The 230,686-nt window shown below is 43.2% G+C and carries 211 protein-coding genes, 2 tRNA genes, 2 riboswitches and 1 other annotated feature (2 of these 216 only partly in view); of the genes, 23 read left to right on the top strand and 190 right to left on the bottom strand.

Translation table 11 applies throughout. The features are described from left to right. From H8716_RS04180 to H8716_RS04220, 9 genes are all read right to left on the bottom strand, one after another. Positions 1 to 234 carry the 5' end (the start) of a ClpP family protease gene (locus H8716_RS04180; RefSeq protein ID WP_283242959.1) on the bottom strand. 444 nt of this gene lie to the left of the window's left edge, so 234 of the gene's 678 nt are visible here — the first part of the coding sequence; its start codon is at positions 232 to 234; its stop codon lies beyond the left edge, outside the window. Positions 235 to 353: 119 nt separating this feature from the next. Further along, positions 354 to 1,136, bottom strand: coding sequence for a CFI-box-CTERM domain-containing protein (locus tag H8716_RS04185; protein ID WP_249307269.1), 783 nt, complete (start codon positions 1,134 to 1,136; stop codon positions 354 to 356). Positions 1,137 to 1,138: 2 nt separating this feature from the next. Next, positions 1,139 to 1,867, bottom strand: coding sequence for a YebC/PmpR family DNA-binding transcriptional regulator (locus tag H8716_RS04190; protein WP_249307270.1), 729 nt, complete (start codon positions 1,865 to 1,867; stop codon positions 1,139 to 1,141). A 15-nt stretch (positions 1,868 to 1,882) separates the two neighbouring features. After that, complete coding sequence (locus H8716_RS04195) at positions 1,883 to 2,749, bottom strand: hemolysin family protein (protein WP_249307271.1); 867 nt, start codon at positions 2,747 to 2,749, stop codon at positions 1,883 to 1,885. A 65-nt stretch (positions 2,750 to 2,814) separates the two neighbouring features. Then, on the bottom strand, positions 2,815 to 3,171 hold the full coding sequence (locus H8716_RS04200; RefSeq protein WP_249307272.1) for a type II toxin-antitoxin system PemK/MazF family toxin: 357 nt from the start codon (positions 3,169 to 3,171) through the stop codon (positions 2,815 to 2,817). Between the two features lie 124 nt (positions 3,172 to 3,295). Next, a complete protein-coding gene (gene alr / locus H8716_RS04205) occupies positions 3,296 to 4,435 on the bottom strand; it encodes an alanine racemase (RefSeq protein ID WP_249307273.1) in 1,140 nt (379 codons plus the stop codon). A gap of 10 nt (positions 4,436 to 4,445) precedes the next feature. Further along, positions 4,446 to 5,288, bottom strand: coding sequence for an NAD(P)H-hydrate dehydratase (locus tag H8716_RS04210; RefSeq protein ID WP_249307274.1), 843 nt, complete (start codon positions 5,286 to 5,288; stop codon positions 4,446 to 4,448). 71 nt (positions 5,289 to 5,359) lie between these two features. Then, positions 5,360 to 5,998 (bottom strand): redox-sensing transcriptional repressor Rex, encoded by a 639-nt coding sequence (locus H8716_RS04215; RefSeq protein ID WP_249307275.1) that lies wholly within the window; start codon positions 5,996 to 5,998, stop codon positions 5,360 to 5,362. A 72-nt stretch (positions 5,999 to 6,070) separates the two neighbouring features. Then, positions 6,071 to 7,390: an aspartate kinase gene (locus H8716_RS04220; protein ID WP_249307276.1), complete on the bottom strand. Its 1,320-nt coding sequence runs from the start codon at positions 7,388 to 7,390 to the stop codon at positions 6,071 to 6,073. 132 nt (positions 7,391 to 7,522) lie between these two features. Between H8716_RS04220 and H8716_RS04225 the strand changes: the two genes are divergently transcribed. After that, positions 7,523 to 9,445 carry an ABC-F family ATP-binding cassette domain-containing protein gene (locus H8716_RS04225; protein WP_249307277.1) on the top strand — a complete coding sequence of 641 codons (1,923 nt, stop codon included), beginning with the start codon at positions 7,523 to 7,525 and terminating at the stop codon, positions 9,443 to 9,445. Between the two features lie 94 nt (positions 9,446 to 9,539). Here H8716_RS04225 and H8716_RS04230 read toward each other — a convergent pair whose 3' ends face one another. The 5 genes from H8716_RS04230 to H8716_RS04250 all read right to left on the bottom strand — a co-directional run bounded on the left by H8716_RS04230 (position 9,540) and on the right by H8716_RS04250 (position 16,382). Then, positions 9,540 to 10,748 (bottom strand): NADP-dependent isocitrate dehydrogenase, encoded by a 1,209-nt coding sequence (locus H8716_RS04230; protein WP_249307278.1) that lies wholly within the window; start codon positions 10,746 to 10,748, stop codon positions 9,540 to 9,542. An 18-nt stretch (positions 10,749 to 10,766) separates the two neighbouring features. After that, entirely contained in the window at positions 10,767 to 11,411 is a 645-nt protein-coding gene (locus tag H8716_RS04235) for a GntR family transcriptional regulator (RefSeq protein ID WP_249307279.1), read from the bottom strand. A gap of 12 nt (positions 11,412 to 11,423) precedes the next feature. After that, the gene (locus H8716_RS04240; RefSeq protein WP_249307280.1) at positions 11,424 to 12,815 is read right to left on the bottom strand and encodes a beta/alpha barrel domain-containing protein; all 1,392 of its coding nucleotides are present in this window, start codon (positions 12,813 to 12,815) and stop codon (positions 11,424 to 11,426) included. A gap of 147 nt (positions 12,816 to 12,962) precedes the next feature. After that, positions 12,963 to 15,575 (bottom strand): bifunctional acetaldehyde-CoA/alcohol dehydrogenase, encoded by a 2,613-nt coding sequence (gene adhE / locus H8716_RS04245; RefSeq protein ID WP_249307281.1) that lies wholly within the window; start codon positions 15,573 to 15,575, stop codon positions 12,963 to 12,965. Between the two features lie 384 nt (positions 15,576 to 15,959). Beyond that, positions 15,960 to 16,144: riboswitch (cobalamin riboswitch) on the bottom strand. 37 nt (positions 16,145 to 16,181) lie between these two features. Next, positions 16,182 to 16,382 (bottom strand): cation-transporting P-type ATPase, encoded by a 201-nt coding sequence (locus H8716_RS04250; RefSeq protein ID WP_249307282.1) that lies wholly within the window; start codon positions 16,380 to 16,382, stop codon positions 16,182 to 16,184. A gap of 330 nt (positions 16,383 to 16,712) precedes the next feature. On the opposite strand from H8716_RS04250, the gene H8716_RS04255 reads away from it, so the two are divergent. Further along, the gene (locus H8716_RS04255) at positions 16,713 to 17,444 is read left to right on the top strand and encodes a DUF5714 domain-containing protein (protein ID WP_249307283.1); all 732 of its coding nucleotides are present in this window, start codon (positions 16,713 to 16,715) and stop codon (positions 17,442 to 17,444) included. A gap of 33 nt (positions 17,445 to 17,477) precedes the next feature. Here H8716_RS04255 and H8716_RS04260 read toward each other — a convergent pair whose 3' ends face one another. The 8 genes from H8716_RS04260 to H8716_RS04295 all read right to left on the bottom strand — a co-directional run bounded on the left by H8716_RS04260 (position 17,478) and on the right by H8716_RS04295 (position 26,644). Beyond that, positions 17,478 to 18,653 carry a DVU_1553 family AMP-dependent CoA ligase gene (locus tag H8716_RS04260; protein ID WP_249307284.1) on the bottom strand — a complete coding sequence of 392 codons (1,176 nt, stop codon included), beginning with the start codon at positions 18,651 to 18,653 and terminating at the stop codon, positions 17,478 to 17,480. A gap of 20 nt (positions 18,654 to 18,673) precedes the next feature. Further along, complete coding sequence (trsS, locus tag H8716_RS04265) at positions 18,674 to 19,999, bottom strand: radical SAM (seleno)protein TrsS (RefSeq protein ID WP_249307285.1); 1,326 nt, start codon at positions 19,997 to 19,999, stop codon at positions 18,674 to 18,676. Beyond that, a complete protein-coding gene (locus H8716_RS04270; RefSeq protein ID WP_249307286.1) occupies positions 19,996 to 20,430 on the bottom strand; it encodes a DVU_1555 family C-GCAxxG-C-C protein in 435 nt (144 codons plus the stop codon). Before H8716_RS04270 ends, trsS begins: the two co-directional genes overlap by 4 nt. Before the next feature lie 3 nt (positions 20,431 to 20,433). Further along, complete coding sequence (locus H8716_RS04275; RefSeq protein ID WP_249307287.1) at positions 20,434 to 20,967, bottom strand: class I SAM-dependent methyltransferase; 534 nt, start codon at positions 20,965 to 20,967, stop codon at positions 20,434 to 20,436. After that, positions 20,968 to 21,189 (bottom strand): DVU_1557 family redox protein, encoded by a 222-nt coding sequence (locus tag H8716_RS04280; RefSeq protein ID WP_005427475.1) that lies wholly within the window; start codon positions 21,187 to 21,189, stop codon positions 20,968 to 20,970. Beyond that, entirely contained in the window at positions 21,189 to 23,483 is a 2,295-nt protein-coding gene (locus tag H8716_RS04285; RefSeq protein WP_249307288.1) for a pyridine nucleotide-disulfide oxidoreductase/dicluster-binding protein, read from the bottom strand. The genes H8716_RS04280 and H8716_RS04285 overlap by 1 nt, the downstream gene beginning before the upstream one ends. A 101-nt stretch (positions 23,484 to 23,584) precedes the next feature. Next, positions 23,585 to 26,347, bottom strand: coding sequence for a molybdopterin-dependent aldehyde oxidoreductase (locus tag H8716_RS04290; protein WP_249307289.1), 2,763 nt, complete (start codon positions 26,345 to 26,347; stop codon positions 23,585 to 23,587). A 36-nt stretch (positions 26,348 to 26,383) separates the two neighbouring features. After that, positions 26,384 to 26,644, bottom strand: coding sequence for a hypothetical protein (locus tag H8716_RS04295; RefSeq protein ID WP_015526497.1), 261 nt, complete (start codon positions 26,642 to 26,644; stop codon positions 26,384 to 26,386). Between the two features lie 209 nt (positions 26,645 to 26,853). On the opposite strand from H8716_RS04295, the gene H8716_RS04300 reads away from it, so the two are divergent. Genes H8716_RS04300 through H8716_RS04315 form a run of 4 tightly spaced genes read left to right on the top strand, consistent with a single transcriptional unit; the run spans position 26,854 to position 30,778 of the window. Further along, a complete protein-coding gene (locus tag H8716_RS04300; RefSeq protein ID WP_249307290.1) occupies positions 26,854 to 27,786 on the top strand; it encodes an NTP transferase domain-containing protein in 933 nt (310 codons plus the stop codon). Beyond that, a complete protein-coding gene (locus tag H8716_RS04305) occupies positions 27,779 to 28,852 on the top strand; it encodes a histidine phosphatase family protein (protein WP_249307291.1) in 1,074 nt (357 codons plus the stop codon). The genes H8716_RS04300 and H8716_RS04305 overlap by 8 nt, the downstream gene beginning before the upstream one ends. Before the next feature lie 31 nt (positions 28,853 to 28,883). Further along, positions 28,884 to 29,909: an XdhC family protein gene (locus H8716_RS04310; RefSeq protein WP_249307292.1), complete on the top strand. Its 1,026-nt coding sequence runs from the start codon at positions 28,884 to 28,886 to the stop codon at positions 29,907 to 29,909. Further along, on the top strand, positions 29,906 to 30,778 hold the full coding sequence (locus H8716_RS04315; RefSeq protein WP_249307293.1) for a TylF/MycF/NovP-related O-methyltransferase: 873 nt from the start codon (positions 29,906 to 29,908) through the stop codon (positions 30,776 to 30,778). Before H8716_RS04310 ends, H8716_RS04315 begins: the two co-directional genes overlap by 4 nt. 78 nt (positions 30,779 to 30,856) lie before the next feature. Here the strand turns inward: H8716_RS04315 and H8716_RS04320 are convergent, their stop codons facing one another. The 30 genes from H8716_RS04320 to H8716_RS04460 all read right to left on the bottom strand — a co-directional run bounded on the left by H8716_RS04320 (position 30,857) and on the right by H8716_RS04460 (position 65,557). After that, a complete protein-coding gene (locus tag H8716_RS04320) occupies positions 30,857 to 31,705 on the bottom strand; it encodes a bifunctional 5,10-methylenetetrahydrofolate dehydrogenase/5,10-methenyltetrahydrofolate cyclohydrolase (protein WP_249307294.1) in 849 nt (282 codons plus the stop codon). Between the two features lie 67 nt (positions 31,706 to 31,772). Continuing rightward, entirely contained in the window at positions 31,773 to 32,402 is a 630-nt protein-coding gene (locus H8716_RS04325) for a cyclodeaminase/cyclohydrolase family protein (RefSeq protein ID WP_249307295.1), read from the bottom strand. A gap of 14 nt (positions 32,403 to 32,416) precedes the next feature. Beyond that, on the bottom strand, positions 32,417 to 33,058 hold the full coding sequence (locus tag H8716_RS04330) for a DUF3786 domain-containing protein (protein ID WP_249307296.1): 642 nt from the start codon (positions 33,056 to 33,058) through the stop codon (positions 32,417 to 32,419). Positions 33,059 to 33,229: 171 nt separating this feature from the next. Then, positions 33,230 to 35,152, bottom strand: coding sequence for a corrinoid activation/regeneration protein AcsV (acsV, locus tag H8716_RS04335; protein ID WP_249307297.1), 1,923 nt, complete (start codon positions 35,150 to 35,152; stop codon positions 33,230 to 33,232). Positions 35,153 to 35,155: 3 nt separating this feature from the next. Beyond that, positions 35,156 to 35,941 (bottom strand): carbon monoxide dehydrogenase/acetyl-CoA synthase methytransferase subunit, encoded by a 786-nt coding sequence (gene acsE / locus H8716_RS04340; RefSeq protein ID WP_249307298.1) that lies wholly within the window; start codon positions 35,939 to 35,941, stop codon positions 35,156 to 35,158. A gap of 68 nt (positions 35,942 to 36,009) precedes the next feature. Continuing rightward, on the bottom strand, positions 36,010 to 37,368 hold the full coding sequence (gene acsC / locus H8716_RS04345; RefSeq protein ID WP_249307299.1) for an acetyl-CoA decarbonylase/synthase complex subunit gamma: 1,359 nt from the start codon (positions 37,366 to 37,368) through the stop codon (positions 36,010 to 36,012). A gap of 26 nt (positions 37,369 to 37,394) precedes the next feature. Next, complete coding sequence (acsD, locus tag H8716_RS04350) at positions 37,395 to 38,336, bottom strand: acetyl-CoA decarbonylase/synthase complex subunit delta (protein WP_249307300.1); 942 nt, start codon at positions 38,334 to 38,336, stop codon at positions 37,395 to 37,397. Positions 38,337 to 38,571: 235 nt separating this feature from the next. Beyond that, the gene (gene acsB / locus H8716_RS04355) at positions 38,572 to 40,713 is read right to left on the bottom strand and encodes an acetyl-CoA decarbonylase/synthase complex subunit alpha/beta (protein ID WP_249307301.1); all 2,142 of its coding nucleotides are present in this window, start codon (positions 40,711 to 40,713) and stop codon (positions 38,572 to 38,574) included. A gap of 17 nt (positions 40,714 to 40,730) precedes the next feature. After that, a complete protein-coding gene (locus H8716_RS04360; RefSeq protein ID WP_249307302.1) occupies positions 40,731 to 41,504 on the bottom strand; it encodes an ATP-binding protein in 774 nt (257 codons plus the stop codon). A gap of 102 nt (positions 41,505 to 41,606) precedes the next feature. Then, positions 41,607 to 43,499 carry an anaerobic carbon-monoxide dehydrogenase catalytic subunit gene (gene cooS, locus H8716_RS04365; RefSeq protein WP_249307303.1) on the bottom strand — a complete coding sequence of 631 codons (1,893 nt, stop codon included), beginning with the start codon at positions 43,497 to 43,499 and terminating at the stop codon, positions 41,607 to 41,609. A 31-nt stretch (positions 43,500 to 43,530) separates the two neighbouring features. After that, entirely contained in the window at positions 43,531 to 44,301 is a 771-nt protein-coding gene (locus H8716_RS04370) for an ATP-binding protein (RefSeq protein ID WP_249307304.1), read from the bottom strand. Between the two features lie 54 nt (positions 44,302 to 44,355). Next, complete coding sequence (locus tag H8716_RS04375; protein ID WP_249307305.1) at positions 44,356 to 44,538, bottom strand: CooT family nickel-binding protein; 183 nt, start codon at positions 44,536 to 44,538, stop codon at positions 44,356 to 44,358. Between the two features lie 19 nt (positions 44,539 to 44,557). After that, positions 44,558 to 45,007 (bottom strand): cobalt transporter, encoded by a 450-nt coding sequence (locus H8716_RS04380; protein ID WP_249307306.1) that lies wholly within the window; start codon positions 45,005 to 45,007, stop codon positions 44,558 to 44,560. Positions 45,008 to 45,332: 325 nt separating this feature from the next. Then, positions 45,333 to 46,211 carry a methylenetetrahydrofolate reductase gene (locus H8716_RS04385; RefSeq protein ID WP_249307307.1) on the bottom strand — a complete coding sequence of 293 codons (879 nt, stop codon included), beginning with the start codon at positions 46,209 to 46,211 and terminating at the stop codon, positions 45,333 to 45,335. 38 nt (positions 46,212 to 46,249) lie between these two features. Then, positions 46,250 to 46,873 (bottom strand): methylenetetrahydrofolate reductase C-terminal domain-containing protein, encoded by a 624-nt coding sequence (locus H8716_RS04390; protein ID WP_249307308.1) that lies wholly within the window; start codon positions 46,871 to 46,873, stop codon positions 46,250 to 46,252. Between the two features lies 1 nt (position 46,874). Beyond that, complete coding sequence (rsxC, locus tag H8716_RS04395) at positions 46,875 to 48,836, bottom strand: electron transport complex subunit RsxC (protein ID WP_249307309.1); 1,962 nt, start codon at positions 48,834 to 48,836, stop codon at positions 46,875 to 46,877. Positions 48,837 to 49,193: 357 nt separating this feature from the next. Then, a complete protein-coding gene (locus H8716_RS04400) occupies positions 49,194 to 52,022 on the bottom strand; it encodes an ATP-binding protein (protein WP_249307310.1) in 2,829 nt (942 codons plus the stop codon). Between the two features lie 92 nt (positions 52,023 to 52,114). Continuing rightward, positions 52,115 to 52,240 carry a hypothetical protein gene (locus tag H8716_RS17570; RefSeq protein WP_283242960.1) on the bottom strand — a complete coding sequence of 42 codons (126 nt, stop codon included), beginning with the start codon at positions 52,238 to 52,240 and terminating at the stop codon, positions 52,115 to 52,117. 27 nt (positions 52,241 to 52,267) lie between these two features. Beyond that, positions 52,268 to 55,069: a transporter substrate-binding domain-containing protein gene (locus tag H8716_RS04405; RefSeq protein WP_249307311.1), complete on the bottom strand. Its 2,802-nt coding sequence runs from the start codon at positions 55,067 to 55,069 to the stop codon at positions 52,268 to 52,270. Positions 55,070 to 55,127: 58 nt separating this feature from the next. After that, complete coding sequence (locus H8716_RS04410) at positions 55,128 to 56,663, bottom strand: response regulator (protein WP_249307312.1); 1,536 nt, start codon at positions 56,661 to 56,663, stop codon at positions 55,128 to 55,130. 25 nt (positions 56,664 to 56,688) lie between these two features. After that, a complete protein-coding gene (locus tag H8716_RS04415) occupies positions 56,689 to 56,934 on the bottom strand; it encodes a hypothetical protein (protein WP_249307313.1) in 246 nt (81 codons plus the stop codon). Between the two features lie 98 nt (positions 56,935 to 57,032). Continuing rightward, positions 57,033 to 57,108, bottom strand: a riboswitch (cyclic di-GMP riboswitch). Between the two features lie 205 nt (positions 57,109 to 57,313). Further along, positions 57,314 to 57,487, bottom strand: a complete 174-nt coding sequence (locus H8716_RS04420; RefSeq protein ID WP_249307314.1) for a hypothetical protein — start codon at positions 57,485 to 57,487, stop codon at positions 57,314 to 57,316. Positions 57,488 to 57,570: 83 nt separating this feature from the next. Beyond that, a complete protein-coding gene (locus H8716_RS04425) occupies positions 57,571 to 58,197 on the bottom strand; it encodes a class I SAM-dependent methyltransferase (RefSeq protein WP_249307315.1) in 627 nt (208 codons plus the stop codon). A gap of 74 nt (positions 58,198 to 58,271) precedes the next feature. Next, positions 58,272 to 59,066 (bottom strand): ABC transporter ATP-binding protein, encoded by a 795-nt coding sequence (locus H8716_RS04430; protein WP_249307316.1) that lies wholly within the window; start codon positions 59,064 to 59,066, stop codon positions 58,272 to 58,274. After that, on the bottom strand, positions 59,059 to 59,988 hold the full coding sequence (locus H8716_RS04435; protein WP_249307317.1) for an ABC transporter permease: 930 nt from the start codon (positions 59,986 to 59,988) through the stop codon (positions 59,059 to 59,061). The genes H8716_RS04430 and H8716_RS04435 overlap by 8 nt, the downstream gene beginning before the upstream one ends. 99 nt (positions 59,989 to 60,087) lie before the next feature. Beyond that, on the bottom strand, positions 60,088 to 61,059 hold the full coding sequence (locus H8716_RS04440) for an ABC transporter substrate-binding protein (RefSeq protein ID WP_249307318.1): 972 nt from the start codon (positions 61,057 to 61,059) through the stop codon (positions 60,088 to 60,090). A gap of 131 nt (positions 61,060 to 61,190) precedes the next feature. Then, entirely contained in the window at positions 61,191 to 62,198 is a 1,008-nt protein-coding gene (locus H8716_RS04445) for an NAD(P)H-dependent glycerol-3-phosphate dehydrogenase (RefSeq protein WP_249307319.1), read from the bottom strand. 21 nt (positions 62,199 to 62,219) lie between these two features. Continuing rightward, on the bottom strand, positions 62,220 to 62,870 hold the full coding sequence (gene plsY, locus H8716_RS04450) for a glycerol-3-phosphate 1-O-acyltransferase PlsY (protein WP_249307320.1): 651 nt from the start codon (positions 62,868 to 62,870) through the stop codon (positions 62,220 to 62,222). Between the two features lies 1 nt (position 62,871). Beyond that, entirely contained in the window at positions 62,872 to 64,197 is a 1,326-nt protein-coding gene (gene der / locus H8716_RS04455) for a ribosome biogenesis GTPase Der (RefSeq protein WP_249307321.1), read from the bottom strand. 1 nt (position 64,198) lies between these two features. Further along, positions 64,199 to 65,557 (bottom strand): DUF512 domain-containing protein, encoded by a 1,359-nt coding sequence (locus tag H8716_RS04460; RefSeq protein ID WP_249307322.1) that lies wholly within the window; start codon positions 65,555 to 65,557, stop codon positions 64,199 to 64,201. A gap of 189 nt (positions 65,558 to 65,746) precedes the next feature. On the opposite strand from H8716_RS04460, the gene H8716_RS04465 reads away from it, so the two are divergent. Then, the gene (locus H8716_RS04465) at positions 65,747 to 66,919 is read left to right on the top strand and encodes a ribose-phosphate pyrophosphokinase (protein ID WP_249307323.1); all 1,173 of its coding nucleotides are present in this window, start codon (positions 65,747 to 65,749) and stop codon (positions 66,917 to 66,919) included. A gap of 76 nt (positions 66,920 to 66,995) precedes the next feature. Here the strand turns inward: H8716_RS04465 and pgeF are convergent, their stop codons facing one another. The 30 genes from pgeF to fba all read right to left on the bottom strand — a co-directional run bounded on the left by pgeF (position 66,996) and on the right by fba (position 99,237). Next, a complete protein-coding gene (pgeF, locus tag H8716_RS04470) occupies positions 66,996 to 67,841 on the bottom strand; it encodes a peptidoglycan editing factor PgeF (RefSeq protein WP_408610880.1) in 846 nt (281 codons plus the stop codon). Positions 67,842 to 67,892: 51 nt separating this feature from the next. Continuing rightward, entirely contained in the window at positions 67,893 to 68,240 is a 348-nt protein-coding gene (locus H8716_RS04475) for a YraN family protein (protein ID WP_249307324.1), read from the bottom strand. 17 nt (positions 68,241 to 68,257) lie between these two features. Further along, the gene (locus H8716_RS04480) at positions 68,258 to 69,016 is read right to left on the bottom strand and encodes a ribonuclease HII (RefSeq protein WP_249307325.1); all 759 of its coding nucleotides are present in this window, start codon (positions 69,014 to 69,016) and stop codon (positions 68,258 to 68,260) included. A 14-nt stretch (positions 69,017 to 69,030) separates the two neighbouring features. Further along, positions 69,031 to 69,885: a ribosome biogenesis GTPase YlqF gene (ylqF, locus tag H8716_RS04485; protein WP_249307326.1), complete on the bottom strand. Its 855-nt coding sequence runs from the start codon at positions 69,883 to 69,885 to the stop codon at positions 69,031 to 69,033. Positions 69,886 to 69,897: 12 nt separating this feature from the next. Further along, positions 69,898 to 70,482, bottom strand: a complete 585-nt coding sequence (gene lepB / locus H8716_RS04490; RefSeq protein WP_249307327.1) for a signal peptidase I — start codon at positions 70,480 to 70,482, stop codon at positions 69,898 to 69,900. 57 nt (positions 70,483 to 70,539) lie between these two features. Then, positions 70,540 to 70,887 (bottom strand): 50S ribosomal protein L19, encoded by a 348-nt coding sequence (gene rplS / locus H8716_RS04495; protein ID WP_249307328.1) that lies wholly within the window; start codon positions 70,885 to 70,887, stop codon positions 70,540 to 70,542. A 134-nt stretch (positions 70,888 to 71,021) separates the two neighbouring features. Next, positions 71,022 to 71,519 (bottom strand): hypothetical protein, encoded by a 498-nt coding sequence (locus H8716_RS04500; RefSeq protein ID WP_249307329.1) that lies wholly within the window; start codon positions 71,517 to 71,519, stop codon positions 71,022 to 71,024. Further along, positions 71,512 to 72,246 (bottom strand): tRNA (guanosine(37)-N1)-methyltransferase TrmD, encoded by a 735-nt coding sequence (trmD, locus tag H8716_RS04505; protein WP_249307330.1) that lies wholly within the window; start codon positions 72,244 to 72,246, stop codon positions 71,512 to 71,514. The genes H8716_RS04500 and trmD overlap by 8 nt, the downstream gene beginning before the upstream one ends. Then, complete coding sequence (gene rimM, locus H8716_RS04510) at positions 72,243 to 72,749, bottom strand: ribosome maturation factor RimM (protein WP_249307331.1); 507 nt, start codon at positions 72,747 to 72,749, stop codon at positions 72,243 to 72,245. Before rimM ends, trmD begins: the two co-directional genes overlap by 4 nt. Positions 72,750 to 72,809: 60 nt before the next feature. Further along, a complete protein-coding gene (locus tag H8716_RS04515; RefSeq protein ID WP_249307332.1) occupies positions 72,810 to 73,040 on the bottom strand; it encodes a KH domain-containing protein in 231 nt (76 codons plus the stop codon). Positions 73,041 to 73,056: 16 nt separating this feature from the next. Continuing rightward, a complete protein-coding gene (gene rpsP / locus H8716_RS04520; protein ID WP_117449677.1) occupies positions 73,057 to 73,302 on the bottom strand; it encodes a 30S ribosomal protein S16 in 246 nt (81 codons plus the stop codon). Positions 73,303 to 73,386: 84 nt separating this feature from the next. Further along, positions 73,387 to 74,736, bottom strand: coding sequence for a signal recognition particle protein (gene ffh, locus H8716_RS04525; protein ID WP_249307333.1), 1,350 nt, complete (start codon positions 74,734 to 74,736; stop codon positions 73,387 to 73,389). A gap of 2 nt (positions 74,737 to 74,738) precedes the next feature. Beyond that, positions 74,739 to 75,056, bottom strand: a complete 318-nt coding sequence (gene ylxM, locus H8716_RS04530; RefSeq protein ID WP_249307334.1) for a YlxM family DNA-binding protein — start codon at positions 75,054 to 75,056, stop codon at positions 74,739 to 74,741. Positions 75,057 to 75,126: 70 nt separating this feature from the next. After that, positions 75,127 to 76,350, bottom strand: coding sequence for a threonine ammonia-lyase (ilvA, locus tag H8716_RS04535; protein ID WP_249307335.1), 1,224 nt, complete (start codon positions 76,348 to 76,350; stop codon positions 75,127 to 75,129). Positions 76,351 to 76,352: 2 nt separating this feature from the next. Then, on the bottom strand, positions 76,353 to 77,291 hold the full coding sequence (ftsY, locus tag H8716_RS04540) for a signal recognition particle-docking protein FtsY (RefSeq protein ID WP_249307336.1): 939 nt from the start codon (positions 77,289 to 77,291) through the stop codon (positions 76,353 to 76,355). 13 nt (positions 77,292 to 77,304) lie between these two features. Then, positions 77,305 to 80,865, bottom strand: coding sequence for a chromosome segregation protein SMC (gene smc / locus H8716_RS04545; RefSeq protein ID WP_249307337.1), 3,561 nt, complete (start codon positions 80,863 to 80,865; stop codon positions 77,305 to 77,307). Beyond that, positions 80,866 to 81,558 carry a ribonuclease III gene (gene rnc / locus H8716_RS04550; protein WP_249307338.1) on the bottom strand — a complete coding sequence of 231 codons (693 nt, stop codon included), beginning with the start codon at positions 81,556 to 81,558 and terminating at the stop codon, positions 80,866 to 80,868. Between the two features lie 57 nt (positions 81,559 to 81,615). Beyond that, complete coding sequence (gene acpP, locus H8716_RS04555; protein WP_249307339.1) at positions 81,616 to 81,849, bottom strand: acyl carrier protein; 234 nt, start codon at positions 81,847 to 81,849, stop codon at positions 81,616 to 81,618. An 11-nt stretch (positions 81,850 to 81,860) separates the two neighbouring features. Further along, complete coding sequence (plsX, locus tag H8716_RS04560; RefSeq protein WP_249307340.1) at positions 81,861 to 82,874, bottom strand: phosphate acyltransferase PlsX; 1,014 nt, start codon at positions 82,872 to 82,874, stop codon at positions 81,861 to 81,863. A gap of 128 nt (positions 82,875 to 83,002) precedes the next feature. Beyond that, positions 83,003 to 83,857: a S8 family peptidase gene (locus H8716_RS04565; protein WP_249307341.1), complete on the bottom strand. Its 855-nt coding sequence runs from the start codon at positions 83,855 to 83,857 to the stop codon at positions 83,003 to 83,005. Then, the gene (locus H8716_RS04570; protein ID WP_249307342.1) at positions 83,854 to 92,406 is read right to left on the bottom strand and encodes an InlB B-repeat-containing protein; all 8,553 of its coding nucleotides are present in this window, start codon (positions 92,404 to 92,406) and stop codon (positions 83,854 to 83,856) included. The genes H8716_RS04565 and H8716_RS04570 overlap by 4 nt, the downstream gene beginning before the upstream one ends. A gap of 169 nt (positions 92,407 to 92,575) precedes the next feature. Beyond that, the gene (locus H8716_RS04575) at positions 92,576 to 93,208 is read right to left on the bottom strand and encodes a PrsW family glutamic-type intramembrane protease (RefSeq protein ID WP_249307343.1); all 633 of its coding nucleotides are present in this window, start codon (positions 93,206 to 93,208) and stop codon (positions 92,576 to 92,578) included. After that, positions 93,205 to 93,810, bottom strand: a complete 606-nt coding sequence (locus H8716_RS04580) for a hypothetical protein (protein WP_249307344.1) — start codon at positions 93,808 to 93,810, stop codon at positions 93,205 to 93,207. Before H8716_RS04580 ends, H8716_RS04575 begins: the two co-directional genes overlap by 4 nt. Next, positions 93,807 to 94,145, bottom strand: a complete 339-nt coding sequence (locus tag H8716_RS04585; protein WP_249307345.1) for a hypothetical protein — start codon at positions 94,143 to 94,145, stop codon at positions 93,807 to 93,809. The genes H8716_RS04580 and H8716_RS04585 overlap by 4 nt, the downstream gene beginning before the upstream one ends. Further along, positions 94,132 to 94,686 (bottom strand): RNA polymerase sigma factor, encoded by a 555-nt coding sequence (locus H8716_RS04590; RefSeq protein WP_249307346.1) that lies wholly within the window; start codon positions 94,684 to 94,686, stop codon positions 94,132 to 94,134. Before H8716_RS04590 ends, H8716_RS04585 begins: the two co-directional genes overlap by 14 nt. Positions 94,687 to 94,897: 211 nt before the next feature. After that, positions 94,898 to 95,077: a 50S ribosomal protein L32 gene (rpmF, locus tag H8716_RS04595; protein WP_117449037.1), complete on the bottom strand. Its 180-nt coding sequence runs from the start codon at positions 95,075 to 95,077 to the stop codon at positions 94,898 to 94,900. Positions 95,078 to 95,080: 3 nt separating this feature from the next. Continuing rightward, positions 95,081 to 95,608, bottom strand: coding sequence for a YceD family protein (locus H8716_RS04600; protein ID WP_249307347.1), 528 nt, complete (start codon positions 95,606 to 95,608; stop codon positions 95,081 to 95,083). A 140-nt stretch (positions 95,609 to 95,748) separates the two neighbouring features. Continuing rightward, a complete protein-coding gene (locus tag H8716_RS04605) occupies positions 95,749 to 96,936 on the bottom strand; it encodes an acetate kinase (protein ID WP_249307348.1) in 1,188 nt (395 codons plus the stop codon). A gap of 93 nt (positions 96,937 to 97,029) precedes the next feature. Beyond that, positions 97,030 to 98,028 carry a phosphate acetyltransferase gene (gene pta, locus H8716_RS04610; protein WP_249307349.1) on the bottom strand — a complete coding sequence of 333 codons (999 nt, stop codon included), beginning with the start codon at positions 98,026 to 98,028 and terminating at the stop codon, positions 97,030 to 97,032. A 240-nt stretch (positions 98,029 to 98,268) separates the two neighbouring features. Next, entirely contained in the window at positions 98,269 to 99,237 is a 969-nt protein-coding gene (gene fba / locus H8716_RS04615; protein WP_249307350.1) for a class II fructose-1,6-bisphosphate aldolase, read from the bottom strand. A 404-nt stretch (positions 99,238 to 99,641) separates the two neighbouring features. Between fba and H8716_RS04620 the strand changes: the two genes are divergently transcribed. Then, a complete protein-coding gene (locus H8716_RS04620) occupies positions 99,642 to 100,910 on the top strand; it encodes a nucleotidyltransferase (protein ID WP_249307351.1) in 1,269 nt (422 codons plus the stop codon). Positions 100,911 to 101,129: 219 nt separating this feature from the next. Here the strand turns inward: H8716_RS04620 and H8716_RS04625 are convergent, their stop codons facing one another. The 9 genes from H8716_RS04625 to H8716_RS04665 all read right to left on the bottom strand — a co-directional run bounded on the left by H8716_RS04625 (position 101,130) and on the right by H8716_RS04665 (position 110,343). After that, on the bottom strand, positions 101,130 to 102,494 hold the full coding sequence (locus H8716_RS04625) for a PFL family protein (RefSeq protein ID WP_249307352.1): 1,365 nt from the start codon (positions 102,492 to 102,494) through the stop codon (positions 101,130 to 101,132). A gap of 17 nt (positions 102,495 to 102,511) precedes the next feature. Continuing rightward, entirely contained in the window at positions 102,512 to 102,784 is a 273-nt protein-coding gene (locus H8716_RS04630; protein WP_249307353.1) for an ACT domain-containing protein, read from the bottom strand. Positions 102,785 to 102,805: 21 nt separating this feature from the next. After that, on the bottom strand, positions 102,806 to 103,603 hold the full coding sequence (locus H8716_RS04635) for an MBL fold metallo-hydrolase (RefSeq protein ID WP_249307354.1): 798 nt from the start codon (positions 103,601 to 103,603) through the stop codon (positions 102,806 to 102,808). Then, positions 103,590 to 104,204: a dephospho-CoA kinase gene (gene coaE, locus H8716_RS04640; RefSeq protein WP_249307355.1), complete on the bottom strand. Its 615-nt coding sequence runs from the start codon at positions 104,202 to 104,204 to the stop codon at positions 103,590 to 103,592. Before coaE ends, H8716_RS04635 begins: the two co-directional genes overlap by 14 nt. Beyond that, on the bottom strand, positions 104,191 to 106,830 hold the full coding sequence (gene polA / locus H8716_RS04645; RefSeq protein ID WP_249307356.1) for a DNA polymerase I: 2,640 nt from the start codon (positions 106,828 to 106,830) through the stop codon (positions 104,191 to 104,193). Before polA ends, coaE begins: the two co-directional genes overlap by 14 nt. Before the next feature lie 20 nt (positions 106,831 to 106,850). Continuing rightward, entirely contained in the window at positions 106,851 to 107,381 is a 531-nt protein-coding gene (locus tag H8716_RS04650) for an anti-sigma factor family protein (protein ID WP_249307357.1), read from the bottom strand. A gap of 133 nt (positions 107,382 to 107,514) precedes the next feature. Continuing rightward, positions 107,515 to 107,597, bottom strand: a tRNA-Leu gene (locus H8716_RS04655). A 62-nt stretch (positions 107,598 to 107,659) separates the two neighbouring features. Next, positions 107,660 to 109,465 carry an LTA synthase family protein gene (locus tag H8716_RS04660; protein ID WP_249307358.1) on the bottom strand — a complete coding sequence of 602 codons (1,806 nt, stop codon included), beginning with the start codon at positions 109,463 to 109,465 and terminating at the stop codon, positions 107,660 to 107,662. A gap of 26 nt (positions 109,466 to 109,491) precedes the next feature. Next, on the bottom strand, positions 109,492 to 110,343 hold the full coding sequence (locus tag H8716_RS04665) for a hypothetical protein (protein ID WP_249307359.1): 852 nt from the start codon (positions 110,341 to 110,343) through the stop codon (positions 109,492 to 109,494). A gap of 138 nt (positions 110,344 to 110,481) precedes the next feature. On the opposite strand from H8716_RS04665, the gene aroC reads away from it, so the two are divergent. Then, positions 110,482 to 111,585 carry a chorismate synthase gene (gene aroC, locus H8716_RS04670; RefSeq protein WP_249307360.1) on the top strand — a complete coding sequence of 368 codons (1,104 nt, stop codon included), beginning with the start codon at positions 110,482 to 110,484 and terminating at the stop codon, positions 111,583 to 111,585. 142 nt (positions 111,586 to 111,727) lie between these two features. On the opposite strand, the gene H8716_RS04675 is transcribed toward aroC, so the two are convergent. Together H8716_RS04675 and H8716_RS04680 are read right to left on the bottom strand one after the other, a co-directional pair. Then, positions 111,728 to 112,810, bottom strand: coding sequence for a lactonase family protein (locus H8716_RS04675; protein WP_249307361.1), 1,083 nt, complete (start codon positions 112,808 to 112,810; stop codon positions 111,728 to 111,730). Positions 112,811 to 112,931: 121 nt separating this feature from the next. Further along, positions 112,932 to 113,804: a S8 family peptidase gene (locus tag H8716_RS04680; RefSeq protein ID WP_249307362.1), complete on the bottom strand. Its 873-nt coding sequence runs from the start codon at positions 113,802 to 113,804 to the stop codon at positions 112,932 to 112,934. Positions 113,805 to 113,866: 62 nt separating this feature from the next. Here H8716_RS04680 and H8716_RS04685 point away from each other — a divergent pair, with 62 nt between their 5' ends. Next, positions 113,867 to 115,594, top strand: a complete 1,728-nt coding sequence (locus H8716_RS04685; protein WP_249307363.1) for a S8 family peptidase — start codon at positions 113,867 to 113,869, stop codon at positions 115,592 to 115,594. Between the two features lie 56 nt (positions 115,595 to 115,650). Further along, complete coding sequence (locus tag H8716_RS04690) at positions 115,651 to 115,902, top strand: chorion class high-cysteine HCB protein 13 (RefSeq protein ID WP_249307364.1); 252 nt, start codon at positions 115,651 to 115,653, stop codon at positions 115,900 to 115,902. 114 nt (positions 115,903 to 116,016) lie between these two features. Here H8716_RS04690 and H8716_RS04695 read toward each other — a convergent pair whose 3' ends face one another. Next, positions 116,017 to 116,187, bottom strand: coding sequence for a hypothetical protein (locus H8716_RS04695; RefSeq protein ID WP_249307365.1), 171 nt, complete (start codon positions 116,185 to 116,187; stop codon positions 116,017 to 116,019). 124 nt (positions 116,188 to 116,311) lie between these two features. Here H8716_RS04695 and H8716_RS04700 point away from each other — a divergent pair, with 124 nt between their 5' ends. Further along, entirely contained in the window at positions 116,312 to 116,638 is a 327-nt protein-coding gene (locus H8716_RS04700) for a hypothetical protein (RefSeq protein WP_249307366.1), read from the top strand. A gap of 26 nt (positions 116,639 to 116,664) precedes the next feature. Beyond that, on the top strand, positions 116,665 to 116,952 hold the full coding sequence (locus H8716_RS04705; RefSeq protein ID WP_249307367.1) for a hypothetical protein: 288 nt from the start codon (positions 116,665 to 116,667) through the stop codon (positions 116,950 to 116,952). On the opposite strand, the gene H8716_RS04710 is transcribed toward H8716_RS04705, so the two are convergent. The 14 genes from H8716_RS04710 to scfA form a co-directional block, all read right to left on the bottom strand. After that, entirely contained in the window at positions 116,946 to 118,100 is a 1,155-nt protein-coding gene (locus tag H8716_RS04710; RefSeq protein WP_249307368.1) for a nicotinamide-nucleotide amidohydrolase family protein, read from the bottom strand. The two genes, H8716_RS04705 and H8716_RS04710, sit on opposite strands and share 7 nt — an antisense overlap. Before the next feature lie 55 nt (positions 118,101 to 118,155). Beyond that, positions 118,156 to 118,692: a CDP-diacylglycerol--glycerol-3-phosphate 3-phosphatidyltransferase gene (pgsA, locus tag H8716_RS04715; protein WP_249307369.1), complete on the bottom strand. Its 537-nt coding sequence runs from the start codon at positions 118,690 to 118,692 to the stop codon at positions 118,156 to 118,158. Continuing rightward, positions 118,679 to 120,013, bottom strand: a complete 1,335-nt coding sequence (gene rimO, locus H8716_RS04720; protein WP_249307370.1) for a 30S ribosomal protein S12 methylthiotransferase RimO — start codon at positions 120,011 to 120,013, stop codon at positions 118,679 to 118,681. The genes pgsA and rimO overlap by 14 nt, the downstream gene beginning before the upstream one ends. 3 nt (positions 120,014 to 120,016) lie before the next feature. After that, positions 120,017 to 120,889 (bottom strand): HdeD family acid-resistance protein, encoded by an 873-nt coding sequence (locus H8716_RS04725; protein WP_249307371.1) that lies wholly within the window; start codon positions 120,887 to 120,889, stop codon positions 120,017 to 120,019. A gap of 26 nt (positions 120,890 to 120,915) precedes the next feature. Then, positions 120,916 to 121,257 carry a DNA-directed RNA polymerase subunit omega gene (gene rpoZ / locus H8716_RS04730; protein ID WP_249307372.1) on the bottom strand — a complete coding sequence of 114 codons (342 nt, stop codon included), beginning with the start codon at positions 121,255 to 121,257 and terminating at the stop codon, positions 120,916 to 120,918. Positions 121,258 to 121,278: 21 nt separating this feature from the next. Beyond that, positions 121,279 to 121,908: a guanylate kinase gene (gene gmk, locus H8716_RS04735; RefSeq protein ID WP_249307373.1), complete on the bottom strand. Its 630-nt coding sequence runs from the start codon at positions 121,906 to 121,908 to the stop codon at positions 121,279 to 121,281. Beyond that, positions 121,898 to 122,170: a DUF370 domain-containing protein gene (locus H8716_RS04740; RefSeq protein ID WP_283242963.1), complete on the bottom strand. Its 273-nt coding sequence runs from the start codon at positions 122,168 to 122,170 to the stop codon at positions 121,898 to 121,900. The genes gmk and H8716_RS04740 overlap by 11 nt, the downstream gene beginning before the upstream one ends. 12 nt (positions 122,171 to 122,182) lie before the next feature. Further along, positions 122,183 to 123,061 (bottom strand): YicC/YloC family endoribonuclease, encoded by an 879-nt coding sequence (locus H8716_RS04745; protein WP_249307374.1) that lies wholly within the window; start codon positions 123,059 to 123,061, stop codon positions 122,183 to 122,185. A 104-nt stretch (positions 123,062 to 123,165) separates the two neighbouring features. Then, positions 123,166 to 124,908 (bottom strand): Rqc2 family fibronectin-binding protein, encoded by a 1,743-nt coding sequence (locus H8716_RS04750; RefSeq protein ID WP_249307375.1) that lies wholly within the window; start codon positions 124,906 to 124,908, stop codon positions 123,166 to 123,168. A gap of 125 nt (positions 124,909 to 125,033) precedes the next feature. Next, a complete protein-coding gene (leuS, locus tag H8716_RS04755; RefSeq protein WP_249307376.1) occupies positions 125,034 to 127,439 on the bottom strand; it encodes a leucine--tRNA ligase in 2,406 nt (801 codons plus the stop codon). A gap of 100 nt (positions 127,440 to 127,539) precedes the next feature. After that, positions 127,540 to 129,300, bottom strand: a complete 1,761-nt coding sequence (gene recJ, locus H8716_RS04760; RefSeq protein WP_249307377.1) for a single-stranded-DNA-specific exonuclease RecJ — start codon at positions 129,298 to 129,300, stop codon at positions 127,540 to 127,542. Between the two features lie 125 nt (positions 129,301 to 129,425). After that, positions 129,426 to 131,573, bottom strand: a complete 2,148-nt coding sequence (gene secD, locus H8716_RS04765; protein WP_249307378.1) for a protein translocase subunit SecD — start codon at positions 131,571 to 131,573, stop codon at positions 129,426 to 129,428. A gap of 45 nt (positions 131,574 to 131,618) precedes the next feature. Beyond that, positions 131,619 to 132,980 carry a thioether cross-link-forming SCIFF peptide maturase gene (gene scfB, locus H8716_RS04770; protein ID WP_249307379.1) on the bottom strand — a complete coding sequence of 454 codons (1,362 nt, stop codon included), beginning with the start codon at positions 132,978 to 132,980 and terminating at the stop codon, positions 131,619 to 131,621. An 83-nt stretch (positions 132,981 to 133,063) separates the two neighbouring features. Next, positions 133,064 to 133,207, bottom strand: a complete 144-nt coding sequence (gene scfA, locus H8716_RS04775) for a six-cysteine ranthipeptide SCIFF (protein WP_117449070.1) — start codon at positions 133,205 to 133,207, stop codon at positions 133,064 to 133,066. A gap of 157 nt (positions 133,208 to 133,364) precedes the next feature. On the opposite strand from scfA, the gene tig reads away from it, so the two are divergent. Together tig and H8716_RS04785 are read left to right on the top strand one after the other, a co-directional pair. Beyond that, positions 133,365 to 134,546 carry a trigger factor gene (gene tig, locus H8716_RS04780; protein WP_249307380.1) on the top strand — a complete coding sequence of 394 codons (1,182 nt, stop codon included), beginning with the start codon at positions 133,365 to 133,367 and terminating at the stop codon, positions 134,544 to 134,546. Beyond that, positions 134,539 to 135,294: a TraX family protein gene (locus H8716_RS04785; RefSeq protein ID WP_249307381.1), complete on the top strand. Its 756-nt coding sequence runs from the start codon at positions 134,539 to 134,541 to the stop codon at positions 135,292 to 135,294. The genes tig and H8716_RS04785 overlap by 8 nt, the downstream gene beginning before the upstream one ends. Before the next feature lie 69 nt (positions 135,295 to 135,363). On the opposite strand, the gene H8716_RS04790 is transcribed toward H8716_RS04785, so the two are convergent. Next, a complete protein-coding gene (locus H8716_RS04790; protein WP_249307382.1) occupies positions 135,364 to 136,026 on the bottom strand; it encodes a YdcF family protein in 663 nt (220 codons plus the stop codon). Positions 136,027 to 136,110: 84 nt separating this feature from the next. Here H8716_RS04790 and H8716_RS04795 point away from each other — a divergent pair, with 84 nt between their 5' ends. After that, the gene (locus tag H8716_RS04795) at positions 136,111 to 136,464 is read left to right on the top strand and encodes an ArsR/SmtB family transcription factor (protein WP_408610879.1); all 354 of its coding nucleotides are present in this window, start codon (positions 136,111 to 136,113) and stop codon (positions 136,462 to 136,464) included. Positions 136,465 to 136,552: 88 nt separating this feature from the next. Here the strand turns inward: H8716_RS04795 and H8716_RS04800 are convergent, their stop codons facing one another. After that, positions 136,553 to 138,223, bottom strand: coding sequence for a glutamine--tRNA ligase/YqeY domain fusion protein (locus H8716_RS04800; RefSeq protein ID WP_249307383.1), 1,671 nt, complete (start codon positions 138,221 to 138,223; stop codon positions 136,553 to 136,555). A gap of 166 nt (positions 138,224 to 138,389) precedes the next feature. On the opposite strand from H8716_RS04800, the gene H8716_RS04805 reads away from it, so the two are divergent. Next, positions 138,390 to 139,307: a diacylglycerol/lipid kinase family protein gene (locus H8716_RS04805; RefSeq protein ID WP_249307384.1), complete on the top strand. Its 918-nt coding sequence runs from the start codon at positions 138,390 to 138,392 to the stop codon at positions 139,305 to 139,307. Between the two features lie 100 nt (positions 139,308 to 139,407). Here the strand turns inward: H8716_RS04805 and H8716_RS04810 are convergent, their stop codons facing one another. The 30 genes from H8716_RS04810 to mtaB all read right to left on the bottom strand — a co-directional run bounded on the left by H8716_RS04810 (position 139,408) and on the right by mtaB (position 169,998). Beyond that, positions 139,408 to 140,424: a glycosyltransferase family 2 protein gene (locus H8716_RS04810; protein WP_249307385.1), complete on the bottom strand. Its 1,017-nt coding sequence runs from the start codon at positions 140,422 to 140,424 to the stop codon at positions 139,408 to 139,410. Continuing rightward, positions 140,425 to 141,507 (bottom strand): A/G-specific adenine glycosylase, encoded by a 1,083-nt coding sequence (gene mutY, locus H8716_RS04815; RefSeq protein WP_249307386.1) that lies wholly within the window; start codon positions 141,505 to 141,507, stop codon positions 140,425 to 140,427. A gap of 36 nt (positions 141,508 to 141,543) precedes the next feature. Next, complete coding sequence (locus H8716_RS04820) at positions 141,544 to 143,022, bottom strand: L,D-transpeptidase family protein (protein ID WP_249307387.1); 1,479 nt, start codon at positions 143,020 to 143,022, stop codon at positions 141,544 to 141,546. A gap of 115 nt (positions 143,023 to 143,137) precedes the next feature. Then, a complete protein-coding gene (locus H8716_RS04825; RefSeq protein WP_249307388.1) occupies positions 143,138 to 143,908 on the bottom strand; it encodes an N-acetylmuramoyl-L-alanine amidase in 771 nt (256 codons plus the stop codon). An 81-nt stretch (positions 143,909 to 143,989) separates the two neighbouring features. Beyond that, the gene (locus H8716_RS04830; protein WP_249307389.1) at positions 143,990 to 144,340 is read right to left on the bottom strand and encodes a response regulator transcription factor; all 351 of its coding nucleotides are present in this window, start codon (positions 144,338 to 144,340) and stop codon (positions 143,990 to 143,992) included. Beyond that, the gene (locus tag H8716_RS04835) at positions 144,309 to 145,157 is read right to left on the bottom strand and encodes a response regulator (RefSeq protein WP_249307390.1); all 849 of its coding nucleotides are present in this window, start codon (positions 145,155 to 145,157) and stop codon (positions 144,309 to 144,311) included. Before H8716_RS04835 ends, H8716_RS04830 begins: the two co-directional genes overlap by 32 nt. A gap of 16 nt (positions 145,158 to 145,173) precedes the next feature. Then, a complete protein-coding gene (locus H8716_RS04840) occupies positions 145,174 to 145,899 on the bottom strand; it encodes a sensor histidine kinase (RefSeq protein ID WP_249307391.1) in 726 nt (241 codons plus the stop codon). A gap of 30 nt (positions 145,900 to 145,929) precedes the next feature. Next, positions 145,930 to 148,269 carry an HAD-IC family P-type ATPase gene (locus H8716_RS04845; protein ID WP_249307392.1) on the bottom strand — a complete coding sequence of 780 codons (2,340 nt, stop codon included), beginning with the start codon at positions 148,267 to 148,269 and terminating at the stop codon, positions 145,930 to 145,932. Positions 148,270 to 148,286: 17 nt separating this feature from the next. After that, positions 148,287 to 149,690, bottom strand: a complete 1,404-nt coding sequence (locus tag H8716_RS04850) for an amidophosphoribosyltransferase (protein WP_249307393.1) — start codon at positions 149,688 to 149,690, stop codon at positions 148,287 to 148,289. Between the two features lie 355 nt (positions 149,691 to 150,045). Then, a tRNA-Gly gene (locus tag H8716_RS04855) sits at positions 150,046 to 150,118 on the bottom strand. A gap of 135 nt (positions 150,119 to 150,253) precedes the next feature. After that, on the bottom strand, positions 150,254 to 151,753 hold the full coding sequence (locus tag H8716_RS04860; protein WP_249307394.1) for a methyltransferase domain-containing protein: 1,500 nt from the start codon (positions 151,751 to 151,753) through the stop codon (positions 150,254 to 150,256). After that, positions 151,740 to 153,194: an IMP dehydrogenase gene (gene guaB / locus H8716_RS04865; RefSeq protein ID WP_249307395.1), complete on the bottom strand. Its 1,455-nt coding sequence runs from the start codon at positions 153,192 to 153,194 to the stop codon at positions 151,740 to 151,742. The genes H8716_RS04860 and guaB overlap by 14 nt, the downstream gene beginning before the upstream one ends. Before the next feature lie 91 nt (positions 153,195 to 153,285). Next, positions 153,286 to 153,789 carry a DUF6106 family protein gene (locus H8716_RS04870; protein WP_249307396.1) on the bottom strand — a complete coding sequence of 168 codons (504 nt, stop codon included), beginning with the start codon at positions 153,787 to 153,789 and terminating at the stop codon, positions 153,286 to 153,288. Between the two features lie 176 nt (positions 153,790 to 153,965). After that, positions 153,966 to 155,591, bottom strand: coding sequence for a chaperonin GroEL (gene groL, locus H8716_RS04875; protein WP_249307397.1), 1,626 nt, complete (start codon positions 155,589 to 155,591; stop codon positions 153,966 to 153,968). Positions 155,592 to 155,611: 20 nt separating this feature from the next. After that, positions 155,612 to 155,896, bottom strand: coding sequence for a co-chaperone GroES (gene groES, locus H8716_RS04880; protein WP_249307398.1), 285 nt, complete (start codon positions 155,894 to 155,896; stop codon positions 155,612 to 155,614). A gap of 213 nt (positions 155,897 to 156,109) precedes the next feature. After that, positions 156,110 to 156,895, bottom strand: coding sequence for a GTP-sensing pleiotropic transcriptional regulator CodY (gene codY, locus H8716_RS04885; protein ID WP_249307399.1), 786 nt, complete (start codon positions 156,893 to 156,895; stop codon positions 156,110 to 156,112). Positions 156,896 to 157,066: 171 nt separating this feature from the next. Further along, positions 157,067 to 159,154: a type I DNA topoisomerase gene (topA, locus tag H8716_RS04890; protein WP_249307400.1), complete on the bottom strand. Its 2,088-nt coding sequence runs from the start codon at positions 159,152 to 159,154 to the stop codon at positions 157,067 to 157,069. A gap of 70 nt (positions 159,155 to 159,224) precedes the next feature. Further along, positions 159,225 to 160,298 (bottom strand): DNA-processing protein DprA, encoded by a 1,074-nt coding sequence (dprA, locus tag H8716_RS04895; protein WP_249307401.1) that lies wholly within the window; start codon positions 160,296 to 160,298, stop codon positions 159,225 to 159,227. 4 nt (positions 160,299 to 160,302) lie between these two features. After that, entirely contained in the window at positions 160,303 to 161,829 is a 1,527-nt protein-coding gene (locus H8716_RS04900) for a YifB family Mg chelatase-like AAA ATPase (protein ID WP_249307402.1), read from the bottom strand. 105 nt (positions 161,830 to 161,934) lie between these two features. Further along, on the bottom strand, positions 161,935 to 162,504 hold the full coding sequence (locus H8716_RS04905; RefSeq protein ID WP_249307403.1) for a 4'-phosphopantetheinyl transferase family protein: 570 nt from the start codon (positions 162,502 to 162,504) through the stop codon (positions 161,935 to 161,937). Then, positions 162,501 to 163,139, bottom strand: a complete 639-nt coding sequence (gene sigK, locus H8716_RS04910; RefSeq protein ID WP_249307404.1) for an RNA polymerase sporulation sigma factor SigK — start codon at positions 163,137 to 163,139, stop codon at positions 162,501 to 162,503. Before sigK ends, H8716_RS04905 begins: the two co-directional genes overlap by 4 nt. Before the next feature lie 69 nt (positions 163,140 to 163,208). Further along, a complete protein-coding gene (locus H8716_RS04915; protein WP_249307405.1) occupies positions 163,209 to 164,432 on the bottom strand; it encodes a peptidase U32 family protein in 1,224 nt (407 codons plus the stop codon). A 21-nt stretch (positions 164,433 to 164,453) separates the two neighbouring features. Beyond that, complete coding sequence (locus H8716_RS04920) at positions 164,454 to 165,116, bottom strand: O-methyltransferase (protein ID WP_249307406.1); 663 nt, start codon at positions 165,114 to 165,116, stop codon at positions 164,454 to 164,456. Between the two features lie 3 nt (positions 165,117 to 165,119). Continuing rightward, positions 165,120 to 165,503 carry an endolytic transglycosylase MltG gene (locus tag H8716_RS04925; RefSeq protein WP_249307407.1) on the bottom strand — a complete coding sequence of 128 codons (384 nt, stop codon included), beginning with the start codon at positions 165,501 to 165,503 and terminating at the stop codon, positions 165,120 to 165,122. 44 nt (positions 165,504 to 165,547) lie between these two features. Next, positions 165,548 to 165,904: a YlbF family regulator gene (locus tag H8716_RS04930; protein ID WP_249307408.1), complete on the bottom strand. Its 357-nt coding sequence runs from the start codon at positions 165,902 to 165,904 to the stop codon at positions 165,548 to 165,550. A gap of 57 nt (positions 165,905 to 165,961) precedes the next feature. Further along, complete coding sequence (locus tag H8716_RS04935) at positions 165,962 to 167,626, bottom strand: ribonuclease J (protein ID WP_249307409.1); 1,665 nt, start codon at positions 167,624 to 167,626, stop codon at positions 165,962 to 165,964. A 17-nt stretch (positions 167,627 to 167,643) separates the two neighbouring features. Further along, on the bottom strand, positions 167,644 to 167,904 hold the full coding sequence (locus H8716_RS04940) for a DUF1292 domain-containing protein (protein WP_249307410.1): 261 nt from the start codon (positions 167,902 to 167,904) through the stop codon (positions 167,644 to 167,646). A 44-nt stretch (positions 167,905 to 167,948) separates the two neighbouring features. Further along, positions 167,949 to 168,419 carry a Holliday junction resolvase RuvX gene (ruvX, locus tag H8716_RS04945; protein WP_249307411.1) on the bottom strand — a complete coding sequence of 157 codons (471 nt, stop codon included), beginning with the start codon at positions 168,417 to 168,419 and terminating at the stop codon, positions 167,949 to 167,951. Further along, positions 168,419 to 168,676: an IreB family regulatory phosphoprotein gene (locus tag H8716_RS04950; RefSeq protein WP_249307412.1), complete on the bottom strand. Its 258-nt coding sequence runs from the start codon at positions 168,674 to 168,676 to the stop codon at positions 168,419 to 168,421. The genes ruvX and H8716_RS04950 overlap by 1 nt, the downstream gene beginning before the upstream one ends. A 29-nt stretch (positions 168,677 to 168,705) precedes the next feature. Then, positions 168,706 to 169,998 carry a tRNA (N(6)-L-threonylcarbamoyladenosine(37)-C(2))-methylthiotransferase MtaB gene (gene mtaB / locus H8716_RS04955; RefSeq protein ID WP_249307414.1) on the bottom strand — a complete coding sequence of 431 codons (1,293 nt, stop codon included), beginning with the start codon at positions 169,996 to 169,998 and terminating at the stop codon, positions 168,706 to 168,708. 91 nt (positions 169,999 to 170,089) lie between these two features. Between mtaB and H8716_RS04960 the strand changes: the two genes are divergently transcribed. Then, on the top strand, positions 170,090 to 170,323 hold the full coding sequence (locus H8716_RS04960) for an HPr family phosphocarrier protein (protein ID WP_117447395.1): 234 nt from the start codon (positions 170,090 to 170,092) through the stop codon (positions 170,321 to 170,323). A 57-nt stretch (positions 170,324 to 170,380) separates the two neighbouring features. On the opposite strand, the gene thiI is transcribed toward H8716_RS04960, so the two are convergent. From thiI to hrcA, 8 genes are all read right to left on the bottom strand, one after another. Then, complete coding sequence (thiI, locus tag H8716_RS04965; RefSeq protein ID WP_249307415.1) at positions 170,381 to 171,571, bottom strand: tRNA uracil 4-sulfurtransferase ThiI; 1,191 nt, start codon at positions 171,569 to 171,571, stop codon at positions 170,381 to 170,383. A gap of 13 nt (positions 171,572 to 171,584) precedes the next feature. Continuing rightward, the gene (locus H8716_RS04970; protein WP_249307417.1) at positions 171,585 to 172,745 is read right to left on the bottom strand and encodes a cysteine desulfurase family protein; all 1,161 of its coding nucleotides are present in this window, start codon (positions 172,743 to 172,745) and stop codon (positions 171,585 to 171,587) included. 63 nt (positions 172,746 to 172,808) lie between these two features. Then, complete coding sequence (locus tag H8716_RS04975) at positions 172,809 to 173,549, bottom strand: 16S rRNA (uracil(1498)-N(3))-methyltransferase (protein ID WP_249307418.1); 741 nt, start codon at positions 173,547 to 173,549, stop codon at positions 172,809 to 172,811. Between the two features lies 1 nt (position 173,550). Beyond that, entirely contained in the window at positions 173,551 to 174,507 is a 957-nt protein-coding gene (gene prmA / locus H8716_RS04980; RefSeq protein WP_249307419.1) for a 50S ribosomal protein L11 methyltransferase, read from the bottom strand. 26 nt (positions 174,508 to 174,533) lie between these two features. Then, positions 174,534 to 175,712 carry a molecular chaperone DnaJ gene (gene dnaJ, locus H8716_RS04985; protein ID WP_249307421.1) on the bottom strand — a complete coding sequence of 393 codons (1,179 nt, stop codon included), beginning with the start codon at positions 175,710 to 175,712 and terminating at the stop codon, positions 174,534 to 174,536. Between the two features lie 104 nt (positions 175,713 to 175,816). Then, entirely contained in the window at positions 175,817 to 177,700 is a 1,884-nt protein-coding gene (gene dnaK, locus H8716_RS04990; protein ID WP_249307424.1) for a molecular chaperone DnaK, read from the bottom strand. A gap of 40 nt (positions 177,701 to 177,740) precedes the next feature. Beyond that, on the bottom strand, positions 177,741 to 178,358 hold the full coding sequence (gene grpE / locus H8716_RS04995) for a nucleotide exchange factor GrpE (protein WP_283242986.1): 618 nt from the start codon (positions 178,356 to 178,358) through the stop codon (positions 177,741 to 177,743). Between the two features lie 54 nt (positions 178,359 to 178,412). Beyond that, positions 178,413 to 179,447 (bottom strand): heat-inducible transcriptional repressor HrcA, encoded by a 1,035-nt coding sequence (hrcA, locus tag H8716_RS05000; RefSeq protein WP_408610881.1) that lies wholly within the window; start codon positions 179,445 to 179,447, stop codon positions 178,413 to 178,415. A 176-nt stretch (positions 179,448 to 179,623) separates the two neighbouring features. Between hrcA and H8716_RS05005 the strand changes: the two genes are divergently transcribed. After that, on the top strand, positions 179,624 to 180,346 hold the full coding sequence (locus tag H8716_RS05005; RefSeq protein WP_249307428.1) for an SGNH/GDSL hydrolase family protein: 723 nt from the start codon (positions 179,624 to 179,626) through the stop codon (positions 180,344 to 180,346). Positions 180,347 to 180,412: 66 nt separating this feature from the next. Here the strand turns inward: H8716_RS05005 and H8716_RS05010 are convergent, their stop codons facing one another. From H8716_RS05010 to gpr, 5 genes are all read right to left on the bottom strand, one after another. Next, positions 180,413 to 181,777 carry a CHAP domain-containing protein gene (locus H8716_RS05010; RefSeq protein WP_249307430.1) on the bottom strand — a complete coding sequence of 455 codons (1,365 nt, stop codon included), beginning with the start codon at positions 181,775 to 181,777 and terminating at the stop codon, positions 180,413 to 180,415. A gap of 155 nt (positions 181,778 to 181,932) precedes the next feature. Then, positions 181,933 to 183,090, bottom strand: coding sequence for a radical SAM family heme chaperone HemW (gene hemW / locus H8716_RS05015; protein WP_249307432.1), 1,158 nt, complete (start codon positions 183,088 to 183,090; stop codon positions 181,933 to 181,935). Next, complete coding sequence (gene lepA / locus H8716_RS05020) at positions 183,090 to 184,904, bottom strand: translation elongation factor 4 (RefSeq protein WP_283242965.1); 1,815 nt, start codon at positions 184,902 to 184,904, stop codon at positions 183,090 to 183,092. The genes hemW and lepA overlap by 1 nt, the downstream gene beginning before the upstream one ends. A 67-nt stretch (positions 184,905 to 184,971) precedes the next feature. After that, positions 184,972 to 186,174, bottom strand: a complete 1,203-nt coding sequence (locus H8716_RS05025; protein WP_249307435.1) for a stage II sporulation protein P — start codon at positions 186,172 to 186,174, stop codon at positions 184,972 to 184,974. 41 nt (positions 186,175 to 186,215) lie between these two features. Next, complete coding sequence (gene gpr / locus H8716_RS05030; RefSeq protein WP_249307436.1) at positions 186,216 to 187,100, bottom strand: GPR endopeptidase; 885 nt, start codon at positions 187,098 to 187,100, stop codon at positions 186,216 to 186,218. A gap of 213 nt (positions 187,101 to 187,313) precedes the next feature. On the opposite strand from gpr, the gene rpsT reads away from it, so the two are divergent. Continuing rightward, complete coding sequence (gene rpsT / locus H8716_RS05035; RefSeq protein WP_249307438.1) at positions 187,314 to 187,574, top strand: 30S ribosomal protein S20; 261 nt, start codon at positions 187,314 to 187,316, stop codon at positions 187,572 to 187,574. 99 nt (positions 187,575 to 187,673) lie between these two features. Here rpsT and holA read toward each other — a convergent pair whose 3' ends face one another. The 28 genes from holA to H8716_RS05175 form a co-directional block, all read right to left on the bottom strand. Beyond that, a complete protein-coding gene (gene holA, locus H8716_RS05040; protein ID WP_249307439.1) occupies positions 187,674 to 188,651 on the bottom strand; it encodes a DNA polymerase III subunit delta in 978 nt (325 codons plus the stop codon). A gap of 37 nt (positions 188,652 to 188,688) precedes the next feature. Beyond that, complete coding sequence (locus H8716_RS05045; RefSeq protein WP_249307440.1) at positions 188,689 to 188,892, bottom strand: alpha/beta-type small acid-soluble spore protein; 204 nt, start codon at positions 188,890 to 188,892, stop codon at positions 188,689 to 188,691. A 102-nt stretch (positions 188,893 to 188,994) separates the two neighbouring features. Then, positions 188,995 to 189,639, bottom strand: coding sequence for a TIGR01906 family membrane protein (locus tag H8716_RS05050; RefSeq protein ID WP_249307441.1), 645 nt, complete (start codon positions 189,637 to 189,639; stop codon positions 188,995 to 188,997). Further along, positions 189,618 to 190,904 carry a glutamate-1-semialdehyde 2,1-aminomutase gene (hemL, locus tag H8716_RS05055; RefSeq protein ID WP_249307442.1) on the bottom strand — a complete coding sequence of 429 codons (1,287 nt, stop codon included), beginning with the start codon at positions 190,902 to 190,904 and terminating at the stop codon, positions 189,618 to 189,620. The genes H8716_RS05050 and hemL overlap by 22 nt, the downstream gene beginning before the upstream one ends. Then, complete coding sequence (gene hemB, locus H8716_RS05060) at positions 190,901 to 191,884, bottom strand: porphobilinogen synthase (protein WP_249307444.1); 984 nt, start codon at positions 191,882 to 191,884, stop codon at positions 190,901 to 190,903. The genes hemL and hemB overlap by 4 nt, the downstream gene beginning before the upstream one ends. Positions 191,885 to 191,947: 63 nt before the next feature. Next, entirely contained in the window at positions 191,948 to 193,456 is a 1,509-nt protein-coding gene (gene cobA / locus H8716_RS05065; RefSeq protein WP_249307445.1) for a uroporphyrinogen-III C-methyltransferase, read from the bottom strand. Next, on the bottom strand, positions 193,453 to 194,352 hold the full coding sequence (gene hemC / locus H8716_RS05070; RefSeq protein WP_249307446.1) for a hydroxymethylbilane synthase: 900 nt from the start codon (positions 194,350 to 194,352) through the stop codon (positions 193,453 to 193,455). The genes cobA and hemC overlap by 4 nt, the downstream gene beginning before the upstream one ends. Then, on the bottom strand, positions 194,349 to 195,599 hold the full coding sequence (hemA, locus tag H8716_RS05075) for a glutamyl-tRNA reductase (protein WP_249307447.1): 1,251 nt from the start codon (positions 195,597 to 195,599) through the stop codon (positions 194,349 to 194,351). The genes hemC and hemA overlap by 4 nt, the downstream gene beginning before the upstream one ends. Beyond that, the gene (locus tag H8716_RS05080) at positions 195,596 to 196,378 is read right to left on the bottom strand and encodes a sirohydrochlorin cobaltochelatase (protein WP_249307448.1); all 783 of its coding nucleotides are present in this window, start codon (positions 196,376 to 196,378) and stop codon (positions 195,596 to 195,598) included. Before H8716_RS05080 ends, hemA begins: the two co-directional genes overlap by 4 nt. 26 nt (positions 196,379 to 196,404) lie before the next feature. Beyond that, on the bottom strand, positions 196,405 to 197,589 hold the full coding sequence (locus H8716_RS05085) for a YARHG domain-containing protein (RefSeq protein ID WP_249307449.1): 1,185 nt from the start codon (positions 197,587 to 197,589) through the stop codon (positions 196,405 to 196,407). An 89-nt stretch (positions 197,590 to 197,678) separates the two neighbouring features. Further along, a complete protein-coding gene (locus H8716_RS05090; protein ID WP_249307450.1) occupies positions 197,679 to 198,314 on the bottom strand; it encodes a precorrin-8X methylmutase in 636 nt (211 codons plus the stop codon). Next, entirely contained in the window at positions 198,315 to 199,832 is a 1,518-nt protein-coding gene (locus H8716_RS05095) for a cobyric acid synthase (RefSeq protein WP_249307451.1), read from the bottom strand. Position 199,833: 1 nt separating this feature from the next. Next, positions 199,834 to 200,892, bottom strand: a complete 1,059-nt coding sequence (locus tag H8716_RS05100) for a pyridoxal phosphate-dependent aminotransferase (protein WP_249307452.1) — start codon at positions 200,890 to 200,892, stop codon at positions 199,834 to 199,836. A gap of 38 nt (positions 200,893 to 200,930) precedes the next feature. Further along, entirely contained in the window at positions 200,931 to 201,893 is a 963-nt protein-coding gene (cbiB, locus tag H8716_RS05105; protein WP_249307453.1) for an adenosylcobinamide-phosphate synthase CbiB, read from the bottom strand. A 51-nt stretch (positions 201,894 to 201,944) separates the two neighbouring features. Continuing rightward, complete coding sequence (locus H8716_RS05110) at positions 201,945 to 203,339, bottom strand: cobyrinate a,c-diamide synthase (protein ID WP_249307454.1); 1,395 nt, start codon at positions 203,337 to 203,339, stop codon at positions 201,945 to 201,947. Next, a complete protein-coding gene (gene cobK / locus H8716_RS05115; RefSeq protein ID WP_249307456.1) occupies positions 203,336 to 205,309 on the bottom strand; it encodes a precorrin-6A reductase in 1,974 nt (657 codons plus the stop codon). Before cobK ends, H8716_RS05110 begins: the two co-directional genes overlap by 4 nt. Further along, positions 205,302 to 206,033, bottom strand: a complete 732-nt coding sequence (gene cobJ / locus H8716_RS05120; protein WP_249307457.1) for a precorrin-3B C(17)-methyltransferase — start codon at positions 206,031 to 206,033, stop codon at positions 205,302 to 205,304. Before cobJ ends, cobK begins: the two co-directional genes overlap by 8 nt. Before the next feature lie 25 nt (positions 206,034 to 206,058). Further along, positions 206,059 to 207,117, bottom strand: a complete 1,059-nt coding sequence (locus H8716_RS05125) for a cobalt-precorrin 5A hydrolase (RefSeq protein ID WP_249307458.1) — start codon at positions 207,115 to 207,117, stop codon at positions 206,059 to 206,061. Further along, a complete protein-coding gene (gene cobM / locus H8716_RS05130; protein ID WP_249307460.1) occupies positions 207,114 to 207,872 on the bottom strand; it encodes a precorrin-4 C(11)-methyltransferase in 759 nt (252 codons plus the stop codon). Before cobM ends, H8716_RS05125 begins: the two co-directional genes overlap by 4 nt. Position 207,873: 1 nt before the next feature. After that, a complete protein-coding gene (gene cobI / locus H8716_RS05135; protein ID WP_249307462.1) occupies positions 207,874 to 208,557 on the bottom strand; it encodes a precorrin-2 C(20)-methyltransferase in 684 nt (227 codons plus the stop codon). 26 nt (positions 208,558 to 208,583) lie between these two features. Beyond that, the gene (gene cbiD, locus H8716_RS05140; protein WP_249307464.1) at positions 208,584 to 209,735 is read right to left on the bottom strand and encodes a cobalt-precorrin-5B (C(1))-methyltransferase CbiD; all 1,152 of its coding nucleotides are present in this window, start codon (positions 209,733 to 209,735) and stop codon (positions 208,584 to 208,586) included. A 238-nt stretch (positions 209,736 to 209,973) separates the two neighbouring features. Beyond that, positions 209,974 to 210,417 (bottom strand): dUTP diphosphatase, encoded by a 444-nt coding sequence (locus tag H8716_RS05145; protein WP_249307466.1) that lies wholly within the window; start codon positions 210,415 to 210,417, stop codon positions 209,974 to 209,976. Between the two features lie 8 nt (positions 210,418 to 210,425). Continuing rightward, the gene (gene nrdG / locus H8716_RS05150) at positions 210,426 to 210,917 is read right to left on the bottom strand and encodes an anaerobic ribonucleoside-triphosphate reductase activating protein (protein WP_249307467.1); all 492 of its coding nucleotides are present in this window, start codon (positions 210,915 to 210,917) and stop codon (positions 210,426 to 210,428) included. An 8-nt stretch (positions 210,918 to 210,925) separates the two neighbouring features. After that, positions 210,926 to 211,729: an ABC transporter ATP-binding protein gene (locus tag H8716_RS05155; protein ID WP_249307468.1), complete on the bottom strand. Its 804-nt coding sequence runs from the start codon at positions 211,727 to 211,729 to the stop codon at positions 210,926 to 210,928. Position 211,730: 1 nt separating this feature from the next. Further along, on the bottom strand, positions 211,731 to 212,672 hold the full coding sequence (locus H8716_RS05160) for an ABC transporter permease (RefSeq protein WP_249307470.1): 942 nt from the start codon (positions 212,670 to 212,672) through the stop codon (positions 211,731 to 211,733). A 90-nt stretch (positions 212,673 to 212,762) separates the two neighbouring features. Beyond that, positions 212,763 to 213,782, bottom strand: coding sequence for an ABC transporter substrate-binding protein (locus H8716_RS05165; RefSeq protein WP_249307471.1), 1,020 nt, complete (start codon positions 213,780 to 213,782; stop codon positions 212,763 to 212,765). A gap of 137 nt (positions 213,783 to 213,919) precedes the next feature. Continuing rightward, positions 213,920 to 214,178: a binding site (T-box leader), on the bottom strand. 66 nt (positions 214,179 to 214,244) lie between these two features. After that, on the bottom strand, positions 214,245 to 215,000 hold the full coding sequence (locus tag H8716_RS05170) for an SDR family NAD(P)-dependent oxidoreductase (RefSeq protein WP_249307472.1): 756 nt from the start codon (positions 214,998 to 215,000) through the stop codon (positions 214,245 to 214,247). Positions 215,001 to 215,056: 56 nt separating this feature from the next. After that, on the bottom strand, positions 215,057 to 217,867 hold the full coding sequence (locus tag H8716_RS05175; RefSeq protein WP_249307474.1) for an oxidoreductase: 2,811 nt from the start codon (positions 217,865 to 217,867) through the stop codon (positions 215,057 to 215,059). Between the two features lie 184 nt (positions 217,868 to 218,051). On the opposite strand from H8716_RS05175, the gene H8716_RS05180 reads away from it, so the two are divergent. Next, on the top strand, positions 218,052 to 219,620 hold the full coding sequence (locus H8716_RS05180; protein ID WP_249307476.1) for a PucR family transcriptional regulator: 1,569 nt from the start codon (positions 218,052 to 218,054) through the stop codon (positions 219,618 to 219,620). Between the two features lie 94 nt (positions 219,621 to 219,714). Here H8716_RS05180 and H8716_RS05185 read toward each other — a convergent pair whose 3' ends face one another. Further along, entirely contained in the window at positions 219,715 to 220,344 is a 630-nt protein-coding gene (locus tag H8716_RS05185) for an NAD(P)H-hydrate epimerase (protein WP_249307477.1), read from the bottom strand. 25 nt (positions 220,345 to 220,369) lie between these two features. Then, complete coding sequence (locus H8716_RS05190) at positions 220,370 to 220,798, bottom strand: DUF1810 domain-containing protein (protein ID WP_249307479.1); 429 nt, start codon at positions 220,796 to 220,798, stop codon at positions 220,370 to 220,372. A 168-nt stretch (positions 220,799 to 220,966) separates the two neighbouring features. On the opposite strand from H8716_RS05190, the gene H8716_RS05195 reads away from it, so the two are divergent. Then, complete coding sequence (locus H8716_RS05195; protein WP_249307480.1) at positions 220,967 to 222,289, top strand: sodium-dependent transporter; 1,323 nt, start codon at positions 220,967 to 220,969, stop codon at positions 222,287 to 222,289. Positions 222,290 to 222,293: 4 nt separating this feature from the next. Further along, positions 222,294 to 223,652 carry an MATE family efflux transporter gene (locus H8716_RS05200; RefSeq protein ID WP_249307481.1) on the top strand — a complete coding sequence of 453 codons (1,359 nt, stop codon included), beginning with the start codon at positions 222,294 to 222,296 and terminating at the stop codon, positions 223,650 to 223,652. On the opposite strand, the gene H8716_RS05205 is transcribed toward H8716_RS05200, so the two are convergent. From H8716_RS05205 to H8716_RS05235, 7 genes are all read right to left on the bottom strand, one after another. Next, positions 223,642 to 224,007 (bottom strand): VOC family protein, encoded by a 366-nt coding sequence (locus H8716_RS05205; protein WP_249307483.1) that lies wholly within the window; start codon positions 224,005 to 224,007, stop codon positions 223,642 to 223,644. The genes H8716_RS05200 and H8716_RS05205 overlap by 11 nt on opposite strands. Before the next feature lie 19 nt (positions 224,008 to 224,026). After that, entirely contained in the window at positions 224,027 to 224,299 is a 273-nt protein-coding gene (locus tag H8716_RS05210; protein ID WP_249307484.1) for a hypothetical protein, read from the bottom strand. A gap of 16 nt (positions 224,300 to 224,315) precedes the next feature. After that, on the bottom strand, positions 224,316 to 224,705 hold the full coding sequence (locus H8716_RS05215; RefSeq protein ID WP_249307486.1) for a PH domain-containing protein: 390 nt from the start codon (positions 224,703 to 224,705) through the stop codon (positions 224,316 to 224,318). Positions 224,706 to 224,805: 100 nt separating this feature from the next. Beyond that, positions 224,806 to 225,588, bottom strand: a complete 783-nt coding sequence (locus H8716_RS05220; protein WP_249307487.1) for an Rpn family recombination-promoting nuclease/putative transposase — start codon at positions 225,586 to 225,588, stop codon at positions 224,806 to 224,808. Between the two features lie 210 nt (positions 225,589 to 225,798). Then, the gene (locus H8716_RS05225; protein WP_249307489.1) at positions 225,799 to 227,367 is read right to left on the bottom strand and encodes a caspase family protein; all 1,569 of its coding nucleotides are present in this window, start codon (positions 227,365 to 227,367) and stop codon (positions 225,799 to 225,801) included. Positions 227,368 to 227,411: 44 nt separating this feature from the next. Beyond that, entirely contained in the window at positions 227,412 to 227,816 is a 405-nt protein-coding gene (locus H8716_RS05230; RefSeq protein WP_249307491.1) for a (deoxy)nucleoside triphosphate pyrophosphohydrolase, read from the bottom strand. Between the two features lie 13 nt (positions 227,817 to 227,829). Further along, a protein-coding gene (locus H8716_RS05235; RefSeq protein WP_249307493.1) for a DUF3427 domain-containing protein crosses the window boundary here: on the bottom strand, positions 227,830 to 230,686 show its 3' portion. It continues 128 nt past the right edge of the window; the window shows 2,857 of its 2,985 coding nt (coding positions 129–2,985); its start codon lies beyond the right edge, outside the window — the gene reads right to left on this strand; its stop codon occupies positions 227,830 to 227,832.

Consider the following 230,686-nt stretch of genomic DNA (forward strand, 5'->3'; position numbering starts at 1 on the left):
CAAGACTCCCTGAATATCCCTGCTGTCTTCAATTGCTGCAAGCTGTGGCAGCAGATGCTCATATTTGGTCGTTTTACTGGTAGAAGGAAGGCACTCATGCCCTTCGATTTCACCAATAATGGAAATCAGATGAATATGGTGATCCAGAACCGCCTGTCCGAATTCCTTCACAGATTCATCCCTTTTCTCTTGTTTGTCAGCTGTCGTTTCCTGTTCCTTTTTCTTTTCTTCCATGTCATACCTCATACATTTTCTTTTTAGTATGCCGTATAACGGTGAGACTTATTCATCCTGTATGACAAGAAATCCCCCTATCAGTTTGGGCTGATAAAGGGATTTGTTTTGTTATTTTATCAGGAAAGAGGATAAGTATAAAAATATTCCTCTTCCAGATCATGTACCATCTTAATATACATATCTCTGCACTCTTCCATCTGATCTGACTCGATCATGTGAATACACGGATTCAGATAAGTATCCCAGATATGGCGGTATACTTCTTCCTTCTGTCCGGAACGATTGATATGCTTCACAATTGTCGGTGCCACATCGTAATACTCATGGATCACTGCTTCGCCGTCTTCCTGACTCATCAGATAGTTATCACGATACTCCCGCAATAATGTCAGTTCGTAACAGTCATCTGGCTTTCCAAAGGTCTCGCAGACAGCTGTAGTAATATAACACCATTTGTGCTGAAAACCTGCCTGAATCTCATCCACATTAGCAGCGGAAATATTACTCTCCGGGAACCTCTCCTTCCATGCAGTAAGAATCTGTTCCTCCAGTGGACGCACACACTGACCGTCGTATTTTTTCAGTGACGGAAGAAAATATACTACCATAAATAGATTCAGGTTCATGGAAACCTGAGCTTTTTTGGCTTTCTTTTTTTCCCGTCCAAGAAGAGAAACTGCTTTTCCTGCCACAGCTTCTGCCATGTTCTTTATGTACTGTTCCTTGTCAATTGCGTTATGATAGCCATCTTCCAGCGCCTGATATGCCGGGAAATGTGACTCATAGAACTGTGTAAAGGCGTCCATGTAATATTTTTTATGAAACCTGTCCAGTAGTTGGTCCATATTGTCAAAAACATCTTCCATTCCGTGAAGGGCGGTCAGATATGTATTCTCCATAATTATTCCTCCAGATTGGTGTACACGTTCTGTACATCATCATCTTCATCAAGAAGATCCAGGGTTCTCTGTAAATTCTTCAGCATAGTTTCATCAGTAAGTGCCACATAATTCTGTGGAATCATCGTTACTTCAGCAGATGCCATAGCAATACCTTCTTTTTCCAGAGTTTCTCTGACTGTGCTGAATTCATCTGGATCAGTAATAATTTCAAAACTGTCTTCTTCGTCTGAGAAGTCTTCTGCACCTGCATCCAGAGCAATCATCATCAGATCATCGGCGTCCATATCACATTCTTCCTTGTCAATGATGATCTGGCCTTTCTTATCAAAGCTGTAAGATACACAGCCTGGTGTTCCGATGCTTCCGCTTCCCTTGGTAAAAGCGCTTCTTACATTGGCAGCAGTACGATTCTTATTGTCTGTCAGGGCATCTACAATGATTGCAATTCCGCCCGGTCCGTATCCTTCGTAGGAAACATACTCATAGTTTACAGAGTTAGCATCACCAGCTGCCTTCTTAATACCGCGGTCGATGGTATCATTTGGCATATTGTTTGCTTTTGCCTTGGCAATGACATCACGCAGTCTACTGTTGTTAGCAGGATCTGCACCGCCCTCTTTTACTGCAACGGCAATTTCACGGCCGATGATCGTAAAAATCTTTCCCTTAGCTGCATCATTCTTTTCCTTTTTGTGCTTGATATTTGCGAACTTTGAATGTCCTGACATAATAATTTTTCTCCTTTATTCCTGTGTTTTTACAACATTGGTTCCTTCCGGAAGCCTCTGTACTTTTACTGTTTCAATCATCTTATTGGCAACTTTTTCAATCTGAAACAGATATCCGTTTGCCTGTATTTGGGAGTGTTCATCCTCATCTGGTATCTTATCCAGCTTAGAGATCAGATAACCGTTCAGTGTCTCAAATTCTGTTTCACCAAATTCCGTTCCCAGTTCTTCTTCTACCTGCTCTAGAGGTGCCAGACCTGAAATCAGGTATGTATGCTGATCCAGCTTCTGGATAAGTGGTTCATCATTATCGTATTCGTCCTGAATATTTCCGACTATCACCTCAAGAATATCTTCCATCGCCACGAGACCGGCTGTTTGTCCATATTCATCTGCAATGATCACCATCTGAAGCTTCTGAGACTGCATCATCTGAAAAAGGCTAGTTACTTCCTTCGTCTCAGGAATAAACACTGCTTCTCTGAGAAGCCCTTTGATATCACGGATTTTCCAGTCTGCAAATCCCTTCTGCGTCATATATCTCATTGCGTCTTTTAAAAACAGAATTCCGATTACATTATCCATGTTTTCTTCATAAACCGGAAATCTGGAATGACTGTCATTTAACATAAAATCAAGGGCATCCTTCAGCGTCATCTCACAATCAATTCCTACAATATGACGTCTGTGAGTCATCACATCCTGTGCCTGCTTGCTGGCAAGATCAAAAATGTTCTTGATCATCTCTGATTCATCTGACCGAATGATTCCCTGCTGACATCCTTCCTCAACCATAGAGACAATCTCGCTCTGGAATTCCTCTTCTGTAGGAGTGGAAATTCCAAATTGCTGGGCAAGACGCTCCATAAAAGACTTTGACAATTTTGTACATCCTTTCTATTTATCATAGATTCATCGTTTAAATATAACATTGATCTGCTGTTTCGTCAAGACAGGTATGTACCTAATTCAAGACTGACCATCAGTGCCGCATCGATTTTTTTCAGAATTCCTTCATCCAGATGGCAGACTTTATCCTTCAGTCTGGACTTATCGATGGTACGGAGCTGTTCCAGCAGTATGACAGAATCTTTCACGATATGGTATCTGGCAGCATCGATCTCTATGTGGGTTGGCAGCTTTGCCTTATTCATTCTGGATGTAATGGCTGCAACAATCACCGTCGGACTGTATCTGTTGCCGATGTCATTCTGGATAACCAGGACCGGCCGGATACCGCCCTGTTCCGATCCGATCACTGGTCTGAGATCTGCATAAAATATATCACCTCTGCGAATAACCAAATTAAGTCACACTCCATTTTTCTATTTATCCGGATGGCTGGAGTATTTCCAATCTTTTTTCGATTATGCATCTGCTCTACTATATGTGAAAAAAACTTTTTGGTAACTTTTCATGATTTGTCTGTTATTTTCCGCCGCCAAGGTACACACGAGGGACACGTTTGCTGACACAACAGACAAATTCATACGGAAATCGTCCACACAGATCTGACAATTCCTCTACCGTAATCTCTTCCTCCTGATCCCGTCCAAGAAGTGTCACCTCATCTCCTCTGGATACATCCGGAATGTCAGTTACATCTGCCATAAACTGATCCATACAGATTCTTCCCAGTATTTGTGCCCTTTTCCCATGGATCAGCACACTGGCTTTACCGGAAAGCATTCGTGGATAACCGTCGGCGTATCCAGTTGGAATGGTTGCTATCTTCATCTTCTTTGGAGTTACAAATGTGCCACCATAGCTGATCTGTTCCCCCGCTTCTACTTCTTTTACAAAAGCAACGCCAGACTTCCATGACATAACTGGTTTCAGCGGGATCTTTTCTTTCTGTACCTCATCAGATGGATAGATGCCATATATGGTAATTCCTGCCCGTACCACATCCAGATTAGCGTAAGGCATGTCGATAATCCCCGCACTGTTAGAACAATGGCAGACCGGAATAGATACGCCCCAGTCCTGAAGCTGTCTGTGAAAATCCATGTAACGGCGGAACTGTCTGTCTGCATAAATCTTATCTGTTTCATCTGCCCTGGCAAAATGCGTAAACATTCCCTCGATCTGTAAAGACTCCATCTGGCTGATTTTGCAAATAACAGCAGCACTTTTCTGAGTATCTTTAAATCCGATCCGATTCATGCCTGTATCCAGTGCAATATGGATTTTGGCTTTTTTATGAAGCTGTTCTGCATAATCTGCAATCTTTTCTGCCGTTTCCAGATCAAATACCGGCATTCTGACTTCCCTGTCAATCAGTTCTTCATAGTGATCTTCAAATACATATCCAAGAACCAGAATTGGTTTCTGAATTCCCGCATCACGAAGCTCCAGTGCCTCCTCTGCGGTTGCGGTGGCAAATCCCCAGATATAAGGGAAAGTCTCCAGGAAACGTCCAACCGTAACTGCCCCATGTCCATAGGCATCTGCCTTGATGACTGCGATCATTTGTGTACCTTCCCTGATATTTTTTCTCATCGATTCAAAATTATATGCAATCGCATCCAGATCCACGGTTACATACGTTCTGCTATAACTGTTCATGATGCCCCTTTCATTCTATACCATATAAAATTCGATCTGCGATATCACCTGCCATCATGGAATAGGTCCCACGCTCTTTCCTGACAGTGTCGCCTGCCAGTCCATGGACATATACCCCCAGTCTTGCAGCCTCAAAAAGATCCATCTTCTGTGCGAGAAATGCACCGATCACCCCGGTAAGCACATCCCCGCTTCCGCCAGTTGCCATTCCATGATTCCCGGTATTGTTTATATATTCATCCAGACCATCCGTCACAACCGTATGACTGCCTTTTAATACTGTGACCAGATGATGCTCCCGTGCATAATCCAAGGCTATTTTGCTACGATGTTCCTGTATCTCCTTTACCGGAATGCCCGTAAGACGGCTCATTTCCATAGGATGGGGTGTCACAACAAACGAATCTTGAGCCAGCTTATACCATTGAGGATGAGATGCCAGGAGATTAAGAGCATCTGCATCCAGTACCTTAGGAAGTCTGTTTTTTAATATTGTCTGCAGAATTTCTCCCGCACATGTCGATTTTCCCAACCCAGGTCCTGCTGCCACGGCTGTTATCCCCTGAAGCGCAGTCTCAAGCTGAGATCTGTCCCACCGCTCAGGCTGATAGGTGATCAATACTGCCTCAGGCAGAAGTTCCTGCAAAATCACACGGTTACATTCTTCCGTATAGATGTAGACCAGTCCCACGCCGCTGCGGTAGGCCGCTTTTCCCGCAAGATAAGCTGCTCCACACATATTACGGCTGCCGGCAGCCAGCAGAAGCTTTCCATAGTCGCCCTTATTGGAATCTTCATATCTTGGTGGCAGCTTTTCTTTCAGTTCCCATTCTTCATATGATTGTATCTGCATTTATTCTCCAAAAGAAAGGCTGCCAAATCCATTCACGGAATGTCCCGGAAATCCTCTGGCAGCATTGCTTTTTATTTCTTTTTGTCTTTTCTGTTAATATTATAAGATAACTGCATCAGACTCTCTGACAAATGCACATTCTCTACTACAATATCAGACGGCAAATCCAGATCCGTATGAGCAAAATTCCAGATTGCCTTGACACCACCTTTTACCAACAGAGGCGCGATCTCTTCTGCTCCGGTCTTTGGCAGTGTCAGCGTTGCAATATCAATGTCATGTGAATTCAGAAAAGCCGGCAATTTATCATCTGTCATAATCTGTATACCACGTATGGTTGTTCCTTCCAGATCAGGATTGGTATCAAAAATTCCTATAATACGAAATCCACGTTTTTCGAATTTTACATAGTTAGCAATTGCCTGTCCCAGATGTCCTGCACCGATAATGATCATATTGTATGTCTTGTCAAGCCCAAGGATTTTTCCGATCTCATTGTAAAGATATTTTACATTGTATCCATATCCCTGCTGCCCGAATCCGCCAAAATTATTCAAATCCTGACGGATCTGTGATGCAGTAACCTGCATTCTGTCACTTAATTCATTTGATGAAATACGCTCCACTTTGTGTTCCAGTAATTCGCCCAGATATCGGTAGTAGCGTGGAAGACGCTTTATTACGGCTTTTGAAATTTCCCGTTCCTGCACTGATTCGTCACCCCCGTAAATTGAATTTTAATACTTTTCTTTCAGTATACATTACTGTTAAATACTTGTCAATTAACGAGATGCTGTAATAAATACATGATAAATCGCACGGGTTGCTTTCTCAAAATCTTTTTCATTGACACCGATGATAATATTCAACTCACTGGATCCCTGATCAATCATACGAATATTAATATCCTCTTTTGCAAGAGCCGCAAACAGCTTGCCCGCAGTACCTTCCGTAGACTTCATACCTCTTCCCACTACTGCAATCAATGCAATATTGGAATGAATTTCCAGAAAATCAGGATCCACACTACGGTGAAGTCCTGCCAGGATCTTCTGTTCTTTTTCTTCAAAATCAGACTGCTGTACAAACACACTCATGGTATCAATACCGGAAGGCATATGTTCAAAGGATAATCCATTCTCTTCAAAAACACTTAACACTCTTCTGCCAAATCCAATCTCCGTATTCATACGGTCCTTTTCCAGATTGACAGAAGCAAATCCCTTCTTGCCAGCAATACCGGTGATGGTATACTTTGGTTTCTTACAGGTGCTCTCTACAATCAGGGTACCAGGTGCAGATGGATCATTGGTATTCTTGATATTAATTGGAATACCTTCTCTTCTGACCGGGAAAATTGCTTCATCATGAAGTACAGACGCTCCCATATAAGCAAGTTCACGCAGTTCACGGTATGTGATAATCTCAATCGGTTCCGGATTCTCTACAATATGTGGATCCGTTACAAGGAATCCTGATACATCGGTCCAGTTCTCATACAGATCTGCTTTCACTGCACGTGCAACAATAGATCCGGTAATATCGGATCCACCTCTGGAAAATGTCTTAATCGTTCCGTTTGGCATAGCACCATAAAAACCGGGAATGACTGCACAGTCTGTCTTCTCCAGCCGCAGACTCAGAATATTATTGGTCTTCTCGGAATCAAATTCTCCGTCTTCATCAAAAAAGATCACTTCTGCCGCATCGATAAATTCAAATCCAAGATAATTTGCCATAATGATACCATTCAGATATTCTCCTCTGGATGCCGCATAATTCACGCCTGCACCATTTTTGAAGTATTCATAAATCTTATCAAATTCCTTATCCAGTGAAAGGTCCAGGTGTAATCCTTCAATAATCTCGTTATATCTCTCATGGATCTTATCCAGTTTTTCTTCAAAATTACTTCCGCTCACTGCGGTATCATAGCAATCATAAAGCATATCAGTGACCTTGGTATCTCCACTGAAACGTTTGCCCGGAGCGGATGGAATCACATATCTTCTGTGTTTGTCTGCTGTAATAATACTTTTTACCTTACTGAATTGCTGTGCACTTGCCAGCGAACTTCCTCCGAACTTTACTACTTTTTTCATACGAAATCCTCCTATGTATCGCTTCAATGTAATATATTACTGCATTTTTTGCAAAAAAGCTAGAGTAAATTACAGGAATATGTTAAACTGTATCCGGCAATGCCCAAATCAGTTAGAAATAGGATGTGAATTATGATACTATCTTGCAGTCATATAGATAAGGCTTTTGGAGCCAAACATGTTTTAAAAGACGTTACTTTTCACGTGGAGGAACGGGAAAAGGCAGCAATTGTTGGAATCAACGGTGCCGGTAAGTCTACACTCCTGAAAATTATTATGAATCAGTTAGCTGCCGATCAGGGAGAAGTTACGCTGTCCAAGGGTGCAACCATTGGATATCTTGCGCAGCACGAAGCAGTATCCAGTGAGCATACGATCTACGAAGAACTTCTGGAAGTGAAAAAAGACATTATCGCTATGGAAGAAAAGCTACGTTCTCTGGAACAGGATATGAAGGACCAGGAGGGCGAAACACTCTCTGCCACACTGGATCTTTACCACCGGCTGAGCACAGAATTCGAAAACCAGAATGGCTATGCATATAAAAGTGAACTGACCGGTGTATTAAAAGGTCTGGGATTTGAAGAAGAAGAATTCTCCAAGTCCATCTCCACTCTTTCCGGTGGACAGAAAACACGCGTTGCACTGGGTAAACTGCTGCTCTCCCGCCCGGATATTATTTTACTAGATGAACCAACCAACCACCTGGATATGAATTCCATTGCCTGGCTGGAAACTTTCCTACTGAATTATCCCGGTGCTGTCCTGATCGTGGCACATGACCGTTATTTCTTAAATAAAGTAGTTACCAAGGTCGTAGAACTGGATAACGGAAAAGCTACTGTATTTCTCGGCAATTATTCTGATTATGCACAGAAAAAAGCAATGCTGCGTGATGCCCAGCTAAAAGCATGGATGAATCAGCAGCAGGAAATTAAGCATCAGGAGCAGGTCATCGCAAAACTGAAATCCTTCAACCGGGAAAAAAGCATTAAGCGTGCAGAAAGCCGGGAAAAGATGCTGGATAAGATAGAACGTCTGGACAAGCCGATGGAACTAGACAATGAGATCCATCTTCAGCTTCATCCCCGTGTGGAGAGCGGTGAAGACGTCCTGAAGGTAGAGCACCTATCCAAGTCCTTCGGCAATCTTTCTCTGTTTTCTGACTTGAACTTTTTTATAAAACGCGGAGAAAAAGTGGCTATTATCGGCAATAACGGGACCGGTAAAACAACGATTCTGAAAATCATTAATTCCGTTATCGAAGCAGACGCCGGTTCCTTCACACTGGGAAGCAAAGTGCATATCGGATATTACGATCAGGAACATCATGTCCTGCATATGGAAAAAACACTGTTTGAGGAAATCGCAGATGACTACCCTGCTTTGACCAATACAGAGATCCGCAATACACTGGCAGCATTCCTCTTTACCGGAGATGACGTATTCAAGCAGATCAAAGACTTAAGCGGTGGTGAACGGGGACGTGTATCTCTTGCCAAGCTGATGCTGTCTGAAGCAAACTTCCTGATTCTGGATGAGCCGACCAACCACCTGGACATTATCTCCAAAGAGATCCTGGAAAATGCCCTGAATCAATACACCGGAACGGTGCTGTATGTGTCCCATGACCGTTATTTCATTAATCAGACCGCCAGCCGGATTCTCGATTTGACAGGAAATACTCTGGTTAATTATATTGGAAATTATGACTATTATCTGGAAAAGCGTGAAGAACTGACCAGTATTTATGCTCCATCTTCCGATACGGCTGTTTCTGAGAACAAGACAGTATCCGAAACATCTTCCAGCAATAAGGATGACTGGCAAAAACGTAAAGAAGAACAGGCCAAAGAACGAAAACGCCAGAATGACCTGAAAAAAGCAGAAGATCAGATCCAGAAGCTGGAATCCAGAGATCAGGAAATTGACGATCTGATGTGTCTGGAATCTGTCTACACCGATGTGGCAAAATGTATGGAACTGAACAAAGAAAAGGCAGAGATCGCAGAAAAACTGGAAGCTCTGTATGAAGTATGGGAATCCCTGATGTAAGGACTTCACACATTCAAATAAAGTGTCAGTAAAGCAAAGAACACATGAACTTCAGACAGTTCATGTGTTCTTTCACGTTCTTCTTATTTTATTCTTATAATGAAGCCTCCAGATTTTCACGAATGGCACAAATAAAATCCTTACTGTTCAATACAACCGGGTGTTCCAGTGTGGTAATCAATGCCAAGTCCTTTGTCATTTTTCCGCTCTCGATGGTATCCAGAGTTGCCTTTTCCAGTTTATCTGCAAACGTCATTAATTCCGGAATCCGATCCAGTTCTCCCCTTTTTCTCAGAGCTCCGCTCCATGCAAAAATGGTTGCCACGGAATTAGTAGAGGTCTCTTCTCCCTTCAGGTGTTTGTAATAGTGTCTCTGTACCGTTCCATGTGCTGCTTCATACTCGAAGTTGCCGTCCGGAGAAACAAGCACAGAGGTCATCATGGCAAGAGAACCAAACGCAGAAGAAATCATGTCGCTCATAACGTCACCGTCATAATTCTTGCATGCCCAAATATAGCCGCCTTCTGATTTCATAACACGTGCTACTGCATCATCAATCAGGGTATAGAAATAGGTAATACCGGCTTCTTTGAACTTGTCAGCATATTCCTTTTCATAGATCTCCTGCATAATGTCTTTAAACGTATGATCGTATTTTTTGGAAATAGTATCCTTGGTTGCAAACCAGAGATCCTGTCTGGTATCCAGTGCATAAGAAAAACAGCTTCTGGCATAGCTCTCAATGGACTTGTTCAGATTATGCATACCCTGCAGTACACCAGGTCCTTTAAATTCATGAATCGTTTCTTTCATGACCGTTCCATCTTCACCGGTAAATACCAGTTCAGCCTTTCCAGGTCCCGGTACTTTCATCTCAACAGACTTATATACATCACCATAAGCATGTCTGGCAATGGTGATTGGTTTCTTCCAGGTACGAACATTCGGCTCAATGCCCTTTACAATAATCGGTGTACGGAATACCGTTCCGTCAAGCAGTGCACGGATGGTTCCATTTGGACTTTTCCACATCTCTTTCAGATGATATTCTTCCATGCGGGCAGCATTTGGTGTGATAGTTGCACATTTTACCGCAACACCATATTTCTTTGTTGCCATTGCGCTGTCCACTGTAACCTGGTCATTGGTCGCATCTCTGTGTTCCAGTCCAAGATCATAGTATTCTGTCTTCAGGTCAATAAATGGCAGCAGTAATTCATCCTTGATCATTTTCCAGAGTATTCTGGTCATCTCATCTCCGTCCATCTCTACCAGTGGGGTTATCATTTTAATTTTATCCATTATTCTGTCCTCATCTCTCTATGATTCATGTTCCATATGAATGTTGGCAATTGCATTTAAAATATGCCTGGTTGCCAGTTCATCTGCTTTTTTTGCATCTTTCGCTTTAATTGCTTCCAGAATCTCCTCATGTTCCTGAGTAGACTTTTTTGCCCGTTCCTGACGCTTCAGAGAACGCAGTCTCGCCTTCTGTACATACTGATGATAATCTTTTAACTGGTGCTCCAGCATTTTGCTTCCACAGGATTCAAAAAGTACTTCATGGAACTGGCTATCCATATTCAGCAGATGCTCCATATCCTTTTTTTCTTCGTAAAATTTGGAAAGGAGAATAATCTCTTCTAATTTATCCAGTTGTGGCTGCGTAATGAATGAAACAGCCATCTCTGCACACAGCCCTTCCAGACGTGCCCGGATACGAAAAATATCTTCCACATCTTTGGCAGTAATTCCTTTTACATGGGCACCTCTGTTCGGAAAAATCTCTACCAGCCCTTCCTGCTCCAGCTGACGGAGTGCCTCTCTTACAGGTGTACGGCTGACACCCAGCTTCTTGGAAAGACTTATCTCCCTCAGCTCTGCCCCATCCTCGAATTCACCTGCAAGAATACTGTTTTTTAGCTGGGTAAATACTTTCCCGCCTAATGAATAATGATCGTCCATTCTCTTCTCCTGTTATACCAGATCATAATTTAATTTGGAACAGCAGTCTGCAATCACATCTGTCAGTTCATCATCTGTAATAACAGTTACACGTCCTTCCTCATATTCGTGATCTACCCATGCTTTTACCATCTTAACCAGTTCGCATTCTTTGTCCAGCTTTTTCTCTGCCGGCAGCTTATAGTATGTGTTGATCCAGTGAGCTATACCTGCAAGACCGGATGTGTTGGACACTGATACCAGCACTGGTCTGTTTAAGAATTTTTCTGTATCAAAGATATTGTAGATCTCTTCATTCTTCAGAAGACCATCTGCATGAATACCTGCTCTTGTCACATTGAAATTCTTGCCGACAAACGGCGTACGTGACGGTACCGTATAACCGATCTCTTTTTCGTAGTATTCTTTTAATTCTGTAATAACAGTGGTATCCATACCATCCAGTGAACCACGAAGCTGTGCATATTCAAATACCATTGCTTCCAGTGGTGTATTACCGGTACGTTCTCCGATTCCGAACAGGGAACAGTTCACACCACATGCGCCGTAAAGCCATGCTGTAGTAGAGTTGCTGACTGCTTTATAGAAGTCATTGTGACCATGCCATTCAATCATCTCACTTGGTACACCGGCATGGGTCATAATACCATAGATGATACCCTGTACAGAACGAGGGATCACAGCACCCGGATAGTTGACACCATATCCCATGGTATCACAGCATCTTACTTTGACCGGAATCTTATATTCTTCTGACAGCTTCATTAATTCCAGACAGAATGGAATGACATAACCATAGATATCCGCTCTTGTGATATCTTCCAGATGACATCTTGGGCTGATTCCCATATCCAGGCAGTCTCTGACGATACTTAAATAATGGAACATTGCCTGGAAACGTGTCATTTTCATCTTATAAAAAATATGATAATCGGAGCAACTTACCAGAATACCTGTTTCTTTTAATCCCATATCCTTTACAAGCTGGAAATCCTTCTTATTCGCACGGATCCAGCTGGTAACTTCCGGGAACTGATAGCCTTTTTCCAGACATTTCTCTACCGCATCACGGTCTTTCTTGCTGTACAGGAAAAACTCACAGGCACGTATCTTTCCATTCGGACCGCCAAGTTTATGAAAATAGTCATAAATTCTTACAATCTGTTCTGTAGTATAAGGTTCTCTGGACTGTTGTCCATCACGGAAAGTTGTATCTGTAATCCAGATATCATCTGGCATATGGTGAGGTACAACTCGGTCATTAAATGCTATTTTTGGTACTTCATCGTACGGGAAAAGATTACGGAATACGTTCGGTGACTGTACATCAACCAGGGGATACATATGTTCTTCCAGTTCCAGAAGATTGGTCTTTTCATTCATTTTGACTTTTCTGTTTTCCATGATAACTCCTCGATTCGATTGTTCGCTTTTGCTTTAGTTTTGTATAATTGTATACAATTATACAAAACTTGTCAAGAATAAAACATTATTTTTTTGAAGAGCAAGAAAACGGAGCTGCAATTGCAGCCCCGCCTGGTAATATCTCTATTATTTTTCTTCTCCGTAATAGGATTTCAGATACAGCTCTTTAATCTCAGATACAAGCGGATATCTTGGGTTTGCACCGGTACACTGGTCATTGAATGCCTGTTCAGACATTTCATCCAGAGTATCCAGGAAATGCTTTTCATCTACATTGTAATCTTTGATGTTTGGTTTAATCTCGATGGTACGCATCAGCTCATCCAGTTTAGCCAGAAGTTTTTCAAATACTTCCTGATCATTTTTGCCCGTCAGACCAACAGATCTTCCGATCTCTGCATAACGCTGCAGAGCATGTGGATACTGGTATTGCGGGAAAGTTCCCATCTTGGTCGGAACTTCCGCACTGTTGTAACGCATTACATTTAACAGAACCAACGCATTTGCAATACCGTGTGGCAAATGGTGGAATGCACCAAGCTTGTGAGCCAGTGAATGGTTCAGTCCCAGGAATGCATTAGCAAATGCCATACCAGCCATACAGGATGCATTTGCCATATGGTCTCTTGCCTCGACATCATTGCCGTCCTTATATGCTCTTGGCAGATATTCAAATACCAGCTTGATTGCGCGGAGAGCAAGGCTGTCTGTATAATCAGAAGCCATGATAGATACATAAGCTTCAATGGCATGGGTCATAACGTCAATACCGGATGCACAGGTCAGACCCTTTGGAGCACTCATCATGTTATCAGTGTCTACGATAGACATATCCGGCATCAGTTCATAATCAGCCAGCGGCCATTTGATTCCTGTATCACGGTCTGTAATGATCGCAAACGGTGTTACCTCAGAACCGGTACCTGAAGAAGTCGGAATGGCAATGAAATAAGCTTTCTTACCCATCTTAGGATAGGTGTAAACTCTCTTACGGATATCCATGAAGTCCATAGACATTTCTGAGAAATCAGCATCCGGATTCTCATATAACATCCACATAACCTTGCCGGCATCCATTGCAGAACCACCACCCATTGCGATGATGCAGTCCGGTTCAAATGCTCTCATTGCTGCTGCACCTGCTCTTGCACTTGCCAGTGAAGGATCCGGTTCAACATCTGAGAAACAGGTATGTACGATACCCATCTGATCCAGCTTATCTTCGATCTTCTTGGTAAAGCCATTCTTATACAGGAAAGAGTCCGTTACGATAAAGCATCTCTTCTTGCCCATTACATTTTTCAATTCATCCAGGGCAACCGGGGTACAGCCCTTCTTAAAGTATACTTTTTCCGGGGTACGCATCCAAAGCATGTTTTCTCTCCTTTCCGCAACGGTCTTAATATTAATCAGATGTTTTACACCCACGTTTTCGGAAACAGAGTTACCGCCCCAGCTTCCGCATCCCAGTGTCAGTGACGGTGCAAGTTTAAAGTTATAAAGATCACCGATACCACCCTGCGAAGACGGTGTATTGATCAGAATACGGCAGGTCTTCATCATAGCAGCATGTTTTGCCATCTTTTCTTTTTCATTCACATTAATGTAAAGAGAAGAAGTATGACCATATCCGCCATCTGCAACAAGCTGTTCAGCCTTCTGTAATGCGTCATCAAAGTCTTTTGCCTTGTACATAGCAAGAACAGGTGAAAGCTTTTCATGTGCGAACGGTTCACTGATATCTACAGACTCTACTTCACCAATCAGAATCTTGGTTTCTTCAGGAACTTCTACACCTGCCATCTTCGCAATCGTAGCCGCCTTCTGACCAACAATCTTGGCATTTAATGCACCGTTAATGAGGATGACAGATCTGACCTTATCCAGTTCATCTTTCTTCAGGAAATAACATCCACGATACTTGAATTCATCCTTTACTGCCTTATAAATACTCTCCAGAACAGTTACAGACTGCTCAGAAGCACAGATCATACCATTGTCAAATGTCTTGGAATGAATAATGGAGTTCACAGCCAGCTTGATATCTGCGGAATCATCAATGATAACCGGTGTATTACCAGGACCAACGCCCAGTGCAGGCTTACCTGAAGAATAAGCGGCCTTAACCATTCCAGGTCCGCCGGTAGCCAGAATACAGTCAGCTTCCTGCATAACCTTGTTTGTCAGTTCCAGTGACGGAACATCTATGCATTTAATAATGCCCTTTGGTGCTCCGGCTGCCACTGCCGCTTCCAGTACGATCTTAGCAGCTTCTGCAGTACACTGTTTTGCTCTCGGATGAGGGCTGATAATGATACCATTTCTGGTCTTCAGGCAGATCAGGGTCTTGAAAATTGCGGTAGAGGTTGGATTTGTTGTAGGAATTACCGCTGCAATCACACCAAGTGGCTCTGCAATTTTCTTAATACCATATACAGGATCTTCTTCGATGACACCACAGGTCTTGGTGTTCTTATATGCATTGTACATATACTCTGCTGCGTAATGGTTCTTGATAACCTTGTCTTCCATTACTCCCATGCCGGTCTCAGCAACTGCCATCTTGGATAATGGAATACGAGCCTTGTTTGCCGCTGTTGCCGCAGCCTTGAAAATTGCATCTACCTGCTCCTGTGTGTAGGTTGCGTAGATCTTCTGTGCCTCACGCAGTTCCTGCATCGCAAGTTCCAGATCCTCCAGAGTTTCAATGGTGTTCTTTTTGATTGTTTTGTCAGCCATCTGTGTCCTCCTTTAAAAATTTTATATTGTTAATTATTTAACTATGCCATATTTTATATTATCGTTAATATTTTGTCAATGTGCAATTTTCACATATATTATAAGGAAATAATAGAACTTTTAGATAAATTGATAAAAAATAATCAGAGTATAAAAAATCCCCGGCAGCTGCGGAATCTGCCGGGGATTCATGCCGTTCTCTTGTTATGCGGATTAACAAGAATCTCCGGTATGAAGGAGGTATTTGTGTAATCTCCTACTGAGATTCATCCATTCAATGTAAGCGTTTTAAAGTTGTCTTTAAAACAAAAATGTGCCTGCTCACCCATGCAGTCACGTCTCACAAACGATGTCGTTTGGTTGGATGCTTGCGCTGTATCTGGAGCACATCTCATTTACTAAGCAGGTTTCCTGGCTTACAGATCATCATATGGTTCCACCTTCTCACACTCTTGGGTTGTGCAATGGTATGTTGGACCTACTCCCTGATTACAGTGACCAGTTCGCTTGGGATTCTCACCCAATTCCCTTTTCATGATTGCTCATGCACTTAATAAAGTAATATTCAATTACACACTCATAGTATAGGTTATTTTTCAGTTATTGTCAATAAAATAATCTAAAAATTCCGCATATTTTTGTACTCAATAAATAATAAACAGCAATGCCTTTCTTCTTTCCTTCTGTAAGTTCATTCCACCCACACTTTTCTCTGGATCTTTTCACCTGTTCACTCGTAAGCCCAGATTTCTTGCCATTCACCCTTTCAAGAACCTCTTCTACCGTCTGCTGATAAATTTCCTTCATCACTTCCGCCTCTTCGTTTCTAAGTATTTACTACCTGAATTTCTTATGCAATGAAAGACCTCTTTGAAAAAAATATAAAAAAAAGACCTTCATTGCATAATAAAAAATGCAATAAAAGTCTCACCATTTCCTTATGATACCGGATGCTTCCACTGTACTGACGACATCACAAACGCAATTTGTTAAGCGCAGGTTACTCCCCTTTATCGGATCAAATCATATACCCAAAGTAACATGATTGTCAAGATACTTTATCATTACTTTTTCATTTTATGTTATACTTTTTACATCGTTAACACTATTAAAATAAATTCTCCGGAGGTGAATCAAATGGATCATACGAATAATTCCTGTTGTTGTGGTGAAGCGGAACATTTTTCCGGATGTCTGATTTGTGGTGCTCCTATTACGTATCGTGCTGAAAGCTCTATTCAGACGTGTAGTATCTGCCATAAAGAACAATTAACCAATGCGGTCTGTGAAAATAGTCACTTTATCTGTGATGCCTGTCACAGCTATGGCACATATGCTCCGGTAATCGCAGCGCTCAGAGACAGTACCGAAAAAGATGCTTTGCTTCTTCTAGAAAAAATTATGGATCTTCCATCTGTACATATGCATGGACCAGAGCATCATGCAATTGTTCCGTGCGTTCTTCTGACAGCGTTTCGCAATAATGGAGAACATATGAATTACGATGCTGCACTATCTGAGATCTGTAAAAGAGCGAAGCAGGTTCCGGGCGGTACCTGTGGTTACTGGGGTGTCTGTGGAGCTGCTGCCGGAGCCGGTATTTTCATGTCCGTTATGACTGGATCCAGTCCACTTCACAAAGATGCATGGCCGTTTCCTCAAAAACTTGTCTCCATTATTTTATCCAGACTGGCAGATGTTGGTGGACCTCGCTGCTGCAAACGTACCAGCAGAATTGCCATTGAAGAAGCTGTTCATTTTTACAGTCAGTTTTGTTCTGTAAACATTCCGTCATCTTCTATAACGTGTAAATACTGCGAAGATAATCGCGAATGCATCCAGGAAGATTGTCCATACTATCCTGAATAACAGGCAAGGCAGTGATTCCATGATACCACGAAATCACTGCCTTGTAACTCGTTTGCCAGGATACAGCGCCCCATCTTCCCACTTTGCTTTTTTGCAGTTCCATGAACGAATATCCTTCTCTTCCAAAACACTCCTGATTTGTTCTTCTCCATTGTCCGATGTAAAAAGCGCTGTAATTTCCTTTTTTCCATCTACAATTTTCACACAATAATCTACCAGTTCCGGAATCTCAAACAGCAATTCATCCATCTCTCTGATACTTCCCAATGGATCCATCCGCTTTACAAAGTCCAGGCGTTTTATTTCACTTCCACAGAGGCATCTTCCTGGAATGATCCTTGTCCAGTCACCGGTTCGATATCGAATCAACGGCTGTGCTTCCATTCCAATGGTTGTAATCACCAGTTCTCCCCATTTACCGTCCGGCAGCACATTTCCGTTCTCATCTATAATCTCTGTAATACAATGGTTTTCCCGCATATGCATGCCCCCATGCGCCGTGCAGCAAATGGCACCTCCAAGCCCCATCTCTCTGGAACCATAGTGCGGCCAAAGTCGTGTTTGCAGAATTTCTTCGATTGCTTTCATGACAGTTTTCGGACAGGCATCTCCGGATACCAGTGCTCTTTTTATACTGCCTTTTCCGCACATTCGAAGCATGGAAAGCAATGCCGTCGGCATTCCCACATACGTATCCGGCTGCTCCTCTTCCAGAATCCTGTTCAGTTCGCCATAAGTTCTTCCTGTCCCGGTTGAAAGAGGTTTTGCTCCCAGACGTCTGATTGCCTCCGCGATCAGTTCTCCCAATCCAAAAGGACCTGAAAATGGCATAGCCACCATCGTTATACTTCCAGGATAAATAAATTCACCCAGACCTGCCATAAAAAGTTCTATAGTGTGTTCACAGTCTCCCTCTGTATAAAATACACGTTTACCGGCACCGGTAGTTCCGCTTGTCTGTTCTGATATCACTTTCTGTACTTCCCCCTGAGAGCAAAGCAGCATCCTGCCTCCATCTCGCGCCAGATCTGTTTCTGTTGTAAAAGGAAGGCTTCTCAGATCTGTCAGGCTTTCCAGTCTTTCCGGCAAATCTCGGTAAAAACCCTCTCGTTCTTTCTCTCTCTTCAGTACAATATTTAATTTCTCCAGCTGTATTCTGTGTATTTCATCTCTTGTAATCTCTGTAATGCCCTCCTGCTTACAGATCATTGCATCTATATTCGATCGTTTCACTTTCTGTATAAATATATTCCTTTCGAATTCGTCAGATTATATGCACAAAACGGCACCATTCCATAATCAGAATCCACCTCGCAGATATAACATCTTTTCAGACGTTCAAGATCCAGATTCCATGCATCCTGAAAAATCATCCCTGATACTGCAAAAGTTTCATTATGAACCCGGATCAGGAATTCATCCAGCGCATCTGTCTGTGTCATTTCATCATCATCAAATTTTTTTGTGCTATAGCTCCACTGATTTTCCACAAACTGTCTGGAATCATCGCTGGTAGTACAACAACATCCTCTGCCTGATTTCTTTTCCAGGAGTTTCAGTTCCCTCTCACCTTTTTTCAGATAACTTGCATGAAAAGAACAGTATGGATTCTCTGCTCCACCACCGGCGAAATCCTCGCTTTTCATAAGCCCGTCAGTCTGTTCCTCGATCAGCTTTAACATCTTTGGTATGGTAATCGGAGCTTGTGGACGCTGCTGAGAACATCTGCCAAAATAGCTGATCGGCTGAAAATGTACTCCTCTTACAAATGGCATATGATCCATCGCAAACTTCAGGATATCTCCAACCTGCATGTCATTTACTCCTGGCGCAATAACAGGTACCAGAGCAATTCCCAGTTCCGCTTCCGAACAGTTTAACACAGCCTTTTCTTTCAGTTCCATCATAGAGCGTCCGCGCAATGTCTGATACACGTCATCTGTGACACCGTCAAATTGAAGAAATACCGTATTCAGTCCTGCTTTTTTTAGTTTTCTGGCGTATCCTGCTTCCTGCGCAAGACGGATTCCATTGGTATTCAATTGAAAAAATGTGAACCCCTTTTCTCTTCCCATATGTATGATCTCCGGAAGATCCTCCCTCATGGTTGGTTCTCCTCCGGAAAGCTGTATATTGAATGGTCCTCCATGATCCATCAGAAAATCATATTGCTTTTCTATTTCGTCAATTGAAAGATCACCGTTTTCCAGACATTCCCCTGCCGAAGCAAAGCAGACCGGGCAGTGCATATTGCAGCGCTTTGTCACTTCCAGTATCATACAACAGCCTTTTCGTTCGTGCTCCTCACAGAGTCCACAATTATCCGGGCAAGATTTCTCTTTGATTTTGGGATTTACAGGAGTTTCCGCAGACAGGTTTTCTCTCCCCCAGGAAAGATACTCTGCTGCCGTTCCCTCCCAGATCAGTATCTGAAACTTTCCGTGGATATCACATTCTTTCACCAGATAAATGCCATCTTCACCGATACATTTTTTAGCCGTAAGTACTTTCATACATATCGGGCATACACTTTTTGTTTTACCCAGCGTAATCATAGTTCCAATATTCCCCGTTCTGTCAGTATTTCTATCACTTTTGTATAAGTATCTGCAATCAGCGCAGGACATTGCTCCATGATCACTCCCCAATCCAGATTGGAAGTGATGTCCTTACAATAAAAAGCACCAAACTCTTCTTCGGTCTTCTTATGGAACCACTGATATAATTCCTGCACAGCCGGTTTCATCTGTATATCTTCTTTCTCCTGCGGAGCCAGATTGCCCAGGAACAAACCTATCGCACAGGCTCCTCCTGTCAGGCAGCCACAAGTATCTCCACAATAACCGATCCCGCCGCCAAGACCTCCCAAAGCCTTTACAAGCTGTGGATTTTCCTCACCTATGGCTTCCAGTATCATAATCATAACCATTTGTGAGCAATGATAACCCATACTGCTAAGTTCTATGATTCTTTCATAAAGATCCATGTGCTACTCCTTTCTGCCAACCAACATGGTATAGCGCAGCTTCTTACCTTTATATTCTTTCTGCAGAAGCTTATACTCTTCGCAGCAGAACGAATCATTCCAGATTGCTTCCAGATAATATTCCCGCCAAAGTAACGTCTGATCCTCCTGCCGGAGAATGGTAAATCCTGTCTGTTCTGCCATTTCTGAAAGATTTCCAGTATCCAGATCTGACAATAATAGAAAACCTCCCTTTTTCAAAACACGCCAACATTCAGATAGTGCATTTTTCTGATCTCTGCTGACAAAAAATGCACACTGGCTGATGCAAAGATCTATACTGTCTGATGGATACTGCAAATGCAGAAAATCTCCTGTTTCCACATCACTGCCCCGTGGGAAAAGATCCACACCATGTGCATCCATCCCAAATGATTTCAGGATCCGTATCGTGTCTCCTTCTCCTGCTCCAAGATCCAGTGCTTTCATTTCTTTTTTCCATTCTATGTTCTCCAGAAGATAAAGCGTCTGCGCTTCCCCTCCCGGATGCCTGTTCATCTATTTATCCTCCAGTGCACGCTCTACCGCGAGCACTTTTCCAAGTGCGAGTTCTTCCGGAACATACACAAATCCACACTTTGGGCAGACAGGCATTTCCACAGGAAATCCATTTTCCAAATACATAAATTTTGCTTTTCCTTTTACAAGCGGAACCTTACATTTCATGCAGGTCAGCTTTCCTTCCGGATCAATCGTATAATATGTTCTCTCTACCGCCATTACTGTCCCACCCTTTTCATAATATTCATTCGATGACTGTATGCTCTGTGTACCAGATATCCGTCTTCTGTTTCCACAAACCGCACCCAGAATGTGACATTTCCCAGTCTGCTTCTTGTAACCAGTTCTTTTGTTTCTTCATCCAGGATTGCTTCCTGATTTTCTCTGTAATCTGATAACACACGTTCCACATCACTTTTCAGTATCATGCGCTCATCCATCATATGGATTGCCTCCTCTGTATAGGCAACAGTATAGTCTTTTTTCTCCATGATCGATTCCTCATTCCAGATGTTTTTTAAAAGTGTTTGTTTCAATATGAGCCTGTTGTAGCGTTTCTCACTGATATCAGGCATATTGCTGGCATTTGCCCCATACAGAAGTTCAAGTATATGTCGGGATTCTCTTCCCTCTCTGGCAAATCGGTCTCTGCATGCCATGCAGTATGTAATATATGGTGCATCGGAACGTTCCAGACACTTTTCTGTCATTTTCGCTGCCATATCTTTATTGGCATATGCCGTCAGACCTCCATATCCACAACATGGAGACAAATCTCTGGAATATTCTGTATCTTCAACGATACATCCCATATCCGACAAAAGTTGTCGTATCATATCTTGTGTCTGTGCATCCCCTCTGGCACCACAGGCATCATGTATGGCAACCGGTATCTCCAGTCCTTTCGCCTGCTGTGGAAGTCCGATTTCTCTCAAAATTTCCCAGATTCCTATAACATGTGCTCCAATACTTTCTTTTAGCTGCTTCATGCAGCTTGGACAGCCTGCTATGATGATCGGATCACCAAGCCTGGACAGTTCCTGTTTCAGCTGCTCATTTACTTTTTCTGTCATTTCATAGCGGCCTGCCCATTCGCTGATTGCACCACAGCATCCCAGCATCAGAGCAACACCTCCATCTACCCGATTACTTAAATCTTCGTATGCCTGCATAACCACATCCGGCGCTATCGCACCTGCCTGACAGCCCGGAAAAAATACATATCTGCAAGTTTCATATCCCGGCTGGAGTCTGCTTAAAAAAGCCTCTGAATTTGAAAATAACATGTCCATCAGTGCAAATTCATGTGGCGCCAGCGGCATCTTATCTGTGGATACCATATTTTCTCTTGCTGACTTGCACACCTGACTCATATCAAATCCATTCGGACAAATCACCGTACACTGTCCACAGAGGGCACAGGCATTCATCGGTTTGTTCATCGGATGATCTCCCATGATAATCTGCGTATTATTATAGATCTCACGGGCTAATAAACCCGGATGTTTTTGATATTCACTTAAATACACACAGCCTTTCATGCATTCGTCACAATGACACTGAATACATCGTTTTGCTTCTTCTACAGCTTCTTCTTTTGAATATCCATCCTGACCACAGAAAATCTTATTCGATCCATGGATTCCTTCCATGTTCGTATAAAGCTTGGTAGTCACTGCTCCTTCACTGCCTCTGTTGCTGTGCGGCGATAAATTCTGTACCAGAAAATCCACTGTCAGAGCTGCTCGCTTTGCGGCAAAAGCCGCATCCATCACAGATTCCGCAGGTCCGCTGACAATCTTTGCCTGTTCCCTTAACATAATCTCGATATCTGCTGCTTCTTCCGGAGCTAACATTTTTGCCACTTCTTCTGATGCGCAGACCACATCTGCCAGTTCCATTTTTTCTCTGATGAACGGAAGATTCAAACTGCATCCAAATTCAAAAGAAAGATCCATAGATTTCAGACGTTTCGCTTCATTGCTGCGGTCTGATTCCAAAAGATGTCCGGCTGCCGCTGCAATATAGCTTTCATAATCTTCTTCCTTGCAATAAATCGTCGTAGGATACATTTTCTTTTCCAGTTCCCCTGCAAGAAACAGTGGAAATAATCCAGAACCAAAGATTGCTGCCCTTTTCTTCTTTCTCATGCGAAATACACTGCTTCGTCTTCCTGGTTCTCCATACCGGACAATCGCACGTTCTACTTCTCGTATGGAGACACCATCACCAAGTTCACAAAGCTTGCAATTATCTTCGCAAGGTGCCGTACATCCATCACAGAGAATCATTGGAAATGGTGTAATTTTCTCATAAATTGCCAACGCTTTCTTGAAATTTCCTTTTGCAGCATAATACAGCATCTCTTTTGTATCTACTTTGAAAGGACAGGCTGCAACACAGTAGGCAGGCTGTTCATGGACGCAGAGACTGATCATATGATCCATCTCTTCTTTTGACATTCGATTTACATGATAAACGTGAGTAGAACCTCTCTCCTGTATGTATGTCATAACCTGATACTCCTTTCGTCTGTAAAGGGGAGGCAGTTTCCCGTCTCCCCTGATTATATCACAGTTGGCAGCTTTTACTCCAACCACATTATGAATTAAGCTTATTTCTCAAGTTCTTTTAATGCTGAAAGAACCCTTTCCGGACGGGCAGGGATACGTGTAATACGTGCACCTGTCGCATTAAAGATTGCATTCAAGATTGCAGGATGTGGAGCATCCAGTGGAGCCTCACCACAACCGGCTGCACCGTAAGGACCGCTTGGACGATATGTTTCATTGAAATGAAGTTCAATATCATCCGGAGCATCCTTTGGATATGGAATACCGCAATTCTTCAAAGTGGTGTCATGGTTCAAATCTTCAAAATCTTCCGAAAGAGCAAGACCGATACCCTGTACAAGACCACCATAGAAATTACCTTCTACAAGAAGTCTGTTCATGATCGTACCTACGTCAGCTACGCAAGTAAATTTCTCAACGGTAACTTTACCTGTTTCTGTATTAACAGCAACTTCCGGCAGGAAGATAGTATACATATAAGTTGCAAATGGATCGCCCTGTGCGGTATCCTGATCGATCGGATGATCTGCGCAGAATGTAGTTACCCAGTTACCTTCATATTTTGTTGCAAGCCCTTCTGCTACCATCTCATCATAAGTACGGAATGTTCCGTCTTCTTTCTTCATTGCTGCTACAAGATTTTCTGCAGCCAGACGACATGCATTACCTGACATAACCTGTGAGCGTGATCCTCCTGCAGGTCCTGCATTCGGACATGTCTTCGTATCATTCATAACCAGTTTAATCTGTTCCGGTCTGATTCCTGCCTGACGCAGTGTTTCATGAGATGATACAAGAACACCCATATCAGCCCCCTGTCCATGATCTTCCCATGCAGCATACATCGTAACGGTTCCATCCGGATTTAATTCTGCAAATGCATTTGATGTATCAACACCATCAAGACCACAACCGTATACACCAAGAGATACACCGATACCATATTTCATCTTTCCGTCAGAAGCTGCATTCTTTTCGGCAACACGTTTTTTCGCCGCTTCATACAATGGACGTGCTTTCTTAAACAAATCTTCCTCACAATATACCTCCGGTGGATAACCTGTCGGGATGGTAGTGCCCTCTGATTCTTTATAGCAGTTCATTTCACGGATATCAAACGGATCGATTCCCATCTTAGCTGCCAGCACGTCAATTGCAATCTCAGATCCCATATAAGACTGTGGTGAACCATAAGCACGGAATGCGGAGCCCCATGCATGGTTTGTAAATACGGTTGTTGATTTATTACGAATAGAGTTAATTCCATAACCTGCGCCTGTAAACTGAGAAAGTCTCATGGTAAGCAGATCGCCAAATTCTGAATATGGACCGTGATCTACATAGTTGTTACCCCAAAGTGCTAAGAGTTTACCATTTTCATCTGCCGCAAGCTTAATATTCATAAATGCAGGAGATCTCTTTCCTGTATAAGTAATGTTCTGGAACTGATTAAATACCAGCGATACCGGACGTTCCAGAATCTTAACAGCTGCACCAATCAGAGCCTCATTTGTCGGTGAGAACTTGTAACCAAATGTTCCGCCTGCATGGTTCTGAACAAGTCTTAAGTTTTCCATTGGTACACCGATACCATCTGCGATCATAGGCATATGAAGATGTATACCGATAGATTTGGAATGCACTGTTATCATACCGTCTTCATCAATATATCCATAGCCACAGTCCGGTTCAAGGTGAAGATGTGGCTGACGTGAGCAGTAAGATTCAATCTCAACCTGCTGGGAATCTGGTATACTATCCCAGTCAAAATCAGGACCTTTGATACAATTTGTCTCAAAGAATGCATTTGGAATACCAGGATGAATATCTGCTGCATCAGGTGCAATTGCATCCATTGCGTTCATGTATGCAGGAAGCTCTTCAATCTCAACCTTTACTGCATCAGCAGCTGCACGGGCATGTTCTTCTGTATCCGCAGCTACAATCGCAATTGCATCGCCAAACTGGAAGATCTTTTCATCACAAAGTACCGGACGTTCAAAACCGTCTGTCTTGTTGTGTTTTGGAAGCATTACAAGTCCATTGATCTTGTTGGTTCCACCTGCTGCCTTTATGTCTTTTGCAGTAATCACGCGTACAACACCCGGCATACTTTCTGCTTCTGTTGTATCAATGCTAAGTATATTTGCATGAGAAACCTTCGCCTGTGTAAGCGCAAGACGAAGCGTTCCAACCGGCATCTTTAATGCATCATCTGCACCGAAATCCCAGGTACCTGTTACTTTCTGTGCTGCTGACGGACGAATATAATTTGTACCCACGATAGAATCTTCTGTCTGTCTGAACACAAGATCTTCCTTTGTCATCTCGCCGCGTAGAACTGCTGCAGCTGCCATAGTTGCGTCAATAAGTGGCTTGTAACCTGTACAGCGACAAAGGTTACGCTGTTTGTTAAACCAGTCTCTCACCTCTTCGCGAGTCGGACTTGGATTCTCATCAAGAAGCACTTTTGCTGAGATAATAAATCCCGGTGAACAGAAACCACACTGTGCACATCCATATGCCATCCATGCAACTTGGATCGGGTGCATATCAGAAATGGTTCCGACACCTTCAATCGTTGTAATCTCTGCGTGGTCAGGAACACGGCTCATTTTATAGATACAGGATCTTGTAACTTTTCCGTTCATAATAACATTACATGCTCCGCAATGACCTTCTCCACAGCCAATCTTACATCCTGTAAGAAGAAGATGCTCACGAAGTACCTGAGCCAGTGTCTCATCCTTATCAAGAATAAGGATTCGCTCCACACCATTGATCTTCAATGTCTTTTTAATCATGTTTCATTCCTCCTTTAAAAAATACACGTTCCGATGTTACAAATCTTCTGACTTATGTGTTCCACATGGATCATGATCGGCTCCCTTACCCGTCAGATCTTTAAGTCTTTCCATTCCTCTGACAGAATAGAAAACAATGGAAGAACTGCTTCCGTCCAGATTCTCACCGCTGAGTTTTAAAACATTCGCATTCTCATAATAATCAATCGGAAGTGTCCGACTGTATTGCTCTCCTGTACGCTCATCTTTTACCTGTATCGTAACTTCTTTTGCGGTAATTTCAAAAATCTTATCCATGGAAACGTTCTCCTGTTTACATTATTTTGTATAATTTCATGTTATCATAATTATTTACAATTTTACAAATTGTAAATAATTATTAGTTGGCTATTTTTCGCTATTTTTATATTGTTTTTATTACTTCATTTAAAAATTTTACTATTTATCCTCACTTTTTATGCTATAATAATATCAAATTTGTACAATGTTATTTTTAGGAGGTATCTATGATGCAGACAGGTGCTCTCATCGTAGCTGCAGGGAAATCGTCACGAATGGGAGACTTCAAGCCCATGCTTCAGCTTGGATCCATTTCCATCGCGCAGCGTGTGATTAATAACTTCCGGCAGGCCGGAATCTCTAAAATAGTGGTGGTAACCGGATACAATGCGGATGCTCTGGAACGCCACCTTGCTTCCAATCATGTTATTTTTCTTCGAAATGAAGACTATGAAACTACTCATATGTTTGATTCTGTCAGGATTGGACTGGAATATTTAAAAGACAAAGTGGATACGGTACTCTTTACACCTGTAGATGTTCCACTATTCACAGCACATACCGTTACACAAATGCTTTCTCTTGGACAGCCTCTTGTCACTCCGGTCTGTAACGGAACTCCAGGTCATCCGATCCTGATTCGTTCCTCATTAATTGAGGCCATTTTAAGCAATGATGGAAACACTGGTCTGAAGGGTGCTGTAGAACATTGTGGAACTCCCATGTATTGTTTAAATGTAGAAGATCCTGGAATCATTCATGATGCGGATACACCAGAGGATTATGCAGAACTTCTTCGTGCACACAATCAAAGTCTGATCCGTTCAGAGATTCAGATTCAGCTGGCACGGGAAAAGGTCTTCTTTGATGAACAGCTCTATTCGCTGCTTACACTGATTCATGAAACAGGATCTGTACGTGATGCCTGCGAACGCATGCACATTTCCTACTCCACCAGCTGGAATCTGATCCATACATTAGAATCTCAGCTACATGAACCGCTGATTATTCGAAGTCAGGGCGGTGTAAAGGGCAGTCACAGTGAGCTGACACCATACGGAGAAGAATTTTTGAAGCGATATGCCCGTTTTTCAGAGGAAACACGTACCTGTTCCGAAGCAATATTTGAAAAGTGTTTCAGAGGATTTTTCAATGCGTAATCTTTATCTTATTCGACACGGAAAACCACAATATCCAGATGAACATTCTTACTGTATCGGTCAGACTGATTTTTCTTTATCTATGCTTGGACATCTGCAGTCAGTCCTTCTTCACGGAGAACTGGATGATAAAATAACTGCTGTTTACTGCAGTCCTTTGTCAAGAGCTATGGAAACGGCTGCACATATCACACCTGATCTTCCACATATCACTATCTCAGATTTAACAGAACGAAATCTGGGAGAATGGGATGGTCTTTCATTTGATGAGATACGCAAAAGATGGCCGGACATATATAAAGCACGTGGAATGAATCCTGATTACCCGATTCCAGGAGCAGAAACTCCTTTCGCATCTGGCATGCGTTTTTCGCAGGCAATTTATGAGATTCTTCGTTCTTCTGAGGGTGATATTGCGATTGTTGCTCATACAGATGTAATTTCTTCTTATCTGTATTTGCTTGATTCAAAACAGCATGCCAGACAGTATTTTCGTCTTCCATGTGGTTCCTATTATCATCTGAACACAGACGATAACGATCATGTTATCTTATCTGATTTGACTTACCTGCTGCCTCATCCTGACTTGCATGACGAACTATGCCGGATGCTTCGCGATTCGGTGTCTCTTCCTCATCATGTACAAGCGCACAGTGATGCAGTGACTGAATTGGCTTGCCATTTCTGCGATCTGCTGGAATCTCATGGTTACTTTTTTAATAAAAAACTGATTCGCTCCGGAGCACTCCTTCATGATATTGCCAGACTTCAAAAACATCACACCAAAACAGGTGGTGATCTTTTCTTACAATTAGGCTATACTGAAATCAGTCAGATTATTTCACAACATCATGGTTTACAGAAGACAATTCTGAATGAAGCGGCTATCGTCTTTTTATCAGATAAACTGATTCAGGAAACCGAACGTGTAACCATCGAAAAACGATTTGCGGAAAGTCTGTGCAAATGTAACAGTCCCGAATCTTTGAAATCTCATGAACGACAGCTTAAACAGGCTCTTGATCTGCAAAATATGATACAGACCATCTGTCACATGATGATATGACTTATAGAAAATTACAGGAGGTGTTTTATATATGAGAACTTTATTTCAGATCATACAACAAGAATTTCAAAAAGAAAACGACCTTGTGCTTGCATCCATCGTTGCTTCCTCAGGATCAACGCCAAGAGGTGCCGGTTCCCGTATGTTGGTTGGAAAAAAAGGCCGAGTTGCCGGAACCATAGGCGGAGGTTCTGTCGAATATCGTGCAGAGCTTATGGCGCTTGATATTCTTGAAAAGAAAGAATCCTGTGAACATGAATTCCGGTTGAATCGCAAAGATGTTGAGAATATCGGTATGATTTGTGGTGGTGATGTTACCGTATTTTTCCAGTATCTGGACCATAATGACCCTATTATTATGGAACTTGCAGCAACTGCTGAGACATTATATAAAGAACGAAAAGATTTCTGGCTGATCTGTGATCTTCATGCTACATCCGGTATGAGTCTTTACAGTGCATCCTATGGATTGACTGGAAATGTTGATGTTCCTTCTTCCATCTTATCTTCCTTATCTGCAAGACCATGCCGTCATCGCAGTGAAACCTGCGACCTGTTTACAGAACAAATCGGTACATCCGGAACTGTCTATGTATTTGGAGGCGGGCATGTTTCACAAAAGCTGGTACCAATACTTGCAAGTGTTGACTTTCACTGCATCGTTCTGGATGACCGTCCGGAATTTACAGATCCTGCTCTTTTCCCGGATGCAGCAGAGACAATCCTTTGCGATTTTGATCATCTGGATCAGAGCATTTCTATCACAGATGCTGATTATTGTTGTGTCATGACACGAGGTCATACCTATGATACGATTGTGCAGGCACAACTTCTTGCCACACCTGCATGCTATATCGGCGTCATTGGAAGTCTCGCCAAAAGAGCTAGTGTATTTCATCGTCTCGTAGAAGAGTATGGAATCGATGAGCGAGAATTAAACCGTATTATCACGCCTGTGGGACTTAATATTAAAGCAGAAACACCTGCTGAAATCGCAATATCTATCACGGGACAAATGATTCAGGTTCGAGCTGAAAGAAAGGCTGCTATGAAATGATGACAAAACATGTCTGCAAAACTATTATATTCGGTGCCGGACAGATTGGGCAGATGACTGCCCGACTTCTTGGAAATTCCTATCAGATCATGTGCTTTGCCGATAATGATCCGCGCAAACATGGACAATTTATTGGTAATATCCCAATCTGTTCTCCATCAAAGGCCGCTGCTCTTCTTCCTGATCTGATTATTCTTGGTGTATTGGATGAAGAGCGGCGTGGTTCTATGATGCAGCAGATGGAGCACTTGGGCTATCACGGTTCATTTTGTGATTCTTCTGCACTTCGCATGTTCGATGCACGGGTTGCGGTTATGCGCCTTTTAGCCGAACAGATGCATCAACAAAATATCCCTGGAGATGTGGCAGAACTTGGTGTTTTCCAGGGTGATTTTTCTTGCCTGATCAGTACGGCCTTTCCGGATCGAAAAATACATCTTTTTGATACTTTTGAAGGCTTTTCAGAAAAAGATATTGCCGTAGAAACCTCCAGGCATCTGTCTCGCGCTAAAACAGGTGACTTTTCTTCTACAGATGTAGACTCTGTTCTTCGCATCATGCCTGATTCATCACATGTGATCATCCATAAAGGATGGTTTCCGGATACTTTTTCCGATATTACCGATGAAACTTTCTGTTTCGTATCATTAGATGCAGATCTCTATGCTCCAACTGCTGCTGCATTACCTCTGTTTTATGAACGTCTGTCTATCGGCGGAGTTCTCCTGATCCATGACGTATACAGTACCCAGTTTTCCGGATGTAACAAAGCTGTAGACGAATTCTGCCTGAAACACCACCTGTTTGCAGATCCTGTATGCGATCTGCATGGAAGTGCTATGATTCGGAAACACTCCATTTTCATCTAAAATCTGATTGCAATTACAGGCAGACTGTCCTGAAAACGTAGTTCAGGACAGCCCCCTCTTCAGAATTCAGATTGAATCCTATAATGTTCTCATAGCTGCTTCTACAACATGACCAACCAGTACAGAAGTTGTAACGCTTCCAACTCCGCCAGGAACTGGTGTAATGGCATCTACGATTGGCTCTACTGCTGCATAATCAACATCTCCGCATAATTTACCTTCTGCATTTACATTGATTCCTACGTCGATGACTGTCTGTCCTTCTTTCACATACTCAGCACCTACCACGCCTGCACGTCCTGCTGCTACGATAATGATATCTGCTTCACGTGCTACTGATGGCATATCCACAGTCTTAGTATGGCAAATGGTAACAGTTGCATTCTTCTTTACCAGCATCATAGCTGCCGGTTTACCAACTACCAGGCTTCGTCCGATGACAACCGCTTTTTTACCTGTACAGTCGATCTGATAATGATCCAGTATCTCCATACAAGCCTGTGGAGTACATGGAGGGAAACCAATCTTCTTTCCGGTAAATACACCTGACATAGACAGGTCTGTCATACAGTCTACGTCTTTTTCAGGAGCCAGTGCATTCTCGATCACTGCCTGATTCAGATGTTTTGGTAACGGACGGAATAATAATACGCCATGAATATGAGAATCTTTGTTTACTTTATCAATGGTTGCAAGCAGATCTTCCTGTGTAACATCTTCCGGAAGAAGGATTTTTTCACATGCAACACCAAGAGTTTCACAACGCTTTGTTGCACCCTTTTCATAAGAAATATCACTTGGATTTTCACCTACACGGATGATGCAAAGAGTAGGATTCACACCCTTTTCCTGGCATGCTGCCACATTTGCTTTGATTCTTTCGTTTAATGCTGCGGTAACTTCCTTACCTAATAACTGTTTTGCCATAATAGCTCCTTTCATACCTTTCCTATGTAATTTTATAACTGTCCCGTATCTCCACACAGATATACAATTATTTTAAACGGCCTAACACACTGTCAAAGATCTGATCTGCCTTCACGGTATATTCTTCCAGCATCTTGTCGCACTTTTCATTTAACTGTGCTGCCAGTTCTTTGTCTGCCATGGATTTGGTATTGATATATACATTCAGGCTGGCACCTTTTAATGCAGCCTTTGCAAAAGCTACACCAACACCTGCATCACTGATCGCAAGCGTAGATCCCTTTGCGGCAAATTCTGCTATGATATCAATGGCTTCACAGCATTTTTCCATAATCTCCATCGGAACGGAGCAGGCATCTTTTAATACGATTGCCATTACACGTGCTTTTTCAGCCTTTTCTTCCTCTGTCTCTCTTGGCATGCCATAAGCCTTTGAAAGTGGCTCAAATACTTCTGCATCTCTTTCGATCAGACGAAGGAAATCCTTCTGAAGTTGGTCGCATTTACCCTTCAGCTCCCACATTTCTTCTTCTACTTCTGCGTATTTTTTCTTGCCAACTGTCAGGCTGCCAACCATGTTGCCAAGGGCTGTACCAATTGCGCCAACCAGTGCAGATGCTCCACCACCGCCCGGAACCGGTGCTTTTGATGCTAATACTTCCACAAATTCATTGCATGGTACTGTAGAAAATCCCATAATTCATCCTCCATTTACTGCATTTTTTTTAATGTGGTAATACTTATATCTCCTACAACTGCCAGATCATATGTCTCAAATGACAGTGGGAAATTATCTGAAAATAATATCTGTGATGACGGTGGAAACTCATCATCACCAGCCCAGAGAATAAATCTTACAAAATGACCGTTGATAAACTCAATCTCATAAGATACATCTCCGTAAGTCAGCTTCTTCGCACCCAGGCGTTCCATAATATCTGAGAACTTATCCAGCTTAAATCCAAAACCGTAGGCAAGACGCATCAGGCATCTGCCCTGGAACTGCTGAAAATACAGGTCACCGCTTGGGAGTTCACGATAAGTCAGAAACTTACCGGTTGAGTCAGACTGTACTCCGTTCAGAAGATAACGGATAGCAAATATCTTTGCATCTACGGCATCTTCCATAATTGCAAACACATCTTCTGTCTTATCCAGACAGGTTACATTGCACTCCGGCCAACTGATCTCATATGTTCTCTGCAGCATTCTCATGGTAAAGCACTTGCGTCCTGTATCATAAGGAATGCCGGTACGAACAGATGCTGCTTCCGGATCCATTGCCTGAAACTGTTCCAGATACTGACCGAAAGGCACCTCTTCAATACTATTCTTCGCATAATCTAAATTCATTTTTTACCTCATTTACTCTTTTTGTCCATTTTATCACAAAACACCAGTATAAAGCAACAGGATGTCAGACATTTATCTGACATCCTGCAGGAAATCATTCATAATCATTCTGTACTATTTACAGTCCGCACTTATATTCCTTTCGGTTCTTCTGCTGATTTTACCAGACACTTATACAATGCTTGGGAATAATGCAGAATCTGTGTGTGGCAGGAAACATGCTCCTACGAACTCATCCATATAGGCATTGATATTACTCAGTTCGATATAAGTCATGTTCTGAGCAATCTCATAAACCTTGCGCTCTGCCTCATTGGAATACAGCATTGCATATGCTCCAACCAGAGATGAGTTACCGATGTATTCATACAGTTCCAGCGGAACATCCGGGAACATACCGATACGGATGGCATTCTGCATATTAATACCACTTCCGATACCGCCTGCGACATAGACATGTTCAATCATAGAAACATCAAAATCGCAGTAGGACAGCATGGTACGGATGGCAGAGAAAATAGCACCCTTTGCACGAATAAAGCTGTCAATATCTACCTCGGTAATCTCAACATCTTTCACAGAACCTGCTTCTTCCTGGAATGCAATTACATAAGAGCCCATACCATGTTCATCATGACGAACTCTCTTGCCTTCTCGTATGAATTTCCCCTTCGGGCTGATGATCTTACAGCGGAACAATTCTGCAATAATATCAATAATACCAGATCCACAGATACCTACCGGCTTTGTACCAGGATCCCCCACTACAGAATAGGTTGGTTCCATGGTTTCTTCATCAATGGTGCATGCCTCAATTGCTCCATCTGTTGCACGCATACCGCAGCTGATATCTCCACCTTCAAAGGCCGGACCTGCGGAACAGGCGCAGCTGAACATGAAGTCAGAATTTCCAAATACAATTTCTCCGTTTGTTCCCAAGTCGATGAACAGAGAAAATTCTGGCTTGTTCCATACCATACTGACAAATGCACCTGCAGTGATATCACCACCTACATAACTTCCGATATTAGGTGCCAGAATAATATGCGCGTCCTGATTTACATTGATGCCAATATTATAAGCATAAACAGAATTTGTCTTAAAAAACGATGGTACAAATGGTTCCATACGTACCGGATCTGCAAATACACCTAACAGCAGATGATTCATGGTTGTGTTGGACGCAATACACAAACGATAAATCTGTGAATGATCCAAATGCGCCTGTCGGCACATGGTATCAATCAAAGGATTAATGGTCTCATCTATTACTGCTTTCTGCAATTTTTCGCGTCCGCCAGGCTTTTCGGATTCAATGATACGGTTAATAACATCCGCACCATAACGAATCTGTCCATTTCCGGCAGATCCTTTGGCAAGGATCTCGCCTGTCAGCATATCGATAATAATTGCAGAGACAGTTGTAGTACCTATATCTACAGCCATACCACCTACAATTACATTTTTTTCCTTTTCAAATACGTCATAGACAAACAGGTCTTTCGCAGTCTCACGCAATACAACCTGAATCTCAAATTGACTCTTCCGCAATACAAAGGCAAGTTTATTCAGGGCTGTATAGGATATTCGAATAACATTTACTCCCGTTTGTGCACGAAGTGCACGGGTGAAACGTTCGTTATCTGGCATGGTATCATCCAGTGTCGGTTCGTTCATTTGCAAAGTAATAACTTTCATGTCATTTTTCAGTGCAATTCCTGCCTGTAAAACCTGTTCTTTTAAGTCATCAAATATTTTTATTTCGTCCGGAGAACTTAAATCAGCCACTTTCATACGGCTCTTATATGCAGAGGCGATATCCGGAACCATTACCTCTACATCTGCACATACCTTACTACAGCAGGCCAACCTCCAACCACCTGCATATTCCTCATCAGAGATATGATGAGTTTTCTTTGAATCCAGTTCGCCGCCAAGAAGACGTACCTTGCATTTTCCGCAGGCTGCATTTCCGTTACATGGGGCATCGATAGCTACGTTTGTTTTTCTCGCTACCTCAAGAAGGTTTTCACCAAGAGCAGCGAAGACGATAACGTCTTCGCTGTTCTCAAACTTAAATGTAACCTTATACATTTATTAGATCTCCAGATAAGAATCTGCGTACAGAGTGTTTCCTCTGAATACATCACAGGACTTAATGGTTTCCATCAGTCTCAGGTCGTTAGGGTTAACGATTGCAGAAGTCAGACCCTGCATCATAGCCATAGCTACCAGAGCGGAGTCCATAATTGGACGGATTGTCTTTGGCATACCATTACTGTTGTTTGACAGACCACCTGTAGAGTTCAGACCCATATCAGACAGCATCTTGATGAATTCCAGAACCTGCATCTGTTTGTCCTGCATTCCCTTTACAACCAGGAATAACGGGTCAAACCACATATCTTCTGCTTCCATTCCATGCTCCATACCTCTTTCCAGAAGCATCTGGCAGTATCCCATACGTTCATCATTGTCTTTTGCAATACCTTCTGCATTACACAGAGCGATACAGATTGCATCATTAGCTGCTGCAAGGTCAAGGTATTCAATACGGCTTCCTGCATCTGCGGAGTTTACAATTGGTTTTCCTTTTTCACGGTTGTATACAGAAATACCAGCTTCGATTGCAGCCATATTCGCTGTATCCAGTGCCAGAGGAACATTATCAAAGTGGCTCTGAAGTAACTGAACTGCCCACTTCATCAGATCTGGACCGTAACCTTCTGCAGGTCCGATGTTGACATCCAGATAAACTGCTCCAGCATCCAGCTGCTGTTTTGCTCTTTTCAGGATTGGTTCTTCGTCTCTTTCCAGAAAAGCTTTGTTTACAGCAGGAGCTGTAGTAGAAAGTCTTTCACCGATTGTAATAAATTTTGCCATTTTTGTAGCCTCCTTATAGTTTAATTTTTAATAACTATTGCTATTCACTGCTCAAATGTCAAATACTCTTATGCTTCTCCGTTAGCCTGCATGTCTTTCAGGAATTTAACCAGTTCAACTGCTTCTCTAGGAGCAATGATAACTTCCCATCCTGGCAGTTTTGCTTCGATCTCACCCTTCAGTACTGCAACTTTTCCTGGGATGATCAGCTTACGATTCTTGATCTTGCCTTCGATATCAGCTTCTTTCCAGAATTTTTCGATGGAAGAAGAAGACAGTTTTCCAGCTGCCCATGCGGTCAGTACAGAAAGTCCGCCTGCATCACTGATGATCAGGTTTACAGGTACTCCTGAACGTTCCAGTTCTCCGGATACCAGGAAGTATGTAAGAGCGAAGTCAACTGTAGTCAGGCAGATAGAGTTCTCATCTGCACCGTTCAGAGCGTAGATACCTGGTTCTACACGCATTGGCTTCTGAGGGTCTGTGAAGATGTTCTGACGCAGACCGTACAGAGGCAGTGCTTCAGAATAAGTAATCTCCTGCATAACAACGATAGAACCGTATTTGATTGTAAATACAGCAGCAAGAGCAGCCTGCAGATGCAGATCATCTTTTGCTACTTTTACAAGGTTTACGATAGATGGGTAACCACATGTTCTGTCGCCATCTTTGATTGCAGCTTTACGAAGCTGTACAGTATTTGCAAATGTTTCTTTTACAGTAGCGCCTGTGGTATCGATTACCAGGTTCTTGTTTCCAAGTCCTTCAAGTGCTTTTACTGTGTCATAAATTTCGTTCATATCAGCCCCGCTGACACCAAGAACAACGCCTGCTTCTGTAGCAACAGCGCTCATATCAGCGTAGTTGGCTGGTGTAGCACCATTCAGAACTGGTTTGCTGTCTTTACATACAGCCAGAGCAGCTTTTGCTACTTCTACATCTGTACATCCCAGTACCAGAGTTCTGCCAAGTGCAGCAGCTTTCTTTACAAGTTCTACATAATCATAAGAACCTTCTGCAGAGTAATTTACATAAATCAGTTCTGCATACATTCTCTCACCGATACGGTCATAATCAACCTTCGGAACTTCTGCAAGTTTTGCTTCAATGGTAGCTTCATCCATGCAGTTGCAAAGAGAATCTGCATATCTTGTTTTGTTAACGAATGTTTTTTCATGACGTTCCATAACGGTCTCTCCGCCGAGAACCATTTCTTCTGCGCCAGTACCGATTTTGATGCTCTTCATTGGAGGTGCTGTAGCTTCTGATAACTGAGCCTTTGCATCCTCTGAGAAGTAAGGGCAAGCACTGATATCAGCTGCACCCTGAGCAACTTTCATACAGAAAGCCATACATGTAGGGCTTCCACATTCTTTACAGTTTTTCTTTGGTGATAATTTAAAAATATCAAGACCTTTTAATGCCATTGTCTTTTATCCTCCTTAAACAGTGATTAAACTAATTCTTTGATCAGTTTGGAAACAGTTGCTACGGATACAGGATGTTTTAAGATTACGGCATCAGAACCACAAGCTAAATCTGCTGCTGCAGTTTCAACTTCCATATCGATACCACGTCTTTCCTGATCGCCCCATTCTGGTGTATCTGCTTCTGCCTGTGTTGCTTCTTTTGTAGACCATGTCTCAGATGCAACTGGAGTGATGATAGGCATCTGAAGCTGTGCATCGTTCTGAGACAGAGCTGCAGATTTAACACGCTGCATGGTGGATGCAACATATTCATATCCGTATCCGGCTGCTGCTGTACCTACATTCATAACAACAGATTCCGGTTTTACACCTAACTGACTTAATAATACGTTTAACTGTTTTGCGAGGTTAATATCAACAGAAGATTCAGCACCAACTACCTGATTGTAAGCAAGGCCTGCTGCTGCACCAACTGTTTTGTAGTTTTCTTCTTTTGCTGCCAGAATCAGAGCATTCTTTCCCTGAACAGCTTCAGCTGCTTTACCAAGAAGCTCAGCATCTCTTTCAGCATTTTTGCTTCCGCAGATAACCAGTGGAAGGTCTACTGCTTCCGCAACTTCTTTTACCATAGCGATCAGTTCGTCTGTAGATTTGTTAGCGCCGTTAGGGTCGCCACCTTCCAGACGGAAGCTTAAAAAATCAACACCTTCAAAAGAAGCTGCTTTCTTTGCGATTTCTCCAATTGTAGAACATCCTTCGTAATACTTCTGAATGCATTCCGGTTCATGTTCCATACCAAAGTCTGTAATTTCAATACCTACTTTTGGAGCATTTGCAAATGGAGCATCGAAGCTCTGTAATGGAAGTGCATTTTCGCCACCAAGTGTGATTGCTTTGTCACCTGTTCCAATTGTAACAGTTTTAATGCTGGCATTAAATTTTCCTGATTTTGCTGTGAACGGCATTTTTCAATTTCCTCCTTCAGTTTTCAACCGCCACAAACTGACCGCATATTGTTCTTATGCAGTCAGTTTGTGTCTATTTTAACAATAATTCTTCCTTATTATATACATATTTTCCCAGAAAATCAAGCATTTGTGCTACTTGCATTTCGATTTATGATTTTTGTATAAGAATCAAATGCAAGTAGCATCCTTTTCCGCAATATATGCCTGTTTTCCTTTGTGGAAAATATAGAAATTACATCATTGGTTCCATGGTAAGAGCCGGATGTCCCTTTTCTTCCAGGAATGCCAGTAATGTTTCAGGATCTTCTGCAACTGTTTCATCACCGATCATATCTGTGAAGTTTTCAATTCCATAAAGTTCCTTAGCAGTCTCATTCAGTCTTTCTGCTACTGTTTCTTTCAGTTCTTTTGGCATCCATACGATTCTTGCCACACCGCCTTCAGCCTTCATGAACTTCTTGGAAGCGATGAAATGTTTACCATGTCCCATGAAACCAGGTGTCTGAACACCACCACCTGTCATAGAAGCAAGTTCGGAGAATGTCATACCAATTGGTGTCATACCAGCGTATTCACGGTTGGCAATACATACACCATTGGAAAGTGGTTCAATACCACAAATACATTCGAAGCATCCACAGGATGTCATAGGTTTTTCAATGATAGAGTACAGTGATACATCTTCCAGAGCGCCCTGGGAGAATTTACGAACTGCTTCATTAACATCTTCGTATTCACCGATTCTTTCGTCGATAACTTTTTCTTTTGTGATGATCTGGCATGGTCCCTGAGGATCCAACTCGTTTGTTGCTTTTGCATCCAGCCATGAAACAGCACCGCAAAGTCCAAGACGTTCTGGTGTAACTACACATACGTGGCTTGGAGAGAATGCCTGGCACATGATACAGCTGTAATATACATCTACGGATTCATCTGTCATAGATGTCAGTCTTTCATCACGTTTATCGAATACAGGGATTGCAAGGTTGTGACGCAGTTCTGTACATTTTTCAGCATCTGTGTATACCTTAACCTGACATTTATCAACTACTGCAGCAAATTCGTTCTTAACCTTTGCGTAAAGAACTTCACCGATATGTTTTGCTCTGAAGCCTGCATTGAAAGTATCTTTGCTGATACGGATACGGATCATATCACGCTGTCCTGTATGCATAAGACCTTCTACGCAGTTCAGATAAGAGTGGAATTTACGCTCGAATACAGATTCGAAGTCTGTCTGCATGCTCTTTCCTGCTACTTCTACTACATAACCGATAGAGTGCTTGCTTCCTACTTCAAATGTATCGATATCAGGTCCGATGACTTCGATCTTATGGTCTTCGATCTCAGATGCTTCTTTGGTCTGAACAAGTTCGAAACAGTCAACACGGGAGCCATCGAATTCAACCTGCATATCACCACGACGGATGATTTCACCTTCAAATGCAGAAGCAAATGCTACAGGGATGTCGATATTTGTGATCTTGATCTTGATGTCTCTTGCTTCCAGAGATGTTGCATTGAATTTGCTGATATCTTCCTGAACGATCAGGCTCTTTGGTACACGGCCGTTTACAGCATCTACTGTAGGCTGGTCGTTTGTGATTACAGGGAAACCAAGAGCGATTGCGCCTGCACCACAAGCTACGATTACTTCATTCAGTGGAGCGAATGCATTTACGAATGCAGGTACACGTTCCATTGTGTACTTCATCAGTCCTGCAGCATCTCCTGGCTGGATGTTACCGAAGATCAGAGCTGCTCTGATAGCTACAGATACAACATGGATAACAGATGTAACATCTTTTCCAAGAGGGATGACACGAACGTTAGCGCCTGTCTTATATCCGAGTTCTTCACACTGATCAATGATTCCACCAACCAGAGTTACCAGAATACCCTGTGCCTGATAAGATTTTACAAGATCTACACCTTCCTGAGCAGTTGGAGCTGCGCCAAGAATAACTGCAACACCTGGGATATCTCCGGTTACAAGTGGTACACCAAGTTCACGGATCACAGCATCAGCAAGATGTCCGTAGCAAGGAGCTTCATATGGTTTTGCTCCATCCATATATTTCAGTGTTTCAATAAATTCTGCACAAAGAGCAGTAGCTACACCAGACATGAATACATCATTCAGTCTTTTTTCTCTTGTCATTAATGTCTTTACGACACCAAGAGCAGCTTTCATTTCTCCAAGATTTCCTACCTTTGTACCTGTTACAGCATAGTAGCATGGAAGGCTGTAAGCAGTATCAGGAAGTGCAACGGCCTTATCAGCACCGTTTGCAGCAATCGCATCATCGATTGCTTTCTCTGTCATTCCAAAGACAGCGTCATTTCCAGCAAATACAACATCAAATAATGTCATTATTTTATCCTCCTAAATCATTTTGTGGATCGTGCATCCATTTTTTCTTTAATCGCCCGTATTTCATCTACAGCAGTCTTGCTGAAATCATACGGGGAACTACCCTTTCGATCCGCATCAATCACTTCTTTGTTATAGTGAATAAATCCAAGCAAGTCTTCTTCTGGTATCTGACTTCTGATGAATTCTTCATCTTCTTCGTCCCTGACTTTGTTTGCGACTACATTGACCTGTTTTACACCCAGCTCATTAGCCAGACGTTTTACATTACGGTATGTCTGAATACTTCTTGCACCAGGCTCAATAACAACAACAAACTGATCCATTCCTTCGGTAGTACCACGTCCCAGATGCTCCAGGCCTGCTTCCATATCCAGAATGACTACATCATCGCTTCGCAATACGAGATGATTGATGATTCTTTTCAGGATCACATGTTCCGGGCAGACACATCCGCTGTTGGCGGTATCTACAGTTCCCAGAACCAGAAGCTTAACGCCATTACATGTTTTTGCAAACTTATCCGGAATATCACTTACCATTGGATTTAATTTATAGAATTTATTGTCGTCAGATGCTCCGGTACGTTCCTGTACCAGTTTTCGCATTTTAGTAATGGGTACGATCTGATCGATTTCCTCCTGTGAAAAGCCAAGAGCCAGACCGAGGTTTGCATCCGGATCTACGTCCGCTGTCAACACCTGTTTTCCTTCATCTGCATACAAACGTGCAAGCGTTGCAGCAAATGTTGTTTTTCCGACTCCGCCTTTACCAGTTACAGCTATTTTCATTGTATTTCATCCACCTTTATTTTCAGTCATTGTTTCGATCTTTAGGGCAGTGCTCCGCTTTTCATGAAACGAAGCACCTGTCCATATGAATGTCCCGAGAAATTAAATTCCGAGGGCAGCACGTTTTTCTTCGATTCTTTCGATCATCAGATCTCCCAGTTTGTCCAGATCTTTTTCTACTGTGTAAGCAGCTTCTACCCAGTCTCTTACGCCGTTAGTAAGCAGTTCGCACATCTGATCAGAACCAGATACATAAGGATCAACACCAAGGAATGTATCAAGACCTGTAGCCACTACATAGTTTCCGATAGATACAGCTTTTTCAGACATCCATTCAGGAGCACATCCAACTACAGGAAGCTGAGAAATGTTCAGCCCTGAATCCTTGGACAACTCTGCTGCAAGCATCAGCATACGGCTGATATCTACACAGGATCCCATGTGAAGTACTGGAGGGATGTCTGCCAGTTCACAGACTCTCTTCAGACCCGCACCGCAAAGATCTTTTGCAGCCTTGTCCATCAGACCAGCTTTTGCAGCAGCCTGTGCGGAACATCCGGAAGCAATGATTACGATATCATTTGCAATCATTTTCTTCATCAGTTCTACATGCAGGTAGTCCGGTCTGATCTTAGGATTGTTACATCCAACCATAGCAACTGCACCACGAATGACACCAGATGTAATACACTGAAGTAATGGTTTTGTTGTACCAGTTTCATCTACCTGTGAGTTAGTAACACCATCCAGAGTCTTAACGATTGCTTCCAGAGAGTAACCAACAGTAGCTTTCTGTTTGGTATCTGGGATGTAAACCAGGTCTGGATTTCTGTTTTCAAAGTTATCAATTGCCATCTTAACGATTGCTTTTGCATTTTCACCAGCTGTAGCAGCATCAAATCTGACAAAATCAGAATCCGGCATCTGGCAGATCGGAGATGTGGTCACAAACTTGGTATGGAAGCATTTGCTCAGAGGGCCTAATGCAGGGAAGATACACTGAACGTCTACAACGATCGCTTCACAGGCACCTGTCAGAACAACGTTTTCCTGCTGCAGGAAGTTACCAGCCATTGGAATACCACGACGCATTGCAACTTCATTAGATGTACAACATACACCGGATACGGTGATGCCTTTTGCACCTTTGGATTTTGCGTATGCAATCATTTCTGGATCATCTGCATATTCACAAATCAGTTCGGAAAGGCTTGGGTCATGTCCGTGAACAACGATGTTTACGTTTTCAGCTACCATTACACCCAAGTTTGCTTCTGTTTCAATTGGAGTAGGTGTACCAAACAATACGTCAGAGAATTCAGTACCTGTCATAGATCCGCCCCATCCATCAGAAAGGCCTGTACGGAATGACTGACGTACCAGTGCTTCTGGTTTAGATGTGTTACCCATATGTGTCATATGCATTGCTGTAGCGATTTCACGGTCAACTGCACGTGGAGTGATCTCTGCTTTTTTCCAAAGTTCACGTGTATGTTCCGGAGCTCTGCTTGTAAAGTTCTGATATCCTTCAATTTTACCATATTCTCCCAAAGCAACATATGCTACTTCATGAGCCAGATCATAGATATCTTTTCCTTCTGTCTCAATATTCCATTCTTTAGCAATACGGATCAGTTTCTCAGGATCTTTTACTTTGTATGGTCCTTCTGGTTTTGCCTGATACAGGGTATGTGCAATTTCACGTCCGTGGTCAGAGTGAGCAGCACAACCACCAGCTGTAAATCTGAGGAAGTTACGTCCTACAATACCGTGAGCATCGCAACCGCAGATTCCACGTGGAGCCTTTGGTGTAATACGACATGGTCCCATAGAACAGATACGGCAACATACACCCTGTTCACCAAACTTACAGTGTGGAGTCTGGTTCTTTACTCTGAGCTGCCATGAGTCTGCGCCAACCTTTGCGCCAGTCTCGAGAAGTCGATTGGTAATCGCTTCGTTTTCTTCAATTGTGGTTAACTTAAAATCTCCCATATTTACCTCCTTATATTTTTTTGGTAGATTTTTAGAGCTTTAATTTATCTATGATATCATGAAGAGCCAGCTTCACAGGTGAATCAGCCGGAAGCTCTACTGTTGGCTTTCCTTCACAATCATATTCGTATACTTCGGTGCTGTGTGGAACTACTCCGATCAGTTCCAGTCCCTGGTTTCTGATCTCTTCCATAGTTCCCTCACTCACCTTTCCATCCGGAGCTCGATTGATAATCAGACCTACGGTATCCGGATTTAATCCACATTCCTTTGCCAGTGCGGCAATTCTACCTACAGCCTGTACTCCTCTTCTGGAGCAGTCACTGACCAGAAGTAAAATGTTTACTTTAGGAAGAATGCCACGGCTGATGTGTTCCATACCTGCTTCATTATCTACTACAACATATGGATAATTTGGTGTAAGCTTCTGAAGCTGTGTCTGCAGCAATCCATTAACGAAACAATAGCATCCTTTACCCTGGGTTCTTCCCATAACGAGCATATCGAAATCATCATCTTCAACCAGACATCGGTTAAACATAATCTCCATATAATCGGACTTTGACATACTTGCAGGAATCGGATTCTCTTTGCTTGTCTCTGCTCTGGCCACCTCTTCTCTGATCTCGCCCAGTGTCATATCTACTTCCACACCAAGCACTTCATTCAGATTGGAATTGGCATCGGCATCTACTGCTAATACAGGACGTCTGCCTGTCTCGCATAAATACTGGATCAAAAGACCACATAATGTTGTCTTGCCAACCCCTCCTTTTCCTGCAACTGCTATTGTAACTGACATATTCGTATCTCCTTAGATGTATTTCTTTAAAATTTATAGTCGGATCATCTGTTCTTAGCAGTTAATCTCAACTCTTCCACCGGTCAGATCTGCCATGGCAATGGTTCCTTCTACGGTCTTCTGTTCTCCCATGACATCTGTCAGTGTAATCTGGTTTCCGTTTACTTCAATTTTGCTGACATACTGCAAAACGATGCTGTCAGGCTGATTGATATTTACTACTGTTGCCAGACACATATCTATCGCCTCCTGATTCTTATTCTTTCACCAGTGACAACGCAAGGCTTAAATAAAGATTGCCCTTCTGGAACTCGTCCACTGCCTTGCGAATCTGTTCTGCCGCATTGGCATGTCCATCAGCTGCCAGCTTCTGTGCCATCTGATCCAGTTCTGCCGCGTGATGTGTGTTATGATCTAACATGTACTGCAGAAGTGCTTCATTCTGGTTCGCCGGTGCTGCCTGGCTTTCATGGCTGTGGCAGTGTCCTTCCTGTCCATGACAGTGTCCTTCATGGCTGTGACAATGTCCTTCACTTCCGTGGCAATGCACAGTTTCTCCTGTCTGCGTATGTTCGTGATGATGATCATCTTCATGTCCGTGTTCATGACTGTGTACATGATTGTGTTCATACGTATGCGTATGCATATGCTCATGTTCATGTGCGTGACCACAGATGTTTCCGTTTTCATCTTTTACGATATGCATGGATGTTACGCCCCCCTCCTACTTTTTGTTAAGAATTTGACAGGCATATATCTTAGCACCTATCCTTTTGTTAGTATAGCATACTGTTAAATAAATCTCAATAAATGAAATTCGTAATTTTGAAAAAACTGCTAAAATACAGGCTTTCCGGATTGTACTTTTTCAAGAACAAAACACCTATCATCACTTTTGCGGAAAACAGACTGCATTTTTACTACAATTAATCTATATATTTTGCGAATGTTTTTGGGAATATATTACAAAAAAGCATCGTACCTGCCTTAAATAGGTAAGCACAATGCCTTTTTATATAAGCTATATGAGATTAGATCTCTGCCAGTTTCAAAAGATCCGGTACTTTGGATTCCCATCCGAGTGCCATAATATGTACACCCTGGCAATAAGGCTTACATTCTTTAATAATACGTGCTGCAATTTCAACACCGGTAATACCTGCCTTGGTCTTTTCCTTGTCTCTTGCAAGTTCTTCAATCATATCATCCGGCACATGGATACCAGCTACATTCTTATTCATGAATTTTGCCATTCCTGCTGACTTCGGAATTACGATACCAAGCTGAACAGGTTTGCCAAACTGGCTTGCTTTTTCCATGAATTTGATGAATTTTTCAGGTTCGTAAACAGCCTGTGTCTGGAAATAGTCAGCGCCTGCCATTACTTTACGTTCCATCTTTGCAAGCTGTGCATCTACAGAATCACTGCAAGGAGATACAACAGCGCCTTTTGCGAACTTAGGTGGTTCACCGACCAGTTCATTGCCGCCCAGGTCGTATCCTGATTCCAACTGTTTTACAGTATGAAGTAAAGATACAGAGTCCAGATCGAATACTGGTTTTGCCTGTGGATGGTCACCCATTTTGGTATGGTCACCTGTCAGGCAGAGAATATTATCAATTCCCAGCATAGCTGCGCTTAAGAGATCGGACTGCAGAGCAATACGGTTTCTGTCACGACATGTTAACTGAAAAATAGGTGTCAAACCTTCATCCTTTAATGCTTTACAGGTTGCAAGCGAACCAAGACGCATAACGGATGACTGGTTATCTGTTACATTAACAGCGGTAATGCCGCTTAAATATGTTTTTGCTTCTTCCAGTAAACCTTCAATGTGAATTCCCTTTGGCGGTCCTACTTCTGCGGATACTACAAATTCACCTTGTTTAAATAACTCAGTAATTTTCATTTTACATTGCTCCAATCATTTATAAATTTAGGATTATCCTATTTTGACACTTCATCATCTGTTGCATAATTACGAACCTGTACCGGGCACTTCAGCACATCCAGGCGTCCAATTTGAGCCAGACGTCTGTAAATGCGTTCCCAGCCGCATTCCATGTTGCTGTCCACTTCGCATTTACCATTCTTGGATCCACCGCACTGTCCGTTAACCAGACTCTTGGAGCAGGCTGTAATCGGGCAGATACCGCCAGTTAAATTCAGGTAACATTCGCCGCACTGTTTGCAGTCGTATTCCAGTGGAGTAACTCCCTGGAATCCAGGCAGTGGATAGGTATCACATGCTGCGCAGACTTTTTTATCTTCCAGATATTCAGAAACAGTCTGAACACCAACACCACAGGAGCAAACCAGAACCACGTCTGCGTCTTTGATCTCTCCCATGTGTTTTTCCAGGCGTAATTTCATATTCTCCGGATTGCAGATATAATCTTTTGTCATAATGCCAGTTACATTTCCAGCCTCAGCCAGTTCCTTTTCAAACTCAACAGCTTCTTTTTCAGGGAAATGTACTTCCTTACATCCATGGCAGTTAATAATGAAAACTTTCTTTCCTTCTACCAGAGATGCGATAGTCTCTTTGGATTTTAATTCAGTAATTAACATCTTACTTCATCCCCCTTACTACCGCTTTACCGGCTTTAATCTTAGATACAATTGGGATCTTGGAAGAACAGATGTATTCGCAGCAGCGGCATTCTACGCAGTCCATAACATGTTTGTCTTTCATTCCCTGCCAGTTCTCTTCGTCTGCATATTTTGCAAAATACAGAGGAGAAAGTTCCATTGGGCAGACATCTACACAACGTCCACATTTGATACAGGATACTGCCTCTGTCTGATCCGGTTCAATTGCAATAATACCATTAGATCCCTTCATAATCGGCACATTGGTATCCGGGATTACAAATCCCATCATAGGACCGCCTGCTTTGAACATAACGTCATCATCTGTTACGCCGCCACAGTAATCAATCAGATCTTTGGTATTGGTACCAATCTTCACAATGTAGTTTCCTGGTTTTTTCAGCTTTTCACCCGTAACAGTTACCACACGTTCTACCAGTGGCATTCCTTTCTGAATAGCATCAGAAATAGCCTTTGTAGTACTGATATTGCCAACTACACATCCTACATCTGCCGGAAGTCCGCCGCTTGGAACCTGTCTCTTCATGACACGTTTGATCAGCATCTTTTCAGCACCCTGCGGGTATTTTGTCTTAGCCACAACTACATCAATGTTATCAATGTCTGCAACCTTGGACTGCATCAGTTCAATCGCATCCGGCTTGTTATCTTCAATAACAATCAGACCCTTTTCTGCATTGACAGTCTTAATCATGGCTTTCAGGCCGAAAATAACGTCATCTGCATATTCCAGAAGTACTCTGTGGTCTGCAGTCAGAAGAGGTTCACATTCACAGCCGTTCAGAAGAATGGTGTCGATTGGTTTTGGTGGTTTCAGCTTGACTGAAGTAGGGAATCCCGCGCCACCCATACCTACAATACCGGCATTCTTGATAATATCCACGATCTCATCCGGTGTAAGGCTGTCAAGATCTTTGTTCGGTTTTACTGACTCATGCAGAGTATTTTTGCCATCAGATTTGATGACTACAGATAAGCATTCACCTCTGGTAGCATGCTTATGGTTTTCGATAGCAGTAACCGTTCCGCTGACACTGGAGTGAACCGGTGCGCTGATGAAACCTGCTGCTTCACCAATTACCTGTCCAACTTTTACTGTATCACCAACCTGAACTACAGGATTCGCCGGAGCACCTGCATGCATGGATAATGGAATTACTACAGTATCCGGATCCGGGAATTTCACCAGTGGAAGATGTTCTGTGAATTCCTTGCGCTCGCATGGATGAACACCACCATAGTATCCTTCCAGTCTGTTCTCGCGGATAGACTTCACATATTCATTCACAAATTTAAAGTTTACTTTGGAGTAGTCTCTTACCTGTACAGGCTGGCTTAAGAATTCTTCCAGACGTCCCTGTTTTGCCAGTCTCTGGTAAATCTTTTCCCATGCACAGTCCTTGTTAGGATCTACTTCACATTTTCCGTTCTTAGCGCCGCCACACTGTCCATTTACAAGGCTCTTGGAACAGTCAACGATCGGACAGACACCACCTGTGATATTCAGATAACACTGAGCACATGCATCACAGCTCTTCTTCGTCAAAGCCATTCCGTGATGTCCTCTGTAATTTAATGAATTGCTGGCTGCTATTACAGGTCTTCCTGCCAGTTCCGCAACAGTCTGAATACCAAGACCACAGGAGATCACTACGATATTCTCTGCACCTTCCGGAATCATATCTGGCAAGTCTTTTTCTGTGTGCGTTTTATTACATAAAAAATCAACCTTTGTACTGCCTACGACATGCTTACCCTGTTCTTCTGCGAACTTGATAAATTCATCGCAATCCGGCTCGTCAACGGTCTCAAATTCTTTGAAGCACTTGTTACAGGCAATGACAAACAGATTATCCTTCTCAGCCAGCAGGGAAGCCAGTTCGTCCGCGCTTTTTAACTTATACTTAGTATAGTTTTCCAATTGCTCACCTTCCTTATCGTTTGATTTGCAGTTCTTATAATATCTGTATTTCTGTCCTTCCATCCTCTGCACAGGAAAGACAGAATACATGTATTTTACGTCTGCAATTGATACGTTTTAAGTATAACACTTTACGTTCATATAATCTAGTCTAAACAATTATTTAACAAGAGGTTTCTTTTGTACTTTTTTCAGAACATCAGCCTTCATTGTGGCCGATATATCGACATGTCCCATGTCTGTCTGAAGAACTTTAGAAGACATCCCTGCAGCGTCCATATAGGAACAATATGTATGCCTGCAGTCAAGTTCCACTTCAGCATGAAATTTCCGTTCCATCTTTCAACAACCGAATCATCATTCTACATATTTTGTGATGACAGATATTAAAATCTCCATATCAATCGGCTTTGCCACATGATCATCCATCCCAGCATTCAAAGCAGCCTGTACATCCTCTGCAAATGTATTTGCTGTCATTGCAATTATAGGAATTTTCTTTCCGTCCGGACGGTCCGGCAGATTTCTGATAGCTTTTGTCGTTTCATACCCATTCATTTCCGGCATCATAATATCCATCAAAATCAGATCAAAAGTCCCCGGAGCTGTATTGCAAAACTGTGCCAGGGCAGATTTACCATCGGCAGTCCTGGTTACAATCATCCCTTGTTCTTCCAATAAAGCTACTGCTATCTCTGCATTTAAATCATTGTCCTCTGCCAAGAGAACATGCAAACCATGTAAATCCATATCTTTCCTTAACTTTTCTTTCTCTTCAGTTTGTACATGTTCTGCTAGAAGCAATGGGATTTCTACTGTAAATGTTGAGCCAATGCCCTGCTTGCTGCTGACCTCAATTTTTCCACCCATAAGATCAACATATTTTTTAGCAATGGCCATTCCCAGTCCGGTTCCCTTATAACTGGTTCTTGCCCCATTATTTTCTTGACTGAACTCATCAAATATTCTGGACTGGAACTCCTCACTCATACCAATTCCAGTATCTGATATACGATAGCGTACAATCATATGGTGCTCATCATTGCCCGGACAGTTTTCTGCAAAAAATGAAATGGTACCTCCGTCTTTTGTAAATTTAACTGCATTGCTGATGATGTTGAGCAATACTTCCCTGATTCTGAGTTCATCTGCCATCACATAAGGAGTTTTTAGTTCTTCTCTTGAAACATAAAAATTAAGGTCACGATTTTCCATATATCCCCTTGCAATCGACGAAACAGTATTTATTATATCCCTGAGATCTACCGGTACTGGTTTATATTCCAGTTTACCACTTTCAATGCGGCTGATATCCAACACATCGTTAATCAGTGTCATCAGGTATTCTGAACTCTGCCTGATCTTTTTCAGACAATCCTCTACTTCTTTGTCCGGATTCCTCTTCATGGCAATATCTGTAAATCCAACAATTGCATTCATTGGTGTCCTGATATCATGGGACATATGGTTCAGGAACGTTGTTTTTGCAATATTCGCCGCATTTGCATCCTGTGCTTCTTTCAATGCTTCCATCTGTTTTTTCCTGCTTACCGAAAGGGAATAAACCAGAAGAAGCAGTACAAAAATAATCACAGCTGAAACCACAATAGCCAAGCCTGCATGCTCCGCAAGGACATCCTGCAAGCTCATTTTCTTTTCCGAAACAGAATTCTGTGCAAGGACAACGCCATTTAAAATATTGGATGACTGCTCAATTGCTTTATTGATAATGGTAGCTGCTCTTCTGTTTTCTCTCGTCGTGAACATCGCTAATTCCTGCCGTTTTGCCATTTCTGCAAATGACAGGCTTTTGGTCAGTGGACTTTCATTAAGAAGATTGATCTTTGAGGATGGAATCACAGTTGCTCCTGCTTTTCCATTTGCCACTGCCTCCAAGCATTCTTCCTGTGTATCATATAGTTTGATCTCTGCATCCGGAAAAAGAAGGGACACCATCAATTCCGAATACAATGAAGTCTCTGTCGCTGCGATCGTAGAGATACTGCTGTTATATTCATTTCCTTTGTAAATAACAACTGGCGTAATATCAAAGATTGCATCCGTCAAAACCACCTGAAACTGTTCCTGTGTATAAAAATCCTGAATGATAGGACCGGCAATATCTATTTCGCCAGATTGCAATGCCTCATTCATCTCTTCGCCCGTGGAACAGGGAACGACCTTGATCGTGATTTCATATTTTTTCTGAACCGTATCCAAAACAGTTCCAAGGATTCCTGTCAGTTTCCCATTTTCTTCACCACAAAAAGGAAGATTATCCTGTAGATATCCCACACAAATTGTATTTTCATGTGCATCCAGCCATTGTTTTTCTTCCTTATTGAGTGCATAATTTATGACCGCTTTTCCTTCATAACTGGCATACAGCTTACTGCTGTAGTCCGTTTCTGTATTGTTGATTTCTTCCAGGGCAGAATTTAATTCCTTTAACAGATCCGGTCTGGATTTTGATACACCGAAATAACCGTCACCTACACCGATATTAGCAATGGCAATAAAATCGCTGTTGACAGACAGTGCAGGAATCACAAGTGCATCCAGTTCATCTACATCCAGTTTTTCTACCATTTCATCATAATCTTTGCAGGCAATAACCTCTGCCTGGATCTGATTGTTGTCCAGCCATTTTTCCAGAAGTTCTTTCTGATGGCTTCCATCTGCAACACCGATACGACAGCCATTCATCTGCTTCAGATCACCATCCGCAAGATCCGCATGATTCTCCCTGGTATAGATCCTATATCTTTCTGTTCCCTCGGCATAGGTTGAAAAATCGATAGATTCTGCTCTTTCCGGTGTATAACTGATACTTCCAAGTATATCTATTTCTCCATCTTCCAGCATATCCAGGCACTCTTTAAATGAACCATAAACATATTCATACTTCCAGCCGGTTATATAAGAAATTTTCTGGAGATACTCATAGCCTGCCCCCTGCTTATGTTCCCCTGAACTTCCTTCCTGAAAATTGGCATATGGGAAATAGCCGACTCTCACGATTTTATTTTCTTCCTCCATTGCCTGAGTTGTTTTCCCATCACTTTTTATTTCCGACGCATAAGCAGAAACCGGTACAAAGAGTAACATGATAAGTAATAAAATGCTCAAACATAATCCTTTTTTCTTATCTGTTTTTCCTATCTGTTTTTCTATCTTTCTGTTCATTCTCGTCCTCTTTTTATTATCCATTCATGTTTGACATCTGGATATCCATACGTATCAAATCAGATCTTTCTATAAAAAGCAAAAGATGTTCTTTATCCAGTTTTCATCTTTCGCAGAATAGCCATTCCAATGATTACTGTTACCGAAGCTATAAGTGCAATAACATAACCCGGCAGATCTTGCAGCCTATACACTTCCTCTGCATCTATATTGCTCATCTACCTTCGTTCTTCCGTGCCATGAAATCAGCAATTTTCTTGTTGCCGTATTACTTCTGATAATGTCGACAGCAACTTATCAACCTGGATTGGCTTTGCTATATGACCATTCATTCCTGCTGCGATAGCCTCTCTCTTATCTTCTTCAAATGCATTTGCTGTCATTGCAATGATCGGTATGCATGCCTTATCCCTATCTGGCAGGTGTCTGATTTCCTGCGTTGCTTTATAACCATTCATTTTCGGCATCTGAATATCCATGAGGATCACATCATATGTTCCAGCCGGCATTTCCATCATCCTGTTCACACACTGAATGCCATCCTCCACACAATCTATCTTCAGACCGGCATTCTCAAGTATTGCTTCTGCAATCTCTGCATTCAAATCATTGTCCTCTGCCAAAAGGATATTCCTGCCTTCAAGGATTTCACTTCCTGTTTCATGCTCTTCAATATGCTTTTTTACATAATAGCTTTCATCTGCTATCCTGTGCTTTAATGTAACTGCAAAGGTACTGCCCTTTCCAAGCTCACTCTCTACATCTATTGTTCCTCCCAACAGATCAACATATTTCTTGACGATTGACATTCCAAGTCCGGTTCCTGCGATTTTGCTCTTTGTGGTGTTCTGCTCACGTGTAAATGCTTCGAAAATCTTTGTCAGATAGTCTTGTCTCATGCCGATTCCTGTATCTCTGACTCTCATCCTCACCATCATGTATCCAGCCTCATCACAAGGTAATTCATCTACATTTACCATAACAGAACCACCGGATGGAGTGTATTTCATGGCATTGCTTAGGATGTTGACAAATATTTCTTTTACTTTTGTAGTATCTGTCAGTACATGCCTATGCTCTACATTCATCGCGTAATGAAGCGCAATATTCTTTTTCCTTGCTTTCTCATCAAACACAGCAATCAAGGACTTCCAGACATCTTCAATCTGGCAGTAATTCTCATCAAGTTCCATCCTTCCGCTCTCAATCTGGGCCATATCCAGTACATTATTTATGATTGACAGAAGAAGATCTCCAGACTGTTGCAGTTTTTCCAAATGTTCTAAAGTTTCAGGCATTTCTTTTCCATTTAGTTCCTTCTCCATAAGCTGTGCATAGCCCAGAATTACATTCATAGGAGTACGGATGTCATGGGACATATTATTAAGGAAACAGGTCTTTGCCAGACTCGCCTCCTCCGCTTTTTTTAAAGCGATTTCCAACTTGTCATTTAGCTTTTGTGTATCATTTGCTGCAAGCTTTGCGACAGCTTCCGCTTTCCTTGCTTTCCTTAAAAGTACGAGGATAATACCAATGATGCTGAGTAGGAAAAATCCTGCCGTGACAAAAAAAGCAAGCATATTGTCTTTTACAAAGTCCAAAAATGTTACCTTATCTGCTGTACTGTCATAAATAGCAAGTGCGCTTGTAAGCATATCAGACGGCATGGCCTTCAAGGTTTTATTCAATATTGATAAAAGATTCCCCTCTCCACTTTTTACCGCGAAGCATGCCTCCATTGTTTTTGTAAGTGGAACACTCTTGAAATTTTTACTGTTATCATATATCATCGCCTGACTTGCTCCCATGAGGAAACAGTCTGCTTTTTCATGAATGACCATATCTGCTGCATCTTCAAGCGAATCACAATCTACCAGCTTCCATTCGGGATAACTGAATGCAATATGCTGTTTTAAGGCATATTTTTCTTTTGGCACAGCTACAGTATACACCTTATTCTCATCAAATTTTTTCTCATCAGTTACTGCCATCAAACTATAGGTCCAGGCTGTGTTTGTAAGTGCATATCCGTTTTCTTCTGCAAAATACGGATTCCTGCCGGCATAAAAAATCATGTCAATTTCATGATTCTGCAGATCCTGAATCATTTCTTCATAGCCATCATATTCCCGTATATCAAATTCCATCGTTTGATTTCCCAGACATTCTTTAGCATAGGAAACATATTCTGACAGCATACCAGTAAGTTTTCCAGTCTCTTCCTCCATGAAAAAGATTGCCGGATCATTGTTCAAAAATCCTATCCGAATGCCTCCGTGTTCTTCCAGCCATGACTTTTCTGCACCTGTAAGACTCTGGTTATAATCAAGCCTGAAATACTTCTTATACAGATCTGACTTAAAAAAAGGACTATTCTGTTCCAGCTGGCGCATTGCCCAGTCCAGGTCTGCCTTGATATCGCTGCGTTCTTTATTTATTGCAAAATATATGCCTGATTTGCCAATAGTTGTAACGGATGATATTCCCTGTTCAGACCAGATAGATTCCTCCAGAGATACAAAACAGTCAATCTCATGATTTGCTATTTTCTTTTCGACATCATCATCATTATTCACATTTACATGTTCTGTATGTATACCATTCTTATTTTCCCATTCTGTCAGCATGATTTCAGGTTCTGTATCCATGAGCACACCTACACGTTTCCCATCCAGAGACTTGAAATCAGACGTATCAATATCCGTATCCGATAAATCAGCATAAAGGATATATTTTTCCTCCCCCATCGGTTCATCCGGGAAAAGCATTTTTTCTGCACGGTCATCGGTGTAAGATATATCACCCATGATATCAATCTCACCATTTTCAAGCTTATCAAAACAGTCAGACCAGTCACATTTCACATATTCAAATTTCCATCCGGTATAACCTGCCAGAGCCTGCATGAGTTCGTAGCCATATCCTCGTCTTACACCGTTTTTGTCGACATAATTAAAGGTATCCTCAAATGAGCCGACACGAATGGTCTGTGACTGTTTTTCATCATTATTCGTTTCAGCAGCCTGGCAGTATACTGATAACATCATCAACATTCCCCAAACCATCAATATACATACAAATAGTGCGGCTGTTTTTTTTCTGCTTTTATCCATTCCTCTTTCCTGATTCTTTTGTATTTTCCTGTTTTACAATATCAAAATATCCAATGATTCCAATGTATCCATCTTTCTTTAAAGGAGACCACAACGTATGCAATTTCATTCTATACATCTGACTGTTATCTTCCACCTTCGCTTTTATCGTGACAGATATTTCTTTATTTTGTACAGATGTCTGATGCAACAAAACCTGAATATGTTGAACATCTTCTTCATCTACTCCAAATTCTTTGAACAGATTGAATTTCGGATTATCTCTCTGACATAATATCTGCTGTTTTCCGTTTAATATAGTGAGCTGACCTGAAACTGCATTGTAATCAATTGAATTCATGCCACTGTTCGATTTAAAGAAATCAATCTTTTCCTGCATAACCTTGACAATACTCTGTGAATAGTTTTGGTTCGGTAAAGCTTTGTCACTGAGTATTTCATTCGAAAGTCTCTGTACTTCATAATAATGTTTATTATCATCCCTCTCTTTAATAAGCATTTTTGAAAACTGAATACTCAGTTCTTTCAGACACTTAAGGAGTATGGGGTTAAATTGTCCGCACTGCCCATCCAGAATCATTTGAATCGCCGTATCATGATCAAATGCTTTCTTATAACATCTTTCACTTGTAAGTGCGTCATAAACGTCAACAATCGATACCACCTGTGCACAGATTGGTATTTCTTCACCTTTCAAGCCATCCGGATAACCCTTTCCGTCCCATCTTTCATGGTGCCATCTGCTGATCTCCCATGCGGTACGCACCAGTGGATGATCTTGTGGAAAATCCATATCCTTAATTATAGTTGCACCAAGCTCACTATGGGTTTTCATAATCTTAAATTCTTCATCTGTAAGTCTGCCTGGTTTATTCAATATTTCTTCCGGAATACGAATCTTACCAATATCATGAAGGGAAGAAGCAGTTGTAATCATAGCAATATCTGCCTCTGTCAAAGGATAAGCATCTGTTACTTTTACCAGTTGTCTCAGTATCATTTCTGTTGCTGTTTTAATATGCAGAATGTGGTCTCTACTCTCACTGTTGCGGGATCCCAATACATTGCCCAGAATCCTGATCATAATATTATTATTTTCTTCTTTTTCGTAAACCTGATCATAAACCACATTTATCAGATGCTTTTGGTTCATATAAAGTCCCAGGGTATTCTGAACTCTTTTCTTTACAATCACAGAGTCAAACGGTCGTGTAATATAATCTGTGATTCCCAGCTCATATGCTTTACGCATAGTATCAACATCATCTTCAGAAGATATCATAATTACAGGAGTTTCTTCTATACACTGGCTTCTTTTCATTATTTCCAGGACTTCAAAGCCATTCATCTGTGGCATATTAATATCCAAAAGCATCAGACCAATCCCCAGATTATCTCCTATCATCTGGATTGCCTGATTTCCATTCTCGGCTTCCAGATAATTATAAGTTTCTCCGAGAATTTCTTTCAATATATCCCTGTTCAATTCCGCATCATCTACAATAAGTATTTTTTGTCTTTTATCCATATTTTTTCCTTTATCCGTGCGTTTGTTATGATGTTCCAAGCACTTGATCCAAAACATCAACTATTGTTTCTATATCAATTGGTTTTGTAATATGTGCATTCATATCCGGCATTAACCTATCGATAATATAAGCTTTGAACGCATCATTCTGTTTAAAAGCCTCTTTCGTTCTGATGACAGCTTCTTTTCCGGAAGTTGACCAGTCTGCCCGCATTTCAATTTCACGTAACATTTTGCTTACACTGGTGCAAGTATGAACATCATCATCCACAACCAGTGACCTTGCACCTACTAATTCAGGAATAGGCTCTTAAAAAATTCATATTGTTTCAAAATAAAAACACTGTCTCACAGACAGCGCACCTCATTTCATGCAACTGGCTGCCATTTTACAGACCCTGTAGCTTTGCGTCCCAGACTTTCATCTGGTTTGCCGATTTCTTTATTATAATTTTTAAAATCATACAAAAAAACTGATTTTATTATACTTCATTACTATTCTTTACACAAGAAAAACATTACCGCTTTAACGCTTGAAAATAAAAAAGAACAGCCGATACATATCCTCGAACTGTTCTCCTACTTCCGAACTCCACGCAGCATTGACATTACTGTTTCCTGCTCATTTGTACTCAGATCGTTCCATATCATTAAAAGCCAAATACCTTGAGTGCATTGCCTCGCCAGATCAGCCCCATGTTCTGAAATTGATCATCAGGTAAATGGTGACAATGGGTATCGATTCCGCGCAGACCGTCCAAATGCTGCAAAATAGCCGCACTGACGACGTCTCGATTCGGAATATATTCTGTATTTTTCTGCATAGAATCTTCTCCTTTTGTATTGAAATAAAATTGAATGAATGTGCAATTAACGAAGAATATCGTATGGGGTCTATTATATGGGATCAGGCCCCTATATATCTTCCGATTTCAAATACTATAATCCGTTCCCTAACATTATCTTCTGGGAACAGATCTCTGCAATCTATCTCATCTGCAAATAACAACTCATCCACCGTCATCAGATAAGATATATATTCATCCGACGGATAATAGAAAAACAACTGTATTTTCCGCATCTGTGCATAATAGGATTCCAGAATTCTCGCCATCACTTTTTTCAGCAGATCCAGGGAAAAGGGGTTAAAAAAGAAACAACAATCCACTTGCTCCGGCACCTTATATTCCACTGCATCTGCCTGTACCAAAGATACTTTTTCTGAGGAAACCGCCTTTTCTTTATTCAGAACTGCTTTTTCAAAAATCTGCTGTTCATATTCGATCCCTATTGTATGACATCTCGTTTGATATGCAAGAAAAAAGTCCACCCTGCCTTTTCCACATCCATAATCAATCACTGTATTCTTCTTTCCAATATATCCGGAATTTGCCAGACGTTCCAGCACAGAGTACGGCGTTGGCTCATAAGGGTAACGATATTGATCAGAATGAGAATCATCTCTTCCTGTCGTGCGAATGTGCAGCAGCTTATCCCATTCTATGTCTTTCTTATCTTCTGTTTCTTTTCCCATCTCTTATAAACTCACTTTTCTTTTCCAATACTGTTTTGTGATTTTCTCAAGTTTGGTCTATTTTATCCTGTTTTTCAGTTCAGCATCATACGGTCATTTGCAAATTCACCGCCACTAGCCTGTTCAAACTTGCTGAGCAGGTCTGAAACGTGAAGTTTTTTCTTTTCTTCTCCTTCTACATCATAGATGATCCGTCCTTCATGCATCATAATCAGACGGTTTCCGTGAGCAATGGCATCCTTCATATTGTGAGTGATCATAATAGCTGTCAGATGGTCTCTCTCGATGATTTTATCTGTGGCTGTCAGTACTTTTGCTGCCGTCTTTGGATCCAGTGCTGCGGTATGTTCATCCAGCAGCAAAACCTTTGGCTTCGTCAGAGTCGCCATCAGAAGCGTCAATGCCTGGCGCTGTCCGCCGGATAACAGACCTACTTTTGCAGTCAGTCGGTCTTCCAGTCCCAGATCAAGGATCTTCAACTTCTCTTTGTAACGTTCACGTTCCGCTTCATTGATACCGCTTTTCAGAGTACGGCGTAAGCCTCTTCTTGCTGCCAGTGCCATGTTTTCTTCAATCTCCATGGTTGCTGCAGTTCCGGTCATTGGATCCTGGAACACGCGTCCCAGATATTTTGCTCTCTTATGTTCAGAAAGTTTAGTGACATTAATGCCGTCAATGAGAATTTCTCCCTCATCCACCGGCCATACACCGGCAATGGCATTTAGCATTGTAGATTTTCCAGCTCCGTTTCCACCGATAACTGTTACAAAATCCCCTTCTTTTAATGTCAGGTTCAGACCGTTCAGGGCTTTTTTCTCGTTTACTGTTCCCGGATTAAATGTTTTTCGGATGTCTACCAGTTTAAGCACGGCTGCCACCTCCCTTTGATACATTTTTCTGGAAATATTGTTTCTTCATATATGGCAGTGCAAGGAATACTGCAACAACCAGTGCGGATAACAACTTTAAGTCATTGGTGTTCAGACCCAGCCAGAGCACTACCTGCAATACCAGATAGTATACAATGGCACCTGCTGCCACAGCTGCCAGCTTGGATGCAAAATTCTTAGTGAACTTTCCCAAAAGCACATCGCCGATAATAACGGCTGCCAGACCGATGACAATGGCACCACGTCCCATATTGACATCTGCAAACCCCTGATACTGTGCATACAAACCGCTGGAAAGTGCAACGATTCCGTTAGAAAGCATCAGACCAATAATCTTGCTTACATTGGTGTTAATTCCCTGGGCTCTGGACATATTTGGGTTAGAGCCTGTTGCACGGATAGCACATCCCAGCTCTGTTCCAAAAAACCAGTATAACAGGGCAACAATTACTACTATAAATACAACAGCCACAAAAATGGTATTTTTGTAAAAAGCAACATTTTTAATATAGCGAAGAGAAACCAGCAGATTATATTTGTCTACGCTGATTGCCTGATTTGCCTTACTTCCCATAATACGCAGGTTAATAGAATACAGCCCCAGCTGACTTAATATTCCGGCAAGGATTGCCGGAATTCCCATAACTGTGTGGAAAATACCTGTAGCCAGTCCTGCCAGCATTCCCGCCCCAAATGCACCTGCAAGAGCAAGTGGAACCGGAAATCCTGCCATAAGCAGCATGACACAGACCGCACCGCCGGTACACATGGTACCATCCACCGTCAGATCTGCAAGATCCAATATTTTATAAGTAATGTATACACCGATTGCCATAATGCCCCAGATCAGTCCCTGGGCGCATGCACCCGGCAATGAATTAATGAGTGACGTAATATTCACAGTATAACCCTCCCGTTTTCTTATTTTCCCATATACAAGGAAACTGCCACGAACAGAATCTGACCCGTCCGTGACAGTTCGTATATGTTCTTTTTCTGATTATTCTGCCTCGATTGCTTCGTAATCATCCGGTACTGTAATACCAAGTTTTTCGCATCTGTCAGCCATGTACTGCTTTGTTACATTTGGTGCATACTGCACTTCCATAGTAGAAATGTCTGCTCCCTCTTCCAGAATCTCGTATGCCATTTCACCAGTAGTATAACCAAGGTCATAGTAGCTGATAGATAATGTTGCAATACCGCATCCCTGGCAGATACCAGCTTCGCCCGCAATAACAGGAACACCTGCCGGTTCCATTACATTGTTGATTGCTTCCGTATTGTTTGCTGCTGTATTATCTGTTGGAATATATACAACATCACATTCTGTTGCAGAAGTTGCCACTGATGAAATATCATTAGAATCTGCAAATGTGTAATTCTTGATCTCCAGATCCGGATTCAGTTCTTTTAATGCTTCTGTCACGACATTTACCTGATATTCAGAGTTCGGCTCTGCTGAGCAGTACAACATACCTACTGTCTTTGCCTCCGGAACCAGTTCCAGAATCATAGCAGCCTGCTGGTCAAGCGGTGCACAGTCTGATGTACCGGACACATTGCCTCCTACCGTACCTGTCCAATCGTCAATATCCAGTGCTGTTGCATAGTCTGTAACCGCTGTTCCAAGAATTGGAATATCTGAAGTTCCTGCTACTGCCGCCTGAAGAGCTCCTGTTGCATTTGCAAGGATCAGATCTACCTGGTCAGATACAAAACCGTTGATAATGGTAGAGCAGTTTACAGATTCACCAGAAGCATTCTGTACATCGAATTCTACACGATCTCCCAGTTTTTCTGTTAATGCATCCTGAAATCCCTGTGTAGCAGCATCCAGTGCTTCGTGCTGGATCAACTGGCAGATGCCTACTTTATAGGTCGCTTCTTCTGCATTTGCTGCAATACCCAGAGAAGCTGCCATTGTTGCTGCCATACCGGCAGTAATCATTTTTCTTGTTAAATTTTTCATAGCGTTATTTCCTCTCTTTTCTATTTTTCTTTTCCACTTTAACGGATTAATGTATGTTAGTAAGAATATACACCTATTTCCACCAGTCGTCAAGAAAAATATTGTCAAAGAGAAATTCTTGAATATGCTTTCTACCACTGTACGCTGTCAGATTCCATCTTCTTATCACGGATCATCAGCTCTTTTACTGCTTCTTCTGCATTCTTATTCTCAAACAGAACTTTGTTGACCTGTTCGACAATTGGCATTTCCACCTGATATTTCTGAGCCAGTGTCAGAGCCGCCTTAGCAGAATAGACACCTTCTACCACCATCTGTACTTCATCCATGGCTTCCTGCATGGTATATCCCTTACCCATAAGGTATCCTGCCTTACGATTACGGCTGTGGACGCTGGCGCAGGTAACAATCAGATCTCCGATACCGGTAAGTCCATAGAAAGTTTCCGGCCTTCCACCCATCTTGATTCCCAGTCTGGCAATCTCTGCAATACCGCGCGTAATCAGAGCTGCCTTGGTATTATCTCCGTATCCCAGTCCATCAGCGGTACCGGCTGCCAGTGCAATGACATTTTTCAGTGCACCGCCCAGTTCAATTCCCAGCATATCCGGACTGATATAAACACGGAATACCGGGCTGACAAATACGCTCTGAAGGTATTCTGCCGTCTTTCTGGTTCTTGCGCTGACCACACAGGTGGTCGGAAGTCTTCTGCTGACTTCTTCTGCATGGCTCGGTCCTGACAGCACACATGCATCTGCATATGGCATTTCTTCCTCAATAATATCTGTCAGAGTATAGAGGGTACTTTCTTCTATTCCCTTTGCCACATTCACAATAATCTGTCCTGCACGAACGTATGACTTCATTTTCTGGCAGGTACTGCGGATAAAAGGAGAAGGAACTGCCAGCACGCAGACATCTTTATCAGACATTGTTTCCTTCATATCCGTAGTAAACAGAATTCCTTCCGGGATCTCAACCCCTGGCAGCTTACTCTCATGCCGTCTGGTTGTATTGAGCATCTCAACTTCTTTTTCATGGATCGACCATACGGTCACATCATGTCCATTATCATGGAGTAAAATCGCCAGGGCGGTTCCCCAGCTTCCTGCACCTAAAATACCGATTCTTGCCATCTTTGCACCTCCTGTCAAGATTTATTGCTGGCTCTTTTTTGTCAGATAGGTTTTCCGTTCGGTTCCGCTTAACAGACGCTTAATGTTTCCTCTGTGTTTCCAGTATGCCAGAGCTGTCAGCAGTGCCATAAGAATATACAGCTCAATCAGATGATTCTGTGACAAATCAAACCATCCCATCTGGCCAAATACCACCATCTCTATCATAAGACCTGCATACACCGCCAATGATCCCAGAGATACATAATGTGTGGTAAAGAAAATACCGAAAAATGTGATAATTCCCAGCACTGCCATAACCGGATGAAAGGAAAGTACCAGTCCTGCTGTAGCTGCAATACCTTTTCCACCGCGGAAATTCAGATAAAACGGAAAATTATGTCCCAGGATAACACCGGCTGCCGCATACAAAACCAGCAGATGCATCATGGACGAATACTGTGCATGGAATAATACTCTGACCAGACTGACTGCCAGAATACACTTCAGACAGTCCCCGGCAAAAGTAATCAGTCCCGCTTTGGTTCCCATGGTGCGCATCATATTGGTGGTTCCGGCATTACCGCTGCCATAATCCCTGATATCAATACCATGTCGTTTTCCTATAATGTAGCTTGTCTGGAACAGGCCAAATACATAGCCAATTGCCAGACAGATGATCCGAATACTCATATTATTCATTATCCTTTCTCTCACGAATAATAAACTTCAATGATGTTCCCTTGAATCCAAAGGTATCACGGATCTTATTTTCCAGATATCTGGTATAGGAAAAATGCATCAGTTTTTTGTCATTTACAAAGATTACAAATGTAGGCGGCTTCACTGCTACCTGAGTAATGTAATAGAGCTTCAGTCTCTTGCCCTTATCCGATGGCGGCTGCTGAAGTGCAATCGCCTCTGACATGATCTCATTCAACACACCGGTTGCAATACGCATGGTCTGGTTCTCGATAATCATATCAATCTTCTCAAAAAGCTTCGGCAGACGCTGACCAGTCTCTGCTGAGACAAACATGATCTCTGCATATGGCATAAAGGAAAGAATCTCTTTTACCTTATTGGTATAACGGTAAATGGTCTTGTCATCTTTTTCAATGGCATCCCATTTGTTGACGCAGACCAGAATACCTTTTCCTCTGTCATGGGCAATTCCTGCTATCTTGGCATCCTGCTCCGTGACGCCTTCCACTGCATCTATAACAACAACTACCACATCTGCACGTTCTACAGCAGTTACGGTACGAATAATACTGTAACGCTCCAGTTCTTCCTTAATCTTGTTCTTTCTGCGAAGTCCTGCTGTATCAATGAATACGTATTCTTTTCCGTTCCATTTCACCTCAGTATCAATGGCATCTCTGGTTGTTCCGGCAATATTGGATACAATCACACGATTTTCGCCGAGAAGCTTATTGATAATGGAAGATTTACCTACATTAGGCTTGCCTACTACTGCTATCTTCGGTCTGTCATCCTCTTCATCCTGCATATCTGATTCTGGAAACTGTGCAATGACCTTGTCAAGGAGATCACCCAGTCCCTGTTTGTTTACCGAGGAAATTGGATATGGATCACCGATACCCAGATTATAGAACTCATACACATCTGCCATGTACTTTTCATGGGAATCTACTTTATTGACTGTCAGGATGACCGGTTTGTGGGATCTGCGCAGCATATCTGCCACTTTGGAATCAGAATCTACCAGTCCCTGTTTTACATCTACCATAAACAGAATGACATCTGCCGTATCAATGGCAATCTGCGCCTGTTCTCTCATCTGGGACAATATGACATCATTGCTGTCCGGTTCGATACCGCCGGTGTCAATCAGTGTGAATGTATAGTTCAGCCACTCTACATCTGCATAGATACGGTCTCTGGTTACACCTGGTGTATCTTTTACAATCGAAATATTCTCTCCGGCCAGCGCATTAAATAATGTGGATTTACCCACGTTCGGCCGGCCTACAATCGCTACAATTGGTTTACTCATGTTATTTCACCTCATAAGGCTGCTTATCGCGTCCGGAAGAGATGTCTTCCAGAAGGATTGCACGCACAAAGTCCTTTCCGTCTGATTTTACAATACCGATTGGAGTTTGTAAAGTATTCTCAAGTTCCTCAACTGTCATATCATCCAGAAATACTGTCTCCCCGTCTCTGAGTACATTACAGCTCAGAAAAAGTCGTTCACCCAGATCTTTTTCCCTCAGCTGTTCTGACAGATCCTGTCCGGTTAAGAGTCCTGCAACCGTTATTTTTTCACCGAAAAAGTAATTCGTAATCGGATATACCTGAACCGTAATGTTCGGATATATTGCTTTTACTTCTTCTGCTGCCTGGCGGATATAAGGTTCTGCCAGAAGCCCTGTTGCTACTGATACGGTATGTGCCCTGTCATCTCCCTCACGTCCTGCCAATTCTTCTGTTACCTCATTTAAGAAAAGGCGGATCATTCCCACACCGTTTTCAAGCTGCGGATAACCGTCGTAATTATCTTCCTGCGGCAGATCCTTCTCTGCCAGAATATACCATTCGTCCGACGCATGGATCATGTGTGTATGATGTTCTTTCATAATCCGGTTCTGCCATTTGTGGATGGTATCCAGCACCTGTATGGCATCTTCCTTCGTAAATGGTTCCAGAGGATACAGCCCATCTCTGAACTTTGTCAGTCCCACCGGAACAACCGATACACTGGTAAGGTTCGGAAGGTACCTGGTAAGCTGTTCTATGGTATATTCCAGTTCTGCTCCATCATTGACACCTTTACAAAGTACGATCTGTCCGTTCATCTCGATACCAGCTTCTATAAAACGATCTACCTTTTTCAATGCTTCTCCTGCAAAACGGTTGTTCAGCATCTTGCAGCGCAGCTGTGGATTCATGGTCTGGAATGAGATATTAATCGGTGACAGATGATACTTGATGATCTGCTGTATATCTTCTTCCTTCAGATTCGTCAGTGTAATATAATTTCCCTGTAAAAAAGAAAGCCGTGAATCATCATCCTTAAAGTAGAGTGTGTCACGCATCCCCGCAGGCATCTGATCGATAAAACAGAAAATGCATTTGTTATGGCAGGAATGATAGTCATCCATCATGCCATTCTCAAATTCCATCCCCAGATCTTCTTCGAATTCCTTCTCAATCTCCAGTTCCCATTCTTCACCGTCCGGCTTGCGTATCACCACAACCAGATACTCTTCATTGCAGAGATAACGATAATCCAGAATATCTCCCACCGGCTGGTCATTAATGGAAACCAGTTCATCACCGGGTTCAATCTCCAGTTCCTGTGCAATACTTCCATCTATGATATGACTGATAATATGTTTCTTCTGTTTCTTCATTTAGAAACTACTCCTGTTTTTTATTGCTGATCAAAAATATCCATTGATATCATACTAAACTTGGCTTCAAATTGCAATCTTATATTTTCAGAGTAAAATGCGACAATTTTCTTGACGGAATTCTCCAGAACCACTATACTGACATTGATTATGAAAAATTTTATACTCAATAAATTAGTGGAGGCATGTATGACTGATCAGTTTGATACATTACGTAACGCATTACCGATTGCGCCGCTCAAGATTGCCACGCTGGATGGCAGTCGTGATTTTGCAACCAAGGTAAATGACCATCTGGTGGAATTCCGCCATACAAATCCAACTCAGGATATCGAGAACATTCATTACAAAGGCTATTCGGAAGATTCTTATATGGTAGACTGTATCTGCCCGAGATTCGGTACCGGAGAGGGAAAGGGTATGATCAATACTTCTGTCCGGGGAAGTGACCTGTATATTTTTGCAGATATTACAAACTACAGCCTGACCTATAAGCTGTTCGGACAGGAAAATCATATGTCTCCTGACAATCATTTTCAGGATCTGAAGCGTATCATTTCTGCTACCGATGGAAAGGCAAAGAGACTGAATGTCATTATGCCTTTTCTCTATGAAGGAAGACAGCATAAACGTTCCGGGCGTGAATCCCTCGACTGTGCCCTGGCACTACAGGAACTGGCCGATCTTGGAGTAAGCAATATTATCACATTTGATGCTCATGACCCACGTGTCCAGAATGCTATTCCGCTGATTGGTTTTGATACATTTATGCCGACTTATCAGTTTCTGAAAGCAATCATTGATACCACACCAGATTTTCGCATCGACAGTGATCACCTGATGATTATCAGCCCGGATGAGGGAGCCATGGGACGTGCCGTATATTTTTCTACTATCCTTGGGGTGGATATGGGTATGTTCTATAAACGCCGTGATTATTCTACTATCGTAAATGGCAAGAACCCAATCGTTGCCCATGAATTCCTGGGGGCTTCTGTGGAAGGAAAGGACGTGGTCATCGTAGATGACATGATCTCTTCCGGTGAAAGTATGCTGGATGTTGCCAAGCAGTTAAAAGACCGCAAGGCAAGACGTGTCTTCGTCTGCACCACATTTGGTCTGTTTACAGACGGATTTGAAAAATTTGATGAATTCTATGAAAAAGAATATATCTACAAGGTAATTACTACGAACCTGAATTACCGTGATCCTGAACTGTTTACCAAACCATATTACGTAGAAGCGGATATGACTAAATTTACAGCCAGCATTATGGACAGCCTGAATCATGATGTATCTCTGGAAAGTGTTATCAGCCCGACCGGAAAGATTCAGAAGCTGCTTCGCAGAATTCAGAAATAAAAATTTGAAAATTAATTTCATTCAAAAAGGATTGACATGTCGTGTGCCAATCCTTTTTTGATACCAATATTCATTTTCAGCGAATCATAAGAAATGCCGCAAGATTCCCACGCTGTCCTTTAGACGCCCTGTGAGAATAGAGAAGCTGTGGGTTGCAGCAGGTACAGATATCCGTAACGGATATATGCTCTTTTGTAATTCCCGCTTCTTCCAGAATAATCTCATTTGCCTTCCACAGATTCAACTGGTATTTTCCATTTTCTTTCTGGTAAAACAGTTCTTTCCAGTATTTTTCGCGAAAGCTGTCCTGAAACTGTTCTATAACATCACCGCTCACTTCATAACAGTTCTGACAGATAGACGGTCCCACTGCTGCCAGGATGTCTTTCGGATCACTGCCATATTCTTCCTGCATCCGCGCTATTGTCACCTGACTGATTCTGCCTACTGTTCCTCTCCATCCGGAATGACACAGTCCGATAGCTTTCTTTACCGGATCCACCAGATAGATTGGGACACAGTCTGCATAAAAAGTGGTCAGCACTGTCTGCGAAACATTCGTAATCAGCCCGTCTACATCACTATAATCCCTTTCTCTTGAAAATCCTTTTCCCCAGTCTTCCTCGGTGACCTTACGTACATTGGTTGTGTGAGTCTGATGTGTAAAAACCATCTTCTCTTCAGAAAATCCCACTGCATGGGCAATTCTCTGAAAATTCTCCCGCACATTTTCTTTTCTGTCGCCTCGTGCAAAGCTCAGATTCATGCTGTACAAATGCTCCTTGCTGACACCGCCCAGACGGGTGGAAAATCCATGCAGGAACTCTTTTTCCGCTTCCAGTCTTGGATAAGTAAGCCAATATACTCCATCCTTTTCCTGTATACGGACAACCGGCTTGCTGCCGCTGCGTTTTATTGTTATTTTATGATTATGATCCAGTATTGTTTCCACTTCTGTTCTCCTTTATGCCGGCTATATACTGCCAAATGCATTTCTGATATGACAGATCTGTGTTCCTGTAATGCCGATTACATCAAACCGGCAAGGCATATTCTCCCATTTCTTCTGATGAAGATAATATCTGGCTGTCTGATAGATACGTTGTTGTTTCCGTACATCTACTGCCTCCAAAGGATTGCCCATCTGAAGATTTTTCCGGTATTTTACTTCTATGAATACAAGATAACGAGCATCTCTGGCAATAAGGTCAATTTCTCCTGTACGGATCCGATAATTCCGTTCCAGGATCTCATAACCTTTTTCTTCCAGATACTTTGCTGCCAGTTCTTCCTGCTCCTGTCCAATCTTCCTGCGATTCATCTTCTCTGCCCGGCTTTCTATATAAAATGTGTGATAAAGGTCTTTCTGTGAATCGGTGACGGACCATATTTTTTCAGTGCTTCAATATGGGATGCTGAACCATATCCCTTATGACCCGCAAATCCATACTCTGGCATCAGCTTATCATATTCCACCATCAGTCTGTCCCTGGTCACCTTGGCAATGATACTGGCTGCCGCAATGGACATACTCTTTGCGTCGCCTTTGATAATCGGTACCTGTACGGTTGTAATTCCAGGGATGGTAACTGCATCATTGAGGAGAATATCCGGCTGCACAGACAGGCAGCTGACTGCCTGACGCATGGCTTCGTAGGTCGCCTGCAGAATATTAATTTCATCAATCCGTGCCGGGGATGCCATTCCAACACCAACCGCAACTGCCTTATCCATAATCTCATCATACAGTGCATCTCTCCTTGACGCAGATAACTTCTTAGAGTCATTCAGATATCGAATCTTACAGTCGCAGGGCAGTACTACGGCACCTGCCACTACCGGACCGGCAAGTGGCCCCCTCCCTGCTTCATCAATTCCGCAGATATGACTGCAAAAATCGTATTTTCTCTCATATTCCAACATCTTTTCGAGACGCTGCTGTTCCTTTTCTTCTTCTTCCAGTCTGCGTACACATCTGGCAAGAAGATTCTGTACACCCTTGCGCTCATCCTGCTCGTATTGCTGCATTCTGGACTGCAGTTCCTGCAAGGCACACTCTTCCAGTTCTTTTTTTATCTCTGTAATCGGCTTTCCCATATCTTCTCCAGTCCTTATTCCGCCTCAGGTAATTCCAGTGTGACCTTTCCCAGCTTTCCACTCCGAAAATCGTCCATCAGAAGCTTAGATGCCTTTCCGTAGTCCAGCTCACCACCACGAATCAGGCAGCCACGTACTCTGGCAATCTCTTCCAGTATCTGCACTGCACTTTTCTCTTCTGACTCATCCAATTGAAAACGTTTCTCCAGAGTACCTGGATACTGATTTTTCAGGAATGTAATCAGTTCCATGGCAAGTTCATCAATATTCAGAATCTCATCATTGATGGATCCGATCAGTGCCAGACGCAGTCCCACTGCCTGATCTTCAAACTTCGGCCAGAGGATACCCGGTGTATCCAGAAGTTCTACATTCTTGTTCAGGCGAATCCACTGTTTTCCTTTGGTTACACCCGGCTTGTTACCGGTCTTAGCACATGCTTTTCCTGCATAAGTGTTAATAAAAGTAGATTTTCCCACATTTGGGATACCAACTACCATGGCACGGACCGGACGGTTCTTTATGCCTCTTTTCCGGTCTCTCTCGATTTTATCTTTACATGCTTCCTGAATGATGGCAGAGATTGCCTTCATTCCGGCACCACTTCTGGAATCTACTTCCTGTACAAAGTATCCCTTGCCCTGAAAATATTCACCCCATTTTTTATTGGCGTTCTTGTCTGCCAGATCTGCCTTGTTCAGCAGAATCAGTCTGGATTTATTCTTTCCAAGTTCATCGATATCCGGATTCCTGCTGGATAACGGTACTCTCGCATCCACCAGTTCAATCACCAGATCGATTAATTTGATATCTTCCTGCATCATACGTTTTGCTTTTGTCATATGACCAGGATACCACTGATAATTCATAGTCTCCTCCTGTCAGCTGATTCGTCCGAAGCTGTCTGACGGCAGAATACGCATCCATACACGGCCTTCGATATAATCTGCGTCTACCAGTCCCACATCAGCATATCGGCTGTCTTCACTGTTGTTTCTGTTATCTCCCAGTACAAAATACTCGGTCACGCCCAGCTTAATCTCCTCGGAAGCAAGCCCCGGATTAGTAATTGCCGGATAATCTGTCTTCTCAAGATAAACCTTACCATTGATATAGATCATCCCATCCCTGATCTGAATGGTCTCTCCGGGCAGCCCGATCACTCTTTTAATATAAATATGTGATGTATCACTTCCATTCGGCTTGAATGCAATGATGTCATTTCTCTTTGGGGAACCGATACGGTAGGAAAGCGTATCTATCAGCACATGGTCTCCATCTGACAGCGTCACTTCCATAGACTGTCCGGTATTGGTTCGTATCTGCCCAAAAAATAAAACCAGTACAAACGCAGCCAATACAACCACCAGAATCTCAAATATCCAGAGCAAAATGCTCTTTATCTGCTCTTGAACAGACTTCTTCTCCTTCTGTCTTTTCCTTGGATTCCGCTTCTCTCTTCTCATACTGTAACTCCTTGACTGAGACAAAAAAAGCTGTCCGAAGACAGCTCTTTTCAAGTATTATTTTACAAGTTCTTTTACCTTTGCGCTCTTTCCGCTACGTTCTCTTAAGTAGTTCAGTTTAGCACGTCTTACTTTACCTCTTCTGATTACTTCTACTTTTTCAACGTTCGGGGAATGTAATGGCCATGTCTTTTCTACACCGATTCCGTTGGAGTTCTTTCTTACTGTGAATGTAGCACGTGTGCTTCCACCCTGTTTCTTAAGAACAGTTCCTTCGAAAACCTGGACACGTTCGCGGTTACCTTCCTTGATCTTACCGTAAACTTTTACAGTATCACCTACATTAAACTGTGGCACATTCTCTTTTAACTGAGCTGCTTCGATATTTTTGATAATTTCCTGCATTTGTTGTTCCTCCTTATATTTTTGGATGTTCATAATACGATTCTGTAACAGAGGACCATCTCTTTCTCACAACGTATATCATGATATCATGCAGAGAAAGAAATTGCAAGGAAAATTTTCGATTGTTCTGTTTTTTATGCCTGTTTTTCTGCTGATGTTTCTTCTTTACCGCTTTCCTCGGCAGCTGTCTCTCCCACAGATGCTTCTTCTCCGGAAACATTCTCTTCTGAAGGTGCTTCTTTCTCGGAAGCTTTCTCTTCTGAAGGAGCCTCTTCTTCACCACTTTCTTCCGGTGCTGTCTCTTCTGCAACAGTATTTTCTTCGTCTTCGAAGATATCTTCCTCAGCATCCATGCCTTCCGGAAGCTTTTCTTTTAAAGTCTTCAGTTCTTCTTCCAGGCACTCCAGCTCTGTATACATGGTATTGATCGCTGTGATCTTATCTTCATATTCAGTGATCTCATCTTTGTGTTCTTCGTAATATGCTCTTCCAAGCGCAAGCAGCTCATCCTGAATTTTTTTCTTCTTTGCCAGGGTTTTTGTCTTTAAGGATGCGATCTCTGCCACTTCCCCTGTCTTTTTTACCATTTGCTGACCAAAAACAGATAATTTTTTACCAAAATCTTCAAACATCTTTCATTTCCCCTTTCAGAAATTCCTGTTCTTTTTTTGTAAGCTGCGCTTTTTCCAGTAAATCAGGACGCCATTTTGCAGTCCGTATAATGGACTGTTCTCTGCGCCATTTTTCCACATTGGCATGATGACCGGACAGCAGTACCGGCGGCACTTTCTTTCCACGCCATTCTTCCGGGCGGCTGTACTGCGGATATTCCAGAAGTGAATCCTGAAAAGACTCTGTCTCTGCCGATACATCATTATTCAGTACACCCGGAACCAGTCTGGATATGGTATCCATCATAACAAGTGCCGGAAGTTCGCCTCCTGTCAGGACATAATCTCCGATAGATACATAATCTGTAACTACCTCTTCCAGGACACGTTCATCAATTCCCTCATAGTGTCCACAGAGGAAAACAAGTTCCTCTTCCTGCGCAAACTCTTCTGCCATCTTCTGGTTAAAGGTATGCCCCTGTGGGGTAAGATAAATGGTACGAAGCTTCCGCCCGGCCTGTTCTTCCAGTGACTGATGCGCTGCATATACCGGTTCTGCCTGCATCACCATCCCGGCGCCTCCACCATATGGATAATCGTCTACTTTCATATGCTTGTTTCCGGCAAAATCTCTGATATTTACTGCATTCAGAGACAGTAATCCTTTTTCCATTGCCCGTCCTGTAATGCTGGTATGAAAACCCTGTTCAATCATCTCAGGGAATAGTGTCAAAACATGAAATCTCAAAGCAGACCCTCCAGTAAGTGAACTGTCATGGAATTCTCTTCCAATGATACCTTTATAATACATTCTTTTATATTTGGTATCAAGACTTCTTTTTCATTTTCCATCTTTACCACATAGACATCGTTGGCACCGGTCTGAATCACTTCTGTCAGTGTCCCAAGAAATTTTCCTTCTTCGTCAGACACCTGAAGTCCAATCAGATCACAGATAAAATATTCTCCCGGTTTTAACTTTACCGCATTCTCGCGGGACACAAGGAGTGGTACATTTCGCAGCAGTTCTGCATCGTTCATGGAGTCTACGCCCTTTAATTTCAGGATCACCATATTCTTGAAAAACTTTACCTGTTCCACAGCCAGTGTACGCTGTCCTCTTTTTTCTTCCAGAATTACTTCTTTTAATTTCTTGAATCTTGTAACATCATCTGTCGTCGGGAATACCTTTACTTCACCTCTCACACCGTGAGGAGAAGTAATCACACCCACCTGTAAAAACTGTTCCATGTTTCCTCCGTTTTGCAATAGGATAAAAGATAAGCCGCCTCAAAATGAGACAGCTTAAATTTATTGCATAATATCTACAATGACTTTTTTGTCGCTCTTGGATGCAGCAGCTTTTACAACGGAACGGATTGCTTTCGCAATTCTTCCCTGCTTACCAATCACTTTGCCCATATCTGATTGAGCAACTTTCAACTCAATGACTGTGGATTTTCCACTCTCTTTTTCCGTCACTACAACTTCTTCCGGATGCTCCACAAGAGACTTGGCAATTACTTCCACTAACTCTTTCATTACCGCACCTCAATTCTTATTTTTCGATGCCAGCTAACTTGAACAGTTTTCCAACAACTTCTGTAGGCTGAGCGCCATTAGCAAGCCATTTTTTAGCCAGTTCTTCATTTACATGGAACTCGCTTGGATCAGTATTTGGATTGTAAGTACCGATTTCTTCGATACATCTTCCGTCTCTAGGGGATCTGGAATCTGCAACTACGATTCTGTAGAAAGGTGCCTTCTTCTGTCCCATTCTTCTTAATCTGATTTTTACTGCCATTTTATTTTACCTCCGTAATTTTTGTACCTGTTTTCAGGAAATTGTGACCAGCGTTGTATATACAACTGCCGGATTATTTATATGTTAAAAGGGAAGTTTAAACTTGCCTCTTTTACCCATCTTGCCTCCCATCATACCAGGGAGCTGTTTCATCATCTTTCTGGACTGTTCAAACTGTTTTACCAGACGGTTCACTTCGCTGATATCCACACCGGCACCAGCTGCAATTCTCTTCTTTCTGGACGGATTCAGAATATCCGGGTTGGCCCGTTCCTTCGGTGTCATGGAAAGAATAATTGCTTCTGTTCTTGCAAGGGCAGATTCATCAATCATTCCCTCTATGTCCTTCATCTTGCTTCCGCCAATCCCAGGCATCATGCTGAGGACACTGGAAATACCACCCATATTCTTCATCTGGTTCATACTTTCCAGATAATCGTCGAAACCGAAGCTTGCTTTCTTCAGTTTCTGTTCCATCTCTTTGGCTTTGGCCTCATCCAGATTCGCCTGAGCCTTCTCGATCAGGGTCATGACATCGCCCATACCAAGAATTCTGGACGCCATACGTTCCGGATAGAACTGTTCCAGATCAGACAGCTTCTCTCCCATACCTGCGTACAGGATTGGCTTGCCACAGGTTGCCTTGATGGACAATGCCGCACCGCCTCTGGTATCTCCGTCCAGCTTGGTAAGAACCACACCGTCAATGCCGATCTTATCATTGAACATCTGGGATACATTCACCGCATCCTGACCGGTCATGGCATCTACTACAAGCAATGTCTGATCGACCTGTACGGCTTCCTTGATCTCAATCAGCTCATTCATCATATCTTCATCTACATGAAGACGACCGGCTGTATCCAGAAATACCACATTCATATTATGTGACTTGGCATGTTCAATTGCTGCCTTGGCAATATTCACCGGCTTCTGCTTGTCACCCATGGAAAAGACTTCCACGCCAACCTTCTCACCATTGATCTGTAACTGCTGAATTGCCGCCGGACGATATACGTCACAGGCCGCCAGGAGAGGCACTCTTCCCTTGGACTTCAGCTTCGCTGCAAGCTTTGCTGTCGTCGTTGTCTTACCTGCACCCTGAAGACCCACCATCATAATGACGGTAATCTCATTACCAGGCTTTAAGGCAATCTCCTTCATCTCAGATCCCATGAGAGAAACCAGTTCTTCATTTACAATCTTGATCACCATCTGGCCAGGATTCAGACCGTTCATGACATCTGCACCAACGGCACGCTCCTGAACAGATTTGATAAACTGCTTTACAACTTTAAAGCTGACATCGGCTTCCAGAAGTGCCATCTTGACTTCCTTCAGTGCCGTCTTCACATCACTTTCCGTCAGCTTACCCTTGCTTCGCAGGTTCTTAAACACATTTTGTAGTTTGTCGGAAAGGCTTTCAAATGCCATTATTATAATTCCTCCAGTATCTCACTGCATATCTGCTCAATATCCTGCTGGCCTTTTGCAAGTTCATGAATCTGTGTCACTTTTTCTTTAATAGAAAGGAACTTTTCGACCAGATGAAGCTGTTCTTCATAATGAGCCAGTATCTTATTGCAGCGCTTAATTAAATCGTGAACACCCTGTCTGCTGATATCGTATTCTTTTGCTACTTCCGTGCAGGAATAGTCATTCAACACCACATCTTCATATACCTGACGCTGATGTTCTGTCAGTAACTCACCATAAAAATCATATAATAAAGTCTGCTCTACAAATCGTTCCATATCTATCACCTTTGACATGATATACCAATTGCTTCGCATTGTCAAGTATTTTTTCTTGACGGTTTAAAAATTATGGATTGGCTCTGATCAGACGTGGTTTGTAACCAGACTCTTCCAGTGCTTTTACAATCTGATTCTTATGATCGGTACCAAATGCCTCCATGGTAATCTTCAGTTCTACTGCCTTGGAGCGGTTAGTACTGATAAACTGGTTATGTTCCAGTTTGATAACATTACCCTGCATCTTAGCAATGACAGCGGATACCTTTGTCAGTTCTCCAGGAGAGTCCGGCAATAATACAGAGACAGTAAAGATACGATCTCTCTGGATCAGTCCAAACTGTACCACAGAAGACATGGTGATCACGTCCATGTTACCACCACTAAGCACGGAAACAATCTTTTTATTCTTTACGTCCAGATGCTTCAGTGCTGCTACCGTCAGCAGGCCGGAATTCTCAACTACCATCTTATGATTTTCTACCATATCCAGGAATGCAACGATCAGTTCATCGTCTGTGACGGTAATCACATCATCCAGATTTTTCTGAAGATAAGGGAAAATCTTGCTTCCAGGTGTCTTCACTGCAGTACCATCTGCAATCGTATTGATGGATGGCAGTGTGGTTACTTCCCCATTTTTCAGAGATTCCTGAAGACAGTTGGCACCTGCCGGTTCCACTCCGATCACTTTAATGTTTGGATTCAGCATTTTGGCAAGCGTAGAAACGCCGGTAGCCAGTCCGCCACCGCCGACCGGAACCAGAATATAATCTACCAATGGAAGTTCCTTAACAATTTCCATGGCAATGGTACCCTGACCGGTTGCCACACCAAGGTCATCAAACGGATGGATAAATGTATATCCGTTCTCTTCTGCCAGCTTGTACGCGTGTTCACATGCTTCATCGTATACATTGCCGTGAAGCACTACTTCAGCACCATAACTCTTGGTACGATTCACCTTCATCAGTGGTGTGGTTGTCGGCATAACAACCACCGCCTTTACTCCCAGTTCTTTGGCTGCATATGCCACACCCTGGGCATGATTGCCTGCTGATGCAGTGATCAGTCCCTTTGCCTGTTCTTCTTTTTCCAGCTTAGAAATGCGGTAATAGGCGCCACGGATTTTGTAGGCACCAGTAATCTGCATATTTTCCGGCTTCAGATATACTTTATTGCCAGTCTGCTCACTAAAATACTTGCTGTAAACCAGCTTAGTCTCCTGTGTAACTCTTTTTACCACTTCAGCTGCTTCTTCAAAATTTTCTAATGTTAAATCTGTAAATTCCATCTTTATTCTGTTTCCTTTTCATTTAAAAATAATGCGTTTACAAACTCATCGGCGTCAAACTTCTGCAAATCGTCGATGCTTTCCCCTACTCCGATATATTTTACCGGGATGCCCAGTTCTGAATGAATGGCAATGGCAATACCTCCCTTGGCTGTTCCATCCAGCTTGGTAAGGATGATACCTGTGATATTGGCTGCCTCAGAAAACTCACGCGCCTGAACCAGTGCGTTCTGCCCGGTCGTTCCGTCCAGCACTACCAGTGTTTCACGGTAAGCTTCCGGATATTCTTTTTCCAGAATACGGTTAATCTTTGCCAGTTCATTCATCAAATTCTTCTTATTGTGTAGTCTTCCTGCTGTATCGCAAAGAAGTACGTCAGCATTTCTCGCCTTGGCTGCTGCTATGGCATCATAAACAACCGAAGCAGGGTCAGAGCCTTCCTGTCCGCTGATAATCTCTACACCGGCACGGTTCGCCCACTCGGTAAGCTGTTCACCTGCTGCTGCACGGAAGGTATCTGCCGCTGCAAGGACAACCTTTTTACCCTGATCCTTTAGCTTGCCAGCAAGTTTTCCAACGCTGGTTGTCTTTCCAACACCATTCACACCAATTACCAGAACAACAGACTTGCGGTTTTCGAACTCATAAGCCGTCTCACCTACATCCATCTGTTCTTTGATGCTCTCAATCAGATACCGCTTGCATTCTTCCGGTTCCCTGATATTATTGTCTTTTACTGCCTGCTTCAACTTTTCAATAATGGCCGTAGTTGCATTGATTCCCAGATCCCCCATGACCAGAGTCTCTTCGATTTCATCATAAAAATCATCATCAATGCTGGAAAAACCACTGAATATATTATCAATCCCGGCAACAATATTGTCTCTTGTCTTTGTCAGCCCTTCAGCCAGACGCTTAAAAAAACCTTTCTTTTCCTGCATGAAAGATTCCTCCCTATTGATCTAATTCGTCTTCCACCATATTGACGGAAACCTGTGTGGAAACCCCCTTTTCCTGCATGGTAATACCATACAGTCTGTCTGCAACAGCCATTGTTCCTCGTCTATGTGTTATAATAATAAACTGCGTGTTTTTTGTCAACTTATGAAGATAATTTGCATATCTGGATACATTGTTTTCATCCAGTGCCGCCTCAATCTCATCCAGAAGACAGAATGGAGACGGCTTCATATTCTGAATGGCAAAAAGCAAAGCAATTGCCGTCAATGCTTTTTCACCACCGGACATCTGCATCATATTTACCAGCTTTTTGCCAGGCGGCTGTGCAATAATACGGATACCTGCCTCCAGAATATCCTCATTCTCTACCAGCTCCAGACTTCCCTTTCCTCCACCAAACAGCTCTTTGAATGCCTTCTCAAATTCCTGCTGCATAATGGCAAACTTCTCTTTAAACTGACGCCGCATACCCTCATCCAGTTCGGTAATGATCTTTTTCAGGTCTTCTCCCGCTTTTACCAGATCTGCATGCTGGGCAGTCAGGAATTCATGACGCTCGTGAAGCTCCTTATATTCTTCTATGGCATTGACATTGACAGGTCCCAGAGCCTTGATCTCACCCTTTAACTGAGAGATCATCTTATTAAGCTGCGGAGAATGTTCGATCTCTTCATCCCGGTACTTCTCCGCTTCGCTGGCTGTCAGTTCATATTCTTCCCACATATAATTAATCTGACGTTCCAGATAATCCCCCAGACGTTCCTTCTGGTTATCCAGTCGGAAATGCTCTTTATCCAGATCACTGAGCTGGTTGCTTAAGTCTTCTCTCACCTGGAAAAATTCTTTGTGAGAACGGTTCTTGGTACTACGTTCTTCTGTAATCTGATTCAGTTCCTTTTCGGTATCTGCTTCTGCCTGCTGCGCATGAAGAATGGATTCCTGAATCTCCTGGATCTGGGCTTCTTTTTTCTCTGCATCTTGTCTGGAACCTGACAGATTCTCCTGAAGATTCTTCTTTTCCTCACAGAGATGCGCTTCTTCACCGTGGATACGCCGAATATTCTGCCGGATAAACTCTTCCTTCTGGTGCAGTGCAGTCGTCTGAGTATGTACCTCATTGCAGATACGGTTCTTTTCTTCCTGCTGCTGCCTCGTCTCCTCCAGTTCTGCCTGCCAGCCCTGAATCTTCGCTTCCAGACCCGCTTCCTGCTCCTTGGAAAGTTCCATTTCTTTCTCAATCTGAGTACGTTCTTCGTCAATCTCTTCCATCTGCTGACGAATCTCATTTACTTCACTTTGCAGTGATTTGTTATCCGAAAGCATTCTGGCATTCTGCGTCTGGATCTCCTGCAGTTTTAATTTCAGTGTATTCTGATTTAGATACTCTGCCTGCATCTGTTCTGTGCGTTTTACCAGTTCTTCTCTCTTGGCTGCCCGATTCTGGCGAATCTCTTCGATCTGTTTCTGAAGCTGCGTCACATGGCTTCTGGCTGACTGTACTTTTGTTTCCAGATCTTCCATCTCTCTTCTTCGTCCCAGAAGATTGCTAGAATTCTTAAATGCACCACCGGACATGGAACCACCCGGGTTTAACAGATCACCTTCCAGTGTAACAATTCGCAGAGACTGACGGTATTTTCTGGATATGGCAATGGCATGATCGATATGATCCACAATCAGTGTCTTTCCAAGCAGATATTCCACCAGTGTCTCATAACGATCGTCGGTATCAACCAATGTGCTTGCCACACCGATTGCACCCGGCTCATACAATGCCTGGTCGTTTCCAAGACCTCCCTTTTTATGAATCGCACTCAACGGAAGGAATGTGGCACGTCCAAACTTGTTCTTTTTCAGATATTCAATCATGGCCTTTGCCGTATTCTCATTATCGGTAACAATATTCTGAATACTTCCGCCAAGGGCTGTCTCAATGGCAGCTTCATATTTCTTCTCCGTCTTCACCAGATCGGCAACTACTCCATAGATACCGGCCACACTGTCCTTCTTTTCCATGACACGGCGGATACTGTTGCCATATCCGTCATAACGCTCTGTCATATTGCGCAGGGCTTCCAGTCTGGAAACATTGCGGCTATACTCTTCCTTGGTGGTCTCCAGTTCCTTGGAGCTGCGGATCAGTTCCTGCTGGATCTCATTGATGCCTGCCTCAATCCGGGCATTTTCTTCCGTCAGATCATGGATCTTTGCTGTAATCGCATCATATTCCTTCTGATACCCTTCCCTGACAGCTTCCCGCTGATTCTGCTCCGTCTTTGCAGAAAGCATACGCTGGGTAAGCTGGGAATTACGGATCTGGATCTGTTCCTTCATGGTCTCAAAGCGCTGTAATTTTGCCTTGGTATTCGAACGTTCTCCCAGAAGGTCAATCAGGCTGTTTCGTCCTGTGGCAATCTTTTCTTCCAGCCCTTCTGCTTCTTCTGTAACTCTCTGAAGCTCCTGAACACAATTCTTTTCCTGTTCTGACGTCTCTTCCAGTTCTTTTTTCAGCTTCTGACTGTTTGCCTCTTCTGCTTCCAGTTCCTTCCTGCATGCTTTCAGAGACTCTTCGATCCCTGCCATACGGCTCTGGAAATGCTCATCATTCATAGAAGCGGAACGGATCTGTTCTTTTAACAGTTCAATTTGATTCTCAAGCTGCTGCTTTACCATGCGCCCCTGATTCAGTTCATTTTTCTTTTCTTCGATAGCAACATCCAGGGACTCCAGTTCCTGCTCAATTTTCTCATATTCGGTACGGATCTGCTCCAGTTTTCCCTTCACTGTCTCCATATCATGATCAGAAATCAGGATCTTATTCTCTACCTCTTTTAACTGACCGGACATTCGTTCTTTTTCCAGTAAAAACATATTAATGTCCAGTTGTTTTAATTCATCTCTTTTTTTCAGATAAATCTTCGCTTTTTCAGACTGGCGTTCCAACGGTCCCACCTGTCTGGTCAGCTCTGAGAGGATATCATTAATTCGGGTCAGATTATTATTCTCGTCTTCCAGCTTCTTCTGAGCCGCCAGCTTACGTCTCTTAAACTTGACAATCCCGGCCGCTTCATCAAACAGCTCTCTTCGTTCTTCCGGTTTACCGTTCAGGATCTTATCAATCTGCCCCTGACCGATAATGGAATAGCCTTCTTTTCCAATACCGGTATCATAAAAAAGCTCCTTTACGTCTCGCAGACGACAGGCAGTGCCATTAATCAGATATTCACTTTCACCAGAACGGTAAAGCCTTCTGGTTACGGTAACTTCGTTATAATCTACCGGAAGCTGATGATCCGAATTATCCAGCGTAATGGCAACCATGGCAAATCCCAGTGGCTTACGGTTCTCGGTACCGGAAAAAATAACGTCCTGCATATTGGAACCACGGAGCTGCTTTACGCTTTGTTCACCAAGCACCCATCTTACCGCATCACCAACGTTACTTTTGCCACTTCCGTTTGGGCCAACAATACCGGTAATACCGTTATGAAACTGAAACTTCAGTTTGTTTGCAAAAGACTTAAATCCATGTACTTCTATGCTCTTCAGATACATCTATTTTGCCTGCCCTTTCAGGGTAATGATCGTTCGGTAAGCGGCCTGCTGTTCTGCACTCTTCTTGGTTCTACCGCTACCTTCTTCGAATCCCCTGTCACCGATAAATAACTGCATGACAAAAGTCTTATCATGATCCGGTCCCTCTTCACGTACCAGATGGTAAGACATTGGCTGTCCCTTAAAAGAACTCTGTACAATCTCCTGCAGGATAGTTTTGCTATCATAAAAGAGTTTTTTGTTCTCAATATCATTTAAAATAAATCTGTTCACAAATTCTTTTGCATTAGCAAAACCACCGTCCAGATAAATAGCTCCGATCAGTGCTTCCATGGCATCTGATACAATGGAATCACGGAAACGTCCACCCGTCTGTTCCTCGCCCTTTCCAAGTCTCAGAAAGGATCCAAGTTCAATTACAGCCGCACACTGAGCCAAAGTCGGTTCACATACAATACTGGCGCGAAGCTTTGTCATATCGCCTTCCGGCATACCAGGATAGTTATTAAAAATGAATTCACTGCTGGAGAGCTCAAGGACTGCATCACCAAGGAATTCCAGTCTTTCATTATCTTTTAGTTTCTTTTTGGTTTCATTGGCATAGGAACTGTGTCGCATGGCATTCTCCAGTAATTCTCTGTTCTTAAATACATAGCCAATCTTATTTTCCAGTTCTTTTAAATCTCTGTTCATGTTTCACCTCATAATTCAAAAAAGGGGTGCACACAACGGCACCCCCAAAGATCAAACTTACGCATCGACAGCGTTCTTGATTGCTTCTACCGCATCTCCTACAGAAACGATCTTCTCAGCTTCCTCATTCGGGATCTCAATATCAAACTCTTCTTCAATACCCATGATGATCTGATATACATCCAGAGAATCTGCGCCAAGATCATCTACAAATGTAGTATCCATTGTGATCTCTTCTTCGTCAACATTCATAACCTCTGCAATAATCTTCTGCAGCTTTTCAAGTTCCATAACAGTACCTCCTAATTTGTTTCTTCAAGAATGTGTTCTTTTATTTTCTCATTGATACGCTCTTTACTGAATTGCGTACACTGAAAAATCGCATGTTTGATTTCTTTGCTTGTTGCACTTCCATGGGTCTTCACAACCAGTCCCTTTAAGCCAAGCATCGGTGCTCCGCCATACTGGGTGGCATCGAAAGTCTTCAGAGTAGTCTTCAGTGCCGGCTTCACCAGAAGTGCGCCAATCTTGGAACGAAGGGTACTCATCATGCCTTTCTTGATCTGATGTACCAACGCGGATGCGGTACCTTCGTATAACTTCAGAATAACATTTCCCACAAATGCCTCACAGACGATGACATCACAGACGCCTGCCGGAATATCTCTGGCTTCTACATTCCCGATAAAATTGATATCCTTGCATTCCTTCAGCAGTGGATAAGTCTCTTTTACCAGTGCATTGCCCTTCTCTTCCTCGGCTCCGATATTCACCAGCCCGACTCTCGGATTCTTAATGCCAACTACATTCTCCATATAGATGGATCCCATTCTGGCAAACTGTACGAGATGTGAAGATCTGGCATCTACATTGGCCCCACAGTCAATCAGAAGTGACACGCCTTTCTCTGTCGGGATCAGTGGTGCCAGAGGTGGTCTTTCAATTCCTCTGATTCTTCCTACAATTAACTGTCCTCCAACCAGAACGGCTCCGGTACTTCCGGAGGATATGATCGCATCAGCTTCTCCACGCTTCACCATGTTCATGCCGACTACGATAGATGAATCCTTTTTCCTGCGAATGGCATTTACCGGTGGTTCGCCTGTCTCAATCACTTCTGACGCATGAGCAATCTCGATATTCTGCGGGTCATAAGTATATTTTTTCAGCTCGTTCTGAATCACATCTTCTTTTCCCACCAGGACTACCTTGATGTCCGGATTCTCATTCACAGCTTCTACTGCTGCTTTAATAGGCTCTACAGGGGCATTGTCTCCGCCCATGGCGTCAACTGCCACTTTAATTTTTTCCTGCATTCTCTACCTCCTGTTACACACCTATCATCATACAAGACATCCATATAAAAATCAACAGTTTTTCTTTTACGAAAAAAGAAAGCCCATAACTTTCGCCATGGACTTTCGTTACGATGATAAATGTGATTCTACTGTGTCTTTACATAGCCCCATCCAAACGTAGTGTCATATCCCGGATCCCCTGCATCCACTACGATGCCTTTCAGATATTCTTCTGCATCTTCCTGTGTTTGCTTCTCAAACTGGGATTCGGACAAATACTTTGCCAGTACGCCGCTGATTCTGGGCGCTGCAAAAGAGGATCCCTTCTCGCCCTGATAATTCCCGTCAGCCGACACAAATACAGCATCACTTTGCAGATACCAGAGAGAACTGACCGGCTCTCCCTGGTCATCCATATCTGCTCCGGATACACCTATCACCTCTTCCCATGCAGCCGGATAGGTCTCACTCCCAAGAGGAGTAGACAATGACAGATTTCCTGCTGCCGCCACCAGCAATACATTTCGCTTGGCCGCATATTGAATAGCTTCATGCAGTTCCTCATTATCCTGATTCAAAGTCCAGCTCATGTTGATGATATCGGCATCATATACATCTACTGCATCATAAATAGCCCGAATAATAGCAGATCCGGTATCTGGAGCTTTCGATTGCTCTTCGCTAGCTTCCTGTGAATTCTGAGTTAGTGATATGCTGCTGTCAAAGCACTTCAGCATATAAATGTCTGTATCTGGTGCAATTTCTTTTAGGATGTCATATACAAACGTTCCATGTCCTTCCTGATCCGTCAGATCCTGTGTGCCATCCAGATAATTCTTTCCCTGTACGTCTGACAGATTGCAGCCAGAATCCAGAATGCAGACTGTCACTTGATCTTTCACCACTTCCATAGGTGTTCCTTCCGCTGCTGCCCCCACTGTAGGGGGCAGCGTTAGAAAAATGCCAAGCAGCACATTTGCATAAAAGTATGTTCTTCTCATGAGTCACCACTATTCTGTACCGGTTCCATGCTCTCAGCAGACTGAACCTCTGGTGCCTGCGTCTCGGCAGGTGGCGGAGAAGCAGAGGTCTCTGTCTGAGGTGCTGCCGTTTCCGGTGCCGGAGGCTCCGTTTGTGGAGTCGATGTTTCCGGTGCCGGTGGCTCCGTCTGTGGAGCGGAAGTCTCTGGTGCAGAAGTCTCTGGAGGATTGGTCTCAGGTACCTGAGTCTGTGGCGGCTCCGTTTCAGGGATCTGAGTCTCCGGTGCTGTTGTTTCTGTGGTCTGGCTCTCTGGCGCAGTTGATTCAGGTACAGTTATCTCTGTTGTGTTTGTCTGTGGCTCTGTTTCCGATACTGCAGTCTCTGTCTGTGGTTCGGTTACAGTTTCTGTCAGAAGTTCGCTTTCTGTTTCTAATTTCCGGGCATTCTTACGAGACTGAGAAGCAGTCCGGTCTTTTACCACCACTTCTACAACAAGATTTTCCCATGCGAGATAATCTGTCAACGCAATCGTATAAATATAAGATGTACTGCTTCCTCCTACCAAAGTCTGGCTCCAGTTAAGGGGAGCCGTACTAGTTTCCTCTGACCTTGTACCTCTGGCTGATAACTTTATGGATCCAATATAATAATTACTGTTTCCAAGTGTCACAGTCAGTTTCTGAGGATTCACTCTTCCAGAAATACTGACAGGTATATCTATTTCTCCTGACAGCTCTGATTTATTTCCCTCAAAAACGCCCGATGTAATTCCATCTTTAAAAAGATCATTATACTGTGGTGGGAAATCAGACGTTCTCTTCAACGAACTTACCGCTTTTACTGTATATGCCACTTTAGAAGGTGTTTTCACTTCCACATATACCGATGCATTTACGGTCGTATAATTATTTTCCAAAAATGGATATGGTGTAAAAACAGCCGTTCTTAGTCCATTTTCTGTCGGATATACGGAACCATCATTTTCCCATCCCCAGTTTCCGCCAACCCCCTTCCCTGTGACAGGATTTACCGGGTCTTTTTTAGATTGCAGATTTGAACAATTCAGATAATACTGTGGGTCTTTTGTCTGATACATAGCACTTGCTGTAATGTCGCATCCGCTATAATCCGGTGTTGCTTTTCTTACCAGTACTTCCACTGTTTTTTCTTCATCTGCCTCAATACTGTCATTATCCGGGGTAAATTTTACTTTCGCAGTATATGGTGTTGTTTCATTTGCATCCCATGGCTGTGCATTCGCTCCGGTCAGATCCCATTCCCATTTTCCCGGAACAGTTTTTCCCTGGAATTCTACTTTCAGGCCTGTCACATTTTTACCTGCCAGACACATTTTCTTTTCTTCTGTCTGTCCATCCGTAAGCGCCAGCGTCAGCTCCTGACCATATACAAGCGTTATCCGTGCTGCTGTTCCTGACACCGTTGCTTTTGCCTTTCCGATAGTATACGGAACTGTCACGCTGTTTTCTGTGATATCCTTCCAGCAATAGTGTTCCGGATCATTTAATGTCACAGTTGCCGTATAATCTCCGGCTTCTGTTCCACCGTTATCCGCAACCGTATAAAAAGCCGTATTTTCCAGTCCGGAATACTGTTTATTGCCATTATACGTTCTGGTTCCGGTAATTTCAGGTACTGTAATCTCTTTCTTTTTCACAGTAACATCCATGTTTACTGTAAATTCTGCATATCCAACCGTATCATTCGGCTGGAACTTCATGATGCAGACCTGAGATGGAACAGTTGACAATACACTTCCAGGTTCTGTCCATGACCAGGTGCCTGCGATCTCTCTTGCACCTGTACCATAGGTTACATTCCCACCAGTAAAAGTTACTTTTTCCAGCAATGTACCATACTCATATTCTCCTGTTGCTGTTGGTAATGTGATATTCATCTTGTCTTTTTCAATTTTATAGATGGTTGCTTCTGTCTCTACACCATCTGGATTTAAGATAACATATACACCACTTCCATAACTGCCATCATCTGTATTCAAAGTTGTATCCAAAGTATATCCCTGATACAGCACTTTCTTATCTTTTTCCGGCTCCATATCCGGTTTGCCATCTTTCAGGAAGGTATACGTACCTTCTTTTAATAGTCCGCCAATCTGTAACTCTTCTGTTCCGGCAGTTCCAGCTTCATTTGCCAGCATCAGCTTTGCCGTTCCGGTTGTCAGGGCACTGTCCGGGTCATAATCCCTGTCATTTACCTCCTCACAGATAACCACGACTCCAACCTGAGTCAACAGAGGTACTTTTCCTTCTGCCGGCGTATACAGATCTGCAACTGCCGGATCTGGTGTAAAGATCATGGCATATTCTGAATTCGGGGTTCCATTATTTCGTCCGAATGGCACCTTTTCCCTTTCTTCTTCTTTCCAGTCAAAGGTTCCCGGCACCTGTGTCTCAACCAGCAGATCCTTATTCGTATAAAGGGCATTTCCTTCATATTGAACGGTACTGTCCTTTACCTTCTGACCATAGGTAAGATGATTCATCTCCGGCATTCTCAGTTCCGGTGTCATTTTCACAAGAGACGCCATATAGCTGTCAATCCTGCCTTTATGTTCCTCTCCCTGATCATCCGTATAGGTTGTCTCGATCTCCCATGTATACACCTGCTTATCAGGATCACCGGTACGATCTGCCTTTTTCAGTACGGCTTTTACCTGAATCTGATCTGCATAAGCTCCGATCTCTCCAGTCTGATAGTTTCCACTTTCCCCATCCTGCTCTATCAGAGACTTCAGATACGCTTCCACCTCATTCTGCAACGTGTTTTCCAGTCTTTCATTTCGCTTTTCAATGGATGTATCGGTTGCAGCATAAAAATCTTCTTCTGTCAGATAATCAATCAGATTCTTTTCGTATGGATGATCATCCGCCAGCAGTTCCATTCTGTGAAGGATCTGTTCGATAGGATCCGTTGTTGTCCAGAGAGCCGTATAAGACCGGTCTCCCATGGATCCTGACGGAATAACAACTTCCTTTGCTGCCTCAGTCAGATCCGTTCCGATCCATCCGGTAAATTCATATTTTTCTCTGACTGGCTGTTCCAGTACAATATCCTTACTTTCAATCGTGTAACTGTCCGGATTGTTCTTTGCACTTCCATAGGTTTTGTTGTAAGTAAGAGTATATGTCACTGGCTTCCAGTTTGCATAATAGGTACGCTCTCCGCCTTCTCCTTTTGTCACAGATACTGTTTTTGTCACATCACCCAGACCCGTTCCTGACCAGCCGGTAAACTCATATCCTTCCCTTGTCGGTGCCAAAAGTTCAAATGCTTCTTCCGTTGTATATACAGACGGATTTTTTTCTGCATTCTGTCCGCCATTCAATTCATAATGAATCGGATAGGTATTTGCTTTCCAGCCGGCATATATGGTTTCATCCTGGGCAAGAATTTCTTTTTCTGCATCAAAAGGATCTGTTGCTGCCGCATTATGATACCATCCTGTAAAGGTATAATATTCTCTTACCGGTTCTTCTGGCAGTAAGGTTATTGGGTATCCGCTGTAACCGGTTATTTCACTGATTACTGTAGTAATTTCACCGTCCCGGACTGCATAATTACGGTCAAAAGTAATCTTCAGTTCTTTCGCCCACCTTGCATAAAGCGTCACGCCGCCTGTCAGGATATAGGTACTTAAATCCACCGGCTGTCCCTGATATTCTTTGTCCATGTACCAGTCCATAAACTGATATCCTTCATATTCCGGAGTCAGAATATTCCATAATTTATCCCCTACATGTAAGGTTGAATATGTAAATGTGTAATATTCGGATTCATCCCCATCAAATACCGGATGTATCTGCTGTTCCTCATCCTCTCCGGTGACATACTGCGCCTTTCCCTTTACCGGACCAAAAGATATCGTTACATCACAGGTCCAGTCTGCATACAGAATCACATCTGTTTTTAGTGTTTCACCAAACAGATACGGATCTCCGGAGCAGTCTTGTGCCGTATACCAGCCGCGGAATGTCAGCCCGTCTATTGTCGGATTCGTTACTTCCCGTGTGACTTCGTTTTCTGTAAAGTATACCTGTTCATACTGTCCCATTCCGGCATAATTATACAGATACGTAATACTGTGCTTTCTGTATGCCTCAAGCGTAATCGTCAGATCCTGCGCCGGCATTACAAAACTTATCCGGTTATCCTGCACGTTAAATTCTACTGTATCATTATCACTTTTTACTTCCAGTCCTCCATAACCGTCTTTCAGTGCCACTTCCAGTTCTACTTTTTGTCCCGGCTGGATTCCCTCTTCTGTGATCTGTTCCGGATTGACAAACTGATAATGTTCAATTCCTTCTCCAGATGCAATGTTCAACTGCACTTTTCCAAAATTCATGTCCAGATATACATCTTTTGCATATTCCCGTCCGGTGACAGTAAGTCCGGTACTTGCACTTTCTCCTCCGTTTACAGACATTTTAACCGGACGCTGTGTGCCGTCAAACACACTTCTGGAAAGCGAAAGATTGTAAACTCCGTTTTCATCCTTTGTAAAAGATTCTTCCTGTGCCCCGTCTTTTGGTGCCATGCGGAATTCATACTGATTCTCTTCACTTGCACTGTTCAGACGGATATGATAATTAATCTGGTTCTCAAACCCTTCAAACCTGCGGATAAACAGATAATATGTCACTTCATATTCCTGTGTTCCCGGATACACATCATAACGCACCACGCCATTATCCGTTGTCATATAACAGAAATTACTGATCCTCGGAGAAGCATACTGTAGCTGAGAGATGCTTCCATCCTGTGCCGGTTCTCCCCATCCGTAATCCAATCCTGCAAGATCCGGATACATAGTCTGAGCCGCAGCAATCACTTCGCCCAAATTCAGTGTTCCGGTTGCATTTGCTTCACTGATTCCACCAACCATATGAGAAGAGGAAAACGATGTTTCAAATACTTTTGCATTATCCCATTCTGCTGCTTCCAACCCCCAGTTTCTGGCACACCAGTCATAAAGCAGAACGTTCACTTTCTGAGTCGTGGTTGATATGTCACATTTCTTTTCCAGATGGAATCTCTGCACCTGTTTCTTCACCAGTGCTGATGATGCATGATCTTCATATGTTAAAACCAGATCAAGAGAAACTTCACTGCAGGCATATTTTCCTGCCAGTAATTCATCCATATAGATATAACCTGGATTCTTATTTTTTGTCTTATCTCCAACTGTAAAGATCTCATTTCTCGGATCATCTGAAGGAACCATTTCTCCATTTATCTTCAGATTTTCGATAGTAAGCTTATATTTTCCAGATTTTACATATAACTGTTCATTCTTCTGGCATTTTCCGCCCATCAGATTCCATGTTTTCATCGGAATGGTTTCAAATCCGAATACTGTTTTATGATCTGCATTCGCACTGGATTTTTCCCAGAGCTTTGCCAGTTCCTCTTCATCCATATAGCTCATGCTGCTGGATACGGAAGTGGACCACAATGGCCAGCGTCCGGTATAGACCGTCCAGTTCTTGCGTATGGTCTTGAAAATCAGTCTTACTTTCAGACCAAGGGATACTACAACATCAATACCTACCTCAAATTTTAATGCTCCAAGATTCGTATTGGCTCCGCTTAAAAGATTCGTGGTATTGAAGAACAGACCTGTCAGCTCCGCATAAGCATAGAGGCTTCCGGTTATATAGGCTGTGGCAATTCCACACATGGTTACTGACAGCGTCAGCCGCAGTCCCACGCGGGCTCCTACCTTTCCAATCAGATAGATATTATTGGTTACGGAGCTCTCCAGCTTCTCCGTATAAGAGCTTCCTTTGAATTTCAGGAAGTTGTATTTGAAGCCGATGCGTTCCCCGCTTCTGGCTACGATCTCTACGCCAAAGGTTGCCAGGACTCCCACCTGTCCTACCAGATGAACCTCAAAGCCTACGGTAATAATTCCATAGAAAGAGAATCTCAGATTCAGCAGCAGGATATCAAAAAGATCATTATATTTCAAAGAGGTTGCCACAATGGAGTTCATGGTATCCATCAGATCTGCTACAGACTGATCATAGGATTCATAATCACCCTCTTGGATTCCTTCCGGTTTGACAATCTCACTTAAGGTATCCTTTGCTTTTGAGAATACGGTTGTTTTTCCGCCAGTAGTAGCTGTAACAGTCAGTTCAATCTTCGACATGGACCGGATCGTCACAGACATATCGATCCAGACTTTACCACCGTCTACATTCGTCTTCACGGACAAAGACTGGGTAAAGGACAGCTTCGGCTGAACAGTCAGCATGTTCTTACCATCTTTTTTAATGTTGGCAGTTGCTGAAATGCTGATGTTTGCCGTCACCTCACTGCCCGATACCTTCAGCTTCACCACCGGTCTGCCAGGTGTCAGAGTTGCCGTCATACCTGCCAGTGCATACGTGCCTTCCCCGTACAGGTCATCCAGCATATCCTGTGTCTCCGGCGCACTCATGACGGATACCAGCATCTGGGCTTTCAGTTCTTCATTTTCTTCCACCTGTCTGGAAAGTCTGGATGTCAGTACTTCCAGATCTTCCTCTGACAGCTGCTGATCCATCTCCACATCGTCAGTAACGTGAACATCGAAGTCTTCCAGATAATCCTCCGGGCTGGCATATCCATAAGTCAGATGTACCCCATCTGCCGTATCTTCCACGCTCAGAATCTGTGCAAACAGTACATATCCATCAAATGAGCCTTCTGTATATGCATCAATATTTATTTCATCTCTGTCTATCTCACCATCATAGAAAGCTACTATATCGCCTTCCTGATATGTGGTATCACTGTTTTTTACCAGAATTTCACCAGGAATGTACGCTGCCTCTTCCACTTCCCCGGCATCTGCACCATCAGGATCCGCTACCGCCTGATTACTTTCTATCTCTGTTTCTGATACCTCTTCTACGACAGTTTCCAATTCTATTTCTTCCATTTTCTCTGTCTCAGAAAATGTTTCTGTCTCTAAATCCGTCTCTTCTTCAGATGCTTCATCCACAGATACCACCGGTTGATATTCCATCACATCATCCCAGAGCACGTAGGTCATATCATCAGAAAAGCCGACTACTTCTACCTGCTTTTTAAATACAGATACCACTGCTGTATCGGTATCATCTGAGTAATCTGCAAAATGCACACCTCCAGATACCATGATGCTGAAAGTTGCTCCCGGTTCAAATCCTGTCTCACCATCTTTTTCATAATAAGATCCGGAAATAGCAAATCCATCTTCTGTTTCAGTAATATCCAGTTCCGGATCCAGCGCACCTGAACCTGCTTCCACACGAACATTCTTTTTTACTTCGTCCAGAGTCATTTCTTTCTCAGTACGAAGTGGAATGGTTCCCTGCCAGTCAAAATCTGTCAAGTCTGCTGATGTTCCGTCTTTTTCTGTTTCCTGTGCTTCTTCTGATACAAAGAAAGCATACAGCGTCAGAGACTCTTCCAGCGGTTCTGTATAGGAAAATGCCGTAGTACATTCCGGATCCACGCACCATCCACCGAAGGTATATCCATCCTTTTCGGTATAAATCTCATTGATTGGTCTGGTTAACAGGTTTTCTCCCTTTGCGAAGATCTGTGGCTCCAGTTCCCGTCCGCCCATGGTGTCAAAAGTCACTTCGATTGCTTCCGATGCATCCACAAATCTTGCATAAAGTGTAGTTTCGCCTTCTGCAACCGCAAACTGAGAGCAGCTCTCTGTGAATGCTTCATCCTGATACCAGCTGGTGAAAATAAATCCATCTTTTTGCGGATTTTGTTCCGGGAACGGAATGGTTTCACCAGGCTTCACCATTTTGCTGTCATAGACCTGTCCATCTGCCATAAAAGTCACCTGATAAGATGACAGCACCAGTTCTTCCTGCTGACCAGATGCCAGTGTCATCTGATTTCCTTCTGGCATTTCAAGCTGAACCGCCTGTCCGGATTCATTCCTCACAGAGCAGGTGGCTCTGACTGTTGCAGTCTCTAATGCACCCGTTACATGAACCATACCAAGTGCGCCATTGCCTTCCAGCAGGACACTTCCTTCTCCTTCCAGAAAGATTTCCGGAATCTTTGTTTCTGCATCCATATGTAACGTCAAACTCTGACCCTTTGCAGTCTGAACATACAGCTGTTCCAGTTCTGTTCCGCTTAGCCGCAGTTCACTGACCTGATCTGCTGTAAATCTTTTTGCTTTCACATCTGACAGTTCCAGCTTTTCTGTAGCAGCCGCTGCAATTTCACCATAGTCCAGCCCTGACAATGTACACTCTTTTGCAGTAATCAGCAGATTTTTCGATTCATCTTGCGTCCGAAGCGCATCTGCTTCCTGCTGCGTGGTAACTGTCTCATATTCTCCGGTCCATGCCTTAACCCGATCAGGCAATAGAATCTTTTCTGTGCCTGTCTCCTGCACCTCGCCAGATTCCTGCACCTGGCTTCGATCCATCTCCAGTGACTGTGCCAGCCCGGTGCTACCCATTGTACTGGTCAGCATGACCACTGCCATCAGCATAGCGATCCAGCGTTGTCTCCGTTTTCTCTTCATCCTTTTTCTCCCCTTTCGGCATGTCTGTCTATTTGCAAAATAGTTCTATATTAATCAAAAGACTAAAAAAGAAAAATCCTTTCACTTTATTTTCATTTTTTATAATTTTTTTTTGCATAAAAAAACACCGGAACTTTGCCGATGTTTTATATATATCCCAATATTCGTTTTATATCGTATGCTTTTTCATCAACTGGCGGGCAAAAAATATGACTGTAATGCACAGAATCGGGAATAGATAGCCGCATCTCTGCCAGCTTCCGCCTGCTGTAACAAGAAGATTGTAGATTCCGTGGAATACTACGCAGAATCCCATAATACCTGCAATACCTATCAGCCGAAGCCAGGATCTCTGAAATACAAATGCCAGACCAAGCCCTGATGCGATCCCTCCGCATAGATGCATGGCTCCTGCTGCGATTCCTCTGAGAAACAAAAAGTTAAAATTCGCCGCCCCATTTTCCGTCAGATAACAGATGTTCTCGAATGTGGCAAAGCCAACTGCAATCAGAATGGCAGCCATTACGATATCCTCTTCTTCCGGTTCAAAGATAAACAGCCAGAGAAGAAACGGCAGGAATTTTAAAACTTCTTCACAAACCGGTGTAATCTCCACTGCAGTAACCAGTGTATTTGCTCCATATACCGCCATAAAAAAACTTGTCACATAAGACGCCAGCAGGCACATCACCATCCCGCAGAGAATAAAGCTGATATATTCCCTCTGTTTTCCTTTTACAAAAAGTAATGCAAGCAAGAATGGAACTCCGATACATACCAGAATATTTTCCAGACAGCTCATTTACACTCCTCCTTCTTCAGCCAGAAAAACAGACTGCACATGGTCGCCATCAGCAGAAAATCCACAGCAAAATACAGATTGAAATGTGTATATCCTGTTGTAAAAACAGAAACAATATAAAGCAGAAGCTGCCACACAATCACAAGCACCATGGCAACCATCAGCATTCTCTTTTCCATCCGATAACCCAACAGAGCATAATAAAAGATACATGCCGTTACCAAAGCAAACGTAACGGTAAATGGATAAGACGGACCCAAAATCTTCCAGCCGATAACCATAGCAGCTTCCACAATTGTCAGACCCAGAACCAAAACATCCAATTTTCCTCTATATCGACGTGTTTCCATCAGGCACAGTGCCAGAAGAAACAGATAGGATGCCATCCATGCCATTTCCGATACATAGAAAACCTGCGGCACTTTTCCCATAATAACCAGATAAAGCAGATAGTACAGCGTTCCCATAGAAAAGCTGGCATAGGTACCTGCCAGAATCAGGAATCTCCGGTTTTGCATATGCAGTCCCTGTATCAGAGAAAACAACGCAAAAAGTAAAAATAATCCTATCTGTATGCCATTATCTATAATCTCAAAACTCATGACTTCTTCTCCGTATCTTTCCGCCTGTGTTCTTTAACACGAAATAGCAATGCGGTGGTGATGGATCCTAAAAAGAAAGAAAAAATTCCTACCACAATATATCCAAGCTGAGACTGACTGGCAATCAGGCTGGCTGCACCGGAATTATGCATCACAGAGCCATCCACAGCCTGGTCCATCAGTCCCGGCATAACAAGTCCCAACGAGACTACCAGTACCAGACAAGCTGCTACACATCCTGCTTCCAGCCAGCGCTGTTTCTTTCTTTGTTGTTCTTTTTGGATCTCTTCTGTTCTTTGGAAAATCAGATCCATACGTTCTTCACTGGTGCGCATAGGTAAAGCCCTCCTTTTCCAGAATTTTTTTCATACTCTTTTTTGCACGGTGCGCCAGATTCGTAATCTGAGAAACACTTTTCCCCATTACCTGTCCCGCTTCTTCATACTTCATATTTTCAAAATAGAGAAGATACAGTACTTCCCTGTATTCATCCTTCATTTGCTCCAGTGCATGAATAATCTGACGATTCTGCTCCTTTCGGAGAATATCTGCATCCGCACTCATAACACCGGACATCTCAAATTCTGTCTGATGGTGATCTAATAATGGAAAACGCTTCTTCTTGCAGTGCCGAAACGAAAGATTCCTCGCCGTCTTATACAGATATGCCTTAAAACACCATCCCACACTGATGGGTCGTTTCTTGGCAAACATCTGCGCAAAGGCTTCAATCATCAGATCCTCTGATTCATGATAATCCGATATATACCCACTGATATAACGGATCAGCGGATCTCCATAGCGTTCCACCAGCTCTTCTGCCGCCTTCTTATCTCCCATATAATATCGTTCATATAACCGTTCATCTGTCAACATTTTTTGTTCCCGTTTCTTTCCTTTACCGTAACTGTTCCATTCTTTCACAACACATAATTGTCAGATCTGAACAGTTACCTTTTAAAGCAGTATAACATTTTGTTTCTTTCATTTCCATATAAAATGCCATTCATCTTATCCGAAAAGGAATTCATAACGTAGAAAAGGGTCAAGTCTTTCGACTTAACCCTTGATTCTATCTCATTTCTAATTAGTCCTGAGCGATGATCTCTTTTTTATTGTAAGTACCGCAGTTCTTGCATACTCTGTGAGACATCATCAGTTCGCCGCACTTGCTGCATTTTACAAGGTTTGGAGCTACCATCTTCCAGTTAGCTCTTCTCTTGTCTCTTCTACCTTTAGAAGATTTATTCTTTGGACAGATTGACATGGTTTACACCTCCTTAAATTTGCTAAAGATTTCCTGGATCTGTGCCATCCTGGGATCCAAATCTGTAGGCTCACAGTCGCAAGTCTTCAGATTCAAATTGGTCCCACAGGTATTACAGAGTCCCTTACAGTCTTCCTTGCATAATACCTTTGATGGCCAACTCACCAGTATCTCTGAACAGACAAGCTTATCCACATCCAGATTGTATCCTTCTATAAAATACTGCTCATCCAATGCCTGAATCCGTTCTTCCTCATCCAGTTTCATATCGACTTCTTTCTCGAAATCAAGTGGAATCGGTGTGTCAACTTCTTCCAGACACCGGTCACAGGGAATCGCCAGAACAACTTCTGCACTTCCCTTAATCTGTAAATTCCGTTCTCCTTTGTTCATAATCTCCAGAGACACCGGACTTTTACGAATGATAGGATAATCACCAAACGTTCCATGGAACTGATCCATCTCCAGTTCAGCATTTATCTGCATCTTTTTCCCGTCGATTTTCAAAATATCATGTAAATCAACCTGCATAATGCCCTCCTATCCTATCCACACCTGTTTATTATAACGATCCATGTAATATTTGTCAATCATTAAATTGCATTTTTTAAAAAACGGATATGATACCTTAGCATCATATCCGCTTTCCTTTATTCTGTCAATGATACCGATTATACCAGAGCTACTGTCTCACGGCAGATTGCAAGTTCTTCGTTTGTAGGAATGACTGCAACTTTCACTTTAGAATCTGCTGTAGAGATTACACAGTCATCTCCACGTTTTCCGTTTGCTTCTGCATCTACGGAAATTCCCAGATATCCTAAGTAAGCCAGAACTTTTTCACGTACCAGAGGAGCGTTCTCTCCGATACCTGCTGTAAATGCGATAGCATCTACACCGTTCATAGCTGCTACATAAGATCCGATGTATTTTGCTACTCTGTAGCAGAATACTTCCAGAGCTGCTGCACAGAGCTTGTTGCCCTCGTTCATGCCGCTTTCCAGATCACGGAAGTCGCTGGATACTTTGGAGATACCCTGTACACCAGACTTCTTGTTCAGTACGTTCATAACGCCTGCAATGTCCAGATTTTCTTTCTTGGCAATGAATTCCATGATAGCTGGGTCGATATCACCGGAACGTGTTCCCATTACCAGACCTTCCAGTGGAGTCAGACCCATGGAAGTATCTACACATTTACCGTTCAGTACTGCACTGATGGATGCGCCGTTACCAAGGTGAGCAACAATGATCTTGGAGTTGTTCAAATCCAGTCCCAGGAACTCAGCAGCATGTTTGGATACGAAGCTGTGGGATGTTCCGTGGAAGCCGTAACGACGTACAGCATATTTCTCATAATATTCATATGGAAGTCCATACAGGTATGCTTTTTCTGGCATTGTCTGATGGAAAGCAGTATCAAATACAGCTACCATAGGTACTCCCGGCATCAGGTCACGGCACGCATTGATACCGATCAGGTTAGCAGGGTTGTGAAGAGGTGCAAGGTCATTACATTCTTCGATGGCTTTTAATACTTCGTCATTGATGACTACAGAACTTGCGAACTTCTCTCCGCCATGTACGACTCTGTGACCTACTGCATTTACTTCAGCAAGGCTCTTTACAGCACCTGTCTTTTCATTTGTCAGGGCATTCAGTACCAGCTGGATTGCTTCTTTATGTGTAGGCATTGCAGCTTCTGTTACTTCTTTTTCTCCGCCGGCTTTCTGATATGTCAGTCTTCCGTCGATACCGATTCTTTCGCAAAGTCCTTTTGCAAGTACTGCCTCTGTATCTGAGTTGATCAGCTGATATTTCAGAGAAGAACTTCCGCAGTTAATTACTAATACGTTCATTGAAATCTATCCTCCATACACTTTCTTTTATTCGGAGCCGCTTACGCCAGATCGCGGTCTATGTAAATCTTTACGGCTCCGATATCATTCTTTTTAGTCTTCAGCCTGGCACTGAACTGCTGTAATAGCTACAACACCAACGATATCTTCTGCTGAGCATCCGCGGGACAGGTCATTTACAGGTTTTGCAATACCCTGTGTGATAGGTCCGTATGCTTCTGCTTTTGCAAGTCTCTGAGCCAGCTTGTATCCAATGTTACCTGCATCCAGGTTAGGGAAAATCAGAACGTTTGCTTTACCTGCTACATCGCTGCCTGGAGCTTTGGATGATCCAACGCTTGGTACGATAGCAGCATCCAGCTGTAATTCTCCGTCCAGTTTCAGGTTTGGATTTTCTTCTTTAGCGATCTTGGTAGCTTCTACTACTTTGTCAACCAGTGCATGTTTTGCACTTCCCTTTGTAGAGTGGGAAAGCATAGCAACGATTGGTTCTTCCTGTACCAGTAACTGGAAGGATTCTGCTGAAGATGCTGCGATAGCTGCCAGTTCTTCCGGATTCGGATCCTGAACCAGTCCGCTGTCACCAAATACGAATGCACCGTTAGCGCCGTATTCGCAGTTTGGTACTACTATCAGGAAGAATGCAGATACCAGCTTTGTACCTGGTTTTGTCTTCAGGATCTGCAGACAAGGTCTTAATGTATCGGCTGTAGAGTGGCATGCTCCGGATACCATACCGTCTGCATCACCCATCTTAACCATCATAACACCATAGTACAGATACTGATTCAGAAGAATCTCTTTAGCCTGTTCCGGTGTCATGCCTTTTTTGCTTCTTAATTCAACCAGTTTGTCGATATATCCCTGTGTCTTATCGGATGTAGCAGGGTCAACGATAACTGCTCCTGTGATATCCAGTCCTTCGCTGCCTTTCTTTACTGCTTCTTCACTGCCGACCAGAACTACGTTCGCAATACCTTCTTTTAAGATCTGTGCGGTAGCTTCGTAAGTTCTACGGTCTTCTGTCTCCGGAAGTACGATTGTCTTCTTATTATTTCTTGCTCTTTCTTTGATAACGTCAATAAATCCCATGATTCTTTGACTCCTTTCGTATGATATGTTCCTGATCACTCAGGTAGTACATTTTGTACCATATACTGTCAGTTTTGACAGCAGACTGCATCACAGTCTCTCATAAATCTCATTATATTATCCAAAAATTGTTTTTTCAACCAGGAATGCAATTTTTCGTGAATTTTTTTCCAAACACAAAAAGCGCCCAAGAAGAAAAGGCACCACCCTTTCGGATGATGCCCGTATTTCTTATAAAAATCAGATCTTGTCGTTACTTCCGAGAACATGAACGATCTTATGAGCAACCATATCTTTTACAGCCTGACGAGCTGGTTTCAGATACTGACGTGGGTCAAAGTGATCTGGATGTTCTGCGAAGTATTTACGGATATTACCAGTCATGGCAAGACGGATATCGGAGTCGATGTTGATCTTGCATACAGCCATCTCAGCAGCTTTTCTCAGCTGTTCTTCTGGGATACCTACTGCATCCGGCATATTTCCGCCATACTGGTTTACCATCTTAACGAATTCCTGTGGTACGGAAGATGATCCGTGAAGTACGATAGGGAATCCCGGCAGTCTCTTAGCGCACTCTTCCAGAACGTCAAAACGCAGTGGAGGTGGAACAAGGATTCCGTCTTCGTTACGTGTACACTGATCTGCTGTGAACTTGTAAGCGCCGTGGCTTGTTCCGATTGCGATTGCAAGGGAGTCACAACCTGTCTTGTCTACGAATTCTTCTACTTCTTCTGGACGTGTATAGCTTTCATGACCAGCTTCTACTACTACTTCGTCTTCGATGCCAGCCAGAGTACCAAGTTCAGCTTCTACTACAACGCCATGAGCGTGTGCGTATTCAACAACCTTCTTGGTCAGTTCGATATTTTCTTCAAAAGGTTTGGAAGAAGCATCGATCATAACAGATGTAAATCCTCCGTCGATACAGCTCTTGCAAAGCTCGAAGCTGTCACCGTGATCCAGGTGCAGTGCGATTGGAATCTCCGGATTTTCAATTACTGCTGCTTCTACTAATTTTACAAGGTATGTATGGTTCGCATAAGCACGAGCTCCTTTGGAAACCTGAAGAATAACCGGACTCTTCAGTTCTCCTGCTGCTTCTGTGATACCCTGTACGATTTCCATGTTGTTAACATTGAATGCTCCGATTGCATAACCACCATTGTATGCTTTTTTGAACATCTCAGTCGTAGTAACTAATGGCATAATCTTTATCTCCTTTTTATGTATTTGACTGTATCCTCAATGTATTTGTTTTGAAACAGTCCTTATCGTCTATTATAAGATTTTTTTCAAAATTATCAATAAGATTCTTACTTTTTTTCAAAAAAACTTTTGTGTATTTTTTTGCATTCAGCAAAACACCCTGCCGCCTTGCATCTTTCCAGAAATAATGCTACACTTTCAAAGAATTTGAATATATCAGATGTGAGATGACTCCCACCTTTTTAGGTGGCGAAGAGCAAATTAGTATCAGTGGTGGGAGTCAATCCCCCATCTGATATAGCCTCCGGCAGGATTGCAGAGATGCGCAAAAGAAATATGTCATGCTTTGCATGACGCGCATCTCGCAGCAAGAATGCCGAGGCATTCTTGAATATGGAGGTTATATGAAAACAGCAGGGATTATTGCGGAATACAATCCATTTCACAACGGACATGCTTATCAGATTGAAGAGGTACGTCGACAGACTGGCGCTGATTATGTAATTATCGTCATGAGCGGAGATTTCGTCCAGCGGGGAGAACCTTCCATTGTGGACAAATATCTGCGTACCCGCATGGCGCTGGAGGGCGGCGCAGATATTGTTCTGGAGCTTCCTGTTCTGTTTGCCTGCGCAGGAGCTGAATATTTCGCCAGAGGCGGTGTCTCCATTTTAAACAGCTTGGGATGCGTAGATACTCTGTGTTTTGGTACAGAACAGAAGGATCTTTCTGATTTTGAACCTGCAGCCGATCTTCTGACAGAAGAGCCGCCTGCTTACCGACAGTGTCTTGCTTCTTATCTGAGGGAAGGAATGGGCTATCCCACTGCCAGATCTGCGGCACTTTCTGACTGTCTGGATACCGATATTTCTTTTCTGCGCAAACCGAATAATATCCTTGCTCTGGAATATCTCTGTGCACTGAAACGTCTGGGCAGTTCCATTACTCCCTTATCCATACAACGTGTAGGTTCTGGATATCACGACCACTGCCTGACAGGGCAGTTCGCCTCTGCCACCGCCATCCGTAATTCTTTATTTGAAAGAAACACAGGATTTCAGGAATCTCTGGTATCTGATACCCTGCATGGATATATGCCCGAATCGGCTATTGTACTTTTAAAAAAGCATTTTGATGCCTACGGTCCGCTTTGTATACAAAACTTTTCTTCTATATTGCAGTACCGTCTCCTTACCATACAGTCGCCAGAAGAACTTTCTTCCTACTTTGATATCGACAGTTTTCTGGCAAACCGGATATTCCAGAACCGTTTTGCTTTTTCCTCTTTTTCTGACTTTACAGAACTGCTTACATCGAAAAACATGACTCGCGGACATATCCAGCGGGCACTTTTTCATATTCTTCTAAATCTCTCAGAGCCCGAAGGAACCGCCATGTTTTTTCCTCAGTACACGCGTATCCTTGGTATGAAGCGGGAATCTTCCGGTATTCTGAAATGTATGAAAAACAGTTCATCAATCCCGTTTCTGACAAAAATGGCAGATGCTTTTAAAGTGATCGACGCTTCCACACTGTCAGAAGGCCAGAAAAAAGCCGCCTGCTGTCAGCTTCAGCAGACAACCTTTTCTTCTCATGTTTATGAATCAGTTCTATCCCAAAAATACAATACGATTTTCCGCCATGAAAATACCCGCCAGATTGTGATCCTGTAATCACATCTGACGGGTTCTTTTTATCTCAGTCGAGAAGACTCCCACCTCTTTCAGGTGGTGAGTAATAACAATTTGTCTCAGTGGGAGTCCAATCTCCGACTGAGATAAACGCTCCGCGAGGATGCGCAGTGATTCTGTAAAGAATGTGTCAGCTTACGCTGACCAGAATCACGCGCCAAGTCTCGCGGATGCTCGACTTGAATTTATCGTAATAAGTACTTAATTCTTAAAGCTGTGGATCGGTGCCGGAATTCTTCCGCCTCTGTTTACAAAATCAGCACAGGAGAACTTGTTCACCGGCATGATCGGTGCATATCCAAGGAGTCCGCCAAATTCTACGATCTCTCCCACACCTTTTCCGATGACCGGAATCACTCTGACTGCAGTTGTTTTCTGGTTCACCATACCGATTGCCATCTCATCTGCGATAATACCGGAAATCGTCGTCGCCGGTGTATCTCCCGGAATTGCGATCATGTCCAGACCTACAGAGCAGACACAGGTCATGGCTTCCAGCTTTTCAATGGTCAGTGCGCCTGCCTGTACAGAATCAATCATTCCCTGATCTTCGCTGACCGGAATAAAGGCACCGCTTAATCCACCTACGTAAGAAGATGCCATAACGCCGCCCTTCTTTACCTGGTCATTTAACAGTGCAAGGGCTGCTGTGGTTCCAGGCGCTCCGGCATATTCCAGGCCGATTTCGCAGAGGATATCTGCCACGCTGTCTCCAATTGCCGGAGTCGGTGCCAGAGACAGGTCAATAATGCCAAATGGGATATTCATTCTTCTGGAGGCTTCCTGCGCTACCAGCTGTCCCACACGGGTTACCTTAAATGCGGTCTTCTTAATGGTCTCACATAATACTTCAAAATTCTCGCCTCTTACTTTCTCCAGAGCACGTTTTACCACTCCAGGACCGCTGACGCCTACATTAATGACTGCATCTCCTTCCGTTACACCATGGAAAGCGCCTGCCATAAATGGGTTGTCATCCGGAGCATTGCAGAATACTACAAGCTTGGCACATCCAAGAGAATCGTTCTCTTTTGTCAGTTCTGCTGTCTCAAGAATCATATCACCCAAGAGACGTACTGCATCCATATCAATACCGGTCTTGGTAGAACCCACATTCACTGAACTGCATACACGCTCTGTCTGTGCCAGAGCCTGTGGAATGGAACGAATCAAATATTCATCACTCTGGGTCATCCCCTTACTGACCAGTGCAGAATAACCACCGATGAAGTTCACGCCCACTTTCTTGGCAGCCTTATCCAGTGTTCTGGCAATCGTCACATAATCCTCTGGCTTTTTACATGCACTGGATCCCACCAATGCAATCGGTGTCACAGAAATACGCTTGTTTACAATCGGAATACCATATTCATTCTCAATTGCTTCTCCTGTGGAAACCAGATTCTCAGCCAGAGTCGTAATCTTGTTGTAAATGTTTCGGTTCAATACATCCAGATCTGCATCGATGCAGTCCAGAAGACTGATGCCCAGGGTAATGGTACGGACATCCAGATTTTCTTCGGATATCATTTTATTTGTTTCGCTGACTTCAAATATATTAATCATTCCGTTCTCCACCCCGCTTAAATTCTGTGCATTTTGTTAAAGATCTCTTCATGCTGGCACATGATCACCACGCCGATCTCTTCTCCGACCACTTTCAGTTCTGCAGACAGAACAGAAATATCTTTTGCGGAAGCAGTCGCATCTGTTACCATCATCATATTAAAAAAACCATCTACAATTGTCTGTGAAATATCCAGAATATTTACACTATTCTCTGCCAGATATGTACACACTTTGGCGATAATACCTACTGTGTCTTTTCCTACTACTGTGATGATTGTCTTTTTCATAATGTCCTCCTATACTTTTCTCTATACTGTCACAAGCTGCGATATTTCGCTGCGATCTGCGACACGGATATGAAAATCCGATGCTTTATAAGGGTTCTCACCCATTGTGACCTCTGAACAAACCGTCTCATATGCCAGGGCATCATAATTATTCTCTTTGCTGAGATGTCCAAGAAAGATGTGTTTCAGATTATCATGTAAAATCCGGCATAACAGACGCCCTGCATTCTCATTGGACAGATGCCCGTGTGTGCCAAGTATTCTCTGCTTCAGATAATAGGGGTAAGGACCTGCCTGAAGCATGCGTATGTCATGATTAGCTTCCAGAAGCACTGCATCCAGCCCCTTCATATTCTCGATAATATAATCACTGAATACCCCCAGATCTGTAACAACTGCAACAGATGTATCTTCATGGCTGAGGCGGTATGCAGACGGCTGCGCCGCATCATGAGGAATCTCGAAAGGATGTATTGTCACATCTCCCACCCGAAAATCCTGATCCACATGGATCTCCCGGTACAGTCCTGCATCAATCTGTCCAAGGCTGCTACAATTGGCTATTGCCTTCAGCGTTCCTCTGGTACCATATATAGGAATCCCATATCTTCTGGAAAGCACTCCCAACCCCCTGACATGATCCGAATGTTCATGGGTAACCAGAATTCCGTCAATGTCTTCCGCTGTTCTGTCAATACTGTGCAGTCCTTTTTCAATCTGTCTTGCGCTGATGCCGGCATCCACCAGCAATGCGGTCTCATCCGTTCCTGTGTAGGTGCAGTTTCCACTGCTGCCACTTGCTATACTACAAAAATCCATGTGTACCTAATCCTCTATCTATTTGCTTATATGTATTTTCTACATTATCACTGCTATTGTCAATCACTAATTGACAGAATCTGCGAAATTCTTTGTCTGATTTCTGATTTTTCAGGACCGCTCTGGTCTTTTCAGGAGTATACCCTCTGGAAGAAGACAAACGGGCAATCCGCACCTCATCCTCCACATAAATGTACCAGATCTCATCACAGATCTCATCGTAATGGTCTTCCAGAAGAAGTGCCGCCTCCAATACAATAAACGGCACACTGCCTTTTTCTGTCTCTTTCTGTATCTCTTCTCTGATATAGTTCTTTACTGCCGGATGCACAATTCTGTTCAATTCTTCCACTTTACTTCGGTCTGCAAACACAATCTTTGATAATGCAGGGCGGCAGATACTTCCGTCCTCTGTAAGAATCTCCCTGCCAAAAGTATTTACAATCCGATCAAAACAGTCTGTCCCATGCTGCATACACAGATGTGCAGCCTTGTCAAGTTCTATGACCCTTGCCTGATATTTCTTCGATAAATAGGCAAGAATAGTGCTTTTACCAGCACCCACTCCACCTGTAATCCCTAATATTTTAATGTGCTTCATACCAGTCACTTCCACTCTGTATATCAATATCCATTTCCACCGGAAAATCTGTTACTCCCATCATTTCTTCGTGCAGAATCTCTCTTACCCGTGCTTCTTCTTCCACCGGTGCCTCCACCAGAAGTTCATCATGCACCTGAAGTACCAGACGTGCTTTCAGGTTCTCTGAATGAAGTCTCTGATCCACACGGATCATGGCAAGCTTAATGATATCTGCTGCTGTTCCCTGAATTGGCGAGTTCATGGCAATTCGCTCCCCAAAAGATCTCTGCATAAAGTTGCTGGAGGTCAGCTCCGGTACCGGGCGTCTTCTGTGGTAATAAGTAGCAATATAACCCTGTTCCTTTGCCGTAACCACTGCCTGATCTAAAAATTCTTTAATCTTGGGATAGCTGGCAAAATAATTGTTAATATATTCCGACGCTTCTTTCCTTGAAATCTTCAGATCCTGACTTAATCCAAAAGCGCTGATACCATATACAATGCCAAAGTTTACCGCTTTTGCATTTCTTCTCTGCAACGGCGTAACCTGATCCAATGGTGTATGAAATACCTGAGATGCCGTCAGGGTATGAATATCTATATTGTTCTGGAATGCGTGAATCAATGCTTCATCGCCTGACAATGCTGCCAGAACACGCAATTCAATCTGAGAATAATCAGCATCCACAAAAATACATCCTTCTTTTGGAAGAAATACCTTACGAAACAGCCGTCCCATCTCTGTACGGATCGGTATATTCTGCAGATTCGGATCTGTGCTGCTGATTCTTCCGGTGGCTGTTACTGTCTGATGGAAAGTTCCGTGAATCCGGCCATCTTCGCCGATAAACGCTGCCAGTCCGTCTGCATAAGTGGATTTCAACTTGGCAACCTGACGGTAATCCAGAACTTTCTGAACAATCGGATAATCTGGTGCCAGATTTTCCAATATATCGGCTGCTGTAGAATATCCGCTTTTGGTCTTTTTGCTTCCTGGTAGCTGCAGTTTCTCAAACAGGATGTTCCCCAACTGTTTCGGTGAATTGATATTAAAGGTATCACCTGCTTCTGCATAGATCTCCTGCTCCAGCTCCTGCATCTTCTCTCCCAGCTTCTGCGCATATTCTTTCAGGATACCGGCATCTGCCCGGATTCCTTCCTTTTCCATGCCTGCCAGTGTATAGACCAATGGCATCTCCATCTCCTCAAAGAGCCTCTCCATCTCTTCTCCCTGCAGACGTTCCAGCATTACCGACATGCTGTGCAGTGCGGTATGGCTCTGGTAGCATGCCAAAAGACTAAGCCGCTCATCCTCAGCATTCAGATCGGATATCTTTATTTTGCCAAGTAATTCTGCCGCTCCCGGAATCAGTTCTTTCATATAATCCTTTGCCAAATCCTCATACGGATATTCACCTTTTAATGGATTCAAAAGATATGCGGAAATCGCACCATCCAGGATCTTTTTCTTCGCTGACTCTGAAAGCTGCAGAAATCTTAACTGTCTCTTCAGCTGTAAGGTCACTGCCTGTTCTGCTGTCTCAATCAGTTCTTCCAGTGCGGATGTCAGATACTGTTCGGTCAGGAATCCCTGATTACAGAAAAAGAATGTCTCTTCTTTCCCGCTGACTGCCAGTCCGCAAAACTCCTGTTTCTCGTCAGAGAGAAGATAAAAGCCGATCTGCTGTTCTTTTTTCAGCTTCTCCAGCCATTCCTGTGCCTGAGTCAGATCTGATGTCATATGGAAAGATTCTGCCGTATGATTATGTTCTTCCTGACTCACTTCGAACCTGGAAAGCATGTTTTTAAATTCCAGCTTCTTGCAGAGTTCAAACGCTTCCTTCGTATAGAGATCTGTCATTCTTGCCTTCTCCATATCCAGTTCAAAAGGACTGTGGATATTAATGGTAGCAAGTTCTTTACTCATCTGAGCCATGTCATAATGATCCCGCAGAGATTCTCTTGCTTTATTCGGCTTAATCTCATCCACATGGGCATACGCATTTTCAATGCATCCATATTCCGCAACCAGTTTGGTAGCCGTCTTCTCGCCCACACCCGGTATACCCGGAATATTATCAGAGCTGTCTCCCATAAGTGCTTTTAACTCAATAATCTGGATCGGTGTTACCTGATATTTTTCTATCACATCAGCAGTATGATAATCTTCAATCTCTGTGCCGCCTTTTTTCGTCTTCGGAATACGGATCATAATATGATCTGTAGCAAGCTGCAGCAAATCACGGTCTCCGGATACCACAACGGCTTCCAGTCCATCCGCCTCAGCTTTTTTCGCAACAGTCCCCAGCAGGTCGTCAGCCTCATATCCTTCCAGCATCATAAGCGGTACCTGCATGGCCTCCAACATCTCCTTGATCACCGGTACCTGTTGGCGCAGTTCTTCCTGCATAGGTTTTCGTGTTCCCTTGTACTGTTCGTACATCTTATGGCGGAAAGTCGGTGCCTTCAAGTCAAATGCCACGGCAAAATAATCCGGTTTTTCTTCATCCAGAATCTTGAACATAATGTTCAGAAAACCATATACTGCGTTAGTATGAAGTCCGTCTGAATTCGTCAGATCCGGAACCCCGTAATAGGCTCTGTTCAAAATACTGTGTCCGTCTATTAATACGATCTTTTCCATTTTTTACTCCTGTCTTCTCACTAATCCGGTATCGGTCCCGGCTCCATATTCATCTCTGTCTCCGGAACAGTCACAATCACTTGCTTCTTATGGTTCGTCTCCGGTTCCGCCACCTCCGTTGTCTTAATCTGCAACGGCATCATCTTTCCTGCATCTGACTGCTCCGGTTCCTCCTCTGCAATCCACTGGTAAGCAACTGTACCACTCAATCCTCCGTGAATCAACGCGTCCACGCCAATAAATCCCAGAATGCCCACGGCCATTCCCACTATCACATAAAAAAACTTTTTCATGAAACGGACCGATTCATTCTTCTGAAGATGGCTCTGCATCTTCTCCATATCCTCTTTCAGGATCTCCTGCATGTCAAATGATTCTGTATCATCCGAATCCAGCTTCTGAAGAGCATAATATATGGTAAAATAAACTTCCAGTTCCTCACTGCAGGCGGCGCAGTGCTGCACATGATCCAGGAACTCTTCCAGTTCTGCATCTGTAAGTTTGCGTTCAATATAAGGCATGATTTTCTGCTGTGCCATCTTACAGTCCATTTGATCACCTCTACTGCTTTATAATGAATTCAGGAACGCTGACTTTTGCTTTATAGTAAAATTTTATGATAAGAAAAAAGTCCATCATCGTATCTTCACGATCATGGACTTTACTTCTTTTCTATGGTTTCACTGCCGGCAGCGGGACTTGAACCCGCACGTGGTTGCCCACAACAGATTTTGAGTCTGCCTCGTCTGCCATTCCGACACGCCGGCTTGTGGCTGATTACCAACCGAACATTATCTTACCACAGGCGTATCAGATTTGCAAGTACTTTTTATTCATAGAACTGTGTCAGTTTATCCTTCTTATCGCACAAATGATTATACACTAATTTGTGATAATTCTCAATCCATTCTGACTGTACATCCTTTTCTGCCACTCTGCTGCCATCTGCGTTCATTATCATATTGGCAGTGATGGCCGGGAATTCCTTCTGCATCTCTTTCAGAAACTGCTGATATCCTGTCAGACCGATACCAGCTTTCTCCATGAGCATACCCCCCAGATAATTCAGGCTTATATTCTCCACCTGTGTAGTGTCCATGTCATAATTGGACCACATAATATATGGGACAATATAATTGTTGTAATATACGTCATCATCGGTATCTCTGTCCAGCCCAAGCTCGCGCAGGATTACATTGGTAATATAATCCGATGGCTGATGGTCCCCGAACATCAATATAATCGTAGGCTCCTGCTGCTTTTCAAAGTATTCTACCAGTTCTTTAAATGCCTGATCACTTTCTTTCATCAGCGTCAGATATTTCTCTGCTGCTCTTACCTGTGTACCCTGGCTCATTTCGTCTGTGAGATATATGGACTCATTAAAGTCTCCCACATCCTTACTGTAACCGCCATGATTCTGCATGGTAACTTCAAAGGTAAAGAGCTTCTCATCAGCACCTTTTTCTTCATACAATTCTATAATCTTCTGAAATGCCGCTTCATCGCTGATATAATTACGAATCTTCTTTGGTGCTGCAAAATCATCCTTAAAAAGCATCTGATCAAATCCCAGAAGCGGATATACGATATTACGGCACCATCCGCTTCCATAATATGGATGAATTGCCGCAGTTGTGTATCCAAGTTCTCCCAGACGGGAAGCAAGACTTGGAATCTCACTTTTCACATATTGCTGATATGGAACACTTCCGGTTGGCATAAATGCCATGGAATCCCCTGTCAGGAACTCAAATTCAGAATTTGCTGTATTGCCTCCCTTAACCGATACATAAGCATGACCTTTAAGTACATTCTGATCCAGTGAATGAATGAATGGCATATAATCTTCACTTACGGAAAAATCTCCAAATACGGACAGGTCTGAAAATGCCTCATTCATAATCACAATGATATTCGGCAGATCCTTCTTTTTCGTCTCTGTCTCCTCCGTTATATAATTCTGTGCAATTTCTTTTACTGCAGTATCGGAATAGCCTTCCGGTTTTTCCACTTTCATAAAACGGATATTTCCCACAAAACCGCCAACCAGTCCGTTATTGCGATACAGTACATTTGGTGTAAACAAAGTAGTATCCAGTCCTGCTGCCTCGATTACAGTGTCATTTCCCATTTCCTTTGTATATCCAAACAGGCACAGCACCATAACCAGTGCTCCTGCCATACGGGTACGGATCTTCCTGACTTTTACATTCAGTACCCTGCTGACTGCTGCAAGGGCAATAAATCCCAGCACAATGCCGATCAGCTTACCTGTAATCTCTACGTTATAATTATCTGCTACTGACACTGCTGTCCGAATGGAATAAATATCCCATGGTACAATCGGAGAGGAACGAAAAGCTACCACACAATAGTTTGCCAGACCCCCGCACATAAAAAGAAGTGTGGCAAAGGTGTATCCACCGGACACACTCCCGAATGCAAACGTACTAAACGCATAAACCAAACCGTAACATATCAAATTCAGTAAAAAAATCGGCGGGGTAAGATCCCACGGTACATGGGTATATCCCTCCATCAGACACAATACCAATACCGGTATTACCAGTATCAGCACTGTATTGAGTAACTTTGATTTTATTTTAAAATGTTTCCAATTCTTTCGTTTCATATTCTCTTCCTTCATTATGGGAGTTCTTAAGAACGATGCACATGTTCATGGGTGAACAGATGATCCTGACAGTATTCATAATTACCGTCACACTTGGAACAGAAACGAAACTCCAGATTGTCTCCATCCAGCTCTGTGCGTCCGCAGACTGCACACTTATGTCTGGTAATAGTTCCATTGGCATTCTTGTGCTCTGTAGGCCGTCCCTGATTCATAGCCTTCTGATAATTCCATTTCCGCTTCTGGTTCTGATAGGAATATCTCTTCAGATTCCTGGTTCCAATAAAATATACGATAAAGTTCAGCATGGACATTACCATCATGATCTTATAGATCCATCCACTGCTGATAAAATTCAGCACCAGAATTACCGCATAAAAAATCCCCAGCCACTTCATCTTGATCGGTATCAGAAAATACAGCATCACCTGTGTATCCGGATAGGTTGCCGAAAATGCAAGGAAAATGGACAGGTTTACATAATAGGTCGTAAACAATGTGCCAAACATAACATTGCCGCCCAGAATACCGTACAGTATAAAGGATCCCAACACCATGGCAAGCACTCCGCCGAAGATATATACATTATATCGGAAAGCTCCCCAGGTATGTTCCAGTGTATTTCCTACCGAATAATAGAAAAACAGCATGATAATCGTAAACAGATCCAGTGACGACGGTGGCACCAGCAACCATGTCACAATCCTCCATACCTGACCATGCAGAATATAATACGGTTCCAGTGTCAGGTAATTGAAAATATCCGGTGTAAATACTTCCATAAGATAACCAGCCACATAAAAAGCAATAATATAAGCCGATAGATTGCGCACCGCATATCTTCCGAACTTTCGTTCCATTTTGTTTAAAAGCTTCATTGATGAACTCCTTTTCTTCAAACTTCTACGTCACATTATAGATTTTTCCTATTTGTTTGTCAACGAAACGAACCTACTTTACAATTATTTCATAATTCGTTATACTAAAAGTCATTGATGAATGATAAGGAGGCTACTATGTCTGGTTCTATATATGGTAAACATTTTCAGATCTCTACCTGGGGAGAATCCCATGGAAAAGCACTTGGTGTTGTCGTTGATGGCTGTCCTGCCGGCATTTCTCTGTGTGAGGAGGATATTCAGAAGTCCCTGAATCGTAGAAAACCTGGGCAGAACCGCTATTCCACCCCGCGCAGTGAAGATGATGCAGTAGAAATCCTGTCCGGAGTATTTGAAGGGAAGACCACCGGCACTCCAATTTCCCTGATCGTCTTTAATAAACAGCAACGTTCTGCCGATTATTCCGAGATCGCATCTTATTATCGTCCGGGACATGCTGATTATACTTTTGACGAAAAATATGGTTTTAGGGATTATCGCGGCGGCGGACGTTCTTCTGGCCGTGAGACTATTGGCCGTGTGGCTGCCGGCGCCATTGCTACGAAGATTCTGGATCAGCTCGGCATTCAGATCACAGCTTACAGCAAATCCATCGGTCCTGTAGTAATCTCACCAGAGCGTTTCGACCTGTCTCAGCGCGATTCGAATCCGCTGGCTATGCCGGATGCTGTTGCAGCAGAAGAAGCTGCAGCCTATCTGGATAGCTGCAGGAAAAACGGAGATTCCAGTGGAGGCATGGTGGAATGCCGGGTAACAGGCATGATACCGGGACTTGGAGATCCAGTATTTGAAAAGCTCTCTGCCAATCTTGCTAAGGCAATGTTCTCTATCGGAGCAGTAAAGTCCTTTGAACTGGGTGACGGCATTGCAGCTTCCCAGGCAAAAGGAAGCACCAACAATGATGCCTTCTCTCTGGATAATTCCGGTAATATTGTAAAATCTACCAACCACAGCGGCGGCACACTGGGCGGCATCAGCGATGGCAATGATCTGCTGTTCCGGGTAGGCTTCAAGCCAACTCCATCTATCTCTGCATCTCAGCAGACGGTAAATAAAGACCGGAAAGAGATCTCTGTCAGCATTAAAGGGCGTCACGATCCAATCATTGTACCACGTGCTGTGGTTGTCGTAGAATCCATGGCAGCACTCACTCTGACAGATGCTCTCTTCTCCAATATGTACACTCGAATGGATCATATTCTGGATTTTTACCGCCGATAGTTTCTGCTAACACAATAAGTTTTTATACATCAGGTGGATTTTTTGCCTATAAAAACAGCAGATTTACATTTTATTCCTCTGAATTTCCTGTAAATCTGCTGTTTTATTTTGTATATTTTGTTCCAGTAAAACCTTTTCCTGTCTATGCCTGCGTTTTACCCTCCTCAGCCCCTGACAGCTTATAGATCAGAATACAGTTCGGTGTATCTATGGATATCGGTCGTCCTTTCATAATCAGAGTCCTCTTCTCATAATCAATGGTGAAGAAACGGATCTCATTGGATTCATGATTCAAGGTAATTAATGTCTTCTCATCCGGAAATACTTCAATATCCTTCGGGTATTTTCCACTGATCGGAAGCTTCAGTATCTCAGAAACCATTCCAGTCTCCTGATTAATCTCATAGATTGCCACACTGTTATCACCTGCGGTAGAACAATACAGATATTTGCCACTTGGTGAAATACGAAGTCCTGAGCTGGCGCATCCGATCTCCTGCACATCCATACGGGTATCTACTTTCTGGATCAGTTCAAACCTCGGTACCTTCTCGCTTCCATCATAAGAATATACCAGAAGCTCATTGCTCAATTCACAGTTCACATAAGCAAATCTGCCGTCTTTACTGAAACGAATCAATCTCGGTCCGGACTCCAGATCACATCTTACAATATCCAGCAGTGTCAGTTTGCCGCTGGTTGGATTGACCTTATAGATATTAATATGATCAATTCCACAATCTACCACGCACAAAAACTTTCCATCCGGTGTCGGCATGGCGCAACTGATATGCGGACGGAAATTTCGCTCTGCCACACTGAACAGCCCCTTATGAAAAATACCATCCAGTACACTTCCCAGCCGGCCATCCCGGTGGGTATGCACTACCGTAATCTTTCCGTCATGATATCCGGCCACAAAAAGGAACTTGCCCTGTTGGTCTGTGGAAAGGAAGCATCCTCTCATTCCGTCAATTCCCACCTTGTTAATTGCAGTCAAATCTCCCGTTTTCTGGTTAATCTTCAGTACCTCTACTCCTTCATCTGCAATGGAATAGAGATATTTGCCATTGGTAGATGTGGTTAGATGTGATGCATTATTTACCGGCACTACTGCACGCTCCGTCATATAACCTGCTTCCACATCCATATCATATACATGAACTCCCACACTGCTTCCATGAGTATACGTACCTACATATGCAACATATCTATCTTTGCCCATACCAAATATGTCCTTTCACATGAGTAAATTTATATTCAATATAACACAATCTGACCTTTTTGTTAATACAGTTCCAAAATCTTTTCTGCAATTTTATTTTTCTTCTTCGCAGAAATTAAATCTACAATCTTAATAGCTTTGGTATATCTGGCTGTCCCCATCCCTGACGGTTGCGCTCCATTCCCAGATCTTTTGACGCTTCTTTTAGACGCATTTTTACTTCCACATTGGACAGCCATGGTTCTTTTTCCAGAAGAAGTGCAACGGCACCAGATATTATGGGAGTTGCCATGGATGTTCCACTTTTTTTGCAGTAATAATTCTTATTGCCGGTATAAAAGGCATTACAGGACCAGATCTGGCTTCCAGGTGCTACCAGATCTGGTTTACATACACATGCCATCGTAGGACCACGTCCGGAATACCAGTTATTTTCTTCCTCTGACATTCCTACCGTGATGACCTTCCGACTGTTCCCCGGTGCCGTAATGGTATAATGTTTAGGACCCAGATTACCTGCTGCGCATACTACTACAATTCCAAGATCCCACGCCATTTCCACCGCCTCAATCAGTTTCTGATCCTGTTCATTTCCTTCTTTTACGCTGCCTACCGAGATATTCATAATTCGAATATGATATTGCCTGCAGTAGCGGATTACCCATTGAATACCACGAATCACCTGCTCCCGGTGCCCATTTCCGTTTTTATCCAACACCTTCAGACTGATCAAATCTGCCTGAGGCGCAATTCCGCGATATTCTCTCTGAATAGTTCCTTCCCCGCACAGAATCCCCGATACATGAGTTCCATGTCCATAATCATCATAAGCTCTGACCGCCCCATTGACAAAATCCCGAAAAAGAATCAGACGTTTTTTCAAATCGGGATGTTTTGCCACACCGGTATCCAACACTGCAACCCGCACGCCTTTTCCTGTCCACCCCTCCCGCCAGGCTTTTTCGGCACGCAACTCTTTTACTGCCTGCTTCAAATCAATCCCCCATTTCTGACTTTTTGCATCAGACAACATATACATATCAAAAAGGTGATTTCATGATTACTGACACAATCGAAAATATGGTACTATCTAATACTTATGCAGACTTAATTGTCCCTGTTCAGTCTGATACGGAGGATTTTCTGAAAAATTACAGCCAGTATGGTGCCCAGCTTTTTGGCGGGCGGCTTGGCATGATTCATGTGTCAAGAGAAACCGACGGTCTGAACCAACGAATATCCTACTCCTCCATTCCCAAACTCTATACTACACTGGATTATGAAAGCCTGATCTCTTCCGGTATCCTGCGGGTGCAGACACAGCCTTCCCTTAGTTACCGTGGAAAAGGTGTTCTTCTGGGATTTCTGGATACCGGCATCGACTATACCAGCCCTGCCTTTCTTACACCAGGCGGACAGACCCGGATCCTGGGGCTATGGGATCAGACGATTGTATCCGGAATTACACCATATGATCTGGGATATGGAACCGCTTATACATCGGAAGAAATCAACCTGGCACTTCAATCAGATCGTCCATTTGATCTGATTCCTTCTATGGACACCAACGGACATGGCACCTTCCTGGCAGGTATAGCTGCCGGTTCCCCGGACAGATCCGGACAGTTTCTGAGCGCTGCACCGGAAGCAGATCTTGCCGTTGTGAAACTCAAAGATGCCAAACCATATCTGCAAAACTATTTTCTGGCAGACACAGAGCAGCCTGTTTTCCAGGAAACTGATATCATGATGGGGATCAGATACCTCGTTATTCTCTCTATTCTTTCTGAAAAACCTCTTGTCATCTGTCTGGGACTGGGCACAAACCAGGGCGATCACAGCGGAAACAACGCTCTGGATCGTCTGCTTACTTATTATGTGGATTATCAGAACTGTTTCTGTACCTGTGCCGGTGGAAATGAAACCGGTGCCGGGCACCATTTTTCTTCTATTGCACCATTTTCTCCTGAAAGTACTATGGCTGAGATTAACGTTCCCTCTGCGCATTCTGGATTCTGTCTGGAAATATGGGCATCTTCTCCGGCTCTGTATACCCTTACCGTCACTTCCCCCCTTGGTGAAAGCACCTCGGCAATCACGCCTAAACAGGGGACACAGACCACCTATCGTTTTTTTGCTGAGCGCTCTGTTCTGGAAGTTCGATATGAAATCGCTGAATTTAATTCAGGATTTCAACTCATCTTCCTGAGATTTCTGACCCCTACAGAGGGGATCTGGACTCTTCGCCTTCTCAACAGCAGCCAGATTCAGACGGATATCCATATGTGGCTTCCCATAAAAGGACTTCTGCGAAATGATGTATTCTTTCTTGTGCCCGACCCGGATACAACTGTTACCGGTCCGGGAAACACTCCTTCTTTGATTACTCTGGGCGGTTACGATACAAAGACCGGCAGTATCTGGGCTTCATCCAGCAGAGGCTATACACTGTCTGGACAGGTCAAACCGGATCTTACTGCTCCTGCCGTGGAAGTCTATGGTCCGTCTCCTTCCCGCCTAAGTACTTCCGGTCTGCCATCTCTGGATTCTTTTACACGTAAAACAGGGACTTCCGCAGCTTCTGCTCTGGCAGCAGGTGCACTTGCCCTTCTGATCAACTGGAGTATGGAACATGACAGTGACTATTTTCCATTTCTGACCAACCGTTCCGCAAAAAATTATCTGATACGCGGTGCACGCAGGAGAAACGTATATTCTTATCCTAATCGGGAATGGGGTTATGGGGAACTGGATCTGTACGGAGTATTTGAATCGCTCCTGTAACAAAAATGTATCTCCTGCATACTGTGAACTGTATAGAAAAACATGGAGGATTTCTCATGAGTGATTTAACAGCAACAAACTGCGGATGTGACAATGGATGTAATTCAGGATGTAGTTCAGGCACTAATTCTCTTTTTGGTAACGGAAACTGCGGATGTTCCATTATCTGGATTATCCTGCTCCTGAATGTATTCTGTGGCAACGGATGCGGTCAGTCTTCCTGTGGCTGTGGCAGCGACAATAACAACTGTCTTCTGATTCTGTTACTACTTTTATGCTGTAATGGAGACTGTGGCCTGAACTTCTAGTTCTTCCCATCATAACTGTCTGGTGCCTTCTCAGTGGGTTCTGAACAGTTACGTTCCTTTCTCTCAAAAAGAGGTGTGTGCCCAAATTGTGACACACACTTCTTTCCCTGTATATTATTCTTTGCTTTTTTCATTTTCCTGTCTGTCTTCCAGTTCCGGCCTTTTTTTCTGTAATTCCCTTTGTTTCTTCTGTATCTTTTTTTGTTCATTTTCCATTTTCTGTCTCATACATTCTTCATCTATCTCATAAAAAGCATTACCATCAATAACAATATGCGTTTTCACTTTCCGGTTCATCCTCTTTCATTTTTCTATACTGTTAAGATATGTATACGGAGAAATCATTGTGTATTTCTATCAGAAATACATTCTGCTCCTTTTGCATATACTAAACAAAAAGAGGATTTTTATGGAAAGTAATCATGACAATGGCATTCCTGCTGTAGATCAGATCGCCAATGGCAGTAATCTTCAGATGTATAAAGCGGTGATCCCTTATCTGCCAAGAACCTTGCAGAAAAACTGTATCCTGATGATTAAGATGATGGAGATGAACAATCTGCTGTCCTACTATAACAGCCCAATGTCTGCCTGCTCCGCTCCTCCGGAAAAGATCAGTCCGGAGGATCTTCTGTCTGAAATCCGGCAATATGCGGATGATACGCAAAATCAACAGATCGATCAGATGCTGAATCTGCTTTCTGCCCTGAAACTGTATCAGACTTACTGTGAATAACAGAGTCTTAACTGAAAGGAGTAGCTATGGATTCTAACTGGATACATGATCAGTCACTTTCCGGGATTGATCCCCGTAAACTGAAACAATTATCCGCCCTTGCTGAACATGGGAATGGTCTGGGACAAAAAGAGCTGCTGCCTTTTCTGCTGGCAGCAGCTTCCAAATCTGAAAAACAACATATGAACTTTTCCTCTGCTGAAACACAAATGATTCTCTCTGTCCTGAAAAAGAACAAATCTCCGGAAGAACAGACGCAAATCGACCGTGTTGTGCAAATTTTTCAACAAATGCAGAGCCGTTCCCGTCACTGATCCGTCAGAATACACTCACGCAGCAGCAACAATGCAGATACCGCTGACTGTTCCCGGATCTGACTGCGGTTTCCTTTGAAATGATACTCTCTTACAACAGTCCTGTTCTTATAACAGCAGCCAATATATACCAGACCAACCGGTTTTCCCTCTTCTGCTGCCGGTCCGGCAAGTCCTGTCAGTGAAATACAGACATCCGCTCCGGTAGCAAATACTCCGTTTTTCGCCATCTCCTTTGCAGTACGGTCACTGACTGCACCATATTCCTTCAAAGTTGTTTTCTTTACTTCCAGAAGTTTTCTCTTTGCTCTGTTACAGTAAGTCACAAATCCTTGCTTGAATACCTCTGATGCTCCCGGTACAGCCGTAAATCTGGCGGCCAGAAGACCTCCCGTCAGTGATTCTGCTGTTGTCAGTGTCAGATCCCGTTCCTTCAGAAGACTAAGTACAGATGCTTCCAGTGTCACAGCATCATCTGTAGTATAAACCTGATCTCCGAATTTCTCAAGGAAGGCCTTTAGAACCGGCTTTAATGTTTTTTTAGCGGCATGTTCTTCCAAAGCACGTGCGCAGATTCTGACAATCACTTCACCTGTGCAGGCAGTGACAGAAATATCTGTTTCAGGATTTTTCTTCTGAATCTCTGCTGCCAGTTTCTTTGCTGCATTCCCCTGATCTCCGCAGATTTTGACTGTTGCTGAATACACAATATCCTTCTGTTCTTTCTGAAGCATCTTGAACAGTTCTTTTTCAAAAATTCCATGCAGATCCTCTTCGCTGCCCGGAAGCAAGATCACTGTTTTGTCTTCCCTGCGCATCACCAGACCAGGACAGGTTCCACCGTGACGTTCCAGAACCATGTCGAGATCTGTCTTCTGTGTTTCTTCTCTTCTGAAAACTTTTTCTGCAATCACTGTTCTGACCGTTTCAAGATCTTCACAGTCCATACACAGCACTATAATAACAGACGTACGTTCCAATGCTTCGTGAACCATGTCGGCAAGATGAATGTTCTTTCTGCTCACACTCATATGTCCTACTACCGGAGATCCAATCTGTGCACACTTTTCCATAATATATGCTGTCTGTATATCAGAACACTTACCCGGCAACAAATCTGTTTCTACTGAAATCAACTCTATGTCCATTTTATCCTCCACTGAGTTTTCTGACTCTATTTACGTGTCTCTTATCTGACTGAATTTATGACTGCATACTCAATACTTTTTTATTCTTCCAGATATAATCAGCCAGTGATACTACTGTAAGAATCAAAGCAATCCACATGAAAACATTCTCCAGCACAGTGAATATTCCACCCAGGTTTGCAATCAGCAGGATGATCATTATCATCTGTGATACGGTCTTGAACTTTCCCCACCAACTCGCTGCTATAACAATTCCGTTATCTGCTGCAATCAGGCGGAAACCGCTTATTGCAAACTCACGACTGATGATGATGATTACCATCCATGCCGGAAGACGATCCATTGATACCAGACAGATCATTGCCGCACTTACCAGAAGCTTATCTGCCAGCGGATCCATAAATTTCCCGAAATTAGTTACCAGATGATTCTTTCTGGCAATATAACCATCCAGAAAGTCAGTGATACTTGCAATAATAAAAATAACAAGTGCTGCAAATCTTCCGTTTCCATCCGGTGCAATCTGCATGATCATAACAAATGGAATAATCAGAAACATTCTGATTGATGTTAACGTATTAGGCAAATTCATTTTCCAACTCTCCTGTCAAATCGTATTCCAGTGCTCCGGTGATTTTCACTTTTGCGAAATCTCCGGACATCAGTGTCTCTGCTGTGTCAATAAACAAATATCCATCGATTCCAGGTGCATCTGCATAGGTACGTGCCACATATACATTCTCATCGGAAAGATAGCCTTCCACCATGGCCAGCATGGTTCTTCCTATCTTTTCTTCGTTCTTATCCAGGGATACTTCCTGCTGAAGTTCCATCAGTTCTTCCTGACGGTCTTTTTTCACCTCTTCATCGATCTGGTCTTCCATGGCTGCTGCAGGTGTATCCTCTTCCTGAGAATATGTGAACACTCCCAGACGGTCAAATTCCATCTCATCTACAAACGTCATCAGTTCTTCATGATCTTCCTGCGTTTCTCCCGGGAATCCGGTAATGAGTGTGGTACGAAGAGCTATATCCGGTATCTCTTTCCGAAGTTTTCCAATAATCTCTTCCAGCTGTGCTCTGGTTGTTCTGCGCCCCATTCGCTTCAGGATACGGTCGCTGGCATGCTGAATCGGCAGATCCAGATAATGACAGATCTTCTTTTCATCCCGAATAGTCTCGATCAGTTCATCATAGATCTCTTCCGGATAACAGTATAATACCCTGATCCAGCGGATACCTTTTACCTCACATAGCTTTTTCAGCAGAATATGCAGAGACTTCTTCCCATAAAGGTCGGTTCCGTAAATAGTTGTCTCCTGGGCGACCAGAATCAGCTCCTTTACTCCCTGATCCGCCAGATCCTGTGCTTCTTTTAGCAGGCGCTCCATCGGAACACTGCGGTAATTGCCACGAATCTTAGGAATAATACAATAAGTACAATGCTTGTCGCATCCTTCTGCAATCTTCAGGTGTGCATAATGCCCTCCTGTGGTCACCACACGCTTGGCATCAATCTCAACCAGACGGTCCACATCCTGAATATCCAGTTCTTTCTGACCTGCCAGTGTCTTCTCAATCACATCAAAGATCTCATCATGCGCAGTAGTACCGATAACCGCATCCACTTCTTCGATCTCATCAATGATCTCCTGCTTATAACGCTGTGCCAGGCATCCTGTTACAATTAGCGCCTTGCAGCTTCCTGACTTACGGTATTCTGCCATCTCCAGAATATTCTGTATGCTTTCTTCTTTCGCATCATGAATAAAGCAGCAGGTATTAATGACGATTACGTCTGCCTGTGTCTCATCATCTGTCAGGGTAAATCCCTTCTGCGTCAGAAGACCGAGCATCTGTTCTGAATCTACCAGGTTTTTATCACATCCAAGTGATATGAATAAAATATTCATCCATTACTCCTCATCCGGTGTCTTTGCCTCTTCTTCGGCCACCGGTTCTGTCTCCTTGTTATTGCTCTCTGTTTCATCTTCAAGTTCTTCCATCTGTATATCAGCCTTTTCTTCTGTCTCTATCTCACAGTCACTGTATACCGGAAAATCCTCTTTTTCATTACCTTTTGCTTCTTTTTCTTCTTTCGCCGCCTTCTTGCGGAAAAATGTGCTGCTTCCCACAATCTTGGATTTCTTCTTTTCTTTCGGGACATTATCCTCCTCTGAGGCTTCCATGTCGATAATGTCTGCTCCTTTCGTGGATACCGCATATGGATCTGCCGGCATTCTCTTCAGTCTCCGAAAACAGATTCCGGTCCAGAAAATGCTGATCAGATTCCCAATTCCATCCACAAGCAGGGATGCACCCGTAAGAATAACAACCACATGCTGCTGTTCATCAAATGGATTGGCAACCAGTACTGCTCCCATAATAAGAAGTACCAGTGCCCATACCAGCATAATGTACCACCTGGCTGCTCCCAGTTTCTTCAGATCAAGCGCACTCTGTATTTTTACAATTCCTCCCAGCAAGGCCACAATTCCCATGGCAAATGGAATAATCTCAAGCATATATTCCATCTTCATCAAAATATAGCATCCTGTGGAGATGCATACCACACCAATCACAAGGTCTGGCTGCATCACATTCATAAAACGATCCTTCGTAAAATACAGGATCATATGTGCACCGCCAAATATAATCATTCCGATTCCAAATACAAAGCAGAAGGTATGCACCGATATGTCCGGCCAGATGACCAGCACCAATCCCAGCACAATATAGGCAACTGACAGCAGGCAAAAGCTTTTCTTTACTTCTCTGCCATTCTCCATAATCTTCCTCCGGTGCGGATCAGTCTCTATTCTTCCACTGTCTCTTCTGCCGCTTCATTTGCAACGGTTTCTATCATACCCGGCTCTGTCTTCAGATCCATTGCCAGCTTTGCCTCCATTTCCTCAGCCTCTTCTTCTGCTGTCTCTGGCATGATCTTCAGAAGTCCTTTGTTCAGTTCATCTACCGCAATGCTCAGTGGCTTGTGAATCTTCGGCATAGACATCGGATCTTTTCCGTCGATAATCTGTCTTGCTCTCTTTGCAGTTGCAAGAACGATAGAATAACGGCTGTTAACTACCGGGGTATCACCGTCTTCTACCTCGCTGTTTACTACTTTAATTAATTCTGTGTAAGATGGATGTAACATAAATTTTTCCTCCTCAAATTTTTATAAAAATCTTTTTAGATCTTCTTTTAATGTATCAATAAATTGTCTTCTCTGGTCTACTCTGTGGTGCTGGCTCTGAATAATCTCATGAGTTTCTTTCACACAGGTTTCCAGATCATCATTCACAATCAGATAATCATACTGTTCAATAAACTCAGCTTCTTCTACAGCACGGTGCAGGCGTTTTCTGACTACTTCATCTGTTTCTGTTCCACGTCCGCGAAGTCTCTCTTCCAATACAGATGCACTTGGCGGTACCATAAAGAGAAGCAGTGTATCCGGGAATTGTTTTTTGATCTTCAACGCTCCCTGAATCTCAATTTCGAGAATCACATCTTTTCCATTCTCTAACTGCTGCTGTACATATTCCTTCGGTGTACCGTAATAGTTCTCCACATAGGATGCATATTCAATCAGGCGGTTTTCATGAATCATCTCTTCAAATTCTTCTTTTGATTTAAAGAAATAATGCACTCCGTCTACCTCTCCTGGTCTTGGTGATCTGGTCGTTGCTGACACAGACAATGCATAATTGTCATACTTTTCCAACAGTTCATGCACCAGAGTTCCCTTCCCGGTACCTGCAAATCCTGAAATAACCAGTAAAATTCCCTTTGATCTACAACTCATCTGTCTCTCCCTTCAGCTCATCTGCATTAAAATGAAATCTTTTCACCAGTGTCTCCGGCTGCAGCGCAGACAAAATTATGTGATCTTCTTCTGTGACAATCACGGATTTCGTTCTTCTTCCCTGTGTTGCGTCAATAACTTTTCCAATCTGTTTGGCATTCTGTACCATACGCTTTACCGGTGCTGCATCCGGACTGACCACTGCGATCACCTTGGCTGTATTGACTACATTACCAAATCCGATATTCATTAATCTTGCCAAAAAAATCTACCCCTATTCGATATTTTGTATCTGTTCCCGTACTTTTTCGATCTCTGTCTTTAAATTAATGGCACGGTTGGATGTTTCCAGGTCATTGGCCTTTGACAAAATTGTATTCGCCTCACGGTTCATCTCCTGGGCAAGAAAATCCAGCTTTCTTCCTACACTGCCGCCACTCAGGAGTTCTTCTCTCATGCTCTCAATATGGCTTCGCAGACGTACAGTCTCTTCATCTGTACAGATTTTGTCAGCAAAAAGAATTACTTCTGCAGCAATCCTTCCTTCTTCCATCTGCGCATCCCCAAGCAGTTCCTCTACTTTCATGGTCAGCTTCTCCCGGTATTCTGCCATAATCTGCGGATAGCGGTCTTCGATCGCATCCACGTCCTTAATCATACCATCCAGCTTATCATAGAGATCTTCCTTTAGCCTCTCTCCCTCTGTGATACGGCTCTCTACGAACTTCTCGCAGGCTTCCTTCAGTGCTGACTCCAAAACAGCCCATATCTCTTTTTCATCTACAGTCTGTTCTTCCATAGTAAAAACTTCCGGGCATCTGCCAAGTGCGCTCACACTGATATCATCTCTCAGGCCAAAAGTCTCTGTCATCTGACGGTAGTACTTCAGATACTGTGCTGCAATTGCTTCATTGTATTTTAAAGATACATTCTCTTCTGTGAAATCTTCATATGTAATAAAGACATCTACCTTGCCTCTCTGAATATAATTCTTCAGAAAGGTACGAATAGCTGATTCAAAGAAACTGAGTTTCTTCGGCATCTTAATGGTGACATCAAAATATCTGTGATTCACAGCTTTCATTTCCACTGTAAATTTGCGGTTTCCCTGCAGATTCTCCGCTCTGCCGAAACCTGTCATACTTTTTATCATGATATGTACTCATCCTTTTCGTTTTATGACATACTCAGCCACGTTAAGTTATTATAAATCAATTTACAGTGGCAGTCAATTGGATTGTTTTTATTTTATGACACTTACTTTGTAACTTCCTGTATCCCGGTAATATCCGTCGGCACCAGCATGGAATAATTTGTGTGATAGATGACAAATCCAGGTCTCGCACCGGACACCTTCTTGACAAACTTACGTTCCACATAATCTACTTCTGCCTTTTCTGCTTCTCTGTTTTTCGAATAATATGCTGCCAGCCTGGCTGCTTCTTCAAAAGTCCTATCCGGAAGTTCTTCTCCGTTGGTCTTCACTATCACATGGGAACCAGGACACCCCTTTGCATGGAACCACCAGTCATTTCCCACAGCAGTCTTGAATGTAAGATCTTCATTCTGGAAATTATTTTTTCCCACATAGATATCATATCCGTCTGAGGAAACATAATGAAACGGTCTGGATGTGATCTTCACTCTTTTTCCTGTATAATGTCTCCTGATATAGCCATACTCCGTAAGTTCTTCTTTAATCTGTACCAGGTCTTCTTCTGAACGTGCGATATCCAGAGCCGTACTGATGGATTCCAGATGTTCGATCTCACCTTTTGTCTCCTCTGTCAGTTTTACAGATGCCTCCCAGGTACGCTTTAACTTATTATACTTTTCGAAATAATGCTGTGCATTCTCCTGGGGAGATTTTGTATCATCCAGCGGAATGGTAATCTCTTTGTTATCGTAGTAATTTAGGCAGGTCAGCTTCTTCGCCCCTTCTTCCAGGTTATATCCATAGGTGTTAATCAGTTCTCCGTAAATCCTGAATTTTTCTCTTTTCTCGGTATCCTTCAGTTGCTTCTGCTGCAAATCATACTTTTTCCGGTTACGGTCCAGTGCTGTCTGAACAATTCTGCGCAGATCCGCAGATCGCTGACGGATACGGGTAATTACATTCCTCGTTGCGTAATAATGCTCCAGCATACCGGAAACTGTATCAAACTTCTCCTCTGTAAAATCGTCATACTGACTCAGATGCACCACACTGAAATCCACAGGAACCTGACCTTCATATACTATATTCGGTGCCAGCTGACCGGATTTTACTGTATCCACCACCAGATCAAACTGATGCTCCAGATGGGTCAGTTCTGTTTCTGAAAAACTGTTGGCACTTCTTCCGGAATCCAGAGAAGCGCGGTGACAGATCTCCTCTGCAATCAACGGACTGATTCCTGTCATAGAACAATAAATGCTTTTTGCCAGTGGCATTGGCTTGGAAGAAACCGCAGCAATAAACTCGCTGCTCTTATAATTCAGTGGATTAAGTTTTTCCTGAGTCTCCGGAATAAAATAAGACCGCCCCGGAAGAACCTCCCGGACAGAGCTGATCTGGGAGGAAATATGCTTGATGCTGTCTATGATCATTCCTTCTTCATTACAGAAAATGATATTAGAATGCTTTCCCATAATCTCCACAACCAGAGTTTTATGACACACATCTCCCAGTTCATTCAGATGTTCTATCTCAAAATTAATAATACGTTCCAGTCCAGGCTGCCAGATTCTGGTAAATTTTCCGCCCCCAATGTGCTTACGCAGCAACATACAAAAATTAGGTGCCGTCATAGGTGCCGGTTTATTCTGTTCTGTAAAATAGATCAGCGGGAGGCTGGCTCCCGCAGAAATCAGCAGCCGGTACTGCTGACGTCTTTCACTTTTTATGGTAAACATCAGCTCATCTGACTCCGGCTGTGCAATTTTGCTGATTCTTCCGCCCAGGATACAGGTATTTAACTCCTGTACCATTCCGGCAATTACAAGTCCGTCTAATGCCATAAGCATATTCCTCGTCTTTCTAAAAATATCTCGAACAAGAATACTAAAAAAGTATCTTGGTAAAACAGCCCGAAACTTTTCTGTAAAGCTTCAGGCTGTTTGTATGTCATTCATAATTATACTGCTTATTTCTGTACGATATTGATAATCTTCTTCGGTACATAGATTTCTTTTACAATGGTACCTGTGAGCTTATCTGCAATTGCTTCTTTTCCTGCTGCGATAGCGGTTTCTTTGTCTACATCCAGCGGAAGTTTTACAACTGCCTTTGTCTTACCGTTAATCTGAACCGGAAGTTCAATGGTATTCTCAATGGTCTTAGTCTCTTCGAATTCCGGCCATTTCTGCTGATAAAGATGTCCTTCAAATCCGCATGCCTGCCAGATCTCCTCTGTAATATGCGGAGCCACCGGATTCAGCAATGTCAGGAAAGTCTTGTATTCTGCATGATTGATGCCGTCTTTTGCGAAATCATTCAGCAGAGCCATCAGCGCTGCAATGGCTGTATTGTATTTCAGATTCTCAAAGTCATTGCTGACTTTCTTGATGGTCTGATGCATCTTTGTCTCATAATTGCTTCTGTAGGTATCGCCTTCTGTCAGTACATCCTGCAGTTTCCATACTCTTTCCAGGAATCTGCGGCATCCTTTTACACCATTTTCTGACCAGGAAGCACTTAGATCAAAGGCTCCAATGAACATTTCATAAGTTCTTAAGGTATCTGCGCCGTAATCCATTACGATATCATCCGGATTTACTACATTTCCTCTGGACTTAGACATCTTTTCACCATTCTCACCAAGGATCATACCATGGGAGGTACGCTTCTGATATGGTTCAGGAGTCGGCACTACGCCCTGATCATACAGGAATCTGTGCCAGAATCTGGAGTACAGCAGATGAAGGGTTGTATGCTCCATACCACCGTTGTACCAGTCAACTGGCAGCCAGTATTTTAATGCTTCCGGACTAGCCAGTGCTTCTGCATTAGTTGGATCTGTATAACGCAGAAAATACCAGGATGATCCGGCCCACTGAGGCATAGTATCAGTCTCTCTCTGTGCAGGTCCTCCACAACAAGGGCAGGTAGTGTTTACCCAATCTTTCATGGCTGCCAGAGGTGATTCTCCGTTATCGGTCGGCATATAGCTCGCTACATCCGGCAGTTCCAGAGGAAGTTCGCTTTCAGGAAGTGGAACGTAACCACATTTATCGCAGTGCACAATCGGAATCGGTTCTCCCCAGTAACGCTGACGTGAGAATACCCAGTCTCTTAACTTGAAGTTGGTCTTGCCTCGACCGATCTTCTTTTCTTCCAGGAACTCGATCATTTTCTTCTTGGCGTCTGCCACTTCCATTCCATTCAGAAAATCAGAGTTAACCAGTTTACCAGTTGCTACATCTGTAAAAGCTTCTTCCTGTACGTTTTCTCCCCCTGCTACGACTTCAATAATTGGCAGGTTGAATTTCTTTGCAAATTCCCAGTCACGAGTATCATGAGCAGGCACTGCCATAATAGCACCTGTTCCGTAACTCATCAGTACATAATCAGATACCCAGATCGGGATTTCTTTTCCATTAACCGGATTGACTGCCTTCAGCCCTTCAATTACTACACCTGTCTTATCCTTTGCCAGTTCAGAACGTTCGAAATCAGATTTTCTTGCTGCCTGTTCCTGATATGCATGAATCTCATCCAGATTCTGAATATCTGTCTGGTATTTTTCTAACATCGGATGTTCCGGAGATACTACCATATAGGTTGCTCCGAACAGAGTATCCGGTCTTGTAGTATAAACAGTCAGATAGTCGTCTTTTCCTGCGATGGCAAAGTCGACTTCTGCACCCTGGCTCTTACCGATCCAGTTCTTCTGGGACACTTTGACACGTTCGATATAATCCACATGATCCAGACCTTCCAGGAGCTTGTCTGCGTATTCTGTAATCTTCAGCATCCACTGACTCTTTACCTTACGCACCACCGGCGCTCCGCATCGTTCGCAGACACCATTTACCACTTCTTCGTTTGCCAGCCCCACCTTACAGGATGTACACCAGTTAATCGGCATCTCACTCTTATAAGCCAATCCTGCCTTAAACAGCTTCAGGAAAATCCACTGTGTCCATTTGTAATACTGTGGATCTGTAGTATTGATCTCACGATCCCAGTCGAAGGAATAACCAAGAGAATGGAGCTGTTCCTTGAATCTTTTTACATTGTTCGCCGTAACAATCTTCGGATGAATCTTGTTCTTAATGGCGTAGTTCTCTGTCGGCAGACCAAATGCATCCCATCCCATCGGATAAAGTACATTGTATCCCTGCATTCTTCTTTTTCTCGCCACAATATCCAGTGCGGTATATGGTCTTGGATGTCCTACATGAAGTCCCTGTCCTGATGGATATGGGAATTCAACCAGTGCATAATATTTTGGTTTTGTGTAATCATTTGTTGCTGCAAATGCTTTTTCATCATCCCAGATCTTCTGCCACTTCTGTTCAATGGCTCTGTGATTGTATGGTACAGCCATTCCTTTTTCCTCCTATATTTCATACAGTTTCCTGTAAATTTTCGCTTTTTTAATTCTATGCTTTTCCCCGTAGTTTGTCAAGCACTGCGCAGGTTTGAGCCTACTGATAATCAGATATGACAATCTGAATGCTTCTCTGCCCCCGGTATTCATTAATCGTCGGATAGTATATCACAGAAAGTGTGATACCGGTCTTCCGGTTTTGGAACAACTTCTCTGTCTCAGCATATCCATATTTATCCTCCAGATAAGTCCGAAATACTTCCACATCTCCAAAATACAGAGCGTCCATTACGATACCGGATGTGTCTGTCACTTGCATTTTTATTACATTCCGATTCTGTCCCAGGATTCTTGCACCAAGGATACTTACATCTTTCTCAGCAAAGACCGGCTTTTTATTGGCAGTGCCAAAAGGTTCCAGCACATTCAATTCTTCAATCAGATGTTCTGTAATATAACTGATCGGCATTGGCACATCAATGCAGATCTTTTCCGTCAAATCTTCTTCTGTCAAATGTGCGGCAATATTTAAGCGTTCCCTCAAAGGCTGGATATTCTCCCTCTCCAGAGAGCAGCCAGCAGCCATAGGGTGTCCTCCATAATTCAAAAACAGGTCATCACACTTCTGCATCTCTTCGAACATGGAATACCCTTCTATGGATCTTCCAGAACCCTTCACTGACTTTTCTCCATTTGTCAGTACAAAAACAGGACGATAATAGCGTTCCCTGATTCTTCCTGCAATGATACCGGCAATGCTCTCATGACAATCCGGCAGATATACAATCAATACCTTATCATCTTTTAAAGAAGTACTCTCAATCTGTTTTACTGCTTCTTCGTACCCCTGTCTGGTCAGTTCCTTACGCTCTGTATTCAGGCTCAGCAGTTCTTCTGCCAGAACTTCCGCCCTTTCCCCGGATCCACACAGAAGCAGTTCCAGTGCCTTTTTTGCGGTAGTAAGACGGCCACTGGCATTGATACATGGGCCGATTACAAAACCAATGTGATAGGAATTGATCTCTCTGTCTTCCAGTCCATTGACACGAATCAATGCCTTTAGTCCTATATTCTGCGTATGATTCAGCCGTTTTAATCCCTCTTTCACAATAATGCGGTTCTCACCCGTCAGCTTCATCACATCTCCCACTGTGGCAATAGCGGCATACTCAATCAGATTCTCTATCTCTCTGTCTGGAAAGCTCTTTTTCCGGTATAATTCCTGCATCAATTTGTAAGCCACTGCCCCTCCACACAGATCTTTATATGGATAAGGGCAGTCTGGCTGATGAGGATTCACTACAACATCTGCATCCGGAAGAATCGCGTGAACTTTTCCATCCTCTTCTCTTGTTCGAAGTTCATGGTGGTCTGTCACAATCACTGTCATACCCAGCTTTTTGGCATACGCAATCTGGTCTATGGCAGAGATCCCATTATCACAGGTCAGTATCGTATCGATTCCATCCTCCCACGCATTTTGCACAAGCTGTTCATTGATCCCATATCCGTCGCGGATACGATCCGGAATCTCATAATCTACGATCGCACCGCATTTTTTCAGTCCTGTATACAGGATATAGGTAGCCGTCACCCCGTCTATATCATAATCCCCAATAATTCGAATTGCTGCCTTTTCTTTCATTTTGAAAAGAAGCAGATCTGCAGCCTCCCCAATTCCTTTCATTTCTTCCGGATCATGCATATCTGCAATGGTCCCGTAAAGATATTCCCGCAGTGCATCATCACCTGTCACATCACGGTTACGGATCAGTCTGGCCGTCACCTGGTCAATATGATATTTCTCACCTATTGCCTTAAAATCTGCCCGTTTGGCAGCTACTACCCACTTTTTCATATTTCTCCTCGCTTATCTCTCGTCTGATCTTTTTCCAGTCAGGACGCTTCTGATAAACGTAAATATCCTTCACATTTATCAGAAACGCCCCGGCATTGCTGTCGGGGCGGCTGTCTGTTTACTGCTTATTTTTTCTTTTTGTCTTTGATCTTTGTCTTCATTACATACCACAGTGGACCAGTAATACATACAGATGAATAGCCACCGCAAAGCACACCTACCATCAATGGAAGTGCGAATTCACGTATGGAGCTTACTCCCATGATAAACAGGATCGCGATCATAACAAAGGTTGTAAATGAAGTATAAATACTTCTGGTCAGTGTCTGTGTGATACTGGTATTTACAATATCCTTATAATCCTTGCCCTTCATCAGCTTCATGTTCTCTCTGATACGGTCAAAGATAACAATGGTTGCATTGATGGAATAACCTACCAGAGTCAGCATGCAGGCAATAAAGGTATTACCTACACTGATCCACAGTACAACATAGCACATCAATACTACCAGCACATCATGTATGAGAGCAATTACTGCACTGGTTGCAAAACGTACATCTTTGAAACGGAACCAGATATATAACAGCATACAGATGGTTGCAATGATAACTGCTACTATTGCATCTGACTTCATCTCAGCACTTACAGTGGAGGAAATACTTTCTTCAGAAATAGTTGACTCGTCTACACCGAATTCATCTACCAGCTTCTGTTCCAGTTTCTGTCTCTCGTCTACCGATAATTCTCTTGTCTTAATAATAACCTGATTGCCACCTGTTACCTTCTGCATCTGAATGTTTGCATCCTTGGTTACCTCCTGAACAACCGGTGCAACCTTTGCATCCAGTTCTTCAATAGAGAAATCTTCATTGAATGTAACCGTGGTAGAAGTACCGCCCATAAACTCAAGGCTGTAATTCAGAATTTTGCCGTCATTCTTTTCATGCATCAGCATTCCTGCCGGTCCGATCAGAATCACTACAATAGAAAGAATAAAGAAAATCTTGCTCTTTCCAACAAAATCAAATGCTTTTCTTTCCTTGGCTCTTCCATAGAACTTCTCATCCTTCACGCCAAGTGTATAAACAGCATTTACAATCAGTCTGGACACTACCAGAGCCGTAAACATGGATAAAACAATACCAAGTGCCAGAGTCTGTGCAAATCCCTGTACACTTCCGGTTCCCTTATATGCCAGGATAGCTGCCGCAATCAGTGTGGTAATGTTACCATCCAAAATAGCAGACAGTGCCTTCTGGAAACCAATCTTAATGGCAGTCTTGACTGTCTTACCGTCTGCGATCTCTTCACGGATACGTGCGTAGATGATAACATTGGCGTCTACCGCCATACCAATGGAAAGAATAATACCTGCAATTCCAGACAGAGTCAGCGTCAGGTCAAAGGCATTCAGGCATACCAGAATCAATCCTGTATAAATCAAAAGGGAAACACTGGCTATAATACCCGGTACCAGATATACGATGCACATAAAAATCATAACGATCACCAGACCAATTGCTCCTGCCTTGATACTGGTACTGATTGCCGCAGATCCAAGCTGCGCTCCTACTACATTAGAACGAAGTTCTTCCAATTCCAATGACAGGGAACCAATACGGATCGAAGATGCAAGATTTTCTGCTTCCTCACGGTCCGCCATACCAGTGATCTGTGCCGTACCTCCGGTAATGTGGGCCTGTACAGTCGGTGCACTGATCACCTGATTATCATAAATAATATAGATGCGTTTGCCGATGTTCGCTTCAGTAGCATCTGCGAACTTCTTTGCTCCTTCGTCTGTTAACTGAAGTTCTACTACATTCTGTGAATTGCCAAGGCTGTCTGCAGAGGTCGCTGCCTGAGCAGTCTGCACATCTGTTCCTTCAAGGACTGTTGTTCCGTCTTCTGTCTGGAATGACAGGGAACCCGGCTTACCAAGTTCTTCCAGAATCTTGTTGGCATCACTTACACCAGGAATCTCGATATTGATACGGTCATCACCTTCCTGGTAAACCTGTGCTTCTGTACTGTATCCGGCAACACGCTGCTGTAGTTTGTAGATGGTGTCCTTCATATCTTCAGATGAAGGTGTTCCATCGCTGATTGCACGATATGTAATGCTGACACCACCTGACAGATCCAGTCCGGTAATAATATTTCTGGCTGCACCGGTTCCTGTCGGACCGAAGCCAACAATGGTGGTAAATGCCAGTAATATCGTAAGAACAACGGTGCCAATCACCACTGCAATTGATTTGTTCTTATTCATGTTCTTTTCCTCTTTTCTATTATTTAGAGACACGCAGCTAACGGCTTATTCTGCATCTGCCAGCGCTGCCTTGATCATGATAGCACATTCGATTCTCTTCTGCTGGAGCTTGCATCCGATATCATATGCATCATTGATACTTCCGTGGAAATTGTAAGAATTAGCTGCACAGCCACCGCTGCAGTAAAATCTTGCAAAACAGTCACGGCACTTCTCTTTTGCATAAACATTGCAGCACTTAAATTCATCACGGATATCCAGTCTCTTAAGTCCTTCATCTACATTGCCCATCAGGAATTCTTCCTGACCGACAAACTGGTGACATGGATAAAAATCTCCCCATGGAGTCACTGCCAGATACTCTGTACCCGATCCACATCCGGACAATCTCTTATAAACACATGGTCCACCGGTAAGATCGATCATGAAATGGAAGAAATTAAATCCTCTTCCTTCTTTTTCACGCTTAATCATCTCTTTTGCCAGCTTATCATATTCCTCACAGATCTTCGGAATATCTTCTTCACGTATACTGTAGTCTTCGGATTCCTGAGCTACTACCGGTTCTACGGAAATCTGTTTAAATCCCAAATCCGCCAGATGGAGCACGTCTTCTGCAAAGTCCAGATTGTTGCGGGTAAAAGTCCCTCTTACATAGTACTTTTCCTGATTTCTGCTCTCTGCAAACTTCTGGAACTTCGGAATGATCAGATCATAGCTTCCCTTACCGCCACGGAAAGGACGCATGAGATCATGAATCTCTTTTCTTCCGTCTATGCTCAGTACCACATTTGCCATCTCTTTGTTACAGAATTCCATAACCTCATCATTCAAAAGTACACCATTGGTTGTCAGTGTAAAACGGAACTTTTTGTCATGAAGCTTTTCCTGTTCCCGTCCATATTTTACCAGATCTTTTACTACCTGCCAGTTCATCAGCGGTTCGCCGCCGAAAAAGTCTACCTCCAGATTCCGTCTGCTTCCGGAATTGGCGATCAGGAAATCCAGTGCTTTTTTCCCCACTTCAAAACTCATCAGAGCTCTTCTTCCATGATACTCGCCTTCTTCTGCAAAGCAATACTTACAGGCAAGATTACAATCATGTGCAATATGAAGGCACAGAGCTTTTACCACAGTCTGGCGTGCCTTAAAATCAATGATGGCATCCCGGTAGATATCCTTTGTAAACAGCTGACCGGCTTCTTCCAGTTCATGGCACTCAGTGATAGCTTCTTTTATATCACTTTCCGGATAGGCACTTTTCAGTTCCTGACAAATGGAATTGCTGTCTTTCCCCTGGTCAAGCAGTCCGATGACATCGTATACCAGATCATCCACAACATGCACTGCCCCGCTGTTGGTATCCAGCACAATGTTATATCCATTATTTTTATACTGATGTATCACTATTTGTCCCCTTCCATTATTAACCGATAATAAGCAGCGAATAAACATCCGCTGCTTATCTCTTAAATCTTATTTTTCTTTTCTTATTTTGCGTTCTCGCAGCTCTGATTTCCTACTGTACAGGATGTCTTACATGCTGACTGACAGGAAGTCTGGCATTCTCCACAACCGCCTTTTTTCAGTGTTTTCTGCAGGCTCTGTGTATTTAATGTTTTGATGTGTTTCATAAAACTTGTCCTCCAAACTTATATTTTTAGCTAATTTAGTATACCATGCTTTTTATGGAATCTCAATATTTTTTTTCATTTTCAAAAAAATTCACACAAGCTTCACTTTTTTATGATATAGTTAAAAAAATAATTGTATAACAGAAAGGATTTGTTTATGAAGAAAAAATATGTGATACCATTCGCTGTTCTCCTCAGTGTTGCGTCCCTTGCCGGATGTGGTAAAAAAGATGAGAATCCCTACAGCAAATACGTAACGCTTGGAGATTATACCGGTATGACAATAGACCGGATTGTTACTACTATTTCGGATGACGATGTCCAGAATGAGATTCAGAATGATCTGTACGCCGACGCTGATTTTAAAGAGGTTACAGACCGTGGTGCCAAAGAAGGTGATACGGTCAATATTGATTATACCGGAACCATCAACGGCAAAGAATTTGAAGGCGGTTCCGACACTGATTATGATCTGGAGCTTGGATCAGGCACTTTTCTGGACGATTTCGAAGCCGGTATCGTTGGTATGAAGACAGGTGACACAAAGGATATCACTGTTACATTTCCAGATGAATACGACGGCACGCTTGACGGACAGACTGCAGTCTTCTCTGTCACTGTGAATTCCATCTCCGAAGTCATTCTTCCGGATTACAACGATGCCTATGTAAAAGAAAATTATGGTTTTGACACAACCGCAGACTTTGAAGCTTCTGTCAAAGAAGATCTTCAGTCTCAGTATGACGATGACGCCACCTATACTGCATGCTCTGATGCACTTTCCATGGCGGTTGACAACGCCACCTTTGACGGCTATCCTGAAGATATGTACAATACCGTAAAAGAACAGATGGAATCCGAAAATCAGGCTTTTGCTGACCAGCTTGGTATTGAATGGACAGATCTTGCAGGTGATGATTATGACATTGAAGACGATGTATTAAACAGCGTTCATGAAGAACTGGTTGTGTATGCTATTGCCGCAAAAGAAAAACTGGAAGTCACTGACGATGAGTTCAATACCTTTGTAGATGATAACTGGGAATTATATGAATATGATACAAAAGAAGATTTTCTGAACGATAACAGCGAAGAGGATCTCCGCTATAGCCTGCTTTATCAGAAGGTTCTTGATTTTCTGGGAGAAAATAATACTTTTAACGATATCGACGAAGATGAGTATTACACTGACGAAGATTTTCTTGACGAAGCATCCATGGATCCTGAAGATGAATCCGATGCCGGCTTAGAACTGGAAACAGATGTTGATGATACAGGCGCTGCCTTTGAAGATATATCTGAAATTACTGCTGAGACAGAAAGTGAAACCAATGCATAACAAAGCTACTTCTCCTGTTTCCATAACAGGAAGCACTTTAAAACTGATTGCTGTTATTACTATGCTGATTGACCATATGGGGGCTGCACTTGTCGGTCCCCTTCGTCATAAACTGCCGGACGGCAGTGCCCTGGGTGATTTCTGTATAATGATTTACCCTCATATGCGTAATATTGGCAGACTTGCTTTTCCCATTTTCTGTTTTTTGCTTGTGGAAGGATTTCTTCATACACGAAATGTAAGAAAATATGCATCTCGTATGTTTGTATTCGCATTAATTTCAGAATTGCCGTTTGATTATGCTTTTTCCAATCAGCTCCTTAGAAACGCTCACCAAAATGTTTATTTCACTCTTCTAATTGGGCTTCTGGTTATGATTGGGATGTCTTATTTTGAATTCCGTACCCCCAGAACAAAAGTCGGAAATTATCTGAATCTTCTAACGCAGATCTTCATCGCTGCTGTCGGTTTGTGGATGGCCGATTTTCTGCATACAGACTACAATTATAAAGGTGTATTTCTGATTATTGTCCTGTATTCCCTGCGTCTCGATCGTCGGCTGCAGGCCATCTTCGGAGCCATTACGATTTCCTGGGAAATGTATGCTCCCTTCGCTTTTATTCCTGTCTGGTTCTATAACGGACAGCGAGGACGGCAGATGAAGTACTTCTTTTACTGGTTCTATCCTGTTCATCTGCTTATTCTGGGATTTCTGAGACATGTAGTCATCCCGCATTTTCTGATCTGACAGTTAAAATAACGTATCTGTTCAGCCCTTTACAAATACAATGCTTTGCCGTTCCTGATCCTTCTCTGGTCAGGAACGTTTTGTTACTGTTTGCATATGACCGGTAACCCTTTTTCTGCAATTTGCTTCTGCCTGGTCATTTCCCATAAGAATTCCGGTAAACTGTGTACCGATCCGCTCTACCTCTCCAAGAACAGTCTGAATACCCTTTTCCTGCTGAAACCAGTTTGTCCTCGTAATCCCCTGAGTCTCCACAGGACAGATCAGGAACTCTGTATTGGGGAACATACAGTTAAAATACATTCTGGATCGTGCTCCATGGAATGCCTGACACACGATCAGGACTTTTTCAGGCATATCTTCTTCCCGGTAACCCATTTCTTCCAGAAGACAGCGTATATAGATGGCATTCTCATAAGTAAATGTTGCCTGCTTCTCCTGCCAGATATCTTCTTCTTTTACACCATTCTCCAGCAATACCGTTCTCAGGAAATCGCTTTCTGTTGCGAATTCCCGGTTCCGATAGCTTTCCGGTGAAACAGCCCCTGCAAATTTTTTCTGCAAAATACTGTACTTTCCGGAAACAATGATTTTACCGGCGAAGCCTTTCTGATAAAGCTGTGCCGCCCGCACTGCAAGTTCACCATATCCACTCCCCGGAATAAAAATAAACTCGCACTTCTGCGGCTGATCTTCCTGAAATATAAAATCTGTAATCTGATCGTAAAACATATGTTTCTCCTGCTTCTGGAATTTTATTGAAAAAAAATTTATCACATGCTATACTGAATTGTAATTGAATTCTATGGAGGTACTATGAAACATCAAATTATGGAAGCTGAAGTGTGCAGTGAGCACCATCATCATATGAATCTGCATGTTCCGCAGATCAGTCCTGACGACCTGTATCAACTGGCTGATCTTTTTAAAGCATTCGGAGACCCTACCAGACTTCGTATCCTGTATACCCTGTCAGAAGGTGAGTTATGTGTCTGCGATATTGCTGACAGTCTTTCTATGACGCAGAGTGCCATTTCCCACCAGCTTCGTATTCTGAAAGAAAAACATCTGGTAAAAGCCCGCCGGGATGGTAAAACTATTTTTTATTCCCTTGCAGATACTCATGTAGCTACAATTATCTCACAGGGACTGAATCATGTACTGGAATAATTTTTCAGCCATCCAATCTGTTTTTATCTGTTTATAATGAATGCCCTGTTCCATCTTTTATTGAATGGACAGGGCATTTTCTTATCTTCTATTTTGATGCAGGTAATTTGAAAGAACTCTTCAGGGAAACGATACGGTTAAATACCGGTTTCTCCGGTGTGGAATCGTGCGAATCTACGCAGAAGAATCCCTGTCTTACAAACTGGAAGCTATCATAGGCTTTTGCCTCACCTAGTGCCGGTTCTACATAACATTCTTCTAATACTGTCAGAGAATTCGGGTTCAGATTCAGGGAACCATCTTCATTATATACTCCCTTTTCCTCATCTATAATATTCTCGTATAATCTGACTTCTGCCTTCACTGCTGTCTTTGCTGCTACCCAGTGGATTGTACCTTTTACTTTTCTTCCATCCGGACTGTTTCCACCCTTGGATGCCGGATCGTATGTGCAGTGGATTACTGATACATTACCGTCTTCGTCCTTCTCAAATCCTGTACATTTTACAAAATATGCATTCATCAGACGAACTTCATTATCCGGGAACAGACGGAAATATTTCTTTGGCGGCACTTCCATGAAATCCTCACGGTCAATATAAAGTTCACGTCCAAATGGAACCTTTCTGGATCCCAATTCCGGATTCTCCAGATTGTTCACTACATCCAAATATTCAATCTGGTCTTCCGGATAATTGTCAATTACAAGCTTCACCGGATTCAGTGCTGCCATCATACGAGGTCTCTTCAGCTTCAGATCCTCTCGGATACAGTACTCCAACATAGCATAATCTACAGAACTCTGTGCCTTAGATACACCGCACAGTTCCACAAACATCTTAATGGACTCCGGTGTAAATCCACGTCTCTTTAATGCTGCAATGGATACCAGACGAGGGTCATCCCAACCGTCTACGATCTTCTCTTCTACCAGCTTCTTGATATAGCGTTTTCCTGTTACCACATTGGTCAGATACAACTTGGCAAACTCGATCTGTTTTGGTGGATGTTCATATCCCACCTCACGAACCACCCAGTCATACAGTGGTCTGTGGTCTTCAAATTCCAGTGTACAAATAGAGTGAGTTACTCCTTCGATTGCATCCTCGATTGGATGTGCGAAGTCATACATTGGATAGATGCACCACTTGTCTCCGGTATTGTGATGTGTCATATGAGCCACACGGTAAATGATCGGGTCTCTCATGTTGATATTCGGAGAAGCCATATCAATCTTCGCTCTTAATACCTTTTCTCCGTCTGCATATTTTCCGGCACGCATCTCTTCAAATAACTGAAGATTCTCTTCCACGCTTCTGTCACGGTATGGGCTGTTCTTGCCAGGCTCTGTCAGTGTTCCTCTGTATTCACGGATCTGGTCTGCAGTCAGGTCACATACATATGCCTTGCCCTTTTTGATCAGGTTCACAGCAGCCTCGTACATCTGGTCAAAATAATTCGACGCAAAAAACAGACGATCTTCCCAGTCTGCACCCAGCCATGCCACATCAGCCTTGATGGACTCTACAAATTCCATCTTCTCTTTGGTAGGGTTCGTATCATCAAATCGTAAGTTAAACTTACCACCGTACTTCTGCGCCAGTCCATAATTCAGTAATATAGACTTGGCATGTCCGATATGCAGATATCCGTTTGGCTCCGGCGGGAATCTGGTACATACCGTTTCGCAGTGCCCCTCTGCAATATCATTCTCTATCATCTGTTCAATAAAGTTCTTGGAAACCGTTTCCTTTTCCATAAATCTGCCTCCGATAATTAATCTCCTCGCGATGTAATCGCATACTTCTTCTTTTATACCATAATTTTCGATGAAATTCAACGTATTTAGATTTACTTTTTGACTGGGATATACTATGATAGTGAAAGATTCTATCAGATGTATTCTGAAATAAAGAGGTTATTACATGTATTATTTTATTGTAAACCCGTCTTCCAGTTCCGGAAAGGGAATGAAGATCTGGAAAACGGTTGAAAAACAACTGCACACTGAACACGTTCCGTATCATGTGTTTTTCACCAGCCGCCATACTCCGGGGAGCGAACTTGCGAAACTGATTTCCAGTCGTCATGCTCCGTGCACTATTGTTGCAGTCGGTGGTGACGGAACTGTAAATGAAGTGATAAACGGACTCACTAATTTTGATAAGATCCGGTTCGGATATATCCCATCCGGTTCCGGAAACGACCTGGCAGCCGGTCTTGGCCTGAAGACTTCTCCTCTGGCAGCACTGCATGCCATTCTGCATCCCAAATGCATCCGCCCAATCACCATAGGATGCACCCACACACCGGAAAAGACTTATCGTTTTATTGTCAGCAGTGGAATTGGATATGATGCTGCTGTGTGTCACGAAGCCATTAATTCCGGTATGAAAAAACTGCTGAACCGTTTCGGTCTTGGCAGGCTGACTTACCTCAGCATTGCATTGAAGCAATTGATTCTGCTTCATTCCACGCCTGTCAGCATGCTGCTGGATGATCGCAGACAGTTTGAATTCGACGATATCTTTTTCATTGCCGGAATGAATCTGAAATACGAAGGCGGTGGTTTCAAGTTCTGCCCGGATGCAGATCCATGTGATGATTATCTGGATCTCTGTCTGATCGAAAAGATGTCCAAGCTGCGCATTTTACGTCTTCTGCCAACTGCATTTAAAGGAGATCATGTGAATTTTGACGGTGTACATATTTACCGATGCAAAAAAGCTGTCATCCGTACAGCCACTCCTCTGGCAGTACATACAGATGGGGAAAAGGCCGGTTTTCAGTGGCTGATTACATGGGAACTGGAACCGGAAAAACTCTCCTTTATTATTTCCTGATCCGTCATCTGTCGTCATTATTTTTGATAGCATTACAGTAAAAAGGTCACTCCCACTGTAATTCACAGGAAAGGGAATGACCTTTTCATTTCGCCTGTTTTTAGTTAAATCCATAAAACTTCTGTGTAATCCGATAGGCTGCCACAGACATTTTTCTTCCACTCTTTCCAGGGATGTTGCAGGCTCTTCCCAGCAGTCCGTGACGGATCTGCAGGTACAGTCCTGTATCCACATTCTTCAAATAAGTCCAGAGCTCCTGCTTTTTCTTAAAGTTCTCTTCTGTCCCTGATTTTAACAGAAGCATAGAAGATACTGTCATAATAATATCCAGATAACTGAGCATATATCGTCTGCAGTTCTTATTCGTTCCGCGGATTCCAGCCATGGTATCAATCATGAGCTTATTCACCTTGATCTGCTGATCAATTCTTCCAATCATCACCTGTTCATTGACAGACTGATCTTCTCTTCCAATGTAATAATGGTAAAACAGATCATCGATATAATACATCTTCTTCACTGATGGCAGTGGCTGGAACACAAACAGGTTGTCTACATAAAACGTATGCTTTGGCAGTTCCAGTCCACATTCTCTCAGAAGGTTGGTGCGGTAGATCATAGAATGCATAAGAATATATTTTCCGGCACGCATCTTCTTCAGGTCTTTCCATTCAAATACCTTTTCCGTAGGCATGTATTTGCGGTACTGCATAACTTTTTTATGCTTTGCCCCCACTTTGTCATACACGAAATTACTGATTACAGCATCTACCGTATCAGGTCCTGCCACCAGCTTCTTCAATGTTGCAATAATCTTTGGCAGAGTTCTCTCATCTACCCAGTCATCACTGTCAACCACTTTAAAATACAGTCCTGTCGCATTTTTCAGACCTGTATTTACTGCTTCCCCGTGTCCTCCGTTTTCCTGATGCACCGCCTTTACAATACCAGGATATCTGGAGACATATTCTTCTGCGATCTCTCCGGTACGATCTTTTGACCCATCATTAACAATAATAATCTCTATATCATCTCCGCCCGGAAGCAGTGATTCGATACATTTTCTCATATAATCCTGTGAATTATAACTTGGTATGGCTACTGATAAAATCTTCATTTACGATTCCCCCCTGTATTTCTCCTGCCCCAGTCTGATCTCCATATATTTTGCATATGCTGCAAATGCTGCAGGTATCGGATATTTTTCTTCTGTAAGCGACGGTTCTACAAACAGATATTCTCCTGTCTGTATTGGATCTTCAATCCAGACCAGATAAGCTGACATATGCCATTCCACATGGCTGAAAATATGCTTTGCCGGTTCCAGCGGACGAATACGAATAGGCGAAAAGCCTTTTTCCTTTACCCACTGCACCGCCTCGTCCTGCGTCAAAATCCCCGGTGTATTCGGTAATTCATATAAGCCGGAAAGCAGTCCCTTCTCAGGTCTCTTGTGAATAGCCAGATGTTCTCCATCCCGTATAATCAACACGGTCTTTTCTTCTGTTCTTCTCGGTTTCTTTGCTTTCTTTACCGGAATCTCTCCGGTCACATTCTGAAGATGTGCCTGACAAAGTTTCTCCAATGGGCAGTCTGTGCAATGCGGTTCTCCATTTGGGACGCACACCATTGCTCCCAGTTCCATCAGTGCCTGATTAAACGCGCCGGGACGTTCTGCAGGCATAATTGCAGTTACCCTTTCTTCCATTGACCTTTTCACTGACTGCTTTAACACATCTTCCCTGCTGAGCAGCACTCTGGAAAGAACTCTCAGAACATTTCCATCCACTGCAGGTGCCACTTTACCATAAGCAATCGATGCAACTGCTCCTGCCGTATAACTGCCGATTCCCTTCAGCTTCTGCAGTTCCGCATATTCGTCCGGAATCTTTCCGTTATAGTCCTTTATGACCGTCTGCGCCGCGATCTGCATATTTCGCACACGGTTATAATAGCCAAGCCCCTCCCACAGCTTCAACAGTTCTTCTTCCTGACACTGTGCCAGAGACTGCACGTCAGGCAATGCTTTCATAAATCTCCGGTAAAAGGGCTTTACTGCTTCCACCCGGGTCTGCTGGAGCATAATCTCCGATACCCAGACACGATAAGGCGTCGGCTGATCTCTCCAGGGCAATACCCGGGCATTCCGGTCAAACCACTCCAGCAGCGGTTTGACTATTTCTTCCAGTTCTCTGTCCATATCATTCCTTTTCTGAACAATTACTTCAGTTCTTATTTAGTAATAACAGATAATCGGAATACCATCATACACTCTGTCATAAATCTCTTTTGCTGCAGCCGGCGGTAAATTCACGCATCCATGCGAACCGTCGGTCTGATAAATATTTCCGCCAAAACTACTTCTCCAGCTTGCATCATGAAGACCAATTCCTCCGTTAAATGGCATCCAGTATGTTACTTTTGTCTCATATTCATTATTCTCGCCTTTTAATACTGATGGTGATTCCTTGTAATATAGTGTATAAGTACCTTCAGGCGTCTTTCTTGACGGATCAGATGCCAGTCCGGATACACAATCCGTAGACACTGCCTCTTCCCCATCAATATACAGCCATACATGCTGGCTTCCAAGATCTATCTCCACATAACTGTCTCCGAGGTCACTGTTATACCAACTTACCGCGGTCTGTGCATACTCCGCATAGGTATCTCCTGTATTACCTGACCAGATAGCATCAATCAGATAATCGCAGGTAGCATCCTGATCCATCAGCCAGCCATAAGATCCTCCATCTACTGTCACTTCACTGCCAGAGTGGGTCTTAAATGTACGCGGGCGGTCTGCCGTATCATACTTGTCTGCCATCTCTGCAACAAATGCCTTTATCGCATCCTTGTCCAGTTCCACACTGCCGTCATCATCATAAGACAGCCAGCCTCTCACTCTGTCTGCATCCACTTTTTCAGAATGTTCTCCAAACAGATACGTCAGATCTGTACTGATACACGTGTTAAGCTTCTCAACTGTCTTTGCCAGTACTTCATCATCTTGCCTTCTGGCAGGCTTCTCGTAGCAGTCCTTTTCTTCCAGAGAAACTTTCACTCTGGCAAAATCCACCGCTTCCTGTATCAGTCCGACAACCTCAGCTTTCTTTAGCAGATTACCTTCCACTTCTGGCATAACCTGATACTTTCCCTCCAGGAAATCAATATACGCATCTGCCGGTCTGGTCACCTTTTCTTCATCCAGACACTGCAGCTGGTCTACTGCCTGCTTCAACAATTCTTCATCATACTGTGCACTGGAATCAAATGTGTAAGATATCTCTCTTTTCAGATAAAACGGCCATTCATACAACTTCTGACTGTCTTTGAATGCCTGTACCTCTCCCTTTGATACATAATGATAATCAATCTGATCTGCGGTAATCGTCTCTGTGATACCTCCACGCTCATCAATCTCCAGACTATATCCCGCAATCACTGCTGCAATTCTGGATTCCACATCTTCTACCGTCAGCTGTGATGCATCAAATCCATTAATTGTCGTATGCATAAAAAAGTGATCTTTAAAATAGACCATCCCATAAATATACACCCCAGCCACAGCCAGTAATGCCAATATAATCAGGGAAAGAAAAATGTTCCGCGCAATCCTGCCTGCGGACATCTTTTTTTCCCCATCTCTTCTTTCTTCTCTGCGTGTTCTGCGCTTCTCCTGCTGTTCCTCAGAACGTTCCTCTTTTTCTGTCATATTCCCCTTTATCCCCCCCGGAATTATATTCTTCCAAATTATAACACACTTTGGTTTTTGTGAAAAGCGTCTTATTTAAGGTTCCTTTTATTTCAATAAAATCTTAAGGATTTCTTCACGTGGTAATGTAGGTCTGATAACCATTTTCACGCAGAGCAGCTTCCATACGAACTGCATTTTCCAGCTTACGGAAAGCGCCTACCTGCACCAGATAATAGCCGTTATTCTCCACCAAAAATGCCGGATATCCTTCAGCAGACAATTTTTCCTGCTGCCGCAGCGCATTCTCCCTGTTGCGGAATGCACCTGTCTGCACACGGTAATATACTTCTTCCCTTTCCTGCACTGCATCTTCATTTTTTGCAACTGTCTGTAAAATAGAATCCGCTATGGAATCCGCAATCCGGTCAAACTCTTCATCAAAAAGTCGGTTATCTTCTTCGCTGTTTATAAATCCTGTTTCCACCAACACTGCCGGCATCCTGCTTCTTCTTAATATAACCAGTCCCGGACGTATCTTTACACCGTTATTGCGAAATCCAATATTTTCCAGTCCGCTGTTAATAGCTTCTGCCACTTCTGCTTTTTCTCCTTTGTTATCATAAACCAGCGTCTCCACACCTGTATACTGATTGGGATATTCACTGGAATTGCGATGCAGGGACACCAGAAAATCCGCACCGGACTCATTTGCTGCCATTGCTTTCTGATAAGGTGTCTGATAAATATCCTCCGTTCTTGTATAGAATACGTCAGTTCCTGCATTCTGCAGTCTTTCTCCCACTGCCAGGGCAAGCTTCAGATTATCATCCTTTTCCTGCCTTCCCTGATAGACTGCCCCGGGATCCGCACCTCCATGTCCTGCGTCAATTGCTATTTTTGCCATAAAAAACTCCTGCATTATGCTCTTTCTCTATAGCATATGCAGAAGTCTCTTAATTGGAAAATAGCTTCATGTAAAAACGCCTTACCGACTGCAGTCCCTGCTGTGCTGCACAGCGCTTAAAGAAACTGGCTTCAACAGATAGTCATTAATAAATAATTTCCATGCATCCAGGGCATATTCTTGGGTATCTGATATAAAATTAATCTGGATATCTTCTCCCTTTTTCTTCAGTTCTTTTGCAAGGGCAATGCCAGACATCCCCTTTAGAACCACTTCAGTGTAGCACACATCAATATGTCTGCCTTTTGCATAAGCTGCTGCATCTTCTGCCGCCTGAAATGTACAGATTTTCTCTCTGCCATATACGCTTTCCACTTTATTTTTCAGATCAAGAAGTTCATCATAATCCTTCATAACCAGAATAATTTCCATGTTTTTCAAACACTCCCTTTGAGAATTCTGCCCAACTGTAATTTGCCATATATTCTCCATTATAAGAATTCACCGCAATCGGGTCACCTTTCATAAAATCATAAGCATCACACCGTAATCTGCTCACATCAATAGCAAGATGATTCCATGTTTTAAGATACAATTCGCCAATCCCCTCTTTTTTCAGATCAGTCTTGAGACTGTTCATGATCACATTCGTCTGGCTTTTCAGATTTCGGTCATATTCCCTGTCTTCAAAAAGAATTCCTGCAATCTCTGCCGTTGTCACAGACGCTCCCCTGCGGTCAATGAGATATGCAAACAGTTCCTTTGCCTTCGCCCTCTCAAACACCATTGGCTTGCCATCCACAAACACCTCAAAATTGCCAAAAGTCTGTACTTTCACTGCTTTTGTATGTTTTTCTTCTGGCTGACTGCTCTCTATCCAGCTTTTATCCATATTGCGCAGCGTATTTCTGATATCCTCAGCTTTAATCGGCTTAAGAAGGTACCCAAGCGCATACATCTTGTATGCCTCAAATGCATATTCACTGTAAGCGGTACAGAAAACAATCTTCGCCTCCGGAAAGGATTCTTTTATCAGCTTTGCCAGTTCGATTCCCGTGATCCCACGCAGTTTCATATCCAGAAAAGCATACTGAACCGGTGTTTTTTCTTCACTGTTCTTTTTCAGGAATTTCAGAACATCACCGATTTTCTGAAAACCAGAGATGGATTCATCGGGAAACACTTCTCTGAGTGCCCGCATCAGTGCATTTAATTCCAGTTTTTCATCATCTACTGCAAGTATCTGCATGCTGCCTCTCCCTTTCTTATCTGTGTTCTGCGTCCAGTGTAATCCGGACAATGGTTCCTGTCTCCCTGCGGCTGTGTATGGTCATAGTTCCATTTACCATTTTTTTTAAGCGGTGTTTCACATTGGACAGTCCAATATGGGTACGTCCATCCTTCTGTACCGGTATGTGCTCTATCTCATCTACATCAAATCCAATCCCGTCATCCTCCACGGTTATCACAATCTTTTCCCTTTCTCTGCATGTACTGATCCTGACTGTCCCACCTTCCTCCTTATTGCCGACTCCGTACTTAACTGCATTCTCCACAATCGGCTGTATCGTCAGCGTCGGAAGGAAAAAGTCTTCTTCCTGAATATCATACTCAACATGAAGATCATCGCCGAACCGAATCTGTTCCAGATGCAGATAATGTTTCACATGTTCCAGCTCTCTGGAAAAAGGAACCGGTACTTTACTTCTCAGGGAATCCATGTTTCCTCTCAGGAATGCAGAAAATTCCTCCAGTGCCCGCGGTGCTTCCTCAGGATCCTCCAGGCAGAGTTCCCGTATGGCAGACAGGGAATTATACAGAAAATGGGGCTGAATCTGACTGAGCATAATAGACATATCCGTCTCCCGCAGCTGCTCTTCCATTTCCCGATTTTTTTCTTTTAATTTTCGATTCTGGAAGCATTGTATGACGCACATACCCACCAGTCCTATAATAAGAATTGCCGTTCCAATCATCCATCCGGAATCCATTGCCTGCCTCCCTGTTCTTTGCAGTCTTTATTACTGTGCTTTCTTCTTTCCAAGTTCACAGTCAATCCATTCCAAAATGTGGGTAAGTCCTTGATTCAATACACATACCATGCAGATCATCGGCAATAAAAACAGACTCTGCCAGCATCCCGGATCATGAACTCCCAAAAATCCCGGTGCTATAACAATTCCTGCCACAAAAATAGCTGTCAGTCCCACGCATAGAGCCTTATGATATCTTGTCATTGGCATACATACACGATATACCACAATCAGGCTGACCATACCTCCCAGCGCCAGGTGGTACAGGGAGGACAATGAATCTTCGTGGTTCCAGAACGGTGACAGTACCTCTGTCAATACCAACGTTACAACCATCGTAAGTGCTGCCGGAAGTGCCACACGCATAACATGACGCAGGAATCCCTTGGATATACTGTTCTGATTCTGTTCCAGCGTCAGAAGAAAACTTGGCACACCGATTGCCACACCACTGATCCATGAAAGCTGTATCGGAATAAACGGATATTCCTTTTGCCAGAAAATAAAGATCAGGCACAGCAGCACTGAATAGATCGTCTTCGTAAGATACAGAGAACTGACCTTTTCAATATTGCTGATAATCGTTCTTCCTTCTCCCACAATATTGGTCATGCTGGCAAAATTCGAATCCAGAAGAACTATATGTGCCACCTGTTTGGCCGCATCACTTCCTGCTGCCATGGCAATACCACAGTCTGCATCTTTCAGCGCCAGCACATCATTCACACCATCACCCACCATTCCGGCAACTTCACCGTTTGCCTGGCATGCCTTGATAATGTTCTGTTTCTGTTCCGGACGTACTCTTCCAAACACAGAATATTTCTCTACTGTCTCTCTCAGTTCTTCAAAATCTTCCGGAAGATTCCTTGCATCCATATACTGCTCTGCACCTTCCAGGCCTGCTTTACCGGCAATTTGAGACACTGTTACCGGATTGTCACCGGAAAGTACTTTGATATCTACCTGCTGTTCTCTGAAATAGGCAAACGTATCCTTTGCCTCTGGACGGATCTGATCTTCTATCACAATCAGCGCAGCCGGGATTACCTCTTCTACTTTTCCTTCTTCTTCCAGCACTTTAGCTGAAGCAAGGAGCAGCACTCGCAGTCCTTTGACGGAATATTGATTCACCTTTTCCATCAGCTCTGTATCCTCTGGCGCCAGGAATTCCGGTGCTCCCAGAGCAAATCCTCCATGTTCCTCAAAGAATACCGCACGGTATTTACGGTCGGAAGAAAACGGAATCTTTTCCTGTGCTTTCCAGTTCTGTGCCTTTTTAAACTTCTTTCTCAGGGCATCCTGGGTGCTGTTCACATCATCAAATACCCAAGTCAGCTCTCTCATTATCTCAGTAACTTCTTCTTCCGTATGTTCCTTCAGAGGAACCACTTCTACCACATCCAGTTTACCAGTGGTAATCGTTCCTGTCTTATCCAGGCAGAGCACATTCACTCTGGCAAGTGCTTCAATTGCTTCCATCTCCTGTACCAGTGCTTTTTTCCGTGCCAGCCGGCCCACACCGAGTACAAAAGATATACTGGTTAGAAGCACCAGTCCCTCTGGAATCATACCAATCACGCCTGCCACTGTATTTACAATGGCATCTGAAGTTGTCTCTGCAATGCCTTTCTGTGACAGGTAAAGCAGAATTCCCACAGGAATCAGCAGGACACCATCTATTTTGATAATTTTCTTAATAATCTCCTGCATCTGAGAAGATGCTCTTTTTTTAATTCTGGCTTTTCTGGCAAGGGTTGCCGCATAGTTATTCTCCCCTACGTGAAAAACCTTCGCCACACCGCTGCCGGATACCAGATAACTTCCTGACATCAGTTCATCACCTGTCTGCTTCTTCACAGGTCTGGACTCTCCTGTCAGCATGGATTCATTTACTTCTACTCCTGTACCGTCCAGAAGCCTGCAGTCTGCACAGACCTGTTCTCCGCTCTCCACCAATATGACATCGTCAATAACCACATCATTGACATCAATCTCCTTTGTCACTCCTTCACGGATCACTTTTGTCCTGGAAACCGTCATAACCGAAATCTGGTCAATCAGTTTTTTTACTTTTAACTCCTGCACAATACCGATTGCTGTATTGATAATAATGACTCCCATAAAAGTCATATTCTTGAACTGCCCTGTCAGAGCCACCAGCACCGCCAGAAACAGATTCAGGAAGTTAAAGTACGTAAGGGAATGTTCCTTCACGATATCCGATACAGACTTGGATGCACTGGTATTGGTACGGTTTGTGTGCTCCATACGAACCCGTTCTTCCACTTCCGCAGAAGACAGTCCGTGAAATTGCTTTTCTTCCATGTTATCTCCTGTTCTGCTTATTCCTTTCCATTCCAGCAATATGTGCAAAGCTGATCTGGATCAATTCCTACAGACTGGATCATATCATCCAGCCTGTGATAACGCAGAGATGAGAAATTCATCTCTCTTCCGATTGCTTCCACCATATCATGATACTTATCAGAATCCGGATTGGTATATTCCTGCAGAATCTCATCATCCTGCCGTCCTTCCAGTCTTTGAATAATACGCCTTGTAATCAGGTCCATATCCGATGAAGATCTGGAGAAATTCAAGAACCTGCATCCGTAAATAAGTGGAGGACATGCCGGTCTGATATGTACTTCTCTTGCCCCACTGCGATACAGGAACTCTGTTGTCTCACGAAGCTGTGTACCGCGTACAATGGAATCATCAATCAGCAAAAGTCTTCTTCCCTTAATCAGGTCATGTACAGGTATCAGCTTCATCTTGGCAATCTGATTACGCTGACTCTGTATCGTTGGCATAAAAGATCTCGGCCAGGTCGGTGTATACTTTATAAACGGTCTGGAAAACGGAATTCCTGATTCATTGGCATAACCAACTGCGTGAGCTGTTCCGGAATCCGGCACTCCTGCAACCGTATCGGCATCTACGTTATCCCTTCGTGCAAGAAGCTTTCCGCAGTTATACCGCATCTGTTCTACGCTGATTCCCTCATAAGAGGATGAAGGATACCCATAGTATACCCACAAAAAAGTGCAGATTTTCATCTTTTCTCCGGGTTTTACCAATGTTACTACTGCTTCTGGTGTCATAACCACAATCTCGCCAGGTCCCAGTTCCCGATATTCTTCATATCCCAGATTCAGGTAGGCAAAACTCTCAAAAGATGCACAGAAAGCGCCCTCTTTTCTACCAATTGCCACCGGTGTACGCCCCATCTTATCCCTTGCAAGATAGATTCCTTTCGGTGTCAGAAGCTGGATTGTCAGAGACCCATCAATCTTCTCCTGCGCATACTGAATTCCATCTACAATACTTTCTTTCTGATTAATCAGCGTCGCCACCAGCTCTGTGGCATTGATCTCACCTGTCGTCATCTCCATAAAATGGGTATGTCCGGAACGGAATAACTCATTCTCCAGTTCTTCCATATTATTGATCTTTCCCACTGTGGAAATCACATAAGTTCCATGATGAGAACGGATCAGCAATGGCTGAGGTTCATAATCAGAAATACAGCCAATTCCCATATACCCCTTCATCTCGTTGGCTTCCTTTTCAAACTTCGTACGAAATGGGGAATTCTCAATATTATGAATCGCACGGTCAAATCCATCCCTTCCATATACCGCCATGCCACCACGTCTTGTACCAAGATGAGAATGATAGTCCGTTCCAAAAAACAAATCAAATACACAATCCTGTTTAGATGCTACCGCAAAAAATCCGCCCATATATCCTCCTTATATCTGCCACAATGCAGTATTTCTCTGTCTCTGGTCATTGCTGCCTCAGACAGGCACTTTTCATCTTTGTTTCTGCTGTATCTGCTATTCATACAAAAATACAAAAATTTCCATATCATGTACAGTATACAAAACTCTTTTCGTTTTCACAAGTAAAATAAAAATAAACACACGCAAGACGGCGCTATTGGTCCGGTGGACCAATGCTCAGCGCCGACCGAGGAGGACTTTAGGTCCTCCGAGACCTCGAACAGCATTCATAGAATGCTGTTTGAGCCCGGCAGGGCTCTTTTTGCACAAAAAATAGGCATCCAATCGGATGCCTATTTCTGTGCAAAACAAGAGCGCGAGACGGGACTCGAACCCGCGGCCTCGACCTTGGCAAGGTCGCGCTCCACCAACTGAGCCACTCGCGCATTTCCTTGTCACTTCCTCAGTGACAAGCATTATTATATATGACGTTATTGCTTTTGTCAATACTTATTTTGAACTTTTTTCGAAATTTTTGAAACAATTCATATTGTTCAAAAAACTGCTGCGATTTTCTCGTTCTAATACTCAATGTGATAGCGCAGCACCAACAGGCGGCTATTCTCTCTCTCATTGATGACTGCCTCTTTTTCCAAAATATACGCCGGATAGTTATGGAACTGTTTTTTCAATATCTCAGGTGCTGTTGTATAAGCAACCACAATCCCGTTGTTTTCCAGCATCTTTTGTGACTTCTGAAGAAAACGGTCATACAGAATCTGCAGTGATTCTGCATCCTTGTTCCTACCCACTCCCGGAAGATTAGTTACAATCTCGTCAAAATGATATTCGTGTTTGAAATCAAAATAATTACGATTAATATAATGAATCGGTATATTGGCCAGTTCCGTATTCACTTTTGCTTTCTGTATCGCTTCTTCCAGAATATCTATACCATACAGTGTATTACACGGAAGGAATCTGGCTCTCTCTATCAGCATCGTACCAGTTCCGCAAAACGGATCCAGTACTCTGGCATCTTTTTTTAACAATGATCCTGCCAGTGCCATAAATAATGCTGCATTTGCCGGAGTCACTGAAGTAGGAAGCACCTCTTTACGATATGAGAACTTCCAGTCCGGAATCGTAGAAAGCTTCAAGAGCGGAATAAAACGCCCTTCTTTATTGGCCACCAGCCGGATCTCCAATTCATAGCCGGATGTGGTGTTCACCATCTCTCTGTCAGACTCCCGTTCAATAGCCAGTGACATCTTCTTCACCAGATCGATTCTCCGGTCTGTCGCCATACCGCTCTTAATTTCCAGTCGGAAGTAGAAAGGTGGATTACCGGCATGATTCTCATTCAGAAAACGCAACATGCCGCCATGTACAAGCTGCTTTGCCATATGGTCCGGGCTTCCCTCCAAAAGACGCAATCCCGGAATCGGAAACAGCATTTCTGTATAAGTACGAATCTTCAGCACCTCTTCCAGATGCGTGGTTTGAAAACGAATACCACCAGAAAGCATCTTCACCTCTGTCTCAGCTGGGAGCTGTGCCACCGTCACTTCCCGGTGATTACGGTTAGTCATCAGAATCACTTCCAAATCATTATCAAACCCTGTAAACTTATGATGTTTCGGACGGTTATACTTCAGCACCAACGCCTGTAATGCGAAAATCTCTGCACGTACATGTTTCTCTTCTTCCACAGTGACCTTCTTTTCAGAAAGTTCCTGCAATCTGATCTTCAGCTTCGGAAGTAATTGTCTGCATTCGCATTTGGAAAGGCTCTTGATATAATCTGCTTTCACAAACATCGTCTGTTCTGCCTCATAGGCATCCCAGATCAGATCTGCCAGATCATCACATTCCATCTCTCCGAGAATCAGCACTGCATTTTTTCGTACCTTGGGATCCTCATCTTTTAAAAGAACCGTAAAGTCAGAGAAATCCCCTGCTATTTCATAAGCAAGGGCTTTCTTCTGATTGTCATCTCGAATTAACTGCTTTAATTCGATAAGGTTCTGTCTAACATTATTCTTTTTTCGAATCTGCTCTAAATAATTACTCGTCAACACTATAGTTCGGTGCCTCTTTGGTAATATGAATATCATGAGGATGTGATTCCTTTAAAGAAGCTGCAGAGATCTTAACGAATCTGCCACGCTCTTTCAGTTCCTCAATCGTCGGTGTGCCACAGTACCCCATACCGGAACGAAGACCTCCAAGTAACTGGAATACTGTATCTTCTACGCTGCCCTTATAAGCAACACGTCCCTCTACTCCTTCCGGAACCAGCTTCTTGGCATTAGTCTGGAAGTAACGGTCTTTGCTTCCGTTTTCCATGGCTGCAATAGATCCCATACCACGGTATACTTTATATTTTCTTCCCTGGAACAATTCAAATGTTCCAGGACTCTCATCACATCCTGCGAAAATGCTTCCCATCATGCAGACATTTGCACCTGCTGCGATTGCTTTTGTCATGTCTCCGGAATATTTGATACCACCATCTGCGATGATCGGAATACCATATTCTTTTGCAACATCATAACATTCCATAACTGCAGTAATCTGAGGAACACCCACACCGGATACTACACGGGTTGTACAGATAGAACCTGGTCCGATACCAACTTTTACCGCATCCACACCTGCTTCAATCAGAGCCTTCGTAGCTGCTCCGGTTGCCACATTACCTGCAATCAGCTGAAGATCCGGGAATTTTTCCTTGATCATCTTCACACATCTTAATACATTTGCTGAATGACCATGTGCACAGTCCAGAACCACAACATCTACATGTGCTTTTACCAGAGCTTCCGTTCTCTCCAGACAATTAGCTGTAATTCCTACTGCCGCACCGCAGAGCAGGCGCCCCTGTTCATCCTTGGCGGAATTTGGATACTTAATCTGCTTCTCAATATCTTTGATGGTGATCAGGCCTTTCAGATTGAAATCATCATCTACAATCGGAAGCTTCTCTTTACGCGCCCGTCCAAGGATCTTCTTAGCTTCTTCCAGAGTAATTCCTACTTTTGCAGTAACCAATCCTTCAGAAGTCATGCAGTCCTTAATCAGCTTAGAATAATCTTCTTCAAATTTCAGATCACGGTTGGTAATAATACCGACCAGTTTTCCGTTTTCAGTAATCGGGACACCGGAAATGCGGAACTTTGCCATCAGATCATTGGCATCCGCAAGAGTATGTTCTGGAGATAAATAAAATGGGTCTGAAATGACTCCGTTCTCGGAACGCTTTACCTTGTCCACTTCTTCTGCCTGTGCCTCAATAGACATATTCTTATGGATAATGCCGATACCACCCTGTCTTGCCATTGCAATTGCCATTCTGTGTTCAGTAACCGTATCCATACCGGCACTCATCATTGGAATATTCAGTTTGATTTTCTTAGTCAGATGAGTATTCAGTTTTACTTCATTCGGAATCACTTCTGAATAAGCTGGAACCAGTAATACGTCATCAAAGGTAATTCCTTCACCTATAATGCTGCCCATTTGTACTTCCTCACTTTCTTCCTTTTATGATTATGACTTTTGCACGATATTCTATCAAAAATAAAAGTGTCTGTCAATTGTTTCTGAACAGTTATTGAAGATGTACTTCTCTTGGTGCCATGCGTTTCATGTCTTTGAGCATAACATCACTCGGTTCAAAAACAACCAGTTCCATTTTGTTTTCTTTTTTCAGGATCATAGTATAAGTTCTGGCATCTTTCTTCCCGGAAGAAAAATCATTCTTCTTAATGTCAGATCTGCTTCGATAATGATCCAGTTCATGGGACTGTGACGGTGCCAGCAGTTCCAGCGAAGACACGTCGCCGGAGAACACTCTTTTTCTCTTCTGCCTGGACATGATCTTGTCAATGTCAATCTCACCGTTCACATATAGATATTCAAATTCCAGATCCAGTGACGGTATAATAAAGTAATCTGCCGCAGCAAATACTGCAACCAAAATCAGTGAAATCCAGCCCAGAATCATGAGAGAAAGTACTGATAATACCGTTCCAGCTATCAGAAGTACTTTGATCAGTGTATCCTTCCCTGTCTTTTCTTTTTTTACAATCTCTTCTGTGTATAAATCGCTCATCTGTCCGCTCCTTCTTTTTTTGTATCTGTTCAGTCTCTTGGCAACAGATTCTGAAGTATTATATCTGTTTATTATATCATATCCGGACACAATGCACCAGTCTTTGTACAATTTTGTCGTATATAAAAAGAAAGAATCCCGTAACAGAGGATTCTTTCTAAACTAAATCTTTTTAATTACATCATTCCAGGATTCATTCCTGCACCTGCCGGCATAGCAGGTTCTGGTTCTTTGATGTTTGCAACACAGGATTCTGTTGTAAGGAATGTAGATGCTACGCTGGTTGCGTTCTGAAGAGCACTTCTGGTAACTTTAGCAGGATCAAGGATACCAGCTGATACCATATCTACGTATTCTTCATTGTAAGCATCAAAACCAAATCCTACTTCGGATTCCATTACATTGTTTACGATAACTGCGCCTTCCAGACCTGCATTCTGCGCGATCTGTGTCAATGGAGCACTCAGGGCTTTCAGGATCACCTTAGCGCCTGTCTTTTCGTCACCTTCCAGTTCATCTACCAGTTTGGCAACTTCTTTTGCTGCGTGGATGTACGCAGATCCACCACCTGCTACGATACCTTCTTCTACTGCTGCACGTGTTGCATTCAGAGCATCCTCCATACGCAGTTTTGCTTCTTTCATTTCTGTCTCTGTAGCTGCACCGACACGGATAACAGCAACACCGCCAGCCAGCTTAGCCAGTCTTTCCTGAAGCTTTTCTTTGTCAAATTCAGATGTTGTGGTAGAGATTGCAGATTTGATCTGTTCTACTCTTGCCTTGATCTCATCTTTATTGCCCAGTCCGTCAACAATAACCGTATTTTCTTTTGCAACCTTTACAGATTTGGCGCGTCCCAGCATCTCCAGAGTTGTATCTTTCAGTTCCAGTCCAAGTTCTTCTGAAATAACCTGTCCGCCTGTCAGGATTGCGATATCCTTCAGCATTTCTTTTCTTCTGTCGCCGTATCCTGGTGCTTTTACTGCAACAACACCGAATGTTCCTCTTAATTTGTTTACAATCAGAGTAGTAAGTGCTTCACCTTCTACATCTTCTGCAATGATCAGCAGCTTTCTTCCTGCCTGAACAATCTGTTCCAGTACCGGAAGGATGTCCTGGATAACTGTGATCTTTCTGTCTGTGATCAGAATGTATGGATCATCCAAAACTGCTTCCATCTTTTCCATATCTGTTGCCATGTATGCGGAAATATATCCTCGGTCAAACTGCATACCTTCTACCAGGTCCAGTTCTGTCTTCATGGTCTTGGATTCTTCAATAGTGATAACACCGTCTGCGGATACTTTTTCCATTGCATCTGCAACCATGTTTCCTACTTCTTCATCTCCGGCAGAGATTGCTGCAACTCTTGCCATCTGATGTTTGCCGTTAACCTTGCTGCTCATATCAGCGATTGCTTTTACTGCTACTTCTGTAGCTTTCTTCATGCCTTTTCTCAGGACGATTGGATTGGCACCTGCTGCCAGGTTCTTCATACCTTCCTGAATCATAGCCTGTGCAAGTACAGTTGCTGTTGTAGTACCGTCACCTGCTACATCATTTGTTTTGGTAGCAACTTCTTTTACCAGCTGTGCGCCCATGTTTTCGAATGGATCCGGAAGATCGATTTCTTTTGCAATGGATACACCATCGTTTGTGATCAGTGGTGCACCGTACTGTTTATCCAGTACTACGTTTCTTCCTTTCGGTCCAAGTGTTACTTTTACTGTATCAGCCAGTTTGTTTACGCCTTCTTCAAGAGCTTTTCTGGCGTCTGATCCGTATTTGATTTCTTTTGCCATTGCCTTTTCCTCCTGCTAAATTATTCAACGATTGCCAGAATATCATTCTGTTTTACGATAATATATTCTTCACCATCCAGTTTTACTTCGTTTCCTGCATATTTGGAGTAGATTACTTTGTCTCCTGCTTTTACCTGCATGGTAACTTCTTTTCCATCAACCATTCCGCCAGGTCCTACTGCGATAACTTCTGCTTCCTGTGGTTTTTCCTGGGATTTTGCTGCAAGGATAATACCTGATTTTGTTGTCTCTTCTGCTTCAACCTGTTTTAAAACGACTCTGTCGCCAAGTGGTACTAACTTCATAAATAAGCCTCCTTTGTCGAACTTCTCGATCTGTTTTATTAGCACTCTCTTCAACTGAGTGCTAACTACGGTTTTTATATTAGTAAATATATGCAAAATATGCAACTTTATACTTTTTGATTATTTGTTATATATCTTTTATTTTCTCTATTTATCTCTTTTTTTCTATTATTTTCTCATTTTTAAATTATTGTGTGTAAAAAAAGAGAGCTTCTAGTGAAACTCTCTCTGTCTTCTGATCTCATCCAATTCATCAAATACCATCTGGTTGACCACTTTGATATACGTTCCCTTCATACCGGAAGACCTTGATTCGATTACTCCGGCGCTCTCAAACTTACGAAGTGCATTGACAATCACAGAACGGGTAATACCGACTCGGTCTGCGATCTTACTTGCCACCAGAATTCCCTCATTGCCGTTCAGTTCATCAAAAATATGCAGAATGGCCTCAAGTTCCGAATAGGACAAGGTATTGATAGCTGACTTGACAATCTGAATCTTCCTGTGTTCTTCCGCACTTTCCTCATTCACAGAACGCATCATCTCCAGTCCTACCACCGTAGTACCGTACTCACTTAAAATAATATCATCAATAGTATAAGGCTCTTTTACCCGGTACATAAACACGGTTCCCAGACGTTCTCCTGCAATATCTATAGGATTAATAATGGCTTGGTACCTTTTCACACCTTCCGGTTCAAAACCAAGAGTCTCCAGATTCACATTCTCCTTGGTGGAAAGCACACCCAGGAGACGTTCATTCAGCATCGGATCAATAAATGTCCCAACTTTATTTTCCATCAGTTCATGTATCTCTCCGATCTCACTGCTGATACTGACTCCCAGCACCTTTCCCTTTTTACTCAGTACCAGAATATTGGAATCCATAATATCTGTCAGCACCTTGCAGATATCGTTAAATACGACTTTACTGGAGCTGTTATTGTGCAGTAACTTATTAATCTTACGTGTTTTGTCCAACAGTTGAACACTCATATTCATCCTCCTATGACTGCCATGTAAAAAGATTGAATTTATATCAATACGATTTTATGCTATCATATATTATTCATAAATTCAAACAAATTTTCAGATAATATCAAAATTATTTCTATTTATCTGAAAAAAAGAGAAATCACAGTCATTACTGTCATTTCTCTTTCTTTTTTATAAATCTTCGTTTTTCTTTTCCATGGTTTCCACATAACCACACTGTTCATCGGCACACACCAGCTTATTGCCCTTCTCCAGCATGTATCCTCCACAATTCGGACATTTCTTTTCAGACGGCTTCTGCCAGGACATAAAATCACATTCCGGATTATTCTCGCATCCGTAATACTTTCTGCCCTTCTTGGTCTTGCGAATCACGACCTCTTTTCCGCACTTCGGACATGCAATACCGATTTTCTCCAGATATGGCTTGGTATTACGGCAGTCAGGGAATCCCGGGCAGGCAAGGAACTTACCATGAGGTCCGTATTTTACCACCATATTACGACCACACTGTTCACAGATCACATCTGTCACTTCATCCTCAATTTTTACTTCCTCCAGTTCCTTCTCTGCTTTCTGAACTGCTTCATCCAGATCCGGATAAAAATTGCTGACTACGGTCTTCCAGTTCACTTTACCTTCTTCTACCATATCCAGAAGGGATTCCATATTGGCAGTGAAATTCACATCCACAATACTCGGAAATGCTTCTTTCATCATATTATTTACCACTTCACCCAATTCTGTCATATATAGATTCTTATTTTCCTTCGTCACATAGCGTCTGGTCAGAAGCGTGGTAATCGTCGGTGCGTAAGTACTTGGCCTTCCGATTCCCAGTTCCTCCAATGTCTTTACCAGCGATGCTTCTGTATAATGCGCCGGCGGCTGTGTAAAATGCTGTTTCTCCTGCATCTCATTCAGTGTAAGTCCGGTATCTTCTGTGATCTTAGACAGTAACGTATTTGCTTTCCCGTCCTCATCCCCATCCTGGGTATAAACAGACATGAAGCCGTCAAACAACACTCTGGATGTTGCCACTGTGAAACGATACTTTCCAGCTCCGATCTTCACAGAGGTTGTCTCATATTTGGCATTCTCCATGCGGCTTGCTGTAAAACGTCTCCAGATTAACTGATACAGACGGAACTGATCTCTGGAAAGGGATTCTTTTACAAACACCGGCGTTCTGGTAATATCACTTGGACGAATAGCTTCATGTGCGTCCTGAATCTTCTGTCCTGAATTCTTACTCTGCGTCTTCTCAGCCACATACTGCTCTCCATACTCTTCCTGGATAAATGCACGTGCTGCCACATCTGCTTCTTCCGCGATTCTGGTGGAATCAGTTCGCAGATAAGTGATCAGACCTACGGTTCCGTTCCCCTTGATATCAATACCTTCATAGAGCTGCTGTGCAATACGCATCGTCTTCTGCGTAGAAAAATTCAGCACTTTGGCAGCCTCCTGCTGCAAAGTACTGGTGGTAAACGGAAGTGGTGCCTTCCTGGTACGTTCTCCCGTTTTGATCTCTTTTACCTGAAATGGTTCTTTTTCGATCTCTCCCCGGATCTTTTCCACTTCTTCTTTGGAATGAATTGTGATCTTCTCATTCTCTGTTCCATAGAACTTGGCTTCCAGTACCTTTTTTTCTCCTGTCACCTTCAGATGTGCATCCAGACTCCAGTATTCGTCAGGAATAAATGCATTGATCTCGTCTTCACGATCTCCGATCAGACGCAGTACCACAGACTGCACACGTCCGGCGCTCAGACCTCTCTTAACCTTCTGCCACAGCAACGGACTGATCTTGTAGCCCACCATACGGTCGAGCATACGCCGTGCCTGCTGTGCGTCTACCAGATCCATATCAATGGCTCTCGGACTCTTCAGAGACGCTTTTACCGCATTCTTGGTAATCTCATTGAAAGTAATACGATAAACTTTCTTATCCCCATCCAGCTTCAGTGCATGTGTAAGATGCCAGCTGATTGCCTCTCCTTCCCGGTCCGGGTCAGTTGCAAGAAAGATCTTGTCCGCCTTCTTCACTTCTTTTCTCAAGCCGGCAAGCAGTTCCCCCTTTCCCCTGATTGTAATATATTTTGGTTCAAAGTCATGTTCTACATCGATTCCGAACTGACTCTTCGGGAAATCACGTACATGACCATTGGATGCTGCAACTGTATAGTTAGACCCAAGGAACTTCTTAATCGTCTTTACTTTCGTCGGGGATTCTACAATCACCAGATATTTTGCCATCTAAAAACTCCTCCGTGGAAAACCACTGCATTTCGAAAACTTATTTACTTCTGTCACATCTGTGCTGTCGCTATTTTTTCAAAACGTAATAATTCTTCGATATTTCTTCGACCATTCCTCTCATCTGAAGATCTGTCAGTATTCTCATCACCTGCTCCGGTGCCATCTTGGCAGATCTGACTATCTCCGTCAGACTCTTTGGTCGAAAATCCAGACAAATATACACCATATTTTCTAAACTTGCAAGCTTAATGTTATTTTTTTTGTTTTTTTTCACTTTTTTCACGGCAATTCCAAGATGCTGCCTGAGGTCCTCAAGAGATGTGAGAATACCTGCTCCCTGTGAAATAAGATGATTGCAGCCTTCACTTAAAGGATCCGACACTCTTCCCGGAACAGCAAGCACATCTCTGCCTTGTTCCAGTGCCATGTCTGCAGTAATCAGAGAACCACTCTTTTTCTTTGCCTCCACTACCACCACACATTCGCACAGGCCACTGATCAGTCGGTTCCTCATAGGGAAATGCAGCGGCTGTACAGGTGTTCCAGGAGCATACTCACTGATGACTCCTCCGTTCTGTCTCAGATCCTGATAGAGCAGACGGTGATCTCTGGGATAACAGATATCAGGGCCACATCCTGTCACTGCATAGCTTCTTCCTCCTGCTTTCAGACAGGAAGCCTGGGCAATCCCGTCAACACCATATGCCATACCGCTGACCACTGCAATCTGCTGAACTGCCAGTTCCTCTGAAATCTGCATGGCAATGTTTCTTCCATAATTTGTACACATTCTTGCTCCCACCACGGCCACGCAACGCTCCGTTGCTTCCGGGAGATCACCCAGATAAAATAGTCCCAAGGGATAATCTGGCAGTTCCAGAAGCCTTGGCGGATAGTTTTCTTCCATGTAACTGGTAAACTTTATTCCACTCTCGGCTGTCTTATTCCTTATTTGCGAAGGTTTCTTTCTTTTCCATTCCTTCAGGATTTCTTTTTGTTTTTCTTTCAGGAAAGGCAGCACTGCAATCTGACTGTCTCGGGCACTCCAGACTCTGTCCGGTGTCTCAAAAAACTGCAGCAGCCGCTCCAGATCCTTCCGATAAAATCCGGGCAGGCTGCACATCCATAACCATTCATCCATCCTCTCACCTGCCCTTCCAGTACATATGTACCGTACTTCGATAACACAGTGCTTCCTGAAGATGTTTCAGCTCTATTTCTTCCGCCCCCTCCAGATCAGCAATAGTTCTTGCCACTTTCAGAACCCTTGCATAGCCTCTGGCACTCAGCTTCATCTCATCAAAGGCTTTTTTCATAAATTCTGTTCTTTTTCCATCCAGTCTGCAAAAATATTCCAGTTCTTTTGTTTCCATCTGAGAATTAAAAAGCTTCCCTCTGTCAAGCATCCTTCTTTTCTGGATTTCCCTGGCACTTTCCACTTTCCTGCGCATCTGCTCACTGGATGTTCCTGATGACTCTTTTTCCAGATCCAGAAAGGGAACCCTGGAAACTTCAATGGTCATATCCATACGGTCTAACAGCGGCTGACTGATTTTTCCCAGATATTTTTTCACTTCCGTGCAGGTACACTGGCATCTGGACAAATCCGGATAATAACCACAAGGACATGGATTCATGGCTCCGATCAGCATAAACTGTGACGGGAACGTATACTGATAACCGGCTCTGGCAATTTGCACCTCCCCGCTTTCCAGCGGCTGTCGCAATATCTCCAGTGTTTCCCTGTGAAACTCCGGAAGTTCATCCAGAAACAGCACACCTTTATGTGCCAGACTGATCTCCCCCGGTTTGGGTACATGTCCGCCACCACAGAGAGCCCTGGCTGTAATCGTATGATGGGGTGCCCTGTAAGGTCTCTGTCTTAACAGGGATCCATTTGCCGGAATCATCCCAAGTACACTATATACTCTTGATAATTCAATGGATTCTTCCAAGGTCAGCTCTGGCAGAATGGTTCCGATTCTTCTGGCAATCATAGACTTTCCTGAACCGGGTGGTCCGATCATCAGAAGATTGTGAAATCCTGCTGCCGCTATCAGCGCTGCTCTTTTTGCCGTCTCCTGCCCTTTTACTTCTAAAAAATCCACCTGTCGTTCTGTTTGTATTTCTTCTTTTTCTTCTGTAGGATTTTCTGGCGTTTTTCCACTTTGCAAATATTCCAGTACCTCTTTTAATGTCCCTGCTCCGATAACTTCCAGCCCCTGTATGGCTTTTGCTTCTCTCTGATTCTGACAGGGTACAATCATCCTGCTACAGTGAAATTTTCTGGCATCCGCCGCTATAGGGAGAATCCCTGATACAGCATTCAATTTGCCGTTCAGACTGAGTTCTCCCACAATGATGGTATTTTCCAGTCTTTCTCTTTTCACCATTCCATAGGATGCTGCAATAGCTACCGCAATGGGCAGATCAAATCCGGTTCCTGATTTGTGAAGATCTGCCGGGGACAAATTCACTGTTATTTTCTTTGGCTGCAGATAAATGCCAGAATTTTTCAGCGCCGTGCGTACACGATCCTGTGCTTCCCTTACCTGTGTAGACAGATAGCCTACCATGGAAAAAGAAGGCAGTCCTTCCATAGTGTCTGCCTCCACCTGAACCAGTCTGCTCTGCACGCCATATACAGCGGCAGATAACACTTTACTAAACAATCTGCTTCCTCCTGTTATGCAATTGTAATGTTTGAATTTTCTCCAGAAGAACTCTGGAGTATGAAGCGCCTGATCAGCGCAGAATTAATATATCACATTTTTCAATTAAACACAACACATTGTTGTATTCATCTTCAGTTCACCAAAAACAGAAATCCATTCTCTGCCATTTCGAATACTCTCTGCATACAAACACACCTGTTTTCCGTGATCCCATATCACCTTCTGTTCTGTTCGGCTCTCCAGTACATCCAGTATATCCAGCTGCTTTAAATCTGTGCGGATTCCGGTCCCGGTATATTTGAGATAAGCCTCTTTCAATGTCCAGATTCTGATCCATGCCTGATCCTGATCTTCCTGCCCCTTAAGCCAGTTCCATTCCCTGTCACAGCAGAATCTTCTGGCTGTACGCTCATGAAACGGACGGATTGTTTCTATATCAATGCCGGTTCTGGCACTGCTCAGCACGCAGACAGCCATATTCCTGCAATGACTGTAATTAAACTGTATCTCCGGATAATCTACAAAATACGGCTTTCCACTTTCTGTTTTTTCAATCCGCGGAAGTGCTGGCATCTGATATTCTCTTTTCAGTGCTTCTGCCAGAAGCTGCTGCGCGCAGGCTGTCTGTTCTGCCTTCCTGCAGTCTTCCGGCATAGATCTCCAGTATATCATGCTCCGTTTATCTCCTCCTGAAATTTTTCCCTGAGCTTTTCAATGGCTGTCTTTTCAATCCTGGATACATAAGATCTGGAAATTCCAAGCACACCTGCAATCTCTCTCTGGGTCATCTCCTTTTCCCTGCCAAGTCCATAGCGCATCTGAAGAATCTGCCGTTCTCGCATAGTAAGCTCACTGTGCAGAAATTTTTCCAGTTTTCTGGTATTCTCTCTGACCTGAATCTGTTCAATGACATCTACACTTTCACTTTCCAGTATATCCAGCAGATTAATCTCATTCCCCTCTTTGTCTGTCCCAATGGGATCATAGATGGAAACATCCCTGTTTACTTTACGACGGTTACGAAACAACATCAGTAATTCATTTTCTACACACCTGGCCGCATAAGTCGCCAGTTTGCTATTTTTCTGATGATTGAAAGTCACCACGGCTTTAATGAGTCCTACCGTTCCCACTGCTATCAGATCTTCTGTCTCCTCGCCCTGATTTACGTATTTCCTGGCCACATGTGCAACCAGACGAAGATTCCGTTCAATGAGAATGCGTTTTGCATCCATATCTCCTTCACGGAATCGACTCAGATAATAGGCTTCTTCTTCCGCTGTAAGTGGCTTTGGAAAGGACTTCATAAAAAGCACCTCAAAGGGGGTTTCTATTAGTTTATGTGCCTAATCCCTTTTTAGTGCTTTTCCAACCTGTTATTCCTGTCTTCTTAAAATATCGTAATGATCTGCTCTCTGATCCAGACGTATATACAGAACCTGTTTCGGATGCGGGGCACTTTCCTGTGTCTCCCCGTCTTCGTTAAGAATCTGCAATACCTTTGTGGTAATATTCTCTCCGTCTGGCTTCATGATCTCGATTTCTTCTCCTTCGGAAAACTTATTTCGCTGCTCAATACGACACAGTCCTTCATCGGTTACTTCTCCCACAATTCCCAGATACGTATATTCCTTCACGTAGGTATTACTGTCATAGATCTGTGCATTTTCATCCGGTTTTCCATAGAAAAATCCAGTGGTAAACTGGCGGTAAGTACAGTTGGAAATCTGTTCCAGATACCAAGGCATATTCTTCTCATACAGTTCCCTGGACTGCAGACAGTCATCAATGGCTTTGCGGTAAGTACGAGCCACAGTTGCAACATAAAGTGCCGTCTTCATTCTTCCCTCAATCTTCAGGCTGTCAATCCCAGATTCCAGAATCTCCGGAATGTGCTCAATCATACACAGATCCTTGGAATTAAAAATATAGGTTCCCCGTTCATTCTCATAAACCGGCATATATTCTCCCGGTCTTGTCTCTTCCACAACTGCATATTTCCATCTGCATGGATGCGTACATGCGCCTCTGTTGGCATCTCTTCCTGTAAAATAATTGCTGAGAAGGCATCTGCCGGAATAAGAAATGCACATGGCACCGTGAATAAAAGTCTCGATCTCACATTCATCCGGTATATTTGCACGGATCTGGCGAATCTCTTCCATCGATAATTCTCTGGCAGAAACAACTCTTTTTGCACCCAGCCCATACCAGAAACGGTAAGTCTCATAATTGGTATTATTGGCCTGTGTACTGATGTGGCGTTCAATCTCCGGGCACACTCTCTTGGCAATGGAAAATACTCCAGGATCTGCAATAATCAGTGCATCAGGGTGAATCTCCCGAAGTTCTTTAAAATACTCTTCCACTCCTGCCAGATCATAGTTATGTGCCAGAATATTCGCTGTCACATATACCTTCACTCCACGTTCATGGGCGAATTCAATGCCCTCTTTCATTTCTTCCATGGAGAAATTCTTTGCCTTTGCTCTCAGTCCAAATGCTTCTCCTCCAATATATACTGCATCAGCTCCAAAAATAACGGCTGTCTTTAATACTTCCAGACTGCTTGCCGGTATTAATAATTCTGGTTTTCTCATATTACTGCCTTTCCTGTTCACTTATAGTTCCAGTGTGCCTGTCTCCTTCCGGAAACTGACTGCCGCTCCGTCTCCTACAGAGAGGATCGACGTCTCCAGCCGTTCATCGTGTTTTAATATATAAAGATAATCCCGCATTCTTTTATAAATCGTGCGGTTTCTGCGTTCCACTGCAAAATGGGATTCAATAAGATCTCCCTCCTGCAGGACATTATCCGAAACCAGCACTCCCCCCTGTTCCAGCAGGCGCATCACTTCCGGATAGAAATGAATATACTGTCCTTTGGCCGCATCCATAAAAATAAAATCAAAGGTGTCATTCATGCCTTTCAAGATCTCCAATGCATCTCCTTCCAGAAGAGTAATCCGATGCTCCATCCCGCCTGCCCTAAAATTCTCCTTTGCTATGGGAATTCTCTTCTCATATTTCTCTATGGTTACGATTCTGGTATCTTCCGGCGTATATTTTGCCATCAGAAGTGCCGAAAATCCTACAGCTGTTCCTACTTCCAGAATTCTTGCCGGTCTCTTTATCTGAAGCAGAACCTTCAGAAAGCTCTGCATTTCACGCCGTATGATCGGAACACGGTCTTTTCTGGCCTGTAATTCCAGTCTGTCCAGAAATTCGCCGCTCCCGGTATCCAGAGAATTGATATATGTCACCATTCTCTCATCTACTATCATGTACTATGTCTCCTTATTGCCTGATTCCTCTGTATGTCCACTCAAAATTGCTATCATGGTATTTCCACTCTGCGAAGTATTCAGCACATAATTCCCAGGCTGAATCTGTCCATGGTATCTGGAAAGCCGTTCCTGCACCATAAATACATATGCATTACGGATCAGTCCGAACCGCTCCAGCATCTGTGCCACTTCCTTTACACTTTTCCCCTCAGACACCACAACGGCAACATCTTTGCCAGGTGCTGCCGTCATGCCTTCTTCGCTGTATATTTGTCTGCCAAAATCAAACGCATACGTACCAAAGTAATACAATCCAAATGTAATGAGTACAATCAGCAGAACCTTCATCAGCAATAAGGACAGATGTTTTATTACTCGTCCCAATCTGTCATCTGCCTCCTCATGTTGAAATACTGTCTCTGCTGTATCTAATTGATCTCATCTGCGATCTCATCCAGATCCAGTTCCACAGATTCCACAACCTTACTGGCTATCTGCTGAAGCATACGGCAAATCGCCAGCTCACATCTCAAATATTCTTCTACCAGAGGATTCTTCAGGAATTCCTCATACTGCCCGTCAAACCTCTGTGTCCGCTCAAACAGAGACTCCACATCTCCGCTGTTCTGAAGCTGATAACATTCCTTACGGTACTGATTAATCTGACGCTTCAGATCCGGTTCCTGCGCAACCCTCTCTCTGACCGTCTTATATTCTCTGTATGCATCACTGTCATGGATCACACGGATCAGTGCCAGTGTATAAATTTCCACATTATCTTTCATTAAAATCCTTCCATCAAGCCCTATCCTGTGTTTGCCGGATAAACGCTGTCTACGTTTTTAGATCTCCATAATGATCGGAAGAATCATCGGGCTTCTCTTTGTTCTCTTCCAGATAAAGCTGTTCAGGTCATCTTTAATGGTATTCTTGATTTTGCCCCAGTCTGTGATATGCTTTGCGCCACAATACTCCAGTGCATCCAGTACTACCTGTCTTGCATCTTCCATCAAATCTTCTGATTCTCTGACATATACGAATCCTCTGGATACTATATCCGGTCCTGCCAGCAGTTGGTTACTGTATTTCTCCAATGAAAGTACCACAATCACAATACCATCTTCTGCCAGATGCTGTCTGTCGCGCAGTACAATATTGCCAACATCTCCTACGCCCAGTCCATCTACCAGAATACCACCGGTCTGTACCTTGTCTACAATCTTTGCGTCTTCCTGATCCAGTGCCAGTACATCTCCTGCACGCAAAATAAAAATATTCTCCTTCGGAATGCCAAGGCTTGCCGCCAGTCCCGCCTGAGCCTTCAGATGGCGCAGTTCTCCATGTACCGGAATTGCGTACTTCGGATGTACCAGAGAGTAGATCAGTTTAATCTCCTCCTGGCAGGCATGTCCGGATACATGGGCATCCTGGAAAATAACATCCGCTCCCTTGGCAGTCAGTTCATTAATGACCTTGGATACTGCTTTTTCATTACCCGGAATCGGGTTAGAACTGAAAATAACCGTATCACCAGGCTTGATCGTCACCTTACGGTGCATGTCAGCTGCCATTCTGGACAGGGCTGCCATAGACTCTCCCTGACTTCCTGTAGTAATCAGGACCATCTGCTCATCCGGATAGTTCTTCATCTGCTCAATCTCAATCAGTGTCTGATCCGGAACATTCAAATATCCCAGTTCGGAAGCCGTAGCAATGATATTCACCATGCTTCGGCCTTCTACAACTACTTTTCTTCCATACTTATATGCAGAGTTGATAATCTGCTGCACACGATCTACGTTAGATGCAAATGTTGCAATGATAATACGTGTATTCTTATGCTCTGCAAAAATATTATCAAAAGTCTTTCCAACGGTTCTCTCAGACATGGTAAATCCCGGTCTCTCTGCATTCGTGCTGTCACACATCAGTGCCAGTACACCCTTCTTACCAATCTCTCCGAATCTCTGCAGGTCAATAGCATCTCCGAATACCGGTGTATAATCTACCTTAAAGTCTCCGGTGTGCACCACAATACCCGCCGGTGAATAAATAGCAAGGGCAGATGCATCCTGAATACTATGGTTAGTCTTGATAAACTCTATACGAAACGCACCGAGATTAATGGACTGTCCGTGTTTTACTACTTTTCTCTTCGTAGTCTTCAGCAATCCGTGTTCCTTAAACTTATTCTCGATAATACCTATGGTCAGCTTCGTCGCATAAATCGGCGCATTGATCTCTTTCATAACATATGGAAGTGCCCCGATATGGTCTTCATGTCCATGAGTGATTACAAATCCTTTTACCTTATCTGCATGTTCCTTCAGATATGTGATATCTGGAATTACCAAGTCGATTCCCAACATATCATCTTCCGGGAAAGACAGCCCGCAATCCACTACTACAATACTGTCTTCGAATTCAAAGGCAGTAATATTCATACCAATCTGTTCCAGTCCTCCAAGAGGAATAATTTTCAATTTTGAATTATTAATATTTTTCAATCAAATCTCCTTTCTGTTTAGAACGTCAAATCTACGTCTTCCAGCATTTCGCCAAAGATCACAGATAAGGCCTCTAACTCATCATCGTCTTCTACGATCTCATACACCGCTTCCTGTTCTCCGTCCTGTGACAGATCTTTCAGAATCAATGCCTCACCGTCTCCATCTTCTGAATCTGTAACAAGAATGTAATCTGCCCCATTAATTCTTGTTTGTTCCAACACAAAAAAATCTACCGTCTCATTCGAATCCGGTAACTGAAATCCAATCTTTTCCATTCAATAATACTCCCAATTCTGCTGTATGGCAGTCCTGTTCTTGCTTAAACAGACTGCCCCTCGTCGTCTTTATGTTCCTGCATGTGGCAGTAATCCAAATATCCTTGTAAAATATATTCCGCAGCCAGCATATCTACATATTCCTTGCGGTGCTCTCTGCGGATCCCCGCTTCCATCATCGTCCGGTCTGCTGCTACAGTTGTCAGTCTCTCATCCCAGGTCACCACTTCCAGACCTGTTCTGCGCTCCAGCATCTCTTTGAATGCAAGTGTCTTCTCCACTCTGTCTCCCAGAGTATTGTTCATATGCTTCGGCAGGCCAAGTACAATCTTCTTCACGTCATATTCATCAATAATTGCTTCTATTCTGGCACAGGTCTGTCTGAGCTTGTTCTCCGATGTTCTTCTGATAATTTCCAGTCCCTGTGCCGTAATGCCCAATCCGTCACTGACAGCAACTCCTACTGTCTTAGATCCGAAGTCCAGTCCTATCATTCTATCCATATTCTGATCCATTATACCCTGTTCTTAATATATTCTTTTAATAATTCTTCCACCAGCTCGTCTCTCTCAACCTTCATAATCATACTGCGTGCATTCTTATGGCTGGTAATGTACGTAGGATCTCCGGACATAATATACCCCACAATCTGGTTCACCGGATTGTATCCTTTCTCTGCCATGGCATCATACACGGCATCCAGAATATCTTTTACGCTCACTTCTGTGTCCAGATTAAATTTAAAATACTGTGTATTATTCACTTTTTCCATTCTCCACGCCCCATTTTGCTTGTTTAGATTTATTCTACATCAGACTCCTGTAAAATACAATCACAAATTTTGTTGTGCAGATCCTCGCCAATATCCGGGACAGTTACTTTCAGATACTCTCTTGTATGTCCCTGATAGCACTCCACACCGTCTTTTTCGACTTTTTCTTCAAAAAGTACTTCTACCGGTCTGCCAATATAATATTCTTCAAAACGTCTCTTGTTTTTCTCATGCAGCTCCTGAAGAACATGGCTTCGCTGTGTCTTGATATCTTCCGGAATCTGACCTTCCATCCGGTCTGCTCTGGTGCCTTTTCTTCTGGAATATTTGAAAATGTGAGTCTCATAAAAGTTCACTTTTTCCAGAAACTTTTTCGTAATCTCAAATTCTTCGTCACTTTCCTGAGGGAATCCCACGATCACATCCGTGGTCAGCGCCGGATGATCAAAATACTTGCGCAGCAGTTCACATTTTTCATAATATTCTTCTGCTGTATAACGACGGTTCATCCGCTTTAATGTAGCATCACATCCACTTTGAAGAGACAGATGGAAATGCGGGCACATCTTTTCCAGGCTTCCGATTGTTCTGGCAAATTCCTCTGTGATTATTCTTGGTTCAAGGGATCCCAGACGGATGCGACGAATACCTCTTACTTCATGCACTGCCTGTATCAGGGTCAGCAGATTGCAGTCATCCTCTTTGTCCACACCATAAGAGCTTAAATGAATTCCTGTCAGAACCACTTCCTGATAACCGGCCGCTGCCAGTTTCTTTACTTCCTCCACCACATCTGTCATGTCACGGCTGCGCACTCTTCCTCTTGCATATGGGATGATGCAATAGGAGCAGAACTGGTTGCATCCGTCCTGTACCTTGATATATGCCCTGGTATGCTCCGCAGTTCTGTGAATGGAAAGAGCTTCATATTCATTTGTATGATTAATATCTATCAGTGCCCCATCCGCATGAGATTCTTCATAAGCACTGAGGATCTCTGCCAGATGCTGCTTCTGGTTGTTACCGATTACCACGTCAATTGCCTCATCCAGTTTCAGTTCTTCCCCCGCCGCCTGCACATAACACCCTGCTGCCACAACGATGGCATCCGGATTCATCTTCTTGGCTTTGTGAAGCATCTGCCTGGACTTACGGTCTGCAATATTCGTTACGGTACAGGTATTGATAATATAAATATCCGCTCCTGGCGCAAATGGCACAATCTCATATCCGTTTTCTTCCAGGATCTGCTGCATGGCCTCTGTCTCGTACGCATTTACCTTGCATCCAAGATTATGGAGCGCTACTTTTTTGTTTTTCATCTTGACTTTTTCCTTTCCGAAAGGTAATATCAAACTTGTATGGTAGTATATTTTTACATAAAATTCAAACAAACAGTAAGGAGACGTTTTTATGAAAACAGTACAGATTTCTTTAAATTCTATTGATAAAGTAAAATCCTTCGTGAATGACATTACCAAATTCGATTATGATTTTGATTTAGTATCTGGAAGATATGTGATCGATGCCAAGTCCATCATGGGAATCTTCAGCCTTGATCTCTCCAAACCAATTGAATTAAATATTCATGCCGAAGATGATGTAGATACTATTTTAGATGTTCTGAAACCATATGTGATCGAATAATCACTGAACAGATACGAATCCTGCTTTTCAGCAGGATTCTTTTTTATCTCATTTTTGTTACGCTTTTGCTTCTACCCAAATAGTCTCTGTGGTATCGATAGCTTCTTTTACCAATTCATCAATCTTTTCTTCCAGTTTTGTTTCGGATCTCTTAATGATGTTGATATTCGGCTTAGTAACCGGATGCTTTGCCACAAAAATCGTGCAGCAGTCCTCGTACGGCAGGATAGATGTCTCATAGGCATCAATCTTCAGAGATACATCTACGATCTCCTGCTTGTCAAACCCGATCAGCGGACGATATACCGGCATAGTACATACTTCATTGGTTGCTGCCAGACTCTGCATAGTCTGACTGGCTACCTGTCCAATACTCTCTCCGGTAATCAGTCCCAGAGAACCGGTCTCTTTTGCAAAATGTTCTGCAATCCTCATCATATAACGGCGCATAATAATCGTCAGTTCCTCGTGTGGGCATTTCTCATAGATATATAGCTGAATATCTGTAAAATTCACCACATGCAAATTGATTGGTCCGGAATACCTTGCTACGATGCTGGCCAGATCTACCACCTTCTGCTTTGCACGTTCACTGGTATATGGCGGTGCATGGAAGTAAACTGCATCAATCTTCACACCACGTTTGGCAATCATGTATCCTGCTACCGGGCTGTCAATTCCGCCGGATAACAGCAGCATAGCCTTACCATTAGTACCTACCGGCATTCCGCCTGCACCCGGAATGATACGGGAATAGATATAGATTTTTTCCCGTATCTCCACGTTCAGTACCATCTCCGGCTTGTGTACATCTACCTTCATCTCAGGAAATGCATCCAGAATCTTTTCACCCAGGTCTGCGTTTAATTCCATGGAATTCTTCGGATAATTCTTTCTCGCTCTTCTGGAATCTACCTTAAAGGTCTGTGTATGGCTGTCATATTCTTTTGCCAGATAATCGGTCACGGTCTCTGCCAGCTTCTCAAAGCCTTCGTCTTCTGTCACTACTACCGGACAGATGCCAACGATACCAAATACCCGTTTCAGTGCTTCTACAACTTCATCAAATTCATAATCTGACAATGTATCTACATAGATACGTCCCTGTTCCTTGCGAACCTCAAATTCTCCCTCCACATGCTTCAGTGCATGCCGGATCTGCTTTACCAGGGCATCTTCAAACAGGTATCTGTTCTTTCCCTTGATACCAATCTCTCCGTATTTAATCAAAAATGTTTTAAAAATCATAGTCTCCTCCCGACTAATGTCTTGTGTATTTTCTCAGCATCGGGACAATCCGGTGCAGTTCCTCGATACAATAGGCTACTTCTTCGGCTGTCGTCTGACTGCTGAAGCTGAAACGTACCGTAGACTCCAGCAGATTCTTCGGCACATGTGCTTCTTTGAGCACTGTACTCACCGGAAGCTTCTTATTGGATGAACAGGCTGAGCCAGATGAAATGTAGATCTGTCTGTCCTCCAATGCATGAAGCAACACCTCACTTCGTACATCTGCAAAGCTGACACTGACAATATGCGGTGCTCCTCCGCTTTCTGCAGCCTGTCCCTGAATAAATACATCCGGGATATCCTTCAGTCCATCTATCAGTTGTTGCTTTAATCCCTGCAAATGCGCTACCTTTTTATCCAGTTCCTGATAAGCTTCTTTGGCTGCCATCCCAAGACCTGCGATACCCGGAACATTATCTGTACCGGAGCGCATGCCTTTCTGCTGGCCTCCGCCCAGAATAATCGGGCGAATCTTAGCTTTTTCATTCACATACAGAAATCCGCTGCCCTTCGGTCCATGAATCTTGTGTCCGCTGACGGACAACAGATCAATTCCCAGCTTCTTTGGATGAATGCGGTACTTTCCATAAGCCTGAATGGCATCAACATGAAACAGAATATTGGAATTCTTTTCTTTTATGATCTTTGCTGCCTCTTCTATTGGTTCTTCAGTACCTAATTCATTATTTACATACATCATGGATACCAGGATTGTATCCTCACAGATTGCTTCTTCCAACGCCTTCAGATCGGCCACCCCACGGTTATCTACCGGAAGATAAGTGATCCGAAATCCCATCTCTTCCAGGAATCCCATAGGCTGCAGTACCGCTGCATGTTCCACTGCTGTGGTAATCAGGTGATTGCCTGCTCTTCGATTGGCCAATGCACTTCCGATCAACGCCCAGTTGTTGGACTCTGTTCCACCAGAGGTAAAAAAAATCTCTTTGTCCTGTACCTTTAACGTTTGCGCAATTTCCGTTCTGGCCGCTCTCACGTAATTCTCCGCATCCAGCCCTTTCTGATGCTTGGATGACGGATTACCGTAATCCTCTCTCATGATCTTCTCTACAATCTTGATTACGCTGTCCAGACATCTGGTGGTTGCCGAATTATCTAAATATGCTTCCATGTTACTCTTAACCTCTATTTATTAAAAAACAAAAGCAGTCTAATCAGACTGCTTTTTTGTCTGTCACCTTTCAAGATTATACACTAACATTGCCAGTGTGACAAGACCTGCTGTTTCAGTTCTCAGAATTCTTTTTCCCAGTGTGATTGACTGAACGCCAATCTCCCTGGCTTTTTCAATCTCACTACTTTCAAATCCGCCCTCCGGACCGATAAATACCGCCACTGACTGTCCCGGTTGGATACCACTCATAACCTCTCTGGTCTTCTCCATGCCTTCAGCCAGCTCATACGGAATCAGACGAACGTCCATCTTCCCAGCCATCTCCAGTGCTTCCTTGAAAGAAACCACTTGTGTTACTTCCGGAATGCGCAGTCTGCCGGACTGCTTAGCTGCACTTTCTGAAATGCTCATCCAACGCTTCCTTTTATTGGCTTCCTTCTTCGCATCCAGCTTTACCACAGTACGGTCTGTGGATACCGGAACAATGGTATGCACGCCCAGTTCCACTGCTTTCTGAATGATCAGTTCCATTTTGTCACTCTTTGGCAGTCCCTGAAACAGCACAATCTCATTGGCAAGCTCCTGATCGGATTCCCGAATCTCACAGATTCTGGTATCTACCGTATCGCTTCCAAGTGCAGTAATCTCACAATAATACTCTTTGTTATTTTGTCCGTTAATGACACAGATTTTATCACCCACAGACATGCGGAGTACATTTTTTATATGATTCACATCTCCGCTGGTAATGGTGATACTATTTGCTCCCATAGCCGGTTCTTCCACAAAAAATCGATGCATATTATCCTATCTTTCTGGCGGTTACGGATACCCATTCGCCCTGATGTGTCACTTCCAGCACTTCCAGTCCAGCAGCCTTTACTGCTGCTACCACGCTCTCTTCCTTATCATCAATGATACCGGAAGTGATATAAAGTCCTCCTTTTTTCATCTGATGTAAGATCACCGGTGTCAGAGGAATCAGCACATCTGCCAGAATATTTGCCACTACGATATCATACTTTTCGTATCCTACTTCATCCTGAATTGCCTTGTCATCAATGATGTTTCCCAGAATCATATCCATATCTGTAACCGGCACATCATTGGCTTCCAGATTCTCTTTTACTGCAGAGATGGCACATGGATCCAGATCAGTTCCCACTGCATGGGAAGCTCCCAGTTTCAGTGCTGCGATGGATAAGATTCCACTTCCGGTTCCCACATCCAGAATCTGCGTATCTTTGTTGACATACTTCTTCAGCTGTCTCATACACAGCTGCGTGGTCTCATGCATACCAGTACCAAAAGCAGTACCCGGGTCAATATGAATGATCATCTTGTCTTTATCTTCCGGCTTTACGTCTTCCCAGGAAGGGATAATCAGAATATCGTCTACATAAAACTGGTGGAAATACTGTTTCCAGTTATTGATCCAGTCCTTATCTTCTGTCTGGCTTTCGGTAATCGTACATTCGCCAATATCCATGAAGATACGCAGTTCTTCCAGTGCTTCTTTTACTCTGTCCAGAAGTGGCTGTGGATCCTGATCTTCTTCTACGTAGAAATTCAGGTAGGCAATTCCATCATCCGCTGGTCCATCCGGAAGAATGTCTACAAACATCTGCTTCTTATCTGATTCTGTCAAAGGCACTTTATCCTCAATCTCTACGCCTTCCACGCCCACATCAGCCAGAGTGGAGATCACAATATCTTCTACTTCTGACCTGGTTTTTAAGGTATATTTATTCCATTTCATTACAGGATCCTCACTATTTTCTGACTCTAATCTTCAAAAGTTTCTTTTAATTTATCCATAAAGCCTTTTTTCTTTGGCTTTTCTTCTTTTTTTCCTGCATCTGTATTCTGCTGGTTCAGACTGTTGCCGGTAGCTGCATCAAAAGCTTTCAGTGCTTCCTTGGCTTCATTATTCAGCTTGGTCGGTACCTGAACTACCAGTGTGACATAATGATCACCTCTGACAGACTTGTTTCTCAGAGAAGGTACACCCTTGCCCTTCAGACGGATACGTGTATCGGTCTGGGTTCCCGGCTTCACATTGTACATTACATCTCCGTCAATGGTACTGATCCGTACATCGCCGCCCAGTGTCGCCTGAGCAAATGACATCGGTGCGGTAGAATAAATATTCATATCCTGTCTCTGGAAAATCGGATGTCTCTGGACAACCACTTCTACCAGTAGATCTCCTCTCGGACCGCCATTGGTTCCTGGTTCACCCTTGCCTGCGATTCTGACACACTGACCATTGTCAATACCTGCCGGGATGGATACTTTGATCTTCTTTCTGCTGGATGTATAGCCGCTTCCACCGCAGGAAGTACATTTTTCTTTGATGATCTTTCCCGTTCCGCCACAGTCCGGACAGGTTGTTACATTCTGTACCATACCGAACAATGACTGCTGAGTCATCACTACCTGACCACGGCCGCCACACTTCGGGCAGGTCTCCGGGCTGGTTCCTGGCTTGGCACCGGTACCGTGACAGTTGGTACATTCATCCTTCAGAGAAAGCTCCAGTTCCTTCTCACAGCCAAATACAGCTTCTTCGAAGGTAATTCTCACAGAAGCACGTAAATTTGCGCCCTTCATCGGACCATTGTTGGCTCTTCTTCTGGATCCGCCACCAAAGAGATCTCCGAAAATATCTCCGAAGATATCTCCCATATCTGCTCCATTAAAATCAAATCCGCCGGCGCCACCGCCGCCCTGTTCAAAAGCAGCATGACCAAACTGGTCATACTGACGGCGCTTGTTGTCATCAGACAGCACAGAATACGCTTCTGCTGCCTCTTTGAACTTCTGCTCAGCTTCTTTATCTCCAGGATTCATATCTGGATGATACTTCTTGGCTAGCTGTCGATATGCTTTTTTTATGGTAGCTGCATCGGCATTCCGGTCAACGCCCAGCACTTCATAATAATCTCTTTTTGTTTCCGCCATTTTTCTCTCCTAGCGCCCAAAAGACGGGGGATATGCTCCTCCGTCCCCTGGGACTTTCTATTTAGTTCATAATGCAGTTGATAAAACCTGCAACGAAGTTTATTTTATACTTCTTTATAGTCTGCGTCAATGACATCATCATCATTATTCTGTGCTGTGCTGCCCTGGCTGTACTGAGCGCCGCCCATATCAGGGCCTGCTCCCTGAGGACCAGCCTGTGCACCCTGGCTCTGTTCATATACTTTTGCAAATACCTTCTGAGCACTTTCCATCAGTTTTTCTTTAGCAGCCTTAATCTCAGCTACCTGAGCATCTGTCATTTCTTCCGGATTGCTCTTTTCTACCAGTTCTTTCAGCGCTGCGATATCAGCCTGAACTGCTGTCTTATCATTGGCATCCAATTTGTCGCCAACTTCTTCCAGAGCTTTTTCTGTCTGGAATACCATAGCATCTGCATCATTTCTTGCATCGATAGCTTCTTTTCTCTTCTTGTCCTGTGCTTCGAATTCAGCAGCTTCTTTGACTGCTTTTTCGATATCACTGTCGGACATATTAGATCCGGAAGTAATGGTAATGTGCTGTTCTTTTCCTGTTCCCAGGTCTTTTGCAGATACATTTACGATACCATTGGCATCGATATCAAAGGTAACCTCGATCTGTGGCACACCTCTTCTTGCTGGTGGAATACCATCCAGTCTGAACTGTCCAAGGGACTTGTTGTCTTTCGCAAACTGTCTTTCACCCTGTACTACATGGATATCAACAGCTGTCTGGTTATCTGCTGCAGTAGAGAATACCTGACTCTTCTTGGTCGGAATCGTTGTATTTCTCTCGATCAATCTGGTAGCTACACCGCCCATAGTCTCGATAGACAGTGACAGTGGAGTAACATCCAGAAGAAGGATATCACCTGCACCTGTATCACCAGCCAGGTTACCACCCTGAATTGCTGCACCGATGGCAACACATTCATCCGGGTTCAGAGTCTTGCTTGGTTCTTTGCCTGTCAGAGCTTTTACCTTATCCTGTACGGCCGGAATACGTGTAGATCCACCAACCAGAAGTACTTTAGAAAGATCGGAAGCTGTGATACCTGCATCACGTAATGCATTCTGTACCGGGATAGCTGTTCTCTCTACCAAGTCATGAGTCAATTCATCAAATTTTGCTCTGGAGAGATTCATATCAAAGTGCTTTGGTCCCTCTGCTGTTGCAGTGATAAATGGCAGATTGATATTTGTGGTTGTAGCAGAAGAAAGTTCTTTCTTTGCTTTTTCAGCTGCTTCTTTTAATCTCTGAAGAGCCATCTTATCTACAGAAAGGTCTACGCCTTCTGCTTTCTTAAATTCTTCAATCATGTAGTTTGTGATCTTCTGGTCGAAGTCATCACCACCCAGTCTGTTATCACCGTTGGTTGCCAGAACTTCAATGACACCATCACCGATCTCGATGATAGATACATCAAATGTACCACCGCCAAGGTCATATACCATGATCTTCTGTTCTTTTTCGTTATCCAGTCCATAAGCCAGAGCTGCTGCTGTCGGCTCGTTGATGATACGTTTTACATCCAGACCTGCGATCTTGCCGGCATCCTTTGTTGCCTGACGTTGAGCATCGTTGAAGTATGCAGGTACTGTGATAACTGCTTCAGATACTTTCTCACCAAGATAGTTCTCAGCATCTGCTTTCAGCTTCTGAAGAATCATTGCAGAGATCTCCTGTGGTGTATAGTTCTTGCCGTCAATAGATACTTTGTAATCTGTTCCCATATGTCTCTTAATAGAAGAGATTGTCTTGTCTGCGTTAGTTACTGCCTGACGTTTTGCAGGTTCACCAACCAGTCTTTCACCTGTTTTTGAAAATGCTACAACAGACGGTGTTGTTCTTGCGCCTTCTGTATTTGTAACAACGGTAGGTTTTCCACCTTCCATAACTGCTACACAGCTGTTTGTTGTACCAAGGTCAATACCAATAATTTTACTCATAATTTTGTCCTCCTATATACATAACTGTTAATGAAATATACTAATTTGCCACTTTTACCATACTGTGTCTGACAACCTGGTCTTTGTAAAGATATCCCTTCTGGAACTCCTCTACCACCACGTTCTCTCCGGCTTCTTCATCTTCCACATGCATCACTGCATTATGGAAATCCGGATTAAACTCTGTGCCGACTGCTTCTATAGGCTTTACATTCAACTTATCCATAGTATCCATGAGCTGTCTGTAAATCTTCTCCATTCCGTCTATGAACGGATCGTCCTTTGCATCCTCCGGCACAGCTGCCAGACCGCGTTCAAAGTTATCAATCACCGGCAGGATCTGTTCGATTACACTTTTGGCTCCCATCTCAAACATTCCGGCTTTTTCTTTCTCGGAACGTTTGCGGAAGTTCTCGAACTCCGCCATCTGGCGTTTTACCCTGTCAGTCAGTTCTTCGACTAACTCTGCGTTTTTGTCTTTCTTTTCTTTTTTCCAGAACTTTTTGTCTTTTTTCTCACTCTGTGCTGTCTCTTCTTTTTCTTCTGTTACAGATTCAGCAGCTGCATCTTTGCCTTCCTGATCCGCCTCAGTGTTCTGGTCGGTCTCTGTATTGTTATCAGTAACCTCTTCTGCAGCTTCTTCCATGTTCTTTTCCATGTTTTCTTCTGCCACCTTTCATCGACCACCTTTCTGTTCTATCATTCTCTGACTCTACTGATCCTCAAACACATTGTCAAGCTGTGTCTTCAGGGTCTTCAGCGAATCAACAACTTTTTCATAATCCATTCGCTTCGGTCCGATAATTCCTATCGTTCCCTTAATGCCGCTTCCCAATTCGTAGGTTGCTGTGACTACACTGCAATCCTTCATATTCTGAATGGGAGCTTCATTACCTATATAAACCTGAATTCCTGTATCAGAAGTCTGTGCCATGCTTTCTGCCACCAGACTGGCCAGTTCCTTCTTTTCTTCAAAGGCATTGATTAACTCACTGGCTTTGGAACTGTCTGACAGTTCCGGATACTTGAAGATGTTCGTTGCACCGCTGGTGTAAATCTCCATCTCGTCGTCCATCTGAATGGTCTCTGCCACGGTATCCAGCACTTTGCTTACCACATCACTGTGAATGCCGGCCTGTTCCTTCAGCTTCGTGATCAGTCCAAGATTGATCTCTTCCATGGCCAGGCCATTGAGTGCTGTATTTAACAGGATATTCAGTTTTAATAGCATCTCATTGTTCAGCCCATGCTCAAAATTCAGAACTTTGTTCTTAACGATATTACCCTCCGCTACCACCACAGCAAGAAGCTGTGTCTCATTGATGATGGAGAGTTGTATAAATTTCAGCTTTGTTCTGTGATATTGGGGTGCTGAAATCATGGTAGCATAATTCGTATTGTTCGCCAGTACCTTTACTACCTGCTTCAGGACTGCTTCCATACGGTCCTGCTTCTGGATCATCATGTCCTGCATCTCTTTGACTTCTTTGTCCTTCTGCTCCATCAGGTAGTCTACATACATTCGATAGCCCTGATCCGATGGAATTCTTCCTGCCGATGTATGAGGCTGTACAATCAGTCCCATCTCTTCCAGATCCGCCATCTCATTTCGAATCGTTGCTGAACTCAAGTTTAAGTCTGCGTATTTTGAAATGGTTCTGGATCCTACCGGTTCCCCGGTCTCCAGATATGTTTTAATGATAGCATTAAAGATTTTCCACTTTCTATCATCCAGACGCATCCTCATTCCTCCTTTGGTTGTTAGCACTCATCACTCTTGAGTGCTAATTTCCATGACCTTAAGATATCACCTGCGTTTAGAAATGTCAATAGGCTTTTTACTTTTATTTGACTTTTTTTGGAAATATGCTAAACTTTGAATGCAGTATCAATACGAAAAATTAAATAAGAAAGGATTCCGTGATGAAAATTCGAAACTATCTCACACTTCTGTTTGCAGTTATCTCTATTTTTCTGCTGCTTGCTCTGGCAGGTTATCTAACCTTTGAAAACGCAGATGATACCAATCCGGTAAAACAGACAATTGCAAACCTGATTCCCGGCCTGTCCGTTTCCACAGAAAAAGAAACAGATCCTGCCACAGAGCAGTCAGGAACATCTGTAACCCAGTCTGAAACCGTTGCTGCGGTTCCGACACACTCTATTGTATTTGTAGGGGACTCCAGAACTGTCAGCATGGGAAATGCTGTACAGGATGACTGTACTTATATAGGTAAGGACGGAGAAGGATACCGCTGGTTTTCTTCTGACGGTGTTATCGAACTGAATACAATTCTGGAAAATGATCCTACCCGTACCGTTGTCTATAACCTGGGAGTCAATGACCCGGAAAATGCTTCTCTTTATGTGGAACTTTATGACAGTATTGCCCGCCAGTATTCCGATACTCCGTTTTATTACCTCTCTGTAAATCCTCTTTCCGATGATGCAGACTGTAATACTACGAATGAAATGATTCAGGAATTTAACCAGACATTAAAAAATGCCTTTCCGGAATACTATCTGGACTGTTACAGTTATCTGACAGACTTAGGATTTACCACCGTAGACGGTTTGCATTATGATGATACTACTTCTAACATGATTCATAATTATGTAGTAGATCAGATCAGCAAAGCTGCTTAAAAACATATGAATACCCCGGCAGTTTCATAACCGCCGGGGTATTTTATATAATGATATTCTGTTTTATTAAATCAGATAAATGTAACCTCGAATGCTTCTTCCGCCTGCCCAGTTGTAAATACTCTGATAACGGAATATAATATTGGACTTATCTGACTTCGGCATGGTGGCTCCAACTGTGTAACCAGACTCAGACACATATGGAACTCCATTCACAATATTCTCTACTACTGCAATATGTGCATCTCCTGATGAACCATAATTAAAGATCGCCAGTGCACCGATCTTCGGTGTTGTTCCATAACTGAATCCGCCTTTCCCTTTGGCAACCAGACTCGCATTAGTATTATAAATACCCACTGGGTCTCCACCGAAAATTGCTTTTACTTTAGAGACATTTCCACCGGCATTTGCTACCAGTTCCATTGCTCTTCCGCATGCATACCAAGTGCAGTTTCCAAGTACATACTGATTACCATAATATGCCTTTCCGGTCGGCGCCAGACCATTGTACTGATAGTAAATATTGTATGATTTATTGTAAAAATATCTATTAGATGAAGATGGTCTGCCAGTTCTTGCTTTAAAACCGGACGGCTGTGTTACAATACCATTGTAATCCAGGTAATTGGGACTATTGGTATTATTGGTATTACTTCCGGTGGAGCTGTTATTTGTATTCGTATTGGAAGATACCGTCTTTACAGTTATGGTTCTCTTGACCAGTGTCACACTGGTTCCCTTTACATCTGCTGCACTCAGATAATAAGTATAAGTGCCATTGCCAAGCCTGTCAAACAGCATTGCACTATCCAATGCTGAATTATTTACTTTGTAAGTTCTTTGATTCTTTAAACTTACTGTCTTGGTATACACCTTCTTCTTATTATTATCCAAGATGCTTGCCTTTACTGTCTTAAGATTATAGGTTGAGGTAATGGTTCCTCCAATGGAGTAAGCTCTTCCCTTATTCAGGATCACATTCTTGGACGGGATCGGTCTGGTGATTTTAATGGTTCCCTTTTTCGTGGTCGTAGTTCCTGCTACCGTGAACTTCTTATTTACCACTCTTCTCTTAACACCTTTAGCGTTATAAATACAAATTCGATAAGAATATCTACCTGCTGCAAGCTTATTAAACTCCAGATAAGGATCGGCTGCTCTCAGATTAAAAGCTTTCGTATATGGCCTTGCATCATATCTGTCTACGCATTTCTCAGCAGAATTATAAATTGTGCAGCTGATCTTGGTCATTGGCTCATTTGCCTTAACAATACCTTTTACGTTAAAAAAAGCACCCTTTTTAATTGTAGTCGGCAAGGTTACTCCCGTCTTGGCAGTTACTTTGAACGCCGCCTGAGCACCTGCCGGCATTGCCATAATCAGCAGTGCCATCAACAGCATCATTAGAATTCTCTTTTTCCTCTTCATACTTTCTCCCCTTCTATATTCTGGTACATGATGAAGCGTCATCTGCCAGATTGTTACCAATCTTTTGCAAATACTGGAAATAGTATACTATACTGTAGATTGCATTGCAATATCTTTCAATATTTTTTTAATAATTTTGTAAAAATTTACCAAAGTTATTCTGCTAACAGAAAGTCTGAAAGAATTACATTACTGACAGAAATTCCTGCTTCCGTCAGACTAATACGCCCCTTTTCTTCCTTCAATAGTCCCATCTCTCCATATTTTGAGATCACATCACCATAGATTTCCTTCATGGATACGTTGTATTTTTTCTGGAATTCGCGAGTGCTGACGCCCTGCATCATGCGCAGGCCAAGAATCATCATTTCCTCCATCTCCTCAGCTTTATTCAGCTTCTGCCATTCTCTTACAGGATCTTCCCCTGTCAGGTACTCCTGCATGGATTCTGTATTTTTGTACCGTTCATGATGTAGGAATGAGGCAGCTCCCAATCCGAATCCCTTGTATGGCACTCCTGTCCAGTAGCCACAGTTATGGCGGCATTCTCTCCCCGGTCTGGCATAATTGGATATTTCATACCTGTGATAGCCGTGCGCTGCCAGCATCGTCAGTGTATCCTCATACATCTGTCTTTCTTCCTCTTCAGAAGGCAGAAGATTCTGTGGTTCATCTGCTGCGCGTTTCTGATCTGCCTCAGCGAACTGCCCGTAAAACGGTGTTCCCTCTTCAATAATCAGGCTGTATGCTGAAATATGTTCCGGTTCAAGCTCCAGTACCCTGTCCAATGTCTTCTGCCAGCTCTGGGTTGACTGTCCCGGCAATGCTGACATCAGATCCACATTCATATTCTCAAATCCTGCTTTCCTTGCCAGATGCCAGCTCTCCTGAAAATCCTCCCAGGTATGAATTCTGCCCAGTCTCTTCAGTTCTCTGTTGTCTGTTGACTGAAGGCCAAAACTGATCCTGTTAATTCCGCTGTTTTTCCATGCCAGCAGCTTTTCCCGGTCGGCAGTACCCGGATTACATTCCATTGTGATCTCTGTCTCATTTTCCATTCTGGCATGACGGTAAACGGTATCCAGAATCCGTTCCATCTCTCTGACAGGCAAAATCGACGGGGTACCCCCGCCGATAAATACCGTACTGACTCTTCCATCTCCATATCCTTCCCAGTCTGAGATTTCCCGGCACAGAGCATCTGTATACTGTCTCTGCACCGTCTCATCTGCTGCAAAGGACAGAAAATCACAGTAATTACACTTTCTGACACAGAATGGAATGTGAATATAAAGTTCCAGTTCTTTTTCCATTAATTTTCGTCTAATTTCAGAACACTCATGAACGCCTTCTGTGGAATCTCCACATTTCCTACCTGGCGCATTCGTTTCTTACCTTCCTTCTGTTTTTCAAGAAGTTTCTTCTTACGGGAAATGTCACCGCCATAACATTTGGCCAGTACATCCTTACGCATGGCCTTCACAGTTTCTCTGGCAATGATCTTACTTCCGATTGCTGCCTGAATCGGAATCTCAAACAGCTGTCTCGGGATCTCTTCCTTCAGCTTCTCACACATCTTTCTTCCACGCTCATAAGCAGTTGCTGCATGTACAATAAAGGACAGCGCATCCACTTCTTCTCTGTTCACCAGAATATCCAGTTTTACCAGTTCCGATCTCTGATATCCCTTCATCTCATAATCAAAGGATGCATATCCTCTGGAACGGGACTTCAGTGCATCGAAGAAATCATAGATAATCTCATTTAATGGCAGTTCGTATTTCAGAAGTGCACGTGTTTCTTCCATGTATTCCATGCCAAGATAATTACCACGGCGTTCCTCACAGAGCTGCATAATAGCACCAATATATTCCGTGGTCACCATGATCTCAGCTCCTACAATTGGTTCTTCCATATATTCGATCTCAGATGCATCCGGCAGATTGGACGGATTCGTCAGATCTATTACTTCTCCATTGGTCTTATGCACCTTATAGATAACGCTTGGCGCTGTCGTCACCAGATCCAGATTATATTCCCGCTCCAGACGCTCCTGAATGATCTCCAGATGAAGTAAGCCCAGAAAGCCACAGCGGAAACCAAATCCCAGTGCCAGAGATGTCTCCGGTTCAAACTGCAGTGCCGCATCATTTAACTGAAGCTTTTCCAATGCATCCCTCAAATCCGGATACTTTGCGCCGTCTGCCGGGTAAAGTCCGCAGTACACCATCGGATTTACCTTCTTATAACCCGGAAGTGGTTCACTGCAAGGTTCCTCTGCATTGGTTACGGTATCTCCCACTCTGGTGTCCTTTACATTCTTCAGACTGGCAGTAATATACCCTACCATTCCGGCACTCAGTTCTTCACATGGAATAAACTGCCCCGGTCCAAAATATCCTACTTCTACTACATCAGCCACTGCTCCGGTCGCCATCATACGGATCGGTGTACCCTTTCGTACCGTTCCTTCCTTAATCCGGCAGAAAATAATCACGCCTTTGTAAGAATCATATACAGAGTCAAAAATAAGTGCCTGCAAAGGTGCCTCCGGATCTCCTCCCGGCGCAGGTATTTTTTCCACAATCTGTTCCAGAACCTGATCTACATTCAGTCCTGTCTTTGCTGAGATCTGCGGTGCATCCTGAGCCTCAATTCCAATCACATCTTCGATCTCGTTGATCACTCTCTGCGGATCTGCACTTGGAAGATCAATCTTATTAATCACCGGCATAACATCCAGGTCATGGTCCAGTGCCAGATAAACATTGGCCAGTGTCTGTGCCTCGATTCCCTGGGCGGCATCTACTACCAGAATGGCGCCGTCACAGGCTGCCAGACTTCTGGAAACTTCATAGTTAAAGTCCACATGTCCCGGTGTGTCAATTAAGTTAAAAATATATTCTTCTCCGTCTTTTGCTTCATAAACAATACGCACCGTCTGCGCCTTTATGGTAATTCCACGTTCCCTCTCCAGGTCCATATTGTCCAGGACCTGTGCCTGCATCTCTCTGCTGGTCAGAAGCCCTGTCATTTCAATAATACGGTCTGCCAGTGTGGATTTGCCATGGTCTATATGTGCGATAATACAAAAATTTCTTATTTTATTCTGATCAATTGCTGCCAATAGTATTTCCTCCTGTTCAAGAGGCATTTTAGCACATGATTTCCCGCTTTGTCTATACCTAACCGACTTACCGGCTGCCTTTCAGTTCCTTATTCAGGATCTGTGCAAAAACATTCATGGCATTTTTCTCTTCTTCCAATGAATTCAGCTGTGTCCCAGCTTCTAAAAGAATACTTCTCGGTCGATAATGCAGATTAAACCGATAAGCCATCAGATAAATATTGCGCATTACTCCAGGTGCATCCCTCTCTGCCAGTATCTGCATCTGCAGGGCAAACGCAGTATTTTCTTTTATGTAAGGATTAGGCAGATAGGTAATATCCTGATGGTCGGCTGTCTGACTCATTCCCAGAATAAACATCAGATTCGCTGTCTGTTTCCCCTGATATTCCGTAACAAATTTCTTACCGTCTACCCCATCTCTGTGCAGATCTATAATGACCTGAATCTGTGGATACTCCTCCAGCCATTTTTCTACTGCAGCTCCCGCATAGTCATAAGCCACATTCCGGTCCAGTACACCATCCACCAGATCATATACTCCCCTGTCATGGATTACTTCATATCCATACTGTTCTGTCAGAAGCTGTGTCAGATAATCTCCCACTCCTACAATCGTTGTGGTATCATCCCCCTCCACCGTGTCTGTGAAACCTTCCTGAGAATGGCTGTGATAGATGAGTATCTGTGGGCCTTCTGTCTGATCCAGTGACAGATCCATATCCAGGAGGCTGTTATTCAGCCTGCTGCTGTCTATGGTTGTTGCAGCGTCCATAGAAAAATATGCATTCAGAAGTGTGGCGAATTCTTCTTCCCTGGAACCTTGCGTACTCTCATTTTCTGATTCCTCTTTCTGGGTATCCTCTGTCTGTTTTCGACTGACCATCCACTCCTGCAAATCCAGTGGCTGTTTCTGCTCCTCTGCTTTTGCCTCTGCTTCCAGAATCAGTTCGTATTCCTCATCCGGTTCATTTTGTCTGCTCTCTTCTCCCAGCCTGTCCGCATACCAGGCAAAAGGAATCATCGTCTGACGGACACCTGCCTCCAGATCCTGCTGCCAGACTTGTGTCGCTTCATCATAATACAGTACAGGCACAAAAAGCTGTTCACTGTATGTTTCCAGTTTCCGGTAAAAAGCAGACAAAAGCGGCGTATCCTGAAATACACCGTTTTCTCCTGCAATCGTCACCGCCCGTATCAGAATATATCCACTCAATACTGTCATGCAGACCAGAAGCACTGCTCTGATGATCCTGTCCAGTAGCCGCATTTTTTTCACCTCTGTACCAGTCTATGAGAGAACCATGCAGTTTATGATGAAAATGCGATATTCAATGCTTCTGAAATGGTATAACTGACTTTTTTGACTGTCTCGTCAATGTCCTTCGGTGTAACGAACATCGTATTTAATCCCGGTGCCATCTGTTCCCGCAGATCTTGCATCTGGTCTTCCTCCAGCTCTGTCTGGCTGATGGCATCATAGACAATGGTTGCCGCATCCACCACAGTAGGCACTCCAATGGCAATGACCGGTACCCCGAGCGTCTCCTGATTCAGCCTGCATCTGTGGTTTCCCACACCGGAACCAGGGTGGATTCCGGCATCCGAGATCTGTATCGTACGGTTCAGTCTTTTAATACTCCTTGCAGCCAGTGCGTCTATTACAATCACCATATCCGGTCTGGTTTCTTTCACTACCCCGCGGATAATCTCCAGTGTCTCCATTCCTGTCTGCGCCATGACACCCGGAACCAAGGCACTGACCGGATTTTTTCCCTCTTCTGTCAGTCCAAACTCTCTGAACAGATGTCTGGTGATCTTCAGATTATCCATTACCAGGGGTCCAAGAGCGTCCGGTGTTACATTCCGATTACCGAGACCCACCAGAAGTACTGAGCCCACTCTGTTTTTGCGAAGACTTTTTATCCTCTGCGCCAGCACTTCTGAGATCTCTCTATGATACCCCTCATCTTCTGATCCCATATCAGGAACTTCCATGGTCACATAACATCCTACCGGCTTTCCAATGGCTTTTGCACCGTTTTCCGTTTTTATGGTTACCGTTGTCGTATGAATATGATTCTGCGAATCCTCTTCTTCCTGAATCTGAATCCCGTTCAGTTCTTCTCCGGATTTATCCAGATTCTCTCTAGCCTCCAGTGCCAGGTCTGTGCGAACTTCGAAAAATCCTAACATAGCTTTCCTCTCTTTTCCGATTTACTTCTTTTCTGCTATTTTTCTCATTTTTTTCCGAATTATGTATTGACACAGCACTCTTGTTGCACTAAAATAGAGAAGTGTGGTATCTGTGAACGTATGGATCAGATACGAAGTATATTTATGTTAGAACGTCCGTGTCCGAGTTTAACATAAAAGATGAAAAAGAGAATAAATTGGAGGTGTCAGGAATTGGCTAACATTAAATCTGCAAAAAAACGTATCTTAGTTAACAGAACAAAAGCTGAACGCAATAAAGCAATCAAGTCTGGTGTTAAGACAGCAATCAAGAAAGTTGAAGCTGCTGTTACAGCAAAAGATAAAGATGCTGCAGTTGCTGCTCTGCTGAACGCTACAGCTGTTATTGATAAAGCTACTACAAAGGGTGTTTATCATAAAAACAACGCTGCAAGAAAAGTTTCCCGTTTAGCTAAGCTTGTTAACAATATCTAATAAATGAGAAGTTTAAAAGACCATCGGTCCGTCATCCGATGGTCTTTTTTAATATCCAAGCTGCGTATCTGTTCAGCACCTTCACAGATACGCAGCTTATCATTTGCTCATCTCTACGATTACCAGCTCAACTGCCAGCTTTTCATCTAATTTTCCGGTCTTGACATCTGTCTCTGTCTGAACGGCTGTCTCTACTGCATAGCGGAGCTGTTCCTGCGAAAAGCTTCTGGCATAACGAAGTCCGTTCCGTACAATAAAGCTCTGTATCCCCAGTTTTTCTGCAATTGCTTCTCGCCCAACTCCCTGACTGCTCAGTTCACTGATCTGCATAATCTGGTTAAACTGTCTGGCAATTAGATATAGTATTCTCATAGGTGCTTCTTTTAATGCCAGCAGATCGTAATACAGATCCAGTGCCCGTCTCTGATTCTTCTGTGCCATAGCATTGATCATCTCAAAAATCTGGTTCACCGTCTGGGTCGTGCAGACTGCCTCTACATCTTCTGCTGTGATAATCTCCTTCCCCAATGTGTAAGAAAGCAGCTTTTCCAGTTCCATGCTGATCTGATTCATATCTGTTCCAGTCTTTTCTAAGAACAGTTCCATGGTGGAACGGGTGATATTTTTCTGTTCTTTTTTTAGAATCCCTAGGATCCAGCGCATCAGAGTATCTTCTGTCTGGCTGGAGAATTCAGCAATACCCCCATTTTTCTTTACCGTTTTATAAAGTTTTCCCCGCTTGTCTACGTCATTCTCTACAAAAAGGAAATAGGTAGTCTCTGGCACCTGTTCCAGATACTCTGCCAGCTCCGGTGATGCACTTTTAAAAAATCCACTGTCCTCAATGACCAGGAGCCGTCTCTCTGAGAAAAAAGGCATGGTCTCTGCCTGGTCAATCAATTCCTGCACGGAGATCCCCTTTCCCTGATAAAAATTAATATTCACCGTATCCTCCGGTGAAACAAGCGCCTCCTGCAGTTTCTTCTTATACTGGTTTCTCAGATAGACTTCTTCTCCTGTCAGAAGATAAATATGTTTGAAATTTCCTGTTTTTAAATCCTGTACTAAATTTTTCATGTTTCCAGTATAACACAGGGACTTTTCCCCTGCAAGATCACCGTTTTGTTTTCTTCTTCTCTGCTTCGCGCATCCGTCTGGTCATAATTCCTCCGATTCTCCCGGTCTCTTTTGCAGAGAGTGATTTCCAGCCATCTTTCTTTACCCTGTCCAGAAGTCCCAGTTCCTCTGCAATCTCATATTTCATTTTATCCTTCGGTGTCAGATTCTTTAAATCTATTGTTTTATCCTGTTTTTTCATAGAAAAAGGTCATACTCCTTTCTTTTTCTTAGAGTATGACCTGCTTTTTTGATATTATACATTTTTATCTTCATTGGTACACGGGAAATGATCCCATGCGCTTTACTGCTTCCGCTCTCCGGACTTTATATGATATATGCCAAGAGACACACCCGCTCCAAGCAACACAATTCCAATGATCATGATAGCGTAGTGCATAAAATACTCATCTGGCAGCACCAGTATTACAGGATCTGTAACCGGATCAAAAAGCCAGTAATCATTCTGAAACACCAGTTCATGAAAGGTAATAAAGACTTTTTCCCAGTTCAGTGCTATCATTCCTCCCAGCACAGAGGGGATCACAATACTGCAGATACCGGTATACTTCAGGAACAGCCAGTCACTCTTTTTTGCCATTCTGATCGCGATGAGCACAAAAAGAATTCCACTAACCACCATAATATACAGAAATCCCTGAAAAATCACTTTCACCTCTTCAAAATGAATCCGAGCCTCATCTGACATGGGAAAAGTAGGAAACTTCAGTTCTTTATGAAAGGACGAAAGATTGTAATCAATCAGTTCCTCATAATTCACCAGTATCTCTTCCTCAGAATAGCCTGTCTCCTCTGCCAGGCGGAGATGTCTCATATCCGCTTTATAGAGACTTTTACAGGACAATGTCAATATCACTGCTACTGAAATCAGGAACACCATACCCACCAGTCCCGAAAGAAACGCCTTTATTTTATTGCAGCGCAGCATGCATCGATCACTTCCAGTGTCTTCTTTAATTCATTTTCTTTTGTGTGGGCACCGGACAGGAAGATTGCTTCAAACTGAGACGGTGCCATATAGATACCGTGAGTCAGCAGATATTTGAAATATTTTGCGAAAGCCTCTGTATCAGATGTTTTGGCGGTCACATAATCTTTTACTTTTTTCTCCGTAAAGAATACGCATCCAAGGGAACCCACATGATTCAGGCAATGTGGAATCTGATGATCGGTCAGGATCTTATCCATCTCTGTATAGAACCAGTCACCGTTTGCATTCAGTTTTTCATAAAAATCCGGTGTATCACGTAAAATCTTCAGCTGAGTCAGTCCAGCTGCCATGGCAACCGGATTACCGCTTAATGTTCCTGCCTGATATACTTTTCCGACCGGAGATACCAGCTGCATGATTTCTTTTCTTCCTCCGTAAGCACCTACCGGCATACCTGCACCGATAATCTTACCAAAAGTTGTCAGATCCGGTTGTACACCAAAATAACCCTGTGCACCCTGAAGACTTAAACGGAATCCGGTAATCACTTCATCAAAGATCAAAAGCGCGCTGTACTTATCACAGATAGCACGAAGTCCTTCCAGAAATCCTTCTTCTGGAGGCACCACTCCCATATTGGCTCCCACCGGTTCCACGATCACTGCTGCAATCTCATCCGGATAGCTGTCAAATAATTCTTTTACGCTGTCCAGATTGTTGTATTCTGCAGACAGGGTATCCTGTGTACATCCTGCCGGAACTCCGGCACTGTCCGGAATACCTGCTGTCATCACACCGGAACCGGCCTTCACCAGCATGGCATCAGTATGTCCATGATAACATCCCATAAATTTCACGATTTTATTTCTGCCCGTATAGCCTCTTGCCACACGGAGTGCACTCATAACCGCCTCTGTACCGGAATTCACCATACGTACCATCTCTATAGACGGAACCAAGTCGCACACAAGCTGCGCCATCTCCACTTCTGCTTCTGTTGCCGCACCAAAGCTCAATCCTTTTCCGGCAGCCTTAACGACACTGTCCAGAATACGCTTGTCGTTATTTCCCAGAATCATTGGTCCCCAGGAACCAATATAGTCCACATAAGTATTGCCATCCACATCTGAAATATACGGTCCGTCGGCACTTACAATAAATCTTGGTACTTCATGTACATTGCCATAAGCTCTTACCGGGCTGTTTACTCCACCCGGGATCAGTTCTACCGCCTGTCTGAATAATTCTTCTGATCTGCTCATCCTATTTTCCCCTCATCCATACATTTTGCCAGTTCTTTTGCATAATAAGTAATATAGATATCTGCTCCTGCACGGTAAGCAGATACTGCCATCTCACAGATAATCCGTTCTTCGTCAATCCATCCCATCTTTGCTGCTGCCTTGACCATGGCATACTCACCGCTGACACTGTAGCATGCAATCGGTGTGGTCACCTGTTCTCTTACCTTTGCCACCATATCCAGGTAGGACATGGCAGGTTTTACCATAATGATATCTGCGCCTTCTTCTTCATCCAGCAGTGCTTCCTTGATTCCTTCTCTGCTGTTGTGGAAGTCCATCTGATAAGTCTTGCGGTCTCCGAATGCCGGTGCAGATCCTGCCGCATCACGGAACGGACCGTAAAATGCAGAAGCATATTTTACTGCATAAGACATAATCGGTACATTCGTAAATCCAGCTTCATCCAGTGCTTCACGGATTGCAGCTACTCTTCCGTCCATCATGTCAGAAGGTGCTACCATCTGTGCACCCGCTTTTGCATGGGAAACAGCGGTCTTTGCCAGCAGTTCCAGTGTCTTGTCATTATCTACATCATGATCGCACAGCACGCCACAGTGACCATGGGATGTATATTCGCACATACATACATCTGTTACCAGATACATCTGTGGAAAATGCTCTTTTGCATAACGCAGAGCTCTCTGTACAATACCATTGTCATCATAAGCCTGGCTTCCTACTTCATCTTTCACTGCAGGAATACCAAACAGCATTACAGACGTTACACCTGTATCCAGAAGTTCCTGCAGGCATTCTCCCATACGGTCCACCGTATAACGATACTGACCTTCCATGGAAGGAATCTCTTCTACTTTATTCTCTCCATCCATGACAAACATCGGATACATCAGAGAGGCTTTATCCATTCTGGTCTCCCGTACCATCTTCCGAAGTGTCATACTTCCTCTTAAGCGTCTTGGTCTTTTTGTCATTTCCATCTGACTTTCCTCCTTGCATGACCTGTGTCTATAGGAACAGGGTCGTTATTGCTTTACTCCTATTCAGTCCTGTTTCTGGCATAATTCTGCTACTTTTTCTACTACGGAATCCATAGTTGCTTTTTCTGACATCTCTGTCCGCATTCCAAGGGCATCTGCCGCCGCCTTTGTCTGTCTGCCGATGCAGACTGCGTGAACCTTCGTATAGTCCAGACCCTTTGTTGCTTCCGCAAAACCTTTTACTGTGGACGCACTGGTAAACACCGCATAATCAATGCTTCCATTTTCAAATTCCTGTTTTTCATTAATGAGAGCAGAACCTGCATATATGGTATCATATGTAGGGATATCGTCAATAGTTGCTTTTCGTTTTTCTGTCAGAATCTGCACCAGTTCCTGATTGCCGATAGATGCCCTTGGAATCAGAATGTGGTCTCCGTCATTGCACTTTTCTGCCAGAGCCTTTCCAAGTGCCTCTCCGTAAAACTCTTCCGGTACCAGATCTGGATAAAGCCCGCGTTTCTCTAATTCTTTTGCTGTACCAGATCCAATCACAGCCAGACGCACCTGACCCAGTTTTCGGATATCCTTATGCTGTTTTTCCATTTCTTTAAAGAAAATACGCACTCCCGTAGGACTGGTAAATACCAGCCACTGGTATGTCTCAATCTGCTCTAATGCTTTCACCAGACGGCTCTGGTCTTCACATGGCACAATGCGGATTGCCGGAAGTTCCAGCACTTCTGCACCGGCACTGCGAAGCTTCTGGGACATCTCAGAAATCAGTTCTTTTGGTCTGGTAACCAGAATCTTCTTGCCTGCCAGTGGAAGTTTTTCATACCATTCAAATTCTTCTGCCAGACTGCATACTTTTCCTACTACAATTATAGCCGGTGTTTCTGCACCACGCCGTTCTACTTCTTCTTTTAATGTGGACACCGTTGCCACGATTCTTCTCTGTGCCGCAGTGGTTCCCTTAATCAAGAGGGCTGCCGGCATATCCGGATCCATGCCTGCCTGAAGCAGTCCCTGGCAGATATCTCCAAGGGCAGATACTCCCATAAGAAATACAAGGGTTCCTTTTGTCTTTACCAGTGCCTCAAAATCAATATTATAACTCTCTCCCTGACGCTTATGTCCGGTAATAATATGAAGAGAAGAACAATAATCCCTGTGAGTAACCGGAATGCCGTTATATGCCGGAACGGAAAGTGCCGAAGTCACGCCTGGAACTACTTCATAGGGAATCCCTTCTTTCACCAGAAGCTCCAGTTCCTCACCGCCACGTCCAAACAGGAATGGATCTCCACCTTTTAAACGCACTACACGTTGTCCTTTTTTTGCCTCATCCACCAATACCTGATTGATCTGTTCCTGCTTCATGATATGTTTGCAGGAACGTTTTCCCACGTTAATCATTTTGGCATCTTCGGGTATTATATTCAAAATACTCTGTCCAACCAGTGCGTCATATACCACCACTTCTGCCTGCTTCAAAATCTGTTCACCCTTTCTGGTAAACAGTCCCGGATCAGAAGGTCCGGCTCCTACCAGCCATACTTTTCCTGTCATGCTTTTTTACTCCTTCCATATTCTGCTTTCAACTGAAGTGCCAGTTTTTCTCCCAGACTTTCTGACTGGTCTGCAGGCCCTGTCAGGCTTCCCTTTAGATACCCGCCGTCTTCTTCATTATAATACAGTCCAAGAAGCAGAATCTGTCCATTCTGAATTCTTGCATGTGCAGCCACCGGTGAAGAGCATCCACCATCCAAAACACGGACAAAAGCCCGTTCACAGAGAGCACAGGCTCTTGCTTCAGGATCATCATATGTCTTCAGAAATCTATAATCCTCTCCTGATCTTCCCTGAATGCCAAGAATTCCCTGGCCTGCTGCAGGAATCATCTCCTCCGGTTCCAGGAAACGGCTGATTCGTTCTTCCAGCCCCAGACGCTTTAATCCTGCTGCTGCCAGAATCAGTGCAGAAAAATTGCCTTCATCCAGCTTACGCAGACGGGTCAGTACGTTGCCACGCACTGTGGCAAATGTTGCCTGTGGATACAGTTCCTGTAGCTGCAGAATCCGTCGCTTGCTGGAACAGCCAATCGGCTTGTCAAACTTCAGCTCTGTTACTCCTTCCGGCAGTACCAGCACATCCCGCGGATCTTCTCTCTTAGAGAAGGCTACCAGTGGCAGTTTCTCCGATACCTCCATGGGCATATCCTTTAAGCTGTGTACAGACAGATCACTTCGTTTTTCCATCAACGCTTTGTCCAGTTCTTTTACAAATAATCCCTTACCGCCCACCTGATCTAATGTACGGTCCAGAATCACATCCCCGGTTGTTTTCATGGTCAGAACATCTACCTGGATGTCCGGGCAATGTGTCTCTATATATGTTTTTACCATTTCGGTCTGAATGACAGCCAGCCTGCTTTCCCGGCTGCCAATGATTATTTTCCTGCTCATTTCTGAAATACATCTCCCATTGCTTCGATACATTCCCGGAATGTCTGATCGCTGAGTCTTGATTTCATTCCGAAAATCATTTTATTTATTACTTTTCCTGCCGCTGCTTCCACATACTCTTGAAGGCGGTCAATCTGCTCCACTTCCTGCGGTGCTTCTTCTCTGGCAGTTCTCATCAGTTCCTTTACCTGCTTCTGGATCCTTAAATGAAAATCTTCTGTTGCCTGCTTTTTAATAACCTGCACCTGTTCAATGATATCTCTGCCTTCATACCAGTCAAAAAACTCGTGCATCTGCACATCCAGAATGCCTTCCGCTTTTTTGATGTTTTCTTTTACCTGTTCACTGGTGTGATCTGCCTTAAAATAATCAATATCATACAACGTTACATGCTTCAGATCACCTGTACAAACTTCAATGTCCCTTGGCACTGCCAGGTCAATCATGACCACGTCATGGTTCAGATGAAGATTCTCTACTGCTTCACAGGTCAGTGTATAATTCGGACTGGATGTGGCACTGACTACATAATCACACTCCGGAAGCAGTTCCAGCCTTTTGCCGTAATCAATCCGGGCACAGCCTTCCGGGATCTGCACCACACCGCTGCGATACTGTCTGACTGTGACCGTAACAGAAGCTCCCTGCCCCCGGAACACGTTTGCAGAAAGCTTTCCCATTTCTCCATTTCCGATCACCATACAGTTTTTTCCTTCAAAGACATATCCCTGATCTTTTAATTCCTGTACTGCTTTATGAATAGCAGAACTGTTGGCATCGGAAAGCACCACTTCTGTTTTTACTTTTTTGGCTGCTGTAACCGCCATGCGGAACAGAACTTCCAGTACATTGTCTGTGGCATACTGATCTCTTGCCATGGTCAGCGCATCCTTCACCTGTGTGATAATCTGATCTTCTCCCAGAATTCTGGACTGAAGTCCACAGGATAATTCAAACAGATGGTGCACTGCCTCTCCTTCCCGGCGACAGATCAGATAATCACGGTATGTATCCGGATCGATTTGTTTTTCCTGACAAAGCATTTCGTAAAGATCTACGTCTTCTTCTACACTGCTGACCCAGATCTCCATCCGGTTACAGGTAGAAAGTATAATGCATCCTGCAATATCCGGACGCTCTTTCCATTTTTCCAGTGTTTCTCCAATTGCTTTTTTCGTAAAGGAAAAGACGGTACGGACATCGATAGATGCCCGTGTATGATCTATTCCTATCATCTGTATACTCATTTTGCTTCCCTCACATGGCGTACAAACATATTCTGGATTCCTTCCAGTTCTCCCAGACCGATGATATGGCATTCCACATCATAACCTGCTCTCTTCAGCTGGCCTCCCCAGGAGTCTTCTTCGTCTCCTGCCATATCATTTTTTGCATGATCTCCTGCTACGATCATAAACGGAGCCAGATGTACCTTCTTCACATCCCGACCGTCAATTTTTTTCATAATCATCTCCAGTGTCGGAAGTGATTCTACCGTACCTACATACATATTTTTATGTCCTGCCGCTTTCAGAGCCTCATCCAGCTGTTCATAAACAACATTGGCCTCATGAGAAGTTCCATGTCCCATAAAAATAATCAATTCATCTTCTGGGACACTGTTCCAGTATTCTCCCAGGATTTTCACAATTTCTTCTTTGTCTTGTTCTGTTACAAACAGGGCATCACCGGTCTTTATTTCTTCAAAATCAGCTTCTGCCAGGTGAACCTGCTCACACATTTTATCATTTTCAATGGCATTCATCACATGGGTCGGCTGTACTGTCACTGTGCGAATACCGTCCTTTTTCATCCTTGCAAATGCTTCCTGCACACTGTCAATGTGTACGGCATCCCGCTTTTCCAGCTTTTTCCGTATCATATCACTGGTCCATGCACGGTATATCCGGCGCTCCGGATAGCTTTCCTGCAATTTTGCTTCAATCCTGTCAATGGTTCTCTCTCTGGTGTCGTTATGGCTGGTTCCAAAACTGACTGCCAGAATTGCCTCTGTCTGTACTGCCATTCCTCTTCCCCTTTGTTTCTTTTCTGTTAAAACTGATTGATATTATGAGCCTGCTCATATTTTACAATCGTATCTATATTCGTTCTTTCAAAATCATTAAACACACTGGCTGCATACTCTTCTGTAAAATCCGATCCGCTCACTGTCGGCTGATACCAGGATTTGCTTCTGAAATAGCTGTCCAGATCTTCATTCACGAACATTCTTCCATGTCTTGCATAGATCTCGTTTCTTGCCAGAAGAATCTCATAATCTGACAGTCCGGTGAGATCTTCCTCCGTAATATAACGGCTGCTGCTGTCCGGAATAATATAATCCCCGGATGAAACCGTTTCTGTGGAAGCTGTCTGTTGTCCGGAATCAGAATGTTCCGCCGCAGCTGCAAAATTTTCCTGTCCTTTGTTCTCTCTGTTTTCATTCCGGTAACTGTGGAACATGGTTTCTCCGTATTCCATCATTTCACTTTCCGGATTGCTCTTATAATACATAATATCGTCCATGGACGCTGTGAGATATCTCTGAATGGTACTGATTCTGGTCAAATTATCCACCTGATCCGGTATTGACGTCGTCACAAGCTCTGCCGGATACAGTCCAAGAGAATTCAATACATCCCTGGCTTCTGCCAGATCTGTATCCTCCCATGTACTTCCCAATATTCCGGTATCTGTCTGCTGTACAAAATCCGCACCATCATAGGTAAACGTTTTCAGATTCCATTCCACTCCATCTGCCAGTATCCCTGCGGTCTCATTTTCCTCACAGCAAAGATAGATTCCATTATCCGTATTGACCAGGAACACTTCGATATCTGCGGCATTCAGAGTCAGAATGTCCTCTGCCAGAGTACACTGTGCCACTCTCTTCAGTTTATCACCTTCATACTGATATACTTCTGCCACCAGATTATTCTGGTTTGTATTCTCATCTGGCTGTTTTACACGGACAGCCAGCAGTTCCTCACTGCCGTCCCAGTTCAGATCCAGCTGATCGAGTGCAAGATATCCGTTATAGTTCTTATATTCCAGAGATGACAGCCATCCGTACAAATAAGCAGACTCCGTATAATCATAAACCTGCGTATCTGAAGAATAAGTATAAAACAGTTCTTCAATATCTACCGCATCTTCTGCTCCTGCTCCCTGTACCACTCCCAGTACTATCATACCGGTCAGTGCCGCTGCCTTCATTACATTTCTTCTGTAGTTCATTTTCAAAATCCTCCTCTACATGTCTCACTGTATGTATCATAACATACTGCGGTATTCCTGACATTAACTGGATCTTAAGTTTTTCTTAGTTAATCTCTTCCGCCTGCCATGTAAAGAAGTGCATTACAGATACATGCAGCTATATTGCTGCCGCCTTTTCTGCCCTTTGCCACAATGTAAGGTACCTCTGCCTGCATAATCAGTTCTTTGGATTGTACCACATTCACAAATCCTACCGGCACTCCGATAATCAGCTCTGGCTTTAATTTTCCGTCTTCGATCAGTTCATAGAGACGTACCAGTGCCGTTGGTGCGTTACCAATGGCAAAAATCAGTGGTTTGCTCATCTCTGCCGCCTTATCCATGCTGGCAGTTGCCCGGGTAGTTCCATTTTTCTTTGCCGTCTCTGCCACATCTGCATCTGACATGAAGCAGTATACTTCTCCTCCATATTTTGCCAGTGCCTTTTTATTGATGCCCGACTTTGCCATCTGGGTATCTGTTACAATACAGGCACCGTTTTTCAGTGCTTTCAGTGCCTTCTCTACTACATCCTCAGAAAAACACAAATTCTTTGCATAATCAAAGTCTGCACTGGTATGAATGCATCTTTTAATAATCGGTGCTTCTTTTTCCGGAAGATCATATCCCAGTTCCTCTGTAATGATTTCAAAACTGCGTTTTTCAATATCCATTGGTTTTACATTCTCAAGCTGTACTTTCATTTATATTCCCTCTTCCAGAATCTCATAGATTTTCTTCATATCCAGATGTTCCCGCAGGCCTGCTGCCAGCAGATCATACTGTGTTTCTTTAAACTGGGCAAAATCCACGGATGTGATCTGGGATACATCCAGTCCCTTTTCCCGTCCGATGGCACGGATCACTGCCTTAGGCACTTCTTCTTTATCAAATACTCCATGCACGTAGGTTCCATATACATGATCTGTATAAGCACCGTCTTCTTTTGTTTTTCCTTTCGTCTGGGCGCCATGGTCTGTAATCTCTGTCAGGGAGGATGCCCCTTCTCTTAAAGTTGAAACACCCATATGAATCTCATACCCCTCCAGTTCTACACCTGAGAGTTCCTTTAATCTTCCTCCAACCGTTGTAAAAGCTCCACTGACACGGGTTCTGGTCTTGTCCCCTGCAAAAACGGTATCCATCGGAAGCAGCCCCATCCCCTTCATGGTTCCTCCTCCTTCCACACCGTCCGGATCACTTAAGGTTTCCCCCAGCATCTGATAGCCGCCACAGATACCGAAAATCAGCTTCCCGGATGCTGCTGCCTTAAGAATGGCAGCTTCCAGTCCGTTCTGACGCATCCACGCCAGGTCAGACATGGTACTCTTGGTTCCCGGCAGAATGATCAGATCCGGATTCTTCAATTCGGATACACTGCCCACATACCGAAGTGATACGCCTTCCATACTTTCAAATGGATTAAAGTCTGTAAAATTTGAGATTCTCGGCAGGCGAATCACTGCAATGTCAATCACACCTACTGCTTCTTTTCGGTCAAAACGCTCTGTCAGACTGTCTTCATCCTCTACCTGAATCTGCAGATACGGTGCCACGCCCACAACCGGAATTCCTGCCTTTTCCTCCAGCATTTTCACACCGGGATCAAGAATGGATTTGTCACCACGAAATTTGTTAATGATCAGGCCCTTCACCATCTTTTTCTCGTCTTCTTCCAGAAGCATGACCGTTCCGATCAGCTGTGCAAACACACCTCCCCGGTCAATGTCTCCTACCAGGAGTACCGGTGCACCTGCCATTTTGGCCATTCCCATATTAACGATATCTTCTTCCTTCAGATTGATCTCTGCCGGACTGCCTGCGCCTTCAATGACAATGATATCATATTCTTCTTCCAGCTTATGATATGCTTCCATGATCTGTGGAACCAGTTGTTTCTTATAGGCAAAGTAATCTCTGGCTTTCATGTTCCCCAGGACTTCTCCGTTGACAATCACCTGTGAACCCACATCTGTAGTCGGTTTTAGCAGAATCGGATTCATATATACGGAAGGCCTGATGCCGGCTGCCTCTGCCTGCATGACCTGTGCCCTGCCCATCTCCAGCCCTTCTTCTGTAATAAAAGAATTCAGTGCCATATTCTGTGACTTAAACGGAGCCACTTTATAACCATCCTGCTTAAATATTCTGCAGAGCCCCGCTGCCAGCAGGCTCTTGCCTGCATTGGACATGGTTCCCTGTACCATAATTGCTTTTGCCATATCAGTTCCGCCTTTCTGCCTGTTTCAAAATCTTCTGAAACACTCGAATCAGTTCTTTGTTCTCTTCTTCTGTCCGAACTGCAATCCGGTAAAATCCCCTCGTAAGCCCGTGGTAATTACTGCAGTCCCGAATCAGAATTCCTTCTTCTTTTGCTCTTTGTGCCAGATCCTCCGGTCCCTGGAAGAACAGATAATTTGCCTTGGAATCACAGACCCACAGATGCAGATCCTCCAGATTCTTTTTCAGCCATCTGCGTTCCTTCTGCACCAGATCCCGTGACTGTTCCACAAACGTCTCTTCCTTCAATGCCGCAATACCTGCCGCCTGTGCCGGAATCGATACGCTCCATGGCTGAATAACTTCCTTCATTCGCAAAAGAAGATCTGTATCACTGCTCATTCCATATCCAAGCCTTAAGCCCGCCATAGCATAGATCTTGGTAAATGCCTTCAGGATAAACAGACAGGGAAATTCCTGCAGGTATCCAGTATAATCTGCATCTTCTTTTTCTTCCAGGAAATCAATGAAACAGGAATCCAGTACCACGCGGATCTGTTTTTCCTGACAGATCTGTAAGATCTTAAGAATCTCTTCCCTGGGAATCAGAAGCCCCGTAGGATTATTGGGATTGCACAGAAAAATCATATCCAGATCTTCCGTTAGATGATCCCAATAGGCAGTTTCATACTGAAATCCATTTTCCTTTTTCAGCTGATAAAACGCTACCTCACATCCCTGGCTCCTGAGCGCCTGTTCATATTCTGCAAATCCAGGTGCCAAAAGCAGTGCTTTCTTTGGTTTTTCCGCCTGCACAATGGCAAAAATCAATTCTGCCGCGCCATTTCCACAGAGAACGGATTCGCTTTTTATGTGTTCCTTCTCTGCAATAGCACTCTTTAGCGCCCTGCACTCCACATCAGGATAATGGGCACATTCCAGAATGGATTTCTGCGCTGCCTCTGTCACCCTTGCAGGGGTACCCAGCGGATTAATATTGGCTGAGTAATCTATGCGGTACGCAGTTGAATATATGTCTCCGCCATGACGGTGTTTGAGCATCTTTTTCCTCCAGTCGGACAGCTTCTGTTCTGATCATATCAGAACATTAAAATCAGGTATTTTACCAGTGTAAATATCACCAGTGAAACTACTGCTGTCCCGTATAATAATTTATTTGCACGGACAATATCTTCCGCTTCCACCGGTCTTATATCGTCCCCAATTGTCTTCTTCTTATGTAATTCTCCAAAATACCAGGCATCACCGGCAAGCTGTACATTCAGTGCTCCTGCCATCACTGCCTCCGTCTGGGCAGAATTCGGGCTGGCATGATTGTAACGGTCTCTCTTAAAAATGGCAAAGGCATGTGCCCCGTCCAGTCTGACCAGAAAAGATGCCAGAACCATCAGAAGTCCTGCCAGTCTTGCAGGAATGTAATTGGCAATGTCATCCAGATAAGCCGGAATCCTGCCAAAATACAGATAGCGGTCATTCTTGTAAGCTACCATGGAATCCATAGTGTTGACAGACTTATACATCCATCCAAGAAACGCACCTCCGATTGCGATGTAAAACATCGGTGCAATGACTCCGTCAGAGGTATTTTCTGCCACTGTCTCTACCGCTGCCTTGGTAACCCCTGTCTCATCCAGTATTTCTGTATCTCTTCCCACAATCATAGATACAGCATGTCTGCTGCCCTGTAAATCATGCTTTTTCAGCTTCCGGTATACTTTCATACTTTCATCTTTCAGAGACTTGGTTGCCAGTAACTGCCAGCACATAATCGTCTCCAGAACCAGCCCGCACACCGGATGAATATGATATGCCAGAAGCAGGAGAAGTAAAGGTATGCCGGATGACAAAGTAATCACGATCAGTGCCATCAGCCATCCCATCACCATCTTCCGGTCAGGTGAATCGCTTTTTTTGTTCATGTGTTTCTCCAACAGTCCGATCAGATTGCCCACCAGACGGATCGGATGATAAAGTCCGTGTGGATCTCCGATGATAAGATCCAGTATAAATCCCAGCACAAGTGCCAGAAGTGATAATTTCATTATTTTATCCTCGGTTTTGTTTGTTAATTTTTCTTTTCCTGCTTTACTTCCTTATCTCTCTTTTTGATAGTTTCTGCATTTTTGCAGGAACTTCATCAAAAATTCCGGACAGGAATAATAATATAAATGCGGGAATCCTGCCATCAGTGTCTCATTTTCATGAATGCACCGCCAGCTTCTTTTTCTCAGCGGCTTTTTCGCCACATAGCTTTCTCCACAGGAAGTGCTGTCAAAATAATGGAACTCATGCCCCCTTAACACCTGCTCTGCTTCAGGTTCTTCAGCTGAATGCAGTTCGATATAGCCAAAGCGTCCCAGTTTGGAAGTCTTATAGGCCTTTCCCTCAATCACGCCTGCCACCGGCCAGGCTGTTCCATTCATATCTTCCATGGACTGGTGCAGATACATAAAACCGCCACACTCTGCCATACATGGCATGCCTTCTGCCAGTTTCCTCTTCACATCATTTCGCATGGATGTATTTTCAGAGAGCTGCTTTGCAAATAATTCCGGATAACCTCCGTAAAACAGTACACCGTCTGTATCAGGGATCTGACTGTCATGTATGGGAGAAAACGGAATCACTTCCGCTCCAAACTTTCGAAGCAGATCCATATTAGCTTCATAAATAAAACAGAATGCCTCATCCCTGCTGACTGCTATACGAAGTGGCTGTTTTCCTGCCTGTTCCGCTTTCATCTGTTCTGTCAGCCTTTCTATCTCCGCCTGTGCATGGCTCATTTCTCCCGGTGAACCGGCACTGTGTCCCAGTTCCAGCATCGCATCCAGATCCAGAGTATCTTCCAGCACTTCTGCAATATGCTGCAGTTTTTCTCCCAGCTGCTCCACTTCCTGAGGCAGTACCAGTCCCAGATGACGGCTCTCCAGAGAGCAGTCTTCCATCCTTGGCACATATCCGTATACCCGGATGCCAAGTTCTGCCTCAATCAGCTCTCTCATCTGTGGATACAGCATGGCTGAAAACTGATTCAGGATCACGCCCTTAATCCTGCTGGGCTCCCGATAGGTCAGAAATCCCTTGATATACGCAAGCACCGACAGACTCATACCTCTGGTATTTACCACCAGGATGACAGGTGTATCGGTCACCTCCGCCAGATCACATGCACTGGCCTTAACGGAACATCCTCCCAGGCCGTCGTAATATCCCATCACACCTTCCATGACAGAAATATCACTCTCTTCTGCACTCTGACAAAAGAGATAGCGGGTCATTTCCTCCCCTGTGAAAAAGGTATCCAGATTCCCGGACTTTGTATGAATCACTTTTTCATGAAACATCGGATCAATATAATCCGGTCCGCATTTAAAGGATGCTACCTTTAATCCTCTGTTTTTCAGTGCCTGCAGTATTCCGCAGGTAATCATGGTCTTTCCGCTTCCGCTGGCTCCTGCAGCCAGCATAAATCTCGGATATTCCCTCATTCTGCCTTTCCTCCTGTGCAGGAAATCACGTAAACCGGATTCTGTCCCATCATCATATGGTATCTGCCAATTTCCTTTGACTTTCCAACGGATACTGCTGCAATGTCCACATCCGTTACCGGAAGTGTCTTTACACAGTCCAGTGCTTCTGCCACTGTCTCCAGTGCAATACAGTTGATCACAATCCGCACCTGTGGATTCTTCTTCAAAACCAGTTCCAGAATGGTTTTTAAGTTCCCGGATGAACCTCCCACAAATACATGGGTCGGTGACGGAAGTTCTTCCAGTGCCTCCGGTGCCAGTCCTTCCACGATCTCCAGATTATCTGCTGCGAATTTCTTCTTGTTTTCCCGCATCAGTTCTACGGCTTCTTCCTTTTTCTCGATGGCATACACATATCCGTCTTCCGCCTGAAGCGCCGCTTCTATGGAGATACTGCCGGTTCCTGCTCCCACATCATATACAATGGAATCCTTTGTCAGATGAAGCTTCGACAGGGAAATGCTGCGCACTTCGCTCTTTGTCATCGGTACTTTTGCCCGTAAAAATACCTCATCCTCCAGGCCATGGGTAACCACCTGATCCGGCTGTGGATTCTCTGCCAGTATAACACAAAGATCTGAAAAGTTCTCATTTTCCAGTTCTGCCACCGTTCCACTCTGGATCTTTTCTGCCGGATAAGATAAGTCCTGTCCCACATGCAGTATTACCTGATCCATATGATATTCTCTCATCTTCCGGCACAATTCATTGACTGCACTGCCTTTTCCCATAAGGGCAAAAACTTTCTGATTCTTACGGATCTTGCTGATCAGATTGACATATCTTCCATGCTGACTGGTCAGAACCACATCCTCCCAGGCTGTATGGAGTCTGTCACACAGATATACGACAGAAGAGATTCCCGGATAAACCAGAATTTCTTCCCCTGCAAATTTCTCCATAAGTTTCTTTGCGCCACTGTAAAATCCCAGATCACCGGACTGAAGAAGTGCTACCTTCTCATATTCCGGATGACTCATAACGTAATCGTAGATCTCATCCGGTTTGTAAGATACAAAAACAGGTTTTTTCAGTTCCTGTACCTGCTCCAGCATTCTGCCTGCCCCCACCAGAAGATCTGCATATTGACACGCCTTTAATGCTTCACAGGTCATGTTCTCCCGGCTTCCCATTCCAATACCGATCACAGAGATCTCTCTTCGCACAGAAATTCCCGCTTTTTCAACCAGATATCGTTCTACTTCTTCCAAAGACAATCCGCTCTCTTGCACGGGACGCCCTACCAATACCACTCTGGCGCCAGCTTTTCTGGCTGCCCGGATCTTTTCTTCATAGCCACCGTTTTTTCCGGCCTCTTTGGTCACCAGCCAGCGGGCATCAAACTGCTTTAACAGGGCAGTATTTAATTCTTCTGAAAATGGTCCCTGCATACAGATCAGATGCTTTCCGGTAAATCCTAAGGCAGCACAGTGCTCCGCCACTTCCGGAGTGGAAAGCACACGTGCAAATATCCGGTCTGCGAATTCCGGTATGGCTGTATATTTATGCAATTCCTTGCTTCCCGTTGTTGCAAGGATATTGCCTTTTGTCTGCTTTAGGAATTCCACCGCTTCATCCACTGACTCCACGCAGACCATACTTTCCTCGCTGATATGTGTCTGTGAACGCAGCAGCCGGATATATTCACAACCTGTTTCTTCACAGGCTCCCTTAATATTGGCAGAAACTTCTGCCGCATAAGGATGAGTAGCATCCACCGTCATCTGTATTTTCTTTTCTGCAATCAGATGCTGCATCTCTTCCTGATTCAGTCTGGTATGACTGACTTCCAGGTATTTATTTTCCTCCAGAAGCTGTCCGCCATATTCTGTTGCCACGCAGACATATGCCTGTACCTTCTGACGGTTTAAAAATTCTGCAAGAAGACGCCCTTCTGTTGTCCCTGCAAAAATAAGAATTCTAGACATTCTTATATCCCCTTGGTGTTACCATTCTGCCACCGATCTCTTTTGTCTGTGAGTTACCGATAAATACTGTAGTAAACATGTCCACCTGTGTATCACGCAGTTCTTTTAAGGTCATCACCTTCATGGTCTCGCCCTCTCTGCCGATATTCAATACGATACCACATACTGTGTCCGGTGACTTATGCTGCATGCACAGATCACAGGCTTTCTGTAAATAATCATGACGTTTCTTACTGGACGGATTGTAGAGACAGATTACAAAATCTGCTTCTGATGCCAGTACCAGACGTTTTTCAATCTTTTCCCATGGAGTCAACAGGTCACTTAAACTGATCAGACAAAAATCATGAATCAGTGGTGCCCCAAGTACTGCAGCGCCTCCTGTGGCTGCTGTCACACCTGGAATCACTTCTACTTCAATCTGTGGATATTCTGTTCCGATCTCCAGCATCAGTCCGGACATGCCATATACTCCTGCATCACCACTGCAGATCATTGCCACATTCTTTCCTTTGGCAGCTTCCTCAAATGCCAGACGGCAACGATCCACTTCTTTTTTCATCGGAGTGGTCAGGAACTCTTTATCTGCGAAATGTTCTCTCACCAGTTCCACATATACCGTATATCCCACAATGGTATCACAGCTTCTTAATGCATTGGCCGCCCTCATTGTCATCTGTTCATATGCTCCCGGGCCAATTCCCACTACATAGATTTTGCTCATTGTATTTTCCTCTCTGTCTGTTTATTTATAGGGTAAAGTCAATCATATATTCTTTCACTGCCAGTGCTACGGTTACACCATCTTCTGCCGTCTTCGGACAGAGCAGTACTCCATAATCACTGCCAAGTACTGCACTTCTCTCACATACATTGGACACACCTGTGACTGATGCCACAAATGCAGATTCTGTAAAATCGCCCTTTACCTTCTGTAATTCTTCCGCTGAGTATGTCACAAATTCCGCATCCAACTCTCTGGCAGCCTGTATCAGACCTGCTTCTTCTGCCTTCAGATCAATGCTTGCCAACATACAGATACTCTTCTCTGAAATATGATGCTGTGCCAGTACTTTCCGTATTTTTTCTTTAATCCGGTCTGCCGTTGTTCCCTTTTTGCATCCTACACCTGCAACCAGAATCTTCGGAATCAAATGCAGAGTCTGCTTATAAGGTTCCCTGTTGTCATACACAGAAATGCAGATACCATTGGTTCCTTCAAATACTTCTTTCGGATCCCATACCTGCAGTTCTTCCGGGATACTGCCAATCACCGGATAATCTGAATACAGGCCGATCTTCTTTTCGTCCAGCACATCTGCTGAGATCTCCTTTGCATACTTCATATTGGAAATATACAGTCCGTTTTTCCGGGCAAACACATCGACGGCCAAACGGCCGTTCACGTCCGTTGCCGTGGTAATCACCGGAATAGCACCGGTCAGATTGGCAAGAACACCAGTCAGCTCGTTAGCTCCTCCCAGATGCCCGGACATCAGTGATATGGCAAACACACCTTTCTCATCCATCACCACAATGGCAGGATCCTTAGTCTTGCTCTGTACAAAAGGAGCAATGCTGCGCACGGCAATCCCGGCAGCTCCGATAAACAGAATCCCGTCTTTGTCTGTAAACATCTCACCGGTCCATTCCTGCAATGGCTTCTCCAGGTCCTTCAGTCCGTACATGGATGCGTATTTCTTTATGGCATAACTGTCACAGTCATATCCCTGAAGAGACAGTGCCTGGCTGACCATCTGATTCAGCCTGCTCCCATGCTGGGTAAAACTGATCACCGCCAGTCTCATTTGGTTGCCTCACGAAACTCTGTAGTAAATGCCGGATTGTACAATTCGGAACGGTTATAGTGGCTGTGTGTCACTACATCTCCGATAATCATCAGGGCAGTCTTAGTAATATTGTTCTTCTTCGCCGTCTCCGCAAGAGTACCTACAGTGCAGACAAATGCTTTCTCATCTTCCCAGGTAGCCTTATAGACAATGGCTGCCGGAGTATCTGCCGTATATCCGCCTGCAATCAGACGCTCTGAGAGCTGTTCCAACAGTCCGGTACTTAAGAATACCACCATCGTTGCTCTATGAGATGCCAGTTTGGCAATCTCTTCTTTTTCCGGTACCGGTGTCCGTCCTGCCATTCTGGTAATGATCACCGTCTGCGACACATCCGGAAGAGTATATTCCAGATTCAGGGCAGATGCCGCTCCGCAGAAAGAGCTGACACCCGGTGTGTAATCATACTCGATACCTTTTTCGTCCAGCACATCCATCTGTTCACGGATGGCACCATACAGACATGGATCTCCGGTATGAAGCCGTACAGTCATCTTTTTCTCTTCTTCTGCTGCAAACATCACATCCAGCACTTCTTCCAGGGTCATCTTAGCACTGTTGTAAATCTGACATCCTTCTTTTGCATAATCCAAAAGCTGAGGATTCACCAATGATCCTGCATAAATGATCACATCTGCCTGCTCCAGAAATGTCTTTCCTCTTAATGTAATTAAATCCGGTGCTCCTGATCCGGCTCCTACGAAATGAATCATCTTATTTCTCCTTTACAATAATCAGTGAATAGTAACTTGCATCTTCTGGGATCTCTTCCGCAGATCTGTGAATCTTCTCTCCTGGCATTCCGCAGTTCTCGATCATAACCACATCCTGACCGCATTCCATGAGCATCTTTTTCACTTCTCCCATTTTGCTGGCAGCCTTCATAAGGACTTTTGTTCCCTTCAGCTTTAACGCTTCTTCAATCTGATAAGAGGCAGGAATCACATGCAGTTCCTCAGCCTTTTCCACCAGTCCGATGTTCAGTCTGGCAGCCACTGCACAGAACGACGTGATACCGCTGACAATCTCAGCTTCATATCCCATTTCCATAATCTTGGTATGCACATACAGATAAGTAGAATATACGCTGGTATCTCCCAGTGTCAGAAATGCTACATTCTTTCCCTCTTTTAATACGGTCTCAATCTGCATGGCAGCTTCCGTATGACATCTTTCCAGAACCTCCGGATCTTTGGACATCGGGTAATATACTTCCAGACATTCCTTCTCTGCGATCTCCGGTACAGCCTGCACCGTAATCTGATAAGCCACCGTCTCTGTCTTTACCTTTCCAGGTACGGCAATCACATCTGCCTCCCGTATCAGGCGTACTGCCTTCAGTGTCAGTAATTCCGGATCTCCCGGTCCGATTCCGATTCCATATAACTTTCCCTTCATATTTCCCTCCTGTATCTGTTCTCTAATTATTTTACTATAAATCTCTTTAGCATCTCCTCAGCCCCTTCTGTCTCTCCCAGATATCCATGGGCATTGGAAAAAATAACTGCCTCTGTCTCAAGTGCACCCCCGCATCGGTGCTGTAAATAATAATGAATCTTCTCTGTCACCAGTTTCATCACCTGATTCGTCAGATTCTTTTCATTCAAGATATCGATGGCTTCTTCTGTCGTGATGGTATCCAGAAGCCGTCTTGCAGTCTCCAGATCTGCTCCTGCACGAATGGCAGCCGCTGTCATCAGTTCCGCGCGGCTGTCTGCATGACGGGAGTGGGTATTCATAATTCCTCCGGACACCTTGATAAACTTTCCGATATGTGCAATAAAGAGAATGCCTTTTACGCCCATCTCCACAGCCATGTCCAGCGTCTCTCCCACATAGTTACTGCATTTCATGGAATTCTTCAGATCAATCTCCACATGCTCACGCAGGAAATCTTCTCCGTAATTGCCCGGTGTAATAATCAGATATTCGTCTCCGTTCGCATGACGCATCTCCATCTCCAGCCGAATGCTGGCAACCAGTGCTGCTTCACTCATAGGTACCACAATACCACTGGTTCCCAGAATGGATATGCCTCCCTCTATACCAAGTCTTGGGTTAAAGGTCTTCTTCGCCACTTCCTCACCGCCAGGTACCGAGATCACCACTGAGATTCCTCCGGCATAGTCCAGATCTTCACATACAGACTGCACAGCCTCCCGTATCATCTCTCTTGGAACCCGGTTAATGGCCGCTTCTCCCACAGGCTGCCACAGACCTTTTTTTGTCACCCTGCCGACACCTCTACCACCGTCAATCTGTACTCCCGGTGTACTGCTTTTCCTGACGGATGCATAAACCAACAATCCATGAGTAGCATCCGGGTCATCCCCCCCATCCTTACGCACTGCACAGACTGCCTGCTCTTTTTCCAGAGAAACATCCTCCGGAAGCAGATGCAGCAGAATGCCTTTTGGCGTCATCAGATCCACTTCTGTCAGTTTTTTCTGTAAAAGCAACATAGATGTGGCTGCTTTTGCCGCAGCTGCCGCACAGGAACCCGTGGTATACCCACATTGTAATTTTTTACTGTTTTTAATGACATAACAGTCTTCCAGACCATTCTTATGTTCCATGAATCCGTCTCCAAAAAAATACTGCCGCTGGCATATTAAATGACAACGACAGTATCTGATTTTCTAAAAAATAAAATAATCATACGTTCTGAGAACCGGTTGCCGCAGCCTCATGAACGATTTCAGTCTGTCCCGGTCTCTGACTTTTACAGTAACGGACTTGTGGAGGATTTGCACCCCGCTTCCCAGTATAACAAACCTAAAAAAGAGTATATCTTTTTTTGCTCTTTTTGTCAATCTATGCCTTTCCGGTACTTCCGAATCCGCCACGGTCTGTTCCTTCCAGTTTTTCCGTTTCTTCGAATTCAATCACCGGCTGATGTTCCATAATGCGGAACTGACAGATCCGGTCATTTACATGAATCTCTGTGTCACGCATAGCTAAGACCGGCACAAACCACTGGTCATTGTCTCCACAGTAAGACTCATCAATCACACCATAATGATTGGTCTGAATGACACCAAAATTCTTAAAAGTAGAACTTCTCGGCACCACATGTGCCTCATATCCTTCCGGCAGCTTCATGGCAATTCCCAGAGGGATCAGCTTAAATTCTCCGGCTTTTAACACCACATCCTCTGCCGCCCGCAGGTCAATCCAATCGGACTTACCGTCGATATAACGCAGATGCTCAATCTTGTCTGAAAAATATTTAATCTGTATCTTTTCTGTATGCTTCATATACTCTCCTATTCGTCGTGTAATATAATCTGTCCGGTTCTCAGGCTCTCCTGTACATCAATCACTCGCTGGTTGGCACTGCCTCTCCAGTGAAGCTGTGTATTTTTCAACTCTTCCACATATGTTCCATCCACCAGCACATCCAGATCCTTCACCACTTCTTTTTCCTCCACCTGTTCCCAGGTATAACCGGTATAAAGCCAGATCGTTTTTTTCGGAAATCTGTGACGGATCTCTTTTGCCAGCCTGGTGATCTCCGGTTCATTAGAAGGCAGCAGGGGATCTCCGCCACTGAAAGTAATACCGGATATATAGCTTTTTTCCAGTTCCCTGAAAATCTCTTCTTCCGCCTCCCGGTCAAACAACACACCGTCCTGCGGATCCCAGGTTACAGGATTCTGACATCCTTTGCAATGATGTTCGCAGCCAGATACCCAGAGCACTACCCGTAGCCCGTCTCCATTTAACATGTCATCTCTGGTAATATTATGATAATTCATATAACTCCTTACTTCGAGAAAAGAATTCGGTCATTGTCCAGTTCTTTTCCGGCGCCTGTATTGAATTTCTCCAGAAGTCCGTCCACTGTCAGTCCGTCTCTTTCCTTTCCTTCAATATCCAGAATGATTCTTCCGCTGTCCATCATCAGTGTCCGATTTCCCAGTTCCAGTGCAGAATGCATATTATGGGTAATCATCAGGCATGACAGGTGATTTTCTTTTACAATCTTCTTGGTCAGATCCAGTACTTTATCTGCTGTAGCCGGATCCAGTGCCGCCGTATGTTCATCCAGCAGCAGCAGTTTGGGCGGTACCATAGTTGCCATCAGAAGTGTCAGTGCCTGACGCTGTCCACCGGATAAGAGCCCTACCGGCTGCTTCATACGGTCTTCCAGCCCCATATTCAACACTGCCAGACGCTCACGGAACTGTTCTTTTTCTTTTCTGGATACTCTGCTTAAGAAAGCATTCTGACTGGTAGATGTCCGAAGATAGGCAATCGCAATATTCTCTTCAATGGTCATATTCGGTGCTGTACCCTTCATCGGATCCTGAAACAGATGACCGATATATTTTGCTCTCTTATGTTCCGGAAGGAAAGTAATATCCTGTCCGTCCAGTTCCACGAACCCCTCATCAACATAAAAGCCGCCGCATATAGCATTAAACATGGTAGACTTGCCGGCTCCGTTGGAACCGATAATGGTAATAAAATCACCGTCTTTTACTTCCAGATTCAGGTGATTCAGTGCTGTTTTTTCATTTACCGTTCCTTTATTGAAGGTCTTGCAAATATCCATCAGTTTTAACATGTTATCTGCCTCCCTTCTGATATAATTCTCTGTGCCGAAGCATTGCTGCATGTTTTGTTTTCTGCAGGGCAATAATCTCCTTGATTGCCGGAATCGATATGGCAATGGCAACAATCAATGCGGAAACCAGTTTCAGTGCCGATGCCGGCAGATTAAATCTCAGCGCAATTGCCACGATCACACGATAGAGACAGGAACCGATGATGACTCCCACGATTCTCACTTTGATATTTTTTCTTCCAAATATAGTCTCTCCGATAATCAAAGATGCCAGTGCTACGGTAACCATGCCAGTTCCCATATTCACGTCCACAGACTTCTGATATTCTCCCAGGAGACATCCTGCCAGCGCCGTCATAGCACCGCCAATACATAAGCCCACAGTGGTAGTCATCGCCGGGTTGATGGATGAACTTTTTACCATGGCAATATTATTTCCGGTTGCACGAATCGATAATCCCAGTCTTGTTCCAAGGAACAGTGCAAGCAGTATGGCAATGATCACCAGAAAAATCAGCGCCACAATCATCTTACTGTAACTCTCTAGAAAAGTATCCTTGGTCAGATCCTTCATCATGGAGAATACCGTCTCGGTGGTATTCATGTTTAAATTGGACTTTCCCATGATACAGATATTTACCGTATAAAGTCCGGTATTCACAATGATTCCGGCAAGCATACTCTCCACTTTCATCTTCGTCTGTAAAAATGCATTTACAAGACCGGACAGAATTCCGGTTCCCATTGCTGCAAATAGTGCAAGGAACGGATGACCTGCCAGCGCCACTACTGCACCCGCTGCCGCTCCCATTGTATAACATCCGTCTGTAGACAGATCACAGACATTCAGCATGGAATAGGTCAGGAATAATGCTAATGCAATGATTCCATATATAATTCCCAGTTCCAGTGCACTCTGTATCAGGGCCCACGTAATAAACATGTTCTTTCTCCTTTATCCTTCTTTAGTCAACACAACTTCCGGACCGAAGCCCGGAAGTGCATATAAATCTTCTTTTATTATTTTACTTATTTATTCAAAGCTTTCTGCTGTCTGAATCTCTACAAAGTCTGTGCAGTAATCACTGAATGCTTCTTTGATAGTATCCAGATCAAATCCAATGGCTTCACAGGTCTCTGTATTTACAGTTGCAATACCATTGTCAAAGGTCTGTACCGGAGTCTCTGCCACATTCACATCCCCTGTCAGTACTTCTGCTACCATATCCGCTGTAGCAACTCCAAGGTTCGCATAATCTACACCGTATCCGCAGAATGCTCCGTTCAGTGCGAATGAATCAGCTCCTGTATAGTGTGGAATTCCTGCATCATTAAACAGTTCATAGATAGAAAGCTCTGCTGTCATGATGGTGTTATCGGTTGGTGTGAAGACTGCCTCTACACCATCTGCAATCAGAGACTGTGCAGCCAGGATAACATCATCGGTAGTAGAACCTGTCTTCTCTTCATATTCTATACCATTTTCCTCACAGAAAGCAATTGCATTCTGGATGGCATTCTGGGATGAATCCTGTGCAGTATCATAAAGAAGACCTACTTTTTTCAGATCCGGATTGGCTGCCAGCATCAGATTCATAATAGTTGCAGTATCCAGTGCATCGGAAGTCCCTGTGATGTTTCCACCAGGAGCATCCATAGAATCTACCAGACCTGCTCCCACCGGATCAGAAACTGCGGAAAAGATGACTGGGATATCGGTATCCTCTGTTGCTGACTGCATTACCATAGCTACCGGCGTGGCAATTGCAACTACCACGTCAACCTGGTCTGCCATAAGGTCAGATGCGATCTGATTCAGTACTGAGGAATCTGCCTGTGCATTGGAGAAATAATCTGCATAATTAAATGTAACTCCCAGTTCTTCTGCCTTGGCATCCAGTTCTTTTTCAATATTCTCTGTGATCTGGTTCAGGGACGCGTCATCTACATACTGTACAATTCCCACCTTGTAATCTTCTGCCATTGCCGTTGCTGCCATTGCGGATGTAATTGCTGCCATAACTGCTACACTTGTAAATAATTTCTTTTTCATGATACTTTTCTCCTTTTCATTAAAAAAATAATTTAAACTATTGAAATCACTTTTTTATGAATGCAGTGCTGATGGCAGTTTGTGAAATGAGAATTTTTATTTTTTAAGAAAACAAAAACCGCCTCAAGCTATCTGATGCTTGAGACGGTAATAAATTCTTATTATCGCGGTACCACTCAACTTAACGTCTGTGACGTCCTCTTTCGCATGTACATTCATACACTCCTGATTGATAACGGGTTCGGTTCCCGACAACGCCTACTCTGAAATCTGATATCTTCATTTCAGGCTGCCCTCGAAAGTCCATTCAGCTAACCGTTCTATACTGTAATCCCACCATCTACAGCTCTCTGTGATATAACAAATAAGCTTACTTCTCTTTCTCATCGGTTTGGTTTTGTGATTTGTTGTTTGTAGTCTAGCACTGCGCAGAGGAAATGTCAAGCGCTAATTTTGCTTATATTAGAAGATTGTATATCCGCCATCTACCGCCAGCGCTGCGCCATGAATAAAGCTTGCTTCATCAGATGCCAGGAATGCGATTGCCTGTGCCACTTCAATCGGTTCTCCAGGACGCTTTGCCGGACTCATTCCCATTTTCATAGTTACCGGATGCTGTGGAATTGCCAGTACACGTGCAATCATTTCTGTTGCAATCGGGCCTGGGAGCACTGCATTAATTCGTACTCCTGTCCGTCCATGATCCAGTGACATCTGACGAGTCAGACCAAGAAGACCATGCTTTGCTGAGGTATAGGCAAGGCCGCCGCGTCCTGCTGCTGTGGACGCCATGGAAGCTACATTGACAATCGTTCCTGCACCCTGTTCTTCCATAATTGGGATTACCTTTTTGCAGAGAACAAATGGTGCCGTAAGATTCGTAGCAAGTACACTGTTCCACTCATCCATGGTAATCTGGTTCATATTAGCAGTTGTTCCACCGATACCTGCATTATTTACAAGGATATCAATTCTTCCATAGGTATCCAGTGTTATTTTTACCAGATGTTCCAGACTTTCTTCTGATGTCACATCGGTTTTACAGAAAATGGCCTCTCCACCATCTGCTTTGATCTCTTTTACTACTTCTGCTCCAAGTTCTTCCTTCGTTCCGACTACCACTACTTTTGCGCCTTCTTTTGCAAAAAGTTCTGCAGTTGCTCTTCCGATTCCTCTTGTAGATCCAGTTATAATTGCTACTTTATTTTCTAACTTCATAGTTCTGTATCCTCCTGATTATAAAATTTGTGTATGTTACTATTTTGTAAAGTTGTTTACTTTCTTCCTGTTTCCATAAATGCGGTACGGTCATAACGTGCAGTGAGAAGATATGGCGCCAGAGTTTCCGCATCTATCTCTTCACACAGATTCAGTTTGTGAACCATTAAGTCATTGCAGGAGTATGCTCCGCCTATCACTGTTCTGACCGGAAGTTCTCCCCACGGATCGTCAATGGATGATCTCAATTCAATTTTTGCAAATCCAGGCTCCCATGAATGGTAATTGTATTCGCAGAGATTCTGAAGGAGTGCTCCATTCTGGAAATGTGATTTTCCTTCCTTATCCGGCTCACGGTCCAGATGGAAATAGAATCCACCGCCATATGTCTTCTTACCTGCTTCCGGGAACTGATACAGCATACCTGTCATGGCATTGTTATATTCGCCAATCTTCAGTTCCATATTTACCAGTTCCGTACCACGTCTGCAAACCTGTGCAGTTACATGGTCTCCATTCCGGCGAATCACAAATTCTGAACCCAGTTTTTTCGGAATGGATCCGTTATCACGGCCACACTGAACCGCCATCTCAGCTCCAGGTCCTCCAAGTACAAGACCAATCGGATATAATCCAAGCTGCGTTCCATAGGTACAGTAAACTCCAAGAATTGCCTCATAATAATCATCTGCAAAGGTCGGTTCTTTTACATGACACACAGATACGGTAACTACCGGTACGGAAAATGGTTTTAAAGGTGCCGGAAGAACCTTTGCAATTGCTGCCGGATCTGTCAGGTATGCAAGATAAATGCCTTCCTGATTTTTCATAAGTGAAATCTTACCGAAATTCGGCATATCTTCCTGCGTCAAAAGAAAACTTGGTGTCTTTGTCTGTACTTTAAATAATGCTCTTGCCGCTTCATATCCACTTCTGGCTGCCGGTGCAATTGTTCCATCTTTGATGGCATTTCCAATAGCCTGCGCCGGAATGCCTTTTGCTTTTAATTCTTCTACAAGACCATTATCCGGGCGGAATCCAAGAGAAAGAACTACTGCATCAGCGTCTACGGTAACAGCTTCTTTATCACTTAATCTCTCAAGAACAACTCCTGTTTCCCGAATCTCTTTCAGGGCATGTGCCATCATGAACTGCGCACCATACTTCTTCAACCGTCCGCATACATCTGCCACATTCGTGTGATTTGCATTCGGTGCAACCTTTTCCAGCATATCAGCAAGCACTACCGTATTGCCTTCGTGGCAAAGATATTCTGCGGTTTCCAGTCCTGTCACACCTGCACCGACAATCAGTATTTTCTTATCTTTCAGTCCTGCTTTTCCTGTAAGCACTTCTTCAATCGTATAGACATTCTTTCCATCAATGCCAGGGATAGATCTTGGAATAATGGACTTAGACCCTGTTGCTACCAGTACTGCATCCGGATTCATCTCAGCAATATTTTCTGCTGTTGCCTCCATACCAAGCTTTACTTCTACTCCCAGCTTTTCAAATTCTACTTTATAATAGTCTGCAATCCATTCCATCCGCTCCTTCAGAGGTGGTTTTTTCGCAAGATTTACTGTTCCGCCCAGTTCACTCTGACGGTCTATCAGTGTTACTTTTACGCCCCGTTCGGCAAGTGTTTTGGCTGCAATCATACCACTTGGACCACTGCCTACAACCACTGCCTTATGTCCCTGTAAATCATATTCCAGATCTCCATAGTAGCGTTCCCGACAGGCACGCGGGTTCAGTGCGCACTCAGCCGGAATACCAGCGCCCATCCATGCATTTAAGCTCTCAAAACAGCGCAGGCAGTTGATGCATTTGCAGAGTTCCTTTTCTCTTCCTTCGAGAACTTTGCGTCCCCACTGTTCATCTGCCAGCCAGCTTCTGCCCATAGATACAAAATCAACGATTCCATTTTCAAGAAATGCCTCGGCTGTCTGCGGTTCACGGATACAGGAAACACCGATTACCGGAATCGAAACATGATCTTTTACGGCTTTGATCAAATCTTTTCTCCAACCCTGTGGGAATGAAATTGGTTCCACACATACATTTCCGGTCTCATATAATCCAACCGAAACATCAATAAAATCGATGCCACATTTTTCCAGTGCCATAGCGATTTTCACACCATCCTGAATGTGGATATAGTCTTCTGTTACACCGGTTTTATCCAGGAATTCTTCCACACTCAGGCGAACACCGATCGGAAAATCCGGGCCACACTGCGCACGAAGTCCCTGAATGATTTCTGTGATCATACGCAGCCTGTTTTCAAAGGATCCGCCGTATTCATCTTCCCGTTTATTGGTGTAAGGTGAAAGGAACTGCTGCAGCAGATATCCATGGGCTGCATGAAGTTCTACGCCGTCACATCCTGCCTTTTTTACCCTGACTCCGCCGTCAATGAACTGCTGAATCAATGCTTTTACTTCTTCTGTGGAAAGAGCTCTGGTTTCCTGCTGAAGATATTTGCATGGAATTGCAGAAGCAGATACCACAGGACCGCCGGTAAGTGCTGTTACTGTCTCGCGTCCAGGATGATGTAACTGGATAAAAATCTTTGTTCCATGTTTATGAACTGAGGCTGCAAGCTTTGCAAGTCCTTCTATATGTCTGTCTTTTGAAACAGATAACTGCCGCATCATACCGACACCGTGTACATCATTTACTCTTGTGATTTCCGGAATAATCAATCCCGCGCCGCCAATTGCACGTGCTTCATAAAATGCAATCATATCTTCTGAAGGACTTCCATCCATCTCTGCAAGGCTTGTTCCCATCGGAGACATTACAAGCCGATTCTTAAATGTAACATTCCCTATCTTTCCCTGTTCGAAAATTTTTGAATACATGAACATTCCTCCTTTAATCCAATCCGTTCTTACTGTGAATTAAAGATAACATTTCCTTTGTTAAAAAAACAACGTTCTGGATACCAAAAAGGCATTGAGTAATTGTGCAAAATGCACTATAATGATTTTTACACGCGAAAGTCTTATCTATTTTTCACAAAAACAACAAAATGAGGTGGGGATTATGCTGTTTTCGAACCTTTATCATTATCTCAAAGAGGAAAAATCTTTTGCTGTTACATTGAACTGTTCTACAGATTTGCATGAAATTCGAGACGTGGAGTTATTAGATGGCACACAGATGAGTTATGCCACAGATATTGTTTACTTTGGATATTCCAACGCTTTATCTTCGGATACACAGCCTGCACAGTGTATTCTGGCAGATGATAAAATGGCTCTTTTTCCATATTCCTGTACTGACCGTGCTACGGTGCCGGCTCAGGAGTTATTTGCTGTTTTTAATGCTGCCAAGCAGTATATCCAGCATCAGGAGCATCTAAGTCTGTATGAGGAACTGGTACGCAGAGGACACCTGACCCACAGTCTGGATGAAGTCGTGAACTTTGCATCCATCAAAATGGGAAATTCTCTGATTTTCTGTGATAAAAAATTCCGCATACTGTCTTACTCCACCTCTATTCCAGTTATCGATCCATGGTGGAAGGAAAATGTAGAACGCGGATACTGTACTTACGAATTTATCAAAACCGTCATGTCACTGGAATCCATTCAGAGTGCTGCTACTACCATCGAACCCATTGAAGTTTCCTGTCCAGAATCTCCTTATCGAAAATGCAGTTCCAAGGTCTTTCTCAACGGAGTTCAAGTTGGATTTGTGCTTATGATTGAAGGGAATACATCGTTTACCTCCGGTCATCTGGCCGCCATGAGTGATATCAGCAAGGCCATTAGTTATGTCATTGGACGGTACCATCCAGAATTGCTCCAATACTCCAGTGCAGACCAGCAGCTTCTGGAGGCACTGCTCATTGGCACACCTGCAGAGCTTCTGTCTGATTCTATCTCGCATCTTCATACATCAGATGCGATGTACGCTCTGTGCATCCAGCCGGAATCTGATTTAAAAGAAATTGAACTGAAAGAACAGATCTGCCCTGCCATTTTACATATTTTTCCGGAAGCCTATATGACGATTCATGATAATGCCATAGCACTTCTTGTTCCGGATCAAAGTTCTGTGGTCTATGAAAATACCCAGAAAAGAATGCTGAAAACTATGGCAGAACTCCACCTGGATGCCGGAATCTCTCTGGTATTTTCTAAAATGGATGAATTTTATACAGCCTATCAACAAGCCAGAAATGTGCTGGAATGGAATCGCAGAATTCCGGATTTTCTGAAAAAACAAATCATTTGGGATCGACGATATCCTTCCGAACACCGTACTCACCGTTACTCTGAGATTGAATTTTATGAATTAATGGATCTGGTTCCAGAACCGGATGCTCTTGCGAGTTTCATTCACCCTGCTCTGTACCGACTGAAAGAATATGATCAGAAAACCGGAAATGAACTCTTTCATACACTGGAAGTATATCTCCAGAGCTTCCATAACAATAAAGAAACTGCTAATATTTTATGTATCCATCGGAATTCTCTTGCTTACCGGATGGAAAAAATTGCTGAAGTTGGAAAGGCAGATTTCAACGATCCGAATACAGAATTCTTGCTCCGTCTTTCCTACAAAATCATAGAGTATCTGAAGATTAATAATAAATGGCATATGTAAACATAATCCCCCTCCCGAACCACAATGTGAAACGGGAGGGGAAAAATTGTTTTTCACTTTCTTCTATCTGTACCTATTGAAGCAATTTTTTCTGTCATGCATGACACTCTTCTGGAATTCCAATATTCTCCAATACGATCTCACCGCATATATCATCTCTATTCTCCGCATGGGCATATTTATATGAATCAAATACTACTGTGATATCTGCCTTCGTTACTCCTTCTGCTGCTTTCCCTGTATCAGAATTCATCCCGCTTGGAATATCCAAAGCGGCCACCTTTCCAGCCTGATTATTCATATACTGACAAGCCAGCTTTCCGGCAGGGCGGAGTTCTCCATGAAATCCGGTCCCATATAGCGCATCTACGATTACATCTGATTCTGTGGTATTCCATGCCTTGTCCATATCTGTGATCTTTACTGGAAGACATTTCAGTTTTTCAAAATTCGCAGCAGCATCCTCTGTTACTGGTGCTCCTTCTATGAGAATAACCTGCACTTGCATACTATCCATAGCCGCAAGTCTTGCTACTACAAATCCATCACCGCCATTATTTCCTTTCCCCGCTATCACAACCATCTTTTCCAGATTCGGATATTTTTCTCGTATTACTTTATATGCGGCTGTTCCTGCATTTTCCATCATCTGCTGATAAGATACACCCGTTTCATCTGCTCTCTTCTCGATCTGTTTCATCTCCGCTGTTGTAACAACTCTCACTGTCTGTACCTCCCTTGTGAATAGATTATCGCAATAGATCCAACGTCTTTTCATCTTTTTCTCCATGATAGTATTTCTTTAATACTTCATCAAAAATCGGCTCTTCCGGTGCCGCTTCTGCAAATAGTGTCATGCTTGACCGTAGCTTTATGGCATCAATGTATCCAAGTATCTCCATTGCACTTTTTCCCACTATGTTTAACAAGACTGTTGAGATCTCAATCAGTCTCTTTCTCAATACCGGATCAGCCATATATTCCTGTGCTTCCTGTAATCCATCTATTCCATAATAGTCAGCCATATCACTCATTCCAAGCCCCTTCAACTGTGGAAATATATACCATATCCAATGGCTGACTTTGCATCCAGACTTCATCTCCTGCAAAGCCACTTCATACCCTGCATATTTGTCCTTCTGTGCATCGTGAAACCGTTTCAAAGAATGCGCGCTCATCTGTTTTCCTTCTTTCTGTTTTCAAAAAGTAAAATTTTATATATTCACTTTACCATGCAGCAAATGAGATCACAAGCATTTCTGTTTCTTCTTTTTCCGTTTACTTTCCATCTCTGATCATGTATCATAGAGATGTTGAATTATATGAATGTGAGGGATTGCAAACGAATGAAAAAAAGAGATTCTTTTAACAATAAATGGGGATTTATCTTGGCCTGTATCGGTTCTGCTGTGGGTATGGGAAATATCTGGATGTTCCCTACCAGAGTCTCCATGTATGGAGGTGGATCCTATCTGCTTCCGTACTTTCTTTTTGTGGCGCTGATCAGCTTCACCGGTGTCATTGGAGAAATGAGCTTTGGGCGTGCTGCCCGCTCCGGTCCTGTGGATGCATTTGGCTATGCCGGCGAGACAAAAGGTCACCGGAAAGCGGGCGAACTACTGGGTTACATTCCAGTACTCGGTGCACTGGCCATGGCCATCGGCTACACCGTTGTCATGGGATGGATTCTAAAATATATGATCGGTGCCTTTACCGGAGCGACACTTGCTCCTGCAGATGCAGACGGATTTGGTGCAGAATTCGGACAGATGGCTGCATCCTTTGGAAATAACGGATGGCAGATTGCCGCACTTATCATCGGTATGATCATCCTTATGTTTGGCATCGGACAGGGGGTCGAAAAAGCAAACCGGATCATGATGCCGATCTTCTTTATCCTGTTTGCCATTCTTGGCATTTATGTAGCAATTCAGCCAGGCGCTATGGACGGCTATCGTTATATTTTTCGAATTGATCCGGCAGTGCTTGCCAGTCCGAAGACCTGGATCTTTGCACTGGGGCAGGCATTTTTCTCCTTGTCTGTTGCCGGAAACGGCACCCTGATCTACGGTTCCTATCTTTCTGATGAAGAGGATATTCCGGCAGCCGCAGGACGGGTTGCACTCTTTGATACGCTTGCCGCACTGCTCGCCGCACTGGTCATCATCCCGGCTATGGCAACTACAGGAGCTCAATTGAATCAGGGCGGACCCGGCTTAATGTTCATTTACCTGCCTGCCCTTTTTAAATCCATGCCGGGCGGCTATCTCATTGCCATTATATTCTTTGTTGCAGTTTTTTCCGCAGGGCTGTCTTCGCTGATCAATCTTTACGAAGCCCCTATCGCAACCATTCAGGAGAAACTGCATCTGGGAAGAAAAGCTTCCTGTGGCGTGATCGCAGCTATCTCACTGGTTGTTTCTATCTGCATTCAGGGAATCGTCTCCGACTGGATGGATGTGCTCTCCATTTATATTTGCCCGCTTGGCGCAGGACTTGCCGGAATCATGTTCTTCTGGATCTGTGGCAAAGCTTATGTGGAAACGCAGGTAAATAAAGGAAGAAAGAAACCTTTTACCATGCTCTTTTTTCCTGTCTGCAAATATATTTACTGCCTGGTATGTGTGCTGGTACTGATACTGGGAATTTTACTTGGAGGAATTGGATAATCTTATGAGTCACACAAATGATCTTGGACGGGATGAGATTCCCCGTCTGGTAGTAAGGCTGGCCATCCCAACAATGCTGGCCCAGCTGGTTAATGTATTATATTCCATTGTAGACCGTATGTATATCGGTACTGGTGTAGGCGATCTGGCACTGGCAGGCGTCGGTATCTGCGCACCGATTGTCACTCTGCTTTCTTCCTTTGGTTCCATGGTCGGTCAGGGCGGGGCGCCTATTATGGCTATGAAAATGGGAAGCGGCAATGAAAAAGAAGCCCGCCAGGTATTAAATAATGGATTTCTGATGCTGCTTGTTCTGTCAGTAGTACTGACCAGTATCTTTCTGCTCAGCAAAAATAAGCTGCTCATGTGGTTCGGTGCCAGTGATGCAACTTTTTCCTATGCCAATACTTATGTCACGATTTATACTGCCGGAACTTTCTTTGCATTAATCTCCGGTGGTATGAATAGTTTTCTGATTGCCCAGGGATTTTCCGGTCTTGGTATGGCAACAGTAGTGATCGGGGCAGTCCTGAATATCCTTTTGGATCCGCTCTTTATCTTTGTCTTCCACATGGGTGTTGCGGGTGCAGCCATTGCCACGGTTATCTCCCAGATCGTCTCCTGCCTGTTTGTCTTGGGCTGTCTGTTCAGCAAACGAATGCCTGTACGTCTTGGATGGGGCGATTTTCATTTACGCGTTATGAAACGGATCGTGACTTTTGGTTTTTCTCCGTTCCTCATTCTCGCCAGCGACAGTATTCTGCTTATTGTCCTGAATACAGTGCTGCAACGTTATGGTGGGCCAGGAGAAGGCGATACATTGGTCACCTGCGCAACCATTGTGCAGAGTTATCTCCTGCTCATTACCATGCCTATGGGTGGCATCACCCTCGGCAGCCAGCCGGTGGTCAGCTTTAACTATGGAAAAGGTGATGCTGAGCGAATCAAAAAAGCGATTCTGTGCATCACCGGACTATGTGTATCCTTCTGTATTCTCATGACCATCGTGACCTGGACCGTATCTCCAGTCTATGTACAGCTTTTCACAGAAGACCCTGAGATCTTAAGCCGTTCTGTCACTTATATTAAACGGTTCACTTTTATGATTATCCCGCTGGCGGTACAATATCCGCTGGTAGATGAGACCACTGCACTCGGAAAAGTGAAACTGGCACTCTTCTGCTCTGCTTTTCGGAAATGTGTCTTCCTCACCGGACTGATTCTGCTGCCTGCACTGCTCACAGCAGATGCAACATTCTTTTCCGAACCAATAGCCGATGTGGTATCCGCCACCATGACCAGTTGTCTCTTCTTCCATTTCTTCCCAAAGATTCTGAAAGAGCGGGAACGTCTTACGATCTAAACGGCGTTCCCACCTCAATCAGATTCCCGTCTAAATCATAAAAACGCACCACTTTTGCCCAGCTATGAGTGATCAATCGGTTGACATACTTCGTATCCGGGTACAGCCTATCCAGCTTGTCTGCGAACTCCTCTATGTGCTCTTCTTCAAAATACAATTCACAGGAATTACTCCCCGGAATAACATCTTTCTTCACAAACTCTCTCCAGATCTTCTCATCCTGAAGGACAAGACCTTCTGTGAGAATCATGTTACCACCATTGTCCAGGATCATATCCAGACCAAATAAGTCATGATAAAACTGCTTGGATTTTTCAATGTCCTTTACTACAATTAAAATATTTTTTAGTTTCATTTTATTTCACTTATATTCCTCAGCAAAATGCGGCATTCAGTATTCCTCCTTCTTTAGAAAATTCTATAATAAGATGCGCATTATTTCTGATCAACTGTTTGAAATAATTTATTTCTGTTTCCGAATATCCTTCAATGTCTTCCCACTTATAGTCTGGCAACCAACATGTGGCATTATGAAACCCTCCAAGATCATCCGGAGTTTCAATATATACTTTTACTTTTCCATCTATTTTCATTTCAGAATGCGTAATTTCCGTATCATCATTTAATGTTAAAAATGGGTACATCATTTTACATGCCACCTTTCTACAAAATATACTGCTGGATATTTGCACAAATCGTTTTTATCTCTACTCTGGACTTAAAATCGAACTGTAAAACGATTCCATTTGCAAATGTCATAATCAGCTCACTGTCGATATCCAATACTCCCGCTGTTTCAATACCGAAATACAACACATTGGAATACGGATAAGAAAAATAAGATACCTTCTTTCCTGTAAGTCCCTGTACATTCACCACAATTACTCTCTTACTTGTAAAAATCACCTGGTCTCTCACTGTTTGAAAACACTGAACAATCGTTTCTCCCGGAACTAACAGCATGTTTATCTCCGATCTGACCTTATTCTGAGGAATCTCCTTAAGATTCAAAAAATTTGAATCCTGTTTAATACCACTGTTTACTGTATCCATGCTTCTCCTCCTTTGTTTTTCAAAAGAGCTCCCAGATTGTACTTTATCCGAAAGCCCTTTTTTAAATACCTTTTTCCTGCTGATTTGTTTCCAATTTGCTTTATTTACGGTTACTCTGTTCCAATTTCAGCTTTTCGATCTCAGCTCGCAATTGTTGATTTTCTTTCTCCAGTGCTAAATTTTTCTCTACCGTCTGCTGTTTTTCCGCTTCAGCTTTATCTGCACGTTCTTTTTCTCTCTGCGTATTCCGTCTCTCAGCCTGTATGTCCATCTTATCCATGTTCTCGAACAAAAATCCCATAGCCTGACCTCCCCGCATCTGTTCTACAATCTCTTCTGCTTCTTCGTTTGGTACATTTAGTTTCATTAGTAATGACCAGATGATCTTTACAAAGATATCTTTGATCTCTTTTGGTGCATTCCCATAGATAGAATTCACCAGATCTTCCGGCATATTCCTGAAATTCTTCCTGCTACTGCATCCATTTTGTTCTTTCTCCTGTGTAACCTTATAATCATGCCAAATCACACTCATATAACGCAGCAACTGCATGGCAACATCATAATCAACGGAACTTTTATGTTCTACCAATGATATCACATATATTTCACTTTTCCGCTTTCTATTTTTTGAATAAACATATACCTTTTTGATGGTATCAGATTCAAATTCCACTCCCAGAAATGCCTGATACTTTTTCGTCACATCCTCCAGATCTTCGGCTTCGATATCTGAAAATAACGATATACTAGTATAATTTTTCAAGAATTGACTGGCTAAACGGTTATTCTTGAAAACCTCCCGATTATTGACATCACGTGCATGTACTTCCGAGTGGTAGTCTGTATTACTTTCTCTTTTGTCCTGTGGCTCCTTTTCCATATGTCCTCCCATAAGAAAACAAATCCACAGATCAAAAGATATTTACATATTCACTTTAACATGCAACAAATGAAATGACAATTGATTCTTATACAATTCAACATTCTCTTCACATTAAAAAATCTATTGATCAGTCACACAACATTAATCAACTTTTGATTTTATGTTTCATCTTTTTGTTCCCATTGCCTGGCACCAGTGCTTATTATGTTAAACACCTCCATCTTGAATTTGCAAAATATCTTTCCACTCTTTTAAGGTTTTATAATAATTTTTCAACTCCAATTCTATACTATCTTTCAAATGTTTTTCATTTTTAGTTTCCTTTTTATAAACAGCAGATATAAAAACAATACTTCTGGCATCGGCAACTAACGTATAACTTTTATCATGAAAATCCTCATATTTACTATATGGAATAGGAAAACATGCATCATCACATTTATTGTAAATTGCTTGCAAATCATTATAAATTTTTTTAGAACAATTGCAAAATTCCTCTATGTTCATATCTCCAGCTTTATAGGAATGATATTTTGTATCAAACTGGCTAGTTTTTCTGACAACTATTGATATTTTGTCTTTCCAAAAAGAAATCAACTCATCATCTGTAAACGTATATTCGAGTCTCATTTTCTTCAAATATTCGTAAGATGAATTATAACACCATGAATAATATCCTTCTTTATCGCTTTTCATCACATTTTTCTTGTGCCAATTATAATCATCATATAATGTCCATACTGCCAAATATTTATATATATTTGCTATATAATCTATATCATCTCCATAAAACAATATGTATACAATTTCAATGGGATGATTCTGAAAAATTGCTTGTTTATATGAAATCAATGGTAAATTATTCTCTTTAAGCAACTCTACCACTTTTAAAATTTCTTCTGCAATCGTTTCTTCTGTGATATTCTTTTTCATCACAACTCTTACACTATAGTATTTTCTATACTGTCCATTTTTTCCTACTTTACAATCATCTTCTATATCTAATATATCTAATTCCGATGTTTCGATAGAATATTTTTGTTTTTTTCTCTTCTCTTTATGAATCCGTGTTGGCAAAGTTAACGTTCCAATCATACTTGTTCGCATAACTGGTGTTTGTTCCTCTCCCGAGTGCTTTCGGTTGTAATTTTGTGCATAAATCGAAACCAAATTTTGTAAATCATTAAAATACAGTACATTGTCTTTAATTAAATATTGACTTTTCAGTGCTTCACATAAGAACTTTGTAAAAACACTTATATTTCCATCTTCTGTCGTTGCCCTTTCCTGTTTTTTACATGCGCAAAATATAGTAATACCTTTTCCATAAAAACTTTCTACAGCTTCCTCTTCATCTATTGGAGGAACGAATTTATCTCCTACATCTGAATGACAACAATCCAAAATAACAACTTTAGATTTAGCTTTAGAATAATTTAAAAAATTAATAATCTGGTCTGTATATACATATGTATATTCGTTCAAACTATTAGTCATTAACAAAAAGCTATCATTATTTTCATCCACACCACCATGCCCTGAATGAAAAACTACCAAAATATCTTCTTCTTCAGAATGGTCACAAAATTCTTTCAATTTCTTACAGTATTCTGTATTATCAATAATACCATCATCTGTTACAATAGTAATATCCTCTTTATTTATAACAATATTTTGTTGAAATGTATCACAAAATACTTTTGAATCATTTACGCAAAAATCTAATTTAGGTGCATTTCTATATTCATTTACCCCACATGCAAATAATTTAACCATTTTAATCTCCCTGAATCTATCGTTTTTTGTTTTTATTCCTAAGTCTAAGATAATTTTTCATATATCTTACCAATCAACTCTACATCTGCCGGCAGCCATTCTACGCTATTCAATGTTTCCTTATCTAACCATTTAGCTGCCTCATGTTCTTTCAGTACCAAATCTCCTTTTATGATCTCGCACCAAAAGCAGTCCATGGATAGATGAAAGGCCGGGTAATCGTATTCGATGGTTTTAATCAGTTCTCCGACTGTTATTTCGGTATCCAGTTCTTCCATGATCTCTCGTTTTAGTGCTTCCTGTGGCGTTTCTCCTTTTTCGATTTTTCCGCCTGGGAATTCCCAGCCGCCTTTGAATTCCCCATAACCCCGCTGTGTTGCGAAGATGATTGGCTCTCCACTTTTTCCTGTTGATGTTATCACTGCTGCTACTACCTTTATTATCTTCATGTTTTTCTCCTGTCTATGCATTTACAATGTATTCATAGATGTCTTCTCTTACCGGTACATCCAGAATCCATTCAATCTCTACTGCTGTTTTTTCTGTATTTGCCATTGTAAATACCTTTGTTTTTCCACTTGCTGTCATGTGTCCCAGATAATAAAATTCTTTCGAGATCTTATCGTCTTTATTTTTACGAACAAACAACTCTACCTGTATTCCCCGTTCTTTTGCTTTCAGGAAATTCTGTACATCCTCTGACTGCAGGCTTCGCCCTGATTTGGAAATTGCAATCAGGCGGTCACGGAATCCAGGCACAAAATGATCTTCATATTTTGTGCTATCACTGATGTCTTCTGCCTTGTCATAATTAATAAATACCGGAAATGTTTTTGTCTTTTTATCAAACTTATAACCACCGATATTTAATGGTACTTCATTTTGTTCCCAGTTCAGCAGACGACAGACATCTTCATATGTATATTTCTGATACAGAACCAGATCTGTCTGCTCATAGCTCTGCCTGTAATCTCTCTCATAACGGCTTATACCGAAATCTACCAATTCCTTCAACATATAATAAAAATCATCGTTCGCCAACATCTCTGTTATGGTTCTGGTTGGCTTATAGTCGGTGCCTTCTTTTTCAATAAAAACACATTGTGCATAAGTCTTTTTACCAGAACCAGCCGGAAATTCATTAGTCATAACATTTACAATGTTCTTTTGCTGATCTGCACTGATTTCTTTTCCATATGCTTTCATATCCTCAGAAAGCCCGGTAAACAGCCCAATCCTTGACAGTCCATGCGCATAAGAAAGTATTCGTTTTAATAACTGCAATTCCTGTATTCTTTTTCCATTGGCTAATTTCTTGGATACAAATTCAATTACTTTCTCTTCATCCGAAGACAAACGCACTTTATACTCTTTTTCATATTTCACCAGAAATTTATAATAGGAACCAAGACTGTTATTATCAAAAATACGGATAACATCCATTTCCCCATGCTCATCAAAATCCTGAAGTTTGGGGATTCTTCCCAGCTTATTTTTCAGATTTGTATAGTTCTCTTTAATCAGCCGGATATCACTGAAATTTGCATTATCTACGGAAGCAAAGATCCGCTTTCTGCTGATCTCATCAAAATGTACGGTCGAAGCACCAGGTATAACTCTTCCACCCTCCATGATGTATCTGCGAATATTGTCTTTGTTATAAGTACGATCTCCCGATAATGCAATCGGAATTATAAAATTATTATGATAATTTCCGATAAAATCCAGAATGACTACATATTCTTTTCCATTCGCTTTTCGCAGGCCACGACCAAGCTGTTGAATGAATATAATCGGTGACTGGGTTGGTCTGAGCATAATGACCTGATTTACCTCAACAATGTCCACGCCTTCATTCAATATCTCCACTGAGAAAATATAATCCAATGGCTGATTGGTTTCCGTCGCTTCTTCCTCATTCATAGCCAACCGTTCAAAAGCTATTTGTCGTTCCTGTTCTGAAGCACTTCCATTTAACGCAATCGTCCGGAAAAGGTGTCCCGTTGCAGGGTTCACCATCTGATTAAATTTAGCTGACAATTCTTCTGTTTCTTTGATACTTCGACAAAAGATTAGCCCTTTTACTTTTTCTCCACTATATCCATAATAGTCTGCCTGCTCGATGATATGTTTTACTCGTTCTTCACTGGTGAGCATGGAAAAGTCCAGTCCCGCATCTGCATCATCTCCAATAAGCGCTAAATCTGTTATGCCAAAATAATGGAATGGACAAAGGAGATTTTCTTCCATGGCCTGTTGCAGACGAATCTCATATGCAATCTGATAATTGAAAAGTTCATAGACATTTCTGCCTTCCACGTTGTCATCTCTTTTGTCTGGTGTAGCGGTCATTCCCAGCCAGAGCTTTGGTGTAAAATGCTTCATCACTTTCTGATAAGTACCAGCAGGCACATGATGCGCTTCATCTAAAATAATACAATCAAAGGCATTTTTCGCATATTGAAGTAGATGCTCATCACGATTTAATGTCTGAACTGTTGCAAATACGTAATCTGCATCATATTCGTGATAACCGGCACCTACCAATCCCATGGAAACAGATTTTGCAAAAACTTTTTCATAAGATTTTTTCGTCTGCCTTGCCAGCTGTCCTCTGTGAACTAAAAAGAGGACTTTTTTAAATCCCAGCTCACGCATTGCAAATGCAGAGGCATAAGTTTTTCCTGTTCCTGTCGCAGAGATCAACAATGCTCTGTCTTCTCCTGCTGCCAGTATTTTCTTCAGATTTGTAATAAATCCAACCTGCATACTGTTTGGCTGAAGCTTATACTTTTCGATGGAAGTAATCTCTTCCTGTTTTGCGATTTCCCGCTGATGCTGAATGATTTTGTAACGTTCTTTATAATTTTCATAAAACTCGTCAAAGGATAATGCATACTTCGAATTCCATAACTCCTGAAACTCAGAAAGAATTCCTTTTGCCATTTCCCCCTGTTCCGTGGAAATCAGTCTGGTATTCCATTCCCGATTGCTGGTAAGTGCGGCACTTGTAATATTGGAACTTCCAATAATGATCCGATAGATCTCGTTCTTCTTAAAAATATATCCTTTTGTGTGAAATCCCTCATCAGCAGCTTCCACATCATACATTTTCAGCGTAATATTAGACAATCCATTTAACTTTTCCAGTGCTCTTGGCTCACTGAAATTCAGATAATTGGTCGTCAAAATCTCACCTTGGATTTGCTTCTTTTCCAACTCTTTTAATGTCTGAAGAAGCGGAGTAATCCCACTCATGGTAATAAACGCCACACTGATCTGAAACCGGTCACATGCCAAAAGCTCATCCTCTATGGAT

The organism is Jingyaoa shaoxingensis, assembly GCF_014385005.1.
GTDB classification, from domain to species: domain Bacteria; phylum Bacillota; class Clostridia; order Lachnospirales; family Lachnospiraceae; genus Marvinbryantia; species Marvinbryantia shaoxingensis.

What these genes read in the sequence shown, in the direction of transcription:
- H8716_RS05095 (WP_249307451.1), bottom strand. Translation starts at nt 199,832, where the DNA reads ATGGCAAAAGCAATTATGGTACAGGGAACCATGTCCAATGCAGGCAAG.
- adhE (WP_249307281.1), bottom strand. Translation starts at nt 15,575, where the DNA reads ATGGCTGACAAAACAATCAAAAAGAACACCATTGAAACTCTGGAGGAT.
- H8716_RS04950 (WP_249307412.1), bottom strand. Translation starts at nt 168,676, where the DNA reads ATGGAAAAAGTGAATAATACACAGTATTTTAAATTTAATCTGGACACA.
- H8716_RS05100 (WP_249307452.1), bottom strand. Translation starts at nt 200,892, where the DNA reads ATGCTCAAACACCGTCATGGCGGAGACATATATTCAACTGCGTACCGC.
- H8716_RS04255 (WP_249307283.1), top strand. Translation starts at nt 16,713, where the DNA reads ATGGATCATACGAATAATTCCTGTTGTTGTGGTGAAGCGGAACATTTT.
- ylxM (WP_249307334.1), bottom strand. Translation starts at nt 75,056, where the DNA reads ATGGAACGATTTGTAGAGCAGACTTTATTATATGATTTTTATGGTGAG.
- H8716_RS04375 (WP_249307305.1), bottom strand. Translation starts at nt 44,538, where the DNA reads ATGTGTCTGGCAACAGTAGTAAATATCAATCAGCCTGACAGCATCGTT.
- guaB (WP_249307395.1), bottom strand. Translation starts at nt 153,194, where the DNA reads ATGGGCAGCATTATAGGTGAAGGAATTACCTTTGATGACGTATTACTG.
- H8716_RS04285 (WP_249307288.1), bottom strand. Translation starts at nt 23,483, where the DNA reads ATGACATACATACAGGAGAGAGGTTCTACTCACGTTTATCATGTAAAT.
- H8716_RS04660 (WP_249307358.1), bottom strand. Translation starts at nt 109,465, where the DNA reads ATGAAACGAAAGAATTGGAAACATTTTAAAATAAAATCAAAGTTACTC.
- cobK (WP_249307456.1), bottom strand. Translation starts at nt 205,309, where the DNA reads ATGTCTAGAATTCTTATTTTTGCAGGGACAACAGAAGGGCGTCTTCTT.
- polA (WP_249307356.1), bottom strand. Translation starts at nt 106,830, where the DNA reads ATGGAAAAGATCGTATTAATAGACGGACACAGTATTTTGAACAGAGCC.
- H8716_RS05025 (WP_249307435.1), bottom strand. Translation starts at nt 186,174, where the DNA reads ATGCGGCTACTGGACAGGATCATCAGAGCAGTGCTTCTGGTCTGCATG.
- cobM (WP_249307460.1), bottom strand. Translation starts at nt 207,872, where the DNA reads ATGATTCATTTCGTAGGAGCCGGATCAGGAGCACCGGATTTAATTACA.
- H8716_RS04405 (WP_249307311.1), bottom strand. Translation starts at nt 55,069, where the DNA reads ATGATGTTATCAGTATACTGCCAGGCTGCTGAAACGAATAATGATGAA.
- H8716_RS04650 (WP_249307357.1), bottom strand. Translation starts at nt 107,381, where the DNA reads ATGGACTGTAAGATGGCACAGCAGAAAATCATGCCTTATATTGAACGC.
- prmA (WP_249307419.1), bottom strand. Translation starts at nt 174,507, where the DNA reads ATGAAATGGAATAAATATACCTTAAAAACCAGGTCAGAAGTAGAAGAT.
- H8716_RS04515 (WP_249307332.1), bottom strand. Translation starts at nt 73,040, where the DNA reads ATGAAAGAGTTAGTGGAAGTAATTGCCAAGTCTCTTGTGGAGCATCCG.
- H8716_RS05080 (WP_249307448.1), bottom strand. Translation starts at nt 196,378, where the DNA reads ATGGCAGTACAGACAGAGGCAATTCTGGCAGTCAGTTTTGGAACCAGC.
- H8716_RS04630 (WP_249307353.1), bottom strand. Translation starts at nt 102,784, where the DNA reads ATGAAAAAGACAATCATCACAGTAGTAGGAAAAGACACAGTAGGTATT.
- H8716_RS04790 (WP_249307382.1), bottom strand. Translation starts at nt 136,026, where the DNA reads ATGTTTTACGATCAGATTACAGATTTTATATTTCAGGAAGATCAGCCG.
- H8716_RS04230 (WP_249307278.1), bottom strand. Translation starts at nt 10,748, where the DNA reads ATGGATAAAATTAAAATGATAACCCCACTGGTAGAGATGGACGGAGAT.
- H8716_RS04585 (WP_249307345.1), bottom strand. Translation starts at nt 94,145, where the DNA reads ATGCGCACCAGTGAAGAACGTATGGATCTGATTTTCCAAAGAACAGAA.
- pgsA (WP_249307369.1), bottom strand. Translation starts at nt 118,692, where the DNA reads ATGAATTTGCCTAATACGTTAACATCAATCAGAATGTTTCTGATTATT.
- pta (WP_249307349.1), bottom strand. Translation starts at nt 98,028, where the DNA reads ATGGGATTTATTGACGTTATCAAAGAAAGAGCAAGAAATAATAAGAAG.
- der (WP_249307321.1), bottom strand. Translation starts at nt 64,197, where the DNA reads ATGAGTAAACCAATTGTAGCGATTGTAGGCCGGCCGAACGTGGGTAAA.
- H8716_RS04425 (WP_249307315.1), bottom strand. Translation starts at nt 58,197, where the DNA reads ATGGGAAAAGAAACAGAAGATAAGAAAGACATAGAATGGGATAAGCTG.
- H8716_RS05110 (WP_249307454.1), bottom strand. Translation starts at nt 203,339, where the DNA reads ATGAGGGAATATCCGAGATTTATGCTGGCTGCAGGAGCCAGCGGAAGC.
- H8716_RS05225 (WP_249307489.1), bottom strand. Translation starts at nt 227,367, where the DNA reads ATGGTTAAATTATTTGCATGTGGGGTAAATGAATATAGAAATGCACCT.
- lepB (WP_249307327.1), bottom strand. Translation starts at nt 70,482, where the DNA reads ATGAGAAGAGAGAAGCGGAATCCAAGGAAAAGACAGAAGGAGAAGAAG.
- plsX (WP_249307340.1), bottom strand. Translation starts at nt 82,874, where the DNA reads ATGCAGGAAAAAATTAAAGTGGCAGTTGACGCCATGGGCGGAGACAAT.
- H8716_RS04795 (WP_408610879.1), top strand. Translation starts at nt 136,111, where the DNA reads ATGAAACATCAAATTATGGAAGCTGAAGTGTGCAGTGAGCACCATCAT.
- H8716_RS17570 (WP_283242960.1), bottom strand. Translation starts at nt 52,240, where the DNA reads ATGAGCAATATAGATGCAGAGGAAGTGTATAGGCTGCAAGATCTGCCG.
- H8716_RS05155 (WP_249307468.1), bottom strand. Translation starts at nt 211,729, where the DNA reads ATGTTAAAACTGATGGATATTTGCAAGACCTTCAATAAAGGAACGGTA.
- groL (WP_249307397.1), bottom strand. Translation starts at nt 155,591, where the DNA reads ATGGCAAAAGAAATCAAATACGGATCAGACGCCAGAAAAGCTCTTGAA.
- H8716_RS05175 (WP_249307474.1), bottom strand. Translation starts at nt 217,867, where the DNA reads ATGTATTCAAAAATTTTCGAACAGGGAAAGATAGGGAATGTTACATTT.
- H8716_RS04315 (WP_249307293.1), top strand. Translation starts at nt 29,906, where the DNA reads ATGATGACAAAACATGTCTGCAAAACTATTATATTCGGTGCCGGACAG.
- H8716_RS05190 (WP_249307479.1), bottom strand. Translation starts at nt 220,798, where the DNA reads ATGAGCGCGCATTCTTTGAAACGGTTTCACGATGCACAGAAGGACAAA.
- H8716_RS04185 (WP_249307269.1), bottom strand. Translation starts at nt 1,136, where the DNA reads ATGGAGAATACATATCTGACCGCCCTTCACGGAATGGAAGATGTTTTT.
- H8716_RS04475 (WP_249307324.1), bottom strand. Translation starts at nt 68,240, where the DNA reads ATGAATCGCAGGAAGATTGGACAGGAGCAGGAAGAACTGGCAGCAAAG.
- H8716_RS04445 (WP_249307319.1), bottom strand. Translation starts at nt 62,198, where the DNA reads ATGGCAAGAATCGGTATTTTAGGTGCAGGAAGCTGGGGAACCGCCCTG.
- H8716_RS04785 (WP_249307381.1), top strand. Translation starts at nt 134,539, where the DNA reads ATGCATAACAAAGCTACTTCTCCTGTTTCCATAACAGGAAGCACTTTA.
- H8716_RS04625 (WP_249307352.1), bottom strand. Translation starts at nt 102,494, where the DNA reads ATGATTAATATATTTGAAGTCAGCGAAACAAATAAAATGATATCCGAA.
- rpsP (WP_117449677.1), bottom strand. Translation starts at nt 73,302, where the DNA reads ATGGCAGTAAAAATCAGATTAAGAAGAATGGGACAGAAGAAGGCACCT.
- H8716_RS05085 (WP_249307449.1), bottom strand. Translation starts at nt 197,589, where the DNA reads ATGAACTACAGAAGAAATGTAATGAAGGCAGCGGCACTGACCGGTATG.
- H8716_RS05145 (WP_249307466.1), bottom strand. Translation starts at nt 210,417, where the DNA reads ATGAAGCATACAGAAAAGATACAGATTAAATATTTTTCAGACAAGATT.
- cooS (WP_249307303.1), bottom strand. Translation starts at nt 43,499, where the DNA reads ATGGGAGATTTTAAGTTAACCACAATTGAAGAAAACGAAGCGATTACC.
- H8716_RS04570 (WP_249307342.1), bottom strand. Translation starts at nt 92,406, where the DNA reads ATGAAGAGAAAACGGAGACAACGCTGGATCGCTATGCTGATGGCAGTG.
- plsY (WP_249307320.1), bottom strand. Translation starts at nt 62,870, where the DNA reads ATGAGTATTCGGATCATCTGTCTGGCAATTGGCTATGTATTTGGCCTG.
- hemW (WP_249307432.1), bottom strand. Translation starts at nt 183,090, where the DNA reads ATGGAAAAAGAACTGGAACTTTATATTCACATTCCATTCTGTGTCAGA.
- H8716_RS04240 (WP_249307280.1), bottom strand. Translation starts at nt 12,815, where the DNA reads ATGGAAAACAGAAAAGTCAAAATGAATGAAAAGACCAATCTTCTGGAA.
- hemL (WP_249307442.1), bottom strand. Translation starts at nt 190,904, where the DNA reads ATGAGCAGATCAGAAGAATTATTCAGACAGGCGGTAGAACTGATCCCG.
- H8716_RS04370 (WP_249307304.1), bottom strand. Translation starts at nt 44,301, where the DNA reads ATGTCAGTTACAATAGCAGTTGCAGGAAAAGGAGGGGTTGGCAAGACA.
- rimO (WP_249307370.1), bottom strand. Translation starts at nt 120,013, where the DNA reads ATGAATATTTTATTCATATCACTTGGATGTGATAAAAACCTGGTAGAT.
- scfA (WP_117449070.1), bottom strand. Translation starts at nt 133,207, where the DNA reads ATGAAACACATCAAAACATTAAATACACAGAGCCTGCAGAAAACACTG.
- H8716_RS04840 (WP_249307391.1), bottom strand. Translation starts at nt 145,899, where the DNA reads ATGGATTCCGGATGGATGATTGGAACGGCAATTCTTATTATAGGACTG.
- codY (WP_249307399.1), bottom strand. Translation starts at nt 156,895, where the DNA reads ATGAGTGTTCAACTGTTGGACAAAACACGTAAGATTAATAAGTTACTG.
- trsS (WP_249307285.1), bottom strand. Translation starts at nt 19,999, where the DNA reads ATGATTACGCTGGGTAAAACAAAAAGTGTATGCCCGATATGTATGAAA.
- alr (WP_249307273.1), bottom strand. Translation starts at nt 4,435, where the DNA reads ATGAACAGTTATAGCAGAACGTATGTAACCGTGGATCTGGATGCGATT.
- mtaB (WP_249307414.1), bottom strand. Translation starts at nt 169,998, where the DNA reads ATGAAAAACAAAAAAGTAGCGCTCCATAATCTTGGATGCAAGGTAAAT.
- fba (WP_249307350.1), bottom strand. Translation starts at nt 99,237, where the DNA reads ATGCCATTAGTTACTACGACTGAGATGTTCAAAAAAGCATACAATGGT.
- thiI (WP_249307415.1), bottom strand. Translation starts at nt 171,571, where the DNA reads ATGATTTTTAAAACATTTTTGATTAAATACGGAGAGATTGGTATCAAG.
- H8716_RS04605 (WP_249307348.1), bottom strand. Translation starts at nt 96,936, where the DNA reads ATGAACGTATTAGTAATTAACTGCGGAAGTTCTTCTCTGAAATATCAG.
- H8716_RS05160 (WP_249307470.1), bottom strand. Translation starts at nt 212,672, where the DNA reads ATGTTTATTACGTGGGCCCTGATACAGAGTGCACTGGAACTGGGAATT.
- H8716_RS05195 (WP_249307480.1), top strand. Translation starts at nt 220,967, where the DNA reads ATGAAAAAAAGAGATTCTTTTAACAATAAATGGGGATTTATCTTGGCC.
- H8716_RS04220 (WP_249307276.1), bottom strand. Translation starts at nt 7,390, where the DNA reads ATGAAAAAAGTAGTAAAGTTCGGAGGAAGTTCGCTGGCAAGTGCACAG.
- H8716_RS04300 (WP_249307290.1), top strand. Translation starts at nt 26,854, where the DNA reads ATGATGCAGACAGGTGCTCTCATCGTAGCTGCAGGGAAATCGTCACGA.
- H8716_RS04420 (WP_249307314.1), bottom strand. Translation starts at nt 57,487, where the DNA reads ATGCAGAAAAATACAGAATATATTCCGAATCGAGACGTCGTCAGTGCG.
- H8716_RS04380 (WP_249307306.1), bottom strand. Translation starts at nt 45,007, where the DNA reads ATGCATATCGTAAAAGATGAAAACGGAAACATCTGTGGTCACGCACAT.
- H8716_RS04325 (WP_249307295.1), bottom strand. Translation starts at nt 32,402, where the DNA reads ATGGGATTTTCTACAGTACCATGCAATGAATTTGTGGAAGTATTAGCA.
- H8716_RS04920 (WP_249307406.1), bottom strand. Translation starts at nt 165,116, where the DNA reads ATGATAGTAGATGAGAGAATGGTGACATATATCAATTCTCTGGATACC.
- H8716_RS05180 (WP_249307476.1), top strand. Translation starts at nt 218,052, where the DNA reads ATGCTGTTTTCGAACCTTTATCATTATCTCAAAGAGGAAAAATCTTTT.
- cbiB (WP_249307453.1), bottom strand. Translation starts at nt 201,893, where the DNA reads ATGAAATTATCACTTCTGGCACTTGTGCTGGGATTTATACTGGATCTT.
- H8716_RS04905 (WP_249307403.1), bottom strand. Translation starts at nt 162,504, where the DNA reads ATGATATACTGGAGATCTATGCCGGAAGACTGCAGGAAGGCAGAACAG.
- H8716_RS05090 (WP_249307450.1), bottom strand. Translation starts at nt 198,314, where the DNA reads ATGAAAGTACAGCTTGAGAATGTAAAACCAATGGATATTGAAAAACGC.
- topA (WP_249307400.1), bottom strand. Translation starts at nt 159,154, where the DNA reads ATGGCAAAATATCTGGTGATTGTAGAATCCCCGACGAAAGTAAAGACG.
- H8716_RS04750 (WP_249307375.1), bottom strand. Translation starts at nt 124,908, where the DNA reads ATGGCATTAGACGGACTTGTAATTGCCGGAATGGTACAGGAGTTAAAT.
- H8716_RS04410 (WP_249307312.1), bottom strand. Translation starts at nt 56,663, where the DNA reads ATGGATAAAAGACAAAAAATACTTATTGTAGATGATGCGGAATTGAAC.
- H8716_RS04915 (WP_249307405.1), bottom strand. Translation starts at nt 164,432, where the DNA reads ATGAGAAAACCAGAATTATTAATACCGGCAAGCAGTCTGGAAGTATTA.
- H8716_RS05205 (WP_249307483.1), bottom strand. Translation starts at nt 224,007, where the DNA reads ATGAAACTAAAAAATATTTTAATTGTAGTAAAGGACATTGAAAAATCC.
- dprA (WP_249307401.1), bottom strand. Translation starts at nt 160,298, where the DNA reads ATGGATGAATGGTTATGGATGTGCAGCCTGCCCGGATTTTATCGGAAG.
- H8716_RS04280 (WP_005427475.1), bottom strand. Translation starts at nt 21,189, where the DNA reads ATGGCGGTAGAGAGAACATATTATACGATTGATCCGGAAGGAAAGCTG.
- groES (WP_249307398.1), bottom strand. Translation starts at nt 155,896, where the DNA reads ATGAAGTTAGTACCACTTGGCGACAGAGTCGTTTTAAAACAGGTTGAA.
- dnaK (WP_249307424.1), bottom strand. Translation starts at nt 177,700, where the DNA reads ATGAGTAAAATTATTGGTATTGACCTTGGTACAACAAACAGCTGTGTA.
- H8716_RS04705 (WP_249307367.1), top strand. Translation starts at nt 116,665, where the DNA reads ATGGATTCTAACTGGATACATGATCAGTCACTTTCCGGGATTGATCCC.
- rnc (WP_249307338.1), bottom strand. Translation starts at nt 81,558, where the DNA reads ATGAACAGAGATTTAAAAGAACTGGAAAATAAGATTGGCTATGTATTT.
- H8716_RS04930 (WP_249307408.1), bottom strand. Translation starts at nt 165,904, where the DNA reads ATGAAAGATAATGTGGAAATTTATACACTGGCACTGATCCGTGTGATC.
- smc (WP_249307337.1), bottom strand. Translation starts at nt 80,865, where the DNA reads ATGTATCTGAAGAGCATAGAAGTACATGGATTTAAGTCTTTTGCAAAC.
- H8716_RS04460 (WP_249307322.1), bottom strand. Translation starts at nt 65,557, where the DNA reads ATGAAGAAACAGAAGAAACATATTATCAGTCATATCATAGATGGAAGT.
- H8716_RS05050 (WP_249307441.1), bottom strand. Translation starts at nt 189,639, where the DNA reads ATGCTGCGCTGCAATAAAATAAAGGCGTTTCTTTCGGGACTGGTGGGT.
- H8716_RS04305 (WP_249307291.1), top strand. Translation starts at nt 27,779, where the DNA reads ATGCGTAATCTTTATCTTATTCGACACGGAAAACCACAATATCCAGAT.
- H8716_RS04665 (WP_249307359.1), bottom strand. Translation starts at nt 110,343, where the DNA reads ATGAAGCTTTTAAACAAAATGGAACGAAAGTTCGGAAGATATGCGGTG.
- cbiD (WP_249307464.1), bottom strand. Translation starts at nt 209,735, where the DNA reads ATGGAACATAAGAATGGTCTGGAAGACTGTTATGTCATTAAAAACAGT.
- H8716_RS04390 (WP_249307308.1), bottom strand. Translation starts at nt 46,873, where the DNA reads ATGTTAATTACTGAATTAAAATCCAAAGAGACTATCGCATCTCTGGTA.
- H8716_RS04320 (WP_249307294.1), bottom strand. Translation starts at nt 31,705, where the DNA reads ATGGCAAAACAGTTATTAGGTAAGGAAGTTACCGCAGCATTAAACGAA.
- H8716_RS04575 (WP_249307343.1), bottom strand. Translation starts at nt 93,208, where the DNA reads ATGAGCTGTCTGGAAAATATTCTGGTATGTATCGGAGTTCCATTCTTG.
- H8716_RS04805 (WP_249307384.1), top strand. Translation starts at nt 138,390, where the DNA reads ATGTATTATTTTATTGTAAACCCGTCTTCCAGTTCCGGAAAGGGAATG.
- leuS (WP_249307376.1), bottom strand. Translation starts at nt 127,439, where the DNA reads ATGGCTGTACCATACAATCACAGAGCCATTGAACAGAAGTGGCAGAAG.
- H8716_RS04190 (WP_249307270.1), bottom strand. Translation starts at nt 1,867, where the DNA reads ATGTCAGGACATTCAAAGTTCGCAAATATCAAGCACAAAAAGGAAAAG.
- H8716_RS04635 (WP_249307354.1), bottom strand. Translation starts at nt 103,603, where the DNA reads ATGGATTTTTGTAGTATAGCAAGTGGCAGCAGTGGAAACTGCACCTAC.
- H8716_RS04360 (WP_249307302.1), bottom strand. Translation starts at nt 41,504, where the DNA reads ATGAAAATAGCTGTAACTGGTAAAGGCGGAGTCGGAAAAACAACATTT.
- H8716_RS04685 (WP_249307363.1), top strand. Translation starts at nt 113,867, where the DNA reads ATGATTACTGACACAATCGAAAATATGGTACTATCTAATACTTATGCA.
- H8716_RS04725 (WP_249307371.1), bottom strand. Translation starts at nt 120,889, where the DNA reads ATGGAGAATGGCAGAGAAGTAAAGAAAAGCTTTTGCCTGCTGTCAGTT.
- H8716_RS04225 (WP_249307277.1), top strand. Translation starts at nt 7,523, where the DNA reads ATGATACTATCTTGCAGTCATATAGATAAGGCTTTTGGAGCCAAACAT.
- H8716_RS04970 (WP_249307417.1), bottom strand. Translation starts at nt 172,745, where the DNA reads ATGGAAGCATATTTAGATAATTCGGCAACCACCAGATGTCTGGACAGC.
- hrcA (WP_408610881.1), bottom strand. Translation starts at nt 179,447, where the DNA reads ATGAGGATGCGTCTGGATGATAGAAAGTGGAAAATCTTTAATGCTATC.
- H8716_RS04590 (WP_249307346.1), bottom strand. Translation starts at nt 94,686, where the DNA reads ATGTTGACAGATGAACGGTTATATGAACGATATTATATGGGAGATAAG.
- acpP (WP_249307339.1), bottom strand. Translation starts at nt 81,849, where the DNA reads ATGGAACTTGAAAAGCTGCAGAAGATTATTGCAGAGGTTATGAATGTT.
- H8716_RS04820 (WP_249307387.1), bottom strand. Translation starts at nt 143,022, where the DNA reads ATGACAGAAAAAGAGGAACGTTCTGAGGAACAGCAGGAGAAGCGCAGA.
- H8716_RS04210 (WP_249307274.1), bottom strand. Translation starts at nt 5,288, where the DNA reads ATGCAGATACAATCATATGAAGAATGGGAACTGAAAGAAAAGCTGCCA.
- H8716_RS04275 (WP_249307287.1), bottom strand. Translation starts at nt 20,967, where the DNA reads ATGAACAGGCATCCGGGAGGGGAAGCGCAGACGCTTTATCTTCTGGAG.
- H8716_RS04385 (WP_249307307.1), bottom strand. Translation starts at nt 46,211, where the DNA reads ATGAAAATTACTGAGTTATTTAAACAAGGTGAATTTGTAGTATCCGCA.
- rpmF (WP_117449037.1), bottom strand. Translation starts at nt 95,077, where the DNA reads ATGTCAATCTGTCCAAAGAATAAATCTTCTAAAGGTAGAAGAGACAAG.
- H8716_RS05220 (WP_249307487.1), bottom strand. Translation starts at nt 225,588, where the DNA reads ATGGAAAAGGAGCCACAGGACAAAAGAGAAAGTAATACAGACTACCAC.
- holA (WP_249307439.1), bottom strand. Translation starts at nt 188,651, where the DNA reads ATGAAAAATTTAGTACAGGATTTAAAAACAGGAAATTTCAAACATATT.
- acsV (WP_249307297.1), bottom strand. Translation starts at nt 35,152, where the DNA reads ATGTATAAGGTTACATTTAAGTTTGAGAACAGCGAAGACGTTATCGTC.
- H8716_RS04800 (WP_249307383.1), bottom strand. Translation starts at nt 138,223, where the DNA reads ATGGAAAAGGAAACGGTTTCCAAGAACTTTATTGAACAGATGATAGAG.
- ilvA (WP_249307335.1), bottom strand. Translation starts at nt 76,350, where the DNA reads ATGGAATTTACAGATTTAACATTAGAAAATTTTGAAGAAGCAGCTGAA.
- H8716_RS04975 (WP_249307418.1), bottom strand. Translation starts at nt 173,549, where the DNA reads ATGCATCGATTTTTTGTGGAAGAACCGGCTATGGGAGCAAATAGTATC.
- rpoZ (WP_249307372.1), bottom strand. Translation starts at nt 121,257, where the DNA reads ATGTTACATCCATCTTACACAGAATTAATTAAAGTAGTAAACAGCGAG.
- H8716_RS04565 (WP_249307341.1), bottom strand. Translation starts at nt 83,857, where the DNA reads ATGAGAAGAACATACTTTTATGCAAATGTGCTGCTTGGCATTTTTCTA.
- H8716_RS04400 (WP_249307310.1), bottom strand. Translation starts at nt 52,022, where the DNA reads ATGAACAGAAAGATAGAAAAACAGATAGGAAAAACAGATAAGAAAAAA.
- hemC (WP_249307446.1), bottom strand. Translation starts at nt 194,352, where the DNA reads ATGAGCAGGAAAATAATCATTGGCAGCCGGGAAAGCAGGCTGGCTGTC.
- H8716_RS04825 (WP_249307388.1), bottom strand. Translation starts at nt 143,908, where the DNA reads ATGGCAAAAATAGCAATTGACGCAGGACATGGAGGTGCGGATCCCGGG.
- H8716_RS04835 (WP_249307390.1), bottom strand. Translation starts at nt 145,157, where the DNA reads ATGCAGATACTTGCAGTAGATGATGAAAAACTGGAATTAAATGCACTG.
- H8716_RS04870 (WP_249307396.1), bottom strand. Translation starts at nt 153,789, where the DNA reads ATGAGCGATTTATACACAGAAGAGATTGTAAAAAAAGAAAAGACAGGG.
- ruvX (WP_249307411.1), bottom strand. Translation starts at nt 168,419, where the DNA reads ATGGATCAGAATATGGATAGAATGATAGGACTGGACTTCGGATCTAAG.
- dnaJ (WP_249307421.1), bottom strand. Translation starts at nt 175,712, where the DNA reads ATGGCGGAAACAAAAAGAGATTATTATGAAGTGCTGGGCGTTGACCGG.
- H8716_RS04810 (WP_249307385.1), bottom strand. Translation starts at nt 140,424, where the DNA reads ATGAAGATTTTATCAGTAGCCATACCAAGTTATAATTCACAGGATTAT.
- H8716_RS04845 (WP_249307392.1), bottom strand. Translation starts at nt 148,269, where the DNA reads ATGGAAGAAAAGCAATTTCACGGACTGTCTTCTGCGGAAGTGGAAGAA.
- H8716_RS04250 (WP_249307282.1), bottom strand. Translation starts at nt 16,382, where the DNA reads ATGAAGGAAATTTATCAGCAGACGGTAGAAGAGGTTCTTGAAAGGGTG.
- H8716_RS05230 (WP_249307491.1), bottom strand. Translation starts at nt 227,816, where the DNA reads ATGAAGATAATAAAGGTAGTAGCAGCAGTGATAACATCAACAGGAAAA.
- cobA (WP_249307445.1), bottom strand. Translation starts at nt 193,456, where the DNA reads ATGACAGGAAAAGTATGGCTGGTAGGAGCCGGACCTTCTGATCCGGGA.
- H8716_RS04295 (WP_015526497.1), bottom strand. Translation starts at nt 26,644, where the DNA reads ATGGATAAGATTTTTGAAATTACCGCAAAAGAAGTTACGATACAGGTA.
- nrdG (WP_249307467.1), bottom strand. Translation starts at nt 210,917, where the DNA reads ATGAATTATCATAATATTACCAGAGATGACATGTTAAATGGAGACGGG.
- H8716_RS05200 (WP_249307481.1), top strand. Translation starts at nt 222,294, where the DNA reads ATGAGTCACACAAATGATCTTGGACGGGATGAGATTCCCCGTCTGGTA.
- secD (WP_249307378.1), bottom strand. Translation starts at nt 131,573, where the DNA reads ATGAATAAGAACAAATCAATTGCAGTGGTGATTGGCACCGTTGTTCTT.
- acsE (WP_249307298.1), bottom strand. Translation starts at nt 35,941, where the DNA reads ATGGCAAAATTTATTACAATCGGTGAAAGACTTTCTACTACAGCTCCT.
- H8716_RS05010 (WP_249307430.1), bottom strand. Translation starts at nt 181,777, where the DNA reads ATGAAGAGGAAAAAGAGAATTCTAATGATGCTGTTGATGGCACTGCTG.
- H8716_RS04700 (WP_249307366.1), top strand. Translation starts at nt 116,312, where the DNA reads ATGGAAAGTAATCATGACAATGGCATTCCTGCTGTAGATCAGATCGCC.
- aroC (WP_249307360.1), top strand. Translation starts at nt 110,482, where the DNA reads ATGTCTGGTTCTATATATGGTAAACATTTTCAGATCTCTACCTGGGGA.
- H8716_RS04580 (WP_249307344.1), bottom strand. Translation starts at nt 93,810, where the DNA reads ATGAGTTTTGAGATTATAGATAATGGCATACAGATAGGATTATTTTTA.
- H8716_RS04330 (WP_249307296.1), bottom strand. Translation starts at nt 33,058, where the DNA reads ATGAATTTAGATTATGCGAAGAATAGTATTGAAGAGGTGCCTTTCGGT.
- mutY (WP_249307386.1), bottom strand. Translation starts at nt 141,507, where the DNA reads ATGGACAGAGAACTGGAAGAAATAGTCAAACCGCTGCTGGAGTGGTTT.
- H8716_RS04710 (WP_249307368.1), bottom strand. Translation starts at nt 118,100, where the DNA reads ATGGACATAGAGTTGATTTCAGTAGAAACAGATTTGTTGCCGGGTAAG.
- H8716_RS05170 (WP_249307472.1), bottom strand. Translation starts at nt 215,000, where the DNA reads ATGAAGTTAGAAAATAAAGTAGCAATTATAACTGGATCTACAAGAGGA.
- H8716_RS04690 (WP_249307364.1), top strand. Translation starts at nt 115,651, where the DNA reads ATGAGTGATTTAACAGCAACAAACTGCGGATGTGACAATGGATGTAAT.
- H8716_RS04290 (WP_249307289.1), bottom strand. Translation starts at nt 26,347, where the DNA reads ATGATTAAAAAGACATTGAAGATCAATGGTGTGGAGCGAATCCTTATT.
- acsB (WP_249307301.1), bottom strand. Translation starts at nt 40,713, where the DNA reads ATGACATTATTTGATGTTGTATTTGCTGGAAATGACGCTGTCTTTGGA.
- H8716_RS05125 (WP_249307458.1), bottom strand. Translation starts at nt 207,117, where the DNA reads ATGAGACTGGCGGTGATCAGTTTTACCCAGCATGGGAGCAGGCTGAAT.
- H8716_RS04465 (WP_249307323.1), top strand. Translation starts at nt 65,747, where the DNA reads ATGACTGATCAGTTTGATACATTACGTAACGCATTACCGATTGCGCCG.
- hemB (WP_249307444.1), bottom strand. Translation starts at nt 191,884, where the DNA reads ATGGAAATGACAAAAAGACCAAGACGCTTAAGAGGAAGTATGACACTT.
- H8716_RS04850 (WP_249307393.1), bottom strand. Translation starts at nt 149,690, where the DNA reads ATGGGCGGATTTTTTGCGGTAGCATCTAAACAGGATTGTGTATTTGAT.
- H8716_RS05045 (WP_249307440.1), bottom strand. Translation starts at nt 188,892, where the DNA reads ATGAAAAAACAGGATAAAACAATAGATTTAAAGAATCTGACACCGAAG.
- H8716_RS05210 (WP_249307484.1), bottom strand. Translation starts at nt 224,299, where the DNA reads ATGATGTACCCATTTTTAACATTAAATGATGATACGGAAATTACGCAT.
- H8716_RS04675 (WP_249307361.1), bottom strand. Translation starts at nt 112,810, where the DNA reads ATGGGCAAAGATAGATATGTTGCATATGTAGGTACGTATACTCATGGA.
- ftsY (WP_249307336.1), bottom strand. Translation starts at nt 77,291, where the DNA reads ATGCAGGAAAAGAAAGGTTTTTTTAAGCGTCTGGCTGAAGGGCTGACA.
- cobJ (WP_249307457.1), bottom strand. Translation starts at nt 206,033, where the DNA reads ATGAGCAAAATCTATGTAGTGGGAATTGGCCCGGGAGCATATGAACAG.
- H8716_RS04620 (WP_249307351.1), top strand. Translation starts at nt 99,642, where the DNA reads ATGAAAACAGCAGGGATTATTGCGGAATACAATCCATTTCACAACGGA.
- gpr (WP_249307436.1), bottom strand. Translation starts at nt 187,100, where the DNA reads ATGTTAGGATTTTTCGAAGTTCGCACAGACCTGGCACTGGAGGCTAGA.
- recJ (WP_249307377.1), bottom strand. Translation starts at nt 129,300, where the DNA reads ATGAAAAAGTGGGTAGTAGCTGCCAAACGGGCAGATTTTAAGGCAATA.
- hemA (WP_249307447.1), bottom strand. Translation starts at nt 195,599, where the DNA reads ATGAGTATACAGATGATAGGAATAGATCATACACGGGCATCTATCGAT.
- coaE (WP_249307355.1), bottom strand. Translation starts at nt 104,204, where the DNA reads ATGAAGCACATTAAAATATTAGGGATTACAGGTGGAGTGGGTGCTGGT.
- ylqF (WP_249307326.1), bottom strand. Translation starts at nt 69,885, where the DNA reads ATGAATTATCAGTGGTATCCTGGTCATATGACAAAAGCAAAACGTATG.
- H8716_RS04260 (WP_249307284.1), bottom strand. Translation starts at nt 18,653, where the DNA reads ATGATCTGTAAGCAGGAGGGCATTACAGAGATTACAAGAGATGAAATA.
- H8716_RS04440 (WP_249307318.1), bottom strand. Translation starts at nt 61,059, where the DNA reads ATGAAAAATTTAACAAGAAAAATGATTACTGCCGGTATGGCAGCAACA.
- acsC (WP_249307299.1), bottom strand. Translation starts at nt 37,368, where the DNA reads ATGGCATTAAAAGGTCTTGATATTTTTAAATTATCACCAAAGAAAAAC.
- H8716_RS04480 (WP_249307325.1), bottom strand. Translation starts at nt 69,016, where the DNA reads ATGGGAAAGCCGATTACAGAGATAAAAAAAGAACTGGAAGAGTGTGCC.
- H8716_RS04500 (WP_249307329.1), bottom strand. Translation starts at nt 71,519, where the DNA reads ATGTTTGAAGATTTTGGTAAAAAATTATCTGTTTTTGGTCAGCAAATG.
- H8716_RS04600 (WP_249307347.1), bottom strand. Translation starts at nt 95,608, where the DNA reads ATGCAGGTTGATTTACATGATATTTTGAAAATCGACGGGAAAAAGATG.
- cobI (WP_249307462.1), bottom strand. Translation starts at nt 208,557, where the DNA reads ATGAAGGGAAAGTTATATGGAATCGGAATCGGACCGGGAGATCCGGAA.
- H8716_RS04830 (WP_249307389.1), bottom strand. Translation starts at nt 144,340, where the DNA reads ATGGAAATTATTCTGGTTATGAAGGATTATGATGAACTTCTTGATCTG.
- H8716_RS05215 (WP_249307486.1), bottom strand. Translation starts at nt 224,705, where the DNA reads ATGGATACAGTAAACAGTGGTATTAAACAGGATTCAAATTTTTTGAAT.
- H8716_RS04310 (WP_249307292.1), top strand. Translation starts at nt 28,884, where the DNA reads ATGAGAACTTTATTTCAGATCATACAACAAGAATTTCAAAAAGAAAAC.
- ffh (WP_249307333.1), bottom strand. Translation starts at nt 74,736, where the DNA reads ATGGCATTTGAAAGCCTTTCCGACAAACTACAAAATGTGTTTAAGAAC.
- H8716_RS05165 (WP_249307471.1), bottom strand. Translation starts at nt 213,782, where the DNA reads ATGAAAAAGAAATTATTTACAAGTGTAGCAGTTATGGCAGCAATTACA.
- sigK (WP_249307404.1), bottom strand. Translation starts at nt 163,139, where the DNA reads ATGAAGTCCTTTCCAAAGCCACTTACAGCGGAAGAAGAAGCCTATTAT.
- H8716_RS04960 (WP_117447395.1), top strand. Translation starts at nt 170,090, where the DNA reads ATGAAAACAGTACAGATTTCTTTAAATTCTATTGATAAAGTAAAATCC.
- H8716_RS04940 (WP_249307410.1), bottom strand. Translation starts at nt 167,904, where the DNA reads ATGGAAAAGATTGGATTTCAGTTACCGGATTCGAATGAGACGGTAGAT.
- rplS (WP_249307328.1), bottom strand. Translation starts at nt 70,887, where the DNA reads ATGCAGGAAATTATCAAAAATATCGAAGCAGCTCAGTTAAAAGAGAAT.
- grpE (WP_283242986.1), bottom strand. Translation starts at nt 178,358, where the DNA reads ATGGAAAAGAACATGGAAGAAGCTGCAGAAGAGGTTACTGATAACAAT.
- H8716_RS04745 (WP_249307374.1), bottom strand. Translation starts at nt 123,061, where the DNA reads ATGATAAAAAGTATGACAGGTTTCGGCAGAGCGGAGAATCTGCAGGGA.
- rimM (WP_249307331.1), bottom strand. Translation starts at nt 72,749, where the DNA reads ATGGAACAGTTTTTACAGGTGGGTGTGATTACTTCTCCTCACGGTGTG.
- H8716_RS04270 (WP_249307286.1), bottom strand. Translation starts at nt 20,430, where the DNA reads ATGGATCTTTATGAAAGAATCATAGAACTTAGCAGTATGGGTTATCAT.
- H8716_RS05005 (WP_249307428.1), top strand. Translation starts at nt 179,624, where the DNA reads ATGAAAATTCGAAACTATCTCACACTTCTGTTTGCAGTTATCTCTATT.
- tig (WP_249307380.1), top strand. Translation starts at nt 133,365, where the DNA reads ATGAAGAAAAAATATGTGATACCATTCGCTGTTCTCCTCAGTGTTGCG.
- H8716_RS04235 (WP_249307279.1), bottom strand. Translation starts at nt 11,411, where the DNA reads ATGGACGATCATTATTCATTAGGCGGGAAAGTATTTACCCAGCTAAAA.
- acsD (WP_249307300.1), bottom strand. Translation starts at nt 38,336, where the DNA reads ATGCCGTTCACAGCAAAATCAGGAAAATTTAATGCCAGCATTAAAACT.
- gmk (WP_249307373.1), bottom strand. Translation starts at nt 121,908, where the DNA reads ATGAGTTGTAGATCAAAGGGAATTTTACTGGTTATTTCAGGATTTGCA.